Here is a 230,686-nt window from a genome sequence, read left to right on the forward strand (position 1 = left end):
ACTGATCTCGGCCAAGGTCAGATCAGTTTGCTTGAGAATATCCTTCAGTACCTTCACCCGAGCAAAACGGATTTCCTCGGCCGGAGAACGCTTAAGAACTTTACGAAAGCGTTCTTCTAAGGAACGTCGTGAGACGTCCAAGTGACGCGTCAAATCCGAAACACTGATTGCGACATCACAGTTTCGCTTAATAAACGCTACGGCATCCTGAACGAGTGTGTCGGCCGCAAAGACCGTGTCGGTCGAGGCTTTCTCAACGATTCCTTCAGGTGCCACCAAAAGTGGCGTATGGCGTGGCTTGCCTCCGGAAATCAGGCGATGCAGTTCTTTTGCCGACTCGTATCCGACCTGTTCGACACGCTGCTCGATGTACGAGATCGGCATCGGCGAAAGCTTCGATACCAGCGGATCATTCTCGACGGCCAGAACAGCCACATCGTTGGGGACGTTAATACCTTCGGCGCTACATGTGAGCATGATCTCACGCGCCTGAATCGTGTTCCACGCCACAATACCCACCGGTTTCGGGAGAGTCCGAACCCATTGCACCAAGCGATCTCGCTGGAAATCAAAGTCTGGCTGTGGCACGGCAGGATCAGGAGCAAACTGATAGGTGCGGCAACCGGCATTCTCCGCTGCCGTAACCAGTTCGGGCAGGACAGCATCTTGGTAACTGTAGTAGAGCGGTGGGCCGATATAGCCGATGTGCTCGAAGCCGCGATTGACGAAAAACTCCCCTGCCAATCGGCCAGCTGCTTGCGGATCGGCAATCACCTTAGGAAAGCGATGGCTATGGACGCCATGCCACGAGACATTAATCGTCGGCAAGTTGTGTTTGGCGATGGATTGCCGGAGCGGTTCGTCCGAAATACGTGAGATGACCCCCTGCCCTTGCCAATCGGTGGGAAGGGAAGGTGGTGTTTTGACGCCACGCGGATGCAGCCAGAAATCCCACCCACCATGCTCGGCCGCAAATCGAGCAATGCCATCCATGATGCTTCGGCTCCAATGGCTTTCGTTTAGAATCAGGAGGGCAATACGGAGGCGATCTGGGTAGGCGGAAATCCGCTTAATCATGGTTGGCTTCTCTTGCAGGGTCTGGTGTCTCTTAGTCTCCGCCGGAGGGACTTTTTCGTCGCTCGCAACTAAAAGCGCTACCTCAATATGCAACTAATGGACCAATTCAACCGCCGTGAGAGGCCATTCGTTTGCCCGAAGGTGGGTAACCCTATTAAAGTCGGACTCATCGCGTCGCACCCGGAAAAATCGAACATTTTTCTGCGCAGAAGGACATTGCGACTACCCGAGCGACCAGAGATAGTTGTGCTTAGGACATTGCAGAGATGCCCACTTTTAAGGCATTTGAAGCGTGTCCCGCGTTGCCTGCCCCTGTTTTCCTTCGCTTCAAGGACCAACCATGAAGTCCCGTTCAAGTTGGCAAATTCCCCTTACGCTTCTTGCCCTCGCACTGGCATCAACCACGACGGTCACCACTGAATTGCAGGCCTGCACGACCGCAGTGATTAGCGGCAAGGCGACCCTCGATGGCCGTCCAATTCTGTGGAAAAACCGCGATACGAGCTCGGATCGCCATAACGAAGTTGCCGTCATTGAAGGGGGTAAGTTCAAGGCGATTGCGGTGGTCAATGCAGGCCAACGGAAAACGGTTTGGATGGGGGTCAACGAGGCAGGTTTCTGCATTGAAAACTCGCTGAGTAAAGACCTGGCCGTCGAAGGTTCCTCAGGGCCCGGCAACGGGACAACCATGCGAATGGCCTTACAGACATGTGCCACCGTCGAGGACTTTCAGAAGCTGCTCGAGAAGACCAACAAAACGGGTCGCTCTACCGTGGCGAACTATGGCGTGATCGATGCCCAAGGTGGCGCTGCTTTGTTCGAGACCGGTCCAAAGTCGTTCACTCTCTTCGATGCCAACGATCCCAAAGTTGCCCCCAACGGCTATATCGTTCGATCGAACTTCGCGACGACTGCTCAAAAACTCAGTGCGAATCCAGCACGCGATCAACTTACTAATATCTACTCCGGCGACCGTTACCTTTGCGCTTGCCGAACGTTGGAAGCTTGCCGCGAGGATCAAGTTATTTCACTGCAAGAGGTCATCCGGAATTGCGCTCGTGATTTGAGCGATCCAAGCGGCAAGCCATACCCAGGTTCCATCAATGGTTCGGCGGGAAGCTTGCCAGAAGTGATTTCGACCAAGAATACTATCAGCCGCACCACCACCGTCTCGGCCGCCGTGTTTCATGGGGTGAAGCCGGGCGAGGATCCGAAACTAACCACAATGTGGACGATGCTGGGAGATCCGAAGTTTTCCATCGCGGTTCCTGCATTCTCGATCGGCTCGGTAGCGGATGACCTGGCAGATGAGCAAGGAGGCGAGATCGGTGAAATTGCCATTTCGCTACGAGATTGGAACATGACTTCCGACAAAGACGCTATCTACAGCGCCGCAATGCCAGGAATTTGGGTCGACCTGTGGAAAGTGGAAGATCTCCTCATGGAACTTACCCTCGCTGCGAAGGAACGCTGGGTAGCAGAGGGCGTCTCGCTGGAAGAGGTAAGGAACCTACAAGAGAAAGCGGCGGAAGCCGCGATGCGAGCTATGGAAAAGGAATTTTTGGAATCTAAGGAAGCGGCGCTCACGCTACCCGCTCCACAGGCTCCTGCGTTCTAACCACTGCCTGCCAGTTGACGCGTTCGCAAACGAATTGACTTCCCCCCCGTGTATCCACCTGAGAAGGTTCTTATATCGATGAAGATCACTCGGTCAGCCATACGGCTACTTTGCATCGGCCTTATCCTCGCCATCTTGGCGATGGCCTCGCCATCGGTCACGTTCGCCCAGAAAGCGAATTCGACGCAATTGATTCGCGTTGCAGTTTACGATCACTCCAACGGCGAATCAGCGGGCTGGAAGAATCTGCAAAAGATCTTGGTACCTGATACCGGTTTCGAAACGACAATGGTTACGCCGCAAGACATTCGCGATGGCGTGCTTAAGGATTATGACGTACTGATCATGCCTGGGGGTTCCGGCAGCAAACAATCGTCGATGCTAGAAGAACAAGGCCGAGAGAACATTCGCAACTACGTCTCCTCAGGGGGTTCGTACGTCGGCATCTGTGCTGGGTCTTATTTGGCTTCCTCGCACTATCCTTGGTCGCTGGGAATCTTGAACGCCAAGGTCTGGGATCGTTCGCACTGGAATCGGGGAACCGGAACGATTGAACTTGAATTCTCCAAGAGCGGATGCGAACTGTTGAAGACCGACAAGAGCCAGCTAGAGTGTTACTATGGTCAAGGGCCGTTGCTGGTCCCTGACAATCAGCCAGACTTACCAGGTTACGAAGTCTTGGCCTCGTATGGCACCGAGATCGCCAAAAAGGGCGCTCCCGAAGGTGCTATGGTCGGAACGCATGCGATCGTCAGGACGAAGTTTGGTGAAGGCCGCGTAATCTGTTTCAGCCCGCATCCCGAGAAAGACAGTGGACCTCATTCCCTGATGATCGAAGGGGTTCGTTGGGCAGGTTCGGCGCCGAAAAACTAGTTTCCGTCACGCATTTACTCGTCACTCAGCCCAAGGCATTCTTGCCTAGGGCGTCATGCTCGACTCGCTTCGGTAGGACTTTGCCTTTGATTTTCCATCGCCCCTTTGACCTGCAGACGCTGGACCACGTTGCGCGCATATCGCTTCCTTGTCTGGCCGCACGTGCCAAAGAGCATCATTATCCTTGGGACTTGGCCGAGTTGTTTCCAGAACCGAACTCCCGAATCTCATTCGTGGGATATGGAAGCTTGATCAACTTGATGTCGGCCCGCCGCTCGTTCTCGGATGAAGTGGTGCGTTGTGCGCGTCCGGTGGTAGTCCTCGGTGCAAGACGAATCTACGAATACGTAATGAGCCCGCGCGGACGTGGCATCTACGGTGTCGATCACCGCCAAGGTGGATACGGCGTTCTGAACGCACGCGTTTCCAAGGACGACTGGTTCAACGGGGTTGAGTTTCAGTTGGATATCGATGCTTTCCAATCGCTCCAGATTCGTGAGTCCGCATATGATCTGCTGCCCGCATGGACGGTGGACTGGGAACAGGATGTTCAGGAACCACACCTTTCCTACTTCCTGAGTTGCCGCCGCGAAACCTTTGGCGGTCGACAAACGATCGACTCTGGCATTTTACCGCATCCCAAATACCACGAGGTTTGCGAGGATGGATGTCGCGCCGTTTCCGGTGACTTCCTCAACGCGTTTCGAGCCAGCACTTGGGTACGCAATGTTCGGATGAGCGACACACCTGAACCACATCATCCAGCGCGATCTGATGACTCAGGTCAGTCACCGATCGTCGCTGAATAATTGGGAGCGATCTCACAGCATGCGTTACACCAGGCTCGCATCCCAAGTGACACCACACCCATACCCTTCGGGGCGGGTGAAGTTACCCTGGTTAAGCTTGACCCCATCGGCAGGCTGGCTTGCCAGAAGGAATGCCCCATCCAAGTCGGCATAATCCAAAAGGGGGACCAACTGGGCCGCGGCTGAAATCGCGACATCTGATTCGATCATGCAACCAGCCATGGTCTTCAGCCCGCGAACGTTGGCCTCTCGCAACATACGAAAAGCAGGGGTCAAACCACCGCACTTGCATAACTTGACGTTAATCCCGTGAAACAGGCCGTCGCATTCCCGAACGTGATGTTCTCGTTGACAGCTTTCGTCTGCGATGATTGGCAACGCCGACTCCTCGAAGACGACACGTTTCGACTGGACGGGCGCGTCGGCTGGCAGCGGCTGCTCGATGAACTCGACTCCTAGTTCGGCCAGGGTGATTGAATTACGAATGGTCTCCACGACCGTCCAGGCACAGTTCGCGTCAACGCGGAGCATCGCATCGGTGTTCTGCCGCAGCGCCTCGACAATTTCCAGATCGTTCGGCGTACCCAATTTGACCTTCAGGATCGGCCAGTCGGCGTAGCTTTCAACCTCCCGCAGGACTTCGTCCATGGGGCCAATAGAAATCGTTACGCTTGATTGAGGCACGTTCCGCCACGATAAACCGTTTCGCTGATAGACCGAACTGGAATTCAACTTTCCATATAAGTCGTGGGCAGCTTGATCGAGCGCGGATAAAGCGAAATAGTTATCGTCCAGCAGCGGCGCGAAATGGTTCCATAGTGCTTCTGGCGTGGTGAACTCGTAGTCTGCCAATTCCGGAACAATCCGTTCAAGTGAAGAAGAGATTGTGGCCGCATCATGACGGTAGTAACTACTTTTGACGGCTTCGCCCAGACCAACGCGTCCCTGGTCGTGCAGTTCTACGATAACGCTTTCCTGTTCGGTAATCGCTCCTCGCGAAATCGCGAACACCCGGCGCAGGGGGAGCTTGACCTGATGGATATCCAATCTCACGCTCGCACCTTCTTTCCCAGCTCGATCACGGCATCCGCCAGTACGCCCGGCCCGTCACGATACACATCGCAAACGGGCAGACCAAGTTCCTCGGCGACTCGCGCCTTCTCGACCTCGGCTTCCTCAGGCGTGATGCGACGACCGTTCAACGCAACACCAATCACTTGGCAAGGATTTCTCGCCGAGGCTAACATCTCGTACAGCGTGCAAAGCTCTGACAACGACTTGAGGGGCACATGATCCAATCCCTTCGTCGTTTCGCGAGTTGCCTCGTAGCACAGAATGAGGCCGTGTGGCGCGCAACCATGCAGCAAGCCGACGGTCACCGCCGAGAAGGCCGGGTGGACAGCACTGCCCTGCCCTTCGATCAACAAATAATCGAATTCCGAGTTGTCGAGAATCATGTTTTCGATCGATCCATTCACGAAGTCGGAGACGACCGAGTCGATCGGAATCCCACGGCCGGAGATCATGATGCCGGTTTGACCCGTTGCGAGGAACCGAGCATTCTCGTTTCGCCGCAGCAATTCTCGTTCGATCTCCAAAGCCGTGAACATTTTGCCGACCGAACAGTCATGGCCCACCGTATGCACTCGAACCGAATGGGCTGGAAATGTGGCGTGCTTAGCTGTGTCGCGAAATCGATTTCGTCGGACGTCAATCAGCTTAGCACCGGTCTTATTCGCAATCGCAACAAGTTCCTCGTCCTCGATCATGTGATCGTGCAAGCCGGAAACGACATCGATGCCTGCATGCACGGCTTCGTGAATGGCATTGCGCATCGCGGCAGGCAATCGTCCTCCAGGAGGCGAAATGCCGATGAACAACGCATCAGGCTGATCGACTTGACTCAGCGAAGACACCATCGGGGTGTCGCCACCGTGCCCCAAGCACTCGCCGGTGGTACGAGCCGGCGCCTGACTGTCGAGCAAGGCGACGACATCTTCGCCGCGAAAGCGAAGCAGTCCGATGGCAGTCTTGGCCGAGAAAGGGGTCGAATGACCTTCCGTCAGGACCACGATGCGGTGGTAGGAAGTCAAATCCAAGGGAGTATTCGTCTTGGGTTGTGAACTGGGAGTTGCGGTGGAAGCTTGATCCGTGGTGCTCATAGGAGTGAGCCGGTTCCTGGGAAGTAGAATGGTAAGTGTAAATTTGAGACATATTGATCAATCATGGCAGCAGGAGGATGTCCCGTATCTCGCTGCGCGGCTATTTGGCGAAGAGTCGGCTCATATCGGAGAATCCTTTGATCTCGATCGGATTACCCGAAGGATCAAAGAAGAACATCGTGCCTTGTTCGCCGGGCTCGCCAGCAAATCGGATATATGGAGCGATGACAAATTCGACTCCTTTCTCCTTGAGCTGGGTAGCGAGCGTTTCCCAGCTTTCCATATCCAAAACAACGCCAAAGTGCGGTACAGGAACACCGTGACCGTCTACTTCGTTGTAGTGGATCGAATGGGCCGACTTGTTGGTGTTTAGATGGCAGACAAATTGATGGCCGAAGAAATCAAAATCGACCCATGTGCTGGTACTGCGTCCTTCCGAACAGCCAAGCAGGCCGCCATAGAAGTCACGGGCTGCGGCCAGATCGTGGACTTGCACGGCCAAGTGAAACGGGCTCAGTCTGGTCGTGGGGGTGGCGGTCATTTCTTTGAATTTCTTTGCGTAAAGGGGCGAAACGTACGTGGCTTCTCCCGAGAAGCGTCGAAGACCACTTGGCATTCGGTTGCTCCCCCGTTATGCAAGAATCGTACCGGATCGGTGCGCGAGCCATCCGGAGAACGAGTTTAGGACCGCGGAATGACCAACAGCCAGCGTCAGAGAATCTTGTTTATTGATGATATCCCCTCGTTTTGCGAGGAGATTGTTTCAACACTGCGCGCCGAGGAGCTCGATGCACAATCAATGCTTAGCCCGCTGGAAGCGATCGCTCAGATCATCCGAGGCGAGTTTGATTTGGTCATTACGACTTTGGTAATCGCCGAGTTAGGGGGATTCGAGATCATCCGCCGGATTCGTGGGGCGGGCTGTCGGGTTCCCATCATCATGATCACCGGCTTCGGCACCGATCAATCCGCGATCGAAGCAGCGCGGTTGGGCGTCGCGGATTACCTTACCAAACCGGTCGAAAAGACCGAACTCGTAGCCCGTGTTCGTCGTATCCTCGCCGACCATGCGCCTCGTGAGCCACAACGTCCAAAGTCTCTAGCCCGAATGATTTCCGGTGATTCGCAGATGAGTGCGATCTTCGAAAAAGTGAAGACCATTGCACCCTCCGACAGCCGTGTTCTCATCCTGGGGGAAACAGGTTGTGGCAAGCAACTTCTCGCTCACGCAATCCACCAGCAAAGCCGCCGAGCTCAAGAGCCGTACATCGAAGTCAATTGCGCGGCAATTCCCGCCAGCTTGCTCGAAAGCGAACTTTTTGGGCACGAGGAAGGTGCGTTTACCGGTGCCTCGAAAAAGCGGATCGGTCGCTTTGAGTCTGCGGGGAAAGGAACCATCTTTCTCGACGAAATCGGTGAACTAAGCTTCGAGTTGCAATCGAAGTTGCTCCATGTCCTCGATAGCGGAAAGTTCACCCGTGTGGGCGGCGGCAACGACATGTACAGCCAGGCCCGTCTTGTCTCAGCGACGAACCGCGACTTGCTGAAAGAAGTCGAAGCTGGGCGGTTTCGATCGGATCTATATTATCGCTTGAATGTGATCTCGATCGAGCTTCCCCCTTTGCGAGATCGACCGGGGGATATTGGTATTCTGGCTCAACACTTCATCAATCAGTTCGCGCCGGAAGGTAAGCAGCCACCGACCTTTACACCGTCGGCGGTCGAAGCGTTACGTCAGTATCATTGGCCAGGAAATGTGCGTGAATTGCAGAACTTTGCCGAGCAGTTGGCCGTGTTGCACCAGACGCCTCGGATCGAGGTGACCGACTTGCCGGCGCATGTGCTGAAACGAAATGCGAAGCCTGCCTTGGCTCCGAAAGATATGGCTTCCGAACGATTGCCGTTCCGCGAGGCTCGCGATCAGTTCGAGCGAGACTATCTGCTCAAAGCGATTCAGGATGCCGGGGGGAACATGGCCGAAGGGGCACGATTAGCAGGTATGGATCGGGGACAGTTCTATCGCCTTGCCAAGCGGCATGGGCTTACCTCGAGTTCGGAGTAATGATCAATTTCCCAAAAATTTTCGCCGCCGAGTGAATCCGCATCATTCAGCGAAACGGACCTACGCGGAATGTTGACGAATCCACAACATGGTTGTCAACACGTTGACGAAAACTCATCACACCAACGTACCAACACGGAAGCGGGTTTCCACTTAGTCGCGGTGACAATCTCCACTTTCCGCAATCGATCCTACGTTCCTTGCAGTGCGGAGATGAATTCCGCAGCTTTATATTGATTTCGATCGCACCAGCTTCCCTTCGGCATTGTGCTTGCTTAATGCCAGGTGAGACCTACGCGAAGAGAAGACATCCTTGATGCGACATCGACGTGCGATTCCAACCAACGCCGCCTGGGAATTGACTCCTTGACTTCCTCCGACTCGGCCCACCAAGAGCCTAACGACGTAATTGAAGATGCCTCCGGAGCGATGACTCCGGTGAGAAATCGCATCGCCTTTTTTGCGCTTTTAGGCGTGATCCTCGCGGTCTCCACGCTAGTTGGCCTTTACGTCTCTCCGACCTGGGTGGTTAAGAAGTACACGATCGACTCCCAAACGGTGAAGGATCCTTCTCAAGTAGTTTTTGAGAAGGATTCAGGGCTTACGCCCGCTGACTTCGAGAAACATCGCCAAGAGGGAACGGCGCCAGAGGTGAAGGAGCTAGTCGTACGCGAAGTGGAACCCAACGGGGAATCGATCTACTCGCAGTTGACCGCTAATGCACACTATGGAATCTGGTCACTACTGCCAGCAGTCGTCGCGATTACCTCGTGCTGGATTTTCCGAGAACCACTAACATCGCTCCTATTGGGGACGGTAAGCGGTGCGTTAATTCTGCAGAAATATGACTATACGCAAGAGGTACTGCTGCCTTCGCTGGCCTCGGTGAAAGCCGCGACCATTCTCATTCTTTACCTGTGGCTGCTGGGCGGCTTGCTCGGTATATGGGCTCGCACAGGGACCGCGCAAGCCTTCGCGGAATGGACCACAAAGCACTTTGTTCGCGGCCCACGTTCGGCGAAACTGGTGGCCTGGTTTCTGGGTGTGTTGTTCTTTCAGGGAGGAACGATCAGCACCGTGCTAGTCGGGACAGCCGTTCGTCCGATCTCCGACCAGCAGCGCGTGAGCCACGAAGAGCTCTCCTATATCGTCGACTCGACCGCGTCGCCCATCGCAGTACTAATTGCCTTTAATGCGTGGCCGACTTACATTCAAAGTTTGATCTACGTGCCAGGGATTGCGTATTTGGCTAGTGAGTCCGATCGCGTCAAGTTCTTCTTCTCTTCGCTTCCGTTTAGCTTCTACGCGATTTTCGCAGTCTTGGGTACGTTTCTGTTGTCACTCGATTTGGCACCCTACTTAGGGAAGCGGTTCCGACAGGCGATCCATCGCGCGCGGACAACCGGACAACTCGATCGACCTGGCAGTGAACCACTCGCATTCGTCGAGCCCGCTTCGCAGAAGGTCGCCCCGCACTACCAGCCACATGCGTTCGACTTTGTCTTACCACTGGTCCTGCTTACAGGCATTGCGGTCGGAAGTTACCTTCTATTGGAAGATACGCCTCCTCAAGTCCTGCTAGGATTCACCGTGGCGTTAATCGTCGCAGGTGGGATCGCGCTGATCCGCGGAATGTCGCTTCATGATTTGATGGCTGGCGTCAGCACAGGACTGCAAAGCGTCGTCTTTGCTTCCGTCATCTTAATGCTGGCGTTAACCCTGGGGAACATCACCCAGGCGATTGGTGGTGGCATGTACCTGGTGGAACAATTAGGTAGTTCGTTGCCTTATTGGTCTTTACCAATGATCTTGTTTGTACTGGCCGTGGCGATCTCATTCTCGACGGGAACGAGCTTCGGAACGTTTGCCGTCGCGTTTCCTTTGGCGATGCCGCTTGCTGCGTCGCTCGCTCAATCGCAGGACCTTGCGAATGAGTCGCTTTACCTCTCGATTTGCTTTGCCTGTGTGCTCAATGGTAGCGTATTTGGTGATCAGTGCTCTCCCATCTCCGACACCACGGTCCTGAGTGCGATGACGTCAGGGGCCGACTTAATGGATCATGTGCTAACGCAAATTGTGCCAGCAACGGCGGCCGCGGTGCTCGCAGTGGTCTGCTGGACAACAGTCACGCTACTATTCTGTTGAAACCGTTTTTAGCTTTCCTTGGAAGTGAAGAATATTCGTATGTCGAATTACTACGAGACCCTTTACGCTCGTCCGCTTGGCCGAGTTGCCATTCTGTTTTCATTGGTTTGTCTCACCCTGCTCGTCAAACCGCGTGGTTTAAGCGCTCAGGAGGTCAACCCGCGACCACCGCGCGAACCGGTCAAGGTTGCCGAGGGGAAGCAAGGGATTGTCGTTACTGACACGAAGTTTGCCTCCGAGGTCGGCAAAGGCATTTTGGCCAAAGGCGGGAACGCGGTTGATGCGGCTGTCGCCGTCTCGTTTGCTTTGCAAGTGAGTTGGCCAGAGGCAGGTAACATCGGAGGTGGTGGCTTCATGATGATCGCCCAGCCCGAGCAAGACGTCGTGTGCGTCAGCTACCGCGAGAAAGCCCCGGCAGCGGTCAACGAATATAGCTTCGACAAATGGAAAGAACATCACCATGTTTACATGGCTGGCGTCCCCGGTACGGTTCGTGGTCTAGCTCTTGCCCACGAGAAGTATGGCAAACTTCCCTGGAAGGATCTGCTGGAACCATCGATCGTGGCATCACGTGATGGTTTAGAGGTCGATGCTTACCTGGCTTACTCGCTCAACTCGGTGTTGCTGCTTGGTTACATTCAGAATGGCGAACGCTTTGCGGAACTTCGCCACGTGTATGGCAATCCGGAAGGTCGACCGTGGCGAGCTGGGGATCGGCTGGTCCAGTCCGACCTGGCAGTTTCGTTGACCCTGATTGCGGACGAAGGACCGAAAGCGTTTTACGAGGGACCGATCGCCGACAAGATTGTCGACGAAATGGAACGTGGCGGCGGCTTGATGACCAAGCAAGATCTCAAGGATTACACGGCAAAGGTTCAACATGCCATCCAAGGCGAGTATGGTCCCTACACGATCTGCGGTGCCTCACCTCCTTCTTCCGGCGGAACGACTGTACTGATTCAAATGCAAATCATCGAGGCACTCGATTTTCCGATCGATCAAAAAGATTACTGGACCGCTCAGCAAGTTCATCTACTAACCGAAGCAATGCGACGCGGATTTCGCGAGCGAGCTGCTTGGCTGGGAGATCCTGACTATGTTTCGATTCCCGAGCACCTCATCACCAAAAAGCATGCCGAAGAGTTGGCTAAGACAATCGATCCTTACAAGGCATCGACCAGCCTCGAAATCGCAGGCGACATTCCGATCTCCGAAGGTCCCTACGAAAGCCCGCAAACGACCCATTTTTCGATTGTCGATAAGGATGGCGTCGCGGTCAGCAGCACTTACACCCTGGAAGGGACGTTCGGTTGCCGAATTGTGGTTAAGGGGACTGGATTCCTGCTGAACAATGAAATGGGTGACTTCAACTGGTATCCCGACTACACCAATCCCGAAGGCAAGATTGGGACGAAAGCAAATCGATTGGCACCTGGTAAGCGAATGCTGAGCTCGATGTCGCCGACCATCGTTCTGAAGGATGGGAAACCATACCTGCTGATCGGCAGCCCAGGGGGACGCACGATCATCAACACGGTGACCGAAATCCTGGTTCAGACGCTCATTCTGAATCGTACCTTGGAAGAAGCTATCGATGGTCCGCGCTTCCACCACCAGTGGTACCCGGACGAAATTCGCTTCGAGAAACTGGACGATGGCGTCTTCACCAAGATGGAAGCTGATCTGAAGGCCCGCGGCTACACCATCGATCCAGGACGTGGCCGCCAGGGATGCGCCCAAGGGATCATCATCGATACCGAAACCGGGACCGCCAAAGGCGTTGGTGATTGGCGTCGTGGTAGCTCGGCTCTGGCCGTAGAGTAATAACGCCATATACAAAAAAGTGGCCGATGGCCCCCCAATGGCGAAGAAACGATCGCCCGTCGGGTGTAAACTAAAGCCATCGACCCTGACTCGAGAGGGCATCTTCCCTACGTGGTGATGCTCTTTTGACTCACTTGTTGGTCTCTCGCCCTAAATTGTCGTTGTTTTGCGAGTACGGAGAGGATGTTGAACTATCGTCGCAACTTAGTCACGCTCGGCATAACGGCGGTCGTGACTTGCAACTTGCTTATCGCATCGCTTCGTGCTCAGGGGCCGTCGGTTTACCATTATCCACCCTCCCAGTCTTCGCATACCTGGAGAGGCAAAGGGGGTAGTTTGGTGTTTTCGGGCCGTGCCTTGCATCGTGCTGGCGACTACGTGCTCTTCAAGACAACCAAGGGATTCGAGATCACGCTTCCGGTGAAATACCTAGGACAGCAAGATCAGCAGTATCTTAGTTATCTGGCAGGTGAAGGTCCTGCACCAAGTGCCGCATCAACCGATCCGCGGCCAGCCCCCGCTGGGATGACTCCGGTTGATGAACCTGACGATCGCGTTCCTCCCGATGATTTCTTCGGACCGTCCAACGAGCCTGAGATGGCTAGCGACGACGAGGACACGTCGGCAAACATTCCAGACCCAACCTTGGCAGAACAGACTTTTAAGCAAGGTCAGTCGGTAGAAGTCAGGCAGGACGATTCCTGGCACCAAGGCAACATCGCGGCGGTTCGCCCCTCAAACAACACCTATTTCGTCCAGTACAAGGTGGCTGGAATCCCCAAGTCGCGTTGGGTTCCGGCGACGGACTTGCGACCAGTCGGCGGAACGGGTCCCGATCCAGTTGATCCTTTCAATCTCCCTTCGACGACGGGCGGTTCGACGTCTGCGGAAACCAAGGAAGTGACCATCAAATCGCAATCACCGGTTGGGTATATGGTGGGTCCACTGAAGCAAGGCGACAAGCTAAAGCTGAGCTATATCAGCGGCAAGTGGAAGGCCTGGGGACGACTGGCGACCGAATCGCCTGATGCCGTGAATATCGGTGGTGGTGATAAATGCCGTTTGGCCATCTGCGAGTTTCGCAACGAAACGGAAGTCGTAACTTTGACACTCGTTCCCGCCGAGACCAGCACGCGTCCGTTCACTTGGACGGCAAAGCAGGATTACGATCATATCTTGCTGCAAATCAACGATAACGACAACGACTTCGCCAGTAACCCGGCCAGCGACGTGAAGTATTCGCTAACCATCGAAAAGGCAGATTAGCCGAACGCAGGGTCGATCTCAAACAAGAAACCGGCGCTGCCCAGTTCAGCGGCCGGTTTTTTCGTTTGATTGCGAGTCGTTCGGATTAGTGACCGTGGTCATGTTCATGATCATGGTCATGCGCAACTTCACCGCGGAATTGTTTTCCGTCGATGGTCACTACTAGCTGGGTTTCGGTGCCTTCTTCGTCCAAGGCTTCTGCCAAGGCAGTTTCGTTAGAAGTGAACTTCGAGGCTTTTCCTTCCGCGGCTTCTGCAGCGGCGAGCTTAAACTGAGCTCCTTCGCCGTCATGCGTGACGTTCAACGTCATTTCTGTTGCGTCGATCGCAACAGGCTCTTTGGCCGCCGCGTCTAGCAAGTAGATCGTAACGGTGCCTGCTTCATCGTCATGAACCAGTTCGGCATGATATTCCTCGTTGCCTAACTCGATAAGCGAACCGTGGTGAGGTCCTTCCGATGGATGACCATGCTCATCGTGGTCGTGTCCCTGTTCACTGACATCATGATCGTCGGTCTTAGGGGTTCCACCGTCGCATCCGGTCAGACCGATCGTGACGACGCCAGCCAATAACAGGTGGGAAAGTAATGTAATCTGTCGCATGATTGTGAACTCCTTTGCGCTGAGTATCGATTGGGTGAGTCATTTTTTATCGGAGCGAGATCGGCGACTCTGGTCGATCTCGTCGCACGATTCATTACCGTTAGGTTGCTGATGAAGCCAGCGACGATTCCGCATGTGCTTCCGCTTCTTCGACCAACTCGATATGGCTGTCTTGGGTTTCAACCACCCGCCTTGCAGCGCCGGTTCCCATTGTCCAAAACAGTGCTGGCCGAACAAGGAATTCAAGCAGCGTGCTGGTGATCAGCCCACCAATAATGACGGTCGCCACCGGGTAAAGGATTTCTTTTCCTGGTTCCCCAGCCGCCATCGCCAGTGGAACCAGGCCGATTCCTGAGGTGAGGGCCGTCATCAACACGGGAGCCAGGCGGTCCTTACCAGCTCGGATGATCATCTCTTTCGACCACGTTTCACCCTCGTATTTGACCAGGTGCAGGTAGTGGTTGATCAACAGAATCCCGTTTCGAGAGGCGATACCGCACAGCGATATGAATCCAACCATGCTGGCCACAGTCAGCGTCTGTTGCGTAAAATACAACGCGGCAACTGAACCGATAAAGGCCATTGGTAATGCGATCATGACTTGCAATGACAAGTTGACCGAGCCGAACATCTTGTAAAGGACCAGGAACATCCCGGCCATTGAGATCGCAAACAGGATAATGATCATGCGCGACGCAGACTGTTGGCTCTCAAACTGACCGCTGTACTCGGTGAAGTAACCGGTTGGCAGGCTGGCTTCGATCGGTTTAAGCCGCTCCCGGATATCATTGACTACGTCAACTAAACCGCGGTCGCTCACGTTGCACTGCACGATAATTCGGCGGCGAACCTGTTCGCGATTAATCGTATTGGGGCCACTGGCGGCGTAAACGCGGGCTACGTCCTCTAACTTCGCGGTACCACCCTCCGGTAGTTCAATCACGAGACGCTTTACCGAGTCGAGATCTTCGCGGAAGTCCTCGTCTAGTCGGACCAGTAGGTCGAATGTTCGCTGACCGTCGAGTACTTGAGAGACAACTTCCCCCTGCATGGCCGTTTCCACGAACTCGTTGATGTCTTGTCGCCGCAAACCGTACCTTTGGAGGCTGTAGCCGTCGGCTTCAATTCGTAGCTGAGGGATATTGACCTGTTGCTCAACTTGCAGATCACGAACTCCAGCAATGCCCGAGATCGCGGATTCCATCTTCTTGGCTTCTCGCCGCAATACGTCCAGGTCGTCGCCGTAAAGCTTGATCGCAACTTGCGCCTTCACGCCAGAGAGCATGTGCGAAATCAAGTGAGCCAGCGGCTGTTCGACGGCGGTGACGATGCCAGGAATATCGGCGAGAGCTTCGCTGATCTCCTCGATGACTTCTTCGCGAGAACGTTCCGTATGTGGATTGATCGTGGCAATGAACTCGCTCACGTTTACACCCTCGGCATGTTCATCGAGCTCGGCGCGCCCCGTTTTACGGACGAACGCGTCGATGTCGTCGATCTCGGTCAAGCGACGCTCGACCCGCGCGGCCACTTCGTTCGACTTGGCCAATGACGTGCCAGGTGGAAGGACGACATTGACTTGGACGGCACCCTCATTGAAGGGAGGTAGAAAGTCGCTTTCCAGACGCCACATTCCCCAACCCGCAATCAACACACCCACGCCAGCGAGGGCCAGGATTGGGTAGGCCATTTTCAAGCTCAATCCCATTACCTTGTCGGCGATTCCCTTGAGCACTCGCAAGATGAGGCCATCCTTTTCCTCGCTGCTCAACTTGGCGTTACCCAGCAGCCAATAGCTGAGTACCGGTGTTACTGTCAGCGAGACCGCAAGCGAAGAGACCAACGACACGATGTACGCGATACCCAGCGGTGCGAACAAACGTCCTTCCATGCCGGAAAGAGCGAACAACGGCACGAACACGATTACCACGATCGCAGTACCGTAAACAATCGAGTTTCGCACCTCGCAGCTTGCCTGAAACACGACCAGCAGCGGATTCTTCGGATTAGCAGCGTGCCGATTCTCTCGCAGGCGACGGAAGATGTTCTCGACATCGACAATTGCGTCGTCCACGAGTTCACCGATCGCGACCGCCAAACCACCTAGGGTCATCGTATTGATCGAAAGTCCGAACATTGCGAAGACGAGCGCGGTCATGACGATGGAAAGTGGGATAGCCGTGAGTGTGATGAACGTTGTGCGGAGATTCATCAAAAATAGAAACAAAATCACGACCACGAGGATACCGCCATCGCGGAGCGCTTCGATCACATTCTCGATCGCGAGATCGATGAACGATTTCTGCTGATAAAGCTCCGGCAGCATCTTCACATCGGCAGGCAAAGACGGCTGCATTTCTTCTAGAGCAGCCATCACCTTTTCGGTTACCAGACGTGTGTCGGCGTTAGGTTGCTTCAAAATCGTCAGCACTACCGACGGACCGCCAAAGAACTTTCCCTCTTCATCTCGCGCGTAAGCCGAACTGTCACCACGCTTGACCTGGGGACCTTCTAAGATCTTGGCCACCTGAGAAAGGAGAATGGATCTCCCATCGCGATGGGCAACTACGATACCTTGCAATTCTTCAACACTCGTCACACGGCCGAGGGAACGCACGAGCAACTCTTCCGGTCCCTGTTCATCCAAATAGCCACCGGCCGTGTTCTGATTGCTTTCGCTGAGGGCTCGTTTCACTTCGTCGAGAGTTACTCCGTAACGAAGCAAGTTGTTGGGATCTACCAGAACTTGGAACTGTTTACGTTGGCCCCCCATCACAATGACTTGCGAGACGCCGGGAATAGTCAGCAAACGTTGCCGCACAACCCAGTCGGCCATCGTGCGGAGTTCCATCGGTGGCGTTTTGCCATCTTCGCTGACCATACCCATGACCATGATTTGACCCATGATCGACGAGATGGGCATCAGCTGCGGACTTGCTCCGGGCGGAAGCCGATCCGTGGCTAACGCCAAACGTTCGGCGACCACCTGGCGGTCGTTGTAGATATCAGTGCCCCAATCGAACTCGACGTAAATCACCGAGAGGCCAACACCAGATTGCGTTCGTACGTCGACCACTCCGGTCGCACCGTTAAGAACCGTTTCCAGCGGGAAGGTGATCAGCGTCTCGACTTCCTCAGGGGCCATTCCAGGGGCCTCGGTCATGATCACGACGCGAGGCCGATTGAGGTTGGGAAACACGTCGATCGGCAATTGGTAGGTTTGCCAGCCGCCGTAGAGCAGCAGGAACACCGCCATCGCGATCACGAGCATGCGGTTCTGAAGCGAGAATCGAATAATCGCGTTGAGCATTGTTAAAAACTCCGAAGTAACAGTATGTGAGCGGAATTCCGAGCGCATTCAAAGCACTCGGACCGGGGAACGAGAACCTAGTGGTTATGTCCCGCGTGCGGGTCAACTCCGCCTCCCGATTTGTTCTTCAAAGTCAAATGCATCTCGTAAGCTCCACGTGCTGCCACGACATCTCCCGGAAACAGTGTTCCGTTATTGGCGATGACGACATTCGATTGATCGCGAAACTTCACATGGACAGGTACCTGGTCAAAGTGATCACCATTCTGTTGATAGACGTACTTTTCGGCCCCTTCATCGACCACCGCCTCGACCGGCAGGACGATTTCGTTCTCCCATTTCTCGACGGGGACGTGCAATTCCATTCGTTGGCCTGGCTTGTACTTCCACTCCACGAATCGTTGTCCGTCACGTGTGGTACGCTGGGCGGCGACGTCATTTGGCAAGGCGACAAAGAAGCGGAACGCCCGTGTCTGAGGATCAACGTGATCGGCCAAATAGAGCAAATGAAGCCCGGTAATCTCGTCGGTCAACTTTCCACTGGTCAATAGCGACGCAGAAATTGGCCACTGATTTTCGGCTGCTTTACGTAATCGAGCCGCATCGTCTTCGAAAGCGCGGCCTTCGATGTACAGCTCACAATGATCCGCAATCACGCCCAACAGTTCGCCTGCTTGGACTTGCTGGCCAACCCGAGCCGCCATCTTCTGTACATGAAAGCTGTGAGCTTCCGAGCAAGTTTCGCTGTCTTGAAGATGGTCGGGGGCACGTACGGTAAGCGTGTCGAGCAACTGTTTGTTTTCAAGAATTTGAGAGACTTGCTGCTCATTCAAACCATGCAGCAGTAGTGATTGCCGTTCGGCTCGTAGCGATGCATCGAGACGCTGCTTTTCGTACTGCTGCTCCAGGATTCGATTACCTGCCACAACGCCTTCGGGCAGTCCGGTCAAACGAGCGAGTTCGCGGTTGATCACGTCCAGGTTCTCAGCTGTACGGATCAAATCACTTTGAGCCGTGACTAATTCTTCGTGCGTAAGGCGAATCTCGAACATCGGACTACCCGATTCGACCGAGGCGCCTTCAACCGGATAAATCTTCGTAATCACACCGGTAAGTGGCGCCGAGATGTTCATCTGCGTTCGCCCAGGACGTTCGACTACCATGGCGGGCACGGTAATCTGCCGCGTGTACTCGCTGAGTTCGATGGTGAGCGGCTGGTAGTCGATGTTTTTTAACCCATTCGCACTTAGTTCGACCGAAGCTGTTTCGGAATGTCCGGCATGATCATGCCCGGCGTGCGGATCTTCTGCCGCTCCTTCTTCGTGTTCGGATACGGATTCGGCGACTAATTGACGAACGGTTGGGAGCCACAATGACGAAGTCACGAGCGCGACAACGCTGAGTGCAACAACCGTCGCAACGCTCCAAGCCCATGATGGTATGTTCTGCGTGTTCATGATATTCTCGGCCTCCTTTTGCGATGAAAGGGGCAAACTTTAAGCGTAATTGGATTGAATTAACGGCGATTTCCGATCCATGGAGAAATGCTCCCTACAGGAAATCACTCGTTGAAAATGGTCAGAATGACCAATCGTGAGAAACCGACGCTTAAATCAAAAGAACCTGAATTTGCAGGTGAAGGCGCATACTGCCAAGCAGTAAGCGATCGGGGTAGAGAGGATCGGTGTAGGCGAGCCATTCAGGAGCGACATTGTGCGAAATCAGGCAAGCCGTATCGAAATATGGCTCGCAGCCAATTGCTTTAGTCAGGCCCAATAATTCGCCACCAATGTCTGGAAGCGAGAAAACACAATCGGTCGTATTGCAGGCGCCATGATGGTCGTGCTGATCGTGTGATGTGTCTTCGTGCTGGCAGTGGTCTTGCTCAGAATGCTTCGCGACGGGATGACCGTGATCATGCTGGCAAGCTGCAACGTTTTCGTGTTGATGAGGTGTTTCTTCATGCACGTGGTGAGCGCAACAACCGGCCATGGCGTGCCAGAGCATCGCGAGCATGGTCAGAATGGTTGTGGCGGAAGTCACGTTGAAGATCCTCGCTTAACGAAATAGTGTCCGGTTATTATTCCCAGCGAGAGCCAGAAGGAAAACCGGACACTCATTTTCAAGATACAAGCTAAAGTGGTCGCCGTGATACGCGAATTTAGGCAAAATAGTCAACGCCAGTCTTACCCACTAAACGCTTAGTTCACGTCTAGAATTTGCATATCCCCTGTGATAGCAACTACTTTCAGCTGACACTAGCTTTATCGGACAACTTGGTCCAAGTCGTATAATCTGGTTAGAGAAAAAATCCTGAAAACCGACTTCTGACCGAGTCACCCAGCTTCGCTATTCTTTCGCAGCGGCCTTGTTCGCAGGTTTTTTCTCTGCGGTTTGTTCTGCCAAATCCATGATTTGCTTCATCTGGCGGCCCCACGTCAGCTTCATTTCGATTAACTTCTCAGGATTCACCTTGGCCAGATCATGCGCTTCCGCGCGGTCGGTCGAAAGATCGTAGAGTGCCCATTGATCCCCCTTGGCTTTGACCAGCTTCCAGTCTCCGATCCGCACCGCTTGATTGCCTTCGTGCAGCCACCACAGCATCTCGCGATCAATCGTTTTATCTTCCGCGAACGCAGGTAGAAGGCTTTTTCCTGGAGCTGGCGGAATGGGTTGCCCGTTCCACACGGTAGGCTTCTCGATATCGAGCACATCCATGATGGTTGGCACAATGTCGATCATGTGAGAGGGAGTATGGCGCATCTCGCCTTTTGCTTGAATCCCTGCAGGCCAGTGGACGATCAGCGGCGTGCTGATGCCGCCTTCGTGCACCCACGTTTTGTGGCGACGAAACGGCGTGTTACAGGCACTCGAGAAACCAGGGCCTAAACAAAGATAAGTCGCTGCACTGCCTGGCTCGGCACTTGGATCGTGTCCACCGTGACGAACCATGATCTCGGCACTTGCTCCGTTATCGGAGGCGAAGAAGATAATCGTGTTGTCGAGTTCGTCCATCGCTTTTAGTTGATCGAGCAGACGACCAATCTCTTGATCCATCCGGTCGACCATGGCCGCATGAATGGCCATCTTGGTCGCCTGGAAGCGTTGTTGCTCGGCGGTAAGGTCCGACCAAGGAATCGGGCGATTAACCTCACCAGATCCCAGCTTCTTCAGTGCTTCCGGGAAATGGTAAGGAGGTCCGACCTCTGGTTCGAGCGCCGATAGCTCCGTTTCCAACAGGCCAAGTTCCTGTTGGCGAGCAAATCGTGTTTCTCGCATCTTATCCCAACCGTCGACGTACTTGTCATGATACTTGGCGATATCTTCTGGCTTAGCATGGAGCGGAAAATGAGGACAAATAAACGCGACGTAATGAAAGAACGGTTGGTCTGAATACTTCTCGTCATGTTCTTTCAGGCAGTCAATTGCGTGATCGACGACTGCGGTTGTAGCGTAATAGTCCGACTCGTCTTCGGCTGGTTGAACCGGTTCGTCGTCCTCTGCGTTTCCTTTGGCCGAAAAGAAGTTGCCTTGGTTCCGCATATCAAGTGAGCGATCGAAACCGGCCGGCAAGACTTTACCGTCGATGTGCCACTTGCCACTGTGATAATTACGGTAGCCGTGCGGTGCCAGGAAGTCAGGCAGCAAGCGTGCCCACTCTTGCCGCTTACCGCGACCCCCGCCACCTAAATTCGGCAGGGCATCACGATGGACTTGTTGGGCATAGTAACCCGTCATCAATGCGGCGCGGGTCGGCCAGCAACGGGCCGTATTGTAGAACTGCGTGAACTTCAGTCCATTCGCAGCCAACTGATCGAGATTGGGTGTCGCGATATCACCACCATAACAACCCAGGTCAGAATAACCCATGTCATCGGCGAGAATGAAAACAATGTTTGGCTTGTCGGCGGCTTGGGCGATTTGAGGAGCAGTTAAACCGACAAAGAGGAGGAGGCAAGCAAGTCGTTGCATGGTTGGTTCCTTGAGGGGAAGGTGTCGCTCCTATTCTAGCCAAAGCTAACCGTAAGTGCCAAACCGAGATTTTTTTAGGAAAAGTCGCTGTCGATCACTTCTTCGATCCGGGACAGAAGCTCGTGCGCTGCGGCGTGACCCTCCCGGTTACCGATAAAGCCGTCGCGGCCCCGGACCAACGTTTGTAAGAATTCCGAAGACGATTGGGGGCACATGGGATATCGTGCGGCTTCTAGAAACGAGCGATCGTAGACAATGTCATCGCCCGCTGCGATATCGATGGTATCAACCCCAAGCCGCGAAAGGCCGCCATGTTTGCACAGCGTTTGCGGGTAAAGAAACGTCTTATGTCGCTCTTGGTGGACTTGCCACCGGTCCTCTAGCTTCCACTCACGTAACAAAACTTGCATGTGCGTTTGCGGATCCTCGATGTGGGATGGTGCCAGGGAACAGATCATCCGTTCGTAGTTAGGGACATGCTCCCAATCGATGAGATGTTTTCGTAAGCGTATTGCAAGCTGCTCGCGGTCATGATGCTGGATGAACGGGTCTGCCAGACGACGTCGCCATACGAGCCCACATTCCAACACGAAACCGCCGAAAGCGACTTCCGGCAAAGCGCGGCACAGGCCTGAAACACTTGCTCCGTTGCGCGCGGTGGCAATGATCAAATTCGCCCTATGCCCGATACGTTTCAGTCGGTCGCCTGTTTCCGCGGAGATAAAAGTTGGGCGGCTGCGTCCAGGGATGGCGATCTCCGCTTCATCGGGAAAGACGATTGTCCCGTCAAGATCGAGCACAATCGTTAACATGACAACCTCAGCGTGCAGGCGACTTGTGCATTCAGTTCGTCAAGTTCCGAAACGTTGAACCGCTGCGGCACCTTCTGAGCTTCGGCCAAAGCGAGCAAGAATTCATACTTCGCACGGACGATCGAATCGCTCTCCGCAAACAACAGCGTCTCCGGGTTCGAATTGATCAATGCTCGGCAGACTTCGTTACTGTGCAGACGAAGTGGACTTTCATGTTTTATCCGGAACTCCGATTTATCTTGCAGGGTGTCTTCCCGAGTTTCCGGACAGGAAGCGAGCCATGATTCAACGAAACTGGCTTGGAGCAATTCATCTGGAAAGCGATAGGCGGCAAATGGTTTGTTATCGTCACTATGAAACGTGCGTGAGAAGCCGAGGGTGGTTGGTCCTGTGAAGCAAGCCGACGGCGAGAAGATGTCGTCCCGCGTTCCACGAAACTCTGCTTGTCCCCAAGGATCACTTAACACGGCGAGTGGCCCCGCTTCGAGACGACGCAGCTCGTTGGCGACACCCCCCTTGCCTGTCCAGCCATCGACGAAAACGATCTTGCGATCGGGATAGTCTGCCCGAATCGCTGCTAATGCAGTCTGATCGATTCCTAAGCCAACAAACAGTGAAGTCGCGACAGCCTCAGCCCCGGGCAGCATCTTCCGTAGCCAAGCCGCGAGCGGCACGCCAGCGCGAAGGATCGCCACAAAAAGTGTCTGTTGAGGATCGAAGTATGACTTAATTCTTGCAGCGAGCGTGGAAGCGGCCAAACATATCGAATCGTCGGGAGCGAGCGGCATCGACAGTCGTTCGATTAAGAGCGGCGCAAGTTCTGGCTCGGGTGATGGTGTTTTCCAAAAGCTGAGATCGCCCGTGTAACCCACCGACCGCTGGCGAAAGTAGTGTCGATCCGTGCTTGGATCCACCTCTTCTCTAAGGCTCGCGTAGATCCGCATCTTCCATAAGGGGGCTTCAAACCAAGATGCCACGTTAATCGGCCTTCGTGTTGTAGAGATAGTAACCTGGCATGTATTCAAGCCGCGAGAGAATTGCCTTTTGGTCGATTGTCCATGGACTGAGAGTGACGTGTTGTAGTTGAGGTAGCTCGCCTGTTAACAACGCAGGCAAATCAGAGGCGATCAATTCTCCAACCGAAAGATGGGGTACCCCATCGAAGCGAGACTGTAATGAGGAGGGATTCATTTGTTGGAGCCAGTCAGAAAGATCTCCTTGAAGAATGCTCCGCACTTCGAGCTGGTGGGGAACTTGGTTGTTCTCAGAGTGATCCGGCGAGCGAGCATCCAAAACGGAAAAACAGCGGACGCGTTCGTACTCTGTTGTACGGCGAACAACTTCGAGTAAGTTCAGAAGAGTCTGACCCGTGGTCACCTCGTCCTCGACAATCCATAGCTCCTCGCCGAAATCAACGAGAATCTCAGGAGGCAAGAAGTGTTCCGGAGCGTGCGAATGGGCTTCTACGAAGCTAGGACCTCTCTGATCGGTACGGCTAGAGAAACACCAATTCGCGTCAAATCCGTGTGAGTTTGCCGCTTCATGCATCGCGAATGCCGGGACAATTCCCGACTCGGCAAGTCCCAGCACGGTGATTCGCCGAGCGCTGCTCGGCGTTGGCAAGAGTTCCGCGAAGCAAGCGATCAGATCTTCAAGATGTCGCGAGGAGATTGGATTCAACTTGCCCAAATGTTCAAACGTGATCCCGTGCCGGCGATGCGGGTTTGCGTCTCGCTCTACAATCTTGACGCCACGCGTAATACGTATAACTGCCTCCGGAATCTTCGGTTGATTCAGCGCAGCATCTAGGGAGTCGCTCTCTGGAGCCTTTCGCAGCATCGTTGGTCGCACCGCTTTGGGGGTTTATGAAACGGACGATGTTTGCGACCAAATTAGCAGAATGGCACGCTGCCTGGGACTAGGTTTCGCCAAGTTCGGTGAAAAACGAACGATCGATGCGGAAAACATAGTTGCTGTCAGGCGGGTATTTGACCAGGATGCCTGCCTGTGAAAGCTCGCCCAGCAAGCGATAGATGAATGGTCGGGGTATTCTTGACTCATGCAAATTCGCTTGGGTGCGATCAAAGTCAATGATCGATTCTGGGCCGGCCCCGGCCAGTGAGTTGACAATCGCCTCATGTTGGGGGCGAAACTTAAATTTAGGTTTGTTTACGGCGAGCCACGTTTGATAGCGCTCTCTAATTCGCACGAGATCAACGGAAGCAATAGGCATTAATCAGCTTCTTGAGTTTAAGCGAATTCGTCTTGCCTAGTTTCGAGAAACCTCTTTCTCGACTCGCAAAGCCGACGATACGTTCATCGCCAGTTTCCGCAGCGCGGCGACTCGATCGGCTTCTTTGTTTTTAAGCGAGGTCAATTCCGCGGCCCAGGCCTGCACGTCCGTGCTCGTTATTCGACTGTGGTTGGCATCCTTCGCCCATTCGGCGGCAATGACTCGGCCCAACACATTCAGATAATAGACAACTTCTTTTCGCTCCTCGTGATCTTTCACGTTTTGGCAAAATTTCTCCGCGGCCGATTTCCACCCAGCCACCAAGAGATTGCCGGAATAGAATGTCTTGATCCAACCCTCATACTGCGTCCAGGTTTGTTTCTTTTGATTTGCCGAATCCGCTTGATAGAAGCGTTTGAAGTGATCTTGACCCGGCTCGCCGTATAAGTCCTTGGCTTGATTGTTCTCTTCAATCTTGATCGACCAGGCAAACTCCTGGTGTTCTTCTGCAAACTTTTCGAGCGACTTCAATTCGGCAGCATTCGCGGACGACGCCACAAAGAGGAAGCCAAGGATCAGAATTGAACGGAACATTTAAGGAGCCTGAACAGCGACATAATTGGGCGAATGAGATCGAATTTCACCAAAAGGTGATTTGACTATTTCAATGGTAGATTGGTATTTCCTCGATTACCAAGACCATTTTCGGAGAATATGAGGCCTCAATTAACTTCAGACGTCTCCTCGACCGGTTGTTTCTTGTTTTCTTGCCAGAATGTGACGAATTGCCGATGATCCTTCTGGAACGTTGGACTGAACACCGCTCGGATCAATTCCTCTTTTTGTTCGACGAAACGGCTCAAATCCTTCGGCTCGTCCGGCTTGAATACGGGAGCCGGGCGGTCGTAGACGATTGTAGCGCCGTTTTCACCATCGTTATGATATTGCGATAAGCCTACTACGCGGTCACTCACGAAAAGGGCTTCGTTCAGTTCGTGTGTCACGATAATGACGGTATAGGGCGGCGTCCGATTCTCGGACCGAGCCCGGACGTTTTCTTCATATAAACGTAACAACATTAACTGCAGTTCTTCTCGCGTTGCCTCGTCCAAGGCGCCAAACGGCTCGTCGAGCAGTAAGATCTTGGGCTCCATGATCAACGCCTGAGCGATCGCGACACGCTGTCGCATCCCGCCTGACATCTGGCTGGGGTACTGATCGCGGGCCGCATACAAGCCGACCTTCTTTAGGAATTCGTCCGCCTGTTCCAGGTGTTGCTTGCGAAGCTTGCGCCACCCAAAATACATGAACCAACGATACGGGGTACTGGTTTGATCCAGCATTAGCCCAAATGCTACGTTTTCGCGCGCGGTGAGAAACTCATACAAGCTGTAGTGTTGGTAGACGATGCCGACATCGCGATTTGGCCGAATGACTTCCTGGCCGCCGACCATCACGGTACCCTCGGTCGACGGATGTGTCCCTAGGATGGCTCGTAATAGAGTTGATTTTCCACAGCCGCTGGGCCCAACCAAAGCGACGACTTGCCCAGCACCCACACGCAGATTGACGTGATTTAAGACTTTTTTCGGTCCATACGCGTGCGAAACGTCGACGATTTCCAAGTTTGACATAGAGCGAACGAACAACCTTTAGCACATTAACAAACAAACGGCGCGTAACTACTCAGCGCATCCTTGAACGAGAGGCCGGGCACCTATTATCGCTGGCCTCAACGGCAGGAACTAGTAGGCGGAAGATTGGCAATCGACATGGACTATACCTTTGATCCTACCATCCCGATCGAATCGGCCCCAACACCACCTTCTTCGTGGTATACCGATCCAGGCGTATTCGCGGCCGAGAAACGGCAAGTCTTCGAAAAAGCCTGGATCGCTGTTGGTCGGAGTGATCAGCTGAGTACACCAGGAAGTTACTTCACGGGCAATCTTGTCGGCAATCCTTATCTCGTTCTTCGTGATGAAGCGGGCGATCTGAGGGCAATGCACAATGTTTGTCGTCATCATGCGGCCGTCGTCGCGCAGGAATCAGGCCGGGCATGCGAGCTGGTCTGTCCTTACCACGGATGGACCTACCATCTCAATGGTCGCCTCAAGCGGGCACCACGTATGGGCAAAATGTCTGATTTCAACGTTCAATAGTTCTCGCTGCCGCCAATCAGCGTCGATCAGTGGGGACCGTTCGTTTTGATCGATCTCGATGGCCCGCTGGGGGGCGAGAACAATCCGCGCGACCTTGCTGCCGATGTCTCCTCGCTGGTCGGCCCGCTTCGTCAGCTGGGGCTCGACAACATGAAATGGATCGAGCGTCGGAGTTACACCATTCATTGCAACTGGAAGGTTTTCGTCGACAATTCGCTGGATGGGGGCTACCACGTCGCGTACGCCCATGAAAAACTGGCGGAAGGATTAGAGTTCGGAGGTTACGAGACGCAGATATTCGATCGTAGCTCGATCCAGATCTGCGATTCGAGCGGAAAGGACAACCGACTAGGCGAAAAGGTGATGTATGCCTGGCTCTATCCCAACTTCTTCATCAATCGCTACGGCAAGATGATGGATACCAACTTGGTGCTTCCCAGGACAGTTGATACATGCGAAGTTATCTTCGATTTCTACGTCGATTACGAAGATGTCGAAGAGTGGAATGCCAAGAAGACGATCCGCAATTCGATTCAACAAAGTCACCTCATCCAACAGGAAGACGTTGAAATCTGCGAATCAACCCAGTTGGGACTCCAATCGATGTCGTTTCAGCGGGGGCGTTATTCGTCGAAATTGGAACGTTCAGTCCATGCGTTTCATTCGATGCTGTGGGACGAGATCAAGGAAGACTTAACCTCATGAGCGGCAACTATTCATTTTTCACGCAATTGGCTCGCCTGTTGAACTCAGGCCAGGCTCGTAGCGTGATTTTGTGCGGCAACATCTACGACTTACTGTGGGATGGTGCCAGCTACGTCCCCTTGAATTCCTTCCTTTTAGAGAAGACACGTACCGGTGGACTGATTCAACTGGTGTACGAACTGAACGGGCCAATCCGCATAGACGATGCCGCGATTGGAAAGCTGCGAGGGGCCTGGGTTGAATGGAAGACTGGAGTTGATGCCAATACGCTTGCTCTTCGTGAACTCAACCAAAAAGGATCGAAGCTTGAGTTTTACCAAGACGAATTCGATCGTCACCTCCGCGATGCGACGGGTAACCCAACCTTGGCCTTGGAATTGCTGCGTCAACTGACAATCTGCTCGCGTGCCGCGCTTAGGGAAGACCTGCTGATCATCGTCGAAGCGGCTGATATGCTTCTTCCGGAAGCAGGCAGCTTGGCTTCCTTGAACGATCGTCAGCTGCACCGCATCAGCATCATCCACGATTGGTTCAGTGACCCTGAGTTCACCGAAGGATCCGATTCGGTGATCCTACTCGGTGAATCGCGTTCCTTGATTCACAGCCGAGTGGCTCGCATGCCGCAGGTACTCAGCGTTGACGTGCCCGCCCCTTCCCTGGAACACCGCGCGGCTTACATCAGCCATTACATCGAAAAGAAGACTCCTCAGCCAAAGCTTTGGGCAACGCCAGAGGTGCTCGCTGAATGCACAGCTGGCCTCTCAATTCAAGCCCTGCGGCAACTCTTAGCGGGCGCAGCATACACCGGCGACCAGCTAACCGCCGATAGTGTCTTTGAGAAGGTCGAAGAATTCATTCGCACCCAGCTCGGCGACGATGTCGTCGACTTCAAGAAGCCTGGCCACACGCTGGACGATGTAGTTGGGTTTACTTCGCTGAAGGAATTTCTCCGTCGCGAATTGATGCCGCGCTTCAAAGCGAAAGGAAAGAAAGCCTTGCCCGGTGCCGCTGTGGCTGGAGCGATTGGTAGCGGCAAGACATTTATTTTCGAAGCGGTTGCGGCCGAATTAGATTTACCCGTCTTGGTGTTGAAAAACATCCGCAGCCAATGGTTTGGCCAGACTGATGTCATCTTCGAACGGCTCAAACGCGTACTCGATGCGCTTGATAAAGTAGTGATCTTCGTTGATGAAGCCGACACGCAGTTCGGCCGTGTTGATGGTAACGCGCACGAGACCGAGCGCCGTTTGACTGGCAAGATTCAAGCGATGATGAGTGATCCGCTCCTGCGTGGTCGCGTTTTGTGGTTATTGATGACCGCCCGAATTCATTTATTATCGCCAGACATTCGGCGCCCTGGCCGAGTGGGTGACTTGATCATCCCAGTGCTCGACCCGACTGATGAAGACCGCTTGGCGTTCATTGAGTGGGTGCTTAGCGCGACGAAGCTTGAAGAAAGCGACGAGGAAAAGAAGTCGCACGTTAAGGACCTCGACGAATTAATTCTACCGCCAGAGTACTCGGCCGCCGCGTTTGCTTCGCTTCGCTCGTTGTTGTTGGCGATCGAGCCAAAAACATGGGAAGATGTCAGGGCAGCTATTCACGATCAGATTCCGCCTGCGATCGGGGCGACGCGAGAATATCAAATGCTGCAAGCATTAATCAATTGCACGCGCCGCTCGTTGCTACCCGATCCGGAAGTCACCGATGAAGACCGACTCGGCTGGGAACGACGAATTCGAGAATTAGAACTAGAGGGCATTCGCTAACCTGCTGTCCACCTTACGGGGGAGAATCAGCCCACACAGTGAGTTCCAAGAGGATTCTGGGCAAGAATCCTCGAGAAACCGCGAATACCCTTTCAAATCAATTAAGGGAGGCTTTGATGAAACGTTTAACCTTACTCGTCGTTGCCATGGCTGGCTTGTTCATGGCCTCGCAGGCGTCGGCACAGCAACTTTTCTCCGGAATCACCGGACCGCTCCAGGTTCAACCGGTTCAGAAAAGTAATACCGTTCAGGTACCGTTTATTACGTGGGGTGGCGACGCAGCTACCTTCTACGCCAACGGTGGACTCGATACCAAGCCAGATTCGATCTATGGCAAGATGGGCCTCAAGTTCAAGCTGACTCCTGGAGACGACTTCGTCCAACAGGTGAAGGACTACATGAACGGCAAGTCGCCGTATCTGCGCGGTACCTTCCGCATGTTAGGTCAAGCCAGCGAAGTCATTGGAACCGACCCTCGCACCAAACCGGTTGTTGTTCTGCAACTGTCCTGGAGTGCTGGTGACCACATCGTGGCCCGTCCTGGTTTCAAGACCCTGAACGACCTGAAGGGTAAGGACAAGAAGATCAAGATCGCTTGTCAGCAAGGTGGTCCGCACGTGGGCTTATTGTTTGACGCCCTGGCTGCCGCCCAGTTGACCAACAAAGATGTCGAAGTGGTATTCGTGGATGACCTCACGGGTCCTAATGGTGCGGCGGAAAAGTTCCGAACCGACGAGTCGATCGATGCGTGCTGCGTCATCACGCCAGACATGATCGGTCTGACCGGTGGAATCGACACGGAAGGAACGGGCGCCGAAGGAACCGTTAAGGGCGCCCATGTGCTTGTTTCGACGCAGAACATGTCACGCTCGATCGCTGACGTCTACGCGGTTCGAAAAGACTGGTATGACGCTCATAAGGAAGAAGTCGAGAAGTTCGTTGCCGGTTATCTCAAGGCCAGCGCGGAAGTTCGCAAGATGCGTGACGACTTCGAGAAGACACAGCGAATGTCGCCCCAGTACAAGCAACTACTGACGATGTGCCAGCAGATCTTTGGTGAGGAAGTTATTCCGACCTTGGAAGTTGACGCACACGGATTGCTGCTGGACTGTGGGTTCGTCAACTTGCCAGGCCAAATCGCGTTCTTCCAACAATCAGGTAATTTGAGCGGTTTCGATGCAAAGCTGACCGCGGCGCTTGATCTGGCAACTAACTGGGGTTACGCCAAGACTCGCAAGGGATTTGATCCGCCAAACTTCAGTTATCGTGACATCGCCAAACTTTCTGAGTTGGAATATGTTGAACCACAGAAGATCGTCAAAGGCGAAGGGATCACACAGTTCCCAGGTGACGACCTTGATTCCGACACGATCGTCAGCTTCACGATTTCTTTTGAGCCCAATCAAACCGATTTTTCGGTCGATCGATACGGCGCCGAGTTTGATCGAGCTTTGCAATCGGCCAGTACTTTTGGTGGTGCTGCGGTCGTGATTCGTGGCCACTCTGATCCAACCAAAACGTTGGTTCAACTGATCAAAGCGGGGCTAGAAAAAGGAATCATTCGGCGCACCGGACAGCAAGGCAATTATCGCTACTTCATCAACACCCAAGGGGGAACCAAGGAAATGGATCTCAGCCAGACCAAAGATATGGTCCAGCTAATCCAGTCCGGCGCCTTCGAGGGAAAAGCGGATAGCCCTTTGCAAACGATGCAGGCCGCTCTAAACCTTTCACAGGCTCGGGCCGAGCAGGTTAAAGATGCGATTATCAAGTACGCCGAACAGAAAGGCGTAAATGTGAATCTGTCGCAACTACAACCGTTAGGCGCTGGGATCTCCGATCCGGTGATTTCGAAGCCGACCAACATGGCGGAAGCAAAGCAGAACATGCGAGTGGAATTCCGAATCGTGAAGGTGAATCCTGAAGAACTCTCCGATTCTGACTTCAACTTCTAGTTCGGTTCTGGAACGGGAAAGCGTCTCACCATTGGTGAGACGTACATTAAAGGGGGAAAGCGACCATGAATCGATTCGGCATCCTGACATGCCTGACGTTCCTTGTCTTGTCGCACTATTCATCGGCAAATGCGGCAGACGATCTCAAGATTGTGGTGATCTTGGACAACTCCGGCTCGATGAACGAGTACATGCCCGGCGGGCAGACAAAAATAGTCGCTGCCAAGCAGGCGTTGCTTACGGTACTCGATCAAGTGCCCGCTGGTTCGGAAGTTGGTGTTCTCCTGTTAAACGATGGCCCCAAAGGTCCCTGGTTGATTCCGCTAGGGCCCATCGATCGAGATTCGGTAGGTCCGGCAGTGAACTCGCTCTCCGCAAACGGAGGCACGCCTCTCGGAGCCACCATGAAAAAGGCAGCCGACGAACTGCTGAAGCTGCGGGAAAGGCAACGCTACGGCACATACAAGTTACTGATTGTTTCTGACGGTGAAGCAGGTGATAGCTACCTGGTTGATCAATACCTCCCTGAGATTCAAGCTCGTGGTCTTTTGATCGATGTGATTGGCGTGGCAATGAACAAGCAACATAGCCTGGCGACTCGAACGAGTACGTATCGCACGGCCGATGACCCCGCTTCGCTGGAGAAAGCTATTTCGGCCGTTGTCTTAGGTGAAAGTAGCACAGACAGCTCGGATAATACCGGCCAGAGCGACTTCGAACTGCTTGAGCCGTTTCCTGCGGAACTAGCCGCAGCATCGCTCACAGCTCTGACCTCACCGGCAAATAAGCCGATTGAGACAGGTTCGATGCCAGCTAACGAGGACACCGCTCATAATTATCCATCGCACTCCGGGAGGCAGTCTAATCAGCCCCCAGCCAATCAGGATAACGGTGGTGGAGGTGGCTGGTCGAAGATGCCAATTCTGCTCTTGGCGTTCGTATTCATCGTGATTCGTGTTTTAGTAGGAATTGCCAAGCGTAAATGAGCACGACACAATAGGCGGTTGTTGAAACAACGCTTTGTCACGGCTCGTTAAGTATTTAGTCAACCGTAACCACGCCAGGAGCGATTGAGTGTCGAAAGGCAAGTTGCTTGCAGTCAGTATCGTGTGGCTGCTCATTCTCGCCGTGGGTGTGATCACTTGGAAGACTGTCTTTGCACCCGTCGTTGAGCAATCGCAAGCCGAGCTCGAACGTCAAGAAGCCGAGCGACAGCGTAAAGAACGCGAAGCGGCGCTGCGTAAAGGCGGTTCTGACAGCCATTATCGCTCCCAGGTGAATATCGCTATCGATGGTTTTAGTGGCTACGCCGTGCTTCGCAGTCCGGAGTTCGAAGAAGGGCTACGTAAGCAAGGGATTAAGCTTAATCTATCCGACGATGGAGCGGATTATTCGGCACGCCTCGAATCGCTCAAAAAGGGGACGACCGACATGGCCGTCTTCACGATCGATGCCTTGGTGAAGACGAGCGCTCAAATGGGAGACCTTCCGGCAACCATTGTCGCTGTGATCGACGAAACCGTAGGAGCAGATGCGATTGTCGCTTACAAGCAGGCCTATCCCAATGTTGATGCCCTGAACGATGCGGAAACGAAGTTTGTGCTGACGCCTGACTCGCCTAGCGAGACGTTGGCCCGCGTGGTCATTTCCCGATTTCAGCTCGACAAGTTAGGTGCCAATCCTTTTGTCGAAGTCCGCGACGCAGCCGCTGTGATGGCTCGTTATAAGCAGGCGAAACCCTCTGACAAATTAGCCTACGTCCTGTGGGAGCCATACGTTTCGCAGATGCTCAAGAACGAGCGAATGCACGTTGTGGTCGATAGCTCGCGATTTCCGTCGGCAATTGTTGACGTTTTGGTGGTTAGTGACGATTTTATCGCTAAAAATCGGGAAGTAGTCCGCCAAGTCATCGAGGCATATCTGGCCGCAAACTATGCTTACCGGGACGATTCTCGCCGGGTGCAGTTGGTGATCAGCGATGCCGAAGCGGGGGGATCGCCCTTGAGCCAAGAAGAAGCCGCACGCCTGGTCGACGGCGTTTGGTGGAAGAACACGCAAGAGAATCTGGCCCACTTCGGAGCTCGATCGGGTGACAAGCTCCCGCATATTGAAGACATGATTGCCGGTGTCACTGCCGTGCTACGTGAGTCTCGTTCGATCGATAAAGACCCCACAGATGGGAATCCCAATTATTTATACAACGATTCAATCCTGCGTGATTTAAGCGACTTTCAACCAGGCGTCGAAAGCGAAACGATCCGTGGAACGGCCATGCCGAGACTGACCGATGAGCAGTGGAGCTCGCTGGTTCAAGTTGGCAAGGCCCGAGCGCCGACGTTGGTCTTCGCACGTGGTCGAGCGACGTTGACCGAAAGAAGCCGTTCGCTACTAGACGAGTTGGCGGGCACCTTGCAATCGACACGCTATTACGTGATCGTGCGGGGAAATGCCTCGCTGCAAGGCGACTTAGAGGCCAACAAGCTTCTCGCAGAACAACGGGCCAAAGAGGTCGAGCGTTACCTGATCGCCCAGGGTGTCGATCGAGATCGTGTGCGAGCCATCGGCGTCGAGCCAAGCGGCAGCACTTCGGTGTCGTTCGTATTGGGCGAAGTTGCCTACTAACCACGGCCTGGAAGCCGCGGAATTGATAAGCTATGGCCAATGGACGACGTCAAAAAAAAGGTCTTACTCGATCTGTTCGTTTCGCCGTGGGTGATCGTGCCCATGGTCGGTGGTCTAAGCGCATGGATGCTGTCGTGGGGTATGGACGGAAGCACGACCCTCAACATGATTGGTTTGGCCGGAGTACTAGCCGGAATGGGAATTCAAGCCTCGCGATTGATCTTCGGGATCGAAGATTTGACCAAGAAGGCACACACTTACGTCACCGAACAAGAAAAGCTGGAACAAGAGCAGAAGTTGGATCAATTGATGGTCCGGCTCAAGAAAGACGAAGATCCGCGGAGCGAAGAATGTTTGAAGCGTCTACGGACGCTGCATGCTTCGCTCGCCCTTGAACCACCGCAAGGCCATACGGCAACCATGTTTCGGGAAAAGGTCGACAAGTTGTTCCTAGCGGCAGTTCGTCAGCTGGAACGTTCCCTCGAACTTTGGGAGAAGTCGCGTCGATTGCCCGGCAACACAAGCCGCCTTCTTCTCACTGAGCGGAAGAAGGCAGTCGACGAGGTGGTGCTAACGGTAAACCACTTATCGCGCACCGTCGAGCAGTATCATGCCTTTCAGCTGAAAGACAGTGACGACGAATTGGCCAAGTTACGCGAAGAATTAGACCGAACGATTGAAGTTGCCCGGCGAACCGAGGAAGTCATCGACGCCCTCGACTCGCCCAGACAATATGACGACGCCGAGTACGAGCGATAGTTCCCCGACCACCAACTGAAGATTGACCGCCTAATCAGGAAGCGAGAGTTCCTATGTTCAAAGCAGTCGGCAAATACATGCGTGCCGTATGGTACTTGATGACGTTTCGCATTGACAAAGCCAGCGAGTCGCTGCGAATGAACCCGGGCGTGGTCTCGGCCAACTACGACCGAATCATCGAAGAGAAACGAAGCCGCATCAATCAGTACAAAGATGCCATCGCCTCGATGATTGCTCAGGAAGAAAACAAGAAGCAAAAGCTAAAAGCGATCACCGAAGAGATCGAGAAGCTGGAAAAACTAAAAGCAGGCGCCGCGGCGAAAGCACGCCAAGTCGCCGCCAAATACAGCGGCAACCCGGAAGCGACCCGTAACGATCCAGAATATCAAAAGTGCCAAACGGCCTTCACCGATTTCAGCAGCACTTTGGCGGAGAAACAGGCTCGTGCTACGGAGCTGGAAGGTGATATTGAAGGCCTGGTCGAAAACATCAATCGCCACAAGCTACAGATTCAGACGCAAATGCGAGAACTGGAGAAGCTTGGCGAAGAAAAGCACGATGCCGTCGCAGATATTCTCTCCGCAAACGAAGAGAAACAAATCGCCGACATGATGACCGGCCTGTCGCAGGATCAAACCAGCGAAGAGCTCCGCGAACTGCGCGAACTGCGACAGAAAGCTTCGGCTAATGCCCGTGTCAGCCGCGAATTGGCAGGACTCGATACCAAACAGGCCGAAGCTGAATTCATGGAATTCGCCACTAACAGCCAAGCCAACGACGAGTTCGATGCCTTGATTGGTTTGACCAATCAAACGCCCGAACCCGAAAAGGATGGTCCGGAATCGACAAGAATTCCCGAGAGTTAACGAACAACCATCAGACGAAGACGTACACCTCACACCCAAGGAATTAACAGATGCGAATAACCAATCTACTGGCAGGCGTAGCCGTTCTGGCAGCGATTGTCGGTTGCAACACCGGGGGCGGCAGTAGTGAAGACAAGTTGCCCGAGTTCAGCCTGGCTTGGAGCGAATACCCAAGTTGGTCGGTCTTCGGCGTAGCGCACGAAAAAGGTCTGATCGACAAAGACGCCGGTAAACTTGGCGAATTGGAAAAGAAATGGGGCGTTGACGTCGTCCTGGTTCAAGCCGACTACGATCCATGCTTAAGCCAGTACGGTAACTCGACCGTGGATGCGGTCTGCATGACGAATATGGACAGCCTTGCTCCGGCTGGCGGACGCGATTCGGTCGCGATTATTCCTACCTCGACCAGCATCGGAGCCGATGCCTGCATCACAGTTGGTATCGACTCGATTGATGCCCTGAAGGGTACACCAACCTACGGCCTGGAAAAGTCTGTTTCGCAGTATGCTTTTGAACGCTGCCTCGAGATCGAAGGACAAGATCCCAAGGCGTTTGAGTTCAAACAGATGGATCCGGGCGCTGCCGCGTTGGCCATGCAGTCAGGTGACGCCGACGTAAAGTCGATCATGGTCTGGAATCCGTTCGTCCTGCAGACACTCCGCGATCGTGAAGGATCGAAGCGATTGTTCGACTCGAAGAAGATCCCGGAAGAGATCATCGACATGGTGGTTGTTAGTAAAGACAGCCTGGCCAAAGAAGGTGGCGAAGAGTTCGCTTGCTGCGTAATTGATGCCTTCTATCAAGTGAACAAAATGATCGAATCGGACAGTACGCGTCCTGAGACCCTTAAAGCTTTGGGTGAAAAGTTCTCGAACCTCGGCCTCGACGACATGAAGATCATCGTCCAGGAAACGCAGATGTATAAGACTCCCGAAGAAGGGATCGCCTTGTTCGAGAAGAAAGACTTTCAGGACAAGACCATGCCGATGGTGGTTGACTTCTGTGCAACGCACGATATCGTGACGGACAAACCAACGGTCGGTTTCGGCGACGCTGGTGCACAGCTCAACTTCGACGCCTCGTACATGAAGAAGGTACAGGAAAAGAAGTAACGTCTTGCAGGACGTCACAATCGAAGTAATTGCAGCAAGGGCACGAAGCGACGTTTCGTGCCCTTGCTCGTTCCTATTCCACTAAGCCCAACTCGGAAAGATTGCCGGTATGATCCGTCGGCCCATCAGCCAGCAAAGCCGCATTCTGTTAGGCATCGCGAGCTTTGTCGTTCTGTTGATCGGTTATGCCTGGATGTCCCATCGGGCGCACGTCGAGAATCCTCGCAACAAGACGTTGCCTAACTTCTCGCAGCTGACCGAAGGCTGGTCGCGGATTGCACAGGGTGAGGGCGGAATTGACCTTTGGGTCGATATCAAAGCATCGGCCACACGATTGGCTGCCGGTATTGCGGCCGGTGCCGCCTTGGCGTTTGTCGTAGGATTAACCATGGGATGTTTTCCCATTGTCGAGGCCATCCTCCTGCCACCTATTGCGTTCTTCGCCAAGGTCCCCCCGACGGCGATGCTGGCCGTCTATTTTGTCCTTTTTGGTGCGACGGGGATTGAGATCTTTGTGGCCCTTATCGGTTTCGGAATCTTCCCGACGCTCGCTCAATCGATCGCTCAGGCGGCTCAAAAGGACGTGGATGATCACACGCTTTACAAAACTTACACTTTGGGGGCCTCGAACTTCGAGGTCGTATGGGAAGTTGTTCTGAGGCAGATCTTGCCGCGCATTATCGAAAGTGCACGCCTACAGATCGGCCCTGCCATGGTGTTTTTAATCGCTGCCGAATGGGCCTTAGCTACACCGGGTATTGGTTACACGCTGCGAATGCAGTCACGTCTTCAGAACATGAACGTCGTTTATACTTACCTGGCGATCCTGGGCATTGCCGGATTGGCAATCGACCAGATGCTAATCTATTTGCGAAGATACCTTTGTCCCTGGTTTGGCGACTAGCTTTCACGCTAGATCGGTTTGTTCCGATCGAGCGTTTCTCTCACGATACGTAGTAGCTGCTCATCGGTATACGGCTTTGCGAGGAACTGATCCATTTCCAGTTCCTCGCGAGGGACATTTTCTGGCCGCCACAACCCGCTGCTGGCGATTACTGGGATCTTAGGAAAGACCGATCGAATTCCCTTCGCCGTCTCTTGACCATTGATGCCAGGCATCATCATATCGACGACAACCAAATCGAACGGTTGCTTGGCATCGCGGCAAAGCTCGATCGCGTCGGTTCCGCTTTGGGCGGTGGTTACTTGGTAGTTGGAGTTGGTCAGGATGATTTCCGCCGTTTGAAGCATCAGCGATTCGTCATCAACGATTAAGATTGATTCTCCATGTCCGAGGGGAACTTCCACATCAATGGGCGTTTCTGACGGAATGGCTGGCGAGACCGCAACAGGCAGAAAGATCTGAAACGTCGTCCCTTCTCCTTCTCGGCTGAATACCTGTATATCGCCCCCGTGGCTACTGACAATTCCCATGGTGGTTGCCAACCCCAGTCCAGTCCCGCGGCCTTGTTCTTTGGTGGTAAAGAATGGATCAAAGATTCGATCCTGGATCTCGGGTGGAATTCCACTTCCCGTGTCTGCCACAGTAACGCGAACATAATCTCCTGGCGAAAGACTATCGTTTCCTGGCATTCCATCCTGGCGAACGAAAACGTTCTCAGCAGCCAAAGTCAAACAGCCCCCGTTCGGCATGGCGTCCCGTGAGTTGATCGCCAAGTTCATCAGAACCTGAGAAAGCTCTGTCGCGTCCCCACTGACCGGTAGGACATCTTCTTTCAGCGCAACCTGAACTTCGATCGATTTTGGCAACGTGTGTTCCAGGATGCCAGCCGCTTCTTGGATGATGTCATGTATGCTGACCTGCTTTCGCTCGGGATGTTGTCCGCCAGCGAAGGCCAGGAGCTTCTGAATCATCTGGCTGCCACGCTGTGCAGCCGCATCAATCGTTTCTGCCAAGCGGTTGACGTTGTCTTTACTGCGTTTGATCAAACGGGCACTCATCATGATCGGGGTCAGAACGTTGTTCAAATCATGAGCGATCCCTCCCGCCAATGTTCCGATACTTTGCAAACGTTGGCTGCGGCGGAGGCGTTCTTCTTCCGCCACACGATCTGTCACGTCGAACTGAATAATCAACTGGGCGAATGGTGCGCCTCCTTCATCGCGAATCAACGAGCGGCGATGCTCAACCTGAACGTGATTCCCTTGCCGATTACGCTCTGCGATTTGTGCCGTGAATACCCCTTTCTCCAACAGTTCCTTGCGTCCGATTCGCCAGACATCGTTCTCTTCGGCATGCCGAATGTTCATTACCTCAGCGAACTTCCGGCCAATCGCATCTTCCTGGGCAATGCCATACGACGCCTCGGCGCCGGCACTCCAGAAGGTGATTACATCCTGCATGTCACAGACGATGATCGTATCGCGTACTTGGTTCAGAATCTCGCGCTGCTCTCGAATCTTCTCCTCACGAGCGCGCGTTTCACTCAGATCGCGGAAAATAAGTGTCATGAAGTTATCACCGCCCGCCGATGATTTCGCCAAGGTTCCTTGGTAGGGGAATTCCGTTCCGTTGCTGCGAACACAGCTTCCACCCTGAACGGCTTGGGCCGATTCGTTGTGGGCCAAAAACTCCTGCATCCCTGTCGCGACGATCGCCTTTTGATTGGCCGGTATCCAGTCAAGGAACGACCTTCCTTGAGCTTTTTCCGAACTCGTCCCCATGCTCTTTGCCGCTGAGGGGTTGATTAGGCGAATCGTCAGATCGTTGTTAATCGCAATAATGCCATCGCGAGCCGAATCGATGACACTCGCAAGTTCGGCCTGATCGATACGCAGCTGTGACTCAGCTCGATCACGACTGAGCCGATGCGAACGGGCAACCAGCATACTCGTCAACAGCAACACGACTGCCACTCCATTGCCCAACAAGAGAAAACGTTGGGAATTCAACAATCGGACACGCGATTCTTCCTCTCTTCGATTGATGGCCTTCTTTTCAAACTCGAGGATCTCTTGCACCTCTTCGCGGATGCCATCCATGATCTCTTTTTCGTGCTGGTGCGATTGTTCGAGAGATTGATTGTTACTGCTCAGTTCGATTCCATGTTTCAATTCGCGGGCCAGGTCGTCGAGGAGTCCATGGAGTTTCTTCACTCGCTCCTCCTGTTCTGGCAGGTCTTTCACTAGGTGATTTAAGTGCTCCACCTCGGTATCCGCGCGATCTCCAGCCGCGTGGTAAGGGTCGAGAAAACTCTCGTCATCGGTCAATAAGAATCCGCGTTGACCAGTTTCCATCTCGTTGGCCGACTTCACGACATCGCGGGTTGCTTCGCGAATCGCGTAAGCATCGACGATGAAGTCCGCGGCCCGTTCTACTTCGATGGTGTTGATGTACGTGGTCGCCCCCATGAAGAGCACGACCCCCAAAGCGACAAACATGGCGACATTCAACCATGTTGTCGAGTTAAAGACATTCATTCGGGCCTTCTCGCAGCATCATCAAAGAGATTGCGTTCTGCCGACTGTGGGGTGGAGACGGCGAATCGATAGTTCGTCTGAATTGTAGCTTTCTGTTCTCCTTGGGGGAATTGTCAGCGGTTTCAGGAAAAACTGCACGAACTGGCACACGGACTGCTTAACGGGAATTGGATGATAGAGATCCCATGGATGAACCAATTCGGTGAGTAACTACCTTGTCGTACCTTTGTGAAATTCCGCTCCAATTGCTCAATCTGTATGCGGCAGCCGCAAACCGATGGCGAGGCTGCGACTGGAAAACCGAGTTCGGACCTGCCCGGTTAAATCTAGCTAACCTAAGAAGTGTCCAACTGCATTTGCTCGTTTCTGCGACGGCTGGCCAAGAGTCGCAGAACTGGGCGGACGCGGAGTCATGGCTCCAGCAAGTCGAAAAAGACGCCCATCGAGCGGAAGATGCGGCTTACCGAGCGACCAGGCAATTTGTCGCTGGTGACTTGCGCGGAGCCGTGGCTTCGATTAACGAAGCGTGTGAACTCGAAGCGAAGTACCACGCGGAACTGATCTGGGCACCTCTTCGCGATTATCTGCGTCGGGAAGTCGAGAAATCACGCCACCACTAAGCCCCACCCATCTCTCCCGAATTCCCACATCACCGGTCAACTCTTGATCGATCGGTACAATATTGAATCGCCAATCTATAGTTTACGTGAAAATAGATGAGCCACAGTAGATCGACGTTTCACGACGAGTTGGCCATAATATCAGCGACCAACCAACAACTTTTGCCAACGAGACCGACCGCCATGATCAAACTATTGGTCGTCGACGACGAACAGCTAATCCTCGACTGCTTTCTGTATGGGTTCACACCGCCCGATTATCAGATTATCGTCGCCAAAACGGCGCGGGAAGCATTAGAGCTGTTTCCAACCGAACGTCCTGATGTCGTGTTGCTCGATGTTCGCCTGCCGGACATGTCCGGGCTCGACCTCTTCGCTAAGCTAAATGAACTCGACAGTCGCACGCCCATCATTTTGATGACGGGGCACGGAACGGCAAGCACAGCAATCGAGGCGATGCGATCAGGTGCTTACGACTATATCTTGAAGCCTCTTGATGTCGATCAACTTGCGGTGCTAATTGATTCAGCTGCTGAGACGAGTCGTATGATGCGTACTCCAGCGCGGCTTCCCAGTGACGAACCGACCGAGGTAGAAACCGATTTGTTGGTGGGGCAATGCGACGCGATGCAGGAAGTGTATCGGTCGATCGGTCGTGTAGCCCGACAGAATGTCACTGCACTCATTCTGGGAGAAAGCGGTACAGGCAAGGAAGTCGTTGCACGGGCCATTTACCATTACAGTAAACGTTCGCAGCAACGGTTCCTGGCAATCAACTGCGCGGCGATTCCTGAGCAGTTACTGGAAAGCGAACTGTTCGGCCACGAAAAGGGCGCGTTCACCGGTGCTGACCATCGGAAGATTGGTAAATTCGAGCTCGCTAGTAACGGCACGCTTTTTCTGGACGAAATCGGCGATATGACACCGCTGATGCAGACCAAGATTTTGCGTGTACTGCAAGATCAGACTTTCGAGCGTGTTGGCGGTGACGAAACGATTCGCACCAACGCCAGAATCATTGCGGCCACAAATCGAGATTTGCAGGAAGCGATCCGAGAGGGCAGCTTTCGGAGCGATCTTTACTATCGCCTGAATGTCTACACGATTCACTTGCCACCACTTCGCGAGCGTGTGGAGGATATTCCGCTGTTGGTCGACCACTTTCTCACCAAGTATGGGACGGCATTGGAACGTTCGATGACGGCGGTTGCACCGGAGACGATGGAGGTACTTTCGCGGTACCCTTGGCCCGGCAACGTACGAGAACTCCAAAGTGCGATTCAACATGCCCTACTGGAAGCGACAGGTCCCGTTTTGGTACCCGCCTTTCTGCCAGCCTCGATTCGCGAGACGACGTCTGGCGAGGATGTCCCCGTAGAAGATCAGTCGGAACCAGCTCAGCAGCCGACCGATGGTAATGCTCGCTTGGCTCGCAAACTACTCCAAGCCGATTCCTACAACATATTGGCAGAAGTTGTGAATCGAGCGGAGCGGGAAGCGATTATCGAAGTGCTTCAAGAAACTGAATGCAATCTAACAACCGCCGCTCGGCGTTTGGGAATAAGCCGCACGACGCTAAGAACAAAGCTGCGAACGCTCAAGATCTCGCTTGAGCACACCGCCGAAGCACAAGAGCCGGGCTAGGGGATAGCCCGGCGTCTTGAACCAGCGAGGTGGGAAGCAAGGAAAGCAGTATTACCGACCCGTATGATGGTGGGACGGGGAGGTGTGGTTTAGGAAAGCCAATCGGCCGAAATGGAACGTCGAAGCTTGGGCCATTGAAGCGGTCGAAGCTAAAGCAACCAGCAACATCGCGGCAATCAGTGTCTTTTTCATGGGATAAACTCCTCAGTGCATGGTCAGAATGGGGCTCTGACAAAATGGTGGGGAAGCCCGGCAAATTCATCTTTGCGAAAGGGTTCCCGGTGTCTGAGAATCCCATATGCACAACGTGTGCCAGAACCGATTTACGGGCGATTATGCCGATTTAAGCGAGCTGTAAGGCCAATTAGTGCCTTGTTAAGCGGACACAACTGGCCGAAACGACCAATTCTTGGTCGGTATCTTGTTTTCTGATAGTAGCGGCGTCTCATCACGGTAATCTGAGCTACTCCCGGGTAGGAATTCGCTGTCAAAATCAGTTTGAAATGGCAACGTTTTTAGGAAGAATCGACCCTAATCTGTTAGAATGAGGGAGACCGATTCCGACCTGCTCATCATTTGCCTACCTAATTCCTCCCTCCCCTTCCCCGAGCAAACCATGCGGCGCCTTGCTCTGCTATTGCTGTTGCCTTGGATCACTTGTATCAGTGCGAACGCGATATGTAATGCCGAAGAGCCGATTGACTTCAATCGTCAGATTCGTCCGATTTTGTCCGATCGCTGCTTTCATTGCCATGGACCAGACGATGATCATCGCGAAGCTGGGTTCCGTCTGGACGACCGCCAGAGCGCCACGACGGAAGCCGACTCTGGCGAATTGCCAATCATGCCGGGAAATTCTGCCGAAAGCGAGCTGATCCATCGCGTTGCATCGACCGACGATTCGCTCCGGATGCCTCCCTCCGATTCGAACAAGCCACAGCTCTCCGCCGACGAGATCGAGCTGCTCACAAAATGGATCGATCAGGGAGCCGATTTCCAAAGGCATTGGTCATTCGTCCCACCAACCCGTCCCCAGTTACCTAAGGTCGAGCAGGCAGAGTGGGTTCGTAACCCGATCGATCGCTTCGTCCTCGCCCGAATCGAAGAGCAAAGACTTGCACCGTCACCTGAGGCCGACAAGCGGACTTTGATTCGCCGAGTGACGCTCGATCTCACCGGACTTCCACCGACGCCAGCAGAGGTCGAGCAGTTCCTAGCTGACGAATCGCCGAAAGCTTACGAGCGGCTCGTCGATCGGTTGTTGGCCTCTCCACGTTACGGCGAACGGATGGCTTGGCCTTGGCTTGATGCAGCTCGTTACGCCGACACAAACGGTTATCAAGGCGACCCAGAACGAACCATGTGGCCCTGGCGTGATTGGGTAGTCGATGCGTTAAACAACAACATGCCGTTCGATCAATTTACGATTGAACAGCTCGCTGGTGATCAGATTCCTGAGGCCACGCACGCCCAGGTCATCGCCTCAGGCTTCAATCGCAATCATATGCATAACGGCGAAGGGGGACGCATCGCGGAAGAAACACGTGTCGAGAACGTTTTTGACCGTACCGAGACCACCGCAACCGTTTGGTTGGGGCTGACATACACGTGCTGCCGCTGTCACACCCATAAGTTCGATCCAATCTCGCACACCGAGTATTACGCCTTCTACGACTTCTTCAATCAGACGTCCGAGGGAGGAGGCATTCGCGGTGGTGCCGTACCCCCGTTCGTGCCGTACGTTTCTCCGGAAAACCAACAAAAGCTGGAGACCTACGCACAACAGCTTGCGGCCCTACGAAAGACGCTTCTGAAAGACGACCCCGCAGCAGACGAAGCCCAAGCCAAGTGGCAGGAACGCGTCCGCCGCGAAAGCGCCTGGACATTTCCGGCGATCGTCGAAGTTCAAACGGGCGGCCAATCGCAGCTCTCTACACTCGATGATGGTTCACTTCGTGCTGAAGGGGCCAGGCCCGATCAAGATGTTTATACGATCGTGGCGCGCACAGACCGCTTGAATAATAAAGCAATCCGTTTGGAGGCGCTATCCGACAAGATTTCCTCTCCGACTGGAAGCACTGGCCGAGCCGACAACGGCAACGCAGTGCTTAGCGAGTTCGAAGTTTTCATTCGCCCAGAAACAGACCCTACGGCCAAGTTTCGGCCGGTGAAAATCGTCAAGGGCACCGCAGAGCACGCGCAATCTGGCCTTGGTGTCGAACAAGCTTTCGACGGTATCAATGGCGGCGGAGGTGGCTGGGCGATGGAAGGATTCAACCGCAAAGACAGCAATACAGCTATCTTCTACCTCGACCAGCCGTTTGGGTTTGAAGGAGGCACCGAGATACGTTTCGTCCTTCGCTGCGAGTCGCGACACATCGCCCACACATTAGCACGTGTTCGCTTGTCGGTAGGCTCTGGCGAAACGGAAGGAGTTCTTCCTTCCGAAGTTCAAAATGCCTTGGCAAAATCGCCCGAACAGCTTACCGCGAAAGAGCAGCAGACACTTCGCCAGGAATTTCGCGCGAAGCATTACCATCAGGAAGGAGCAGGCGAGGATTCCTATGCGGCGATTGCCAAACGAATCGAAAAGCTCGAGTCGCAATCGAAATCACTCCGAGACGCTTCGGAGAAAATCAAAGTGATGATCATGGATACGCTAGATAAGCCACGCGAGACGCGTATCCTTGAGAAAGGTTTGTACAACAAGCCGATTGGCGATGCCGTCGCGCCCGATGTTCCTGGTGTGCTGCCAGGACTACCCGAAGAGGCAACTCGCAATCGATTGACGCTGGCTAAATGGCTCGTCTCGCCCGACCATCCCCTCACGGCGCGAGTAACCGTGAATCGATACTGGCAGTTGTTCTTTGGTCAAGGGATTGTGCGAACGCCAGAAGACTTTGGTACGCAGGGCAAGTTACCAACCCATCCAGAACTTCTCGATTGGTTAGCGGTCGAATTCGTCGAGAGCGGCTGGGATGTTAAAGCGATACATCGTCTGATCGTTACTAGTTCGACCTATCGACAATCGTCACAAGCTACCGCCGAGAAGCGAGAAGCTGACCCAGCAAATTTTTTCCTGGCACGGCAATCACGCCACCGACTTCCCTCTTGGATGCTGCGAGACCAAGCGTTATTCGTTGGCAATCTTGCTTCCTTGCGAATGGGCGGACCTCCCGTTAAGCCGTACCAACCAGAGGGGATATGGGCAGAGGCAACCTTCGGAAAGAAAAAGTACCAGCGTGATAACGGCGAGGCTCTTTATCGTCGTAGCTTGTATGTGTTCTGGCGGCGGATCGTGGGACCAACAATGTTCTTCGATGTAGCCAACCGCCAAACTTGCAGCGTGAAGACAGCGATTACCAACACGCCACTACATGCGTTAACGACGCTCAATGATATTACTTACGTCGAGGCCGCTCGTGGGCTGGCAACTAAAGTGATTCACGCCTCGGACGAGCCATCTCAGCGAATTCGGGATGTATTTCTGACGCTCACCTCAAGAGAAGTGACCGAGCAGGAACTTGCCATCCTTTTGGATCGGTACCAGGTGCTCCAAAGCGTGTTCGCCCAAAGCGAAGAAGATGCCCAAAAGCTGTTAGCGATCGGTGAGGCTCCTCGGGACCAGTCGATCGACCTTGCCGAGTTAGCGACGATGACCGCCCTGTGCAATACCTTGATGAACCTTGACGAGGCTCTGAGTCGACCATGACGCGACCAACTGTATCCTCTCCACAAGTTGAACATGCAATCCAGATGACGCGCCGCCAACTACTCGGACGGTGTGGTATCGGGTTGGGCAGTGTGGCCCTAGGTTCTTTAGTTGGCAACCAACAGGCTGGGGCCGCGACGTCGAACGGCTTGCCAGTATTGCCCCACTTTGCTCCGAAAGCGAAACGGGTGATTTACTTGTTTCAGAACGGCGCTCCTTCGCACACCGATTTGTTTGACTACAAACCAAAGCTAAAGGAGATGCACGGTGTGCAGATCCCGGACGAAGTTGTCGGCGGAGCCCGCTTCAGCACGATGACCGGCGGTCAAACCGCGCGGCCTTGCTTGGCCCCGATTACCAAGTTTGCTCAGCGTGGCGAGTGCGGAGCCTGGATCGCGGAAGACTTCCTACCCAAAACGGCAGGGATTGTCGACAAGCTTTGTTTCGTTAAGTCGATGCACACCACGCAAGTGAATCATGCCCCTGCGATCACCTTTTTTCTAACCGGGGCTGAGATGGCGGGACGGCCCAGCATGGGAGCTTGGTTAACGTACGGCTTAGGGGCTGAGACCGAGGAACTGCCGTCTTACGTCGTGATGACCAGTCGCGATAAGGAAGCTTCGTGCGGACAGATCTTTTACGACTTCTATTGGGGAAGTGGCTTCCTGCCCAGCAAGTATCAAGGCGTCAAGTTCCGGGGTTCGGGCGATCCGGTACTTTATCTTTCCAACCCAGACGGCATCAGCCGAGAGATGCGGCGCGGCTTGCTTGATGATCTTTCCCGGCTAAACGCCATGGAGGAGGAAAAGACGGGCGATCCAGAAATCGGTACCCGGGTTGCCCAGTACGAGATGGCGTACAAGATGCAGGCCTCAGTTCCCGAACTGACCGACTTTACCCAAGAGCCGCAGCACATTCTCGACATGTATGGACCGGATGTACAACGAAAGGGGTCGTACGCATATAACTGCTTGATGGCCCGCCGTCTGGCCGAACGTGGCGTCCGTTTTGTACAGGTGATGCATGCCGGTTGGGACCAGCACCGCAATTTGAATACGCAGCTGAAGATCCAGTGCACCGATACAGATGCACCGAGCGCGGCCCTAGTGAAAGACTTGGAGCAACGTGGGCTGCTGGACGACACACTGGTGATCTGGGGTGGCGAGTTCGGCCGAACACCATTCTTACAGGGTGCGATTAGCGAAACAAAAACTTGGGGTCGCGATCATCACCCTTACGCGTTTACCTTGTGGATGGCCGGAGGCGGAGTCAAGCCCGGTATCTCGTACGGCGAATCGGACGAATTCGGTCACAATGCAGCGGTCGATAAAGTCCACGTCCATGACCTGCAAGCAACCATCTTTCACTTGTTGGGGATCGATCACGAGAAATTCACGTTCCGATTCCAAGGCCGCGACTTTCGCCTGACCGACGTGCATGGCGAGTTGATCCGACCGATCTTGACGTAACCCCGAACGAAAATTACTTGATGTAGGGACGCTCCATCGCGAACAATAGTGCCCGGGCTTGCTTTTTCCATTTTTCATCCAGTTGGTCTGGATATAGGATGGACAGCGTCGTTAAAAGTGCACCGCGTTGAACCGGCTGAAGGCCTTTCAACAGTGGCTGGAGGTTGGCGGAAAGTTTGTCTTCCTGGAACACCTGCCGAATTCTTTGTCGGAGCTGGTCATTCCCATCCGGAGGAGACAACGCATCCATCCGATCCAAATAGGGAGTGGGGTCCCTGTCATGATTCCTCGCTAAAGCAGCGAGGTACGGCATCATCTTCGCTTGATTAAGTTCCGCTACCGGCTGCGCAAGTGCTCTTTCTTGCATTGCCGCGGATGCACCACTTGAGGTCGCCAAAAGATCGAGCATAAACTCTTCCATTTGCTCGCCTCCGCCCACTTGATAAGCCTGATCAAGCTGGCCTCGCTGCATCAAAGCGAACATAGCCATCGGTGACCCTTGGAAACGATTGCCTGTTTCCATATCAAGGATCGTTTGCAACTCGACCGAATGACGAATTAAGTCGGTGTAATTTACATCTTCGCTATCCGCCAGCAAACGCCGAATACGAGCCACCATCACCGCTACTTTACTACGAACCGCACAGGGGTGTTTGAGACAAACATCGAACTTCTCGAGCGCTGCCTGCCAATTGCCCTGAGATGCGTAGACGTAACCGGCCGCGTTGTTGATCCAAGGATCTTGTGGCCACCTCTTGGCAAGATCAACGAACCTTTCGTCTTGCTCAGGCTCATTTGGCATCAGACGAACCGAGATATACTGCCAGCTTGGATCGTTAGGGTGCTTGGCAGCCTGATTGAGTTGCTGCTGCTTGATCTGTTCCTTCTGATCTGCCGGAGATAGATCGTATTGGGCACGTAATGCAAGGATATCGCTGGGAGACGCTTCCAACCGTTTGGCAAGAATCTCGTCGTAGTCGCTTAGGGACTCCGCATGGCCGAGCCAATCAACGATATAGGGACTGTCCGCGGTATCGAAAGTGGCATGCACCCGCACGAGCTGTTCGTATTCGTCCGATTCACTAATAACCGGCAAGATTTCGTAGGGAGAGTAGCCAACCGGATTATCTAACACCGATCGCAATGCCCCGTCACTCTTCGTCTCGACCGAATTGGGTGGATTCTCAAAAACAAATTGAGCCCCCGTTTCGATCCAACGCGGTGCGCCTAGAAATCGCGGTTGGGTTGGCGACGCATTGCCGTAAACCTTATCCCATTCGATCAGTGGCGCGGCCGAGGCGATGTTGTAAATGTAATGACTAAACGCGGCACCAGGACGCTCACGTAACGTTTCAATCTCGCGGCCATCCATCGTTGTTGTTGTGAACTGGATTGATCGAAAGGTTCCGAACGTAAAGTCTTTGTGTTGATGCGGTCCGAGCGTGACCTTCTGGTCATTAACCATCACGCTTACCGGCGCTTCTAGGCCATTGTAAACCGTCACTTCGGCGGTACCGACGAAAAGGCCTGCCGCGATCACCGAGAAAACAAGTGCGGCGGCAACCGTGAAACGCAGGACGCTCGGCCCGGTTCCGTCAGCCAAGAGAAACTGACTCCACCAATCGAGCTTTGTTTGTCGCTCTCGTTCCGAACCACGCTCGCAGGTGCCGTACTTTTCGGGCGAGGTCGCCGAGTCCGGAGCTACTTCGGTTTCCTGCTTACCGAGGTAGATTGCGGCGACCTTCTTCTCGGCGTGTAGCAGCTCGTCGAGAACCGCGTCACGCAGTGCAGAGAATCGAAACTTCATCGGAACGATCCAGCTATCCACGACATCCATCCACTGCGCGATATTGTGCTGATCGGCTGGTGGTAGATCAAACTTCTCGAAAGCGGCCCGCCAGTTCTCAATTTCTAAGGTTTCCAACACAGCCTTCGGAAGGCGGACGCTTACGGCTTGTACGTCCAGGAGCGCCGCAATCGTGCGAACGACGTTCGCGGCTTCGATGATCTTGCGAAGGTTCTTCGAGCTCACTCGTCCGGCCGCGGTCGACATGACGGTGACATTTGCCAAGTAGCCGTGTGCATCATCGAGGTCGGCGTAGCTATGCTCGGCATAATGTAGCAACATCGTCAGACTACGAACGTATTGAGGCCACCCGTTGCCAATTGCATGCGCTGCCGCTTCATGGACCGAGCGGCAATGGGCATCATGTTTCTCGACTTCGCGTAGGCACAGGTCCCGTTCCTTCTTGACCTCAGCAATCAACTGCGGCAATTTCCGACGTCGGATGACATTCCCACGGTAGCGAACTACGTTACCGGTCGCGTCATAGTGCCCTTCCTTCACCCCTTCCAACAAGTTGATTTCTTCTTCCAATCCACGCAGCTCGGTCAGCTTTCCTTGCAGATGCTCGGGATAGAGTTCCGTTAATGCAGATCGCACGGTGTCCTCGGAAGGTCGATCGCCGTAAAGTTGATTTGCCTCAGCAACAGCGAGCGTAACCGATCGCCCCAAATAAGCACCACGGTACGCTTGATCGAACGACTCACATTGGTATTCCTGATCGACCAGCTTGAGGGCTTCCTCCGTCGGCAACAGTTCTGGCTCCTCCTTCAGCTGAATCCGTTCGATGACAAACTTGGTAACTGATTTCCGTAGTTCTTCTGGATCTTCAAAAAACGTCCAAGCTGATTCTTCCTCGATGTCAACCGAAAGATACGTTCGTTTGGTGTTCGCCTCGCGCTCGGTATTTGGCGGATGGGTTGCCCACATTTGAGGTGGCTGAGCAAGCTTCTCACTAAATACGCGTACTTCGGCTCCTAAAGTCGACTCGGACAGGACAAGTTCTTCGTCGTCCATGATCCGCTGCAAGTGCTGGGCGACCCGAGTCTGAATGGCAAACAAGTCTTCAACTACTCGCCCCTTACCCAACTGCGTGTCGGCAAATCCACATGCCTGGCTATACGCTTCGTCCGCCGCTTGCAAACGATACAATCCATGAATTAATGCGTCGCTTCCCGTGACCGATACGGCCACTAGATCGGCTTGAAACTCCATCTCTCGTGAGAGGGCACGATGAGCCAGCACGACCCAGCGAAAGACACTTTCCATAACGGAGCGAATCGCCCAGACAACCAGTCGCATGATCCAGCCAATCCAGGCCACGCGAAGATCAATTCGGGAAATGAAGTCGAGTGTATGATCGAGAAAATCCCGTTTGGCAATGATCGCAGCGGCAATCTGCTCGCCCACATAAACCCAACTGCCCACGGCCATCGAGCGTTGCGCAAAGTGACCAAATTCGTGAGCAAGCACAGCCGTAAGCTCGGTCCGATTCAGAGCATTTACCAACCCCAGCCCAATCGTCAGATTCTTTTTAGAAGGGATAATAAAGTTCAGGATCGACAGGTCATAAAAAACGCTCGCATTCACGCCAGGGCAGAGGAACACGCGATGAGGACGTGGCGCGCCCACGCGATCGGCGAGCTGATAAAGAAACTCAAATAGCTCAGGTTGGTCGGCCGTGGTGATTTCGCGTCCCGGATCATCAGAACCTTGTCGAACAAACAGCAGGGCTTTCCACAGGAAGATCGACAAGAAGGCGAACGGAACTGCCGTGAAGAACGCCGCCACCGAACCTTGTCCGCCAGCGATCACCCCGAGAATCATCCGGTAGGTGGTATAAGTAAACCAGCTAGCGAGTCCCACGTAGAGAACGAGGAATGCGAATAATCCCAGTACGGCAAGCCAAACTCGGCGGCGGTATGATGCAGACGCCTTAGCAAAGTCAGGCGGAGTGTGGATCTTGGGGAGAAGATCAGTCGAGCTCACGATGAAGGCCCTTGTGCGAGGGGGCGAATAATCGAAAGCTCAAAGATACCAATCCCAAGCGCGCGATGCGAACACTTTCATCGATTGGAAGTACTCGCGTGGTAACTTAGCTGGTTCTAGCGTGGGCCAAATCGACGACGATAATCGCCGCGTGAAGGTTCCTCCCGACTTGGCTCGGTGGAGGAAGGTTCCTCCGCCTTGGCAGCGGCGGCTTCCTCGGCCTCTTTCAGTTTGGCCTGAGCCGCTTCTGGATCGTCGATCGCCTCTTGGCTAGGCTTGACGATTAAAGACCATCCATGAAGAACGCCGGAACGTTCGCTACGGCTAGCCCGGATCATCAACTGCCAGGTACCCTTCAAGTTCTTCCCACGAAACTGATTCAAACCTGGCTGGCGTTTTTCAAGTGCCTCGGGTTGAAATGACCCTGAAAACGGTGGTCGCGAACGAGTAATTCGATCTCGAGCGTCGTCATCGAACGTCGTTTTGTCGAAATGATCATCACTGCCACCGACGCTGGTAAACAATTCCACGCGCTGTCCTTCTGGACCAATTAAGTAACCGTCAAGCTGTTCCACATACGTATGGGTTATCGAAAGCTGAACGTTCAAATCACCGATAAGGTAATCCTCGCCGACTTCGATCTCGGAAACAACGATCGAGCGTGGCAACAGGACTTCGGCTTCGTTGTTTGAGTAAGCCCCGCCTGAAACCGTGTTTAAGGACAAAACTTCATCAATCGTGATAATGCCGTCCTGATTATTATCGTACGAAGCGAACTGGCTAAGCGCCGCATCGTCCCACTCGTCGGTGAATTCCGACATCATGACTTGTTGGTCACCGTCACTATCCCGTTCAAAGAACCACGTCGGGACGGCTTCTTGACGCGAATTGGCCGCTCGCTCCATGGTCGCAAAGAGATACTGAGACAACTCGTCAGCGTCGACCGCACCGTCGCGATTGTAATCGACTTTGGCCACCGATATCCCTGCCGCAGACATTTCTTGCGGCTCGAGTTGGTCATTGCGGTTGTAGTCGTACCGCTCCAAAATGCTTCGCGCCAGCGAATCACTGCCGCGATCACCATTTCGCGATGCCCCCGCGCCACTCAGGGCTCGCCAATCGCTTCGTTGGTCGTTGGCTCGTGAACCGGCGTCACCGATTGAGCCTAAACTGGTCAGCGAACGTTTTTCGGCCGTACGACGTTTGGCATAGCGTTGGGTGAGTTCAGCTAGAGTCAATTGGCGATCACGATTCAAATCGGACGTGCTGGGATCACGGCCATCCCAATGGGCATCGGCAATCTCTTCCGCGTCGAGTTTCCCGTCGCGATTGCGATCCCATCGCCGCATCGTCCGTTCGGCTTCTTCAACATCGGCCTGGATGTAGTCGTACTTGACCTCACCGATTCCGAAGGCAGGAATCAGCTTTTGATCTGGATCGATCCCGAATCCCTTCATGGTCGGCTCGTTGGAGCTAGTCCCGCGCGAAGCGGATGAGGAACCACCATTGCGTCGCTGAGCATGCAGGCGAGCGGCCTGCTCGAGTTTCTCGACTGAGTTTGGTCGTGAAAGGCTGATCCCGTATGGGACTGCGAACTCTTCGAGGTAACGGCGTCCTCGATCCGAGATCTCGTCTGGCTCGATAAAGCCATTGCGATCGTCATCAATGCGTCGAATCCATTCGCCTTGAGCGTAGATCATGCCCGGCATGATCCACAGCGTGCCAACGACGGCCAACAAAATGGCGACCGAGCGGACGGATGACATTGGAGCGGTTGCCAGAAGCATTATCGACCTCGGTAGGAACGTGGGTCACGGCGATCTCGCGAGGATGACGACTGGCCAGTTTGTTCAGCCAGGATTTGCGAAATCGTTTCTTTGGAAATACCGCTGGAGGCAGAGATCACACGAACCGAACGCTCGCTACGACGATCGACCGTTTCCACGAGCGATTCAACTTCGGCGAACAAGGAATCAGGCGCTGTAATCACAAGTGAGTTGCTTGACTCGTGGACAGCAACCGCCATTTTAGGTTCGCTACCGCGGACGGGATTGTCGTCGACGCTGCGCTGTTCGTTCTGACCACGACGGTCGTCGCCACGTTGATCGTTATTGGCACGTTGTTGAGCGGCTCGCTGCGTGGTGGTGTCGATACGGGTCGGGAAAGCTTCGCGAATGACTTCCGCCACTTCTTCCGCCCGGGCATGTTTCAGTTCAATAATGTGCGAACGCCCCGAGGTCTCGATCGCCGTGATACTGGAATCTTTATCGATGATCTTCATGTAGCCTTCGATCATCGCAATATCTTCTTTCGTGCCCTGCACGATCAACCGGTTGAGTCGAGCGTCGGAAACCACGGTTGCCGTCCCTGCCGTCACCGTAGTCACACCGTCACGCTCGAACAGAAAACTTCCGAAGTAACCACTCGAACTCGAGTAATTGCTGCTGCCATTGATTAGGGTGTCAGAAGCCGGATCGGCCAAGGCATTGCCGCCGTCAAGAAGGTCGGCCAGCATCTTTACTGCTTCCTCTGCGGTGACGTACTTCAGATAGTAAACGACCGTTGGAGAGATCGTTTTTTTATCTTGGGTCGTGATCGTACGAAGATGTTCTTCAAACCGATCGAGGGCGTCCAGATCCTGCGATTGAAGCAGAATGCCGTTAGGCACGACCTGACTACGGATTGGAGCCATCGCCTTTTCGGTCGTGATTGTGCTACTGATTGCATCTCCGTAGCTGGCCGATACGGACACGAAATCGTCGCGATCGCTTAACGAAGGTCGACGATCGGCAGGTTCTTTTGCCTCTTGTGGCGGCGAAGTGGTTTGTGTTGCATCGGAGTCTTCTTGATCGCTATCAGACAACTCAGGAAAGACCGTCCGTTCGATCACGGGTGCTTGTGTATCCTCAGCAGGTGGCAAAATCTGGAGGCAATTCGCTCCTTGCCAATGCTGCTTAGCCGTTTGCAAGACGTCTAAACGCTGCGGACCGGTCAGGGGGACGAATCGCAGGTCGCTGCTGTTCTTAGCTTGGCCTTTCGAGTCGAGGCGTGTGATCAGATCCTCAATTTGCTTAATCTGCTCGCCAGTTCCACGAACAAATAGGCGGCGTTCACCAGGATCTGCATCGACTTTAGGTGGTTTCACGCGTGGCTCTTCATCACGACCACGGCGACGATCATCGTCGTCCGTAGTCGGAAGCTCGAACATCTCGCCAATTAGTGAGACCGCGAAGTACGGATCGACCGACTTGAGTTCGACTACGGCGAATTCGACCGACGGTGCCTGCAGTTCTTCAATTGTTTCGCGGATTAACTGATGAACCTCGTTGTCAGCCAGAGCGACGATGGAATTGCTTTCTGGTTGCATGGTCAAACGTAGGGACTTATCAGCCAAAACCGTTTGCAATACTTCGTAAACGATTTGCAGATTGTCGCCAGTAACGTCATGCGCAATCAGCGTCTTGGCTTTCTCCGCCGCTTGCGACTCGTCTGGCACATCGACCACTTTCAGAAGTGATTCCAGCCGATCGAGCTTCTCTGCGGATCCGACAGCGAACATTCGCTTACCGGAGATGTCGGTGGTGATCGTAATATCGAGCCCGTTGGTTTCGCCGTTAGGGATACCAAGGTGGGTACCAGCGACCATTAGTACCGTTTCTGCGTCGACATGCTTCAAATCGAATCGCTTGACAACAGCGTCATCTTCTTCTGGCTGCTGCATTGCGTTGAGCACACGCATCGCACTGCGAAGATTTTTGGCACTGTCGGTGATGATCAGCTGATTTGATTTTGGAAGGACGACAGGAGTCGTGATGAGCTTAAGCGGCTGCATCTCGTTGATCACTTCGGTTGGCACCAGCTCGCCTAGTGGGACAAAGCATTTCACCACTTCATGATCATCAATGCCTTCCAATTCATCGAGCGTAACAACCGTTGACATGGCATCGAGTTGCTGGAGCCCACGAGGATCGCCCAGGTTGATTACGGAAAGAAGTTGACCGCGTCGAACGAGCGTGAAACCGCGAGGCAGCAAAAACAGATTCAACCGTGTGATCGCCTCATTAACAGTGAAGTAGTCGCCATCGGCGTAGCTAAAGCTTCCGGTAGGGACTTCATCAACGTAAAGCGACAAATCACCAGCCTCAGCAATCCATTCAAAAACGTCACGCCACGATGCCCCGCTGAAGGAAAATCGCAGTCGATCATTGACCGTGCTGGATGTTGCCGTGCTCGCTGATGTGACGCTCGAAGGAGCAGTTGGCGAAGCTGGAGTCGTCGATTCTTCTTCGGAAGTTTCTTCCGTAGCGTCTTCCACCGCAGCCGGAGGAATGACGGGGCTTGTTTCTTCCTGGGCGTTTGCCGCAGACGTTACGCCGGTGAAGATCACACACCAGGCGAGAACGGGTGAGGAGATCCATCGTGAATCTCCAACAACAAATGAAGCGCGTCGCATGATCAGTTTTGCCGGGCATTATGCCCGACCCCCGTGGTGGATTCGCTGCTTGCGAATTGGTGGGTCGGTGAATTCTGCCACCTCAAACAATCCATCAGAGAAACACCGTTCACTGTAGAAGCGGTGACCCTTCGGATGATTGGCAGGAGGTTTCCTTCGCGTGGGTTTGAAAGAAACCTTAGTTAAGGTGGGAACAATTTCGATCGCGGGTAAGCGATCTGGCAGGATTTGAAATCTTTATATGTACACGTTTTAGATCGATTGGCCGGATACGTCAATATTTTCCTGTTCGTTCAAGGCTACTTGAGTAAACAAGTCACGCTAGTTTAAACGTGGAGATCACCAACACATATGCGTAACTGCTGAGACATTGGCAATTACACGGAACAATCCCCCTACCAGGACTGATTTCTGTGAAGTTTTTGATCGCCGCCGTTTTCGTTGTTCTCGTGGGCGGAGCGGCTCAGGCCAATGAGCCTAATCAATCAATCATTCGCGTACTAACGTACAACATCCATCATGGGGAAGGAACCGACGGAAACGTCGACTTGCAACGGATTGCCGACGTAATTCGTCGTGCGAACCCTGATTTCGTTGCCCTGCAAGAGGTCGATCGGAATACACAGCGCACAGGTGGGATTGACCAAACCAAGCAGTTGGCCGAGCTTACCGGGATGCATGGCTACTTCTTCCGTCAGATCGATTTTGCGGGAGGCGAATATGGCCAGGCGATTCTAACCAAGTCTGACTTAATCGAACGTCAACAATTCATGCTGCCGGGCGAGCCTGAGCGAGAACAGCGTTTACTCGCACGGGCACTGTTCACCGTTGGTGGCAAACAATTATGGTTTGCCACGACCCATCTTCATCATGCGGACAATGACATTCGAGAGGGCCAAGTCGCGGCGTTGAATGCATTATTCCCCAAGATTGATCCGATGAAGCAGCCCGCAATCGTTTGTGGGGACTTCAATGCGGTCCCTGAAAGTCAGGCCATGAAAACCATTGCAGGCGCATGGACAATCTCAGGAGCGGAAAAGAATCTGCCGACCTTCCCTGCCGTAAAGCCGACTCGACAGATAGACTATGTCATCGTTCGGGGCGCTAACGAAATGCGAGTTATCTCCACAACAGTCCTCGCCGAACCGCTTGCCTCGGATCATTGCCCCCTAATGGTGGAGATTGCGATTACCCCATAGCTAGCGGATCGCAATCAATCTAAGCCAGGAATTTCGCCAAGAAATGCTTGACGGGCGGTCTTCTGCGCAAATCAAAGAAATTTCTGCCATTTAACGAAGAGAATCGAATCCCACCTCGATGCTAGAATCGTGCATGTAGTTTTTACTCTCTTCATCATGCACCTTTGGCCAGCTTGTCGCGCGGTCAGAGCCCCCAGGACTTATTTGCTCTTCATCGTTGGGAGGGATCGTAATGAACCGGAATTTTCGTCGTGCGGGCTTTACGCTCGTGGAACTGTTGGTCGTTATCGCAATCATCGGCGTTTTGATTGCTCTACTTCTGCCTGCCGTGCAACAAGCTCGTGAAGCGGCTCGCCGGATGCAGTGCAGCAACAATCTGAAGCAGATTGGTTTGGCTTTGCACAACTATGAAAACACTCACCTGAAGTTCCCTCCAGGACAGTGCCTGGAAAATGGATCGCCGGATGCGTCGACACACGCATTCATTCTTCCGTTCCTGGAACAAGGCAACGTTCATGACCTGTTCGACTTCCGATATTCGATCAACGGTAGTTCGGCGAACGTCGCGGCCACCCGTCAGCAATTGGAAGCCTACCAATGTCCGTCGGATATCCAGCCTGCCGGTAACACGATTTCGACTGGTACGTTCGTCTACGGTGGAACAAGCTACATGCAGAATATCGGCGCTAAGGGCACCCTCGTGACTTCCGAATACGATTCGTCACTGGCCGGTCCTTTCTATCGCAACTCAGCAACTCGCTTCGCAGACTTCATCGATGGAACGAGCAACACGGCGATGTTTGCCGAAATTAAAAAGGGTCCTAGTGGATCTTCGTCGCGATTGGTGATCCCTGCTGGCGATCCACGTGACTTCCGCGTGGCAACCTCGGTGTCCGCTGGTTTCTTCGGAAATGACGCTTTGACACCACCATCTGATTGTGAAACACGTAGCACCTACGCTTGGACCTACCGTGGATTGCAGTACTACCGTGGTAACTTTATCACGACGTTCTACACCCACACGCTTACTCCGAATCAGAAACGTCGTGACTGCTTGGACGGTTCGATCGGCTCGCGAGGTCACATTGCCGCACGTAGTTATCACCCAGGTGGGGCGATGACCTGCTTCGGCGACGGTTCGGTCTCGTTCATGCAAGACACGATTGACCAGGTTACTTGGCGATCGCTCGGCACCATGCAGGGTGGTGAAGTTGTTTCGCGTAACTAAGGAACGCGAAAAGCTCTACTCTTTCCAATCACTTCCCAACAGGAAAACAGGAACGAAATGATTACCTCAATCATTATGTCCCACTTGTGTCGTCAACGTTCCCACCTCGCCCTCGTGGTGGGTTCGTTGGCGCTACTTAGCCTTTCGCTAGGTTGCGGTAGTCAACCGACCGGTGATATCGTTCCGACATCACCGGCGGCTGGAACGGCGACCTACAAAGGCAAGCCGTTGGAGTTCTACCAAATTCGTTTTGTCCCGGAAGATGGGCGTCCTGCTGCTGGGGTGACTGACGAAGAGGGTCACTTCACGATGGGCACAAACGATACGGGGGATGGGGCTCCTTCCGGCAAACATCGCGTCGCGATCAACTATGTGGGTCCACCGATGCCGCCAGATTGGGGCGTGACTGATTTTTCCCCGATTCCTCCTCCGAAGTTTAAGGTCCCCGCGAAATTTTCCGATCCAGAAAAGTCGGGCATCACGGTAGAAGTTCCCGAGGATGGAAAAACCGATTTCGTTATCGAGATCGAATAGGCGAACTTGCCGTTGATCAATGCCTGAGAGGGACGTTTCCTGCGTCCCTTTTTTTGTTTCTTGCATTGTTTGTAAGGTTAATTCAATCGTTAGTCCGATGATTGGTCGGCTTAGCGAAGTGAAGTCGCAAGTTTGCCTGTGCCAGACCTCCCTCCGTTCGACGGTTGCCATTCTTGGAAATCGCCATGTACCGATTGCATACGGTCCATCAGGCATCCACGGCAAAAAGCAGAGATGCGATACGATTCTGTATCGCTAGGCACGAGGAAGAACTCGGCTACGGCAGAAGTTCATATTGTACTGGCTGAAAGCCACTGACCAGCATTTCGAGTACGCAGTTTAGCGGCTCGGTCAACACTTCCACGGTTGGCTTGAGTTCGCCGACACCGAGCGCTTGCTTCAGCACCTCGAGAAAGAATCCGTCACGTTGGAAAAGGCCGCCACTCACTCGCACAGATATCTGTTTCTCAGGCACATCGAGTCGAACGCGAAGTTGCTGCACAAGATTGGCAAGGTCGTCAGCCGCTTTCAAGAGTATACCAACCGCGGTCATGTCTGATTTCTGTGCTTGGTCGACCACGATCTTGGAAAGTTGCGCGACCTCAGATTTGAGGTCGCTGAAGCTTGCCAGGTGAGTTTTCATTTCGTAGGCAGTGCTGACTCCCCACTGCTCACAGATGACTGCCGCCAATCCAAACGGTTCGCCAGTGGTCTCCAACGCTTGCAGCGTATACCGCAAGCCTTCGCGTCCGATAGCAAAGCCGCTACCGTCGTCGCCAAGGATATGTCCCCAACCACCAGCAATCGCCAGTTGTCCGTTTCCGTTTCGGCCAATGCCAACCGACCCCGTCCCGGCGATTAGGCCGAACGATGGTTGGTCAGATGTGCAATCCAAAAGTGGGTACAGATCTGGAACGACGGCGAGATTCTTAGCGAGGCGCCGGACTCTCAGCTTCTGGGTCAGCGCCGAGCGAACGGTCGAATCCAGCGTCCCGGCAATCGAAAACAGGGCATGATCGCAAGCGATATCTTTCGCCTCAAGACCTTTCCGCGCCGACTTGACAGCAAGTAGAATCGCTTCGGTGGCGATGTCCATGCCAACCGCTCGGGGATTGCTGGGTCCAGCTTGTCCGTTGCCCAGAACTTCCCACTGATTCGCGTCAAGAATGCGTGCGATACAGCAGGCAGTTTTGGTCCCCCCTCCATCGACTGCCAAAACGATCTGGCCCGGTTGAACAGGAGTCGAGGGAGACATGACGCGAGATATCCGAAACAAGATCAGAGGCGGACGGCGCCGTTGGTGCCATCGTGGATCGCGCGGCGCAAGTGTCCGTGAGCACGGTCCAATAACGTTCGGGCATCTTCTGGCGATTGCTCGGTGTGATGCATGACAATCGCCGTTTTCACTTCACCGTCACATTGGCTGAGCAGTTCGGCTGCGGCTGCCTCGTCTAATTCCGTAGCCGCCTTTACGATCCGTCGAGCTCGGGCGTTCAGCTTCGAGTTTGTCGCACGCAAGTCGACCATCAGATTACCGAACGTCTTACCTTGGCGAATCATCGCACCGGTGCTTAGCATGTTCAGCACCATCTTGGTTGCGGTGCCTGCTTTCATCCGAGTAGAACCGCTGAGGATCTCTGGTCCAACGACCGGAGCAATCACGAGGTCACAGTATGACTTCAATTCGGAGTTGTCGTTGCACGTCAACCCGATGGCGTAAGCACCTAGTTCGCGTGCGTATTCCAGGCCGCCAATTACGTAGGGTGTGCGACCGCTAGTAGCGATGCCGACGACCACATCGGTAGGCGAGAGTTGGATCTTCTCGAGGTCTTGCATGCCGAGGACAGGATTATCTTCCGCACCTTCCACCGCGGTGGTGATTGCCGAAGGACCACCAGCAATGAGACCGACGACCTGACGGGGATCCGAACGGAACGTCGGTGGACATTCGGCAGCATCGAGAATGCCCAGCCGACCCGAGGTTCCAGCGCCGAAATAGATCAGCCGACCTCCACTGTGCATTCGCTCAGAGATGACGTCGATAGCCGTGGCGATCTGCTGCGACTGTCTTCCGACAGCCTCCGCGACACCAGCGTCCTGATCGTTGATGAGTTTAACCACCTCGAGAGTCGTAAGCTCGTCGAGTTGTTCCGAGGCAGGATTGCTGGCCTCGGTTGTTAGATGATCAAGCATAGTTATTTCAACTAACCTCGGACTAGGTCACAACATCCGTGCGACAAATGCTTCCTTGCTTCCTCTCTCGTTAGTTTAGGCGAAGGGATAGGCTCCGCCTAGATTCTGTGCGCAAAAGCGAGAGAATAATGCGCCTGCTCGACTAGCGACCAGCTTTGGGAGAGGTAGACTGAATGCTGTCAGAATTGCATTCATGATCTCGATCGATCAACCTTTCCCTTGTTGGTGACCATTTCGGCATGAGTTTTCTTGATTCCCTGGCCATTCCACCCGTCGATGCCGCGATCATCGCGTTGTACATCCTCGGTACCACCTTGCTGGGAGTTTGGCTTGGTAAGGGAGAGAACTCGACAAGTGACTTCTTCTTAGGGTCAGGCAACTTACCTTCCTGGGCGTTATTACTATCGATTGTTGCCACCGAAACCAGTACGGTCACCTTTCTGAGCGTGCCTGGCCTCGCATTTAAGCAGGGAGGCAACTTTGGGTTTTTGCAGCTGGCGATTGGCTACATCATTGGCCGTGTCTTTGTACTGACCTTCTTGTTGCCGCTCTACTTTAAGAATCAGAATTCAACGGCTTACGAAGTGTTCCAACGCAATTTTGGGACTTCGACCCGCAAGCTGGCATCTGTCTTCTTTCTAGGGGCACGTACGCTGGGCGACGGTCTGCGGCTGTTCCTAACCGCGTTCACTTTGCAGCAGGTCATTCACATTAACTTCGACGTTAGTGTGATTGTGATCGCCGTTGCCACGTCCATCTATGCACTTTTTGGTGGTGTACGCTCGGTGGTCTGGAACGATTGCCTGCAGTTCGCGGTCTACATGACAGGGGCATTTATCGCAATCGGTGTGATCCTTTATCGGCTGCCTGGTGGGGCTCAGGAGTATTTCGCCTTTGCGTCAGAAACAGGTCGCTTACAGCTTTTTGATGTCAACTTCTTGCCTGAGAACGGCCAGTTGACCTTATGGTCCGGCATCTTCGGTGGCGCTGTTCTCAGCCTTGCAACACATGGTGCCGACCAGTTGATCGTGCAGCGATACTTGTGTGCGAAAGATCAACGGTCCGCTGGGTTGGCGTTGTTCTGGAGCGGTCCCATCGTGTTCGCTCAGTTTGCGTTGTTCCTGGCTATTGGTGCTGGACTTGCTTGTTACTACGCACAGTTCGATCCAGCTCGAGAATCGTTAGCAGGCGATCAAGCGTTTGCCTCGTTTATCGTCAATGATTTACCCGTCGGTATCCGCGGCGTGATTCTCGCTGCCGTGTTTGCTGCCGCGATGTCGACTCTCTCCAGCTCGGTGAATTCTTCATCGAGTTCACTACTCGACGATCTTGGTGGAGAAGAGCTTCGTAAATTGCCGGATAATCGCCGACTGCTCTTGGCACGCGTGTTTACGGTGCTCTTTACCGTACTTCAGGCCGTGGTCGCGATCGTCGCCTATTATCAGGGATACGCCACCACCGTCGTGCACCAAGCGTTGGCTATCGCCGGATTCTCGGCGGGGCTGTTGTTGGGTCTGTTTCTTATCGCACTAGTCATTGGCCGAGTACCCAGCCTGTACGCCAACATTGGACTACTAGCAGGTGCCGTGATCGTAGTTTGCGTTTGGCAATACTACGGACTGAGCGGCTACTGGAACTCGCTGGTTTGCTGCGTCAGCGTTTTCACGATCACCGCGACCATCTGGTCGATTGCCAATTTTATTTTCGAGCCATCGCCGATTGCCTCCGTTGAGGATGAAACATGATCTTGCGTACTTTGCTGCTTGCAACATTCCTTTCAATTCCCTCGCTCGCCTTGGCCGAGATTCCGACGGCAACGCCAGAAGAAGTCGGTATGGCAGGTCCGATTGCTCCAGCGATCGACCAAGAGATTGAAAAGGCTTTGGCTGAGAAAAAGATGCCAGGTTGTGTGGTCGTTGTTGTCCGACACGGAAAGATCGTCTACGAAAAAGCCCACGGTAATCGCCGAATTGTGCCCAACGTGGAACCGATGACCGTCGACACGGTATTCGATATGGCCTCGCTGACGAAGCCAATTTCGACTGCTACGAGTGTGATGCAGTTGGTCGAGCAAGGCAAAGTAGATCTCGATCAGCCAGTCTCGAAATACCTTCCTGAGTTCCAAGGTAACGGTAAAGAAGATATCACCGTTCGGCAATTGATGATCCATGTAAGCGGGCTTACGCCGGACAATCATGTGAATGATTACCTCGATGGCTGGGACACCGCCTACGAAAAGATTTGCGACCTCAAGCTGCTCTCCCCGCCTGGCGATAAGTTCCGCTACTCGGACGTCGGCTTTCTGCTGCTGGGCGAAATTGTCGCTCGTGTTTCCGGTCAGCCACTCGATCAATACGCCAAGGAGCACGTCTTCCAACCGCTGGGGATGACCGAAAGCGGCTACAACCCGCCAGAAGCTCTGAAGAAGCGTGCTGTGACCACCCAGGAAGAAGATGGTGTATGGTTGAAAGGGACGGTCCACGACCCACGTGCTCGCCTGTGTGAAGGCGTCGCTGGTCACGCTGGCCTGTTCAGCACAGCGCACGATCTGGTTCTATACGGTAAAGGTATGCTGGCCGCGCAGAAAGCGGGCGAAGGGCACGTCCTGAACCCCGAAACCTTGAAGCTGATGACCAGCGGATACGATGCCGTCGGAAATGTGCGCGGGCTCGGTTGGGATAAGAAGAGTGGTTATTCCAGCAATCGTGGCGCCAGCATGACGGACAAAGCATACGGACACGGAGGCTTTACCGGCACGGCGATGTGGATCGATCCTGGTCTCGATCTCGTCGTGATTTTCCTATCGAACCGCGTTCATCCAGATGGAAAGGGTTCGGTCAATCAGTTGGCTGGTCGTATCGGTACTATTGCCGCGGATGCTTGCCTCGCGACCGAAGAGAACACTGACGATAAGGGGACCAAGCTCGGAATCGATGTTCTCGCCAACGACAAATTTGCGGCCCTGAAAGGAAAGAAGGTTGGTTTGATCGCCAATCACACCAGCCGCGACAAGGAGGGCACTGGTACGCACATCTTGCTGCACGAAGCACCTGACGTCGACCTCGTCACGATCTTCAGCCCCGAACATGGCTTCGCTGGCTTACTCGATCAATCGCACATTGGCGATTCAGTCGAACCGAAGACAGGTGTCCACGTCAAGAGCTTATATGGCGAGACCCGCAAGCCAACTAAAGAACAGCTTGCCGGGATCGATACGCTGGTATTCGATATTCAAGACATTGGCTGCCGCTTCTACACCTACATCTCGACGATGGGTTTGGCAATGGAAGCCGCGGCAGAACTCGACATCGAGTTCATCGTTCTCGATCGCCCGAACCCGCTGGGCGGTGAGGTGATGGATGGATCGATGCTCGACGACGAGAAACGCTCGTTCGTCGGTTTCCATGACATACCGGTCCGACATGGTATGACGATCGGCGAGCTGGCTCAGATGATGAACGCTGAACGAGGCTGGGGAACCAAGCTGACTGTAATCAAACTGGAAGATTGGCAGCGCGACGAACTACTTTACGAAACTGGTCTCCCTTGGCGTAACACTTCGCCGAACATGCGAAACCTGGCCCAAGCGCTTATCTACCCTGGAGTAGGTCTGCTGGAAACAACCAACGTTTCGGTTGGCCGTGGAACCGACACACCGTTCGAGATCCTCGGAGCTACTTGGATCGATGGTCCAGAGTTGGCCGCCGCGATCAACGCTTACGAAATCCCCGGCGTCAAAGCCATTGGTATCGAATTCACCCCAGAGTCGAGTAAGTATGAAGGGGAATTGTGTGGTGGTGTGAACTTCATCATCACCGACTGGAGCAAATTCGAGACGCTTGACTTGGGCTGGGCCGTTGCGGCTAGTCTCAAGAAGCTATACCCAAACGATTGGGAAACTAAGCGATTGCCCACGCTATTGGGGAATCAACAAGTGCTCGATATGATCAACGACGGCAAGACGCCAGCTGAGATCAAAGTAACCTATCAAAAGGATCTGGCTGACTTCGCCAAACGCCGCGATCCATTTTTGCTGTACGAATAAATCGTGGCGGCTTAATGGTCGATACGTGACCGTCGCTCTTGTTCATAGCAAAAAGCCCACGCAAGTCGTGGGCTTTTTTGTTTGCATTCGCCAACATAATCGGCAGACTGGCATTAGGCTAAGGAGCCAATCAGTTACCAATCCACACTTCGCAGGAACGCCTTCCTTGGCAGCTAGTCGTTATCGCAGATTCACACTCAAGACGATCTTCGTTGCTACGGCGGTCGTTGCCATCCTGTTGGCATTGTTCATTCCTTCCGTCAAGCAGCAGTGGCTTGCCTACCAGCTTTCTCGTTACGACGTTTCTGCCGTAATGTTCGACCCAGACGGGGATATCACTTGGCTTGCGATAAGACGCACTGGTCAACTTCGACAACTACTGGAAGATTTTGATTGTTCCCATATCGAGTCGCTCGACTTAACACGATCTCAGGTCGATACTTCGATCGCCACTTTAAACCAATTCGATTCCCTGCATGAATTAAGCCTTTCCAATTCAACGCTGGATGACCAACTGGCATTAACCATGGTGGGCGTCACCGCAGAAGTGCTTTGCGTAAGTGACACTAAGCTCACCGCGAACGGTCTAACGTCCATACTCGACGCCAACTACATACGCACAGTTGATGCTCAGGGAACGATTATCAATCGTCAAGAGGCGGAAGACCTTTCCGAGAAGTATTCCGTCGTTATCTTGGTCGACTAAATTTGGAGCGGTACTGCGAAGCAAGCATCGTCCACCAGGTCAGCCAGACCGATTCTGTTAATCATCGATCACTCTGTCCGACGGAATTTGTTCGCCTCGGCATAGACTTCATCGATTAAGTCGTACTTTTCAGGCCAAATTGATTTCGTCGGTTTGAGATCGAGTTCCACAATTCGTCTAGCCGCCCTGTACGCGGTCTCTCGATCATCCCACATAGCGGCGACTAACAGAGTCTGGTTCATAGTGAATTCATCCCGTGTCGTCTGTGAGATGGCAAGCATTCCTTTCAATACTCGCTCACGCGAGAAATCGGTCTCGGTGTCAATGCCTTTCCAGCCCACAAAATTGACCACATGCTGTGCGATTCTGGCGTACATAATATCCCCATCAATGCCTCCCAATTTGTCCGCGGTGAAGCGGGCGAGATACTCCGTTTCGCCAGGTTTACCACCCCAGCGAGGCAGGCGTGCCACCGCTTCTTCAGCGAACGTACGGTGGTAGTTGGGATACTTTTCAAACGCTTGACGAAGATATTTGTTAATCTCTTCCCGTTCCCATTGCAGATTCTTTCCAGCAATAATCGCACAGGTGTAAGCTTCAGCAGGGACTTTCTTCTGGTCAAACAACGGAGCAGCAACCTCCCACGACTTCTCCATGTTGTCGTAGAACACTTCCCAGGCATCTTCCGCTACCGAGTTAGCATAGCCGGAACCTCGGGCCCGGTAACCGTCGGCAAGATATAAGCGGAACAAAGCAATCCGCATAAATTGGCAGTTGTTCGGATTATCTTGAATCCACTTGTGGATCACCTGGTAAGGCTCTTCTTCGCTCCCTTTGAATTTCGGCGCGATTGTTTGTACGCAGCTCATGAGAAATGAATATGGAGTTTCGTGCTCATTATCTTCAAAGTGATCAACTCGGTCGTTCCACTTTTCTGCAATCAACTCTAAAGCCTCGAATCTTCCCCGAGCGGCCTCATTACATACGGATGTCGATAGGGCCACAATTCCCGAAGTGACGTCCAAGAATGCATTCCATCTCGTCACGTGACCTTCTGGTGTGATCGTGACGAGAGCTTCCGCGTTCGGGAAAATCCGCGTATGCGCGGCCGAAAGTTCCACAGGCAGTTTCACCTTTTTGTTGACGCGTCCCAATGAGATCATCCGATTCTCTAGGAACTTATCAGTAAGGGTCCACATCCAAGGACTATGCTTCACCATGGCTGCGTCGTAGAGTGTGTCGTCGACTTTAACCTCGCTGAATTTTGCTTCGTATTTCTTGTCTCCCTTGTAGTACAAAACCGTCCATGCGAGTTGGTGGGGACTGCCGGTCACGAACCGATCATCGGATGAATGCATGAAGCTAGGCGGACGAATCGCAAGATGATTCTCGGTAGTGTCTTTGCCGTCGAAATAGACGTCCGTTACTTTATCTTGAGAATCGACGTGAATCTTCCACCAGCTTTCTTGCTTGCCACCTGCCGCTACGAGACTTCTTACGGCTTTGTTGTTAGTTGGGCCAAAATGAAATCCTTTTGATTTGCCCAAGGCATTCACCTCGAACGACTTTCCAAAATCATCAACCGCAATGATGCGATCTTGATCCGATGATACTTGAACCATCTGAATCGGCGACTTGAATGCATCGTACTGGATTGCGGGTTTGGACTTGGTAGGCACATAGACTTCAATAAGTCCTGACGGGAATCCAACAGCGAGCACCCTTCCGTTGGCAGAGATGCCAATCGCCGATTTCGACGATGCCTGTGCAGGAACGATTCTCGCGGTTTGCTCGCCGGTCTTCAGATTCCAAACAACTAAGGCTCCTTCTTTGTCAAGAACGAGCAGTGTGGTTCCATCCTCTGAAATCACGGTTTGGGAAGCAGGGGGCCCACTTAAGTCGAACTCGTTTGCCTTATTGATTTCTGGAGGACGAATGCGATGAGCGAGTCTTTGCCAAGATTCAACAAGTTCTTCATCGGTCGGCGGTTGTACGACATTCTGACCGAGCGAAGCATGAGCTGAGGTGGCCCATACAACAACCAGAACTACTGCACGATAGTAGGCCAAAGTCAAACGCATTTCGTCGGTACCCTCGGTCCGCTTTTAAGGAGCGCAGTGAAAAGCCATGTGTTAGCTAGTAGCTCTTCATTCTAAAAACAGGCTCATGCCACACGAAGCATATTTCCGTGAATATGACGTAAACTTGGTCACGAAAATTCCGGCATTATTCGTGTTTTTCACGGCGCGTTTGCGTGTCTGCCTCGGAGGTGCTAACGCGCAAAATTGGACTATGCGATTAGAGATCCGCTTGTGAGGCACTCGAAGAGGCACCCATTAAGGCGTCACAAAGCCGCCAGTCGTCGGCTGAGAACAACCCGTCGTTTCGGGAATGGTCAGCGGAAGATTTCGCAAACTGCGGACGGCCAACCAGGCGAAGCATTCCGCCTCGAGCGTATCAGGACTTAAGCCGCGCTGATCGATGGTTTGCACGGTTTGGAAGTGCTCGGCCAACATCGACATGATTACAGGATGGTGCACGCCCCCGCCAGTTGCCCAGAGGATTGCTGGAGGCTCGGCCATCGTCTGAGCCGACATGGCAATTGCCCCGACGGTAACCGCGCAAAGGGTAGCAGCCCCATCCTCGACGCTGAGTCCAGACACATCAATGTGATCGAACTCAAAGCGATCTGCCGACTTCGGTAAAGGTCGCTGAAAATAGTCGGCCGAAAGGGCGTCTTTTACAAGCTGCTGATGCACCGTACCACGCAGTGCGAGTTGTCCATCAATGTCGTGACTGAGACCGGCCATCTCTTGCGCCCATTCGTCCAGCAAACCACAGCCAGGTCCCGTATCGCCTGCGACGATCGACCCGTCCGCGCCAAGCCAAGTCAGGTTGGCCACTCCACCTAAATTCAAAACGGCGATTGCCTGGGTTTCGTCATGGAAAATCGCTTGATGGAAGAAGGTCGCCAAAGGGGCGCCTTGGCCACCACGCGCCATGTCACGGCGACGAAAATCGGAAACCACCTGTTTGCCGGTCTTCTCGGCGAGCAGCCAAGGATTGCCCAGCTGCATCGTGACCCCTTCGCCAGGGATATGTCGCACCGTGTGTCCGTGAAAACCAACCAGTTTGGCCGACTTCGCTAATTCGCCGAGTTGCTCTTCCAAGGCGAAGATTGCTTGGGCGTGATGCAGGGTCAGGTCGCGTTCCAAACGCAACAATTCGTCAAGTCGAACGTTATGCTGCGATGCTTCTAGGACGCGCGAGCGGACCTCTTCCGAATAGGGCAAGGTTAATCCACCGTGAAATTCGACGAAGTCTTGTCCGTCGGTTGTAATCAAAGCTGCGTCAACGCCATCGGCCGAGGTCCCACTCATTAGACCGATCACCGTATGACACTCTGGCTTATTCACGTTCTTGCTTCCCTCGTGCTCGCTGGCCCGTTATGAATTGACCCTCGCCGAAGTTCGTTATCGACGATTATTCCGCTTGTCGTCCAAGCTTAACCCACCAGATTTAACTTGACAGCCCACCACCCCCACCTCGCTTGGAAATTGACCACAAAATCTCGTTTCTGCGCAACCAACTGGCCGCAACAAGTTAGAATATAGGCAGTCACTACCATCTATTCCCCGAGAGATTGCTAACGACACGATGGCTCTAGAACCATCCCACCTTGATGAACGACGGCAGGTCCAGGTGGTTGCCGTTCTGGTCGAAACCGAGACCAGCTGGGGGCGACGCGTCATCCGAGGTATTGCCCATTATGCGGAAAAGCATGCCTCCTGGCATCTGCTGATTGATCCCCGTGATCACGACCAACGTTCGGCCTTGCCCGATGGTTGGCGAGGGCACGGAGTAATCGCTCGATTTTCTTCTCGGCTGCAAATCGAACAGATACTGCAGAAGAAGGTTCCCGCCGTCGACGTGGACGATGTCTGCGACCCGCTGCCTGGCGTCGGTCGTGTGATTACCGACGAATCAGCCCGGGCGGAATTGGCAGTCGAGCACTTATTGGCACGTGGTTTCTCGCAGTTTGCGTACTTCGCGCCCCCCAGTCATCGCTATTCCTCGCATCGTGGCGAAGCCTTCCAGCAAGCAGTCACCCAACGAGGCTATACTTGCCATACTTATCGTCCTGGCTATCGAGCTGGCCGAAAGATGTCGTGGGCAGAACAGCAGCGGCGCGTTAATCGTTGGTTGATGTCTCTCCCACGGCCTATCGCAATTTTGGCCGTCGACGCGCATCATGCGCGACAGTTAGCCGAGGTTTGCCATTTCTCGTCGATCCGAGTGCCAGATGAGTTCGCGATTTTGGCAGGGGACTCAGACGAACTGCTTTGCGAAGTTTCCACGCCTCCGTTGTCTGCCGTATCACTAGCTTGCGAACGGATTGGCTATGAAGCAGCCGCGATGCTCCATCAAATGATTGAAGGAAAGCAGGCACCGCGTGAACCAGTTCTGATTGCTCCGCATGGCGTCGTTAGCCGTCAGTCGACCGATTTCTTGGCAATTGACGATCCACTGATCGTTCGTGCCCTGCGTTTTATTCAAAATCATACTCAGCATGGAATCGGCGTGGACGATGTACTCCGCGAGGTCCCTTTATCGCGCCGCAGCCTGGAGATTCAATTCAAATCTTACCTCGGCCGCACGCCTGCCGAGGAGATTCGTCGTGTTCAGTTAGAACGCGCTCGCGAGTTGCTCTTAAACCGCGATATGTCGATCACCGAGGTGGCTCTTTCCTCAGGATTTAGCAATGCCACTCGATTCGGAATCGCTTTCCGCAAGAAGTTCGGCACGACGCCCCGAAACTTCCGGAAAAAACTGCTCACCGAGTAAACGCGTAAACTCCGCGAATTAGGGGCAACGTCAGCAATTTCTGATTTTCCGCAAACTACCGCAGGCCTGGCTTTCGCGAATTAGGTAGCGGCCCAATCGATCACACAGCGGCATAGATCGCCTCTGACGCTTCTCGATGGGCAAACCCGCCTACCTACCCCAATCTCTCAAGGGACTCGCGTATGTCACCCACAGATCGCCGAGAAGATCTAAGTGCCGCGATTGATTTTGTGCTGAAGAATCTGCGGCATTGGCAGTTGGAAGAAACGGTTCAGCCCTATTACGAAGCTTGGCTGAATCGATTAGAGGACTCGGACGAAGCGTGTGATCACCTCAAACCACCGGAGCCAGATGAAGAGCCGCGCGGCCCCGCACAAGAATGGCGTTACCGGTCGTTTCTCGATCACGAACTCGAAAAGCATATTTCCGAGGGGCGACTTTCCAAGGAACTTTGTGCCCATCTGCTCGAAGAAAATCGGCTGCGAGGGCGTAAGCTACGACCTCTCATTCATATGACGGTCCCGCACGCAGAGATTGCCGATGAGTCCGACGAAACTTCTTCCCCGAACGGCGAGACTTCTACGCCATCTAGTACCACGTCGGTAAGCTTTTTGCTTGAGGCAATACTCGACCCACGAAGTTTGCAATACTTGATGATGCTCGGAGGTGGGCTCTTGGTATTGGGATTGGTCATCTGGCTCGCAACGCAAGGCTTCTTTGATAACCCGGTCGTCGTAGCTACGCTGCTGGCCGTAGGCAATCTCGCCGTACTGGGCGCCGGAGCATTCATGCTGACCCGAACTCGGTTTCAATTGGCCGGTCGTGGACTGGCATTATTGGCGTGCATGTTGATGCCCTTCCATCTATGGTTTTACGACTCTCAGGGGCTGATCGTCTTGGACGACGGGGGGCATCTCTGGATACCTGCCCTGGTGATCGCCCTGCTCTACACAGCTTGTGCGCTACTGATTCGAGACACAATGTTTGTGTACGCGGTCGTAGGTGGAGTGACTCTTACCGGACTGATGATCTTAGGCGACCAAACGATTGCCCGCTTTTGGGAAGGCGCCGCGGCCACGACACTGCTAATCGGCATCGCCGCAGCTTCGATTCACGCCGAGCGTGCATTTTCTCCGGGAGATGGTCCCTTCTCACGAAAGGAATTCGGTCTCGCATTCTATCGCGCTGGTCACTGCGTTCTAGCCGCTGGTTTGGTGGTGATGTTGAACTGGACGGTTTGCGCGTGGACATACGGTTATGGCTTGTCCGACCTATGGCTGGACTTCACGCACACGCCTATTCCCTTCACGGAACCTGCGCTTGCAACGAGTCATTCGATGAAGCTTTTGGCACTGGGCCTTACGTTGACGGCGACTTACTTGTATGGCTATTCGTACATCGTGGTGCGGCGTCAGTTGGTTTGGGTCGCAGCGGTGACTTTGACCTTCCTGTGGAGTGAGCTGATCTTCGTTGATCTCTTGCCACTGCCTATCACGGCAAACCTTGTGATAACCATGTTCGCCGCGACGGCCATTGTCATGAATACACTTCGCTGGGGAATCTCGGAACGGCCAAACCGCGGTGCCGATGAAGATGAAGGTGGTGCCGTTGCTCAAGACACATCCTTGCTGATCAGCCTAACCGGCGGGTTGGCAACGCTTCTGGTGGCAGTACCGCTGTGTGTCGGAATCACAGGGTACGTTCGAGCTATGTTCGATGCGTTCACCGTTCAAGAACTCGGCGAATTCTATATGCTCGCGATGGCGTTGACCGCAGTTGCCGGTTACCTGGGAGCCCATACGCGACGGCACGAACCAGGAATGGGCAGTACAGCCAATTGGACCATGTCGGGACTAGCCGCTGTGTTGTTATCCTTCGGCGTACTCTCTTATAACGGGCTGGATTCTTGGGACATTACTATCCCAGTTATGCTGCTTCTGCCACTCGCCATAGCAGCGATTCTCACTGCCTGGAGACCGACTTTCACTGTAGCATTAGCCACAACAGCTCAGGTTATCGTCGCCTTACTCGTTCCTCTGGCGGCTTACGCAAGCATTCATGGCGTAGGATTACGCGTGGCCCCCGCGACCGGAGTGAGCAGTCCTTTAATGTTCGCGGCCATCTTGCTCGAAACTGCAATCTTTTTTGTCTTATTGACCATTCGCACCAAGTCGGATGTTACGATTTACATGTCCGCGTTAGCCGCTTCGGCTGCTCTTTGGCAAGTCATGTACTTCCATGAGTACACGCCGAATGCCTACCTCTTGTGCTACGGTGGATTGGGCTTGGTGCTTCTCTTCATCCATCATGTGTTCACGACTGCAGCCGTGAAGCGTTCAAACGTCGCCACCGCGATCGATTGCGTCGGACACTTGATGCTGAGCATCGCTGGCGTGGGTTGCATCCTGATGTCACTCAATCGTCTATGGGTTGATGGCTTCCATGGCGAAACCGTTTTGCTACAAACCGGTTTCATCGGGGCGGCACTGATAACGTCGCTTATGCAACCAAACGCGGATCTACGACGTTGGTACCACGTGCTGGCGATCGGTGAAGCGGCGGCAATGTTCCTATTGGTGACATTCGGTCTCGATCTCGAGCCATGGCAGAAGACGGAGATCTTCGCCACCGCCTCCGGATTAATTTTCCTCTTGGCGGCTCATGTAGGTTGGGCTCGCGAACAGGAACGACCTCAGGAATGGGTCACGGTTGGACTGGCAATCGGAAGCCTACTGACGGTTGGACCATTTGTCATTGGCATGTTGGCACAACGGTTTGATTTCTATACGGAGACTACTGACTGGCGATTCGTGCACGAGATCGGCGCCTTAACCGTAGCCCTGATCTTACTCGGCTCGGGCATTCTATGCCGATTGAAATCGACCACGGTCGTAGGCGGGATTGCAACTCTGACCTATGTGGCGACGCTCTTGGTCTTCATCCGCTTGCCGCACCAACTTCAACACATGGCGGTCTACATGATGATCGGCGGTGGGATCTTTTTTGTTGTCGCCTTGCTGCTAAGCATTTATCGCGATTACTTATTGTCGTTGCCCGAGAGATTGCGTAACCGCAAAGGACTCTTTCGCGTTCTGACGTGGCGATAGAATGCGTCCAGTTGATTCACCGGAAAGCCGTCCCGACAACATGTCCGGTCGGCTTTATCTCGTCTCTGCAGCAACTTCAACAGCCTCCGGCGCGAGGGCCTGAGCCCCTTGCAGTTGGAAATATCGCCAAGCAATTGCCAGGCATACTACCGAAACGCCGACCGTAAACCAACAGAACGTCATGAAGAAACCCAGGAATCCCTCTGATGTCGAGACGATATCCTTGGCGAACATGACTCCGACGTACCCTAAATATCCCATCGCGTCTGCCACGTACATTAAGAAGCCTAAATTACCTCGTTCACGCGTCATCGCGAGCAAACGTTCGAACACAGTCGTATGAACTGCGACGTATGGCAAATACAGTCCAAATCCAATCAGCACCATGAAGTGGAAAGGATCCATCTCGCCCTGCTGCTGAACGAATAGCGACATGGCAATCACAAGCAACCCAAGTCCGCAAATCCCGAGCGACATGAAGAAGGCCAGACGATTGTTTCTGATGAGTACCGCCAAACCGTTTACCAGTGTGATTCCCAAAGCGACCAACATTTCCGATTGCGTGAAGATCTTGGCATTTGGTTTGGTTCCGAGACCGCTCCACAGTTCCACCGCGAAGTCGGCGCGAACGCTTCTTATGATCGTGACCAAAAGAAAGATGGCCACGACCATCGACAGGCCGAGGCCATACTTTTGAAATAAGGACCAGCGTTCCTCACTGGTCATCTCGTGTCGTTCGGAACGCGCGGCGATGTCGTCATCGTCTGGTGGCGGTACCTTCGACAACAGCCACACGAATGCCAGCAGTGGCAATACGAAGATCAACCCGGTAACAAACGGCATCCAATCCTCGGCAACACCCCAATCTAGAACAGTCTTACCGACCGACTTCGTCACTCCGTCGGCCAAAATGAAACTGGCACAAAGTCCCGCGACGAGCGCTTCCGTCAGACGTCGACCTTCTAAGAAGCCGAGCACGAGTCCGAAGACCATCCCTAGAGCAAGCCCGTTCACGAAGAGGCCGATTACATTGACTGGGCGGGGGAGAAGTCCGAATACGGCCAAGCCAATCTCGGCGATACCAATTAGTCCCAGTAAGGCAACCGCACGGCGATGGGGAGGCATCTCGGAAATGACCTTGATACCGATGAACTTCGAGATCATGTAGCCGATGATCTGGACCGAGACAATCAGCGTCTTGAAACCGATTCCGAAGAACTCGCTGCCATCATAGGTCGCGACGGTAAACGGTTTCCGAAATCCGTACATGCAGAAGTAAGTACCAAACGCGGCAAAGACGGCCAAAAAAGACCAAACAAGATCAGTCTTGCGTCCAGGTGCCGTGGCAGTTGTTTCCGTGGTCATGGATCATCGCTTCCCGTTAGCGTGTGAAAGAGCGAATCCAACTTATCGGTGTGACCTCAGCTTGGCTATCGTTTCATTGCAAGTCATGCACAGTATCGACGAAACTTAACGTTGTGCCCGAACTTGACAATGCGCGCAACGTAAGTGTTCAACGAACATGAAGCAGTGTTCATGCGGTACTACTGGAGTCTTGCTGACGAATTCAATCTACGGGCTTTCGCCATTGACGAGTCGTTGATTGATTTGGTCGATCACGCTTGGGAACTCGTCGATCGACGTGATCGTGTAATGGCTGCCAGCGGCCTCGAATGCTTGTTTGGTGACATTCAATACGTTATCGCGCTCAACATCTGATAACGCGTTGAGTTCCTCGAGTGATAAGCCGGTGATGCTGCTACTATTACAGACACCGACCGTCCAGCAGGGTGCATTCCTTCCGGCGGCAATGTCGGCAACCGTGTCGCCGATCTTGACCACGGCGGCTGGTGGATAGATGCCCACACGGCGCATCACCTCGTAAATCATCCAAGGGGCTGGACGACCTTGGGGAACATCGTCGGCTCCGACATTCGAATCGAGATAAAAGCCTGCTTTCGTGGCGGCTGCGTAGACCACATCAAGTGCCGCTTGAAAGTAGCCGGTCGTGCCGCCTAGTTTGATATTTCGCGATCGAAGTTCAGTGGCTACCTGCAGAACGTTAGGGATCAAGTCGCGATGTTGTTCCAAGGCTTGCATCTGATATGGCATGAACTCGTGGTACATTGTGTCGATGTCCTGTTCAGTCCATGGGCATCCTTTGGCATCTTTCCAACGCTCGGCTACACCAGGCATCTGTAGCATCGTGATCAAGTGATCTCGTTTATGCAGTCCCATCGGTTTACGAGCTTCCTGATCCGTGACCGTCACACCTTGCCCGGCGAACACTTGCTTGAAGGCGGCGGCCGGTGCGCGCGAACCGAAATCGATCGTTGTGCCAGCCCAATCAAAGACAACCAGTTGAACGGATGATGGGGAGTAAGACATGGTACGCTCAATTATTGATGGGTATTTGTGAAACAGCTAAGTGTTGAAATCATGCGGCGAGTTTGGCCGAAGCGGCGTTAGGTAATTAACGCGGGCTCGTCTGACTGTGGCGTAACAACGCAATTAATTGGTCTTGCGCGATTCGTCGTGGATTATTGGCCAATCGTTCTAGATTCACACGGCTAGCGATCGCCCGGATCTGTTCGTCACTGACGACCCCAGCGGCAGCCAAAGAAGGAAAGCAATTCAAGTTTTGAATTAGCCGTTCGACGTTCTGGCACGCCTCCTCGGCATCATCCGCTTCCAATACTTCAAGAATCATAGCCAGTCGCCGTCGGACGTGCTCGACGCCGCGTGGATCGGAGCAATCTTCAGCAGAAACCTCAAAGTTGAAGGCCAGAACACAGCTAAGCGTCGCGGCAACAGCGGCGCCGTGCGGAATTCCATAATCGGAGGTTAACGCGTACGAAATCGCATGAGGTAGCGTTGTCTTGCTGATGTTGATCGCCTTTCCGGCCAAGTGCGCGGCTTGGCACATTGCCCCGCGCGATGGGGCCGACGAGCGATGCGTGGCTTCCGCTAAACTGTTCTTCGCGAGTCGAGCTGCCTCCACGGCGTAGCCCACAGATTCCTCTGTTGCCCCGACGGACCAAATCGACTCAATTGCCTGACAGAACGCATCCAGTCCCGTTGCAGCGGTCATTCTTGGCGGAACACTATAAGTCAACTTTGGATCGATGATCACCCAACCGGGCAACAGGCAACTTGAAGCAATCGAGTACTTTTGTCCTTCGACGTACACCACGGCAAAATGGGTCGCTTCGCTGCCCGTCCCAGCGGTCGTGGGAATTGCGATCAGAGGTAAGCTTCCGTTTGGAAATGAAAATCCGCGCGGTGCGACTTCCCGCGGCGCTGCTTCGTGCTGCGAGAATGCTGCAATCATCTTCGCCAAATCGATCGCCGTTCCCCCACCGAATGCGATGACGGCGTCCGGATTGGCCTCGCGGCAAGCGATAACCCCTCGCTCGACATCCTCGATTTTGGGATTGGGCTGAAAGTTGCTAAAGCGAGCGATATTCTCCGGCTTCAATTCACTACGCAGCACCTCGCTTGCTCCTGATTGCTCCCACGCAATCTCGTCAACCACTAAGAAGATGTTTCGCGCCTTTGCTTCGCGAAGAATCTTTCCCAGCTCGGCCAAAGCACCTTCGGCGATGGTCACGGCTTGTTGATTCAAAGGTGCACTCAACCAAGTATCCCTGCTGGAGGTAGTAAGCGAATTAAGACGCGGATAGCTCATCTTCGGAAAGCGTGATGTCCCACATCTCAATGCCATCCATCTGAATCCATTCCGCATGCAGCTTAGCTGGCTGCTGAGTCGAATCGACTTCCAAACGCATCCAGACATGCGGAATCGCTTCGCCGCGAACCAAATTAGGGTGAGGCACGTTCAATTTCGGGATCGTCGAGTCATGAATGGGCGAAACAATGAACTGATGGATCGGATATCCAACCGACTTCTCCGTGTCGTACTTAAGCAGCCGCGAGCAATGAATATCGCCGCCGATCAGCACGACACCGCTGATTTGGTTCTCACCAATGAACTTGAAGAGGGCATCGCGTTCATGGGTATAAGATCCCCAGTCGTCCGACTCAGTATTTTCTTTATCGTCCCAGATCATCCCGCATGTCAGCAATTTGAACTTCGCTTTCGATGCCAATAGTGACTCTTTCAGCCATTTCCATTGTTCCGCCCCCAAGAGCGTGGGCAGCGAGGGATCAACAGGCGACTTCTCAGTTCGGGCAAACCAACGGGTGTCGAGTAGAAAGACCTCAACCGGGCCGTACTCGAACTTCGTGTAGATGCCTTGTTCGCCTTGGCCGTATTCGTGATTGGCTCGGTATTCAACGAACGCTTTGCGCGAATTCTCTTTACCCGACAACCGCCCGTCAGAATCGTTCTTTCCGAAATCATGATCGTCCCACGTTCCCCATGTTGGCGTATGTTCGATCAGTTTGGCCAATTGCGGAATACTAAGAAACTCGCGATGTTTTTGCCGGGCAACTTCCAGCTTCGTCGAATCAATGTAGGGTGTGTCCCCTAACAATACCAAGCCGTCAATCGATTGTTCGTCGATCTGCGACCAAAGCCTAATCGGCTTGCTCTTGGCACACGATCCGAATGCCAGGGAAATTTTGCGTAGAGCGGTTGGCTCGGGGGCCGTTCTGAAGTGACACTGCTCATCCGTCAATCGAACACCTCGCACATCCACGATCGCATAGTAGTATTCGGTTGCTGGCTGCAGCCCAGTCACTCTCCACTTAACGCACAAATCGTTCTCGGCATTTGCAGCAGCTTTTAGTTTCCATATATCTTTTCCACCTCTCCCCACGACTAGTGAATATTCAGACTCGTCACTTCCCCGAAACCAGATGTTGGCGTTGGTCGGTCCGACATGACCGACCATCGGCCCAACGGCTTCTAGGGGAGCGTCATCGGCAGCTAAAGTTGGATGAGCCAAGAGTGAGGCAGTCGTCAGCGCGAGCATTGCTCGGCGGTCCAAATCGGATGACATGGCGGGTCCTCTTAGCGGAGGTAGGTAGTTCGATTGATTCGCCGGAATGAACACCCATGCCATCCCGACTGAACTCGCAATATTTTCGACGAATGTTTCCTGGGAGTCAACACTGTAGACATTACGTCAACATGAAGATTAGGTAACAAATCGATGAACACGCGAGTATGGTCGGAAGTCTAAGACGCACAAAATGTTGTTCAACGCTGTTCTAAGGTGTTAGCTTGGGGGTTCGATGCCTGTCTGAGGAAGTGATCGGTAAGAAAGGACTTCTCATGCGACTCATCTCACTTCTAGGACTTGTCATGCTGGTCGCTTTGAGCTTGGCCTGCGACCAATCCGCGCAGGTGGTCCCGGAAACAATACCTCTTGGTGAAATCGGCTTCGGCGTGGTCGTCGATCAAGACGGAAAGCCGGTTGCCGATGCCGAGGTTTTCGGATTGTGGAAATATCCCAGCGACATCGCTCCGCCCGTGTTAGCGAAAACCAGAACCGATCAGTTCGGTATGTTCTCGCTAAAGCCGCCTCCAGGTATACGAACTCCTTCTTTCGCCGTTGTCATCCGCGACCATCAAGGCAACATCGGAACTGGCGGACAGTATGCTCGCGACGGTCTCGTTCCCATGCTGCGAATCGAACTCGTGCCCGAAACGTTTTTTCACGTGCACGTCGTTGACCAGCAAGGCCAAGCATGTCCAGGCGTCGAAGTGGCATGCGATTCGCTTCTTGCTTACGGATCGGAAGCGGTAGCGACAACCGATGTAAACGGTTTTGCGAAAGTCTTGTACATTAAGATGCATATCAACCATGACAAACTGGTCGCACGATTACCACGAAAGGGACTTTCCTGCGAGCGAATTGTTCAGCCGCCGGTCAGTGGAGAGACTCCCCCCAAGGTCGTGATGACGCTAACTCCGGTGCAGCCATACCAGGTGGAGGTGGTCGATTCCTCAGGCCGCCCTGTTCCAAACGCGATGGTCGCCGTCAAGAGGATGCAGTTAAGCGGTCTCTATGAATCGACTATCGATGGCTATTACGAAGAAACCGATGCCAACGGACTTGCAACTGTTGACTTGTCCGGGGGACGTGGCTATCTCAAGTTTGCCAAGATTGGTTTTTGCGATCGTCCCGCAAGCGTCAAACCTAGCGATTTCTTATCAAAGACATCTGGTCAACCGATTCCCAAACGCGTGGTTCTACCCGAGCAAACGACCATTGAAACGACCATCATCAACGAATCGGGCGTCGCACTTACGGACTTCCAAGTAGAAGTTCGTGGCTCCGGTCGCTGGTTCCCGAAAATTGAACAATCGCGGCGTCTCGACGATGCGAATTCATGCTCAATTCGCCTACCGGTTGAAAGTCGGATCGCCATTTGGGCAACTAGCGGAAGCTATCGAACAGAAGCAATTCCGCTTTCGATCCCACACGGCTCGAACCCGCAGGCAATCCAACTTGTCTTTCAATCACCTACCAAGGTGCGTGGAACATTGCTTGCCGTTTCAAACGGCCAACCAATCGCTCGTCGTAGGATCGCCGTGACTGGTAATGTACTTCCCAGAGACCAAATTGACGACGCTTGGTTAACGCCCAAGGTCTGGAACTTGGATCCACCAGAGTACGAGCAACTTACCTGTGACGACGTCGAGGCGATGACCGACGATGAAGGGAAGTTCGAGCTCGCTTTGGCGCCGGGCGAATATCACCTACAAGAGGCCAGCCGAGGTGAATCCGTTACGATCAAAGTTGATTCAGCAAAGCCGCTTGATCTTACGGTCTGGGGAGCAAAGCTTCCGTGCGGACAAGTGACCGGGCAGATCGCGTTGGCAGACGGAGTACGAGCTGATATTGGCGAACTGACGATCCTTTGTCGTCCGCACAACACGATGAGGCAGCTGCCGGCACCGCAGCTCTCGCAGGACGGAACCTTCACGCTGCCAATCGCACCGGTTGCACAAACGGTGTTGGCTTGGAACAAGCGTGGAGACTTAGCAGGATCAGCGACGATTTTGCCCCATTCCCAAACAGCCGTTGTTAGCCTAAAGCGAACGGTATTTGTCGAAGGTAGGATGTATGATCCTGAAACGCTAAGGCCCGATTCTAGCTTGAGACCTCACATTCAATTGATGGTCGATGTTGGTCGCGGGAAGTGGATGAAGTTGAAAGAAGAGCTTGTACTTCCCAGCGGAACCGACTTCCACATCACCGGCCTAATTCCGGGCGCGCAATATTGGCTATCCCCAAGACAGTTCACAGTCGCCGACTTCAACACAACAACGAATCCCGATGTAATCGCATTCACCGCACCTGACGTGGGCATGTTGAATATTGGACCACTTTTCGGAACACCGCAACATGGGCAAGACATCTCTAAGCTAGATACTCAACTCGCATTCCATCCACCGATTCCTTTGGTTACTCGATTTGGTATTGCCGCGAATGCCGCTAGCCGTCTTGATCAGAAACTCTTAGTGGTCTTAGCGGATCTCTACGATCGACTCACGCAAGAGTTACTAATGCAGACGCGACAGTTCGATCACGAACATGCGGACCTGCAGCAGGCCATTCAACCATATCAACTGATATGGATTGATAAGGATACGCTTTCGGAAGAAGATCTCCAGCGTTACCCTCTCCCAAACAACGGCGGCTCGAAGTTGTTGGTGATGGACGCTGCTGGAAATACGTTAGATGAAATTCCGTTTGGCAAATTACAAGAGGACAACCAGTGGAACTGGGATCGCTTACTATCCTTCTTGAAGCGACACGGAAGTGAAACACTCGATGCGTTAGAGATATATGAGGCAGCGATTCAACAGGCTCGCCTAGACAACAAACTTGTCCTGGTTACGTACGGTCACTACGGTCAACATGACTTCGTCGATTTAGAGATAAACCTAGAAGCGAGTGCCCGCACCCTATCGCAGTTCTGCGTGATGTGCTCACTAAAAAGCCGAATGCCCCAGGCTCCCTTGATTGCGGAACGGCTATGGGCGAATGCGTCTGACACTTCCTACCCTTGGATGATTCTCGTCGCGCCGGAGAATGGCAAAGATCGATACGCTCTACATTCCGAGCCCATCATTTTCTCCCCCTCAGAACGCGCGAGTACCGTGCGAAAATTGATTGAAAGCGCCAAACAGCTAAGGAGGACCATGCAATTCGCCCGCCCATGACGCCATCTCCTGACCGAGTGGCTACCTGTCACTAATAACCTGTAGATCCCAGTCGCGATCCAATCGGTACTTAGAACACTATGCTTGTGGCGATTGGAAAACACACAAGACCAAAGCTTCAGCCTCGTAGGAATTAATTAAACGATGCGGAATACTGGCATCAAAGTAAAGACTGTCACCTGTTCCAAGGTGAAATACCTCACCGTCGTATTCGAAATCGACGTTTCCCGACTCCACGAGCAGGAATTCTTCCCCCACATGCGCCATCGCTTCCTTTCGAGCCACGCCGGGCGGAAGCGTAATGATGAAGGGATCCATCGATCGCGACTTTCGTCGGTACGCCAACGAATGGTAGACGGCTGTATTTTCTGAGGATTGATCCCGTTCGACAATCTTGCGTTCGTCGCTTCGCACAATTGTTAATGCTGGCTTCTCATCAAGTCCTTCAACCAGCTTCGATGTCGTCACACCCAACGCTCGCGCAATCTCGGCCAGGGCGGGCAACGACGGAGTTACGCGAAAATTCTCGACTTTCGATAACCAGCTACGCGTCAGCCCTGTACGCGACGCAACTTCTTCCAACGTCAAACGCTGATCGATACGAAGCGCACGAATTCGTTCTGCCAGTTCAACTAAGTTCATCGCGGTATTATAGACACGACCCAAATTTGCACAACGATTCGGTTGACCAGCCTCGCAAATACTTAACACTGTAAAACTTCATGCAACCACTCAGATTCGAAGAAAGGCTACCTTCCGAACAGTGGCTCACGCATTTCGTCGTTAGTAGCTTGCCACTTCATAATGAGTTCGTTGAATCGCTCCGAATACTTAGGCAGATCGGCCAGATTATTCGATTCGCCTGGATCCTCCGCTAAATCGTATAACTCCCAGTCGTCTCGCTGAGCGTATCCATTTGGAGCGACAATCTTCCAGCGTCCTTGCCGAAGCGCAGCACGTTTACCTTGTCGCCAGTACAAGGTGCGATCTGCCGATGGTTCGTTCTTCAGTAGATTGATACCGTCGAGCGATTGCTTCGGTGTTTGCCCCAAATATGAAGTGAGGGTTGCATAGAGATCGACGGAACTGACCACCGCATCGCTCGTCGTCCCACCCTTGAGTTTGCCTGGCCAGCGCACGAGGAAGGGAACGCGAATGCCTCCTTCGTACATGCTGCCCTTGCCGTCGCGAAGTGGCAAATTGCTGGCTGTGGTCTCCTTAGTTGGTCCGCCATTGTCACTGATGAACATCACGAGCGTGTTCTTGTCTTGCTTAACCTCCCTGAGCGTTTCGAGAATCTCGCCCACACTCTTGTCGAGATCATACAACATCGCTAGAAAGATGCGTCGCTGAATATCCTCTTCCTCCGCGAACTTGGTAAGCGTTTCGTTCTTGGCTTGCAGCGGGCTGTGTACGGCATTGTATGCCACGCACAGGAACCAAGGATCGTCATGGTAACGGCGGATGAAGGAAGTCGCTTCACGAGTTATGGCATCGGTAAAGTAGGCCTCTTCGATAACCGGCTGGCCACCGCGAAGAACGGGGTTATTGGCATCGTAGGCAGGTTCGTCATGCCCCATGTGCGAGGAGTAAACAAGATGTTCATTTACTTGGTAGCGACCGTCGCTTCCCGGCGGCAGCCCTTTACGCCGTATCCAGGTCGTCGTGTTGTTCCACGGGCTGGGAACGAAGTAGTGCCCTTCATGTAAGAAGCCGAAGAATTCGTCAAACCCGTGACGTTGCGGATGAAAGTCAGCTGCTCCGCCGAGATGCCACTTGCCGACCAGGCCAGTCGTATAACCAGTATCATGTAATAGCTCGGCCAATGTAAATTGCTGACGCGGGAAGCCTGTATCAGGATCTTCGTTACGTGGCCCAATCGGGTTGAACTCGTAACCAAACCGAGTTGGAAAACGTCCAGAGAGAAATCCGGCTCGCGATGGACTGCAGTTAGGCGCGGTCACATAACCTTGGGTGTAACGCACCGCCTGCTTCGCAAGCGCATCGATCTGTGGCGTTTGCACATCAGCATTCCCTTGACAACCTAATTCTGCATAGCCCAAATCATCCGCCACGAGCAGCAATACGTTTGGCAGATCGGGATGCTGGGCAGCATTCGTTTCGTCAATTCCTATCAATCCACTAATCAGGGGTAATAGGACGAAACAACACAACCATTTTCGGATCGGGGCTTTAAACATTGATGTGTCTCCAAGGCGTGCTTCCAAACGCAATCCCATAGAGGGGCGTCCTTTGCGCAATATCACTAGCTTAGGAAGAAAGCTTGACGTAAGCAAAGAATCTATGGATATTTAAGACTCCTTCCCCTGCCGCTAGGCCAATGATTTCCCCCTACCTTCATCACCGCTTATCCCAACCTCACGACGGTATACCTAACGCGTTGTGAGTGGTCTCGATAGGAAACGCCCATGCGCTGTCCACTTTCCATTGTCTGGATTGCCCTCGCTGCCGTTGTATTGCTGTCAACTAGCGTTTACGCGTCGGAGCAAGTGGTCATGTGGGAGTTTGGGGCAGAAGAAGAATCGCCACTTCTACCGCACGGAGGTGTTCACCGTGATGTTCCAGGTCCACGGCCTCCGGTTTATCCTGACTTCGACTCCACGAACACAGCCGCCAAATTTGACGGTCGTGGTTCCTATTTTTCCTACGACGATCCAGGCGCACGCAGTCCGTTCGACTTTACCAACGGCGATTCGATCACGATCGAAGCCTGGGTGAACGTGCGCGACATGCGAAACGACGAGAATGTTTACATCATTGGCAAAGGAAGAACCGGCAATCGCGATTTCGCGCCCGATAATCAAAACTGGGCACTTCGGCTCCGTGGTGCCAAAGGAAAAGCATGCATCAGCTTCCTCTTCGCCACACCGCGTGGTGTAACTCCTTCACCCTGGCATCGGTGGACGACGAACGACGGATTCCAGCCCCGCACAGGCTGGCATCATGTGGCAGTAACCTACGAATTCGGTAAGCCGGAAAGCGTACGTGGCTGGATCGATGGTAAGACCATTCCAGGGAGCTGGGATATGGGAGGCCCGACTACGGAAGCACCGGTTGTCGACGATGATAGTGTTTGGATTGGCTCTGCGCTTGGTGGAAATGCTGGCAACTCATTTCGGGGTTATCTAGATGCGATCGCACTGCATCGCGTAGTTCTTGATAACGAGACGCTTGAGAATCGTTTTCGCCGAATCGGCGAGGCCCCGCAGCCAGAGCCTCCGAAAGAGTCGATGCCAACGCTAGGCAAGCTTCCCGCCGATCGCGTGACGGTTACCTTTCACGAAGGAATGCCTGCCTACAATCGCTGGCTTGATTTCGATGAAGACTATCCTGACGAAACCATGCGTTGGGAAACCGGTGAGTTTCTCACGCCACGCTTACCAATTCGCTACGACGACTGGGGTATTCGCGATGCCTGGAAGCCTCCGGTTCTCGTGCGAATGGCGGCTGACGCACGGTTGACTGCTGGGAAGCATAAGATCCTGTTAAGGTCTCGCGGGCTCAGTCGAATGTGGATCGATGGCAAGCTGGTTGCCAAGACTACTTCGCTGCAAGGCTCGCCCAGTGGCGAAGAACCGATCACCCCCCTGGCCGAGCCACCGTTACCAGGTCATCGCATTGCTGAACACCGCATTCACGAAACAATTGAGGAAATCGATATTCCCAAGAGTGGCATGGTTCGCGTGGTGGTTGAATCGTTGGCCGGCGGGAAGAAGTTCCGCCCCGAGCCTGGCGAGTTCACGGTTGCCATACTGAATGAAGCCGGTGATCATTACCATGTACTTGGTCCCGCCGGCAGTGCTGATGCTCCGCTGCCACTCACCGACGAAGCATTTGAAGGCGCACTCGCTCGCATTGAAGCTTCACTCGCAAGACTAGATGACCAAAACCGCCACGAGGCTGCCGAGTCTCGCGATTCCTTCTGGCAAAAGCGTCATGAATTAGCGCGCGATTGGACTAAGCTAAATCCTGCACCGCCCCTTCCTGGCAGTGGTGAGACAAATCCGATTGACGCCTTCCTGGCACGTCGACTTGAAGCAGCCAAGAGTTCTTCCATAGGTACGTCTCTCGCCGAAGCGCAAAAGTTTCACAGTGATGTCCTTCCCATTCTCCGAAGTGAGTGTTTCCGCTGCCATGGCGACAAGGAATCTGGCGGACTTCGCTTGAATGATCGAGAACTGGCGATCGAGGGGGGATACTCCGGTGCGGCGATCGAACCAGGCGATGCCGATGCCAGTGAGCTGATGGCTCGCATTCGTAGTGATGAGGAAGACCTGCGAATGCCTCCTACGGGTAGCCGACTTAGCAAAGCTCAGATTAAAACGCTGGAAGTCTGGATCAACGACGGTGCAAAATGGCCCACCATGCCGTTCACCGCAGAGGAAACGGACCTCGCTCCATTGGTTTCTGACTCGAAGTTCATACGTCGGGCCTACCTCGATACCGTAGGTGTTGTGCCGACCGAGGCGGAAGTCCGGAAGTTCCTCAAGGACGCGTCTCCTACCAAGCGGACTGAGCTAATCGATCAGCTATTGCAAGACCCGCGTTGGGCCGATCACTGGGTCAGCTACTGGCAAGATGTCTTGGCTGAGAACCCAACTTTGATCAATGCGACACTGAATGCCAGTGGACCGTTTCGGTGGTTTCTGCACGACGCCCTTCGGGATGACAAGCCGCTGGATCGAATGGTCACGGAACTGATGATGATGCGCGGCGGTAAGCATGAAGGAGGAAGTGCTGGTTTTGCATTGGCTGCTCAGAACGATTCTCCCTTCGCCGCCAAAGGAAACATCATCGCCAATGCGTTTCTGGGTATCGAACTACAGTGTGCTCGCTGCCATGATTCGCCTTACCACAAAACGACCCAAAAAGACTTGTATTCCCTGGCCGCCATGTTTGCGAGAAAGCCACTTTCCGTTCCGAAGACAAGTTCCGTACCAGATGCTTTCTTTGAGAACCAAGATCGCGAACCACTCATTCAAGTAACGCTAAAACCTGGAGTCAGCATCGAACCCGAGTGGCCCTTCGCCGAGGAAACCGGATTACGCAGCAATGCGGACCTTGCGGCTTACATGGAAAACGCGAACGACACGCGAGAGAAACTAGCCACATTTGTCACTGCTCCTCAAAACGGCCGATTTGCCAAGATTGCGGTCAATAGAATTTGGCGACGTTTGATTGGAGCCGGTATCGTCGAGCCGCCACACGATTGGGAGGGAAGCGACCCCAGCCATCCAGAACTTCTCGAGTGGTTGGCCCACGACTTCATGGCTCATGGTTACGACGTGAAACGTACCGCGCGTTTGATCATGACCTCCGACTTGTACCAGCGTGAAGCAATTGGAAAACAGAAGTCAGTCGAACCTGCGCGGCGTCTGTTCAATGCACCTGAACGTCGGCGAATGACGGCTGAGCAAATAGTTGATTCGTTCTACGAAGCGGCTGGTAAGGAGATCGAAATCGATGCCATGACACTCGATCCCGATGGCCGCCGCCCGGCAAGCAATCGTAATAATCTCGGCTGTGTTGAACGTGCCTGGATGATGGCCAGCACTTCAAACGAGCGTGATCGTCCCAGTTTAACCCTTCCCCGAGCTGCTGTCGTCGACGATGTACTGGGGGCATTTGGCTGGTCAGCAGAACGTCAAATCCCACGCACCGATCGCGAGACCGCTTCCAATGTCCTACAGCCGGCGGTAATTGCCAACGGTACGTTGACCGTCTGGCTAACCCGGGCTTCTGATGAAAGTCCACTCGCAGATTTGGCGGTCAACGCGAAATCGCCTGAGGCGCTGGTAGACTCGGTGTTCCTCCGCTTCTTAAGCCGGATGCCAACCCCCGAAGAAAGCGAATTGTTCGCGGACGTTTTGTCACACGGCTTCAAGGATCGCTTGGTCCCCCAGGAGGAAATCACATTGCCAACGCCACCAGAACGTTTACCACTGGTGACATGGTCGAATCACCTCCGAAACGAGGCGAATGTTATTCAATTGGAACATGCCCAGCGTGCTCGTACCGGACCGCCAGCCGATCCGCGTCTGAGGACGCAGTGGCGGGAAGTTTACGAAGACGTTGTCTGGAGTGTGGTTAACCTTCGCGAATTCGTCTGGATGCCGTAGCCCGACAAGTTAGTAAACATACTCTGAACGTGTTATCCCTTTTTGCCCGATAGAGTTGATCATGGACAATCAGAATTCGAATCTCGGGGTCAATCGCCGCCAGTTCCTGGCTGCTTCCGCAGCATCCGCAATGGCTGCATCGGTGGCGAATGCTTCGCCCAAGTCAGAGCCGATTCGTGGTCAGGCCGAGCATGTCATTTCGATCTGGCTCGGTGGCGGCATGGGACAGATAGATACATTTGATCCGAAACGAAAGGGGGATCCCAAGTCCAAGAAGCCAGGCTCTTACTACGAGTCGATCCCGACTTGCGTCGAAGGGGTTGAGGTTTGTGAACATCTCTCGAAGATGGCTCCTCTGATGGATCGCGTCTCAGCCGTGCGTACGGTGAATCACTCCGTAATCGACGAACATGCCGCGGCCACTAACTGGATGCACGTTGGACGCCCGGTAAGCGGCACCGTTGTCTACCCATCGATCGGTTCGATCGTCGCGCACGAGCGAGGGGCAGCTTCCAACGACGTCCCGGCCTACGTGATCATCGGCTATCCCAATGCGACTCGCGGCCCCGGCTTCCTTGGTGCGAAGCACAGCTATCTCTACCTAACTGAAACAGGTCGGGGCCCAGCAGGCCTCTCGCCACCGGTTGGTATCGACGCAACGCGTAAAAGTCGCCGCGAAGAGTTCCTGACCCGTCTAAGAAAGCTTCAGCCAGAAACTCGTGATGCTCGCCTGAAAGACTATGAATCAACAATCGATCTCAGCATGAAGCTAAGTGGTCGCGAGTTCATGAGCAGCTTCGAACTCGATTCCGAGTCCGCTGACCTGCGCAAAGGCTACGGCGGCGAGTTCGGTCAACGACTTCTCTTGTCACGGCGATTGGTTGAACGCGGCGTGCGCTTCATCGAAGTCTCGCATAACTTGAATTTCCTAAATGGTGCCGGTTGGGACGTCCACAACGGTGGTATTCTCGAGCAACACAAGCTGATCCAGGAAATGGATACGGCGGTTTCGGCCCTTATTTTGGACCTGGAAGCGAGAAAGATTCTCGACAAGACGTTGATCGTGATTACCACAGAATTTGGTCGCCCACCTGAGTTTGATAGTGGAGGCGGTCGGGGTCATCAAGGATCGGCGTTTACCTGTGTGTTGGCTGGCGGCGGTCTGAAGCACAACGGCGCTTACGGCGAGACAGACGAACTTTCGAAAAAGATTGTCCGTGACCCGGTTTCAGTGCCGGACTTTTTCGCAACCATCCATGCCGCTTTGGGAATCAACTACGCAAAGTCTCTCTACGATGGCGATCGCCCGGTCCCCATTACCGACAATGGACAGCCGATCAAGGCGTTATTCGGTTAAGTCGACTTGGCGGACAACTCGCCTAGGAGGTGTCATTGCAATTGGCGATTGATCAAGCAATCCGCTGCACGGTCGTTCCACTGGGGCGTCGGATCAAATGTTTCATTTCCAAGATGCTCAACGTTGCCAATACCCGATGAACCGGCAACTTAGAGTTAGCCACGAGTGAGTCAAGCGAAGTGGGTTCAAGCTGGATATGTTGAAGGACCTGCTGCTCTTGCTCGTTCAAATTCAATTCGGCCGGTTTCAGCACCGTTTGTTCGTCCGAGATGGCAAGCGGCTTTCGCAGCGGTCCAAGTTGCTCGATCACATCGTCCACCGATTGAACCAGTGCGGCACCATCCTTGATTAAGCCGTTCACTCCGCGGGCGACCGGATTATCAATCTGGCCAGGCAGCGCAAAAACCTCGCGGTTTTGTTCCATGGCCATTCGTGCTGAAATAAGCGCACCACTTCGTTGGGCCGCTTCAATAATGATAACCCCGAGGCTCATCCCCGTAATCAGACGATTTCGCTGAGGGAACGCACCCGCGATAGGACTAACGAGTGGAGCCGCCTCGCTCACCACCGCCCCACTGGCCGCAACTTCATACGCCAGATCAAGATGCTCTGGCGGATAGATCTTGGAAACACCGCCACCTAAGAACGCAATCGTTCGCCCTTTAGCTTTCAGCGCCCCTCGATGTGCCGCCGCATCAATGCCACGTGCCAGGCCGCTGATGACAGTGAAACCCGCTTTGGCCAGTTCGTAGCCGAAACGCTCGGCTTGCCTCGTACCGTAATACGTAGCATGACGTGTCCCCACGATCGCGACGGCAAGTTCATCGCACGGAAGGATCTCTCCCCGCACGAATAAAAGAGTCGGTGGATCAGCAATTTCCTTTAACAGTTCCGGAAATGCTTCGTCCTCCGCCGTGAGAATCGTGATTCCAAAATCACGGCAGTGTTCCAGCTCGCGGTCGATGTCGAGCTCACGTGATTTCAGAATCGTCTGGGCCATCTTTGGTCCAATTCCCTGGACACTGCGAAGCTGGTCTCCTGAAGCTTCCAGCGCCGCAGCCAGGCTGCCAAAGTACGTCCGCATGGCTTGAATCTTGGCTGGTCCAATGCCAGATGTTAAGGCCAATCGAAATGCAGCCAGAAATTCTGGATCAGACGTTCTTTCCTCTTCAGCAAGACTCATCGCGGTACACACCTCTGGAATGGGGGAATGGCACACGCGATTATAGGGGAATTGCCTCGTGGCTCAAGCTTCGCAGCCTTCCCGCCAAGCATCCATCGCTAGGTCGCTAGGGACGTCAGGCGTCAACACGACCTTCCCGATACGATGCGGGACGATGAAACGGAGCTTTCCGTGTTCAACCTTCTTATCACGCTGCATCACAGATAGGATGGCGCGCTCATCTAGCTTGGGAGTAGCGACTGGTAACTCCAGCGCCGATAGCAATTTGAATTGCCGCTGGGTGGATTCGGCATCGAACACGCCCAGCTTCTCGCCCAAACGCGAAGCGCACAGCATGCCAACGGAAACCGCCTCGCCGTGCAGGTATTCGCCATAGCCAGCAACCGTTTCTAAGGCATGACAGTACGTGTGTCCGTAATTTAGAATCGCTCGCAATCCAGTCGTTTCGGTTTCGTCCTCGGCGACAACTTGTGCTTTCAGCTCGCAGCTGCGGGCTACAATTTTCTGCAACACGGCCGGGTCGCGATCGAGCATCGGCTGAACGTTTGCTTCCAGGTAAGAAAAGAATTCAGCATCGAGAGTCACACCGTACTTCACCACTTCAGCTAAGCCAGACAGGTATTCGCGTCGCGGCAACGTTTCGAGAACCGCCGTATCAATTAAAACTCCCTTAGGTTGCCAAAATGCGCCGACGATGTTTTTCGCAGATGGCAAGTTGATGCCAACTTTTCCACCGACGCTGCTGTCGACCTGGGCTAAGAGGGACGTAGGAATTTGAAAGAAGTCGAGGCCTCGGGTCATCGTCGCAGCGATAAATCCGGCCAAGTCACCAACCACGCCACCACCAAGCGCAACGACGACCGACTTGCGATCGACGCGATCCGCGAGTGCCGCCTCCCAAAGAGACTGCGCCGTAGAAACCGATTTGCTCGGCTCACCAGCGGGGACGACTAAACTGGTTACGCGGACGCCCTCGGCGGCGATCGCCTCTTCAACCCGTTGTTGGTAATGTTTAGCGACATTGGCATCGCTGATCACAACCGCGTGGGTCACACTACGGAGTGAAGTAACCCAACGGCCAACGTCTACCAGATTACCAGTACCGATCGAAATATCGTACGAGCGATCTCCTAAGGGCACGTGAACCGTTTGAGAAGCAGCGGAACCAGAATTTGCGGCAGGCATCTTGAATTTTGGGGTTGGGATGTATGCGATTGTCAGTCGGAGAAGATTGGCCGGCGCCCTATCAGCTTGTGGAATTCAGCCGGCCCAAATCTTCTAGGGTAACGGTGATTTGGCGGCAGAAGCCGGTGTGCACACGAATATATTCCAGGTTGCCACACGCAGCCGGATCGGCATGTAGCTTCCGCGTCAGATTCGTTCGCTGCTGGTCGTTAAGCTCCATTCCGATGTCGGACCAGATGGTTTTTTCTTCCACGACCAGCGATTCGCGATAGGGATCGAATTTGTCAGCCACGCTTATTCCTTACAGACGGGCACAGCTCTGAAGGGTTCGATGTTCCAAGGTATTCTCTTTCGAGTATAAAAGAGGGACCCTTCGACGAACATTCCCGACCCATCTAGTTTACTGCTCATGCCCCTAAATTCTTTTGCATCACGGCACCACTGTCATTCAGGACACGCATCGGGCACTTGGTTGGTAGGAGGCATGATCGTCATCGCGATCATTGCCGCTGCGATTACCATTACTTGGCATTGGTCGCAAAGTCGCTTTGCCGTCGGTTATTGGGGGGGAGAGAATGCCACGCGAATCCGGGCTGCGGAAAAGGTTCAACTGATCGATCTAGCAGATGAAAGCAGCAACAAAGATATCAGCGCGGCGAAGGGACTTGTCCACTTTCGTCAAGCATTGATCGAAGACACCAGCTACGCGGGAACTGTGCCCGTGACCGAGGCCAAGCCGCTATGGCAAGTTGAAGTGATATTCATTGATGAAGGGACGCAGAATTCGACCTCGGTGTTGTTCGACTTGAAGAACGGATTGGCCGCATTACCCGATCGAGAAGAAGCGCTCTCAGCCGCGTCGATCGCCGACGGCCTACGAAAGTTCTTTGTCGATCAAGGTGTCGCCCCTAAGGATTAACGACGCATCGCAGCCGACACGAAGCCAAGAACAATTCCAGCGACCAAGCCCCCCGTATGTGCCAAGTTCGCCACATTGCCGATCACGCCAACCCAACAGAGCACGAACCAAACCATCAAGATCACGATGGAAGATTGGACGAGCATCACACCGAACGTTGGATCGAAATTAGATCGCATCCAGAGAAAACCAAACAGTCCATAAATGACGCCTGAATAGCCTAGGAAGGCGACGCTACCATAATTATTGCTGAACTGTGCTAACGGAGTTTGATCAAGGATCGAAGGCAATACGCCCTGGGCGAGATTGGAGGCGAGCGCCAAGATCAGGTTCAAAAACAGAAACTGGAGGCTTCCCAATCGGCGTTCCAAAATCGGCCCCAACATGTACAGCATGTACATGTTGAAACCAACGTGCAGCAGTGCCATGCGTCCTGAGCGTTGGTGGAGTAACGCTGGTGTGATCAGACGCCAGACTTCTCCCTTTTTGATCGAACGCAGTGGATCTGGTTCGGGGGAAATGAAGTAAGCTCGCAAGTCTTCAGGGGAAAGAAAGCTAAGTGCCGCGTAAACTTCGTCCCCAATCCCGGGATCTCGCGGATCTCCTGTCGAAGCAAACATTCCGAGCAAGGCAATCCCGATGCAAATAATCAGGATGCCCTTAGTGACTGGACAGCCAGCGAGACCAGCGCCAGGCACACCACCGCGAGGTTTGACCTCATGAATGTTTTTTCGGCGCTCGCGTTCTTTGAGCTGTTCCATCTTGCGAATGCCGGATGCCTCTTCGGCCGCATTGCGGTAGCGGGCATCATCTGGGTTCGAGCGGAAAGCTTCCAGTTCGCTGCGGGCCTGATCGACGTGATTCTCTTCATGAATCCAGAGGATCCAGTCACCTTGAGACGATCGATCCACTTTCGAGTGAATTCCGAGCGTCAGCAGGTAATCGTTGAAACGATTCGCGTGTTGTTCTGAAGAGAGTTTACCGATCTGGCGCATGGAACCTTCTTAGTTCGTATTTTCCGATTGAAGTCGGCGATGGGCTTCTTCGACCTCATCGTAGTACTCGCGGCGCCCCAATTGGGAAGCCGATTCTTCGTCGAGGATGACGACCACGTCTTGGTGGAACTGAAGCGCACTACCGGTGACTTGGGCTGTAACAGGTCCTTCGATCATCGCAGTAATCGCTTCGGCTTTTTCCTTACCGAACGCCAACATTATGCACTTTTTGGACTCCAGGATGGTACCGACCCCCATGGTGATTGCCAGACGGGGTACTTCTTCCTCGCCGCCAAAAAAGCGAGCGTTGTCGCGGATCGTCTCGGGAGCGAGCGTCTTGAGACGCGTGCGGCTACCAAGCGAAGAACCTGGTTCATTGAACGCGATATGTCCATCGCGACCGATCCCCAGAATCTGCATATCGATCCCGCCAGCTTCAGCGATAGAAGCTTCGTATTGAGAACCATACGTCTCATAATCGAGCGCGCGGCCGTCAGGAACGTGTGTATTCCGAATGTCGATATTGATGTGACGAAACAAGTTTTCCGTCATAAAGTGGCGGTAGCTTTGAGGATGCGTCGGAGGCAGGCCAACGTATTCGTCCAAATTAAAGGAAACGACTCGCGAGAAATCGAGTCCTTCGGTCTGGTGCATCCGGATGAGCTCTTGGTACAACCGCAGCGGGGTTCCGCCGGTCGCTAACCCCAGAACTGCACGGGGTTTCTTGCGAATCAACTGGGCGACCATCGACGCGGCTCGTTGGCTACCTTGCTCGGCTGTAGGCTCAATAATAACGCGCACTTCGCGTTCCTCGTTTCAAAGTCGTAGAACAAATTCGGCTTCCATCAACAAGTTCTCGATGATAGACCACCACCGGGGTCGCGAAAAGACAACGCATTGCGAATCCCTGACCGGAATTCGTGCAAAACGGTCTGGAAATGACTTGCCGGTCCTGATTACAATCCGCCCTGCATGTGCTGGCACTGCATCTCGCAGCCATTGCCACGTTGGATTTCGCTTTACAACAAGGAGGTTGTCATGCGGTCGATTGCCATTTTGAATCAAAAAGGGGGCGTGGGAAAAACGACCACCGCAGTCAACTTGGCCTCCGCGATTGCTCGCACTGGGCAAAAAGTTTGCGTGGTCGATCTCGATCCACAAGCCCACGCCTCGCTTCACCTTGGGATTGGAGTCGCCTCCGGTTCGGAGTCGATTTACCAAGTGCTGATGGGAGATGCTTCGCTGGCCGACGTTTGCCATAAAGCAGGCGACAATTTGTGGTGCATTCCTGCCCACCTCGATCTGGCCGCAGCCGAAATGGAACTCGCCGGTGAAGTCGGTCGCGAGATGATCTTGCGCGATGCCTTAGAAGCACATGAAGAGGAATACGACTATTTGATCATTGATTGTCCGCCTAGCTTGGGCGTGCTAACGCTGAACGCGTTGGCTTGCGTCGGCGAAGTTTTCCTGCCGCTGCAGCCACACTTCTTGGCCTTACATGGGCTAAGTAAGCTGCTGCGGACGGTCGATATCGTCTCGAAACGTATTAACCCAACCTTGCGGCTCTCAGGCGTAGTTCTTTGCCTTTTCGAGTCAGGCACGCGGCTGGCTGGTGAAGTCGCAGGCGATGTTCACGAGTTCTTCGGACAAGGTGCTACCGCCGGAAAGACCTGGTCGGAAGCGGAAGTGTTTCAAACTCGGATTCGCCGAAATATTCGACTGGCCGAAGCCCCCAGCTTTGGTCAATCGATCTTCGAATACGACCCCCACTCGAATGGGGCTGAAGACTATGCAAATCTCGCTCGCGAAGTGATGGGCTTGGGTTTAGTCGCCGAAGATCCAGCTTCCACGGTCGCTGAGACGGCCGCCGCGTAGCGTCTTATGCCAGGGGAAGAAGTTGATTCTTCCCCTGGGAAGCGGTAATCATGGAGAAGACGCATTCGGCGTCTCCTGTCCGATTCCCTGCATAGATCGCGTGTATGTTCGGCTTTCGCTTCAGCTTGAAGACATTGATGGGCCTTTTCGTGGTCGTTTCGGTCGCCATCGTGCTGATCACGAAATGGCAGTATCGCGACCGTCTCGTGACGCGATTTCTCGATCCACAGTCGGCGGAATCGCTCGCACTGCTCGCCACGCCGGTTGTCATCGACGACGAAGGGTTACCTACGGCCAGCTTCACGGCGAACTATCGTGACGTTCGCTGGCTGTTTTCTCGGGCCGAAAACACCGTACCACTATCCGGCGGTTTGCAGGCCGATTTTGCGAACGATCGCGTCATTATTCGCACTGACGAATCGGACGATCTCAAGAAATTAGTCGCCGAAATGTCCCAAGCCGACCGTTTAGAGGGGGATTACTCAGTGATTCGAGGGATTGCCGTAGATGAAAACGACCGCCCTATTGCTTATCTACCCGTCGATTTGATTGGTCCCACCTCCTCTATGAACGAATACCTAACACGAGAGGATGGCAGCTTTAGCGTTCCCGTAAAGGTAAAGCCTAGCGATGACTACACACTTAGATTTCGCCGTTCTTACGCGGAAGTCTATAAAAGCATGCCGTTTTCGCTGGGCAAGTCGAAACGCGAGGTTGTTATGCGGGTTATTATTCCACAGAAGGGCTGATTTTCCTATTTTCTGGCTATCGAGCGAGGTTGTATTTTGTCAGCCCCCCAGAGAGAATGGATTGATCGCCAACTATATTGGTTGACTTTCCATCTGCCAGTTTATCGCTCCTAATTTAGGCTCAGGATGTCGACATTCGCTCAATGTGTCCACTGCCAAACCAAGTTCAAAGCCAAACCTGAGCTGCAGGGAAAGTCTGTTCGTTGTCCTAAATGCAAGAAGGTCTTCGAGATCACGCTGATCAAAGAAGGCCCAGGCGACAAGAAGAAGCCAGGCGATGCTTCGCGAGCCAGCTTGTCGAAGGCAAGTCTTTCAAAATCGAAAGTTCTTACTGACCCCTCATCGGAGAAGTCAGGTAAGAAAACGGCTACTAAGGGTGGTTCAACCGCCAAGAAGTCAGCTCCCAAAAAAGCAGCTCCAGCCGCCGAACGTCCGAAATGGGCAGGTGAGCCAGTTGAGTCGACCGTTCCCAAGGCCGATTCTTCCAAGACGGAAGCCCTGCACAAGATTCCGCCAGGCAAAGAAAGTCCTATCTTACGTAGTCGGCGAAAGCTGGCTTCGGTCATCTTGCCAGGCGATCGACACGTGCCCGCCATGGAAGTCCCCTGGGGCTCCCCATGCAACCCGCCTAAGGACTTTCTCAAAGAGCAGGCTGGCACCATGACTCGGGCCGAAGCAACGGCTCCTCCGCCAACCGGGCACATGCCGCTTCTATCTCCTGACGAGAAAGAAATCCGAATCGAGCCGCAAGGTCCAGCGGAAGATGCCCCCCTAGTCGAGTCGGTTGCCGTTGATGTGCCGAAGCATAAACAGACGTCAAGTCAGGACGATGATCCTGATTCATTGCTCGCAGGCGTAATGGAAGAATCGACGAAGCCTTCTTCGAAGAAACAGGACGTCGGCTTTCATCGCTCTGAGCGCGAACCCGTAATTCAAGGGACATTCACTGAAGAGAAGGTCACTTCCGATAACGATGGTGGCTTCTACCGCCCTGCCCTGCCTGGGCAGCACGAAGATATCTATGACCACACCCCAAAGACCCTCGAAAAAGCACTCGCCGCCGCACAGGCATCTTTGGGGCGTGGAGCATCGATTGATGAACTCGAGATGGTCGAGAATTCAAAGTATATCGCTCAAATCAAACGAATCCTGGCCGAAGAGGACGACTTCGGTAAAGGCGTTGGGCGTTCCTCCTCAGGCAAAGGGCTGCCCAGTACCGCAGTGATGACCGCCGTTGGTGTTGGCTCGGGGGTCGTACTACTGCTCATCTTCATTTTCGCGATCAGCACCATCAGCAGCATGCTAGGTGGTGGCCTCGGTGCAAGCGGCAACCCCTACGGATATCTGACGAAGAACACATCCGATTTTCCGGTCATCGCTAGGGGTCCTGCTGGGTTAGTGACCGTCGAATTCCCATCGAACTTCGACAAGATTCCGACAATTGATCGCCCCTGGCTGAAGGCAACCGTCAATGGCGAACGCATTGTACGGGAGAATGATACCTTCCTCATGATGTATAGCTCGTCCATCCCAGGCGATCCGCCCCAGGGAAATCAGATGCCGAGCAAAGAGCAATTGGAAGTCTTCGGACTTCAAGCATTACTTGGTGGTAACGGCTACCTAACAAGTACCGATCGGATGACTCTCGACGATTATCCGTTAATCGAGTATCACCTTTCCGCGGACATTCTTCGTGGTAGAACCGGCAAGAGCCGTGTCGCTTTGCTGTACACTCAGCAGCGAATGTTCGTGTTCTTGTGGGCCGGACATCGTTCTTCATCCGTCGTGAACAAGTTCTTCCAATCGATTAGCGTCAAGGGACATAAGTACCCCGGTGCCAGCTAATCGGAATTTGTTTCGGAACAAATGTCGACAACGGCCGTCTGAATTTCTGCACCTTCGGACGGGAAGCAAACGCCAGCGATTGCGTTTCGATTCTCGATGACGTCGTATCGATTACGCGACCTAGATGGAATTGGTCAACGGATAATCATCCGCGACTCAGGCTGACCTAGGCTCTGGGCGCGGTACAATGTCGCAAACGGTTCTGTCGATTTATTCTCCGTTTGTACGGCATTGGGTCCACAATGGATTGGTTCGTCTCAGATTTGCACATGTTCTCTCGTCGCTCGATTTATCACGAGCATGAAGACGAAATCTTAGCTCGAGTCCAAGACGCGCGCGTGTTCGTCTTGGGAGGTGATATCGTCGACTTTTCCTGGACCACGCTGCCAACGGTGGAAGCAACGATTGATGCCGCGATCGATTGGCTGGCGACCCTTGTCGCATCGAATCGAAATTGCCAGTTTCACTACCTTCTTGGCAACCATGATTGCCATTCGGTATTCGTTGATCGATTAGGCGACTTGACGGAAGCAAACGAGAACTTGCACTGGGAGCCCTACTTCCTGCGGATAGGCTCGGCTGTAATGTTGCATGGAGATGCGGTGCACTTGAAAGACCGCACCAACGTCGCCCTGGCCATGGCCCGTGGCCAACAGCATCATCGCAAGCAACCAGCTTATCGCCATGGCATTTACCAGTTGGCAATCCATTCCAAGCTGCACGCCGTTGTGGGAAAGCTGGCCAATCCTCGGAAGGTGATCGCCGGCCGAATCTGGGATTACCTCTCGAACGAGCAAGTCGATCTCGATAACGCCGTTCGGAACGTTTATTTTGGCCATACGCACGTTCCAATGAATGACTACGAGTACCGTGGGATTAACTTCCATAATGGAGGTGCGACCATTGCGGGGTTGAAATTCAACATGCTGCCGTTACAACTCGATGGCAAAATCGAACCGATTGATCACAACGTCGAACGATTCTAATTGATTTTCATCATCCCATGCCGAAACTGCCCGACTCTTCCCAGTTGATCGACAACCTAAAAAGCTGCGGGGCGCACATTCGCCTCCGCAAAAGTGGTCAAGTTCATACGCTTGACTTTTCCCATAGTGATCCCCGACCGGACGATTCGCAGATAGCCTCTTTGCGTGACCTACAGAGCCTGGAAGTTCTCGATTGCCAAGATGCTCCGATCACGGATACTTCCATCGATTCTCTACTGGCCCATCAAGGCCTTAAATTACTTACACTCACCGGCACGAACATCACCACAGAAGGCCTTAAGCGACTTCGGCAAAACATGATCGGCTGTCGGATCGTCGTCTAGCATGGCGTTCTTAGAAACGCCACTCGAGACCGCTGTAGATCGCGGCGTCGGAAGTAGCGTAGCCGGTGACTTCCTGGTATTGCGCATTGAACAGATTATCGATGCGGTAGAACCATCGCATGTTCGGTCGAATCCAGTGATCGCCATAGACATCGAGAACGTTGTATTGGGCCAGTAGCACGGAGCCATCGCGGGCATCGATTCGTCGGCCAATCATCCGTGCCGCGAATGTAATCGAGCCACAAGCCCCAAACTTCCGTGTGATACTAAAGGTTCCTTTGTCTCGCGGTCGTCGCACGAGTTGTAGACCTGTCTCGTTATCGAAAGTATCGGTATGGGTGAAAGATCCCCACACGGTCCAACGTTCGCTCGCATACCAATCTGCGGTCAGTTCGACACCGTGCGAGCGTGCCTGACCAATGTTCAACAATGTGTAAGTGTTGCTATCGAACAGGATCAAGTCGATGTAGTCGTTACGGAAGTAAGTCGCCCCCAGGACAACGCGATCATGGAACAACGACTGATCAAAACCATACTCCCAACCCGTACTTCGCTCAGGCCGAAGATTCGGATTACCAAACGGCAAGATATTCTCCGAGAGAGACGGAGCCCGATACCCGGTGCCAAGGCTACCCCGAAGTCGCGTGTTCGTCTCTCGTAATTCGTAAGCAGCCGTCGTGCGGTAGGTGCTATGTCCGCCGGTTACGCTGTGATCGTCCCACCGGACGCCACCGGTCAAATGGAGTCGATCCCCAAGTGAAAGTTGATCTTGAAAAAAGATGCCCGTCTGGTACTGACTAGCTTGGCTCGATGGGGACGGTGGGTACTCGGTTGTTGCCGATTCGTCCCAGTGCTGTACACCGACGGAAAAATCATGATCGGGCCACAAGATCGCCGTGCCAAGGTAAGTGAACTGCCGGGTCTTCCCCGTGAATTCACTCGGAAAGACATCGTCACGATCCGATCGGTTGTAGTCGATGTCGTCATAGGCAAACATGTTGATGATGTTGCCATCGAGCATCGTATTGTTGATCTCAAATCGCTGAACCAGATTGTTGGTCAAATTCAATCGTGTCGGATCATCGGTCGGTGGCTGTCCGATCGAAAATGAAGCGTCGTCAATATGAGCGCGAGCATCCGTATATCGCAGACGATAAACAAATTCGGTGTTCTCGGTCAGCTGAACACCAAAGGCACCTGCGAGTGCCCCGACCGAGAACGGATCGCGTTCGGTACCAGTCAAAGCGGCAGAATAAGACTGCGTATCGAGCCATGACCCTGAAAAGGAATAATCAAACGCCCCGCTTTGTCCCTGGATGTAGCCTCCTTCGCGATGCGTACCAAATACACCCCCTTGAGCAGAGAGAGAACCCGACATCGGGCCCTGGCCTCTTTTCGTCAGGATATTTACCACACCGCCAATCGCTTCTGATCCATAAAGCAGGCTTTGCGGACCTTGTAAGATTTCAATTCGTTCGACGTTATCTAGCGTCAAGTTTGCCGCATCGAATCCGCGACTGGGGCTGCTAGGATCATTGACCGGGGATCCGTCAATTAAGACTTTCGTATGTTGTGAATTTGCCCCTCGCAAAAAGATGGAACTCGCACCTCCTGGTCCACCCGAGTTCACCACGTCGACCCCTGGCTGTCGCGCCAAGAGCTGACCGACAGTAAATGAATCGGACTTTTCGATCTGCTCGCGTGAAATCACCTGAACCGTGCCACCAAATTTCCGTTCTTCGGTTGGCATGTAGTTCGGCGTCATCACCTCGGCATTCGAGAACGTCGCATCGTAGTCTCGCTGCGAGTCGCCACGACTCGTGTTTCCCTCAACTACCACTGGTGGCAGCCGTCCGACATCTAGAGAGGGAATATCTGGCACCTCGGCAGCCGGTTCACCGTTTGGCTGCGTCGCCTCTTCCGGCAAGACGACTGGCTGTACGGCTATAAGGTCATCTTGAGCAAAGAGGGGCGCAGCAAACCATGCCAGGCCCAAAAGACAAAGCGAGCCCCACCAAAGCGGACTCGATCCAAACAAGCTTTTCACCCGTTTACCTTTCCATCCCTCGTGGAAACGCATGCGATTTCGAACTGTCTTTCCGGGCGAATATCCTGACTCCGAATCATCCTTGCGTCACCCTTCCCAGAAACACATCGTGATTCCAGTGGTTTGTGACACTCGTCCTCGTTACAGTCGCGGGGCGGTGGGAGAATTGCACTCCACTTCCTCGTTCCGGCAGACACAACAGGGCCGCAGGCTTCATTGAGGGGCTAGCACCCGCCAAAAGTCCGCGCCGTATAGCTTCCATCGACGTTACGATCGTACGTCTGCTGCAAAACCCGAGCGACCACCCTGCCTTGCCGAGACGACAAAGTCGCTCATTTCTAAACCCCACCCAGGTTGATGGTATTTGCGTATCGGGTGGGATATACTCAGACTCAACACCCCGTTTATCCCCTCATCCCACTTCCCACCTAAGTTGTTATGAATTGCCTTCGCTTCGTATCAGCCGCACTATCGTGCGCGTTGCTAGTTTTCAGTTCCGTTGGCGCTACCTTAGCTGCCGAGCCAGCCAAGTCCCCTGAAGAGCAACAGAAGCTGTTCCATCTGCCGCCCGGCTTCGAGATCCAGTTGGTCCTCAGCGATCCAGATATTGGACAACCGATGAACCTGAACTTCGATGCTCGTGGTCGATTATGGGTGACCAGCAGCGTCGAGTACCCGTATCCAGCGAACGGACCAGGCGTCCAGCCTCGACCAGAACGTTTCCAGGGGGGCGATAACAAAGCGCCGCGCGATTGGGTTGTGGTCGTCGATGGCTTTGAAGAGAACGGCAACGCCAAAAAGGTCACCCGATTTGTGAGCGGACTAAATATTCCGATCGGTGAAACTCCAATCGGCGCTGGTGATGAAGCGATTGTCTACAGCATTCCCAATATCGATAAGATCGTCGACACCGACGGAGATGGCGTTGCCGACGAGCGTACTAAACTTTACGGGAGTATTGGCAACGTTGATACGCATGGGATGTCCAATGGATACACGCCTTGGATCGATGGTTGGATTTACGGCTGCCATGGTTTCTCGAACACGTCGGAGATCACCGATGAAGCTGGCCATGTCACCAAGATGCAGTCGGGCAACACCTACCGTTTCCGGAAAGACGGCAGCCGCTTCGAGCAGTTCACCTACGGACAAGTGAATCCATTTGGAATGACGTTCGATCCACTCGGCAATCTGTATGATGCTGATTGCCACTCGATGCCTGTTTATCTTCTGTTAAGAGGCGCACTTTATCCTCACTTCGGCAACCAACCAGATGCCCTTGGATTTGGCCCGACGATGATTGACCACAATCATGGATCGACCGGTATCTGTGGACCAGCTTACTATGCGGCAAATCAGTTTCCTGCCGATTTCCACGACAATATCTTCATTTGCAATCCTGTTTCGCAGGTCGTTCATCGCGATAAGCTCAAACGATTTGGCTCAACTTACCTGGTCGATTCGCAGCCTGACATGGTGACGTGCGACGATACCTGGTTTCGCCCAGTCGACGTGATGGTGGGCCCAAACGGAGCCCTCTACATCGCCGACTTTTACAATCCGATTATTGGTCACTACGAATCTCCTCTTGAACATCCTGATCGCGACCGAACTCATGGACGTGTTTGGCGAGTGGTATACACGGGCGAAGGAGCCGCGCCACTGCCTGATTCTACCGATATCACGAAGTTAAACGTCGATGGCCTAATCGACAAGCTAGACGATCCCAATCTATTAGTGAGAACGCTGGCGACGAATCTTTTGGTCGATAACTTCGCCGGAACGGCATCTGATGCATTGCGAGCTCGAGTGACAGACCTCACACCATGGCAAGTCGCGCATGGATTGTGGGTCGTTGAACGCTTAGACGGGATTGAGCCGGTTGAACTGGAACATTTGTCGATTCATGAAGAGGCAATCGTCCGCGTTCATACGATGCGAGCTTTAGCCGAACGTCCCGAATGGAACGAACTGGAGTTCCGCATCGTTCGAGAGGCCCTTTCTGACGAAGATGCGTTTGTCGTTCGGACCGCCGCTGACGCGTTGGGGAGGCACCCCGATGTTAGAAACGTCTCGCCACTGATTGCCGCTTGGAACAAGGCACTGCCAGAAGATACGCATTTGGTCTACACGATTCGCCTCGCGCTTCGTGAGCACTTTCGTTCGCCTGGCTTTGCCCAAGCGATTCAACAATCTCAATGGTCGAAAGCGCAACTGACGCGCTTGATAGAAATGGCGAAAGTATCCGAAACGGGGGAAGCTGCCGAGTGGTTGATCGTGAACACTACGCCGGAAACTCTTGACTGGGAGGTCCTTCGTCGAGTCGCGCGACAAGCTTCACAACAATCGAAACCGGCCATGCTCGAGCGTGTCGTCGAATTAGTCAGCGGAAAAGAACCTTGGCAGCAACTGGCCGTGCTCCGCGAGTTCACCAAGGCCGAGCAAGAGGCGGGTCGAAGACCAAGCGAAAATGCAATCGCCAAGCAATGGGCCGATCAGTTGGTTGGCGCGCTATCTGGCGAACTCAGCCAACCAGATGCGTGGACGTTTGCTCGCTTCTCGGATGCTTCAGTCAACAAGCAAAATCCTTGGGCGCCACGATCGCGAAAGAAGAGCACCGGTGAATCGGCCGAATTCCTCGATAGCATCGTCAATGGCGAAAAGAATACTGGCATTTTGAGGAGCCGCCCATTCGTGTTGCCGGCGGAAGTCAGCTTTTGGATGTGCGGCCAAGATGGGTATCCCAATCAGCCGGACGCGAAGCAGAACTATGTTCAACTGAAGCTAGTCGACAACGGAACGGTCATCAGCAAGCACTTCGGTCCACGTAATGACACGGCCCATCAGTTTACCTTTAAAACCGACGAACACGCTGGCAAACGCGGTTACATTGAGATTGTCGACGGCAACTCGAGCGATTCGTGGGCGTGGATTGCGGTCCAAGGGTTTTCGCCTGAAGTTCCCGCGTTTCCGGTTAACGATCAACGAGGAAAGAAGGATGACCTTTGGAGCACGATTGCTGTCTATAGCGTTCAAGGAGCTACCGCAGATCTCGAAAGGGCAATCGAAAGTGACGAGCTTCCGATCGATCAGCGATTAGGGGCTGCGCGCTTGCTTCTCGGATTCGATCATGGCGATGTCGTTCTTCCGAAACTTACGATATGGCTACAAGACGCGAACACTTTGGAATCGGTGCGGAGCGATATCGCGAAGCTATTAGGGAGCTTGTCAGACAATAACGCTCAATCCGAATTAGTCGCGGCAATGCAGTCGGCCGCCGCAATCCGCCAGGCCGAGTTAGCGTTGGCACTGACTCAGCGACCTGAGGGAGTTTCGGCTTTGATCGATGGAATTGAAGCCGGCAAGGCATCGGCATACGTATTACAAGATCCGCGCGTCCAGCAGCAGATCGATCAACTGAAGCTGACCGACGATCTGACCGCCAAAATCGGCCAGCTGAAAAAGGATTTACCTGCCCGAGAACAACAGGTACAAGACCAGATCGATCGTCTGATCGCTGCGGTTACCGCGAGTGATGTGCCTGCAGAAGTCGGTGCTAAATCGTTTGAGAAACGTTGTGCCACGTGCCACAAGTTGGGCAACCAAGGGCAATTGATTGGCCCTCAGCTCGATGGTGTCGGGATTCGACCTGTCGCGCGGATCGTGGAGGATGTCGTCGATCCCAGTCGAAATGTCGATGCTGCTTTCCGTACGGTGTTAATTCAAACATTCGACGGTCAGATTATCTCGGGGCTCCCCCGACGCGAGGAAGGCGAGATCCTGGTCTTGGCAAACTCGGAAGGAAAAGAAATCCGCATTGCGAAGGAGGACATTGATCTACAAAAGAGTTCGCCCCTGTCACTAATGCCATCAAACTTCGTCGAACAGATTCCACAGGAAGAGTTTGTGGGTCTGATTCGGTATTTGAAATCGCAGCAAAGCAAACCAGCGGCAGAGTAAGTGCCCAAGCTTATTGGTAGCGGAGGCGAGCGTGTGCTATTCTGCTGGTGGGCGAATTGATCGTTCTGTCTGACCTACAGAGCTTGTCGTTGGTACGGTACGGGGTGATGCGAGAAGTAGCATCTCCCCTCGGCATAGTAGGCGAACGGTCGACCCTTTTCTCGATCGACAAGGACAATCAACGCAGACGTTTCCGACGTATCCGAATAGGGTTGCGGTATACGCAGAATTACGCAATCTTCCTTGTAAAGGACGGCACCATTTTTCGCTTTTGGATGCCAACCGTAAAACCTGTCATGGTCGTAGAACATTTCTTTGAGAAGCTGCGATCCCACCCCTTGATCCAATTGGACCGTTGCGTCGCCGACCTTCAATACGTCTTCCGCGAGTTCCTTAGAAGATAGCGAGATAGCGTGTTGTAGAGCGGACTTTGCCTGATTTTCGTCAGGGTAGGCCCCCGCATAGGTGCCTGGCATCGGGCCAAACATGGTTGCAATTCCGGTGAGCATAAAATTGTAGGGCACAATAGTCAGCCACTCGTTCCCCGTGGAAAAACAACCGCCGGATAGATAACCACAACGTACTTGGGGATGGGGATTGTAATAATTCAAGGAAATGGGCCCCATTGTGCGCATCTTGGCAGTGCCGCGAGCGTAGTCCGGAACGGCCCAAACGGCAGATACGAACAAGGGAGTAGCAATCGTCAGGAGAAAGGCGGCCCATAACTTGCGTTGACTTATGAGCTGCAGCAAAACAGCCACGGCAACCAGCGGAAAGATTAAACTTAACGGACCGAGAGCGGCCAGGACCCAACAGGCAATAATCGTAATGATTGCCGTGCGGTATCCGCGGGAGCGATCTTCCGTCAACGCCGGATGCAGCAGATTCGAGCCCCCATCATCCGCCGGTTCATTTAGATCTTGTGCGAATGGTTCCATGAAAAGTCTCCTATCGCCATGCCAGCTATCGATGAAAACTCTAACACGCAGACTACGGCTTACTCTTCTTTTGCTCGTCGATGTATTTGACCATGCCATCCAAACCACGCACGAACTTCATGTGCCCGTCAATGACCACGTAGAAGCTGGCGCCGCCGGTACTCTTAGCGAACTGTATCTTGGCGCGGTAGACGGGAATGTCTTGGGGAATCACTTCCAGCATGCGGTCATACTTGCCGAAGCCTTCCTCATGGCGGATATCGACCGCTTCGACCGAGACAATCTTTCCCATGTGGTCGGCTTCCTGCTTCGCCCGGTCGCTTTGGGCGATGATCTGTTTCCTAAGATCGGCGAAGCGAGACCAGATCAACGGCGCATCATCCCCCAGCAAGGCTGCTAACGTCTTTTGATCAGGTATCACCGTATCGAGCTCTTTTTCGCGAACCTGAGCATCGTCGGAGGCCATACGCTGGTAGAACTGCAGGACACCAGCTTCCACGATTTCCTTCGGTGACTTCTCTTTCCCCTTGGTAGGCTCTTCCGCAACAAGGCAAACAGCAATGGCAATCCACATGAAAAGAGAGGCGCAAACGATTCTCATAGCTGGAAACTCCTGGTTGGGTATCTTCTCACAGAGTGCCACTCTCTGGGAGGGAGGCCAAACCGCATTATATTGCTCGCGGACGCACATTCCACGTTCTTTTGTCACGAAAAAAGCCTTCCGATCATGAAGACCGGAAGGCTTTTCGTTGTGAACGACTCGGCAAAGAACGCTTAGACGGCGTATTCGACGTCGCGGTTCTTGCCTGGTTCCGGCACTGGATAGCGGCCGTTTTCGTCGGACGTGACCGGGGCTGGGCCATCTTCGGTCATCTTGTCGACGTTCGGAGCGAACTCTTGCTCGCAGTTGAGCATTTGTTCGTAGGTGATCTCCTGACCGGTGTGGGCAGCCATGCGGCCCATGCTCGTCACCAGGCTGGCTTGAACGCCGCGGTGGACTTCGTTGTACGGCTGATCGTTGACGATCGCGTCGATGAAGTCGTTCCATTCCAATTGGTATGGGTTTTCTTCTGGCTGCGGGAAGGCCCACGTCACTTCGCGGCGGCTTTGCTTTTGGCCGCTGAACGTACGAACCTTACCAGGCGTGTGGCCTGAGGTGCTGACGATCGCCGATCCTTTACTACCGTGAACGACACTGGACATATCGTTGCGGCAACCGAGCATCGTGCGACCATCGAAGAACAGCTTCGAGCCGTCGTCGTAGGTGTATTCCACGGCGTAGGTGTCGAAGTTCTGATCGATGAAATCACCACGGTAGTGACGACCACCTAAAGCTTGTGCCTTAACCGGCCACGAGTTCTTCATCCACGAAGTTTCATCAATCTGGTGGATGTAGAAGTCGCTGAAGCAACCGCCGCTCGCCCACAGGAAGCTGTGAAAACGTTCGATTTGGTACATGACTTCGGTCTTGTCGTCTGGCTTGCGGGTCGAGAAGGCCGAGGCGACTGGACCGTGCATACGATAGGCACGCATGCAGACGATATCGCCGATTTCACCATTCTGAATTCGCTCGTGGAGTTCCTGGCGACCGCGGCAGTGGCGAACCATTAGACCAACAGCCGATTTGATGTTCTTCTGGTCAGCCAGCTCGGCCAAGGCAATCATCCTCTTGGCGCTTGGGCCATCGGCGATGACGGGCTTCTCCATGAACACATTCAAACCGCGATCGATCGCATAAGTGTAATGGACCCAGCGGAATGCGAGCGGGGTGGCCAGAATCACGACGTCGCCAGGGTTCAGAGCGTCCATGGCCTGCTTGTAGGCTTCAAAACCAACATACTGGCGATCTTTCGGCACATCGACCTTTTCCTTGTTGCCTTGGAAATTGCGATCGAGCGATTGATGACTGCCCGTCAGACGGTGTTCGAACACGTCGGCCATGGCGACCAGCTTGGTGCGTGCGCCCGGCACATTTAGAGCGTCAGCAGCGGCACCGGAACCACGACCACCGCACCCAACCAGGGCGACTTGGATCGTGCCGATCTCTTTCTCTTCCGCGTGCACGTGGGGCACCGCAAAGGCGGACAGTGCAGAAGCGGCGCCAGCAACTTTCATGAAGTCGCGGCGAGTATTCTTAGGGGCAAGTCGTTCGCTCATAATCGATCCTGTTAATTAGGAAAAGAAAAAGGAGGAATGAAAGTGGGGCTAGAAAACGTCTTTCGCACTATTCCAGTAGAAGTACATTTCCTCTGGCGAGGGTATCTTTTTAGGGCGAATAATGCGGAAGCCAAGTTGCTGAGCGTTGGTGTGATACCACACGCTCTTGGGAAGCTGAGGGTCTTGCTGCTTCCAAAGTGCGTCGCTACCACGACGGGCCGCACTTCGTAAGCGATCTGGATCGTCATCCCAACCACCGCCACGCGCACTACGTGGATACAGCGTGACTGGCTTAATGTAGGGATTGTTGGGATCTTCTTGAATTTGCTTGAAGTAGTCAGGCACGTATTGATCGGCAGTCCACTCCATGACGTTGCCGTGCATGTCGTAGATGCCCCATGGATTGGGTTTCTTTAAACCGACCTTCTGGTACTTTTCGTTCGCGTTGTCGTAGAACCAGCCATACTGGGTCAGCTGATCTGGGTCGTCACCGAAAGAATAGGCGGATGTCGTGCCGGCGCGGCAAGCATATTCCCATTCCGCTTCGGTAGGCAAGCGATAGAAGTGCCCGGTTTGAGCGCTAAGCCATTGGCAGTACTTGTTGGCGGCGTGCTGAGTCATGCTGATCGCGGGATAGCCATGCTGCCCCATGCCGAAACTCATTTCGGTGTAGGGTGGCGTTGGTTGGCTAACCGCGTCGACAATGGTATGCTCATCCGACTTGAAGTCCTTGCGGGAACCATCTTTGTAGCGATCGACCTGGGTGATCATGAACGGTTCGTACTCATCCCAGGTGACTTCATACTTGCCAATCCAGAATGGATCGACGGTCACTTTGGTTTGCGGCCCTTCTTCCGGCTTGCGGAATTCTTCCGTCTCCGGGCTTCCCATCAGAAACTCGCCACCTGGGACCGCGATCATTTGGTAGTCGACCTCGGTGACTGGGATCGTGTTCTTATAGTCAGCCGCTTCTCCTTTTTCCTTCTCGGCTTGGGCGACAATCTTCGCATGGATTTTCTTAACCAATTCGAAGTCGTCAGGCGAGACGTGCGTTGACTTCTTCGCCTTCGCTTTCAATTCAACGTCTTCCGGCCAATTTGCTCCTTCTTCGATCCACTTCTTCAGCAATTCGGTCTCTTCTTTCCTAAGTGGACCACCAGATCGCAGAGGGGGCATCAGTTCATCATCAGTGCGTTCGACGATGGTCATCGTGTACAGCATACTGTCATCAGGATTGCCGGGATCAATCGCCCCGCCACTACCTGAATCGAATGCCATTTCCTTCGACGTCAGGATGAAGTCACCATCTGGTTCATCCCCTGAATGGCACGAGACACAGTTGAACTCCAGAATCGGCGCGACTTCTTTTACGAAATCGACCTCCGCCGCATTGAGAGATCCAGAGAGAAAACAAATAGAGACGCTAAGCAAGCAACGAAGTTTCATACAGATTGACATCAGTGACTTGAGACACTTTTCGCCGCAGAATTCCACGACGCTCATAGGAAAGGGGGGAGCTCATGAGGGGGAGTTACTGCCGGAGAAATTGCAGCAACAGGTACATCTTAGGCGAAGAGCACGCCCGTGCAATAGTCACAATGCCATGCGCAATATGTCACAATTGCCTAAACCACTGCCATATCGCGGGAGATCACACCCGCTAGGGCGTCAAATGCAACAAAATAGAAAATAACGAATTACAAAATAGGTATCGTTCCGCTTCGATTGAGGTTCTTTGCTGGACAATCTCACGAAATGACGAGGGCATCTCGCAAGATTTGGGCGGGATGTTTTGCATTACGAGATGTACCGTCGTGGATTTGATGTCGGCACGAGGTACCTGGGGCAGCGATCAGCGTCTCTTCCGATAGTTCCCGGACGCGAGGAAAGAGGACCAACTCGCCAATCTGCATCGAAATCGGGTAATGCTCGGCCTCGTAGCCAAACGATCCAGCCATCCCGCAACATCCACTGGGAATAGTCTTTACCGTATAGTTGCGAGGGAGTCCCAACGCCACAATGCTGGCTGATTGCCCGACGAGTGCCTTCTGGAAGCAGTGTCCGTGCAACGAAATCGATTTCGCTTCGTCCGTGAATGAGTCGGGCGTGATCCGCCCTGCCCTGACCTCGTTTTGGACAAACTCCTCGAACATCAAGCATTGGGGGGCGATCTTATGAGCGATTGGCCGTAACTCGGGATCTGCCAATTCCAAGGTTTCGTCGCGAAAGGTGAGGATCGTTGACGGCTCTAGACCAATCATCGTGACTCCATCGCTGAGTTGTCCCTCAAGCAGACGTAGATTGTGATCGATCCGCTTCTTAGCCTCCCGAAGTAATCCTTTCGACAACCAAGTTCGGCCACTCTCGCCGTGATCAGGAATCTTGACCGAGTAGCCGAGCCGTTCGAGAAGTTCGACAGCCGCTATCCCAACATGTGGATCATGGAAGTTTGTAAACTCGTCATTAAACAGCAGTACCCGTCCAACTTTTCCGGCATTTTCATGCGCCTTGTGCTCTGCAAACCAGGATGCCAGCGTTTGCCTGGGAAGAAGCGGGATGGTTCGTTCCGGATGGAAGCCGGTTAAACGATTCAAGATTTTCCGAATAAACGTGGTACCAAACAACAAATTCCAAAGCCATGGGAACTTGGCGGCCAGGTTTTGTTTGCTCGTGAAATCAGCAATCAATTTCGCGCGGCGTGGTACTCCGTGGGCATCATAATAATGCTGTTGAAATTCGGCCTTCAATTTGGCCATGTCGACCGTTGACGGGCATTCCTTCTTGCAGCCCTTGCATGACAAACAGAGATCGAGGACCTCTTTCAACTCTTCGTTGTCGAAAGGATTGGTCGCGTCCGAATCGGTAATCACATGTCGTAACGCGTTCGCTCGGGCGCGAGTCGTGTGCATCTCGTTTCGTGTGGCCATGTAACTGGGACACATCGTACCGCCAGTCAGGTGCGTCTTGCGACAATCGCCTGAGCCGTTGCACATTTCAGCCGCGCCGAGAATGCCGAAGTTCGACGAAAAGTCGAACAGTGTCTCAGGCTGACGTGGCTGCTGTCCTGGCGTGTAACGGAGTGAGCTGTTCATCGGCGGCGTATCGACGATCTTATTCGGATTGAACACTCCGCCTGGATCCCAGGTCCGCTTAACCTCACGGACCAATTGGTAGTTACGAGCTCCGATCATGTATTCCAGGAACTCGCCCCGAAGCCGGCCATCGCCATGTTCACCACTGAGCGACCCTCGGTATTGTTTGACGAGTTCCGCGATAGTTTCCGCGACCTCGCGAAATTGACGATTCCCGTCGGGCGTCTTCAAATTGATCACCGGGCGCAGGTGAATCTCACCACTGCCAGCATGCGCATAGTGAACACACTCTAAGCCAAACCGATCTTGTAGTCGCCGATTAAACTCCGCGATGTATTCTGGCAGATCATCCACATCGACACAGGTATCTTCGATGACGGGCGCTGGCTTCGCATCACCCGGCGTGTTACCTAGCAATCCGAGTCCTGCCTTTCGCAGATCCCAGATCTTCTCGGTATCCTCTCCGAAGAGCACGGGGAATGCATAGCCGTATCCGGCGGCTTGAATTTCCGCGATGATCCGATCGCAGCGCGATTGGACTTCATGCTCCGCATCGCCACGGATGTCGATCACTAGGATCGCACCGGGGCTGCCTTGCACGAACCATCGATTGGCGCGATGTTCGATGCTTCGTTCGGTACAAGCCAGGATGTAACTGTCGATCAGTTCGCAGCCGTAGCAGTCATGCTTCACAGCAATTTGCGTGGCGCGTAATGATTCGTCGACTGTCTCGAAGTGCCCGCAAATCAATCCGTTCACTTTCGGTGGCAGTGGTAGACAATTCAGTTTGATCTTCGTGGCGAAGAACAATGTCCCTTCGCTTCCGGCGATCAGCTTGCAAAAATTGAACGGTTTGTCACTTCCTTCGTTCAGCGCATCCGCGTCCATCAATAGATCGATTGCGTAGCCTGTGTTACGACGCGGGATGGACGGCTTAGGAAATTCACGTTCAATCTCTGTGCGATTCTCGGTATCGCTAAGCATCGCTCGGATTTGCTTGTAGAGCGTCGTCTCTAAGCAATCGGGGCCGTTGCACTTAGCTTCAAACTCTTCTTTCGAAAGTGCCTTGAAGGTCACGAACGATCCATCGGAGAGAAACCCTTCGATCTCCAGCAGATGATCGCGGGTGCTGCCGTACTTGATCGAATTCGATCCGCACGAATTGTTGCCCACCATCCCGCCAAGCATCGCTCGATTTTGCGTTGAGGTTTCGGGACCGAACAACATGCCGTGCGGCTTAAGCGCCAAGTTGAGCTCGTTGCGGATGACGCCGGGCTCGACACAGACTGTTCGCTCTTTTGCGTCGATCTCTAAGATGCGTGTAAAGTTGCGTGAGACATCAACGACGATGCCACTTCCAACGACCTGCCCCGCTAGCGAGGTCCCAGCCGTTCGCGGGATTAAGCCAACACCATGCTTCCCGGCAAAGAGAATCAATTCGCGGATATCATCGCTCGTCTTCGGAATGGCCACCGCCAGCGGCATCTGTTGGTAGGCCGAGGCATCGGTGGAGTATAGAGTCCGCATCAATTGGCCAGTGTGCAGTTCTCCTTGTAATTTCGAGCGAAGAGTAGCGAACTGATCACTAAGATCAACAGAGACGGGTGCAGCGGCGGTATCCATAGGGGACTTTGACACAAGGAAGGACGAGCATTGGGCGATTACTCTTCCATCATAGGGGCCCAAATCACAAATTCCCATCGGGGATAGGCATTGGTGCGCGTTTCATAGAAATCCTTCCAGTGGAGACGAGGTTTTTGGCACATCGAACGCCTGCTAACACCAAACTTCGGATACGCTTTTCTGTTGACATCATCTCAGTTAGTGTCTATACTACACTAACAAGGAGACGGAAATGCTCAACGAACTCTATCAACCTCCGTTAGCGCTGCTAACCGATTTGTACCAGCTGACGATGGCCTACGGCTATTGGAAGCTGGGACGGGCAGATCAGCATGCGGTATTCCATTTGTTCTTTCGCAAGCCACCTTTCCGAGGTGGATATGCGGTTGCCGCTGGTCTCGAGCAAGCGTTGCAATACTTGGAGCGATTCCGCTTCGAGCAATCCGACTTGGATTACCTGGGCAGCCTAACCGGAAATGATGGTGCTCCTCTATTCGAACAGGCGTTCCTCGATTATCTGGGGCAAACGAAGCTGTCGGTCGATGTTGATGCGGTTCAGGAAGGAACCGTTACCTTCGGGCAGGAACCACTTTTGCGGGTTCGCGGCCCGATTCTGCAGTGTCAATTGTTAGAAACACCCCTGTTAAATCTAATCAACTTTCAAACATTGATTGCCACCAAATCGGCTCGTATTGCGACTGCGGCAGGAGACGATCCGATTTTGGAATTCGGACTGCGACGGGCCCAAGGTATTGATGGCGCTCTTTCCGCCAGCAGGGCTGCCTACATCGGTGGAAGCACTGCCACATCCAACGTTTTGGCTGGCAAGATGTTTGGCATTCCCGTGAAAGGAACCCATGCCCATAGCTGGGTTATGTCGTTCGATACGGAAGCGGAAGCATTCGCTCAATACGCCGCAGCAATGCCCAATAATTGCGTCTTCCTGGTCGATACGTATGACACGCTTGATGGAGTCCGCCAGGCCTGTAAAGTTGGCAAAAAGCTACGCGAACAAGGACACGAGATGGTCGGAATTCGTCTCGACTCAGGCGACCTCGCATATCTCAGCATCGAGGCACGCAAGATCCTAGACGAAGCAGGATTTCCCAAAGCCGCGATTGTTGCCTCCAATGACCTGGACGAACACATCATCGAAAACCTCAAATCGCAAGGTAGCCAGATCGCGATCTGGGGAGTGGGAACCAAATTGGCTACCGCATTCGATCAACCTGCCTTAGGAGGCGTTTATAAGCTGGCCGCTATCCAGCAAGCCGATGGCACATGGCAACCGAAGGTCAAACTATCAGAACAGGCGATTAAGACATCGATCCCCGGAACCTTACAGGTACGTCGTTACATGGAAGACGGCCGTATGGTCGGTGACATGATTTATGACGAACAAGTAGGCGTTGATCCACGGAGAGTCATTGTCGATAGCAAAGATGCCACGCGACGCAAACGGCTAGCAGAGACGACCTCGGTCGAACTTCTCCGGCCAGCGATGCAAGGGGGTAAGCGAGTCGCGATGGCCGAATCACTAAAGGACATTCGTGAGCGAGCCCAACGGCAACTGGCCTCGTTGCATCCGACGATTCGTCGATTCATGAATCCTCACGAGTATCCGGTTGGCCTTGATATTGGCCTGCATGAACTACGAGACAACATGATTCACGAGGCTCGGCAGGCTCGTTGGCAAGCAGAGGAAGACCCATCGTGAAGAAAACGCATCAATACGAGTATGCCCGACCAGCATTAACGGTTGACATTGTGGTGTTCGCGCTCGATGAAGACGACTTGATGGTGATGTTAATCCAGCGAGATCTGTCTCCTTTCGAAGGACAATGGGCACTCCCAGGCGGCTTCGTGCATATCAACGAAACGCTGGACGACGCCGCTCGTCGCGAACTGCAAGAGGAGACAGGCTTGAAAGATATCTTCCTCGAGCAACTTTACACCTTTGGTGATTTGGAGCGAGATCCGCGCGAACGCGTCGTGACGGTTGCCTATTATGCGTTAGTCAATTTGGAAGGTCACAACGTTCAGGCTAGTACCGATGCTCGCAACGCGGCTTGGTTCGCGATGAGCGAATTACCTGAGTTGGCTTTCGATCACCACCAGATCTTGAAAACGGCCCACGATCGATTACGAGGCAAGGTCCGCTATCAACCGATCGGTTTCGAGCTCTTGCCAGACAAATTTACGCTGCGACAACTTCAACATTTATATGAGGTGATCCTGGACCGAGAGCTGGACAAGCGTAACTTCCGCAAGAAAGTCCTCGGCATGGAAATCGTCAAAGAAACCAACGAAATCGAAAAAGACGTGGCCCACCGCGCCGCACGATTGTTCCGCTTTGATAAGAAGAATTACGACAAGCTCACCAAACAAGGGTTTCACTTCGAGATTTAGCATGAATCGGTATCCGTACATCTTGGGTTGCCTGCTAGGGACGGCGTTAGGCGATGCTGTTGGTCTTCGTCGCGAGGGCCTTCCAGCTAGACGAGCTCAACGGATGTACGGCGATCCCCCGTTCACTCCTAGCCTCGGTTACGGCCTGGCCATGGTCAGCGATGATACGGAACATACTCAGCTGGTTACCCGTGCTCTAGCCCTTTCAGGCCTCGATCCAGATCGCTTCGAGCGGGAATTCGCGCATCAACTGAGGTGTTGGCTTCTAGCTGTGCCGGCGGGCGTAGGTTTTGCAACGCTACGAGCTTGCATCAAGCTGTTAATCGGATTTAGCCCAAGTAATAGTGGCGTCTTGAGTGCAGGCAATGGACCGGCGATGCGAAGTGCGATGATCGGTATCGTCTCCCGATCGGAGAGCGAAATGGTGGAATTTGTCCGAAGATCAACGCGTATGACTCACACCGATGAACGCGCCTTCGAAGGATCGCTCATTGTCGCGTTTGCAGCTGGTTTGACCGCACGCGGTGAAACACAGGATCCTTTGACGTTCCTGAAGAAATACATTCCGGTCATTCAAGGGGAAGAATTAAGATCGCGAATAAGTGCTGCTATTCCATTGCTTGAAGAAGGCAAAACGCCACAGGAATACTCGCAAGTCATGGGATGGTCGAAAGGAGTAAGTGGCTACGTGAATGAAACTGTGCCAGCTGCAATTTATTGCTGGGCGTCTTCACCAACCAACTTCCGCGAGTGCATCGAAGACGCGGTTCGCCTCGGAGGGGATACCGACACGGTTGCGGCCATCGCTGGCGCCATTTGTGGAGCCAACTTAACCAACGCTTCTCTACCGCAGGAATGGCTGAGTAAATTGACCGAATGGCCTCGAAACATGACATGGATGGAACAGCTGAGCGACTCACTTGCATCAGGTAACGGCAATCCACCAGGTATGCACTGGCCAACAACATTCCTAAGAAACATCGTATTTACAACCGCCGTGTTATCGCTCGGCTTGCGGAGACTACTTCCGCCCTACTAAAGGTGACATCATGATCGCCCTATTGTTAATCGACATTCAAAACGACTTTCTCCCCGGCGGCGCACTTGCGGTGAACAAGGGAGACCGAGTGATTCCGGTCGCCAACCGCTTAATGCCGGGCTATCCGTTGGTCGTGGCGACGCAGGATTGGCATCCTGCTGCTCATCGATCGTTTGCCAGTCAGCATCCAGCAAAGCAAGTTGGCGATGTCATTGAACTTGAGGGCCTGACACAAGTTCTTTGGCCAGATCATTGCATTCAAGGAACCGACGGTGCCCAATTCGCACCTGGGCTGAACCAAGGTGGGATCGATCATGTCGTGCGGAAGGGAACGGATTCTTCGATCGATAGCTACAGTGGTTTTTTCGACAACGCACGACGAAAGAGCACGGGATTGCAAGACTACTTACGAAAGGAAGGCGTCAAAGAAGTCCACATTGTCGGTCTGGCAACGGACTATTGCGTTAAGTTCACCGCACTGGACGCGGTTGGACTGGGCTTCACAACCAAGGTAATTCAGGAAGGGGTTCGCGGTGTTGAGCTGAATGATGGAGACTGCCAAGCCGCGATCGACGAGATGACACGTTCGGGAATTGAAATCATAAGCGAGGAAAACGATGACCATCGAATTCTATTCGACGAAGCACACCTACGGCGAGTTCTCAAACTTCGCTCCGTTCGCGTTCACGATCGACGGTCTCGAATATCGGACTAGCGAGCACTACTTTCAGGCAATGAAGTTCGAAGATACCGAATACCAAAAGAAGATTCGTGAGACGAAAAGCCCCATGATCGCAGCCCGTCTGGGGCGTAGCCGAAAGGTCAAGATTCGTGACGATTGGGAAGAAGTGAAGATCGACGTGATGCGCGCAGCGGTACGCAGCAAGTTTCATGCGCATGACTCCCTACAAGAATTGCTGCTCGCAACCGGTGAAGAAACAATCGTGGAAGCGGCCGGACGAGATTACTTTTGGGGCGCCGGCAAGGACAGGTCAGGTCAAAATTGGCTTGGCAAGATATTGATGGAGATTCGCGACGAACTGCGTGAATCACAAACAGAAACAGCAGATAAAGATCATGAGTCGAAGTAAACGAGCCGAACTGGCCCAACAAACCGTAGAGATTGTCGAACAAGGGTGGTACAAGTCTGCCAATGGACGGCGTGTGACGATTGCTGATCAAGTCGCCGCGTCACTGAGAGCTACTCAACTGGTCAAACCGGACCACTTCGCACCTTGGCTGGATCACAACTGGGAAGGTGCAAAGAATACCCAGTTTTCCGTGTCGAACGAAACCACGTTAGCCAGTGCCAGGACGCTCGCGGATCAATCTCCAGGGGAAGCAACTCTTTGCTTGAACTTCGCATCCGCCAAGAATCCCGGCGGGGGCTTCTTGGGCGGTAGCCAAGCCCAAGAGGAGAGCTTGGCCCGTAGCTCGGCTTTGGTAACCACGCTCGAATCCCAATGGGACTATTACCAGATCAATCGTGATTGCCATACGGCTTTCTACACCGATCATATGATCCTGAGTCCGAGCGTGCCCGTGTTTCGCGATGAAGATGGCACTTTGTTAGATAAGCCGTATCTCATGAACTTCGTGACCGCGCCGGCAGTGAATGCGGGTGCCGTCATCAAGAACGAATCCACTCGCCAGTCCGACATCGAACCGGCGATGGCAAACCGTATCAATAAGTTGCTCTCAATGGCAGCTCATTTTGGCTTCGATACCTTGATCCTGGGTGCGTGGGGCTGTGGAGTTTTCCTTAACGATCCAGCGATGATCGCTCGTTTGTTCGCGGAAGCACTAACCAGCACAGGACGATTCGTCGGTTGCTTCGCCAAAGTGCACTTCGCGGTCCTCGACAAAACCGAACAAGAACAGATCGTCAGCCCCTTCCGAAAGTGGCTGACATTTTAGAAAAAATCAAACTAAGAAACATGAACACGAAACAATTAAAAAGTATCAGCAAACGGCTGAGCTTCATTTTGCGTCACCGCCCGGATTCGGTTGGTCTTACACTAGAGCCAGGGGGTTGGGTAAGCGCAACGGCTCTTCTCGCCGCGTTGTCCAACAACGGCACGTTCGTCACACCGGCTACGCTAGAAGAAGTGGTTAGCGACAACGACAAACAACGATTTGAATTCTCGGCAGATCGGTCTCAGATTCGCGCCCGCCAGGGACATTCCGCGGAAGTCGATCTGCAATATGAGGCGGCCATCCCGCCGGATCTGCTGTTCCATGGAACGGCTACGCGGTTTCTCGAATCGATCTTCGCCCAAGGCTTGATCAAAGGAAACCGGCACCATGTTCATCTATCCATTAATCATGAGACAATGATCCAAGTCGGCAAGCGACATGGTCAGCCCACCGTCTTGGAAATCGACGCAAAGCAGATGGTTATCGACGGACACCAGTTTCTTGTCACTGGTAACGCGGTTTGGCTAACCGATCACGTGCCGCCGCAATATCTCAAGCAGTCCGTTTAGAGTTCTTGCTTGGCCATCCACGGAATCATTCGCTCGAATGCCTGTTCGATCTTATCCATCGATGTCGAATAGCTGATTCGGAATGAATTGATGCAGCTCTCACCGAATGCTTCGCCCGGTACCACACACACACCAATTTCTTCCAGCATTCGCAGCGCCAAGTTACTTCCGTTCGTATGCGCTGGAAGCGAAGGGAAGATGAAAAATCCACCTTGGGGCCAATACCCGGTCAAGTAAGGCGTCTCGCTTACCAACTTCACGACGCGGTCGCGTCGTCGCCGATATTCGGTCACCATTTCTTCGATGCACTGATTGCCGCCGCGTAGCGCTGCGACACCCGCCCACTGGGCTGGCGTATTGGCGACGGTGGTCGTAAACATATGATACCGACGGAGCATCTTGATGGTCCCCTGACTCGAGATCACCCATCCCACACGCAAGCCCGGCATCGCGTACGATTTGGAAAAGCTGCTGGCGATCATCACGTGATCCAGATCAGATGTATGGCCAAGCACACTGGCATACTCTAAGTCGTCGAGAATCAGGTGATCGTACACTTCGTCACTGATGACCTTGATTCCTTGATACGCTGCCTCTTGAACGATCGCCTCGATTGTCTCTGGCGGATAAACTGTCCCAGTCGGATTACTTGGCGAGTTAAGAATAATGGCGAACGTGCGTGGTCCCATCGCATCAATCACCTCTTGCGGATCGAGTTGATGTCCGTGCTCGGCGCGCGTCGGAATTGGTTTTACCTCTCCCCCATGCATACGCACCAACGGTGCATAGAGCGGGAAACATGGATCGGGAATCAAAAACTGTCTTCCAGGTGCTGCGGACACGCTGATCGCCAGGTACATCGCCTCGGTAGCGCCTGTCGTCACCAGGATGTTGTCCTCAGTCAATTCGCGACCGGTCCGCTTTTGGTAGTATTTTTGCAGTTCCGTTAGAAGCTCTGGCAGACCAGCATCCATTGTGTAACCAGTTTCACCTGCCCGAAGCGCTTCGACATGTGCTTCGACGATGTGCCCTGGACACTTGAAATCGGGCTGGCCGATGGAAAGGTGGATAACATCTTTCATCGTCGCCGCAAGATTCACCATTCGCCGGATGCCAGGCACCGGTAAAGCTCGCAGAGCAGGACTCCATTCAAAGGCATCGTCATCGGAAGGGATCTTCAATCCCTTGTTTAGTTTCTCACTCTTATCATCCAGCATTCGACCATGTCCTCAACTTCTTCGTGGGTTAAAACGAATGATTGCTCATGGGGTGTCTCGCAACGCGACACGTTGCATCTTGTCCGATTTTGTATTTTCGTTTCAAGAACAATCGTAAAGTTCTACAAGAAACTTTTTATCGCGGTTGGCCTTTCTTGTAAGAACCGATAGGATGCGAACAACAACTGTCTCATCGTAATTCACAATCGTGTAGCGAGATCGCATACGACTCACCGACGCTTTGTATGATGGTGAAGTTCAATTCGTTCGAGTTTCAACAGGAGCAATCACATTGTCTGTAATCGATAACACGCAACTCGAGAAAGCCCTAGAGGAATTCGGACTACCCACTCGCGATGACTATGCGCTCACCTCCTCAAAAAGTTCTTTCGCGGATGGTGGACACTTTCGAATCGAAATCGCCGGCGTCGAACGTGTTTCTGCTCTGGAGACCATGCTGAAAGAAGCGGAACGTTTGAACGTTCCCGTTCATCGCATCATTGCGACCGTTGGTGGTGCTACGTTTCTGACCAAGGGGGAACTCGACGAATTTGCAGCGATAACGCGAGAGAAGAAGATCGAAGTCATCATGACGCTAGGTCCACGTCGTGGATGGGATACCGGTCGCCAGATTACGACTGGTGAAGGGATTGTATCGGGGATGCGATTGCGAGGCGTAGATAGTATTCGCCACTGGCTGAAGGATTGCGACCGCTGTCTAGAAGCGGGATTCCGCGGGTTTCTTGTCCCTGACGAAGGTTTGTTATCTTTGGTTGGCAACTTGCGAGATCAAGGAGTAATTCCTGCCGAGACGATCTTCAAGCTATCGGTTTTCGCTGGTCACGCGAATCCAGCTGGTGCCAAGCTGGCTGAGACGCTAGGCGCGAACAGTTTCAACCCGTTGGCGGATTTGACACTACCCATGCTTTCTGCGATTCGTGATGCCATTAGCATTCCGATGGATATCTATCTTTGCCTAGTCAACGCGATGGGTGGTTTTGTTCGCTTTTATGAGGCGGCGGAAATTGCTCGCCTTTGTGCTCCTTGCTATTTCAAAATCGAACCAGGTCCTTCCGAAGAGGCGATTTATGCTCCTTGGAATACCGCAGAATATCACGATGCTCAAATTAAAGAACGCGTGCGTAACGCTGCCGTTGTGATGGAACTGATCGAGCGAGATGGTGCACCCGTGAAATGTTCGCCTGTTGGTGGTAGTGACCTAGTCATTCCGCGGTAGATCGCCGAATGTCTCATCAATTTCACACAGCCTAGTTGATCGAAGGACGAGCGATAGCCATGCCCACTCCAGAAGTTGCCGACATGACGGCCGGTGAAATGACTGCCCTATTCGCGACCAGAGAGCTCTCTCCGGTCGAAGCGACCAAGGCTTGCTTGCAGCGAATTGAGCAGCACAACTCCAAAGTTAATGCCTACAACATTATGAACGAGGAGTTAACGCTTGAAGCGGCCAAACAATCCGAGCAGCGGTGGCAGCTCGGTACTCCGCTGGGTCCGATTGACGGTGTTCCAGTTGCCGTAAAGGACATCTTCATCACCAAAGGATGGCCCAACCGGAAAGGATCGACGCTGACTTCCCCGGACCCATTGAAGGTCGATGCTCCAGCGATTGCCGCGTTGCGGCGAAATGGATTCGTCCCACTGGGGCGCACAACCACACCCGAGTTTGGCTGGAAGGGTGTGACAGATAATCCCCTGGACGGCGTGACGTCGAATCCGTGGGATCCAACCAAGGTATCAGGAGGTTCCAGCGGCGGAAGTGGTGCTGCCGTTCCGTTGGGCATGGGGCCTCTGGCATTAGGAACTGACGCTGGGGGGTCCATTCGAATCCCAGCAGGGTTCTGCGGTGTCGTCGGTCACAAGCCCACTCACGGGGTTTGTCCGATGTGGCCACCTAGTTCGTTTTATCCACTTGCTCACGTCGGTCCGATGACCTGGACGGTGGCCGATGCCGCGCTTCTAATGGACGTTTTGGCTGAACCCGACGCACGCGATATGACGTTGCCCAGTTGCACAGTATCGTTTCGCGATGCGCTCGATGTCGCGAACGTGATGGGAATGCGAATCGCTTATAGCCCAAATCTCGGTTACGTTGACGTTGACCCAGAGGTGGAAGCAGCCGTCAACGCTGCGGCGAGTGCCTTTGAAGAAGCAGGGGCAATTGTCGAAACCTGCGATCCTGGCTTCTCCGATCCACTCGAGGCGTTCGACATCCTATTTTACGGTGGAGCAGCCAATGCCTTGCGGGACATCGGCCCCGAGGATCGCGCGAAAATGGATCCAAACTTGATCAAGGTCGCCCAATGGGGCAGCGAACGGTCCTTGCTCGATTACATGGGCGCTGCCAACGTTCGTGCTGAACTCACCGAAAAGATGAGCCTGTTCCACCAGACTTGGGATCTACTGTTGACGCCAACCTTGCCGATTCCCGCGTTCGATGCTGGCCTGGAAGTTCCCAAAGGTTGGCACCATGAACGCTGGCCGACCTGGACGCCGTTCACCTATCCGTTCAATATGACCGGACAGCCCGCGGTCTCGGTCCCTTGTGGTTTCACGAAGAGCGGCCTGCCAATCGGGCTACAGATCATCGGTCCGCGACATGCAGACGTTTCGGTCCTTCAAGCGGCTCACTATTACCAGCAGGTGCGGCCCCTTACTTCGATTCGACCGAAGATGCTTACAGATTAAGCATCGCTTCAAGTTCATCCAATGCCGCATCCACCTCATACACCAGCGCTGGATCGGCGAGGTCCTCGATGGCAAGCTGTTCGCGGTAATGTCGGCTTACCCAATCGTACAAATCCTCGTATCTCTGATTTGTGAGTAGGTAGTTATTAGGAATCGAAGCAAGTTCTTCCTCCGTCAACACGACTCGCAGCCGCAAGCAGGCTGGGCCACCTCCATTTTGCATGCTCTCTCGCAGATCGACGAATTCGCACCGATCAATCGGGTTGTCTCCGGTAAGAATCGAATCGATAAGACGCTTTGCTCGATCCGATTCTTCACATTCGATAGGACACAATAACAACATGCTTCCCGCATTTACGGTTATTAGCTGACTATTGAAGAAATAGGTTTTCACCGCCTCTTCCAACGACAGTTCCTGTTCTTGTACGACGATCGTCTTCAGGTGCGGGCCCACTGCCATCTCGAGTTCGTGCAGGATTCTGTCTTGCTCAAGATATGCCGACTCATGCAGCAAATGCAGATCTTGATTGCCAACAGCGATGACATCGTTATGAAATACGCCCGCATTGATAGCGATGGGGTTTTGCTGCGCAAAGATGCAGTGTGACAAGTCTAAACGATGCTGTTCAGCCACTTGGTAACTGGCCTGCATCGCTTGACGGGCAATAACTTTGGAATCGAAGTTTCCCGAATCCGCATCGCGCCCGTAAACAAAAAGCTCGATCCCGGATTCGCCGTACGCTTCACACAATCGAGTATGATTTGCGGCACCTTCATCGCTGGTGGTCATCGCCGCCGGCAACGGATCGTGAACTACGAAATGCTTCGGATCGTGAAAGATCTGACTTAATAAAGTCGTTGTTTGTTCCACTTCCAGCCTGCGATGTTGCATCGCTTGCAAGTTCGCTGGGGTTACGTGAACTTTGCCATCCTGACAATCAGCACTTGGCGAAACGGTTGCCGCGTTCGCCGTCCACATCGCAGACGCGCTATACGCATGACTCAACAGATCGGGGCGCTGCTGATATGCCTTCGAAAGTATCTCCTCTGGGTCGCCTGAAAATCCTTGGCTATGAAGATAATGAAAATCGGGGCGACGCTGCGGCGGGAAGAAACCTTGGACCAAGCCTAAATCGGCCACACGTTTCATCTTCGCCAAACCTTGCAACGCCGCTTTGCGAGGGGAGGATATTTGGTGGCGATGTTGCTGCGATGCGAGGTTGCCAGGAGACAATCCGCCGTAATGATGCGTCGGCCCGATCAATCCATCGAAATTAACTTCAGTGGCCGACACTAGGAGTTCTCCTGATCTGGCGCCGACTCCAATTCTGCAACTGCTGCTTGGCAAAAATCAATTGCGTGATAACCAGCCGGGCGATAATTGCCACTTTGTCCGATTCCACCGAACGGCAATCTTCCGCTGGCACCGGTTGTCGGCAAGTTCCAGTTGATTAGACCAGCATGAACTTGATCTCGAAATTGAGCAAAGTCTTCCCTTCGATCACATAGAATACCCGCAGCTAGTCCGAACTGCGTGTCGTTGGCTTCTCGGATTGCGGCTTCCAAATCAGAAACGCGAATGACTTGTAGTAGCGGGCCAAAGATTTCGTCATCAGTTCGCTCAGAACAATTCGTGACATCCGCGATGCCGGGACTAATAAGGGCTCGACAGGAGGATTGGCGTTTCGCTTCAAGCAGTATGCTTGCCCCCGACGACTTGAGCCGACGCTGCTCGTCGCGAACTCGATCCACGGCAGCCGCGTGAACAAGCGGTCCGACGAACGGCTCCGGGCGATCGCTCGGTAATCCTACGCAAAGTTGACTTGTCCTATCGACAAGCATCTTGATGAGATCTTTCGATTCTCCGGTGACGATCAAACGCCGTACACAGGTACAACGTTGACCTGAGCTGAGATAGGCCGATTGGACTATTTTTTCAACGGCCGCATCCATGTCGCTAGGTTGATGAACGACTAACGGGTTGTTCCCACCCAGTTCCAGGGCTAGCAACACTTCTAGGCGATCGGCCAAAGCGTGCCGAAGCTTAACGCCCGTGGCACGGCTACCGGTAAAGAACAATCCTCGCAGTCCTGGTTGTCTCAGAATTGCTTGCCCCGTCGAAACGCCACCTTGAATCAGATTCAACACGCCCGGCGGAAGTCCTGATTCTTCCCACAATCGTACCATTGTTTCAGCAACCAGAGGCGTCAACTCGCTTGGTTTGAAGACGACGGCATTCCCAGCCAATAAGGCAGGCATGATTTGACCGTTCGCGATGTGCGACGGAAAGTTGAAGGGACCAAATACCGAGACAACACCCAACGGTCGGTAGGCAGTCCGTCCGGTGCGATCGGGCAAAGTCACTACCTCTCGATCGCGCCGCCGTTGGTAAGCATCTATCGTTACACTTGCCTTGGCCGCGGTAGCAGTAACTTCCGATTGTGCGTCCCACAGAGGCTTGCCAACCTCATCCGAGATGGTCTTCGCTAGATTGTCTTTGTAAGCGCGCACCAATTCTGCGAATCGTTCTAAAACACTAGCTCGATCATCTTCCGATTTAGCTTGCCATGCTTCCTGGGCGCAAGTAGCAGATTGGAATGCGGCTTGAACATCTTGTTCGGATGCGGCATTGCCTTGCCAAACGACTTCTTCGTTTGCTGGATTGAACGATGTCAGTGGCTCGCCCGCGGCGTCGCGCCATTGTCCGCTAATGTATAACATACAAGACCTCCTGGAAGGATTACGATGGTTGCGGAGGTGTAAGCTGAGCAAATCGGACTTCCTGTCCGACTTCGATCCCCAATTCGTTGGCCAGTGTCGATTCGATAATTACACCGTTCGCCTTTGCAACCAATCGGCCACTACCGGCACGAAACGTTGGTTCAATCTTGGCTACGATGTGTCGAGAAGTATCGACGTCAAGTTCGTCGACAATCTGCTCAACAGGAAGGAATCCACTATTCCGAATGACCCTGATCTCGTCTCGGGCACAGTGTAAGACTGGACCTGCCTCGAAGATGTCGACCAATCCTTCATAACGAAAACCTTGTCGTTCGAGTAGTTTCCGAGCAGGTACTGTATTCGCGTGAACTTGTGCAATGGATGCCTGGGCATCGCCGGGCAACAAGTCGATATAAACCGGATGGCGTGGAATGAGCTCTTCAATGAAATCTTTGTTGATCAGACTCAGCATGTCGGCATGAGGAAACTCGATTCCGAAGAAGTGAACGCCCAACGCCTCCCAGAAAGGGCTGTTGCCACGCTCGTCCACGACACCTCGCATTTCGGCGATAACTTCCTGCTCGAACAGTTTTGGCCATTGGGCGATGAACAGGAAACGCGACAATGACAACACTCTGCCGTTTCCACCTCCACGAAATTCGGGATGCAGAAAGAGACTTCCGATCTCCGTCGGGCCATCATGGTTCTTGAGCAGCGTTAAGACCTCGTGCTCGTGCTCGCTTCCCAGGACCGTCGATTTCTGAATTTCCTTCACAACTCGGAAAGCGTAAAACGGCTTGAAACCGCCGACTTTCGACACAATCCCGCAGGTCCCCACAATCTTTTTGGTCGGTAGATCCTCCATGACAAATAGATAGAGTTGTCCCTGCGGATCGGCATCGCTGAGATCCTCAAACGAACGTAAACTTTGTTTTACTCGTTTCTCGAAGACTGTCCGATCCTTCGGTAACGTAGTCAGCCCATATTGAGTCAACTGTGCCAACTCATGAAGCTGATCTAGGTCACGCGGTTCGACCGGACGAATAATCATAAAGCATCCACCATGTTTTGGTTCTAGATCAGTCCTGTATTTCAAGCGAGAGAATCACGTCGTCAATGATGTCGCAGGCCGCATCGATCTCCTGATCGGTAAGCGAAAGAAATGGCGGCAGGAATCGCACGCGTGCCGGATTTTGTCCGGCGACGAAAGCAATGACGCCGGCATCATACAGACGATGTAGAACATTCTTGGCCGCTTCAGCCGATCCATTGAACGGCGTGAACGCAATCATCCCCCCAACGCCCCATGGGCCCGATATCTTATCGGGAGCCTTTTGGTGTAGCTTTTCAAAACGAGTGGCAAAACGCGCATGAATTGCAGCAATTCGCCCCTCTTCGCCATAAAACGCACCCTCTTTCATTTTTCGGAGAATCCACCGCGCTGCAACGATTGCGGTTGTCGAGGATGTGAACGTCTGACTCAACAAACCATGCTTGGGATTCAACTTCTCACCGAACAACGTCGCGCAAACCTGCGTCATCTTGCCAACGGTGACGACATCGGCATAGTCGTCGAGCTCAAGCATCTGAAACGCAAAGGGCTGCAGGGTACGTCCAAACGTTTGAATCTCGTCGAAGAAAATAGGTATGTTGTGCTTTCGCAGAAGTGAACAAAGGGCGACAAAGAACTCGCGTGGCGCTCCGTAGTAGCCTCCTTCCCCTTGTACCAGCTCCATAATAAAGCCGCAGTGCGAGTCTGGAAATCGCTCCACATGTCGTTCAAGCACGCGAAGAGAATGGTGCAAGCTATCGACGTCAGATCGGGCGTCATAGAACGGCACGTAATCGACGGCCATCGTTTGTGGTTGACCAACTCGATTCTTGGGTCGATCAGTAACCTGATTTAAGACCATCGACCGACCGGCGAATGCGTTTTCGAAAGCGAGAACCCTCTGCGAACCTAGGCGATGTTGAAACAAGATCTTCAAGGCGTTCTCGTTCGCCATCGCACCACTGCTAGATAGAAAGCAGTGATCTAGCTTCGCTCCATGATGCTTGGCGAGTGCTACCAGTTCGCGGCTCAATTTCAGCGACTCAACGTTCTGCTGTAGGTTGCCTTGCATCACCGTGTCCGCGAGCACGGCAGGGATTAACTCAGCGACCAACTCTGGATTGGCGTGCCCCATGGCATGCACGCCGATCCCGGTAATCATGTCATACTTGACGCTTCCATCGAGCAGTTCAACGAGAGCACTTCTTCCAGCACCGCTTCCGAGGTAGGGAAAGAAAAGTGAATTGCCACGTAAATTGGCGTATTCGTTTAGCAAATGACGGAGTTCCTCAGTCCGCTGCGGATCGGCCGCTTGGGCACTTAATTGCGAGGCATATTCCGTTACGGCTTGAGTAAGCAGTCGGGTTGCCTCGGCGACGCGGGGATCCGCCAGTAATTGCTCAGCAATCAACTTAGGAGCGTCCACAGTTGTCTCCATTTCGCATAGGGGGTGTTAAATAATTCTACGCTTCTTTCCGCATTTCGGCCTCCCGAATTTCTCGTGCCTTGCGGACCAACGTCAGGAATGTCAGTTGGGCGCGAGGGACAAGGCTGTCGAGCAACATGTACTCTTGGGGCGAGTGAATGTTGCCTCCCTGGACGCCCATTGTGTCGACGTTGGGGACTCCCAATGCTGCCAGCCGATTACCGTCGCACACCCCACCGGTTGATTCCCATTCCAGTTCTAGCCCCACTTCTCGGCCGCAATCTTGCACGGTATTCAGGAGATCGAGATAGGCCTCACTCAACGGTTTCGGCGGCGCGAAGAAGCCACCGTGTAGCACCATCGTAATGCCATCATCCGCCTCCTCGACAATTCGCTCCAGGTCACGAGACAGTTCCGCTTCTAGATCGCCTTCGGGGTAGCGAATATTAAAGCGAACCACCGCCACATCTGGCACCACGTTATTGGGTCCACCACCGTCGATTTTGGCGACGTTAACGGTTGTACCGGGCCAGCGATCATTCAACTCGTGCAGTCGCGATGCAACCTTCGCCGCAGCAACAACCGCATTGCGACCTTTGTAGAACTCTCTACCCGCATGCGCTGCTTGCCCGCGGATTACTATCTCGAAATTGCCCGAGCCCTTCCGTTGTCCGATAAGATGTCCCGTCGGGAGGCAAGGTTCGAACAACAATCCAAAATCTGCGGCCGCCCCGTATTGGGCAAATAGGCTACGCGATCCCAAAGAGCCAATTTCTTCGTCGCTATTTAATATCACCGTCCAACCTAGCTGCCCGTTGCTAGTCGCCTCGACATACTGCTCGAAGGCTTTTAGTGCGTACAACATCACCACCAAGCCCCCCTTCGCATCGGCGACGCCAGGACCATGCAGCGTGTTTCCGTCTAGCTTCAAGGTTTGGAATGTTGAATCGGCGGGATAGACGGTGTCCATGTGAATCGAGAGTACCGCCTGACGCGCCGCATCGGGGCGACGCTGGCCAACCAGGACACCAGCCAAGGGGCAGTCTTCCCTATTTCCCTGGCTGGTTACTTGGGTTTGCAGCGGAACCGCAACATAATCGAGCTGGTCACAGATCGGCTGGAATGCTGCTTGCACCAACTCCGCCATCTGACGTAAACCAGGCAAATTGTGCGTGCCAGTATTGATAGCTGCCCAGTCAACCAATTGAGTCACCATTTCGTCACGCTGATTTGCCAGCCGCAATAGAATTGATTGTGCTTCAGATTCCAGTGACATGGCCAACCTGCCGAAGAGAGTTGAAGGAGATTGTAAGCGCCCCGGTTCATTGTATGCCGTACAATACTAATGGACGTTTTTCGAGTTTACCCTGTCACGTCCCCCCTCCCATTGCAGACAGGAGCGAGCAATGTCGGAAATTCGTGTTCTGGTTGTCGAAGATAACCCACTTCAGGCAGCGCTGATCCAGGAGTTGTTAGCGCAAAGCATTGATACCCGCTTCGAGATCGACACCTATGAAAACCTCGAAACGGCCCTCAATTGTCTCAGCAAAAAGAAGTTCGATGCGGTTCTGCTCGACTTGACACTTCCCGATAGCGAAGGCCTCACCACATTCATCCGTATGCATGAGGCAGCTGCTGGTGTGCCAGTGGTTGTCTTAACGGGCAATGACGACTGGTCCTTAGCCGCAAAAGCAGTTGAGGCCGGGGCCCAGGACTATCTTATCAAAGGCAAGATCGACGGAAATCGACTCGCCCGCGCCTTACGGCTCGCCGTGAAACGCACGCACGCCGAACAACAAGAGTGGAACTCGCCGATGCTGCATCTCGCGCAGCAGCAGTTCCTGAAAGCCGCCCAGATCATGGGGCTCGACGAGAACCTTCGCGAGCGTCTTTTGTTCCCGCAACGAACACTCGTCGTCACGTTACCTTTCCGCCGCGACAACTACACGCAGGTGGAAACCGTGTTCGGTTATCGCGTGCAGCATCTGCTGACGATGGGCCCGACCAAGGGAGGTATTCGCTACCACGAAGATGTCGGCCTGGGCGAAGTGTCCGCGCTGGCGATGTGGATGAGCTGGAAATGTGCTCTGATGCGTTTGCCGTTCGGTGGTGCCAAAGGTGGCGTGCGAATCGATCCCACCGAGCTGACCGGTCACGAACTTCAGCGTCTCACCCGACGTTACACGATGGAAATCATCGAAATGATCGGTCCTGACAAAGATATTCCAGCTCCCGACATGGGAACCGACGAGCGAGTCATGGCCTGGCTGATGGACACTTATAGTCAGCAGATGGGTTACTCGGTTCCAACGATCGTCACGGGAAAACCAGTCTCGCTTGGCGGTTCGCTAGGACGCCGTGAGGCGACAGGTCGTGGCTTGGTCTACATGATTGAAGAAGCCGCCAAAATGCTGGGAATTCCCATTAAGGGTGCCACCGCAGTCGTTCAGGGTTTCGGTAACGTAGGTAGCAACACGGCACGCCTACTCGAAGAGTTGGGTGTGAAGGTCGTTGGTGTGAGCGACGTTTCTACGGGTTTGTACAATCCGAAAGGTTTGTCGGTCACTGATTTACTTCAGTACGCCCAGGATCATCGAGTGCTGAAAGGATATCCTCATGCGGATGAGGTGAGCAATCAGGAGCTACTGGAACTGCCATGCGATATCTTGGCTCCGTGTGCCTTACAGAATCAGATCACCGACCGCAATGCCGAGAAACTCAACTGCAAGTTAGTGGCGGAAGGGGCAAACGGCCCAACCAGTCTGGAAGCGGACGAGATCCTGAAGGAGCGCGGAATCTTCGTGATTCCCGACGTCCTTGGTAATGCTGGAGGTGTGACGGTCTCATACTTCGAGTGGGTCCAAGGAACGCAGAACTACATGTGGACTTTGGACGAGATCAATTCGCGCCTGAAGAAAATCTTGACTGATGCTTTCCAACGGACGGCGGGCCGGTCCGATAGTTTGAATCTCGACTTCCGGACAGCCGCGTTGATCGAAGGGATCGAACGCGTCGCCGAAGCTAAACTAAAACGAGGCTTGTTCCCGTAACCTCGGAAGAGGCTTGTAAATCTAACCGCACGGACGAGTCAGCGCTGGAGCTTCTCGTCCGTGCTCTCGAAGATCTTGTCGGCGCTCTTGGCGACGAACCCCTCAAACATCTTTCCATTCGGAAGCGGGTAACGTCGAGCGAACTCGTAATAACAGCCAGGAACTTTGTGCGGCCCATCGGAAAAAGGTACCTCAACCACCGATGCGACAGTCGATGATTGTTCGAGGAACACCTCCGGCGAACCCTTTATCGCGCCCCCTTCCTGATTCAGTGCAAAGCCACTCGTAATCAGCAGATCATTCAATTCTTGCAGCGAAGAGACGGTCGAGAGTTCATTCACGTAAATCGTGAAATGATTCGCGCAGAAACCATGGGCAGCCATCCACGAGGCATACTCGCTATCTTTCTTAAGCAACTCATAATCAGCAAAGGTTGTCTCCCATACTCGCCCCTCGGTACAGAGCGGACCGTGAAACTCGCCATTGGGGGGCAATTGATCAAGCAATCGATTGATAGCATCCTGGAATGGACTAGAGAATTCGCCCAAAATCAATTCGCTGATAAATATCTTCGGTAGGGTCGGATCTCGATGCTGAAAGTGTTTGGCATACAACTTCTTCTCCTCGAAGTGGTATTCCCCACCTTCAACATATCCCCCTTCTACGAAAGGTTTCGCCAACCGTTCGATACCGATTTGTGGATCTTGGAAGGTGCGGAACGCAATGTGATCGTTCTGAATTCCTTCACCGCGATCGGTTAGCAATTTGACGATCTGGTCCGCTTGAGGGTTGATGCGACGATAAGTATCCCAAAGTTGATTGATCAGCAATTGTATCGACATGACCATGATCTTTCTCAGAAAAGGGGGGGTGGCGATATGGGAATTCTATCGTCCCCCACCAAGCGAGCAATGCATTGTTCCCCAGAGACCTCAGAGGAGTAATGCGTGGGCTCATACGAATTAAGTTCGGCTAGTTCGTCCCTCACGCCCTCTCCGACGCCCCTCATCAATAGCTCTTCAATAACTTTCCATGAAAACGAACCCGCAACGCTGCAAGGGGAAGTTTAAATCACTGCAACCTAATGATTGGCAATAGTTTCCACCCGATAAGAGGCTACCTTTGATGCGACGAGTGAAAGTTTGATATCACGATCCATTAAAAATGGTTGACGTCATGTAATCGATCGGCGAGACTTGGAGTCACCACCCCCTTTCCACTCCTCAATTTCCCACCTCGAGCGAGCTTCGTATGATACGAACACCGAACCGTCGTCAGTTTATTAAGGGCCTCACTCTTGCCACCGCTGCCGTGGCGCTGCCCGCTTCCCAGTATTCCCGAGTGTTAGGCGCCAACGAGAAGTTTCGCATCGGAAGCGTCGGCACCGGTGGTAAGGGGTGGAGCGATCTCAATGGTGTAGCTGCAAGTCCGGAAGTTGATGTCGCGGCTTTGTGTGATATTGACAGCTCCGAAGCCCATCTGGGCCGCGCTGCTGCGAAGTATTCCTCCGCCAAGACCTACGCCGATTGGCGCAAGCTGCTCGACAATCAGGCAGACGTTGACGGCGTGATTGTCTCGACACCTGACTTCATGCACGCTCCGATCTCCCTCGCTGCGATGCAGTTGGGCAAGCATGTTTTCTGCCAAAAGCCGCTTACCCATTCGGTATTCGAGGCCCGGCAGATGCAGCTGGCTGCAAAGAAGTACGATGTGGTCACCCAGATGTGCAATCAAATTCAATCGCACACCGCCTATCGTACCGCCGTCAAGATCGTACACGATGGAATGATTGGCAAAGTTAAGGAGGTTCACTCCTGGCAAGGTGGCACGCCAGGTTGGCCACGCAACATCGAACGGCCAGAGGGCTCTGATCCTGTGCCGGATACCGTTGCGTGGGATTTGTGGCAAGGCGTCGCACCACGCCGTCCGTTCAAAAAGGGAATGTACCATCCGTTCAGCTGGCGAGGCTGGCAAGCTTACGGCACGGGACAACTGGGCGACTTCGGCTGCCATATTCTCGATCCCGTATTCAAGTCGTTACTTTTGACCGCGCCACTTGAATTGGTCGCCGATGCTCCACCTCTCAAGCCTGAAACCTGGACCGACCAGGCAACCGTGCATTACGTCTTCCCCAAGACCAAGTACACCGCCGGTGACACCATCAATGTCACCTGGTATGACGCGGCTGGCGTAAGACCGTCGCGCGAAAACATGACCGATATTCCTGCATCGGTTGATCTGCCGGGTGCTGGTTCAGTTCTGATTGGCGAGAAGGGAACCCTCATCATTCCTCACGTTGCCATGCCCAAGCTCTTTCTCAAGGGTAGTAGCGAAGAAACCAAGGTCGAGCCAATCCCTAGCGTCGATCATTACGTGCAATGGGCAGACGCTAGTCGCGGTGTCGACAAGACGACCTCCCATTTCGATTACGCAGGTCCGTTGACCGAAACCGTGTTGCTGGGCACGGTCGGTATTCGCTTCCCTGGCCAAACTTTGAAATGGGATTCAAAGAAAATGGAAATCCCGAACTTCACGGAGGCACAGCCTTGGCTGACGAAAGATTACGTCAAAGGTTGGGAACCGACCTGGGTGTAGAATTCCAGAGCTTCGATCCCCATCGTTTTCTTCCACTCGGTGAGAAAACTTTGGGGATTCCTTTTTTGATTGTTGAAAGTCTATAGATTTTCACTAAACTCCATAGCATGAGTAAAAATCAATCCGATATTGCCTACGAATTCCTTCGCCAGAAGCTTCTAAATCGCGAGCTTCTTCCCGGTACGAAGGTGCGTTACGGGCCGCTTGGAACCGAGATCGGTATGAGTGCCACGCCGGTCCGCGAGGCCATTGGCCGCTTAGCCAGCGAAGGTCTTGTCGAGCTCGTTCCCCAATCCGGGGCAATCGTCAAACAGCCAACGCGATCGGACGCCTTGGAGGTGTTCGAGCTGAGAGAAGCGATCGAGCCGTTCGCTGTCGCGAAAGCTTCGCAGTTGATTGGCGTGCGGCAATTAAAGGCCATGCAAACGACGATCGACGCAATGCAAGCAATTCTAAACGAGGTGTCGGCGGGTTCGACTACCGGTACCCAGAACGCGACTCCGTTCGATCAGGCTGACCTCAAGTTTCATATCACCATCCTCGAGTCGGTTGACAATCGCCGCATGCTCAAGGCAATCGGCGACTTGCACCTGCTGACAGAAATCATCGGGGCCGCTCGCCATACCTACGATGCAGACATTCTTGAGATGACCATCGAGGATCACATGGCAATCCTAGACGGATTGAAATTGCGCGACGCCGATGCGGCCAGCAAAGCGATGGTGACGCACATTCGAAACAGCCGTCAGATCACCCTTAGTCAGATGTCGAGCCCTATCTTTCCCCTAACCAATTAGCCTCCCCTTCACTCCTTTCAGTTCCCCTTGCGCCGAACACAAATCCATGAAGATTCAAGGCATCATTCCCCCTCTAGTCACCCCGCTCTCTGAACGCGATTCGCTCGACGAAACTGGTCTCGCGCAACTGATCGAGCGGCAACTAACAGGCCGCGTTGACGGACTGTTCGTCCTTGGTACCACCGGGGAAGGCCCGAGTTTGAGCGAGCAACTTCGGCGTGCGATGATATCCGAAACGTCTCGGCTCGTGAATGAACGTGTTCCGATCTACGTGGGGATTACCGATACATCCCTGGTCGATGCGATCCATCTCGCTCAATTTGCACTGGAACATGGCGCTGCTGCGGTCGTCGCCGCTCCGCCTTTTTATTTTCCCGCTGGTCAGACCGAGCTACAGCACTGGTTCTTGGAACTCGCGGAAGCCCTTCCGTTGCCGCTGCTGTTGTATAACATGCCCAGCTGTGTGAACATTTCAATCGAACCGGAAACGCTCGCCGTTCTTATCAAACATCCAAATATCATCGGGCTGAAAGACAGCTCTGGCGATCTGGACTATTTCGCCCAGGCAATTGAAGTTGCGAAGCAGCGGGAAGACTGGCCGGTCCTCATGGGGCCTGAGGCGTTGCTGGTCGAGGCCATGAAATTGGGAGCTGTCGGCGGCGTTACCGGTGGTGCGAATCTATGGCCAGAATTGTTCACGGATCTATTTGCCGCGGCTCGTGAACGCGATCAGGCAGCAATCGACCGATACCAGCCAATCGTCGTTGAGCTGCAAGCGTTGTACGGTTTTGGCAAGTACGGATCTTCCTACTTGAAGGGGCTCAAGTGTGCCATGGAATTGAGCGGGATCTGTTCTGGGCTGTTGGCGGCCCCGTTCGACGTTTTCAAAGCACCCGAGCGAGCACGCGTGGCTGAGTGGCTCACAACATTTTCAGCCTCGCAGACTGACTTTGCGTGCCAAGTACCTCAAGTTTGAGATAGACACATCTAGGATCGGCGGAGCCTAATGTCGACACTCGATTACATCATTATTGTTATTTACATGGCCGGAACCCTGGGACTGGGTTTCTGGTGCATGAAAGATAGCCGCGACGCGGATTCCTTCATGGTCGCGCGTGGCAAGATTGGCGGCTGGATCGTCGGTTTATCGATCTTCGGTACCTACGTCAGCAGCATCAGCTTTCTTGCTCTGCCGGGAAAAGCGGTCGTTGGCGATTGGAACTTCTTCGTCTTTTCGCTTTCGCTTCCCTTTGCAGCCTGGATCGGGGCTAGTTTGTTCGTTCCCTTCTATCGCAAGCTGGGTCAAGTTTCCGCTTACGAACACATGGAAAGCCGCTTTGGAAGCTGGGCACGCATTTATATGTCAGTCTGCTTCATGCTGTTGCAAGTCGCCCGAGTTGGATCGGTCATGTATTTGATCGCACTGGTTATGAACCAACTGCTCGCTTGGGACATGATCACGATCATCGTCATTATCGGCGGCCTGACGACGCTCTACACGTGCATCGGAGGACTTGAGGGGGTGGTTTTGACCGATGCACTACAGTCGCTCGTTCTGATTCTTGGTGCATTATTGAGTGTCATTTGGCTACCCTTCGCTATGCCGGAAGGCCCCGGCCAGATGATGGAGATTGCACTGGAGAACAATAAATTCAGTCTCGGAAGTTGGAACGCGCTCGACTGGACCGACTCGACTGTCTGGGTCGTGATGCTGTACGCCTTGGCCACCAATCTCCAGAACGTCGCCATCAACCAAAGCTATACCCAGCGTTATCTATCTGCGACCACGGAAGCGGAAGCGAAGAAGTCGGTCTGGTTTGGTAGCTTGCTATACGTTCCCGTAAGTGCGGGCTTTTTCTTCATTGGTACGGCGCTATTTTGTTACTACACGGCCCAACCAGGGCTACTACCGGAAGACCTGCATACCGCGTGGCAAGAGGGTAAGGGAGACGAGATCTTCCCCTATTTCATCATGTCGACCCTTCCGACGGGCGTTCGCGGTGTCATGGTCGCCGCAATCTTGGCCGCAGCGATGAGCACCATCAGTAGTAGTCTGAACAGCTCGGCCGCCCTGACGCTGAGCGATATCTTCCAGCGATTGATTCACCCCAATCCTACGGAAACACAATCGATGATGGTCCTTTACGGCAGCACCGTGATTTGGGGAACCGCGGGAACCGTATTGGCGATTGCAATGATCGATGTGAAGAGTGCAATGGACGCTTGGTGGTCAATGTCCGGCGTGATCAGCGGAGGAATGCTGGGACTATTTCTGTTAGGATTTTTTAGTAAACGAGCCGGAACACGTTCCGCGATTGTGGGGGTTGTCGTTGGTATCGTGATCATTGGATGGCTGACGTTTTCGCCGGATCTGGACGCTATTCCTGAATCCCTCAGCAACCCGCTCAATGGCTTGCTGACCATCGTCCTAGGGACCATTGCCATTGTGGTGACGGGGACCCTTTTTTCGTATGTCACGGGTGATCGCGATCGTATCAAACAAGACGAACCGGTCGCAGCGGAAACGACTGCCAGCAACTAACGGGAGAATCGCCTCATGCCACGCTTCATCTCGTCGAATTTGATTGTAAGTTCGATACTGCTCAGCTCGCTGTTATGCTCTCCGACGCTAGTCCAAGCCGACGATCGTCCGAATGTTCTCTTCATTGTGGCAGACGATCTTAATTGTGCGATCAGCCCGTACGATGATCCCATCGCGCAGACACCGAATCTCCAGCGTCTTGCGGAGCGAGGCCTGACCTTTCAGCGCGCCTACTGCCAACAAGCGGTCTGCAATCCCTCACGTTCGTCCTTTCTGACGGGACTGCGTCCTAACACGGTCGCCGTCGACGACCTTCGAAAATCATTTCGCGGTACCGCCCCGAACGGTAAGACCTTGATCACCTTGCCGCAGCACTTCAAGAAACATGGTTACTTTTGCCAGAACATTGGCAAAATGTTCCACAATATGGGCGATACCCAAGATCGTCATAGTTGGTCGATTGACGAAGTGTTGTTTGCTGGAACACATGCGGACGATACCGTATTCGCTAACCAGTATCGGGAAGGACCACCACCTTACAAAGCCCCTGTCGCGGAGGCTCATGACGTCCCTGATACCGCCTATCGCGATGGCCAAATCGCCAATTTGGCAGCGGCCATGTTGCGTGACCATGCGGGAAGCGACCAGCCATTCTTCTTAGCGGTTGGATTTTGGCGACCTCATTTGCCATTTGTCGCTCCCAAGAAGTATTGGGACCTATACGATCCCCAGGCAATTCCTTTGCCCACCAACCCGGTCCCTCCCCAAGACGCTCCCGAGATCGCACTGCACGACTCCCGTGAAATTAAGGGTTACGGAAATACACCGAAGGATCGAGCGTTCACTTCTGAGGAAGTCCGCCACTTTCGTCATGGTTATTACGCAGCAATTAGTTTTCTCGATGCCCAACTCGGAGAAATCCTAGACGCCCTCGAGGCTAGTGGTCAGGCTGATAATACGATTATCGTGTTTACGTCCGATCATGGATTTCACATTGGCGAGCAATCGCTGTGGGGAAAGACGACCAATTTCGAACTCGATGCTCGTGTGCCTCTTATCCTTGTTGACCCTCGGCACCCATCGATTGCGAATCAACAAACCAGTGCTCTCGCCGAACTCGTCGATCTCTATCCGACGCTGGCCAACCTAACCGGAATTGAAGGTGATCTGCCCGACAATCTTGAGGGAGACGATCTTTCTCCAATCCTCGACGACCCGACGTTCACCGTGAAAGAAGCAGCGTTCACGCAGCATCAACATCCATTCTATGGCAGTGCACGAAACTGGAGGGCTTGGGGATACTCGGTTCGAACAACAAGGTGGCGTTTCACCGAATGGCGCGATATTTCCACCGGATCCACCATCGCCGAGGAGCTTTACGACCATCAGGAAGATCCGCTCGAAACGACCAATCTTGCCGATGACTCGCAGCGAGCCGACGTGATTGCGACGCTCAAGAAGACGCTCGCGCAGCAATTCCCACAGGAGAAGAAGTGATGACAAGACTATTCACCATTCTCACTACGATGTTGCTACTCGGCATTGGACTCGACAATGAATGTGTATCCGCTGCACCGCCGAACATCGTGTTCATTCTTGCAGATGACTTAGCTTGGTCCGATCTAGGCTGCTATGGTCACGAGTACCACGAAACTCCCAATCTCGACAAACTCAGTGAACAAGGACTCCGCTTCAACAACGCCTACGCATCGGCGCCAATATGTTCAGCCTCTCGTGCAAGCTTACTGACCGGTAAGACGCCGGCCCGTTTAGGTTTTGAGTTCGTTACGAAAGACTCAGCCATCCATCAGAAGCTGGATGCGGAGGTCCCGCTGTTAACGCCTCGATACACATTAAACCTACCATTAGAAGAGATCACGATCGCCGAACGACTCCGCCAGGTAGGCTACCAGACGGCGTTCTTCGGCAAATGGCATTTGAATCAGCATTACCAGCGCTACCTTGGTTGGAGTCCTACACACGGACCGAAAGCGCAGGGATTCGAGGTCGCGGTTGAAGATTTTGGCAGCCATCCTTACGCCTGGGGCAAGAAGCCCCCCTCAGAAATCGATCAACCCGGCAAATTCGTCGACGACACGATGGTAGGTCGCGTCACAGAGTTCATTAAGCAGAAACATGCGCGTCCTTACTTCGTAATGGCCTCGCACTTTTACGTTCATACACCCGTCAGAACACCTTATCGTTGGCTTCTTGATAAGTACGACGCCAAGATTCCGCCTGACTCACCTGCAAGAGAACGTCGCTTACGTTACGCCGCTTTCGTAGAGACGCTTGATCACTTGGTTGGCCAGATCGTGACAGCCGTCAACGAATCTGACGATCCGCAAGACACGCTAATCCTTTTTACGTCCGACAACGGTGGGCATCCAGAGTATACCGCCAACGGCCCGCTTCGCGGGTCGAAGTGGAATCTTTACGAAGGTGGCGTACGCGTACCGATGATCGTTCGTTGGCCAGATCAGATTGCAAAAGGAACGACAACGGAACTTCCCTGGGTTGGATACGATCTCCATCCATCGCTAGCCAAGTTGGCCGGAGTCACCGCCGAAGGACTCGACGGAATGTGCCTGATTTCTACCCTGAGCGAAAAGACGCTACTGCCCGAACGTTCTTTGTACTGGCACTTTCCGTATTACCACCCAGAGAAAGGTTTTGCGAAAGCTCCCGAAGGGATCGGTGTAAACGACTTCGTTACCAGTCGGACGCGGCCGCAATCTGCGATTCGTCGTGGCCAATACAAGTTGATCCACTTCTACGAAGACAATCACAACGAGTTGTATGACCTAGCGAAAGACCTTTCTGAACAAACTAATCTCATTGATAGTCATCCCAAACTCGCCGCAGAACTGTCTGCTGATCTGCGTAACTATCTTGTCGAAGTCGATGCTCGCCTTCCTCAGGACAAATTATCACACACCACGGACTGATCCCACTGTTCCTCCTTCCCCCCGAGTGAATCTCATGTCTTTTAGTCGAACCATCACCACGATGTTGCTGTTGATATTAGCAACGCCTGTTTTCGCTCAAGATGAGTGGAAGCTGAAAGAGCTTTCCTACAACAATCCAGGCCTCAAAGTCGACCTTGGCGTAGGGCTTTGGGCATGGCCGTTGCCGATGGACTATGACGGGGACGGCGATATGGACCTGTTGGTCTCCTGCCCTGATAAGCCATCCAATGGCGTCTTCTACTTCGAGAATACATCCCAAGACCCTTCACAAAAGATGCCGGTATTTAAGCCCGCAGTGAAGCTTGGCAAGACGTCGCACAATGTTCAGGTTAGCTATGTCGACGGCAAGCCACGTATTCTTCACGAATGCTGGGAATATCCACGCGATGCGAAAAGTGGCAAGTTCGACTTCGATCATGGCAAACGGATCTATCCGAAAAACAATATCCATGAGAACCGAGTTCGCGCGAATATGTGGCGTTATGTCGATTACGATGGTGACGGTGATCAGGATATCGTCGTCGGTGTCGGCGACTGGACCGACTACGCCTGGGATGCTGCCTTCGATAACTTTGGCCGGTGGCAAAATGGACGGCTTCATGGCTACGTTTATCTTATACGCAATGAAGGCACTGCTAGCGAAGCGAAGTATTCTGATTCACCGGAGAAGATCGAAGCGGCTGGTGGTGAAATCGACGTCTACGGATGGCCTTCCCCCAACTTCGCTGATTTCGACAACGATGGCGATCTCGACCTTTTATGCGGCGAATTCCTCGACGGATTCACTTATTTCCAAAATATTGGCACGCGGGAAGAGCCGGTGTACGCTGCTGGCCGCAAGCTGAACAATGCGAACGGCAAGCCACTGGTAATGGATCTTCAAATGATCACGCCAACGGCGTTCGATTGGGACAGTGATGGTGATTTAGATCTGATCGTTGGCGATGAGGATGGTCGCGTCGCCCTCGTAGAAAACACCGGTGAACTTCGCGACGACCAACCCGTATTCCTCGCCCCAAAGTACTTTCAACAAGAGGCCGATACACTTAAGTTTGGTGCTCTCGCGACGCCTTATGCCTACGACTGGGATGAAGATGGCGACGAAGACATTCTCTGTGGTAACACAGCTGGTTACATTGGCTTCTTCGAGAATCTCGGTCCTGCTGAAAATGGCCTGCCGAAATGGAACGCCCCGAAGTTGTTAACGGCATCGCCAGGAACGGCTCATACGCCAGAAGTGGAGTTCCGCATCTTGGCTGGTCCTAGCGGGTCAATTCAAGGTCCGGCTGAAGCGAAGTGGGGCTATACCACCTTGTGCGTTGCGGATTGGGATGGAGATGCCGATCCAGACATCATCTACAACTCGATCCTCGCGAAGGTTGGACTTCTGCGAAATGACGATGGCAAACTGGTCGATGTTCCCCTGCCGACTGGTCTGAGCGAAGCTCCACCAAAGTGGTACTGGTGGCAAACCAAATCGGAATCCTCGATTACGCAGTGGCGTACAACGCCGGTTGTAAAGGACTTCAATGGCGACGGAAAGCTCGATTTGGTGATGCTCGATCAAGAAGGATACCTGACCTTGCGACCTTCCGCTGGTGCAGCAGAACGAATCTTTATTGACGAAAATAACCAACCACTCCAGTTGAACATCAAATCTTGTGGCGGTTCAGGCCGCGTGAAGTTGGATGTCGTTGACTGGGACAGCGATGGCCGACTTGACCTGCTTGTGAATTCCGAGAACGCAACTTGGTACCGCAACTGTGAAGATCGCGATGGCAAGGTTGTGCTGAAACGGATTGGTAACCTGGCCAAGCGAAACGTCGCTGGGCATACTTCGAGTCCAGCCGCTTGCGACTTTGATAAGGACGGAAAACCAGATCTGCTGGTCGGTGCCGAGAATGGCCGACTCTACTATGCCCCTCATGACGACTGCCTGGCATTCGCAGCGGATCAAATCGCTGCGGTTAAACCCCAAGAATCTAGCAAGCCGAAGTTCCCTGGATTTGTTAGTGAAGAATTCATTTACACTAAGGCCAGTTTTCCCGAGTGCCACGCTTCGACCATCTGCCAAACGAACCGCGGCTTAGTCGCATCATGGTTTGGCGGGACGAAAGAAGGACGCGACGACGTTTGCATCTGGGTAAGCTACCACGACGGAAGCCGCTGGTCAGGCCCGATGAAGGTCGCCGACGGTGTTCAGCATAACGGACTTCGCTATCCTTGCTGGAATCCAGTGCTCTATCAATCTCCGGGCGATGGCCCTTTGCTCTTGTTCTTCAAGGTAGGGCCAAAACCGCATTCGTGGTGGGGCGAAATGATGGTCAGCTATGACGGCGGTAAGACCTTCCGCGAGCGAAAACGTCTTCCAGAAGGAATTGATGGTCCCGTTCGCTGCAAACCGATCCTGCTGAAGGATGGCAAGACACTGCTCTGCGGATCTTCGACCGAGTACGACGGCTGGACCATTCACTTCGAGAAGACCGTTCTAACCGATGGCCAACCTAGTGGTGTCTGGCAGCGAATCGGTCCCATCAACACCAAAGATGAGTTTAACGCGATCCAGCCCACCATTCTTCAACATCAGGATGGTCGTCTGCAGGTTCTTTGCCGCACCAAGGAGAGTGTGATCGTCAGCAGCTTCTCCGAGGACGAAGGAGACACTTGGTCGAAACTCAAGCCAATCGATATGCCGAATCCTAATTCAGGAATCGAAGTCGTCACGCTGGCCGATGGTCGCCAGCTGATGATCTATAACCATCTTGGAAGTGGCAAGACAGGCTGGGGACGTCGCGGGCTATTGAACCTGGCAATCTCTGACGACGGTATTAACTGGCGAAAGGTTGCTGTATTGGAACAGGAAGAAGGCGCCGAGTTCAGCTACCCGGCAATTATCCAAACTGATGACGGCATGGTGCACATGACCTACACGTGGAAACGTCAATTGATCAAACATGTCGTCATCGATCCGACCAAAATCGAACCTGGCGACGAGTTGACCAAGGCGAACTGGGATTAGTAGCTGAGTCCACATCAAGAAACGAAGAAGGCGTGCGGGACGACTTGTCTCGCACGCCTTTCTCTTTGAAGACCGCTCAGGCATTTCGATCGATTAGCTTTCCCAGTTGCTCTTCAATCCGTTTCAAACGGTCTTCAATACGCTGCAGATTTTTTTCCGGGGGTGGCGGTGGATTTCCGCCAGGGCCTGCCATTGGTGGCTGTCCCGCGCGTGGCTCTTGTGCTCTTTGGTGCGGCCGAGGTGGACCATGCCGCCCTGGCCCTGGCGGCGGTGGCTGCACACCATGTGGCGGCATGCCAGGTTGATTCATGACAGGAGGTCCGGCATGCGGACCGTGCGGTGGACAATGACCACCTGGAGGTGGAGGCGGCATTTCTTCCCGTTGGAAGGTCGATTCGCTCTCGACGTTTGTTAGCGCGAATACTTCGACAACCATTTCTCCATGCGGGCCTGGTTGGCGGCGTCCTTCGGCAGAGACTTCTTGCCCCACTTCGGACAACTTACCCAGGTATTTCTCCAGGTGGGGCGGCCAATGCAGCCAAGTGCCATCTTCCAACTTAACTCCATCGATTCCACCACGTGGAGCTTTCGTTTGTTCGGTGACCTTTCCCGTTATCGTCTCCATTGTTTGCGGTGCATGCGCGGCGGGCGGCGGGGCGATCCCAGGTATTTGAGCTTCTTCCGAGTTTCCCACGACCCACCCACCGAGGGCGAATGCGGCAGAACTTCCGATCGTAACTAGCCAGCGACTCATGGAATGTGTCCTTTCGAGAAGTATCCAATCTTCGAGCTTTATCGAACGTGAAATGCAATTCTACTGCATAACCCGTTGATACCGGTTTACGCTGAAAATTGCAAGCAGGAATTCCTAGCTTTTCTGACCTACGCGGACACGTAACACCATCTGAATGCGTTCAACAGGTATGATTCGTCGATATGTGGGTTTTCGATTTCTCCTGTCATTGGATCGCCCAATGACCAAAGTTTGATCACTTTTCCCAAGTTTTCGCTCGAACTCTTCCCCCCACCGCAACGGTCATTCGTCTAGCCCGACTCTCGGTATTCGAGTAGTATTGAAAGCCCCGCCGCCTCCCACCTACCTCCAGGCCAACCGACAATGCGCTTCGCAGTTGCACCTTCCCAATTCGGCACATATCGGAATCATTCGCGTATTCCCGTTCTGATCTCCGCAGCGATCGCGGTTCTCGCCCCGGTTTTGTCTACCGATACTCGTCTAGTGGCTGCTGATCATTCGCCTGAACTAAAAACGTGGGGCGAGAATTACACCAAAGATGTTTTGCCGATCGTCAAGTCGAAATGCCTTGAATGCCACACCGGTGACGACGCCGATGGAGAGTTCGACTTGGCTACGTTCAGTAGTGGTGAATCGGCAATTGAAGCGGGCGATATCTGGGAACGCGTTGCTCGTCGCGTCCGACAAAACGAGATGCCGCCGGAGGGTAGCCCTGGACTTAGTGATCCGCAGAAGAGTGCTTTCTATCGCTGGCTCGACTCTCGGCCTGGGCAAGATCTTTGCAAACAACTAGCGTCGGACGAAACCCAAAGCTGGTATCGCGGTCATGTGATGAGCCGCCGTCTAACCCGCACCGAATACCGGAATGCAATGCGCGATCTTGTCGGGATCGAACTGAAGCCGAGTGAACTGCCTCCATCAGACGGAGCTGGTGGCGAAGGATTCGATACCGTCGGTGACGCCTTGTTTACTTCCCCTATTCATCTCGAGGCTTACCTGATGGCCGCGGACCGCCTGATCGAAACGGCGCTGCCAGAGGGTGAGCAAGGTGCCTCAGAAGAAGTCATCGCCGCAAGACGTCGCATTCTTAGTTCGCTTCCCAAGTCGATCGACTCAGCATCGGACCTTGACGATCGCGATGCTGCCAAGGCCAACATCGAAGCATTCGCGGAACGAGCCTGGCGTCGACCACCTACGCCGGAAGAAGTTGAACGGTTGCTAACGATCTTCGACGCTGCTTTATCGAGAACTGGTTCGTTTATAGCCGCCCAGCGACAACCGTTGAAGGCTATCCTGGTCTCACCTCATTTCCTGTTTGTCGTTGAATCGGAACCGGAGGCGGGTGGCGTTCAAAGAATCTCTCCACATCAATTGGCTACGCGTCTGGCACTTTTGATCTGGTCATCCATTCCCGATGATCGCCTACTCCAACTTGCCGACAGTGGCGCGTTGTATGATGAAGAAGTGCTTCGGGGTGAAGTTCGTCGAATGCTGGCTGATTCAAAGGCCGATTCCCTAGGAGAGAATTTCGGTTTGCAGTGGCTTGGCCTAAAAGAATTTGGGAACGGCCCGAAACCCGACGCGGAAGTCTTTCCGGAATACGACGACAAACTAGCCGCGGCGATGCGTGAAGAGGCAGTTCGGACTGTCGCCAGCGTGTTTCGTGCAAATGCTCCGCTAACCGATTTGATCGATGCGGATTACATCTATGCCAACGCCAGCCTGGCAAAGCACTATGGAATCGATTTACCGCCAGATTCATCTTGGCAACAGGTCAAACTCGATAGTCGCCAGCGCGGCGGCGTCTTGACCATGGCCAGTGTGCTAACATCCGCTTCCTACCCGCGTCGTACGAGCCCCGTACTTCGTGGGAGATGGATTCTGGAAGAAGTTCTCGGCGCGCGTGTCCCGCCTCCGCCGCCCAACGTCCCAGCATTGGAAGATGAACATGGAGAAGCGAAGCCCACGACATTGCGCGAGCGTCTCGAACTTCATCGGCAAAAGGCTGAGTGTGCCAGCTGCCACAATCGCATGGATCCTCTCGGCTTCGGCCTGGAAAACTTCGATGGCATTGGCCGATGGCGGGAAAGTGACAATGGGCAGCCGATTGATTCGGCAGGCAAGCTTCCTTCCGGTGATACGTTTAGCGGACCGGAAGAACTGAAAGTCATTCTTCTGAAGCGGAGTGGTGAATTCCAGAAGCATTTTGTCCGCAAGTTACTTGGCTTTGGTTTAGGACGCGATCTGAACAAATTCGACAATTGTGTCGTTGATCGTTGCCTGAAATGCTTGAAAGAAAACGATCTCAAGGCAGGCATCCTCATTGAAGAGATCGCCCTCTCCTACCCGTTTCAGCACCGCTACTTCAAAGCAGACAAATAAACGGAGCGTCTACGCTCGAAGGTAATTGTCTTATGGCAAATCACAAGTCCATTTCATCTGTCGTGTCGCGTCGCCGTTTCTTACAGGGGTGCGGCGTCACGCTCAGTCTGCCGTGGATGGCTTCGTTAGCCCCGAAGGTAGCCCGAGCGGGAGAAACAGGAAAGCCGCCGGTTCGATCTGCTTTCATCTACTTTCCCAACGGCGTCTGGGAGAAGGACTGGATTCCGGAAACCACCGGTAGCGATTACAAGCTCACGCCATCGCTGGAACCACTAGGCGATTTGAAGAGTGAAGTGCTCGTTCTCACGGGACTCGACAAAAAGAACAGCCACGGCGGCGACGGTCATTACGCTAAAACAGCCAACTTCCTAACGGGGATGCCAGTCACGAAAACGACTGGTAAGGATATCAGTAGTGGTGGTATCTCGGTCGACCAGTTAATGGCCCAACATGTCGGTGGAAACACACCACTTCCTTCGTTGGAACTAGGAACCGAGCCAGTAATCAGCGGTATCGACAGCAATGTTGGTTACACTCGTTTGTATGGCTCGCACATTTCGTGGCAGTCACCTACGCGTCCGGTCGCGAAAGAGATTAACCCGCGACTGGTTTACGAACGGTTATTCGGCAAGGCATTATCTTCCGCCTCCGAGAAAGCTGAGTCGTATCAAAACCTGCTTGATTTCGTTTTGGAGGATGCGCGTCGTCTTCGTCCTCGCTTGGGCCGAGATGATCAGTTCAAGATGGACGAATACCTTGATTCGGTCCGGGCCGTTGAGAAACGGATCGAGTTCGCAACGAAGGGAGATCGCGACTGGCAGCCAGAAATTGACGAACACGCCCTGGCGATGGCCAAGCCAGGCGTTCCAGCTGAGTTTCGCGACCACATTGGAATCATGCTCGATCTCATCGTCTTAGGTTTCCAAACTGATTCAACGCGCGTGGCCTCGCTGATGTTTGCCAACGATGTTTCTGGGCGTAACTTCTCGTTCTTGGATGGGGTCAAGGGTGGTCATCATGAGATGTCACACCATGAGAATAAGAAGGAAAAGATCGAGCAGTATCAAAGGATCAATCGTTGGCATGTCGAACAGTTCGCAACGATGCTCGGCAAATTACAGGCTATCCAAGAAGGGGACGGAACGCTGCTGGACAACTGCATGATTCTGTTTGGTTCCAGCATGTCCGATGGAAATCGACATGACCCCGACAATCTGCCAATCCTTCTTGGTGGACGCGGTGGCCGCACGTTGAACAGTGGCCGCCACTTGGCAGCAGATGGGCAAGTCCCACTGTGTAACTTGTACCTTGCGATGCTCGATCGTATGGGAGTGGCAGTCGAAGCATTTGGTGACAGTACCGGTCCACTGAAGGATCTAGCATAGCCGTCTGACAACCTAAATGTTGCCATCCTTCTGAACCTTCCGGCGTCGCGTTTGTCTATCGCTACGCGATCCTTGGACTCCTATTCAAGGAGATAGACGCTAGGCAAACCCAAGTTCGACCAAACGCCCTCATTTTGAGTCGATGAATCCAGCATTGCCGTGACTTTCAGTCGGAAAGGAACGTCAAACGCCGCGTTCAGGTCGTCTCCAGCAACAAACTACTGGAAGAAAAGCTGGGGCGTAACGATCTCTGTCAATGTGGTTCTGCCTAGCGCCTCAAGAATCGCTGCCTGAAGAATGGGGGTTTTGACGGTGCAAACCGTGACGTCTACTTTCAGGTACAAAACCTAAACAGCAATCCTGAGAGATGGCCTTGAGCAAGAATGGTCAATTTGACGAAACCACTGTTGATTCTCGACGTCGATGAGACGTTGCTCTTTGCGACGAAGATACCGCTGGAGCATACTTCAGACTTTCAGGTAGGGCCTTACCACGTTTACGTTAGGCCGTTTCTCGACGAATTATTGCAACGTTCCGCAGAGCTGTTCGACTTAGCCGTCTGGTCGTCATCTGGCGAAGACTACTTAAATGGCGTCCTTAAGCACGCGATACCGGCGGAGCTTTCGTTGAAATTCGTCTGGAGTCGAGAACGCTGCGTTCGTCGATACGATCCAGAAAAGCAGCAATTTTACTTCGTGAAAGACCTGAAGAAAGTCAAACGTCTTGGCTATGACCTAGAACGAGTGCTAATCGCCGATGATACGCCCCAAAAGCTTGAAAGAAACTACGGCAATGCCGTTTATGTGAAGCCATTCTTCGGTGAACCCAACGATGACGAGTTGATCCACTTGACTCGTTACTTGTCATCACTTCTGGGAAACGAGAGCTATCGCGGAATCGAGAAACGTGGTTGGCGACGCAAACTAGACAACATGATATGACAACGCTGCTCATTTCGTCGCGACACACAGTAGACAACCAAGTGCTATGGCGAGCCGCCACAGCGCGTGATTGGGATGTGGTGCGTGCCCACGGGCTGCGGGCTCCAGAGATCAATGATTCGGAAGTCGTGATCTACATCGAGTCGCCATTTGCTCCAAGCATTGCCAAGTCGATACAGCGTGTGCTCTCAGAACTACCTGAAGATTGGTTAGTTCGGTTCCCCAGGGAGATGACGCATCGCGAGATCCAATTGTCCACACTTGGAGCCGCACGAGGCCTTGTTCAGCCAACTTTCGTGAAACTGCCCAACGAGAAGTCATTCGCCGCCCAGGTTTATGCTTCGGGACAGACACTTCCCTTAGAATTCCCTGACGACATGCTGGTTCTGTTATCTGAACCTGTAGACTGGGAAGTCGAATTTCGCTGCTTCTGTCTCGATGGCAAAGTGATGACGCTTTCACCTTATCTGCGTAATGGCGCGTTGGCCAATGAGAGCGATTACTTCTGTACAGAGGAAGAACACAGCGCGGTCATCACATTCACTGAAACAGTGCTGAATGAAAGTAGTGCGTTCACGCCTCGCGCGGTCGTTATCGATGTGGGGCGCATCCGCCAGAGAGGTTGGGCGGTAGTCGAAGCCAATGCGGCCTGGGGATCGGGAATTTATGGATGCGATCCCGATATCGTTCTGGACGTGCTCCGCTGCGCAACGATTCATTCCGTCGACACGAATTGACTTCCGGCAAGTTCCGCCAAGGCATGACGATCGAACTTGCCGGTCGAAGTGCGAGGTAGCACTTCCAGAAACAGATAATGAACCGGGTTTTTGTAACCTGCCAGATGCTGTTCGACATAGAATCGCAACGTTTGCTCAGTATCTTCTTCCTGATGACTAAGCAAAGCGACGCAAGCCACAGGGATTTGTCCATCACACGGATTTGAGACCGCAACGACCACCGATGCGTGGACCAATGGATGTTCGTCGATGATCGCCTCGACTTCAGCCGGAGCGATATTCGATCCACGCCGAATGATCATCAGCTTCTTTCTACCGACAAACCAAATGTAGCCGTCGTCATCACGATAAGCCAGGTCGCCGGTGTGCAACCATTCATTTCGAAACAACTCCTGGGTGGCCACGGAATCGTTCCAATAACCAATCGTGGCCGACTCTGCCTGAAGAACAATTTCACCATGCTCCCCAGAATCGCACGGTGAACCGTCTGACCGTACGATATCTAACCGCATTCCGGGCGCGGCAATGCCGAGCGATCCCCATTTGCGTGTTCCATTTCGTGGATTGGCCGCGTAATAACAGCCAACCTCCGTCATGCCTGCCCCTTCCATCACTTCCCAACCCAGGCAATCGCGAAAACGGCGATGAAGATCCGTTGGGACGGCATCGCCTGATCCGATTGCGTTAATCAGTGAAGGCAATTCCGATGAAGTGGATTCAAGGTACTCGACGAAGTCTAGCAAGTCGCTCGCAAGTAGTCCGTACTCGGTGACCTGATGAGCGTTGATCAGTTGTACTGCTTCCGCAGGCGTGGGCTTCATCTCCAGAATTACTTCGCCGCCAGCCAGCAGTGCAGGCAACATCTGCGTTTGTAAGCCACCAGCGTGACTAATGGGTTTACCGACGAGAACGATATCTTCTGAATTAAAGTCAAACAGAGATCGTGATTGGTCGATCGCTTCATAGACGCCCTCTTGCGAGTGCACGACGCCTTTAGGATGTCCGGTGCTTCCCGACGTAAAAAGAATGAGAGCGGGTTCGTTTTCTTTTACCGGTACTTTTTCAGCTTGAGCTTCCCCTTCAAGCCATTGATTAAACCGTGTGCCGTTATCTCCTCGAACCTCGACAGCCAAAACCATGGGTAACGCATTAAGCAAATGCTGAACGTCAGCTGATCTCGCCGCATCGTAAACTATCAGACTGGCCCCAACCCGCATGAGGACGTCTTGGATCTCTTGCGACACGTAGCGGTAATTTAGGGGAACAGCGATCGCTCCGATTCGATAGCATGCGAGCGTTACTAACACCGCCTCTAAACAGTTCGGCAACAGCCATGCAATTCGATCCCCTCGATTAATATTTTCGTCTAAGAACCCCGCGGCAACTTGGCCAATCATTTGATCGAGTTGTTGGTAGTTGGTGCAGGAACTACCAATTCTGAGCGCTATCTTTTCAGGAGCGGAACAAACTGCGTTATCGAGTAGACCCTGGAGTCGTGTCAGACGTTCGTCCATTCGATTATTCCTTTCATGCTGCCAATCTAAAGATCGCTTCAGTATGCCAGTCGAGATTCTATCAGCCAAATTTTATCGTCCCGGTAATCGGTTATTGATTCTCGCTTGGCAAGATAGGATCATTGATTTGAATCTTTTTCAGCAAACCTCCTACCTTTCTCCTCCCCTGCCAGGACCTAGCCAAATATGAATCGAGTCATTCTCCTTAGTTTGATTTCCTTTGCTTTCTGCGTGAGTCCTTCGGCTGGGCAGTCAATTTTGAACGTTTCCGGGGAATGGTCTGAGTTTCGTGGACCGACCGGCCAAGGGCATGCGGCCGGAAAATTGCCTACCGAATGGGCCCCGGAGAAGAATATCACGTGGCGAACCGAAATTCCTGGCACTGGCTGGTCTTCGCCGGTGATTGTGGCGGACCGCGTTTACTTAACGACGGCCGTCCCTACCAGTGAGGATGAAAAACCAGATCAATCTCTTCGAGCTCTGTGCGTCGACGCCCACTCAGGCGAAATCATCTGGAACGTGGAGGTATTTCACGAAGACGGAGATAAGGCGCCTCGCATTCATCCGAAAAATAGTCACGCCAGCCCCACACCGATTGTCGAGGCAGGCAAAGTCTATGTTCACTTTGGTCACCTCGGTACCGCTTGCCTAAACACAAAGGACGGATCGATCGTGTGGGCCGTGCAAGAGTTGGCATACAAACCAACGCACGGCAACGGCGGTTCGCCTGTTATTGTCGACGATAAGCTAATCTTCAGTATTGACGGGGTCGATCGGCAAGAAGTCGTCGCGCTCGACAAGTCGACGGGTAAGATTGCCTGGGAGACGGAACGAGGCACGAAAGAGGGCGTCAAACCATTCTCATTCTGTACGTCCCTAGTGATTGAAGTCGATGGCCAGCGGCAACTTATTTCACCTGGCAGCGGTGTCGTCATGGCTCTCGACCCAACTACCGGGGATGAGATCTGGCGAGTCGACTACGGGAAAGGTTACTCGGTAGTACCAAGGCCAGTCTACGCCAACGGGCTGCTCTACATTTGCACAGGTTACGATCGTTCAACGATGATCGCGATTCGTCCTGAAGGCACTGGAGATCTCACCGAATCCAACGTCGAGTTCACGGTAGAAAAAGGCGTACCCTACAATCCATCGTTGGTCGCCGTAGATGATGCGGTTTATATGGTCTCTGACAACGGCGTACTATCTTGCCTGGACGGTGAAACAGGAGACCTACGCTGGAAAGAACGAATCGGAGGAAACTTTTCTGCATCGCCCATCTATGCCAACGGATTGGTGTACCTACTGGATGAAGCAGGGCTCACGACCGTCTTCAAACCAGGTGAGCAGTTTGAAGAAGTCGCCGAGAACGATCTAGAGGAACGTTCTCTGGCCAGCTTTGGTATCGACGGCAACGCAATACTTCTCCGCACAGAGAAGGCTCTCTATCGGATCGAAACGAACTAACGTTACATCAAACGTCTATTCGTCGTCGGCGTACTGCATTTGCACATCGACGATTTCCTTCCGTTTTGCAAAGAAGACATCCAAGATGTCGGGATCGAAATGCGTTCCCCTCTCTTCTGCCATGATCGTAAAGCACTTGTCGATTGGAAATGCATTCTTGTAGCAGCGTTTGGTGCTTAGCGCATCGAACACATCCGCGATCGCCGTAATACGACCCTCCAGCGGAATGTCCTCTCCCTTGAGTCCTAAAGGATACCCACTTCCATCCCACCATTCGTGATGCGTCAGAGCGATCCTGGCAGCCATTTCCAAGACAGGCGACTTAGCTGCTCCTAAAACGTCGGAACCGATCTTAGCGTGGTTCCGCAGAGCCAATTCCAATTGCGGTGACATCCGCTGTAGAACCCGTTTGCCAAGATTTGCGTGCTTTTGCATCAGTTGGAATTCGTCGTCGGTCAACCTGCCCGGCTTCTTTAGCACATCGTCAGCAATACCAATCTTACCAACATCATGAAGCTGTGCGGCTTGTTCGATCTCATCGATCTCCGCTGTGTCCATCCCCATTCCCTGAGCAATGATTCGGGCGTATCGCCCCACTCGCAGCACGTGATACCCAGTATCATCGTCCCGAAACTCCGCGGCACGGGCCAAGCAGTGCAAGATGTCTCGGCGTGAGGCTTCAAGCTGTGCGGTCCGCTCACGAACAGCTGATTCCAATTCTCTCGAGTAATTCTCAAGTCGGTCTTGATGACGTTTCAGCACGAGCAAGTTCCCAACGCGTGGCACGAGTTCGCTCGGGTCGATCGGCTTGTTGAGGAAGTCATTAGCCCCCGTTCGGAGAGCCTCAACTCGCGTGTCGCGATCGGTTGTCGCGGTCAGAATGATCGTGGGTGTGTGGGCCAGCGTCTTGTCTTCTCGCATTTGACGAAGAATGTCGATTCCACTGACATGGGGCATCATCAGGTCCAATAGCACCAAGTCTGGCTGTTCCTGACGCAATAACTGGATGGCGTCGCGGGAATCGGACGTCGACACGAATTGCGTGTAACCTTCGATACGTAGTAGCCGAGACACCACTTTGATGTTCACGGGCTCGTCATCGACTACGACAATCTTCGCGTCGGGAACGGCGCACGTTGCTTCCGTTGTTTCAGAGGATTGGTTGCACGCGAAATCTTTGGTTGCCTGCATCTCGTCTGCGATGGGAGAGATCGTCATGATTCTTTCAGATCTGAGGCGGTGTGCCGTTTGGTCAGAGCACGAGCCTTCGTTGAAGTTCACAAATTGTCTTGAGAGGCCTGTTCGCTTCCGCGATTCTCTTTCCGCGGGCCACTTCTTCCAGCTCCGCCGCTGGCTCCGTAAAGCATCCATACCCCACACTACCCGCCGCGCCCTTAAGCCAGTGGGCTAGTGCTTCGACCGCTTCACAATCCTCATCGTTAACGGCTTGCTCCAGATCAGCGATCTTGGACTCTAACCGTACTAGAAACTCTTCGACAATCTCGCGAATCTCAAGATCATCGGTGGGAAGCAGCGAGGAAATCTTATTTGTGGGCAGCGAAAGAGATTCACATAACTGAGACTCTTCTGCCGGTGATTGGTTGACATTCGATGTGGCGGAAAGTTGACCGAGAATACGGTATAGTTCGTCAGCGTCGATCGGTTTCGAGAGATAGCCACTACATCCAGCCAACTCGCACTTCTCTCGATCTCCCTTCATTGCATGTGCCGTCAGAGCGATTATCGGGCCAGGGAATCCTCGCTCTCGTAGTCGCGCCGCTGCGGAATAGCCATCCAGAACCGGCATCTGCATGTCCATCAAGATCACGTCGAACTCGATCTGACTCGCCATGTCGACGGCAACCTGTCCGTTCTCTGCCAGGCGAACCTTTGCACCGCCTCGCTCCAGAAGTAGTCGGATAAGTTTTCGATTTGTATCACCATCATCGACAACCAACACACTAAGCGCGCTCAAGTCGCATGCAACGGCCTGTCCATCTCGGATGTCAGAGCCGGGCATTTGCGTCGGCTGGAAGTTCTCGACTTCCGTAACGTCGCCGATAGCAACGCGCACCATGAAAGTGCTTCCCTTGCCAACCTCACTCGTCGCAGAAAGATTTCCACCCAGTGCTTCGGCGATCTTCTTACTAATGGCAAGACCAAGCCCGGTGCCACCATATTTCCTGGTAACGGTGTCGTCGGCTTGAACGAACGGCTGAAACACGGCATCAAGTTTGTCTTGAGGAATGCCGACGCCCATGTCTCGAATCTCGATAACCCAATCAGATTCGTTTGCGTTGTTCTCAATGTAAGCAACAACGACGACCGCTCCTTGGTCCGTAAATTTGATCGCATTGCCGACCAAGTTCAGCAGTAGCTGCTTTAGCCGATAAGGATCGCTTTGAATCGATCCTGGCACGGGACTTTCCCACCGATAATCGAGCCGAATTCCTTTCTCCATGGCACCAACTCTCAAGACCGACACCACGTCGGAAATAATTTGGTGTGGCGAGCACGAAATCGATTCGACTTGCAGTTGGTCCGCTTCGATCTTGGAGATGTCGAGGATATCGTTGATCAGCGCCAGCAAGTGCTTGCCGCTTCGCTGGATCGTGTCGATATACTCTTCCATCTCTTCAGCCGAGATCCTCTCTCGATCGCGCCGTAACACCTCGGTGAAACCCAAGATGCCATTAAGCGGAGTGCGAATCTCATGACTCATGTTCGCCAAGAATTTGCTTTTCGTACGGTTGGCATGTTCGGCCGCGTCGATTGCCTGCTTAAGATCTTCTTCGCGTCGCTCGAGTTGATCGGTGTGAATGGCCAGCTTCAGCATTTCCATGCGGCTTTGCATGATGATCAGCAGCAAGATGATATCCTCGAAGACAACCCATGCCGAGTGTTCTAGCCATCGCCATTCCGATGCCGTCGCTGTACCAAAGACAGACGTTGGCCACCAGATTCCTCGAACCAAATGGTCAACCGCCACAATCACCGTCGCAGGCGCAAACACCCAAGGATCGCGGTAGGCAGCCAGAAACGCAAGCGAGACAAATACGTGAAAATGGGTTTCAATCCTTCCGCCACTCAGGTGAATCAGCAAGGTTGAGAACAACACCTGACTGCAAGCGATCACCATTCGAGTCGAAAGGTAGCCGGGGCGACAAATCACCAAGGCGATTGGCATACCGGCTAACAGTCCACCACCAATGATGGCCATCATTACGTGTGGGTGGAGCTCACTATGCTTACCGATCCAGGTTAGCGGCGAGATAAACAAAGCCATCAAGATTCCGCTTACCCACTGCAGTGCCATCAATACAGCGAACATGCGGTCGGTACGGACGTGGATGTCATGATATTGCGCGTCGAGTTTGCGCTGCACCGAGACTGGTTGATCCGCACAGGAAGCGAAGGCTATTTGATGCAACCAATTCATCGAGTCTCTCCAGCAACCTTGGGTTGCGTTTCAGCATGGATTCGACAACCAAACACAGGCGTCGACATCATCGGTTGTCTATTAGCATCCGTCAGGCACTGATAGAGAAAATCGCATCCAAGGTTATCTCCCTGGTGCCCTCGCGAGGCAGTAACACCCCCCGAAAAAAGAAGCTGGCCGTCGCGATCGTATAATCGAACTGCTCCGCTTGTCACCATTTCAAACCGTTTTGATTCCACTCCATTTTCATCCCAAAACAACTCGGCACGAGGCAGTTCCGAGGCTTGTCGCACGGTAGGCGTATCTTTCCAATCGTCGGATGCACCCACTGGCATCGAGGCAACCACGATCACGTTCGGTTGTTGTCCCTCAGTTAAACCGGTTCCTGTCAGAACTCGTCCTATTTCATGCACCGATGCCCTGGTACAAGGACAGCGAGGGTGAATGAAACAAAGCAACGTCGCCCGATCCTCGGCATGTCGAATATTGGACGAGTCTGGCCAATTCTCTGACACGATGAATTGATTATCGGAATACGAAGTGAACTCGTAGTTCGTCGCCCAAACCCAAGCACCAAGCGTACCGACAGCCCAGAGAGCGATCGCCAGTCGCCAAGTAAGTCTCGAGATGTTTTCAGACAGCTTCATCAATCGATGTCAAACAACGTAGAACCTACGGTAGAAACCATAGTCATGCGTGCATAAACGCCCGTTCGGCATTAGTCGTTGAAACATAGAACAGTTCCAAGGTTGGCATTTACCACACCTTGGCTAACCGTCCCACATTCTGAATCACAATGTTACGGTTATGACGATTCGAGAAGTCATCGGATGCCGCAAGCCGGTTACCTCCCCCGACTAGCTACCATCGATTGCCTCGCTGATTAGGCCAGCAAAATAGAGAGAACGTCCACAGTTGCGATTCCTGGAACCAGTGCAGGTGTCGAATCGACGTCCATCGAACTTGTCATCCGCCAGCTTTGCGAGATTGTCCGTTCTCCACAAGCGACGAACGATCGGATTCAAGATTTTGTACGAATCGTAAAACAGCCGTTTCCTGCCCCCTATGTCGAACAGCTGAAGCAAGGCTTGAAGCTTGCGCAAGAAACGTTAGCGGACGGCAAGATGTATCGCCTGATCACCTCGCAATTCGTTGCCTTATCGACAGAGATGGTCAAAGCTGAAAGGAGCCGGAAGTGTAGTGCCGTTCAAACAGGTGATCACTATTACAAATTCGGGACACTAGAGAGCTGTAAACCTAATCGCACAGCAAACCGCAACAATTTAGGCCGCTCTTTCGGCTTTCGACGTCCTTTCCGTGCCTAGTAGACTTGCGAATTTGCTCGCCAGCCACGCCTTTGTGTTCTGAACGAATTGCGAAGACGTGGCTTCTTGTGGGGGCTGAACCACATCGCGCATCACGTGCCACCACTCAGCCATCTTACCGATGGCGCGGATTTCTTCGAGCAACTCGTCACGGTCGCTTGTAGAATGCTGTCGAATGACTTGCTCGTAAATCTCTAAGAGCTGACCGTAAATTGCATCGGTGCTGTTGTGGTCTCTAACATAGGACGACACCCTAGCAGCGTCTTCAGCATCATATCGTTTGATTTGCTGAACCAGGCGTTCTTCCGTTATAGCAAACGAAAGAGCTCGACGGCCCCATTGGTTCAAATGAGCGACTTGATCCGACGTGACCAGATAACTCATACCAAACACATCGCAGTAAACGACGGCGCATCCAACTGCCATCGCTTCTCGAGCACACCTACCTTTGGCAAATACCAAATCATATTGCCCTAATACTTTGTGGGGCTCATGGCAGACGGTTCCAAAGTGCTGGCCAACCGCGTCCAATTCGATTCCCAGTTGATCACAAACACGCTGAATGGGCTCAATCGATTCTCGATTGCCATAGCTACTGAAAACGATCGCTCTCCGCGGCTTGGCGGGCAAATGAGGTCGGCTTTGAAAAAGCTGGAGGTCGACCGGGTTTGTCAAAATAGTGACTAGGCTCCGGTCAATTCCTTCGGCCAAAACCAACCGCTCGGCACATGTCTGATCAACTGCCACGTAGCGTCCAATACGCGGAAGTTTCGGCGGAGTATCATGCCAAGCCTCGAAATCGTGACAAAGAAAGATGCCAGGCGACGTGGGAAAATGCAGCATCGCTGCTAACGTCTGTAGCGTATGATGACCATGAATAATGTCCGGCGTTTCACTGACTTTATCAAGCCTGGATACGACAGGAACCGAGTTCTGTGCCAGCGTTTTCGCCAGTGGACCAATTTGAGGGCTATACACGACCGGAGAGTGACCGTAACGGATCAAAGCTCGCGCGAGATCATGGACGTACATTTCGGTCCCTGATCGGCCAACCATTTGAATATTGGTGATGAGTACTTTGAGTCCGTTCATTCTCACCTTCATGCCCTTGCGATCGTGGCTCAACCGATCGTTGGTATGGAAGCCTCTCTGAGTAGTGTTTCAGCAAGTGGTGCAAAGTGTTCCTGGAACGTAATTGCCTGCCGGGATCTTCCGGATGCCACTCGCAAGAACCCTCGCTGGTCGTATGTCGCCCAGCCACCGACCTTTGGCGGTACAGAGAGTTTTCGCGTCGATGCGGTCCAGCGATAGTATTCAGTAGAGAATTCTCTGTCGCTCCAGTCTTTCACGACATCTTGCAGTTCGTCGCTAGCCCCTTTCGTAACGCCGTTGAAAAAACCGTTCATGGCTCCCAGAAACTGACGCTTTCGATCTACCTCTTCCTCGGTTAGCTTCACACACGACCAATCGTGAGTTTGACGCTCTTGCCAAGCGACTGTCTGTAGTCCAATGCCATGCTCGGCCAAAGACATACCGAACGCCTGAAGGGTCGGACAACGCACCGCTGAAGCTACCAGCAGCGGCACAAGATCGTGAGCCGAGTTGTACCACTCGAAGGGATCCGTAAAAACGATCCCAGGACCACGTTGCTCAAGCCAAGCCGCAACGGCGTCGCGTTGCCTCACGAACCAGTCGTCATCACGAGCAAGATAACGCTCGTAGATCTCTGATTCGGAGATAGCGCCGAATGTGACCGTTCCCCGAAAGCCGATCGCCGCCAGCTTTTCTCGAAAGGCATTTTCGAATCCATCCCCACCAAAAATGCCAGGCGATAGATAGTACAGATCGGGTTGTAGCCGCAGGAGGGCCGCAAACGTAAACCATTCGTGAGCGGGGTGGGCGAAAATCATCCCTGCGGGACGATCAGTCGGCGAGAGCAGGTTGTCATCATCCATTATGTCCCCTGCCTGTGTATCATTCCGTTGAAGTTACCTAGCTAAGCATCCGTAAACTAAGGTTGACCGTTATACGCATTTTCAAGGATAAGAAAAAGAGACATATCCCATGTAGCTGTTCACCTGGATACCTCGCGATGCCACTCACCCACGACACGTTCATTAGCCCATCGGCACAAATCGCAAATGACGTGGTAATTGGCGAAGGATGTCGAATCGATTCAGATGTCATCCTTGGCCCTGGCACACATCTAGCCGACGGCGTAAAGCTTGAGCCGGGAGTACGGATTGGCGAGAACAACGATATCGGCGTCGGGACGGTGATCAAATACGGAACTCAACTCGGAAGCGACAATCGAGTTGCTGAATACTGCGTCTTGGGCGGCCCGCCGCTCGTTTCAGGACCTATGGCATCGCAGGGAAGACTTAGCATAGGGGATAGGAATGTCATCCGTGAGTTCGCCACCATTCAGGTTGGAACTGGCGTCGATGGAATTACCTGCATTGGCGACGAAAACTTCATTATGCCGAATGTTCAGATCGGTCACGACTCGCGCATCGGAAACCAAGCAACCCTGACCAACAAAGTCTCGCTTTGCGGACATGTGACGATCGAAGATCAGGTCGTATTGGGCCTAGGAGTGACCATTCATCAACATTGTCGTGTCGGCCGCTTAGCAATGGTTGGAGCAACGGCCTACGTCTCGCGTGACATCATCCCGTTCGTCCTTGTTGACGGCCGCAGCGGTGGAATTGTTGGTTTGAACAAGACCGGGCTCAAACGACGAGACTTTTCACAACTTGTGATCTCGGAACTTAAAAAGGCCTACCGGGTCATTTTTCGTGAGGCGTTACTACGCGAAGAAATCATCAATCGCCTTAAAACTTCCCTCTGTCCGGAAGTCCAGGAGATGCTCGCCTTTCTAACGAACACCAACCGCGGAATCGAACAGGCAAGAAAGTAAGAAAGCTTCCGTTCGCCATAGCCTCAAATTACGCCGATTTGAGGCCGACAAGCCTTTGAAGAACTTATCGTTGAGAGAGACCTAAACAGCATCCCGTTTCGTGCAAACACGCCGCAAGCCATTAATTTCACAGCACTTAAGAAAAGCGTCCCCGACAGGGGTCGAACCTGTAACCTCTGGCTTCGGAGGCCAACGCTCTATCCAGTTGAGCTACGGGGACGGAACAGCTTCGTATATTAGGCGGCTTGGGCGCCGATTGTCAACGATGTGTTGTCCGAAGTTAAAAAGTGGCAACGACTACGGTCAATTCGCTGAGGTGTACGATGTTTAGACTGGGTTGCTTGTACTTTGGCGACCGAGGGGAAACAATCGTGCTTATAAGAGAACGTCAACGCAGCCGGAGTTCAGGATGATCATTCAGAAACAGTACAAGTTTTACGCGGCCCATCGTAACGAGGAGCTGCAGGACAAGTGCCGGAATCTGCATGGCCATCGCTATGGCATCGTATGCCACTTCGACGTGCAGCGGACCGGATCTTATTCGACGTTATTCTCCGACTTCGACGACAAAATCGGACCTTTCCTAAAGGATTTCTACGATCATGGCATGCTGATCAATGTAAATGATCCACTATTTGCCACGCTGAAACAGCACATGGAGATTCATGGCGAAGATCTGAAGCTTCGTGAATTCGATGGTCCGACTTCGGTCGAAAACCTTGCCCATCAGCTTTTCACCGAGATTACGCAGATGGGCTTCGATCTCGTTCGCCTAGATGTCCAAGAGACGGACACGTCGGTCGTTTGTTACGACCGGAATGATTGGGAAAGAGATAACGAAGCCCAGGTTTTCTCGAAATCGAAGCCAGTTAAAGCGACTTCCTAATCCAAATTGGACGATACGACCAGAGGCTTGCGGCAAGAATCGAGTCGCATTAATTGTCGTAAAGAGCTACACTGAAGCATGATAGCGATCATGCTCGCGCTTGCCCTTCCTGGATGACGACCGGTGGCGTTGACCTATTTCAAACGATTTCGGATGGAGATTCCTCTGGATAACCTCCCAGAGGCTTCCCCCCTACCTTCAGGGTTTCGTTACTGTCCCTGGAATGCCGAAATGTTGAAGCGACACGCTGAGGTGAAATTCCAGAGCTTCCGATTCGAAGTCGATGCGAATGTGTTTCCATGCCTGGGAGACTCCGAGGGCTGTTTTCGATTGATGCGCGAGATTTCGATGCGGGATGGATTCATCCCCGCAGCCACTTGGTTGATTGAGAATGAAGACGCGACAACCGCCAACTGGCGTCCGGTTGCGACCGTGCAAGGCGTCCGTGATCGCGATGGCAATGGATCCATTCAGAACTTGGGCGTCGTCCCTGGTTTCCGCGGGCTGGGAATAGGTGCCCTGCTGCTCTTAAAGGCCCTGGATGGGTTCAGGCAGCAGGGTATGCCACGAGCCTCACTGGAAGTAACCTCGCAAAATATCGGGGCGATCCGCTTGTATGAACGCCTGGGGTTTCGCATAGCCGCAACGGTCTACAAGGCAGTCGAAATGGGCACCGTGCAGACCACCACGCAAGCCTAGATCGAATTTCGTAGGGTCTCATTACGATCGACCGGGGCTTGTAGGGAATTCTCCCTCCCGTTTTAATCTGGGCTAGGCCCACCCTTATTTCCAATTACAGCTTTGTTTGCGACGGGAAGCGACGGCAAGAACGTGCATTCGACAATCCACTCCGAGAGCTTTGACAACGGATTGACCCTCCTCGCGGAGTCGATGCCTTGGCTACAATCAGCCGCGTTCGCGGTTGTGATCCCAGCTGGCGTTCAGCGTGAAGAAGAGTCGAATCGCGGTGTCGCCAACCTATTATGTGACTGGGTCCAACGTGGCTGTGGTGATTACGACAGTCGCCAATTTGTCGAGGCGTTAGATTACTTAGGAGTGGCACGCGGAGGCGGTGTTTCGGCTAGTCATATCACGTTCAGTGGTGCTTTGCTGGCTGAGCATTTGGGCGCAACGTTGGGCATCTATGCCGATCTGGTTCAGCGTCCCCATTTCCTTAACGACGAGTTTGAAGACGCCAAGCAGGTTTGCTTTCAAGAGCTGCGAGCATTAGAAGATGATCTTCACCAGCAGGCGATGATCACCCTCCGGCGACAAATCTACCCCGATCCTTGGGGCTGGCATCCAACCGGTACGCCAGCCTCGGTCGAGTCGCTCACGCCGGATGTCGCGCGTCAGTTCTACGACAATTGGATGCGACCCGATGAAACCATCATTAGTGTCGCCGGCAATTTCGATTGGAATCAACTTCGCGACCACGTTGAATCGCTTTACGGCGGCTGGAAAGCAAAGCCAGGTAAGAAGAGCTATCTCGGCACGAAGCTGCCCGACTACGTTCATATTCCATTTGATTCCAGTCAAACCCATGTCGCCCTTGGTTTCGATGGGGTACCAGTCTCCGATCCTGATTTTTATCAATCACGAGCTGTGATTGGCATTATGAGCGACGGGATGAGTTCTCGTTTGTTCAGTGAAGTCCGCGAGAAAAGAGGGCTCTGCTACACCGTTTACGCTGCTTGTCATTCGCTTCGCACGCAAGGTTCGATCCTTGCCTACGCTGGTACGAGTACCGAGCGTGCTCAAGAGACGCTGGACGTCATGCTGCAGCAGTTTGAAGAGCTCCCGAAAGGGGTTCAACAAGATGAACTTACGCGTCTGAAAGCTCGCTTTAAGAGTGGGATCGTCATGCAACAGGAGTCGAGTTCTTCACGGGCTTCTTCCATGGCAGGCGACTGGTATCACCTGGGACGCATTCGCACGATGGACGAACTAGCGAAGACGGTCGACGAGATCACCGTCGATACGATCAACGCCTATCTCAAAAAGAATCCACCTGGTCACTATCGTGTCACGACCATCGGTGCAAAGAAATTGGAGGTTCCGAGTGGAATTTCGTCAAGCGACGCTTGATAACGGCTTGGATATTGTCGCGGAAGTCAATCCCAACGCCTACTCCTTGGCGACCGCCTTTTTCGTAAAGGCAGGCTCACGTGACGAAACCGCAGAAGTTGCTGGCGTGAGTCACTTCCTGGAGCACATGGTCTTCAAAGGGACGGCACGACGTACGGCCGAAGACGTCAATCGCGAGCTGGACGAACTCGGTGCGCAGTCCAATGCGTTCACAAGTGAAGAAAAGACCGTTTATTACGCGGTCGTCCTTCCGGAATTGCAAAATCAGATTATCGACCTGTTGGCCGACATTATGCGGCCAACCTTGCGTCAAGAGGATTTCGACACCGAGAAAAAGGTGATCCTCGAAGAGATCATGAAATACGACGACCAGCCTCCGTACGGCGGTCACGAAAAGAGCATGGCCGCTTACTTTGGCGAGCATCCGCTGGGCAACAGCGTGCTAGGTACCCAACAATCGGTCGGCGACCTTACGCAAGACCAGATGATGGGTTACTTCGAGCAACGTTATAGTCCCAGCAATATCACCCTCGTGGCAACTGGCAACGTCGACTTCGACGCGCTCGTCGATCAAGCCAACCAGCTATGTGGCGACTGGAAGAAGCACGAAGTCACCCGCAACACGGCACGGCCGCAGGGACAGAGTAACTTCCAGTTCTTCACCAAAGAGAATTCGATCCAGGAGTACGTTATCCAGCTGGCCGAGTCGCCTGCTTCGGAAGATGCGGACCGTTACGCCGCCCGATTGTTGGGAACGATCATGGGAGACGACGTCGGTAGTCGCTTCTTCTGGGAGTTGGTTGATCCGGGAATCGCTGAGTTTGCAGCAATGGAATCCTACGAATTCCAAGGTTGTGGCGTGATAATGAATTACGTTTGCTGTGCCCCGCAGGATACCCAGCGTGTGCTTGATGTCGTTTCGCATGAAGTCGAAAAGCTGATGGCCGACGGTGTCACGGCTCACGAGTTGGAACTTGCCAAGAACAAGGCCTGCTCGCACGTTGTTTTACGAAGCGAGCGACCTTCGAGTCGCCTATTCTCGGTTGGCTCGAGTTGGACGCAGCGGCGAAGCCTTCGTACTGTGAAAGAAACCGTCGATGCGTATCGCAACGTCACCCTCGACGATATCAACAATCTGTTAACCAAGTACGACCTGAGAAAGGTCTCGACCACCGCAGTCGGACCACTGACGTCGCTACAGATTCCCTAGGCGGCGCGGCCGATATGGCCACCCCAAACCGATAGACGCCCTCGGCCCTTTCCGTCACTTCAGCTGAATTCCATGCTGGCAATGCATTCAGCCCGCCGATGAAGGAACCAGTGGAATGGCTATTGGGTGAAAGGGAGTATCAATGGTGTTGCGTACCATTCAACGAACAGTGGTAGTCTTGTTGTTGTGTGTGACTTTCGCGCCAGCTCCCGCCCAGGCGAACTGGAACCGCGTGATGCGTTTCTTCGGCGAATTCTGGAGCGACGGCTACCACTCCAAAGGGGACTATTGGAATCAACCGCCGCGGCATCACACGCCAATGCCCGCTTATCAGCCGTACTATCCGGTGATGCATCAACCCACCCCAGCGATGCAAGAGTCTGTCTCGAATATGGAGGAGACAATTTCTACGCCGATTATTGAGTCACCCCCAATCATCATGGGCGTGCCAAGCAAATAGTGGCGGTTTGAACGCGTTAAGTTGCCGCGTAGCCTCGCGACTCCTGGTTGAGGGGACACCGCGAATTCGCTAGAATCCGCCATCTCACCCTGATCCTTGGAGTTATCGCAATGGAACGTACGCTAGTTCTTCTGAAGCCTGATTGTGTTGAACGTCGCTTAATCGGTCGTATTTTGGGCCGTTTCGAAGACAAAGGCTTGAATATCATCGCCATGAAGCTGATCCGTATTACTCCGGATCTGGCGAAGCAACACTACGCCGAGCACGTCAGCAAGCCATTCTACCCAGGCCTGGAGTCGTTCATCACCGCCGCTCCAGTTGTGGCCTTGGTGCTGGAAGGTTTGGAAGCAATCAGCGTCGTCCGCGGCATTTTGGGCGCCACCAGCGGTTTGAAGGCTGAAGCTGGCACCATCCGCGGCGATTTCAGCAGCAGCCGCCAGATGAACTTGGTTCATGCTTCGGATGGCCCTGATGCCGCCAAACGAGAAATCGATCTCTACTTCCAGCCGGAAGAAGTACTGGACTACAAGCCAACGCTGACACCATGGATGCGTGCCGACGACGAATAGTCACCAGAGTGTCTCCGCTGCCTATCCATGTTCTGCGATAGGCAGCTTGGTCCAATTGCTTAGCACGGCAAGCCATTTGCGATATTCCGTTGCTCAGGAAGTCGAATCCATCAGCTATATAGCCTCTTCTGAATTCTGGCGAGCCTGGTTTGCTGAGATAAAGAACTCAGCCAGCTGCCGAGCGATCTGATCAGAGTCGTTGCTCTCACCGATGGTACTGATCGCCTTCTCCGCTTGGTCCTCCGACAAGCTACTTCCTGACTTGGCCGCAATGGAATCGCGGGTGTATTCTGGCGAAAACTCAGGATGAAACTGATAGCTCAGCGCTTTGAAACCATTCCGCCCAGCGTTGGCACAAAATTCCGATGACGCGATTACCTCAGAGTTTGCCGGCGCGATAACGACTTGATCTTGATGCATCGCCAAGCAACGGACATTACCGGAACTAGATTCGTAACGGATTTGGCCGATATTCCAGCCGGCTTCGAACTGAGTGACTTTTCCGCCAAGAGCTTGAGCCATGATTTGATGTCCAAAGCAGATTCCCACGAGAGGAATCTCCGCAGCGTAGATAGCACGGATCAGCGCTTCTAACTTCGGAATATAGGCATGGGGCTCGTAAGCGCCATCTCCGGATCCGGTGATCAACCAGCCATCGCAGGTGTTGACATTTCGCGGGAACTCGTCGGCAACTACCACGAACGTCTCGAACTCAAAGCCGTTCCCCGCAAGCAGTCGCTGAAACATCTCGGGGTATTGGCCATAGGTTTTTGCCAACGACTCGGTGACGTAACCCGCCTGCAGAATACCGATCTTCATTGATGAGTTCCCTCTCAGAAGAATGGTTTTTATTCGTGAGCCCGTTTTGAATTATGCCAGAATCGGCTTGACCACATTGCCATGAACATCGGTCAAACGGAAGGCGCGGCCCTGGTGACGAAACGTTAGGCGTTCGTGATCGATCCCCATCACATGCATGATTGTCGCTTGCAGATCATGGATGTGAACTGGCTGGTCGACGATGTTGAATCCATACTCATCGGTCGCACCGAGGTTAACACCACCCTTGATACCGCCGCCCGCCATCCAAACGGTAAAGCAGCGTCCATGATGATCGCGACCAAAACTGTCAGCGCCGAGTTTGCCCTGACAATAATTAGTCCGCCCGAATTCACCACCCCAGACGACCAAGGTTTCGTCCAACATTCCGCGCTGCTTGAGATCGCGAATAAGTGCGGCCGCTGGCTGGTCGGTTTCGCGACATTGCGTTTTCAAGCTGCTCGGCAGTCCTCCGTGATGATCCCATCCTTGATGATAAAGCTGGATGAAACGCACATTCTTTTCGGCCAAGCGGCGGGCGAGCAGGCAGTTGGCCGCAAACGTCCCGGGCTTGCGCGAATCAGGTCCATACATTTCTAGAACGTGCTCTGGTTCGCTTGTCAGGTCGGTCACTTCAGGAATCGACGCCTGCATCCGAAAGGCAAGTTCGTATTGGCGAATCCTGGTGTCGACCAGTCCGTCCGCCGGTTGCAGCCGATGGAGTTCGTCTAAGCTTGCGAGGGCCTTTTCCCGGCTTTTACGGTCAATTCCCTCTGGACTGTTGAGGTACAAGATCGGATCACTACCGCTACGGAACTGAACCCCTTGGTGATGCGATGGTAGGAAACCGTTTCCCCATAGCCGAGCCGCCAACGGCTGGCCTCCCTTGTTCGCTGTGACCAATACCACGAACGCCGGAAGATTGTCGTTCTCAGTTCCTAACCCGTAACTCAACCACGAACCGATACAAGGGCGTCCCGGAATCTGCGAGCCTGTTTGTACGTACGTGACACCTGGCCCGTGATTGATTGCCTCAGTATTTACCGAGCGAATTACGCTGATCTCGTCAACAACCTTAGCGGTATGAGGTAGCAATTCGCTCAGCCATGTGCCCGATTGCCCATGTCGGGCGAATTGAAATGGCGATCCGACCAGCGGCAAGCTTGATTGATTTCCACTCATCCCGGTGAGGCGTTGCTCACCGCGGACCGATGCAGGTAATTGCTCTCCATGTTGCTGATTGAGCACGGGCTTGTAGTCAAACAGATCCAACTGCGAAGGCCCGCCTGCTTGAAACAGAAAAATCACCCGCTTTGCCTTGGGGGCGTGGTGCAATCCATTCAAAACCCCTGAGACGGCTTGGCTTTCAGACGCCATCATGTGGCCGAACGCTAAGCTACCCAGTCCCCAAGCGCTGGATTGCAGTAGTTGCCGACGTGTAACCATCATCACTCAATTCCTTGTTAACGACGTGTCACGCAACCGTCAAAGTTCATCACCATGTTCGCCACAACCGTCAGTGCAGCAAGTTGGGCAGGTGGTAGCTTCTCTGGCACTTTGGCCTCACCGGCCGCTAACAATTGGTCGGCCGCATCTGGTGTTTCTTTGAAATGAGCTAATTGATCTGAATGCAGCTGCCGCAAAATTGCCAGTTCCTCATCAGTAGGAAATCGGCTCGTCAACATTCGAAAGAGACGCTTTACTCGCGCATCATCATTCTCTCCCTCTTGCGATTGCTGCATGAGCCGTGCGGCTAACATTTTGGAAGCCTCTACGTACTGAGGACCGTTCAACAACACCAACGCTTGAAGAGGCGAAGAGGTTCTTTCCCGTTTGAGCTGGCAGACATCTCGCTTCGAGGCATCAAATGTCATCAGCGCGGGGGCAGGACTGGTACGCTGCCAGAAGGTATAAAGCGAACGCCGATAGAGCCCTTTACCATGATCGTGGGGAACTGGCTTAAACGAACTGGCGACTTCGTAGGGCTTCGCTGGCGGGCCGCCGATATGCTCAACCAACAGGCCACTCGTGAATAGCGTGTTATCACGCACCATCTCAGCCGACATGCGGAATTTACCTGCTCGAGCGAGAAGTTTGTTCTCAGGATCACGGTAAAGCATGTCGGAACTGACCTCCGACGACTGCCGATATGTCGCGGACGAAACGATTTGTCGCAACAAACGTTTCACGTCCCAGCCATGCTCGATGAAGTCGGCCGCCAGCCAATCTAACAGTTGCGGGTGGGTCGGCGGTGAACCTTGGTTGCCGAAGTCTTCCGGCGTGCGAACGAGACCTTCTCCCATCAGCAATTGCCAATACCGGTTCACAGCAACCCGCGCGGTCAAGGGATTGCTTCGATCGGTCATCCACTTGGCGAGTCCCAAACGGTTGTCAGGCCATTTATCGTTAAAATCGGGCAATGCTTCCGGCGTCTTGGGCTCAACTAAATCGGTCGGCGCATCGTAGGAACCGCGAGCCAACAGGTACGTTGGACGAGGCTCGTCGAGTTCGTCCATCACCATGATTTCGCGGGTTCGGTCGAGCATGTCGTTTAGCTCTTTGCGAGCGGCCGACAAGTTCTCAGTTGCCTGCGTCCATTCGTCGCGTACCCGACGAATTAGATTGTCGCGAAGTTCTTCCGCTGTCGGATCGATATCGTTGATCACGCCGATTTCAGCAACCGTTAGCTCTTTATCATAAACGGCGAATTCATCGACCTGACCACCGGTGAAGCCTCGATCTCGAAACCGTTCTCCGATGGCGATATGATCTTGGCCACCTCCCGTGATCTGCTTCGTTAGCTTGTCACGAACGACATCCACTTTGACAGGCTTGCCGTTCACGTAAATATTGAGGCCCGACGCGTGGCTCGATCCGTCGTAAGTGACCGTGACATGTTGCCACTCGTTGACCGGAAAAGCGTCCGTGGCTTTCACGCTGATCGCATTACCGGGCCAAAAATGGATAAGTGACCATTTCAATCGTCCATCTTCCAAAAGCAGTTCGTAGCCACGGCTGCCTGCATCGGTCCATGCTCGTGATCGGTGAAAGATGACGGCCCGCTCTTTTTCGTCAGGGGTCTTCATCCACAAGTCAACCGAGAATGGTTGATGCCGAAGGAAATTACCGGTCTTTAAATTAATCGCATCGTCGCCCGTTAGCTGAACTGCTTGCTCTTTCGGTCCTAATATTGCCGAGTTAGCACCAACATTTCCCTCGTCAAAATCGAGCGTCTCGATCGGTTTCGTGCGATACGCTCGCATTTTGTGGACATCGGTTGTTTCTTCGAGTTGCTTGTAAAGCGCCGCTTGCTCCTCCTCGAGCATAGCTACCCGGGCTTTCAAGTCGTCCAATTCTGCCTGCTGTTTCTCGTTCATCAACAGCAGCGTCGGTGTGGGAATCGATGGCGTGAAGTACGAGTAAAGTCCCGCCTCGTCGATACTGTTGAAATAGGCAAACAGCTGATAGTACTCGCGCTGGCTGAGAGGATCGTACTTGTGGTCATGACAACGCGCACACTCCATCGTTAAGCCGAGAAATGCCGTGGCGACCGTTTGCGAGCGATCTGCAACGTACTCGACCCGAAATTCTTCCGGTACGCTTCCCCCCTCAACTTTCTGCGGATGTAGACGGCAGAAAGTCGTCGCCAAAATCGAATCGCGTGTCGCGTCCGGCAATAAGTCACCCGCGATTTGCTGCGTGAGGAATTGATCGTACGGCATGTTGGCATTGAGCGAATGAATCACCCAGTCTCTCCATGGCCAGACAAAGCGATCCCGATCGACTTGGTACCCGTAGGTGTCGCTATAGCGGGCTGCATCCAACCATTCGGCCGCCAGGCGTTCGCCATAACGCGGGGAATCAAGCAGACGCGAAATATTCGCTTGATAGTTCTCCTCACGAGGATCAGCTACAAACGCATCAAGTTCATCCAGCGTCGGTGGCAGACCATTGAGATCAAACGAAAGTCGTCGGAGCTGTCGCCAAGGTTCCGCTGGCGGACTTGGCTCTACCCCTTCCTGACGCAATTTCGCGAGCACGAATTTATCAATCTTATTCTTCGACCATCCATCGTTCTCGATCTGCGGTACTGTTGGCTTCTCGATTTTTCTAAACGCCCAATGCTGTTCATACTTCGCGCCCTGGATAATCCAGCGGCGAATCAGCTCGATCTCTTCGCGCGAGAGATTTCGATTCGAGTCCGGAGGCGGCATGCGATCGCTGGGATCGAGCGAACTGATGCGCGCGAAAACCTCGCTGCTTTCGGGATCACCCGGGACGATCGCCCAATCGTGGGCTCCGTCTTCCGTATCGAGTCGCAAGTCGGCCTCACGCCCTTCAGCGTCTGGGCCGTGGCAATGAAAGCAGCGATCCGAGAGAAGCGGTCGAATCTGCGTCGCAAAATCGATCGGCTCTTCGGCGCGGAGAGGAAACGGCAGAAGTGCTGCCGTACATACCAGCGCAGTAAGCACTTGCTGAAGGAATCGTTGGCTGAGCATCGTTTGCCAAGGTAGGAGAACGGGTGTGACCTGCAAATCATCGAGCTGGCAGATCGGGCAGGAAGCTTCAGCCTAGCATCCTACGCATACTTATACAAGCAAAACGAATAGGTCGAGCCACCGCCTTAGGGGTGTCCCGTGGGCCTAAAACTGCTTGGCGGCCAAAATAACGACGCCAAATAGCCCCGCTCCACCGACAATCAACATGCCGAGCGTACCAAAGAAGATCGGGATCCCATTATCAGGACGCTGCTTTTCAGCAACCCACCATGCACCGGGGAACCCGCCGGCGAAAGCGACCATTGAGAGTAGAAGTAGCAGCAAATCTTGCATGACAAGTTTTCCTAGATTCCCGTTTGAGGAGTTTAGGATAATTGGGATGTTAGCGAAATGCAATCGTCCGGATTCCGGAGATCGCGGGAAAGTGTTTGCTCGATAGGCAAATTGGGCGTAGAACATGAAATATCGTCATTTCCCGCCTTTTCCCCTGACAGGGCGGGGCTTCGAATCGGCGATCATGCCGAGCACCTCCCCCACCTCTTTTCGAGTTTACCCCATGCAAACGCGCCGTGAAGTAATTTTGGCCGGATCTTCCCTTGCTCTGGCCTCCTCTCTGGGGTTGTTCCCCTCACCTGTTGTTCATGCCTCAGATAAATCAGGCAACAAGAAAGTGATTGGCACTGAGGGCTACCAATACGAAGTCACCCACGACTTTCCGGAACTGCCCGATAAGTACACCTGGCAGACCACCCACAATGTGGCGGTCGATAGCCAACATAATTTGTACGTGATTCACGAAGGGAGACCGGAACAGAAAGATCATCCGTCGATTTTCGTGTTCGATAAGGATGGCAAGTTCATTCGTGCGTTCGGCCAACAGTTCCAAGGGGGTGGCCACGGAATCGAGGTTCGCCAGGAAGGTAACGAAGAGTTCCTTTACGTTTGTGCTTATCAACAGGTTAAATCGTTCGCTAAGCTCACCACACAAGGAGAGACCGTCTGGCAGAAGTTCGCGCCAATGGAATCAGGGGTTTATGCGGAAGGTGAAGCATCGGACCCACAGAAGGTATGGGGTCGCGATCGTTTTCTTCCGACCAATTTCGCATTCCTGGATGACGGCGGATTTCTGCTTTCGGATGGCTACGGATCTTACTTCATTCATCAATACGACGCAGATGGAAACTGGAAGGCCAAGTTCGGTGGGCCAGGCGACGGCAAGGGAACGTTTAATACGCCGCATGGTATCTGGATCGATCGTCGCGACCCAGCCAACACTAAGAACGTTGTGTGCGATCGCGCCCACAACACGCTTCAGGTCTTCGATACCGACTGGAATTACCAAAAGACGATCGCTGGCTTCGGACTTCCAGCAAACCTCGATACCTGGAAGGACCTCATGTTGGTCCCCGAACTGAAGGCCCGTTTGTCCATCGTTGACAAGGATTACAATGTCGTCGCACAGTTGGGCGAAGACGTGGAACGGCTCAACAGCGTTAAGCAACTGCGAATGCAGCCCAAGCAGTGGCACGAAGGAAAGTTCGTGCACCCGCACGATGCTTGCTTCACGCCTGAGGGAGATATCTTCGTCGCGGAATGGGTTGGTACCGGTCGGATCACTAAACTGAAGCGTTTGGCCTAACAAGAAGTAAAAAAACGCCTCAGAGAAGCAACTTTCTCTGAGGCGTTTTCGTTTCTTGTGTTGTTTCTATTTGGCGTCTTTCTGCTCGATGCAGTAAAGGTGGTCCGATCCACGCAGGAAGATCTGCGAGCCGCTAAATGCGAGCGAGGCATCAATGCCTTCCTCGATTTGGTTGGTCGCCAAGACCTTAAATTCTGGCCCAGCGTCCAAGACCACGGTCGTTCCGTCCCGATCCGAGACATACACCTTGCCATCGGCCGCGACTAGCGAAGAGTAAAGAGTGGAAGCTTCTGGTAGACGTTCCGGTCCGTAAATTGTTTCTCCAGTCTTGGCATCCAGGCAATACAGAATGCCATCGCGTGACTTGGTCACATACAGCTTGTCATCGTAAAGCGTAGCCGAAGCAATGTACGGACCGACATCGGTACGGCTCCAAGCGATCGCATCATCGCTCTTGGTTACGTCCCCCTTGGCGTTCAGCTTGATCGCGTAGACCGCGTAACCGCGATAGCCTGTCATGCAGATCGCCATGTCTTCGTAAATAATCGGAGTAGGAATTGGGTTCGTTGCTTGGCCACCACATTCCCACAACAGATCGCCCGATTTCAGATCGTAGCTACGAACACGCGTAGTGCCGTTCATGATCACTTGAGCATTTCCGTTGAACTCGGTAACCACCGGGGTCGCCCAACTGGTCGCTTCGTCTCGGTCGACCTTCCAAAGGTCCTTTCCCGATTTCGCGTCCAAAGCCAAGACGAACGAGTCTCCTTCGTGATCCCACGGCACAATCACTGTGTCGCCATAAAGTGCGGGGGTGCTGCCTTCACCAAATGCGTTACGTGTTTGTTGTTTGCCGAGATCACGCTCCCACAGCAAGCCCCCGTCTATGTCGTAGCAGAAGATTCCTCGAGAACCAAAAAAGGCAATTACGATCTTTCCATCGGTAACCACCGAAGAGGAAGCGAACGTATTGGTACCGTGACCAGCTTCGTGAGGGATTTGTTGCGTGGCAACCTTGGACCAGATCTCTTTCCCGGTGGTCTTGTCCAGACAAAGCACGGTGAATTCAACCGGCGTCGTCGGTGCTTCCCCACCGCGACCGAATCCACCTCGCCCAAAACCGCCTGGCCGGCCACCTCGTCCCCCGGGTCCCGCCGGACCTCCAGGGCCCCGACCGAATCCCCCCGGACCACGTCGTGGTGGTTCGGCGGAATCACCCTGCGGTTGACGTTCGCGGGGACGTTCCGATGGAGCTTCGTCCGTTTTCTCTTCATCAACCGCATCTGCGTCATCTGGCTTCTCTTGCGGTACGGCTGTTAGTAGAAACAGCTTCTCACCCCAAATAATTGGAGACGAGCTTCCGCTGCCCGCGATGGGCACCTTCCACTTGATGTTCTCCTCTTCGCTCCAAGAGGTTGGCGGCTTGGCACTCAGCGAGGTACCGTTGAAGTTGGGTCCACGCCAGTTGGCCCAGTTATCAGGAGTCGCCTCAGCAGCGAGCGTTTGAGAAATACTCAACGCCAACGAAAGCAGCCCAGCAAGGGCGACCAGGGACGAAGATTTCATGATCGATCTCTTCCTTGGAATTGCGATGCGAAATTCAGGGTGGGGACGTACATGATGAAACACGTTGAAACGACGGAAGTTTCGCGGGTTTCAGCGACTGCACCAAGTTTATCGATGTGGTTATGGTAAAATAAATCCCCCTTGTCTTTCACTTCCGCATGGCCTAAGATTATTTTGATCAGACAAAAACCAAACTTTGACACCACAAATCGCTATGAGCCTGGGTAATTCGATCAGTTTGTTACTGGCAGTTCTCTGCATCGCCAACGCTTCAGCAGCGGATAGTCCGAAGCCTGTCATCGTTTGTTCGACCACACAGGTCGCGGACTTTGCTCGCCAGGTTGTTGGAGACAGGATGATCGTAAAGTCGGTCCTGGCCGCAGGGCAGGATCCTCACCTTTACGAAAAGAAGCCTGGGGATGCCCAGTTGGTGTCGACGGCCGACTTATGCTTGGAAAACGGTTGGCATCTGGAAGGTAACGACTGGATGCGGAAGCTGGCCGAACAATCCGGCCGACCACTCGTAACTTGTGCCGATGGCTGCAAGCCGCTCGAAGTCCCGGGCGTCGAACAAGCAATGCATGATCCGCACGCATGGTTCTCGTGCACCAACGCGGCAACCTATGTCCGCAACATTCGGGACGCCGTCGCGGAAGTCGACCCTGATCATGCCGAAGAATATCGTAGTCGAGCCGCCCTTTATCTCGACGAACTTCGCGCCCTGAACACATGGATCTTGCGTGAGATCAACAAGATTCCCGTCGAACAACGGGTGCTGGTCACCAGCCACGATGCATTCAACTACTTTTGTCAGGCCTATGGGATGAAAGCGGCAACTCCGGTTGGTTGGTCGACCGGCAATGAAATTGGTGCTGGCATCACACCGGAACGGCGTCAGCAAACGGTTGATTCGATTCGTCAACATCACGTCAAAGCTATTTTCGTTGAGACATCGGTGAACCCGACTATGGTCCGCGAGATCGCTCGTGAAGCACACGTCGAGATTGGTGGCGAGCTTTACTCTGATTCGATGGGGGCTGAAGGAACCGCCGGAGAAACCTATATTGGGATGATGCGAGAAAACGTGATTACCATTGTTCAGGCACTCCGGTAGAAAGAAACCTCAGCGGTCCGACCATGCGAATTGTCATCGCTACCCTAAGTGCCGTCTTGATTCTGGGCATCACGTGGCTCTATCAACAGACGTTAGCAGAGAACCAGCTTCCTGTCCGTAATGTGGAAGCGGAACGAATCGCTGAGAGCTATCACCTGCAAATCACTGCGACTTTCAACGCTGGTATTGATCCCTTCGCAGAGGACGTTTCGGACGCGGCGTCCCTCACCGTCTCGTATGAGGGACAGCCGGTTTATTCCGTGAACCAGCCGATCGCCGCCGGGGAAGTGATCGAGTGTGATCTGGAACTTGAGCTTCGCCCCGGACAGAATGAATTCCTGGTGCAGATGAGCCCGGCAAACGCTTCCGATTCCGTTCCTAAGGCGGTTCAAGTCGAACTCTTTCGCCGGGGATACGATCAGGCAATCGAAAGCCGCACCATTTGGGCCGGTGCCAGTGAAAGCTTAGTCGTCGGTCGCGTTCCCTTCGAGGTACCTGAACGGGCGGTTCAAGAATAGCCAGCGACCACAACCTATGATCACCAGCCAAGAACTTCCCGAATCGATTGAACCGACTACGCCCGCTATCTCGGTCGAACATCTGACAGTCAGCTATGGTGCCGTACCCGCATTGCTGGACGTCTCGTTTTCGATTCCTCAGGGTCAGTTGGTTGGAATTATTGGACCGAACGGATCTGGGAAATCGACGCTTGTGAAAGCCATTTTGGGCTTCCTTCGTCCTGATATCGGCAGTGTCCGCATCTTTGGGACATTGGTTGAACGAACTCGCAAGCTAGTCGCTTACGTCCCTCAGCGTGGTAGTGTCGACTGGGATTTTCCGGTGACGGTTGAGGAAGTTGCCATGATGGGACGCTACGGCAACATCCCTTGGTGGCAGTGGGGTGCCTCGAAACATGATCGCGAAATCGTCGAAGAGGCGCTTTCCATCGTCCGGATGTCGGACTTTCGGAAACGTCAGATTGGTGAGCTTTCCGGCGGTCAGCAACAGCGGGTCTTCATGGCCAGGGCGTTGGCTCAAGGTGCCCGCGTGGTGCTGCTAGACGAGCCGTTTGCTGGTGTCGACGCCGCAACCGAACGGGCGATCTTAAACGTGCTGGAGAGTGCGAAAAAGTCGGGCCGAACACTGGTGGTCGTTCATCACGATCTAGCCACGGCTGCTGAATTCTTCGATTCGTTAATTCTGCTGAAGCAACGCCTATTCGCCTTCGGGACACCTGCTCAAGTACTCCAACCAGAACTGTTAAGCGAGGTCTACGACGGCCACGTCCGCGCCTTCGAACATTTGAACCGCGTGGTTCAGGAGAAGGCGAAGTAGTGGATACTTTCTATCAGCTATTTGTCGAGCCGTTTGTTGGCAACAGCTACCTACTGCGGGCGATCGTGGCGGGATGCCTGGTCGCGATCTCCTCAGGCGTGATTGGCTGTTTAATCATCTTGCGCCGGATGGCGTTTCTGGGAGATGCGATTTCGCACTCGATGCTCGCGGGCGTGACCGGCGGTTACTTATTGATGAAGGTGCTTTATGGCCGCGAAGCTCACTTTGCCGCAATGATTTTGGGCGCCTTGATCGCCGGTTTCACCACGGTGATGTTAGTGAGCTTTGTATCGCGGGTCTCGCGAATTAAGGAAGATACAGCGATTGGGATCATGTACACCGGTATCTTCGCGTTCGGTGGAGCACTCGCAAGCATCTTCTCCCACTACATCCATCTCGACCTCTTTCACTTTGTGATGGGAGACGTGCTGGCCGTTGATGCGGAACGACTATGGATGATGGCTGGAGTCACGGCGATTGTGCTGTTCGTAATCATACTGTGGTATCGCCAATTACTGCTTACGGCATTTGATCCGATCATGGCGACATCGATTGGCCTGCCGGTGCTATTGATTCATATTTTGATGACGACCTGCACATCATTGGTGGTCGTTAGTGCCGTGCAAATTGTGGGTGTAATCTTGGTGGTCGGACTGCTGATCACGCCAGCCGCTACCGCCTATCTGCTGACGAATAGGCTAAGCCACATGATGATTCTGGCGGCATTGTTTGGTATCAGTAGCGTGGTTTGTGGCGTTTACCTATCTGTGTGGTTTAACGTCGCAACAAGCCCGCCCATTGTGCTATTCAGTACGTTCCAGTTCATGATGGTGCTAATTTTCTCGCCCAAGTTCGGGTTGGTATCTACCTGGCTGCGAAAGCGAGCTGCGATTCCGCATACGTTGGCGGAGGACATCCTCGGCTGCATGCGTCGTGATCCGCAACATGCGACAAGCCTGAACACGATCATCGCAAACGTCCGTACCGATGGGCAAAGCCTACGAAAAACGCTTCAACGAATGATCGGCAACGGCTGGATCCAACCGCTGGAAAATGACGACTATTTGCTGACTGAAGCCGGCAAGCTTGAGGCACGGCGTTTGATGCGGGCTCACCGTATCTGGGAAGCTTATCTGGCCCGGCTTGGAACACCAAGCGATCAGATCCACGACAAGGCCGACCTGTTAGAGCACGTGCATGACGAAGCCGCGGTCGATTACCTGGACGATCGTTTGGGTCACCCGATCACCGATCCGCATGGTCAGGAGATCCCCGAAGACTTTGTGCACCTGGTACCAGGGGAAGAAGTTCACGCGAGTCTGCTGCGTGAAGGGCACATCGCCGAGGTTACGCATATTTCCCATCAATCGAATGCTGGCGTCGCGATCGGTGACACGTTGCTTACCGGACCACGGAAGGATAACGAGCAGATCTGGACATTCGACGTCAACGGTGACCACCAAATTGATCTCGATCACGATCAAGCGGACGCGATTACGGTCCGCTTGATCAAGACGTCGATCTCATCCAATTAAGGGCGAGACGTTAAACTTTCGGCGACCACCAACCATCGAGCTTCTCGCGAAGCTTCTTGGCAACGTCGGGATGATCGCTGATCACGTTCTTCTGCTCTTCAGGGTCGGACTTTAGATTGAATAAAGCCGGTTCCTTCGGCCCGTACTCGCCTTCTTCCTGGCCGGTGGGAACAATTAACTTCCAATCGCCATCGATCACCCAGCGATAAAAGAGTCCTTTCTCTGGACTGCGATAGTCGGGGATATCGTGGGCGTAGATTTCTCCAAAGATTGCTTGACGCTTGGCAACCGCTTCCGGGTTGAGAAGATTGATCCCAGGGAAATTGTAATCGGTTTGAATTCCAGCAGCGGCTAAGATGGTAGGAACGACATCGATACTGCTTGCCAAATCTGTCGTATTTTCCGACGGTTTCGCATGACCTGGGTAACGAATCATGATTGGCGTTCGTGTACCACCGTCGTACACGGAACGCTTGCCGCGAGGTCCGCCGATGGCGCCCCCTCCGACATCGGATCGCTGCGTCCAGCCGTTGTCGCATAGGTAGATAACAATCGTGTTGTCTGCGACCCCCTTCTCTTCCAGGTGATCGAGTACCTGGCCACACGTTTCATCCCACCAATCGCACATGGCAAAATACTTTGCGACGGGAAGCGGGCGTCCCTCGGCTTTGTATTTCTTCAGAATGCGTTCCGGCGGATCGTGCGGCAAGTGAGGCATCATTGGCGCATACCAAAGGAAGAACGGCTTGTCCGCGGCGACGCTCTCGTCGATGAAATTCATCACCGGTTCCATCGTCTTACGGCCAATCGTCAGGCCGACGTCGCCGTGCCGCCCCCCCTTGGTGACGTCGCCATGGGTCATACCCGCAGTGAAACCACCGCTGCTGGGATTACCTTCCCACCACTTCCCTGACTGGAAGCTGACATAACCGTGCCGACCGAGAATCTCAGCCAGCCGAGGGTTCTTCATAAAGCGATCGACAAGGACGGCTCGGCCTTCCTTGGTTCGCTTCCCCTCGCGCGGGTCATTGCCGGTGATGCCATCCTGGTGTGGATATAGCCCAGTGAAAAGGCTCGCAAGCGACGGACGACAAAGTGACGTCGGAACGTACCCTCGCTGGTAGACCATCGATTGCTCTGCCAAGCGATCAATATTGGGAGTCTGAATGGCTTCGTGTCCCTGGAATGAATAATCGTTCCAGCGTTGGTCATCGGACAGAAGAATGACCACATTCGGACGATCCGCGGCTGCCGATGGTCGTTCGTTCGCGGCAAAGGCAAGCACCGCTGTAGCGGCTATCAGTAAATTACGAATCATGAAAGGTTCCTACAGGAAGGAGTGGTAGGTGAGTCCGAGGTGGGAACTTAGTTCTTGGCGTCTCTCTGGCGAATGACGCTTTCGGGAAATTCAGCTGCATCGGAGCCTGATTCGCGGCGAAGGTTCGCTCCATTGCCACGTTTGGCCCCGAAGGGAACTTGCATGGCGTTGCGTTGAGCAAGTTCTTTATTCAACGCATTGCGCATATCGCGGACGGTGCTTTGCAAGCCTGGCTCGTTGATCAAATTGTGCATTTCATGCGGGTCATTTTCGAGATCGTATAGTTCGTCTGTATCCCAGATGCCGTGATACTGGATGAACTTATACCGTTCGCCACGCAAAGCGAACATGGTCGGCGTGTGCGGGAAGTTCCATTCCCAGTAGTATTCATAGAGCAAATTCTTACGCCAATCTTTCGCTGCCTGGTCGCCGTTGGCTACTTTCACAAAGCTCATTCCATCCATTTGCTCTGGCGTCTTGATTCCGGCCAAATCGAGCACGGTCGGTCCGATATCGATGTTGGCGACAACGGCCGTCTCAGTAGCGTCCTTGGGAAAGTAACCCGGTCCTTCGACCACCAGGGGAACCCGCATCGACTCTTCGTAGGCATTTCGTTTATCGATCAAACCATTCTCGCCGAATAGAAAACCGTTATCGCCCATCAACATCACGACCGTGTTTTCTTCCAGATTGTGATCTTTCAAATACTGTCGCACACGACCGACGCTATCATCGACGGCGTTGATGCAGCGGCAGTAGTCTCGATAGTATTCGGCAATGTCGAGCGAGGAGTGATATGGGAAATCAACGCCATGCCAACTGTTGCGCTGATTTTTAACCCACATCGGCTTACCTTCGTAGTTTTCCTGGGTGTTGGCCTGGGAAGCTGGCGGCTCGATTTTGACGTCCGAATACAAGTCTTTGTGTCGTTCTGCGGGATGAAACTGGGCGTGTACTGCTTTGTGCGAGAGATACAGGAAGAAGGGATCTTTCTCTTTGTCAATCGTATCCAGCCAATCAATCGCGTAGTCGGTTAGTTCGTCGGTGATGTAACCCTTTTGCGGAACCGACTTGCCGTTGACGTTAAGTGTCCACTTTGGACCTGGTGGATAATAATGCCCCTGCCCGCGGAAGCTGACCCACTGATCGAAGCCTGGACGGGGTTCGTCGGTACCACCTCCCATGTGCCATTTGCCAAAGAAGCCGGTCTTGTAGCCAGCCTTTTGAAGGTACTCCGGGAAGAAGACGACGTTCGACAAATCGGTATTGTTGTTGTCGACCACGTGATGCTTATGCATATACTGGCCGGTCAAAATCGATGCTCGACTCGGAGAGCAAAGCGAGGTCGTTACGAACGCATTGGTGAAGTTGGTCCCATTCTTGGCCATCGCGTCAATATGCGGTGTCTTTAGAAATGGATGTCCCAAGCATGCGGCAGCATCGAAACGCATGTCGTCGATCAAAATAAAGACAACATTCGGCGCACGTCGAGAGTCTTGGGCGTAAGCTTCTGGTGGAAACAATCCGGCTAAGCCGAACAATAAGAAAGACAAGCCCAGCACAGCCCAAGATCGGACCAACCGAGTACAACGAGCCGAGGAGGCCCTGCGAGACCAGCAACAAGACAATGACATACGGCAATCTCAAGGAGGGGTGTCTAAGGAGAGTCATTACGCCAATGGGACGCAACAGTGGCTCTAGTATCGACAAACTCGCCTTGCCGGTCAACTTTCCCACATTGCGGCCTCGTCGGGAAACGATTACACAGAAACTTTTAGGCGAAAAGTAGCCTCGTCCCTACCGACCCTCGATCGACCGGTCCCCTTAGCCCCACTCGCTCCGCACCCTTTCACCTAAACTACGGAAAACATTTACGTGAGCAGCAAGATCGCCCCCGGCGCCCCTGGAATTGAACCGCGATGGACAACCAGCGCTAAAGAAGGAATCGGCACGGCCTATCACACCAGCTCGCAGGTTTGGTACACGGTAAGCCATGGGATCATCAACGAAATCTATTTTCCCCACGTCGATTCCCCGAACACGCGTGATCTGCAATTCTTGATCACCGATGGCGAGTCCTTTTGTCATGAAGAACGCCGGGACTTGATTCACAAAGTTGAGCGTCCCGAGCCCGATGCCCTGCTCTTTCGTCTAACGAATACCGATCCCGACGAGCGATATCGCCTGGTCAAAGAAGTCTTGGGTGAACCGCATTCGTCGGTCGTGTTGATGCATGTGCGTCTGGAGATCCTCGACAATACGCTGAGCGACAAGTTAAAGCTCTACGTGTTGCTGGCACCCCACATCAAGAATACAGGTGAACACAACTATGCCGGATGCAAACACATTGGTGGCTATCACTTGTTGTGTGCCGAGCGAGACGATATTTACCTGGCATTGGGCTGTAGCTGCGACTTTACCAAGCGATCAGTCGGATACGTCGGGTACAGCGACGGCTGGCGCGATCTGATGGACAACTTCCAAATGGATTGGCAGTACCACATCGCCCGCGATGGCAACGTGGCTTTGATGGGAGAAGTCGATCTCTCGAAGGGCCACGAATTCACCGTCGGCGTCGGGATGGGATTCAGTTGCCAAAGTGCCGCGACCCAGTTGCTGCAATCATTCGTCTATCCCTTTGATGTATCCCGTGAGAAGTTCATCGAGCAATGGAAGCGAACCAATAAGCCCAATGGGGTCACGCTCGATAGCCCCGCCACAAAAGATCTGTTTCGACTCAGCAAATGCATCCTACAGGCCCACGAGGACAAGACCTTTCTTGGTGCCAGCGTCGCGTCGATGAGTATCCCCTGGGGCGAGACGCAAGACGACGACAATCGTGGCGGTTACCATCTGGTTTGGGCTCGCGATATGGTCCACACAGCAACCGCGTTGCTCGCCTGTCGTGAGCATGAATCGCCACTGCGAGCGCTCATCTGGCTCTCCTGCGTGCAGGCCGAAGATGGAGGGATGCCGCAGAATAGTGAAATCGACGGCGAGCCGTACTGGCATGGTGTTCAACTAGACGAGATCGCGGCTCCGATCCTGTTGGCCTGGCGGCTCAAACAGGCCGATGCGCTGCAAGACTTCGATCCCTGGATTGTGATCCGCCGAGCGGTGCGTTTTCTGATTCTCAATGGTCCAGTCACCGCTCAGGAACGCTGGGAAGAGAACGCCGGTTACTCGCCTTCGACACTGGCAGCGACCATCGCGGCGACGATCTGCGCGTCCGATTTCGCTGAGGCCTGCAATCATGAGGAATTGGCCGACTTCCTCCGCGATTACGCCGACTGGCTAGTCGCTAATTTGGAAGCTTGGACGGTTACCTCATGCGGCGAATTAGTTCCCGAGAAACCACGCCACTATGTTCGTATCACGCCAGAAACGCCTTGTCCCGGCTCAGTCGCCGCAGATCCGAACAGTGCGATGGTGGAAGTGAAAAATGGTGGCGGTACGCACCCGGCCCGCAATGTGGTGGACGCAGGGTTTCTTGATTTAGTACGTCTTGGTATTCGTGCAGCGAACGATCCGGTGATCATGGATTCCGTCGAAGTTGTCGATGCCATCCTGAAGCGTGATTTACCACAAGGTCCATGCTGGCGACGTTACAACCACGATGGGTACGGCCAATATCCCGATGGCCGCGCCTTCGACGGCACCGGCGAAGGTCGATCTTGGCCACTTCTAACTGGCGAACGTGGCCACTACGAACTTGCCATGGGACGCGATCCAGTGCCACTTGTCAAAGCGATGGAAGGGTTCGCCAACGAAGGAGGTATGCTCTCGGAACAATTGTGGGATGACGATGACCTTCCCGATGGCAGCATGAAGTTTGGCGAGCCCAGTGGCGCCGCCATGCCGCTATGTTGGGCGCATGCCGAGTACATTTGCTTAGTGCGAAGCGCCCACGATGGCGTTTGTTTCGATCGGATTGAACCGGTATTCCAGCGATACGCGGTTAGCGACACACCAAGCCACTTTGAGATTTGGACATTCGCTCATCAGATCCAGCGTTTAGCCGAAGGGAAAAAGCTGCGAATCATCTTAGATCGTCCCGCTTTGGTGCACTGGAGTGAGGACGAATGGGAGAACAAGAAGGACATTCGAGCCAAGAAGAATGCCCTCGAACTGTACTACGTCGATGTGCCGCTCCATCAACACCAAAGCGGCACTCAGATCGTATTCACTTTCTTATGGACCGACGATGAAAAATGGGAAGGCACCGATTACCGGATTGAGGTCTCGTAACCGATTCCGTGTTTCCCATCTGCTTTTGTCTTTAGAGCTGGATGTGGGAAGATTCGTCCCACATCCGGAAGCCGCCAATGAAGGCGTTTCCGTTCGCGCAGACGGTAACATTTTCCGGAAGGTCGTCCATTGATTTTGCATTTCCTCCACCCAGAACAACATATTCCGGTTCGAGCGCAGCGGTTAGCATTCGGATGGCCTCGTTGACCTCCGCACGCCACTTCTTCTTACCAAGTTCGTCACGGCCCTTCTGACCCACATACTCCTCAAACGTTTTTCCCTTCTTGTAGGGCAGATGGGCAAGTTCCATCGGCTGGAGCACGCCTTCGATGATCATGGCCGAGCCTAGTCCGGTTCCAAGACCCAGAAACAACATGCGTCCTCCCTTATAATCGCCGAGGGCCTGCATTGCCGCGTCGTTGACAACCTTGGTCGGCTTTCCAAATGCTTCTGCGAAGTCGAAACCTTCCCAGCCGCTGCCTAAATTGTGTGGGTCTTTCATGACCTTTCCCCGCAGTACCGGGGCAGGGATACCGATCGAGATCGCATCGAACGACCAATCGGCCGTCGCTTCTTTGACCTTATCAACCATATCTTGAGCGGTAAGATTCGGGCCGGACGCAAATTTCCTACGTTCGTCACAATCGGACCGGAGAAACTTGACGTTGCTTCCCCCCACGTCTATTGAAAGGATGATCATTTCTTCACCGTCGTGGCATCTTCTAGGATGAATATGGTATCGTGTGAATCTCTTCGCACGACACGTGGACAGTCGTTTCTTCGACGTACCATCGTCGCCGAATATTGTTGTTTAGGGAATAACAAAAGGAAAGGATAGCACCTGATGTCGACCAATCCGGCCAAGCAATTTTATGATCGCATCAGCCACGTCTACGATTTAATCGCGGATGGCGGCGAACACCAGGCACGCGAGCAGGGTTTGAAGGTGCTGGATGTACAAGAAGGAGAGACCGTACTGGAGATCGGATACGGCACCGGAAACTCGGTGATCGAGTTGGCCAAGAGCGTCGGTCCTTCGGGCGAGGTCCTGGGCATCGACATCTCGAAAGGGATGCAGGAAGTTGCCCGAAAAAAAGTGAAGGAAGCGGGCTTTAAGGATATCGTTTCGCTGTTGATCGGTGCGGTCCCTCCCCTCCCCTTCGAGGACGACTCATTCGATGTCGTCACGATGAGCTTCACGCTCGAGCTGTTCCCGCTCGACACCATTCCCACCGTTCTAGCGGAATGCCGCCGCGTATTGAAGCCTGGAGGCCGGCTGGGCGTCGTCAGCATGGCAACCGTCGCCGAGGGTGACAAAGCAAGCAGCCTCGAAAAGACGTATGTGTGGATGCATACCCATTTCCCACACATCGTCGACTGCCAACCGATCGCACTCGAACAGTTCGTCACCGACGCCGGCTTTAAGCTCGACAAGCAGGAACGTATCGATCTGTTTACCATGCCGGTGGCCATCGTGGTGGCCTCGTGATCTTTGAGAAAACTCTTTTGTGATGATCTAGACATCGTTGATCGCATTATGAATGTGCGATCAGTAACTGTTCAGACCAGACAAATCTTGGCCGCCGTCATTTGACGGACGAAGTACTACCAACATAAAAAAAGCCTGGCAACGAGCAAACGTTGCCAGGCTTTTTCTATACCTCATTTGACGCTGCTGCGTCTGACTTAAGATTCGTTCCACTCTAACCCGTAGAACGGAAAGACGGGCTCGGTGAATTCCCAGATAACGCGACCATCGTCGGTGCGGAACACCCGAGGGGCATCAAATTCAATGCGTTCGCTGGACATATTTAAGGCACGAAGCAAATGTCCCCGCTCGTTCTTGGGGAGATCGCTGCGACTGGTGATATCTTGACGGATTTCATCCCGCGTTCCTTCAAACTTGAGCGACTTAACTTTGCCTACATTGTCCAAATAGCTAACCTGGGCCTGAAATCGGTTATCGCCAAGTGATTTAATGCTTAGCGAATCGAATGACGACCATTGCGACGGATCATTCGTGGAAGCTGACTGGTTATGCTTATCCATGTTGGGCTTGCTGGCCGTGCGGGTCATCGGGATGTCATGCTCTGCCAAGGTGACCATTGCATTATGTGTCTCCGCGTCTCGCTGATAACTCAGTTTGACCTTACTGCCAGGTTTCGAGTCGCGTATTAGCGACATCAATTGACCTGGCGTGTAAAGCTTTTGATCGTCGTAGGTCATGAGAACATCTTTCGCTTTTAGGCCAGCCTGATCGGCTGGTGATCCTGACGCAACGTCTTGCACCATAACCCCTTGAAGGTGCTCGACTTCATCACGTAGGTGAGCGAAGAACCCTTCGTGTTGTGGTCGGACCGTTACGCCTAGGTAGGTCGCTTTCTTGACTTGTTCTTTCTGCACCGAGGCCTGCGTGTGGGAATCGTCTTTCACTTCCGTCCTGGTCCCAGAATCGTTGCTGGCCTTACTGTCCTTCTTCTTGGCACTTGCTAGATCGGCAGACATACCGAGGATTGCAACGCTAAGCACGCCTGCCGAGATCGCTTGTAAACTCTTCATCTTGATACTCCTTTGTCGAGGGGTGAATTACTGCTGACGGTTAATGCGCCCGCACAACGACGGCGCGAGCGTTCAACCGAGATCAGAGGGACCTCCCCATTCGCCTCTGCGTGTTAGAAAAGCAAAGGCCATACCAGGAGAAAGAGCTCATCCATAAAAAAACGCTTGCCTGGATATTCAGGCAAGCGTCACTGGTCTTCATGCAAAACAGATCAAACGAAACACATCCGTCTCGGTTGATCCTAGTTTCGTGCTATTCTGGCGAAGACGATTGTTCGAGGACTTGATCGGTCTCAGCACCTTCTGGACGAATGCTTTGGAAGTAACGACGAATCGTTTGGCGATGTCCCAGTGGAATTGATTCACTGTTGAGAACCGATTCGCTCATCGCTTCATACTCCTGGGCCTTTTCGCGATAGCTACGAACGGCTTCCTGTTCGCGAGCTGTCCCTTCTTCGGTTTCGATGTCGACGTCACCTTGGCCTGAGTCCTGCCCGGTCAGGTTCATTTGGGGATTGGTGTGTAACAGCGGAGTCTGATCGCCAGGAGCATTTTCGGTGCTGGCAGATCCCGCTTTCTTACCACCCTTTTTTGGGCTGGCCGATGGATTGTTACACTGTCCTTGGCAACTCGATTTACATTCGCTGAGGCATTGGCACTGCTTACGCAACAGATCGCTCAGCTTCTTGCGATTGCCCTGTTTCTTACATTCGCTCGCAAGCCCCTTCATGCCTTCTTTAAATTGGCTACGATCCCCTTGCGAAAGTCCGGAGCTGATCTGGCCCAAAGCTTCCTTCATCTGCTGACGCTTTTGACCACTGGGACCGCTATTCTGCTTCAATTCGTCTAGCTTTTCTGTGATCGCCTTTTCGGTCTTGCGATCGAGTTTGGGCATGTCCATCTTGGCGAGTTCTTCTTCTGCCTTTTCCATGTCCCCTTGGGCCATGGCCTTACCAGCGGCTTCCATTGCTTCGGACAGGGACAACACGTCACCGACCTTGGCCAGTTCATTGCCCATATCAGGCTCTAACTTGGCTTGCATCTCTTGCAACGAGGCTTCCATTTCCGAAAGCTTGGCGAGGGCTTCTTTAGGGTCTGCTGCCTCTTCCTTCAAAGCTTCCGTCTGCTGCATCAGCTCTTGGATGAGCTTTTCCAGTTCGGGATCTTTATGTTCCTTTTGGAAGTCTTCCAGTTCTTTGAGGTTCTCCGTTACGCGATCAGCAGAATCGAGAACCGTTTCATTCGGAGCCAAGGCAGCTTCGGCTTGCGATCGGACCGATGGCAAAATTACCAACAGCACCGCACCGATCCCCAAACACACTGCTAACGGAAACCATTTCGGTCGCGAGATCGGAGCGACCTTCACCGGATCGATGTTAGCCAGATGCTTTTGCGTATCTTCCAGCTGAAGACGATGGATAGGACCATCAGAGGATGTCTGCAGGAATCCAAGTGCCGTTTGTGTGCGATCTTTCAAATTGCAAACGTGATCAATCGCCGCAGCCGCTTCACGGATCGTGGCTTGGCGGATGAACGCGTAAAACAGCCCCAAAATTGGGCCGGCCACCAACGTGGCGACAACCCATCCCCAAGACCACTCGGCCTGGATCAGCCAGCGAACGGCACCGAGAAGGCAAGCCGCGATTCCACTGGATAGTAGCCCGTACGATGCACACTTCCACAATCGCTGCAGTTGTTGGCGATGACGGACGTCGAGAACACGCTGCTGAATCGGTGACATGATTGCATTTCCTAAATGGTGGGAAGCAATACCGCGTCTTGAAACAAACCCCTCTTAAGGAGTCAACATACCGCTATAGCTGGGAATGATCCAGTCAAATTCTTCTAATTTGCGCCTTGGGCTGGCTCCAAATCGCGAATCACGAGGTTACCAATTGCGCAGTTTACCACGGCAGCGTCATCTGACGCCTTGGCTCGAATGCTGATCGACCGAATTTTCGCGTTGCCAACCGTAAAACTATGAATGAGACGAAACGGCTGATTCTCGCCCCATGAGGATAGGCAGTGAATTTGACCACCGAGACGCACTAATCGGAGTCGTCCGACCGCGGAATTCTCCCGAATGGCCTCGTAGCCCAGCATCGAGCCATTCTGACCTGGTAGGTCCCCCCGGTAAGAAACCGCATTGATCGGGTCACCTTTCGCCGTGACTCCCACCGCGTTCTCGACGGACGAGTGCGCCGTATCGTCCATGTGAGCGACAAGCGAGAAATTGCAGCCCCAGCCACTACCGGGGCTCTTCAAATTTAGATCTTGGAAGTCGACCGTGATTTCAGTATCTCCAGTAAGCGAAACTGTCTTTTCTACACCGGGCCAGCGTCCCCAACTTCCACCTTGCTCGAGTTGAAGGCCAAGTTTGTCGTCAACGACCGAAAACATCCCAGCTGGTCCCAGCATCTTCAGGCCATCACTCTTCAGAGCTTCGTACGACTTGGCTAGGTTGACTTCCTGCGTTTGTCCAAACTCGGCTTGATAAGGAACCAGTGGACCTTGGCGGGAATAGGCCAATTGTTGATCTTCGACCTTAGGCAACGACTTCGGCCAATCTCCTCGATACTTCATGTTACGCACGCGAGCTTCCGTCTTATCGCTGTAGCGAAACAGGCCAAAGAAGCGTTCGTTCTTGGGCGTCGTAAGTTGTTGCTGCGCAACCTCTTTACCATTGACCTGAACCGTAAGTTTATCGCCTTGCACTGCGAGTCGAATCTTATTCCAACCGTTCTCGACTAGTGCCGGAGCGGTTTCGCTGAGCGGCGTTCGGTTGTCGACTGCGAGATCGCTTGTTTCCCAGCGAGCATCAGTCAACTGATGGGTCGCCACGCCATCTTTTTCCAGTAGAAAGGCAGTCCGACCTAGCGCAGGATGGATTTCAAACTGACCTGGTTCGTAAAACACTTCGTACTCAATTTCCCCGTCCTCGAGCATCGGACGGGAATACATCATCAAACTTTCTAGCGGCGAAGCGGATCGATCCTTGCGAAGATTCCCAAAGATCTCGCCATCCTTCTTGACGTAAGTGGCGTTGGCATTGTGGTCTTGCGAGTGCCAATCACTGTAAAAGTCGGATCGCCATGCCCACCAATTCGTCGACTCGATTAAATCGATTTCCTTGGGAATCTTTGGTTCGCCCACGATCCGCAGATTGCGCACCTCGAATGCGTTACGGGCCAAGTGCGATTGCAACACCACCCAGGGGTCCGGTGTACCGGGTAGCTTGTCTTCGTGGATCTTGACGCCGTTGGTATAGGTTGTGATCGTGTTGCCATCGACAACGATGCGAAACTTGGCCATTCCCTTCCAGTTCGGGATTTCCAGCTCGCTTCCCTCATCGGTCTGACCATGTCCGACAGTGATGACCCGGACCTTCTTGAGATCATACCTCGGTTCGGCAGAGCGTCGTCCGACCGAAATCACGCCTTCTCGATGCCCAAGTATCGATCGCTCGGCCAGGATCTCGTAACTGCCCGTAAGCGGTGACTGAAAGAACAACTGATTCCAAGTATCACCGGGTATCTGGGAAACAACACCAGGCTCGTAAACCCACTGCGAAAAGTGATAACCACGGCCGTGCATGTTCGCGGCGACATAGGGAACTTCACTCCACTGTGTCAGCCGCTTGTCGCTTTCACGAACCTCGTCGCCAAGTTGCGCGAACTCGATCGCACCATATGCGGCCTCAACCATCATTCGCCAGTGGGAATTCCCCGAACTTTTCTCGCCATCTCGTTCCTGATCGCGGAATGTACGGGCCAATGACATACCCAGCTTCCATACCTCGGGATGCTTTGCGTACTGGATCGCGAGCAGCAACTCAGGCATCCGCTCTGCCTCAGTGAGATCTTTGGATAATGGTTGTTGCAAATTCGCGAACAACTTTTGGTACTGGCTTCGGGCCGTTTCCCAATCATCCGCCTCTAAGGCGATGAGTGCGAGCAACACGTGCTTACTACGAGCAGCAACGTCTCCGGTGGGCTTGAGTGCGTCGACTTGAGATTTGAGTTGTTCGAGTTGAGAAAGCGTCCCCGCGAGATGCACCATTTCAACAGCTGGACTAACTAGATAGTCCTGCAACTCGATATTGCTCGAAACGGTGGCAACAGGGTAGTCAAAGTAGATTCTCCACTCTTGGCGATCTGCGTTAGGCAAAATCCAACGCGAGAGCAATTCGTAAGCGGCCTGATCATCGAGTTCTGCGGCCTTGGCAATCACTTCTCGAACCATCGCTCGTGCCAACTCCGGCGATGACAGCATCTCTGCCATCTTATGATCTGCATGCGTTAAAGGCTTCGTGGTCGCGAGAGACTCGCTGTTGATCAATTGCTTGGTGTCGGTAGGCCAATTACCACTCAAGGTGACGTTGCGCACCTTGCCTTCCATCTCCTTAAAGCGGTGAATGCCGAAGCGAGAATCGCCGAACTCAGCAACCGGTCGCTGGTAGACCGATTGGCCATTGATTTTGACGATCAGGTTACTGTTCTGAATTTGCAGTTCAGCCTGATTCCAATCGTTTTCTCTCAATGCAATGGAGTCAGCCTGGCAGTAAGCTTCCTCTTTGATCTGGTTTTGAGGATCGACCCAGTGCTTTTCCTCTTCGCTGGTCAACCAGTGCGACATCACCCCATCCGAGGTCAACAAGATGCCAATACGCCCGAAGGTTGGCGAAACGAGTGTCTTTTTAGGTTCGTAATAAAACTCGTAGCGAACGCTATCTCCTTCCTGAAGCGGACGCTGGTAAAACACCCAACTGTCGGCATCCTTCAGATCAGGAACGGCCCGACCTAACAGAATGTCGTCTTCCACCTTCCAATCAAATTCAGACGGTTCGCGTTGTTGGTCACGGGCGAGCGAACTGTTACTTGAGGTCGTCGGTTCAGCCATGACGTGATGCCGTGGCTGCGACTCAGAGAAGAACTCGGTGTTCCAACCATCCATCCGATTACCAGCGACCAGTTGAATTTCTTTCGGAACAACCGGATTTCCCGAGACTTGAAAGTTTTTGAAGCTGCCACTCTGACTTCCCGAGGTGACCAACATCAACCAGGGTGACGTACCGGCAAGCTTTTCTTCGTATACGACATAGCCGTTTGAGAGGAACTGACAAGTATCCCCTTGCCGACGAACGGTGAACCGCTCAAAACTAGGTTTGCCTTTGCTGTCGACCTGATTCCGCTGGAGTATCTCTGCCCCGGACGAGTAGACGACCAGCATTCTCCCCGAAGACATCACGTTGATGGTTGCCCCGCCGTAGCCGAATCCACCGGAAGTGGATGGACCGCCGAAGGCATCAAACGAGAATTCAAAATCACCCACGACCGGGAAGTTCCATTGGAGCCAACTTTGTGGAGGCCCTGTTAGTTGCGTGATTCGGTCCTCATGCTGAGCCCAAACGGCATTCTTAGGACGAACCAAAGGCGCTTGCAGCGTGGCCGGGCTCCAATGTTTCAAGTTGGTACCTGACCCTGATATTAGGCTAGAGCCGTCCTCGGCATCGAGTTTGGCATAGTAGGCCTCAGTGATGTATGACACCTGCGAACCGTTTTGTCCCAGGATCACGTCTCGAAATTTCGTAAATCGATCGGGGTACCCCTCGAAATAGATGCCCGTTTCCAAAGCGGCATAGTAGGCCAGAATAGAGTTCATGACACTCTTGTCTCGCTCGTTCGCTGGTTTGGAATGCTGCGACGCAATCTCGTCGAAGTAAACGGCTAAGTAGTCCTCAGCCGCAGGCTGATTGCTCCCGGCAATCAAGCAGAGGGCGTACAAATGATTCGCCCCCTCTATTCCTGCATCGAAGTGCTGCTGAACCGTTTGTGTGAGCTCGTCCAATCGATCCGCAGATTTCGCAGCGGACACTAGCTCGCTGAGATTGGAAAGCATCGTCGCACCATGGAGTGGCTGGATATCAAATTCCTTCGTGACGAACTCGGCTGGGACACGAAACGGTGTCACGCTTTGCAAGACGCTCCGAAAGGTCTTGCGTTCTGGTGTCGGGAGCGTCCACTTGGCCCATGCTTTGTAGCGATTTTCCGGACTTAACGAGCGGGTGTAATCAATCGCTGATTCTAACGATTCTTTGAACGATGGAGTTCCGTAGTTGGTCACTTCGAAATCGTAAGCGCGGCCCATAAAATCGAGCGAGAGATCGCCAGCCCCGATCCGGGCTGCCTGATCGGCAAAGTTCATTAAGTCCTGCCGCTGCATGTACATGCCATAGTCGCCGCCGTATCGGCTGTAGGCGACTTGGCGTGCTACTAACAAGTTGTCGAAATGTTCTTGAACGGCTTGCGGGTTACCATGTTTCATGGCGTATTCGCACACTAGTTCCGACAACTTATCCGACACATACGTACCTAAATTGGTAGAGGTCGTTTCCTGGCTCGATTTGGCTGCGAGCTTAATGATCGTGAAGGCGTTTTCGCTGAGCTCTTCTTGCTCGATCGCCGGTAGTGCAATGTGACAGGCTAATTCTATGGAATCGCTGTTGGTCGCCGTGATTAGCTGGGCAACGATTTCGACCAAGTGCTCGTTCGCCGCAGGAAGATCGCTGCGAGCCATCGCCATCTTGCCGAGCAAAATCTCGAACATCAACGTGTTGGTCGACTTCTTTTTTCGACTTTCGACCTCCGATCTTAGTTCGTCCATCTTACCGGCGGACTTCGCAGCACGGATTAAATGATCGGCCAAGCATTCGACCTTGGTGTCGTTCGTCTTCCGTGCCACTGGGTAGAGGAAACACTCGTTGCGACGCGATTCAGGTAGAACCACTCCGCGCAATACCTCGTACGTCGCCTCATCGGGATACATCGTTCCTTTCCAAAGCTGCACCACAGCAATTGTCTTGGTCGAAATCGCTTGTAGCATTGCATCAGCTTGGGAGGAAGATCGCACGATTCCCGAGCTCGTGCGAATCACTGAAGGGGCAGAGAGTAACCGACTATTGCTACTAGTCGAAGGAGCATCTGCCACAGGAATACCTGCTTTGAGGGATTCGAGGAGGGCATCGCGCGAAAGCTGGGGCATGTCGTTCTCAGCCGCCTGTTTGGCAACAGCGATCGCGGTTTGGAACTGCGACAATACTAGCGGCGGTAAGAGCGTCTTTTCGCTGGCATTTCTGCGTGCCGATTCCGGCCGTTTCGTAACCAATGCCAGAAGTTCTTCCCAGCTATTCTCAGCTTCCTCGCGATGCTTCATCTTCAAAACATGGTCACCATACGCGTACAAGTACGCCATCATGGTCGTATCGTCTGATTGCAACCGCGCGGCGGCCAAGCTGCGATCGGCGAATAGCTTACCACCATCCTTCCATGCTTGATCTTCCGTGATCCGTTTCGCTGCCAGCCAAAGTGGCAAGGAACACGCGGCAATTCTTCGCTCCGACACGCTGGGACGCTCAGTATCTTCCGGAGTGGGAAGCGGGTTTGCATCCAGCAGCGATGCAAGTTGCTTAACCGTTTCATCCATTCCAGGCAACTCTTTATCCTTTTGTAGTATCAGTAGGAGTACTGGAATGGAGATATCATCAGGGCGTTCTGTTCGGAGTTCGATCAAGCGCTTCTCGAACGCAGTTGCCATCTCGTCGTCTTTACACAGTTGCAGTACTAAGTTGACGAGCGAACTTGTGATCTCTGCCGTTCCCAGCTTGTCGGGTGTCGGAATGGAAAGCATCAAGTCCAAAGCAGGAACTTCGGGAGAGTCGTTTGGATCAGCCGTGAGTAGCAACTTCGGATCGAACTTGGCGTCCGACTTAGTCATTAGTTCGATGGACTGTTCGATTCCCTTTTTCGCTTGCTGCTCGTAATACTCAACTTGCCGACCACGATAGGCTGCGGCGTTTTCCAGTTCGTCCCTCTTTGCGATCATTTTTTGATAGAGCCGCATCGCGTCGATCGGGCAATTAAGCGTGCGAAGTTGTTCGGCGCCCCAAAGGTAATTCTGAGCCCGCGAGTCATCGACATACGCCTGATTGCTAACGTTCGTATTGACGTTATCAACCGATTTCATAATCAACTCTTTGGCCTCTTCGATTCGATCACGCTCTTTGTAAAGCGTGATCAAACGCGCCAACGGCGAGTAACGAATACTCGAAGTGAACGTTGTTTGTGGCCGGTCGTTCGCTTCTTGATAGAGTTCGAGACACTCGTCCTCCATTTCGCCAATCTCGAACGCCAACTGACCGACCAGCCAACACGCGGTACCCGACATCTTTTCCATCGCTTTCTCGTTTTCCAAGAGCGACTTGAGCTGCTTGCGGGCGGCATCATTTTTGCCACGGGTCAGTTCGATTTGCGCGAGCAGTGCTTGGCCACCGTACCAATCACCGTTATTGCTGATCGATTGCTTCACCATCTGTTGAATGACCGTCAACTTTGGTGAATCTTTTAAACTCGTTAGCAGTTCGGTCGTAGTCGAGCGGACCGTCCCGTTGCTACTAAAACTGCGAATTTGGTGAAAACCAAACCAAGGATCCGCTTTCACCTGATTCGCCGTGGGAACCAATGACTGGCGCGCGAGTGCGAAGAAGCGATCGTTTTGGAAGATTTGTGGCGTCGCATTCGAGAGCAACTGCGAGCGATAATTCGGAAAGTCATCGTAAACTTTCTCGAGCAGCTTGAGACCGACTTCGCTATCGGCATCCTTTCGCAACACCTGCTGCGCGATATCTAACACATAATGTGGCTGCGAGATTTGTCGCGAATCGACATCGACCAAGACATTCGCGAGATCATCTAAGCGATTTGCGGATTGGAATGCCGATCGGATGCGGGATAGTTCCCGCATTAACGTTTGCGGCTGCTCCTTCAGAATAATCAGGTACTGATCGCAGGCCTCGCTCCGCTTGTTGGTCGATTCCAAAGTCTGGGCAAGCTGCATGCGAAGGTCGACCGCTTTAGGCTGAGCAGAGACCGCCTTTTCCAGCAGTGGTAGTACTTTCGACCGATCACCCGTCGCGTTGAAGAGTTCTGCCAATTCCTGATAAAAACGAGGCGAGTTTGGGGAACGTTCAATGCGTTCTTCCAGATCCTCGATCATTTGTTCAAGCTCACCTGCTTGCTGCAACACCTTAATCGCCTGGCTACGAACAGCAGCGTCACGCGATGCATTGGAGGTCCTAACATTGCCAAGTGAGGGAACGGTCGTTCGCCGCAATAGCAAGCGAGCCGCTTGTTTGGCCTGATCGGCTTTTCCCTGTGATTGGTACATCCGCATCATCGACGCCAACGCTTGTGGATCGTTGCCGATGGTACGCTCGGCGCGAGCCAGGATCGCGTCGCTCAGATCGTTCATGCCCAATCGCTGCATGGTTTGGGCAAGTTGAATCTGCATCTGGCTGTCGAGTCGCATGCCAAACAACGTTTCGGCGGCTTTTCTGGCTCGGTCGAAATCTCCTAGACGTTCCGCCGCGCGGAGCGCGATCAACTCCCTTTCTTGCAGAATCGCAGGATCAAATGACTCGACTGAATCAGCTAATTTCATCGCCTCGTCGAAGTTATCACGATTGAGATGAAGTTGAGCGATTTGCAGTTGAAAGTCGGCCTGGTCTGGGAATTGTGCCGCGGCTTTGGTCACTAAATCCAAGACTTCTTCCTGATGACGCCCCCAGTACAATACCTGAGCGAGGATTAGCTGATGATACGGCCGCCGGGCATCCTCGGTCTGTTTAAGATGTTGCTCGAGTAAATCAGCCAAACGTTGATCATCGCCGTTTTGCTTGAAGACCTCGAAACACTCACGCAGGACTTGAACCACCGAAGTCGGAACCAGCGAATCCTCGAAAAGGGTTTCGACTTGAACGTAGTTTGCATTCGATCCGTAGTACGTCTGCACACCGATTCGGCGCTGAGCGGTGTTGCTGCTACTGGTGACTCGCCTTCCTGGCTTTTTCGCAGCCTGCTCTCGTTCGAGAATGATTTCTGTCACGGAAAGATCGAGATAAGAAAGTAATATCTCCTCGATCTCTTCATCTTCCTTCGATGGGGCGAGCCTGCCAATCCATTGAATGATCGGATAGACGGACGTACGCGTGATCGGGGTTCGTGAAGTACTACCTGAACTGGCTGAAGGATCATCTTCGGTGAGCTCTTTCTTCGCAGCAGCCAACCACTGCTCATAGAATTCAGGAATTCGATCGTACTTGTCTTCCGATTGAAGCAGTGAAATCGTGCTCATCAACTCTTGAGCGGATTCTGCTTCCGCCAGACCTGCTTCAAAGATCTCGTCGGCCTTTGCATCACGGTTGGCCAAACGAAGTTCGGAAGAAACGACCGTCATAAACGCTCTTCCGCTGCGATAAACACCTTGGAGCAATTGGTAGGAACTTCCTACGCGGATATAAGCTTGGCCATTCGAGGCGTAAACAATCTGCGATCCTGCCGCGACTTGCGGAGCTTCCTGTTCACCCAATTGCTGATAACACTCCAGCATCAGATCAACATCTTCTTCGCTGAGTGGGTCATTGGGCGTCTGAGCGATTTCTTCATTCGGGTTCTGCGACGGTGTTCGATGCCGCATGCGGAGGCTCGATAGAAAGAACGTCTTATCTTCTTGGTTGCCTTCCTTCGCAAGCGATTTGGCGATCTCAAAAATATTTGCGCCATCGGTTCGCAAATTGCAGACATACAAATAGTCCCAAATCGTCGCATGGGACGCATCTTCCGCCTTGGCCCGCTGTTCAAGCGAGGCGATCATATCCTCTTCGGCAGTCCCCTGTTCTTCCTTATTTTCTTGATCTTGCTCGTGCAGATACTGCAAGATCCACCCATACGCGGCCATACGAGCATGCCCGAAAACATCCGGCGTCCAAATACGAGCCCGGTTTGCGGTCGTCGCGTAAACTTCTTGAGCGGTCGTTTGATACCCGGTTTCTTGCCGGATCTGGTGGGCCATACTGAATAGCTGATACGGGCTGTAGCGATCTTGTACAGTGGTAGTACGTCCCTGGAGGTTATTCGATCGAGCTCGTCGGCGTTCTTGTTCAACTCGCTCTTTCGCTTCGATACCCAATGAATCGTGCGGTAGTTCCAGTTCCAGTAAGCTGCGGAATCGTTTTTCCGCTTCTTCGTCCTTGTCCATCTGAGCCAAGGCAACGCCACTGCGATAGAGAACTTCCCAATTGCTTTGGTTTTGGCCCAACAGCGGTTCAGTAATTTTGACGACTGATTCATAGTTGCCCTGGGACAACAAGGAATCCAACGAAGTAAGGAGCCGCTTCGGATCCTCCTCCCGCCGAGTAAGTCGCAGATATATCTGACTCGCCTCGTCCGTGCGGCCAACCGTCTGAAGCATCATGGCCAGCGGAAACTCGGTTTCGTGACCGGGGGCAATCGCGACCAACTGCTGCTGATAGTCAATCGCCGCGTCCATATCGCCAGACGATTCGCACAACTTGGCAAGTTGTTGCAGAAGGTTCGTATCGCGCGTGTTTTGGCTGAGTAAGCTCTCTAACTCCATCCGCGCGGCCCCAGTATCGCCGATCGATTGATAGGCCTGAGCAATGCAAATCGTCATCGCGCGGCGTTGGTCTTCGGAGCGACGATTCGTTTCGAGGCGTTCGATCAAAGCATCGAACTCATTCAACTGGTCATATAGCGGGACCAGCTTGGTCACGAGAGTCGTCTTATCTTCCAATTCCTCTGTTTTATCGAAGGCCCGCCAATAGAGCTCGATGGCCTCGCGTGTTTTGAACTGATCGCCCAAGGCAGTGCCGAGAGCCATGATTAAGGAAGGTTCGTTCGGGTTGATCCGAACGGCTTTACGAAGCGCTTCCAAACCTTCTTCGGTTCTGCCGAGGCGAAAGCATGTTTGGGCATAGAATTGATAATGTTCCGTGTTCCCCGGTGCCGAGCGGATCAACTCTTCGGCGGCTGCAAGCGCGTCGTCATGTCGGCCCATGACAAGTTCTAGGCGAACGACGCTCATCAAGTGATCGCCACGAGAACGTCGGTCGATCTCGGCGAGCTCCCGGCTGATTTCGCTAGCACGACCGAAATCACCAGCTGTTTCGGCAATTCGAGCGGCCGTTGATAGGGCGGTGATCGATTTTGGATCGACCTCCAAAGCGGCTTCAATTGCCCGAGCGGCGGGCTCGAATTCGCGACCAGCTTCGTAGAAACGTGCTAACAGGTTCCAATCCTCGGCCGTCGCATCTGGCTTCGCATTGACCTCCGCAGCCATCTCTTCGGTACGGTCACTCAATTGGTCACTCGACTGATAGATCTCGATCCGTTGGGCAATGACCGCATCTTTCTGATCGTCGTAAGTGGCCAGCTCCTCCGCCTTATCAAGGAGGGCGAGCGACTTCTCGTAGTTTTTACCCTGCGATTGATAATCGGATGCTTTCATGTGAAGAGCGAAGTCCTTTGGGTCAACCTCGCAGGCTTCGGTGATGGCTTTGATTGCATCGTCTAGGAACCCGAAACCGTGAAACACCTCAGCGGCCCTGGCCAAGTTATCCGCAGTCCGATTAGGTGGCGCAGAAATTGCAAGCCAAGTTTCTTTTGCTTTCTCTGGCTGCTTCAAAATGTGGTAGTACTCACCCAGATACTCGCGGTACTGGGGATCGCCAGGGGCAAGCTCTACGGCTTTAATATAGAGTTCGAGCGCCTCGTCTTTCATCTCAGCATGACGGAACGCATCCGCAACCTGCGCATGCGTAAGAGCATCTTCAGGTTGATTCTTCAGAATCATACGCCAGATCCGATCGGCTTCCTTCTTCCGATCTTCTATCGGCAGAAGGCTATCACGCATCACCAACTTGCCCCAATCCATCAACACATCAGGATCATCGGGGTCGGATTCACTGAGCAAACGATATTGTTCCGCTGCCTCCGTAAATTGCTGATTGTCAACCAGCAGTCGAATGTAAGCTTTGCGTAATTCACCGCGCGAGGGCGCCAGCGTGACCGCTTTGTCCATCCATTTTCGAGCTTCGGGCATTCGTGCGGTCGATGCTAAGAATTGTGCCAGGCGAACCATTCCTTCCACGTCTTCGGGATTTTTTTCCAACCAGGTCTCATAATATTCGACGAGGCTATCCTGGTCGCCAGATTGCAGGAACGTTGTTTCAATTCGGCGGCGAACGTCGCGATAAAGCCAGCCTTCCGGATTCAAGTCGGCCAAAATTGCCTCAAAGGCAGCGATTCCTGACATTCGATCGTCGGTCTTGATTGTCAACTCGGCGACCTTGACGCGGTACATCGTCCGCCGGTAGTCGTCACGTTCAAGATCGGTCAGACGCTGATATCGCTCCAACGCCAACGTAGGTTCACCTTCATCGGCCAGAGTGGTCGCAATCTGTTCCAGCACGCGTGTGTCGTCTGGATATTGCTCTTCCAGACGCTTCCACACTTTTAACGCTTCTTCCGTACGCTGGGCGCGCTGATGAATTCGTCCGAGTTGTTGAAAGATCTCGAGTTCATCATTGCGCTGTGGGTCTCGTGCGAGGGCCCTTTCCATCGCGGCCACGGCTTCGTCCCGCTTGCTCATGCGCAAGAGCGTTTGTCCGAGGTAATAGGGTGGAATAGGATCTTCGGCGCGTAGTTCTTCGGCCTTCTCATAGGCTTCAATCGCAGCCGTATCTTCGCCACGACGTGCTTGAACCATGCCCAACACCATCCAGCTGGCACCGTTGGTGGCGTCCTCTTTCAACTCGGCTTCTAACTTCTCGATAAACTCGTCGAGGGTGCCAAATTCGAGGTGATGTCCGTAAACACGCTCGAGCGCCGTCCCTTCGCGCGGATTGCGCTGCAAGATGGTAAGAAAGCGACCCGCGAGGTCGATCTGCCGCTGTTCCTCTTCGGTATATTCGATCGCGGAGTCATCGGCCTGATCGGTGTCTTGTGCCACCGTAAACATCGCGCACCAGAGTAGTAGCACGAAGCCAACGAAGGGGCGACCAAACGAAACACTCAGAAGACGCATATTAAATGCTCCCTCATAAATCGTGGCAAACCATCTCATAAATCGTACGTATGGGTATCCAAGCGCGATTTCAATACGACGATATTCGATGGTGGATCGATTTCACAGCAAAGAATCTTTTTTGACAAACGCCTAAATTTTTATTAGTCGGGAAGAGTTCATCGTGCTCAGGCGTCGGATACCACACCATCGTGCGGTTGGGTTGATTCAACCGTATCAAACGGAATGAGAAATTGCTAGACAATTGGTACGCATGACGACATAATCCGGCGGACGGCAATGACCGCGATACCTTTTCCGAACCTGGAACGAGCTCGATGGAAATAGACGATCAACTTAAGCAGCAATTAGACGACTTCCGCAGCGACTTCAAACGACTTCGTGCAGAAATCTCGAAGGTAATCGTGGGTCAGCAAGAGATCCTCGACGACATGCTCATATCGCTGATCGCAGGTGGTCACGTATTGCTGGAAGGGGTTCCTGGTCTGGGCAAGACGTTAACGGTCCGTACCCTTGCGGAAGCATTGCACCTTGATTTTCATCGAATTCAGTTCACGCCGGACCTGATGCCAGCGGACCTAATCGGTACGAATGTGCTGGCCGAGGCAGAGGACGGTCGGAAGGTGTTCGAGTTCCAGAAAGGTCCAATCTTCGCCAATGTCCTGCTGGCCGACGAGATCAACCGTGCCACCCCAAAAACACAGTCGGCCTTGCTGGAAGCCATGCAGGAGCATTCCGTCACCGTCGCAGGAACGACACATCGTTTGTCGGAGCCATTCTTTGTGATGGCGACGCAAAACCCGCTGGAAATGGAAGGAACGTATCCCCTTCCGGAAGCACAGCTCGACCGCTTCTTCTGCAAGCTGTTGGTGAAGTATCCCAAGGTCAGCGAGTTAGAGACGATCCTCGATCGAACCACCGAGTCGATCAAACCGACTGCCGAAGCCGTACTTACAGGCGAACGCATTCTCGAGATGTCGGCCCTTTCTCGCCAGATACCCATCGCAAATGATGTCCGTCGATACGGTATTGCGCTGGTCGTCGCAACCCATCCCGATCATGAGTTGGCTGCGGAAGCGACCAAGAAGTATGTTCGCTTTGGCTCTAGCCCGCGTGGACTTCAATCGTTGATCCTCGGTGCGAAAATCCGCGCTATCCTCGACGAAAGATATCATGTCGCACGCGAAGATTTACGAATAATGGCTGGGCCAGTGTTGCGACACCGCATCATTCTCAACTTCGAAGGTCAGGCTGAAAACGTGGCAGCGGATAATGTGATTCAGCAGATCATTGACAATGTCGCCGAGAATTCCCTAGCTGCGGCCTAGTTCAATGCTCCTTATTAACACTTCACAGACATAAGCAACGGCATGCTATTTCCGCCTGACTTCCTGACTCGCCTCGAATACCTTTCGATAATGTCGAAACGGGTATTTCGGGGATCCTTGCTCGCCCAACGCCGGACGATGCAAATGGGGTCTGGCATCGAATTCTCCGATCACCGTGAGTACACCAACGGTGACGATCTTCGTTACCTCGATTGGAACGTCTACGCTCGCTACGGTGATTTGTTGTTAAAACGCTTTCAGGAAGAACGAGATCTCCACGTCTACCTCTTGGTCGACTGCTCGCAAAGCATGGCCTTTGGGTCGCCTGCCAAGTTCGATCTGGCTCGACAATTGGCGGCAGCTTTGGCTTACATCGCCCTGGCTGACCTCGATCGAATTTCGATCCTGGCTTATGGCGATCGCATTATGACAGAACTACCCGTAACACGCGGGAAAGCGCAGATTCTTTCGGTAATGAAATACCTGGAGGGAATCCACACTGGTGGAGAAGACACCAATCTGAGCCGAGGTGTTCAAGACTTCTTATTGCGCGGTCCGCGAACAGGGTTGGTCGTGGTGCTGAGCGACCTGTTCGACCCACACGGATTTCGAAGCGGGCTAGATCAGCTTCGGTATCGTCGTTTTGATGCGCACGTGATTCAGCTACATGATCCCCAAGAAGCGAATCCCCAAATGCTCGGCGATGTAGAATTCGTCGATATCGAAACCCAATCGGCGCGAAAAGTGACCGTGACGGAAAAGAATCTTCGCACTTACAAGAAACTGTTTGATGAACATCAAGCAGCTGTTCGCACCTACTGCAAGACGTACGGCTGGGGATGTACCCAGTCGCCCAGCAACGTCCCGTTTGACGATTTGTTGGTCCACATGATGCGTAGCTCGATCGCAACTGCACGTTCTTAAACCTACATCTCACTGGAGTAGAGTTTCCCCCGATGTCGTTTGCCCTGCCAACTGCGTTTCTGCTGGCCGCGATTGCGCTGCCCATCGTGGGGCTGTACATCCTTAAGGTTCGCCTGCGTCGCGTCCCCGTTTCCACTAATCTCTTCTGGCATCAGATATTTGATGAGAAGCCTCCCCGTTCGATTTGGCAAAATCTAAGACATATTGTTTCCTTATTGATGCAGTTGGCGCTGCTCGCCTTGCTAGTATTGGCTTTAGCCGATCCTTATTTCGCTTGGCAAGCGAAATACGCTCGGAATATTGTCCTCGTCATCGACAATTCCGCCAGTATGCAGGCTACCGATGTTTCCCCAACACGTTTTGATGCGGCTCTAGAAAGGGCACAGCAGTTAGTCACCGGCATGCGCGACCAAGACCAAGTGGCCGTGATCGTTTCTGGGAAGTCGCCAGAAGTGATTGTTGGATTGACAGGTCACATACCCACACTTCGCCGGGCCTTGGAAAGCGTTAAAGTGACCGATGCAGGCACACACCTCGAGCGCGCCATTGAACTTGGTAAACAACTAGTCGCGCCCTACGAAAAAGGCGAGGTCATTGTGTTAACCGACGGTTGCCACCAACGCGTTGATCCCGCCTCGCTACCAGAGGAGCCGCAGAAAGCTTCTGAAGACAAGCCTGAGAAGGAAGAAGTCGCGTCCAACATTGTCTGGGAGGTTTTTGGGACCGAAGCGAATAATGTAGGAATCACGCAGTTCCAAACGCGACGAAGCCTAGTCGATCCGATCGGTTATGAGATTCTCGCAGCCGTTCACAACGCTTCCTCCGAGCCGATCAAAGCCCGGCTCGAAATCACGTTGGACGATGTCCCGGTCGATATCTTGCCACTCAAACTAGAACCAGGCGAACGTTGGCGAAGATCACTTGAGAAAACGTCCATTGAAGGTGGTCCGCTAGAGGCCCGACTGACAAAGATCACACGAAATGTCGAAGACTCCGACGAAGAAGATGCTCCGGATGACGACCTTAATTACCTGACCGTCGACGACGTCGCGTACGCGATCTTGCCACAGCAAAAACGTCAAGCAGTCCTGCTTGTTACGCCTGGATACTTCTTTCTCGAGAAAGTTTTCGAGGCGAATCCGATGGTCGATTTGACAGTGCTCAAAGAATTTCCTGAGACCTGGCCGACCGATAGTGTGATTGTGCTCCATCGCAACACTCCAGTAACGCTTCCCTCGGGCGACGTTTGGGTCATCGACCCGGAAAACGATACCGACTTATGGAACGTTCAGGGAATGCTTGAAAACCCGATTGTCACCAAGCAGGCCGACGACTCGCCTCTGATGACACACATCTCACTCGATAACGTACTCCTACCCAAGGCCAATAAACTCGATTGGAAAGCCAACATCATTCCGCTGGCCGAAGCCGTCTCTGGGGATACGATCTATGCCGAGATTGATCGTCCCGACGGAAAGGTACTTGTCCTCGCTGTGAACCTGGAAAGTAGCGATCTGGCGTTTCGTACGGCCTTCCCGATGATGGCGACGAATGCGTTGTCGTGGTTCGCTGGCCCGAGCGGCGAACTACACCCTTCGATCTCCACCGACGAAATGACCAAGGTTGAATTGAGCGAAGAGATTGCGAACCTGTATCCGAAGCTAACGCTCGTCTCCCCTCGGGACAATATGGTCGACCAACCCGTCATTCCCGGAACGAAGACACAAGAAGGCGTTTCGACCTCGGCCGCCAGCACGAGCGTTGGCCCCCTCAAAACAATCGGACTGTGGCAACTGAAACCCACGGTGGCCACTGATGACGAATCGGCGGAATCACCAACACCAGACCCCATTCGTTCGTTCGCCGTAAACCTGGCAAGCGAGCGAGAAACCGACTTGCGAACGCCAACCGAGCTTTTGGATGCGACGACAACTCCCTCACTGACATCGAGTTGGTGGAGTCGTCCACCTTGGTTCTTATTGGTATGCCTGGCCTGCGTCTTGACCGCGTGGGAATGGTTTGCTTACCAGCGACGTGTGATTACCTAAATTGTTCCTTTAACCACGCAGCGACACAGCCTGTGATTCCACTCGAATTCATTCGACCCTGGTTCCTGCTCTTCGCCCTGCCCTTGGCTGCGGTGGTGATCTATTACTATCTCCACAGCCTGAGCGATTTTCCGCCACGTCAACGGCTGGTCTCGCTGGCAACACGCATGGTGGTGATCCTCCTGCTAGTGTTGGCCCTTAGTGGGCTAACGCTACTGCGCAGCACCAACGAGCTATTCGTAGTCTTTGTGACTGACGAAAGTTTAAGTGTGGGCAAAGAAGCCAGAGAGTCGACTCGGAAGTTCTTGGGTGAAGCGTGGGAACGGAAAGGGAATAACCGAGCGGCGTGGCTCCCATTCTCAAAGACGATCGGCAAGCTTCAGGAAGACGTACCCGAGAAACAAGACGAGCCAGGCGACGCCGATACCTCCACGGAAAAGGTCTCGCCTGAAGTGAAAGCAGATCAGGAAGGAACGAATCTAGCAGCGGCCATTGAAGCGGCGGCAGGCCATGTGCCGCCCGGATATGTGCCACGAATCGTCGTCCTGAGCGACGGGAATGAAACAGGTGGCGACGCTTTAGCCTCCGCTGCCCAAAGTGAGATCGCCATTGATACAATCGCCTTACCTGGTCGCAGCGATCCTGAAGTTCAAGTTTCTGCTGTAAATGTCCCAGCTGAGGTTCAAGAGGGTGCTCCGTTTTACGTCGAAACTGTGATTCATTCCAACCATGAAGACGAAGCATTAATCGAAATCTTCCGTGGAGATCATAAGGTCGTTAGCGAGAAGAAGAAGCTTTCTCCCGGCGAGAACCGTCTTCAATTCCAGCAATCGATCGAACGAGACAAACTCGCCGTTTACACGGCTCGCATTTCAGGCCTTAAAGAAGATACTCTGCTCGACAACAACTCCGACTCTGGTTTGGTTTATTCTTCTGGCAAGCCACGAGTGTTGATCATCGAAAGCGATCCGAGTCTCATTCGTGATCTTGCTTACGCCCTGGAAGACGAAGGCATCCAAGCCGACATTCGCCCCCCTCAAGGTATGCCCGATACGCTTGCCGATTTACAAAACTACGAATGCATGATCGTCTCGAACGTTCCGGCAACCGATTTGACCGGTCAACAAATGCGTATCGCTCGCACTTATGTCCAGGACCTGGGAGGTGGATTCATCATGCTTGGGGGGGAGCAATCGTTTGGTCTGGGTGGCTACTACAAATCGGTCCTCGAAGAAATTCTTCCAGTACGCAGCGACTTCGAGAAGGAAAAGGAAAAGCCCTCGCTTGGTATGGTGCTGGTCATTGACAAGTCAGGTTCGATGAACGGCGATAAGATTGAAATGGCCAAGTCGGCAGCTCGGGCAGCCGCAGAGATCTTGGGACGTCGTGATCAAGTAGCCGTGTTGGCTTTCGACGGTTCAACCTTCGTCATTAGCGAAATGCAAACCGCCGACAACAAGGCCCGAATTAGCTCGGACATCGGTCGCTTGGACGCTGGGGGCGGTACAAACATGTATCCCGCCATGGACATGGCGTACCAGATGCTCAATTCAACTCCAGCCAAGCTGAAGCACGTCATCCTGCTTACCGATGGTGTGTCGCAAGCGGGCGACTTCATTGGGCTCGCCCAGACCATGGCCGCCGCGAAAATGACGGTTTCAACCGTGGCGATCGGTGATGGATCAGATGCGGAACTGCTCGATTCAATTGCCCGCACCGGTCGAGGCAGACATTATGTCACCAATGATCCAACCCAGATTCCCCAGATCTTTGCCAAGGAAACCGTCACTGCCAGCAAATCCGCCATCGATGAACAACCATTCATACCGCAAGTCATTCGCGCGACGCACGCCTTGTCGGATATCGACATGGAGAACGCGCCGTTCTTACTAGGCTATGTGATGACACGTCCTAAGCCGACCAGCGAAGTCATCCTCGCGACGGAAAAGGGAGATCCACTTTTGGCCTGGTGGCGTTACGGGTTGGGAATGACGGCCGCGTTCACTTCTGATGCCAAGACACGCTGGGCGGCTGAGTGGATGACTTGGCCTGGTTACGGTAAGTTCTGGACGCAAGTCGTTCGGCAAACGATGCGAAAAGGGGATGCGCGCGGAATTCAGGTCGCCGTCGATCGCCTCGGAGACATCGCCCACGTTTCGGTCGACGCCGTTAACGAAGCAGGTCAGTTTTTAAACGACGCCACGGTAGAAGCAACCGTCATCCAACCGGGCCTAAAGCAAGAGAAACAAACGTTGGTGCAAACGGCCCCGGGTCGATACGCAATGCAGTTTCCCACGCCACGACAAGGTGCCTACCACCTGGAGATTTCGGTCAAACAGGGTGAAAACGTTGTTTATCGTCAGTCGCGTGGCCTCATGATTGGTTACAGCGATGAACTCCGCATTCGTCCCCCTAATGAAGAGCTTCTGCAGGCCGTGGCGTCGAGCTCGGGCGGTAAGTTTGCTCCGACCGTGGAAGAAGTCTTCCGCTCAACCGGTCAGGGCACGACACGCCCCACGCCACTTTGGCCATGGCTTTTGGGTGCTGCCGCGTTCTTGCTGATCCTGGATGTTGCATTACGCCGCATCGACTTTTCGCTCTTCTATCCGTTCAATCAAGTCAAAGCGCCCATGAACGGAGCTTAACCAGCTTCGCTATTGGCTGGTCGATGACCGGACAGCTTGCCAGCGATGAAGTGCCAAACGAGGCCCACCGCCAAAAGCGTAGCCCCAGCAATCCAGATCTCACGCTCTACCCAAACCGCCAATGACAAGCACGAAATTAGGCCCATCGCGGGAATCCAAACTGGGTAAAGTCGCTCTTCCGCGCGAAGTCGTAAGGCACACGCATTCGTAATCGCGTAGTACACCAAAACGGTGAACGCGCTGAATGACCAAGCCAATTTGACACTTCCTATCGTCGCAATCGCCGCGGTAATCCCTGCTACTAAAAGCGTTGCGGCCCAAGGAACGCCGGTCTTCGTATGAATTACCGAGAGACCACTCGGCATGTCACCACGCCGTCCCATCGCCAGTACTACACGGGACAATCCAAGCAGCAGATTTAGAAGCACGCCCAGCATCGCGGTGATCGCACCAATCGCCATTAGCAAAGGTAATCCCGGTAGGTTCATCCGCTCAGCGATCGACTCAAGCGGTGCGGCATTCTGGCTTGTTAGTTCGTAGAATCCGCTCCCACCGACGATCTGCACACCCACCATCGCCACGGACGCATAAAGTAACATCGAGATCGCAAGCGTCACCATCACCGCAATTGGGATCGTTCGTCTTGGCGCCTTGACCTCTTCGCCTAACGTTGCGATTCGGCCGTACCCGGTGTAGGCAACAAACATCAGTCCTGTTGCCTGAGCGAGCTCTCCCCAGGTAATTCCAGCCGGAAAAAGCGACACAAGACTTGTGTTCGTAGACTCATTCGCTGCAACTCCACAAACAACAAATATCACCAATGCCAAACAAGTGGTGGCAACAATCACGATGTTGACCTGTGATGTGCGATGGATCCCTAACATCGTCACAGTCGTTAGGAGGGAAATTCCAACCAAGGCCAGAAGTACCAAGAGGAAACTGTGATCGCTTCCAGATAGTTGTAATAAGTAACCTGCAAATCCCAACGCAGCCGTCGCGGCGGAGGCGGATTTCGCCCATAGAAACATCCAACCAGCCAGAAACCCAATGCTTGGAGACAACCAACGATACCCGTACTCGTACGTTCCCCCGCTCACAGGATGATTGGCAGCCAACTGAGCGCTGCTCAGCCCGTTGCAAATCGCTACCAACGCTGCCGCAACAATCGCGATCACCACGGCATTTCCCGCAACGCCAGCAGCGATCCCAATACTAACAAACACACCAGTACCCAGAATCGAGCCTAGTCCAGTCACCACGGCCCCGGGAATACCTAATTCTCTTCGCAATTTCGCCGTAGATTCGCCCATCAGAGCCGGTGTTTCCTAGGTAGACAAGAACGGTGGTGGAAGCCCCAACGATTCTGACAACTCCGTTGGCGAAGCTTGATATCGTACTCGGTATTCACTGGGTGACACGCCTAAGTGCTTTCGAAATTGCTTGGTGAAATAGCTCTGATCGTAGAAGCCACATGAATTCGCAATTTGGGCCACTGAGGCCGCAGATGCCAACAACTCGTGACACGAGGCATGTAAACGAACGCGCAAAATATACTGCTGCGGCGTCATCTGATAGATCGATTTAAACCGCCGATCGAACTGACTCACCGAAAGGTGAATCATGTCGGCCAAATCGGTGACGCGAATCGATTTCTCGTAATTTCTTAGGACGTAACTCACGATCTGCTCGAACTCGTTGACTTGGCTGGCGTTCGATTTAGCTCGTTCAAGGTCACGCATCACCCCAGCCACGCCAACGACTTGGCCGCCTGCATTGAGCAGCGGCATCTTACTCGAGACAAACCATTTCAACTCTCCCGGTTGATTCGCAGGAACGAGCCAAATCTGATTCGGAAGCGGCGTTCGTGATTCCATCACCTGTCGGTCTTCTGCCACGTAACGCTCGGCCAAGTATTTTGGATGAAGGTCCAAATCGGTCTTACCAAGCATCTCGCTTTCCGACTCGAAGCCGCGCATTCGCCACAGGCTCTCGCTCGCCTTAATGAAGCGTCCCTCTACATCCTTAACGTACAAGTAAACGTCAGGAAGGTATTCAAAAAGCCCTGCAAGGGCGAGTTCCGCCCCGCTGAGTGGAGCGTCCGGACTGGCTAAGTTGAAATTCGTCATGCGCAAATCATACCACACATTGCGGAAATCTCCCTAGCGACACTCGTATTGGGCAAAGTAAATTGAGAAGACGCTCGTAGTTTTCCCTGACAAGCTCCCACCCTTTGCCGAAACTTCATCTACTCGGCAACTTTACGATCGAGTTCGCGCTATGTTTACGTTCCAAGGACGCGGAAAGTCGGTGACTTGCAACGGTCAGACCCGCCGGGACTTCCTCCAAGTCGGTACTCTCGGGGCACTCGGTTTGAGTCTGCCACACTTGTTCGCCGCAAAGGCTCAGGGAGCGGTCCAACCGAGCCATGACGACCGGAACTGCATCATGATTTTTAATCTTGGTGCTCCTAGCCAACTTGACCTGTGGGATATGAAGCCAGATGCTCCGGCAGAGGTTCGTGGGCCGTTCAAGCCCATCGCGACCGCGAATCCTGACCTGCAGATCTCTGAGATACTTCCGCAGCACGCAAAAATTGCCGACAAGTTCTCTCTGGTGCGCTCGGTCCACCATACCGGCGCCGCGGTCCACGATGCTGGCTGGCAGATGATGCAAACCGGCCGCTTGTTTTCCGGTGGTGTCAATACGCCCCACATCGGGTCGGTCGTCAGCTTTGAACGTGGTCGCAAAACCGACTTGCCGGCATTCGCGGTTCTCCCACAGTTGATGGGACGTGGCGGTGGGAACATGCCCAACGGCCAAGCAGGCGGTTTCCTTGGAAAGGCACACGATCCATTCGCATTGAATGCCGATCCTTCGCAAGAGAATTTCAAGGTTCCCGACTTACTTCCTCCGATCGAAATCGATTCAAGTCGCCTCGAACGACGTCGACGTATTCGTGATCTCGTTGATCAAGCAACGGCTAACTTCGAGGCGAGCGAAAACGCTGACCTACTTGGAAGCAACTTCGAGTCCGCGTTTCGTCTGATGACCAGTCCGAAAGCACGGGAAGCGTTTGACCTGTCGAAAGAACCGACCAAAGTGCGCGAGCGTTACGGGATGAATCGATTTGGACAGTCTTGCCTCCTGTCACGAAGGTTGATTGAAAACGGCGTCCGCTTCGTTACGATCAACACCTTCCTGACGGTTTTTGACGAAATCACTTGGGATATTCACGGCTCAAAACCGTTTACTTCTATCACCGGAATGCGTGATATCGTTTGCCCACTATATGACCAAGGCTACTCGGCTTTGATCGAAGACCTTGATCAACGCGGACTACTCGACGCGACCCTAGTTTGCAACTTGGCCGAATTTGGACGTACACCTCGTGTGAACCCGGCGGGTGGGCGAGATCACTGGCCGCAGTGTTTCACATGTGGCTTTGCCGGAGGCGGCGTGCAAGGTGGCCGGATCGTTGGCGCAAGCGATCCGATTGGTGCAGTTCCGGCAGATCGTCCCGTTCAGCCCGCCGATGTCGCGGCCACGATCTTCCACAGCCTTGGCTTCGATATGCATGCGACCCTACCAGGACCTGGTGGTCGCCCTTTCCCCATCGTTGACTCCGGCCACAATCCCATCCATGAATTGTTCTAGATCCTTCCCCCGTGGTCTCTCCATGACAACGCCCCGACCGTTCTTCGTTCTCGCCCTACTTGCGGCAACGTATACCCTTGTATCAACCGCAGCTCGGGGCGCCGAGGATGCTGGCATTGAGCTTCTGCCTAAAAACGTCCTGCTCGACTCTCCTTTCGCTGAACAGTTGCTGATCGTGCAATCCACGCGCGGCGACGAACTAGGGACGCAAGTTCGTGGAGACTTGAAGTGGTCCAGTAGCGACGAAAATGTTGTGACGGTCGAAGAAGGTCGACTAAGTCCGATCGCCGACGGTGAAGCAACGGTTACGGCGGAGTGGAACGGACAGAAGGCTGTGACCTCGGTCAAGGTGAAAGGGCTTAAAGAATTTCACGTTCGCAGCTTTCGCAATGACGTCCTACCGATTTTTGCCAAACGCGACTGCAACTCAGGGGGATGCCATGGCGCTCTGGCAGGCAAAGGCGGTTTTCGCCTATCGCTGCGAGGATACGATCCCGAATCGGACTTCTTCAATATCGTAAAACAAGACCAAGGGCGACGAATTGAACTGGCTGCCCCCGAGCGCAGCTTGCTGTTAACCAAACCTTCGACGGCCATTCCGCACAAAGGCGGCCTCAAGCTTCCCAGCGATTCCAATGACTTTCAGATTGTCGCCGACTGGATCGCCAGAGGTGCTGCACCTCCTGAGCCTTCCGATGCCGTCGTCGACCACATCGAAGTCTATCCGTCGGCTTCCCTTCAATCGGTCGGGTCGAAGCAAGACTTTGTAGTGCGTGCTTTTTACAGCGATGGCTCAGAGCGCGATGTGACGCGTTGGACGAAGTGGTCGTCGACCAACGATGCCGTTTCGCAGGTGAGCGAAGAGGGACAAGCTTCCATCATCGGACCAGGCGAAGGAGCCATCGTGGCGTGGTACGCCAGCAAACTGGCGATCGCTCGCACTACGGTTCCTTATACGCATGAAGCCAGCCAAGAAGAAATCGCGAATGCGGATCAGCGTGCCCCGCGAAATTTTATCGATGAGCAAGTCGACTCCCAGCTGAAACGATTGAATTTGATCGCATCGCCAAACTGCACTGATGCAGAATTCCTGCGACGAGCCTACCTTGACACGGTCGGCCGTATTCCGACCGTGGATGAAACACGTGGCTTCCTGGCCGATACTAGCAAGGACAAACGGGACAAGCTCATCGAGCGTCTCTTGGAGAGTTCCGAGTTTGTCGACTATTGGACGTACAAATGGTCCGACGTCTTGATGCTCAACGGCACACTCTTGCGGCCAGCCCCGATCAAAGCGTATTACGAGTGGATCCATGGTCATGTTGAGAAGAACACGCCGTGGGATGTCATGGTCCGTGAGATCGTCACCGCTACCGGCGAAAGCACCGAGAACGGGGCGACCAATTTCTTTGCACTCAACCAGACCCCGGAAGAGATGACCGAGAACGCATCACAGTCGTTCATGGGTCTTTCGATTGGCTGTGCAAAGTGTCACAACCATCCGCTTGAGAAGTGGACGAACGATCAGTACTACGCCATGGCGAACATCTTCTCCCGCGTTAAAGCTAAGGGATGGGGAGGCGAAAGTCGTAACGGAGACGGCGCGCGAACGCTGTACGTCGTCACATCCGGAGAACTGGTTCAGCCTCGCACTGGCAAACCACAGCCGCCGACGCCTCTCGATGGTGAAGCGATAGCGTTCGACAATCCTGACGATCGTCGGGTGAAGTTCGCAAATTGGCTTACTTCCTCCGGGAATCCTTACTTCGCTAAGGCGATTACTAATCGCGTATGGGCCAACTTCTTTGGTGTTGGTTTGGTTGAAGAGGTTGACGACCTGCGGGTGTCCAACCCGGCCAGCAACGGCGAGCTTCTCGAAGCGGCGACAAAACATGTCGTCGATAACAAGTTCGATCTGAAAACACTCATGCGAGCGATCCTGCAATCGAATGCTTATCAACGTACAAGCAAGTCGGTCGCCGGCAACGAAGCAGAGAGCCGGTTCTACAGTCGCTACTACCCGCGTCGCCTCATGGCCGAGGTCTTACACGATGCCGTCGTGCAGGTCACGGACGTACCCACGAAGTTCGATACCGTCGCCTTCCCAGGCAACGACAAACAGAAGACTGAATTCTACCCCGAAGGCACCAAGGCTATTCAGCTTTATGACTCCGCGGTTGAGAACTATTTCCTCGACGCGTTCGGGCGAAATCCACGGAATATCGTCTGCGAATGTGAGCGTTCGGCGGAACCAACGATGGTGCAAGTGCTGCACATTTCCAATGGCAATACCATTAACGAAAAACTGGAGTCGGCAAGTAGCCGCGTTGAGACGTTACTGCAACTACGTCACAACGGCCTTTCAGACGAGGCACTTGTCGACGAGATCTACCTGACCTGTTTTTCGCGGTTCCCCACCGCTGAAAAACGCGAAGAGCTACTTAAGTTCCTCACGCCAGTCGGTTCCGCGGACGAGCGTGCTACGATCGAAGATATCTTTTGGGGACTCATGAGTACCCGCGAGTTCCTTTTCAATCACTAAGACCCATGAAAACTCTCCGCCTTGCCCTTTTCACGCTGTTTTGCTTACCTGCGGTTGCCATCCAACTATCCGCCGCGGAAGCACCTACGTACGAGCACGACGTCGCCCCGATCTTGCGAAAGTACTGCGTTGGTTGTCACGGCGCTGAGTCGCCTGAAGCGGAACAGTCGCTGCACAGCTTCGATGCCCTGAATGCGCGGACGAGCGAAGTACCACTGATCGACAAGCAGCATCCCGAAAAGAGTCGGCTGCTGACCGTGATGACGGGGCAATCCGAAGCCCTGATGCCACCAGAAGACGAACCGGCCCCCAGCGAAAAGGAAATCGCTATCATCCAGGCTTGGTTGAAGTCTGGTATGAAACGCGGCGAAAAGGTGAAAGCTGCCTGGGAGCTCGACGTTCAACAGATCGCTTCCCATTCTGAGGTTCGACCAATTTCCGCACTGGGGGTTTCACCCGACGGTGAAGAATTAGCCCTGGGTAGCTACGGCCAAGTCGAAATTGTCCCACTTAGCTCAGATGGCTCCTTTGATCGTTCCAAGCCACTTCAGCTGTTGGAAGATTTGCCTGGCAAGGTAACTGCGATTCATTACTCAAGCAATGGGAAGCAAATCGCGATCGCGACAGGTGTCGCTGGCTTAGTAGGGGAGGCGATTATCGTCGCAAGAGAAACGGGAGAATCGCTTCAATCCTTTCAAGGGCATGCCGACATTCTCTACGATGCTGAAATCTCACCTGACGGCAAATTCTTGGCCACTTGTGGGTACGACCGTCTGATCACGCTCTGGAGTATTGAAAGCGGTGAAAAGCTGCGGGAACTTAAAGGGCACAACGGCGCGGTATACGATGTAGGTTTTAGCCCCGACAGTCGCTTCCTTGTTTCGGCAAGCGCTGACGATACCTGCAAGGTTTGGCGTGTCGCGGATGGGACGCGTCTGGATACCTTGCCACAACCATTGAAAGAAGTCTATTGCTGTTCGTTCTCCCCCGACGGGAAAACAATTGTCTGTGGTGGAGCAGATAATAATTTGCGTGTTTGGCAATTCGTGGCTCAGGATGGACCCCAGATCAATCCGATGATTTATGCCCGTTTCGCCCACGAAGGCCCCGTTCAGCGGATTGTCTTCAACGAAGACGGCAGCAAGCTCTTCTCAGTAGGCAACGATCTCACTGTAAAGCTGTGGGATACAAGCAGCTATACCGAATTGAAACTGTGGGCAGATCGCCCAGAGATTTCCATGGCAGCGGGCTATGTTTCCCAGACTCAATCGCTTTACCTTGGACGACTCGATGGTCAGGTCGATCGACTAACCTGGTCGCCAGACGATTTGCCGAAAGGCAATGCTTCGATGGCTCCGAAAACCAAGCCTCAACCAATTCCTCAAGCCGAGATGGGGACAATCGCCGAACAGGAATCGAACGATACCATCGACTCCGCTCAGGCAGTCAACTTCCCTGCGAAGATCACAGGGAAGATTGCCGGCGACGCCCCTGGCCCTGATATCGATTACTACCGCTTCTCAGCAAAAGCCGGACAGAATTGGGTGCTGGAGATCAACGCCGCTCGATCCAAGAGCGCTCTCGATTCGCACCTTTCTATTTATCATCTCGACGGAAGCCCCGTCGAGCGGGTTAAGCTGCAAGCGACGCGTGAATCGTACTTTACATTCCGCGGTAAAGATGACTCCACCTCAGACGACTTCCGTGTCTTCATCTGGGAAGAGATGAAGCTGAACGAGTATCTGTATTCCAATGGCGAGGTCGCCCGGTTGTGGCTGCATCCACGCGGTCCAGACAGCGGATTCCGTGTTTATCCTGGCCAAGGGAAACGTTGGGGCTACTTCGATACGACTCCCTTAGCGCATGCCCTGGGTGAACCCTGCTATGTGGTCGAACCGCTCGCTCCTGGGCAGGAAGTACTTCCCAATGGCTTACCGGTTTTTACTCTCTACTACGAAAACGACGACGAATCGCGTCGTACCATGGGAGATGATTCTCGACTGTTTTTCACCGCCCCAGAGGATGGTGAATACTTAGTCAAGGTCCGCGACGTCCGTGACTTCGAGGGCGACAACTTCAGCTACGAACTGACTGCTCGCCCACGCCAGGAAGATTTCCGCGTGAATCTTGCATCGAAGGATCTCAACGTCCCGGCCGGTGGGGCGCAAGAGATCTTATTTCGCTGCGACCGGCTCGATAATTTCGACGGCGAAATCCAGATTGACATATCAGGCCTGCCCGAAGGTTTCACGGCAACCACGCCCATCACGATCGAGCCTGGTCAAATTGAAGCGACCGGCGTCATTCAAGCCACCGAAGCAGTCGAAACGCTTGCGGAAGATGTCGTTAAGCAAATCAAGATCCAAGCGACCGCGATGCCAGAAGGACAAAAAACGACCCATGACGTGGCGGGCTTCAAGAAGGTGAACGTTCGCAAGACCCCCAAATTGGCGATCCATATCGAGGCGGCCGAGGGTGGAGCCAAGCCACGCCAGGCGGCCGCAGATGGTCCCCTTGAATTCGAGGTTCATCCAGGCGAAACAATCATGTTGAAGGTGATTGCGGAACGGAAGGACCTCAAGGGAAACATCACATTTGGAAAGGAAGGCTCCGGCCGAAATCTTCCTTTCGCGGTCAATATCGCCAATCTTGGCTTAAATGGCTTGATGATGTTAGACGGCCAGAATGAACGCGAGTTCTTCATCACCGCAGACGAAGTGGCTGAACCGACATCGCGACTTTTCCATCTGAATACTGGCGTGGATGGTGGTCATGCGACACCACCGGTGCTCCTACACGTGATACCCAAATAGCGTCTTGGCATCGGCACCTTTCCCGTAGCGATCCGTTTGACCTACAATGGATTGAGTTCTTCCTATCGAGACTCAATCCATGTTTCCTAGCTCGCGATATTATCTCCCGCCGCACATCCTGATTCTGCTGATCGGCTTGGGTCAGGTAATCGGATGTACCGAGCAAGCTCCTACTGACTCGCCGGCACAAGTCGTCATCTTGGCAGCCGCAAGCACAAAGGATGCTTTGCAGGAAATGGCCAATGCCGCAGTCGCTGCATCAGACGTTCCTTTAACGATTGAAATCAGTACCGGCCCATCCCATGCCTTGGCGCAACAGATTCTCTCTGGCGCGCCGGCCGACATTTATGTTTCCGCCAATCGTCAATGGGCTGAACAAATCGCCGATGCGGGCCTTTCTGCAAAATCAATCGAATGGCTTGGTAATGCTTTAGTACTGGTCGTTCCTAAGGAATCACAACTTCGCATCGAACGCCTGGACGACTTAAACCTACCGGCCGTGCAGCGAATCGGGATTGCTGGTGCGAACGTGCCCGCTGGTATCTACGCCGAAGAGGCCCTCAAGTATCACCATTTGTGGGAAAACCTAACGGGTAGCGATAAGCTGATCCGTGGTCATGATGTACGCAGTACATTGGCCTACGTTCAGCGAGGAGAGGTAGATGCGGCGATCGTTTACTCTACTGATGCCATGTTAACCGATGAAGTTCGCGTGATCGAACGGTTCGATCCAGCTTCGCACGAAGCAATCGTCTATCCGCTGGTGCGAATCAGGTCGCGCAACACCAATCCGGCTGCTGACCATTTATTTGAATTCCTGAAATCGGACGAAGCACGGAAGATCGCGGAGAACTATGGGTTTGTCTCGCTCAGCAACATCGACGGAGTAAGCAAGTAAGTGGATGCCGATCAGATCTCTGCGATCCTGCTCAGCTTGCGGGTTTCTACGATGGGCGTCCTGTTGGGTCTTCCTCCTGGTCTGGCATGCGGCTGGCTGCTGGCGCGGAAAAACTTTTGGGGAAAGACCATCCTCGAGACAATCGTTTATCTTCCCCTCGTTTTGCCGCCGGTCGTCACGGGTTATCTTTTGCTGGTCGCGTTTGGCAGGAACGGAACGTTAGGGATCATGCTCGAAACACTATCCGGCGTTTCAATTGTGTTCGACTGGAAAGGTGCCGCCGTCGCTGCCGCGGTCGTCTCCTTTCCGTTGATGGTACGATCCATTCGCCTTGGAATCGCGAATGTTGACCCAACCCTTGAAATGGCCGCGCAGACACTCGGGGCGACACCGTGGGATGCGTTTTGGAACGTGACCGTTCCCCTGGCTCGTTCTGGGATTATCGCTGGTTGCGTACTGGCATTCGCCCGCGGTTTCGGGGAGTTCGGGGCAACGATCATGATCTCCGGCAACATCCCCGGAAAAACTCAGACGATGCCACTCTACGTTTACGACAAGATGGAAACGCCTGGCGGTGTTGAAGATGCCACAATTGTGATCGTCGTAGCCATTCTCATCGCAGGAGCTTCACTGATGATGAGCGAGTTGCTGGAGAAGCGTTCGCAGAATGGCGCATCGCGAGACGAAAGTTCCTAGCCCGATAAAAAAAGCTCCGACGATCACACGCCGGAGCTTTTTATTGTTTGTTGCAGATTCCGATTGTTGAACTACTTCACCAACGGAGCGTGGATTTCTTTCAGAGTCTTCGCCGGAATCTTGATCACTCTACGATCGTAAGTCATCAGACCATTGATTTCGCTTTCGACGTCGGTCGTCTGGGTATAGACGGCGCCTGCGATGCCCTTGCCGATCAGGTCGTTCAAAATATCAATTGACTCTTGATAACGTCCGATGTATTCCTTCTCGGTGCGAGGCAGTCCGCCATAACCCCAGTTGGCCTGGGTCTTCTTCCAGAGGTGATTCTCCACGGGCCAGCCGTGGCCACCGAACTCGCCAACGACCTTCACCTTGCTATCCAACCGCTTTTGCTGCAGTGGGAACGAAGGATGTGGGTAGCTGTGCTGATCAGCGACATGACCAACATTCCAGTAGTTACCACCGCTAGCGATGTTGATCAAGCGAGTTGGATCGCGTTCGAGGATCCACTTACCCGTTTCAACCGTGCGGTGTTGACCCCACGCTTCGTTGAAGGGAACCCAGACGACGATACTTGGATGGTTTTCCAAGGTGTCGACCATTTCGTCGAACTCACGCAGGAACTGGGCGTGGTCTTCGTCCGACCATTCGGCGTCCGATGGGTTCGGACGCATTCGGGTCCAAGCTGGGCCTTTGCCACCGCTGACCTGGTCTTGCCAGACCATCATACCCATCAGATCGCAGTAGTAGTAATAACGTCGCGGTTCGACCTTAATATGCTTGCGGATCATATTGAAGCCGGCAGCTTGAAGGTATTCGATATCGAACTTCATTGCTTCGTCCGACGGAGGCGTCAGCAATCCATCTGGCCACCAGCCTTGATCGAGCGGGCCCCAGTGGAAGATCACATTACCATTGAGCGTGAATCGCAAATGTCCCGCTTCATCCTTCACGGTTCCAACCGAGCGAATGCCAGCGTAGGTTCCCACCACATCCAAGATGTTTCCATCGTCATCGAGGATCGCCACGCTGACGTCGTACAGATGCGGATTGCTTGGCGACCATAGCTTGGCGTCTTCGATCTCAAGCACAAGGTCTTCACCGGCTGCCGTCGTATCTGCAATCGGTTGACCTTCCTCGAAGGCCGTCGCCTTGAGCGCGAATTTGGCGGCGCCATTTCCCGAGACGACTGGCGAGATTTGAATCCGACCTGTTTCAGCATCGGTCAGAATCTTTAGGTCAGAAATGTACGTTTCCGGCACTTGTTCGACCCATACGGTTTGCCAAATACCGGAGACTTGCGTGTACCAAATTCCGTGAGGATCAAGCGTTTGCTTCCCACGCAGTTGGGAACCGCTCGTCTTGTCTTCAACGCGCACGACCACATCGTTTAGCCCGGTCTTGGCCGCCTTGGTGACATCGATGGAAAACGGCACGTTGCCGCCGATATGGCTACCAACTTCCACGCCATTCACGAAAACGCGGCAGGCGTAATCTACCGCTTCAAAATTAAGAAGCGTACGCGTTCCCGCGATTGGCTTCAGATCGACGCTGCGGTGATACCACAGGGCTTCCGTTGGGCGAAGGTTGCGACCAACACCTGATAGTTTCGATTCGATCGCGAATGGAACCAAAATCTGGCCGTCCCACTTCTCCGGAATGTCGTCTTGGTTTTGCGAGGTGATTGCGTAATTCCACAGCCCGTTAAGATTGTCCCAGTTGTCACGGGTCATTTGCGGACGTGGGTATTCCTGCCAGACAATGTCTTCCGTGACCTCTTCGCCCCACTTGGTGATCAAGTCTGACTGATAAGGACGAAGCGGGATACGAGCTGGCGGCAAAGTTGGTACGTCGTCGGCGTCGATGATATGAACATCGACATACTGCCCACCATCGTTCTGATGTGTATGTACAGCGAGAAAATTGCTTCCCTCTTTCAAGGCTTCTCGACCTTCCTTCGTCAGCGGCACGACATCGTATTTGTCCGACCACTTCGTGAACGTCGCGATTTGAGTGCCGTTCAAAAAGACCTCAGTGTCTTCGTCGTGATGAATCAGCAAAGCTGGCTTTGCAGGAATTGATTCCAGTTCGATGGTTCGGCGAAGCCAAATATCAGGCGTGTTCCATTCTGTGCCGATCCGCGAGTTGGGGGTGCCCCGTGTACCAAAACCACCGAAACCTTCCGACCAAGCCGTATCATCGAAGTCGGTTTTCTGCCAACCTTCGGCCGGTTGCTTGAAAGTGTATTTCCATGGTCCGTCGAAGGTGTCGGGATCAACCTCGGCAGCCGTCGTCATCGCGGGATACGCGATCATAGCCAGAAGCAATGCCCAAGCAACTTTAGGGCGAAGTCCATCCAAGTATTTCATAGTCAATCTCCAAGTGCATGATCTGGCAATTTGTTTCTTGCCGCAGGTGTTTCCCTATTCTCGCATATCACCGCCCCCACGCGAATGAGTTGCAGCGTAACCATCTTGAGAAATGTTTCCGTCAAAAATCAGTCAACCACATGACAAGATGCAGCCCATGTTACTAAATGAAATAACGCATTGCTGATTGACGAAAAGGACGCGACGAATACTCTGAAGCGATCGATCGGCCGAATTTACCTGGCTTTTGTGCGGTTTGCTCGATGGAGACGCCCATAAAAATACGTTGGGAAAGTGCGAACCTATTTGCGACACATTCGTCTATTATCGTGTAGGTCGAATCGTTGCGGAAACGTTCGACTGGCCACTTCTAAATGGGAATTGATTACCATGTCGCGCCACAATCTTAGTCTGCTCTTCAGTTCATTCGATGAACAAGCGCGCCTGGAATCGCAGTTTTCATCTCTATTCCTCGAACGCTTATGCGAGTGACCGACGCCTGAGAAGAACTTGTTCATCAACTCAGGCCCGACGTCATACGAGACTCCGGGCTTTTTTCATGCCCTGAGCGAACCTTCTGGACTGATAGCTTAGACGGTAAAGCGGCGGTTTGAAGAACCGTAGACAAGGATTCGAGCGCCTTTCAGTCCACTTACGCACCCTTAGTGGGTGACACGACGCTGAATAAGCGTTGGCCCGTTCGACTTCTGGTGAGGTCATCGGTCTTTCAAGCCGAGCAGGTAGGGTTCGAATCCCACACGGGTCACTAACTCGGAAGTCATCCGGCTGGATGAGGAAACTGTCTTGAAAACAGCTGGCGGTGTCGTGCCGCTTGTGGGTTCGAGTCCCACGGCTTCCGCTGACAATTTTGAAATGGCTCGGTAGGCAACTGGCAGACCACCTTGTTTCAGACACAGGGATGCTGTGGGTTCGAATCCCACTCGAGCTACTCGCAAATATACAGCGGCCCGGTGGCTATTGGTTGACCGCTCGAACTTAAACTTCGAGGTCGTTGCGGGTTCGAGTCCCGCTCGGGCCACTTTCACTAACTGGAATGCCACGTGATATCATGGGGATATCCCATTAACGCATCATTAATTGTCATGAATATGCCATTTCTGACCACTATCCCTTACAACCTACTTGCCCATACCACCTTTCAGAGCTATGATTCACTCCGCTCATTGGAAGGGGTATTGAAACGTGAAACGCAGCGTAACCATTACATTTTTCGGCTTGGCCGTGGCAACTTTCGTCTGTCACGAGGCTTACGACTCGGGCTATAGCGACGGCAGGGAGTCGTTACGCGATTCGATCGAGGTCCGTTCCGAAGAAACCGAATTGGCCAACGGGCATATGGTCGAACAGATTTTGCGTGCCGACATCGAAGACCTCGAAAAGAAACTGGCCGAACGGGAAGCCGTTATCAAACGTTACAGACTTGGTTCAATGACCGTTGGAAAATGATCTGTGAATCAAACTTTTTTGAGCCACCGATGAATCGATGAGCTTTCTTTCGATCACGCATCGGTAGTCGCGTTTTCACGCAGATGCAATTCACCAACGAAGTTTTCATTATGCGCGGTTCATTTTCCGCTCGTGATCAGCTTCTCTGGAAGGTAGCCGAATACGGTTCTGTCGGGCCGGTTTGCTAAACCGTGCGATCCTCTGGGTCATGTGGGTTCAAATCCCATGCCTTCCGCTCTACCAGTAACCAATGTACAGGCTAAAGGTGCGCGGTTATCGGCACCCTAGCTCGCGGTGAATGATATTCCTTGAGCAACGAAACCTGCTTACTTTTCCTGTGCTTTTCCAGTAGTGGGTAGTGTGATCCCTGGAATTCCGCGACGATTTGAGGAAAATTGGTAACAGGTTACCGCTCAACCTCATCCCTCACTCTCCCCGCATGCCTCGCCTCAATAGGACTCTTCAGAATGAACTGCTGTCGACCGACGTCTCTTCTCATGACCTTGCCGCTGCTGCTTATCTGCCCAATGCTTATCGCGGCTGAGCCCGCGAATGTAACGAAACAGCCTAATATCTTGTTTGTATTGTGCGATGATCTGCGGCCTGATGCGGTGGGTTGTTTGGGTAGTGAGCATGTCAAAACTCCGAACATCGATCGCTTGGCCCAAGAAGGAATTCTGTTCAACAACTCATTCTGTACAACTTCGCTCTGTTCTCCCAGCCGTGCTTCGATACTGACTGGGTTGTATGCCCATGCTCATGGAGTAACCAACAACTTCACTGAGTTTCCTGTCGAAATGGCAACGTTTCCTAAGCGTCTGCAGGATGCCGGCTACGAGACTGCTTACATCGGCAAGTACCACATGGGCGAGAACAACGACGAGCCTCGTCCAGGCTTCGATTGGTTTGTTACGCATAAAGGCCAAGGCAAATACTTCGATACCGAATTCAACATCAACGGCCAGGGAAGCCGCCTGGTGAAGGGCTATTACACGCACGTCGTCACCGATATGGCCCTCGATTGGCTGAAGAAGGATCACAGCGGCAAGCCGTGGTGCTTAATGATCGGCCAAAAGGCACCGCACAGCTTTTACTTCCCAGAGCCGAAATACGAACATTCGTTTGATGACGTCGAGGTCGAGTACCCCAAGACCGCCTTTAAATTGGATGACAAACCGAAGTGGATCAAAGAACGTCTTTACACGTGGCATGGTATCTACGGACCACTCTTCGATTGGCGCAAAGATTTTCCCGACGATAGCCCAGAAGGAGTGAAGGCCTTCGAGGATATGGTGCATGCCTATTGGGGTACGATTTTGAGCGTCGACGATAGCATGGGCCAGTTGTACGCATACCTGGAAATGACTGGCGAACTCGACAATACGGTCATCGTCTTTATGGGGGATAACGGATTGTTGGAGGGAGAAGATGGCATGGTCGACAAGCGAACGGCTCACGAAATGAGCATTCGCGTTCCACTGCTTGTTCGTTATCCGCAACTTGGCAAAGGAAAGAAACTCGATCAACAAATTCTTACCGTGGATATGGCACCGACGCTGATCGAACTTGCCGGCGCTCAACCGATTGAAGACATTCATGGCAAGTCATTTGCCTCGTTGGCCAAGTCAGGGGACGATGACTGGCGTACGTCTTGGATGTACTACTACAACTACGAAAAACAATTCCCCTACACACCAAATGTCCGCGCTCTGAGAACCGATCGCTGGAAATACATTCGCTATCCGCACGGTGACGGTTCGCCTGATCGCCACATGGCCGAGTTGTACGACCTGAAAAACGACCCTGGTGAAACCACCAACCTCGCCGAGAAGCCAGAGCGTGCTGGTTTAGTGGCAAAACTGCGAAATGAGTTGACTGAGAAAATGGCGAATCTAGGGCTGACGCCAGCGACCGATGAGATGCCAATTGATCAAGGAATCGGCAAGGAATTGCCCGATGCCAAGATTCGGTAGCGGCCAATACGATACTCGCCGCCCCCCAACCATGTTACTATAGTGCTTTCACCAAGGAGGAAGAAAGTTTCGTGGTTGAACCATTCCGCACATCTGAATTTGCCGTCACCGGCATGCTGAAACGAACCAAAGTCGCTGCAACCATCGGTCCGAGTTGCTCTCGGACCGAGATGCTGGAGACGATCGTGCGCGCTGGTGCGGATGCGTGCCTGCTCGATTTTACCAGCGGTACGCCGGCCGATTGGCAAGCCGCGTACGAAGTGATTCGCGAAGTCGAAGGGATGGCGAAGCAGCCCGTCGCAATCCTGGCCAGGATTAACAGCGATGATGGACGCTTTTCTCTAGAGGACGCCGTAAAATCGGGCGTTCTCGATTGGATCGGGCAGCAGGAAATCGAGTACGTCACGACGTCCGCTTCTCAGGGATCACGCTCGATTCAGCAAGTGCGCGAAGCGCTTGATCGGGTTGGTAGTACGGCCGCAATCCTCGCGCGGCTGGATCATGGAAGTAACTATCGCGACATTGACAGTATCATCCAGGCCTCTGATGGCGTGATCGTCACATCGACTGGCTTAAACGAGCTTGAGAAGTGGTCGATTCCGGTCATGCAAAAGATGGTCGCACGTCAGTGCCAGATCGGTGCCAAGCCGTGTCTGGTGCAGCGGGGCGTCCTTTCCTCGATGCAGCACGCACTAGAGCCAACTGATGGAGAAGTGTTCGACATCGCGAACATCGTCTTCGACCATGCTGATGCCATTCTCCTAGGAGATGAAACGGCCACCGGCGATTATCCGACCGAGGCTGTCGAAGTGGTTTCCAAAACGGTGATCGCCACCGAAAGTCTGATGGAAATCACCGATCGTCCGATCAAAGTCGGCTTTGGACAGCCACCCAACACCGCCGCGCTGGCTTACTCGATTCGTCACATCCTGAAAATGCAGGAGATCGCCGCGGTTGGCGTTTACTCGCAAACCACGGCCACGGCAGGACTGATCGCTAAGAATTGGATTGACTGTCCGATTCTCGCGTTGTCCGACATTCCAAGTACGGTTCGCAAAATGGGAATCTATCACGGAGTTGTGTCCCGGCAGATGAAAGCTCCGACCAGCACGGCCGAGATGCTCTCGTCGACCACATCGATCGCCAAACAGATCGGCTTGGTTGCCCCTGGTGATCGGATGATTGTTGTATCCGAACTGCCGCTGCACACCGGCGAGAATGCCAACGCTTTCGTGATCGAAACGATTCGCTAGAGCGCCGATCACAACAGCAAAATGGAGAGTTGCTAGATCAGCTGCCGCGCATTGAAGATAGAGCGAAATCTATTTAATCGACACGGTCTACATAGGCGCCGCATCGATTCGATCTACGCCGAATGGCCGCTTAGCTGAATTCACCGCGAATGTATTGGCGAGTGTATTCCTGCTTCGGATCTTCAAAGAGCTCCTTGGTCTCATTATGTTCGACCAGGTATCCAGTACGGCCACCTTGTGTCGTATCGACATAGAGGAAGGCGGTCTTGTCGGCCACACGCTGAGCTTGCTGCATATTGTGTGTGACGATCGCGATCGTGTATTTCTGCTTGAGCTCTTTCATGAGCTCTTCGATCTTTCGCGTTGCGATCGGATCTAAGGCAGAACAAGGCTCGTCCATTAGCAGCACTTCGGGTTCAACAGCGATCGCCCGAGCAATACACAAACGTTGCTGCTGACCACCAGAGAGCGACAAACCGCTTTGCTTCAGCTTATCCTTAACTTCGTCCCACAATGCAGCTCCCCGTAGTGCACGCTCGACGACTTCGTCGTAGTTGCCACGGTAGCCGTTGATACGAAGGCCGTACGTGATGTTCTTATAGATGCTCATCGCGAACGGATTCGGTTGCTGGAACACCATGCCAATGTGACGGCGAACGGCAACTGGGTCGATCGTGGGGCTGTAGATGTTTTGCCCACGGAACTGAACATGACCTTCAAAGCGGAAACCGCGAATCAGGTCGTTCATGCGATTCAAACAGCGAAGGACGGTACTCTTTCCACAACCGGAAGGACCGATGAAAGCGGTAATCTCACCCTGTTGGATGGGAACGCGAGTATCTCGCACGGCTTTAAAATTGCCGTAGTAGAGCTCTTTCACATCGCAGTCGATAACGGTCTTACCGGCATCTTCGTTGGCGATCATGCGTAGCTAAAGCCTTATGCAATTCGTCTAACGTGTAGGCCCGCCTCGGGAGAGGCTTTTCCCAATCAAATTCGTCACTAGGACACCAAGTACTAGAACCAGAGAAGCGGACCACGCCATTTCTTTCTGGTTATCTACGAATGAGTTGGAAAAATTGTAAATCAACACGGCCATCGACGCGGTGGCGTCGTTTAGTTGCAATTCGTTACTGTCGTTTATCAACCAATAGTTGCTAAACAACGCGGTGAACAACAAAGGAGCCGTTTCTCCGGCAGCGCGAGCCACCGATAGCATAACTCCCGTTAGGATCCCGGGCAATGCAGTGGGCAGGGTTACGTACCACAAGGTTTGGGTCTGGGTAGCCCCCATTCCTATGGAAGCTTCTTTCATTCGCCGGGGTACCATCCTAATGGCCTCCTCGGCCGTCAGCATGACGACTGGAAGCATCAAAATCGACAGAGCTACCCCCCCAGCGTAAGCTGAGAAGCCGCCTGTAACGAGCACCACGGCCCCGTATGTAAAAACGCCTGCCAAAATTGAGGGAAATCCACTGAGGACTTTTGCACAAAACCGCACCACTTTGGCGGTCTTGCTATTCGGCCCAAGCTCGGAAAGGAAGATCGCGGCCATGATCCCAAAGGGAACACTGATCAGCCCGGCGATTCCAACCATAACAATGGTTCCGACTAAGGCATTACCGAATCCGCCCCCTTCCTCAAAGGCGGTTGGCGGAAGTGCGGTGAAATTCTCGAAAGTCAGCTTGGATGCTCCTCGGTAGAAGAGCATGAAAATCACCGAGAACAACGGCACTAAGGCCATGACCGTCATCAATGTGACGGTCATGCTGAGAAAGATGCTCAGCAATGCACGTGGTTTTCTCAGCGACCTTTCCAGTCGACTAATATCTACTTCGTTGAGCTGCGACGGATCTTTTGGGGAAGCCGCCATTAGTTGAGCCCTTTCACGCCAGCAGTCGCCCGCTGCAGAATCAAAGCACCGATGACGTTCACACCAAGTGTGATCGCCATGAGGACCATGCCGGCGTACATCAGCACGCCAACTTTCATTTCGTCGCTACCTGCTTCGGAAAAGTTGTTGGCCAACAGCGCCGCGAGCGTATTGGCGGGCGAAAACAGCGAGACCTTGATGGTGTTCACATTGCCAACCAGCATCGCGAGGGCCATCGTCTCGCCAAGGGCACGACCGAAGGCCAACACTATTCCACCGAAGATTCCGCCGGACGCGGTCGGTAAAATCACTGAGAGAATTGTTTCCCACCGTGTCGCACCGAGTCCATACGAGGCTTCCCGTAGTTTGGGCGGCACGGCAACTAAAGCGTCGCGACTGATCGCCGAGATGGTCGGGAGAATCATAATTGCGAGAACGAACGAGGCGGGCAGCATCCCAGGGCCTTGAAAACGTGTTCCAAAGAGCGGGAACCAACCCATATTTTCATAGAGCCAGTTGCAAGAATCTCGCATCATCGGGATGACGACGAAGATCCCCCACAGGCCATAGACCACACTGGGAATCGCGGCGAGTAATTCAACCAAGTTCTTGAGGGCCGTTTCCGAAGCACTGGGAAGCTTGCCCCAGAATGGGTGAAACTGGACCCCGAAAATCTTCAAGATGCTGAAAACGAAGTTGCCCAAGTATCCTTCACTTAGGAACACCGCGACGGACACGCCGAAAAGTGAGCCAATTAACAGGGCAATCGCTGAGCTGTAAAGCGTGCCCCAGATCTCCGGCAGAATGCCGTACTCTTTGGTGTTCGGGTCCCAGGTTTGCGTGGAAAGAAATCCTAACCCGTATTCCTGAATTGCAGGCCCTGCCTTCCAGGAAATCTCGAAGACGATATAGCACATCACCGCGATCGTCAGCCAGGCAAACCCTAAACAAGTATAGCGGAATGCCAAATCGGTATTAATCTCTAACGACGTGGGGGGTCGCGAGATCGGCGATTTCTTGTGTTGATCCATGATGTCGCGTCGAAGCACCCAAAAAGGGAACCAGGCTTGGTGATTGGTATCACCAAGCCTGGAATAGGCTGACTATTTACCAGCAGAGATGTTATCGAGCGCCGCGGAAACCTTGGCAACCACCGATTCTGGTAGTGGAATATAGCCAAGCGACTCGCTCGAGTTTTGTCCCTCGGTCAAGCAGTATTGAATCAGGTCCTTAAAGACCTTCACCTTTTCTTCACTGTCATACTTCTTGTAAGCGATGATCCAAGTATAGGTAACGATCGGATACGAATCCTTACCTTCCGGATCGGGCAGCCAGGCGATCAGGTTTTCTGGCATTTCCACGCCTGCCAAAGCAGCTTGAGCCGAAGCAATCGAAGGCTTAATGAACTCGCCCGACTTGTTTTCCAAGGAAACCATGGCCAACTTGGCTTTCATGGCGTAGCCGAATTCGACGTAGCCAATCGATCCTGGGTTCTGAGCAAGCGAGGTAGTAACTCCCTCATTACCTTTCGACTTAGTTCCGACAGGCCAGTTTGGGGCCTTGTTGGTACCAGGGCTTTCCGCGAATTCTGGGCTGATCGTGCTTAAGTGCTGCGTGAAAACGTAGGTGGTTCCGCTGGAATCGGATCGCACAACAACGTTGATCTCTTGATCAGGCAGCGAAACCCCTTCGTTGGTGGCGGCGATCTTCGGATCATTCCACTTCTTGATCTTGCCCAGGAAGATGTCGACGTAAGCTTCACGCGAAAGCTTCAGTTCGTCTACGCCGTCAAGGTTGTATGCCAAAACGATGGCCCCAGCGGTCATCGGCAGAAGCTGAACGCCTCGCTCGACCTTGGCCATTTCTTCCTCTTTCATGGCCGCGTCACTGGCGCCGAAGTCTACGGTACCGTCGATCACGGCAGTCACGCCCGAACCGCTACCAACCGACTGATAATCGATTTGCACGCCCTTGTGCGCCTTGGAATATTCTTTGAACCAAGAGGTGTAAAGCGGAGCGGGAAAACTAGCACCAGCACCTTGGAGTTCGATGCCAGGACTTCCACCGCCACTACCACAACCGATCGTCGCCGCCAGCACGGCCGCAAATGCGAAGTAGGTGCCCAGAATGGATGGAGTGTTCTTCATGCTCGTTGAGTTCCCCACAAAAGTATTGGAAGCAGGTGGTGTTTAGGTCGCATCGTCATTGACCGCTCAAGCTACTTGCCCCTCATCTGAGGAGGAAACTTGGTGAGCAACGACAACAGTCACTCGGGAAATCGGGGTTAATTGTGTGTTGATCCCCCAAAGTGGCAGCATGATGGCCGCTTAGTCACAAAATCTACGGGGAAGATGCTTCCATCACAACCCAATAGGACCCACGCGCATGGAATCTTAACAATTGTCTTTACAAACCATGCGACTTCCGATGCGGGGAGAGACGCGAAAAGTCTCGTGAAACTGTTTTTTTGCGGGTTTCGCGACCAGCGATGGTCTCGATAAGACGTCTTGTATGAGCGCTTCTCTTAACCAAACGACGAAGAAATCACCAAACTTCACTGAAAAGCCACCCGTATGGTTGGCATCTGAGTTGCACTTCTTGTGATGCGAAAACATTTCATCGCGAAATCACTAAGGAGCCCAACCCAATGAACACGTCGCCGTCACAAGACATCAACTCGCGAAGCTCGACGGACCGCCCTGTTGTGCTCGTCACAGGTAGTGGTGGCCTCATCGGGTCGCGAACAATTCCCAAACTTCGCGAGGAATTTACCGTTGTCGGAATGGACTTACACCCGCCAGGCCCCCAGGACACTCAAACCGATCACTGGATTCAAGTTGATTTAACCGACGAACAAAGTGTGGTTGATGCAGTTGCGGAGCTGCGACAGGAATTTGGTGATCATCTCGCCAGCGTCTTGCATTTAGCTGCTTACTACGACTTCTCTGGCGAGCAGAGTCCGCTTTACGAGGAACTGACGGTTCAGGGAACGCGTCGTTTGATCGAGCACCTTCAGCCGCTGCAAGTCGATCAGTTTATCTTCTCCAGCAGCCTATTAGTGATGGAATCTATCGAGGTAGGAAAGCGACTAACATCAAAGTCTCCCACCAATGCGGAATGGGCTTACCCGCAATCGAAGCTCGAGACGGAAACCTTACTGCGTGAGATGCATGACGACATCCCTGTGCTGATCTTACGCATCGCCGGTGTTTACGACGAGCAGTGCCATTCGTTGCCTGTCTCGCACCAGATTCAACGAATCTACGAGAAACAATTGGAAAGCTACTTTTTCCCCGGCAACGAAGAGTGTGGCCAATCGTTTGTTCATCTTGAAGATTTGGCCGATTGCATTCTGGCTGCAATCCATCGTCGTCGCGAGCTGCCATCGTTCGAAACGCTACTTATCGGAGAAGAGGATGTACTAAGCTACGAACAGCTTCAAGATGAAATCGGTCAAAACCTTCACGGTCGAGACTGGCCGACGATCCGTATCCCGGCGTGCGTCGCGAAAGCGGGGGCTTGGGCAAAGGACAAAATGGCATCCTCTGAAGAGGATCGGCCGTTCATTAAGCCTTGGATGGTCGACTTAGCGGATCAAAACTATCCGGTCGATTTAAGCGAGGCGAGAGCAGCACTGGGTTGGTCGCCGAAGCATACGTTGCGCCAGACATTGCGAACCATCCTCGACAATCTGAAAAACAATCCTCAGCATTTCTACGAAACGAATAAGCTCGGAGCGTTGGAGGAAGATAAGTCGGGAGCCTCCTCATAATGCACCAGTCTTCCGACAAATCGATAATCCAGAAAGCAGAACAAAGCCGGGCTGTTGCGCCTTGGAACTACAATCCATCTGCTTGGTCGCAGCGGGTACCGGTGTGCATCCTGGCGTTTTTCGCGACGCTGGTCGCATCGCACCTAGCAGCATTCCAATGGGGGCTAATCGACTACGTCTGGGATCCGGTGTTCGGCGGTCAAAGCGCTAAAGTAATCGGATCGGACATTGCCAAGAAGATGGATGCCTGGATTGGCGTTCCCGATGCAGCGTTAGGTGCGATCGCCTACTTAGGCGATGCGATCTTTGGACTGGCAGGCTCAACTCGACGTTGGCAAGATCGACCATGGATTGTGATTCTCTTTGGAATCGATGTCATTCCACTTGGTATTGTCAGTGTCATTCTCGTGCTGATTCAGACGTTTGTCTTGGGAGAATGGTGTTTTCTCTGTTTGATCACCGCGACTATTTCCATCGCCTTGA

The 230,686-nt window shown here is 53.4% G+C and carries 162 protein-coding genes, 7 tRNA genes and 1 riboswitch (2 of these 170 only partly in view); of the genes, 95 read left to right on the plus strand and 74 right to left on the minus strand.

Features of this window, described 5'->3' with window-relative positions; all coding sequences use genetic code 11:
- Positions 1-1,077, minus strand: the 5' portion of a protein-coding gene (locus tag C5Y83_RS00195) for a xylose operon transcription regulator XylR (RefSeq protein WP_105327633.1). The gene continues 120 nt to the left of window position 1, outside the view; only the first 1,077 of its 1,197 coding nucleotides appear in the window; it begins with the start codon at positions 1,075-1,077; its stop codon lies off the left edge, out of view.
- A 340-nt stretch (positions 1,078-1,417) separates the two neighbouring features.
- Between C5Y83_RS00195 and C5Y83_RS00200 the strand changes: the two genes are divergently transcribed.
- From C5Y83_RS00200 to C5Y83_RS00210, 3 genes are all read left to right on the plus strand, one after another.
- Complete coding sequence (locus C5Y83_RS00200) at positions 1,418-2,695, plus strand: carcinine hydrolase/isopenicillin-N N-acyltransferase family protein (RefSeq protein ID WP_105327634.1); 1,278 nt, start codon at positions 1,418-1,420, stop codon at positions 2,693-2,695.
- 78 nt (positions 2,696-2,773) lie between these two features.
- Positions 2,774-3,568 carry a BPL-N domain-containing protein gene (locus C5Y83_RS00205; RefSeq protein ID WP_105327635.1) on the plus strand — a complete coding sequence of 265 codons (795 nt, stop codon included), beginning with the start codon at positions 2,774-2,776 and terminating at the stop codon, positions 3,566-3,568.
- An 86-nt stretch (positions 3,569-3,654) separates the two neighbouring features.
- Positions 3,655-4,377, plus strand: coding sequence for a hypothetical protein (locus tag C5Y83_RS00210; RefSeq protein ID WP_105327636.1), 723 nt, complete (start codon positions 3,655-3,657; stop codon positions 4,375-4,377).
- Between the two features lie 24 nt (positions 4,378-4,401).
- Here C5Y83_RS00210 and C5Y83_RS00215 read toward each other — a convergent pair whose 3' ends face one another.
- The 3 genes from C5Y83_RS00215 to C5Y83_RS00225 form a co-directional block, all read right to left on the minus strand.
- On the minus strand, positions 4,402-5,430 hold the full coding sequence (locus tag C5Y83_RS00215) for a dipeptide epimerase (protein WP_105327637.1): 1,029 nt from the start codon (positions 5,428-5,430) through the stop codon (positions 4,402-4,404).
- Positions 5,427-6,539 (minus strand): DUF1611 domain-containing protein, encoded by a 1,113-nt coding sequence (locus C5Y83_RS00220; protein WP_105327638.1) that lies wholly within the window; start codon positions 6,537-6,539, stop codon positions 5,427-5,429. The genes C5Y83_RS00215 and C5Y83_RS00220 overlap by 4 nt, the downstream gene beginning before the upstream one ends.
- A gap of 100 nt (positions 6,540-6,639) precedes the next feature.
- Positions 6,640-7,155, minus strand: coding sequence for a VOC family protein (locus C5Y83_RS00225; RefSeq protein WP_199194943.1), 516 nt, complete (start codon positions 7,153-7,155; stop codon positions 6,640-6,642).
- Between the two features lie 78 nt (positions 7,156-7,233).
- Here C5Y83_RS00225 and C5Y83_RS00230 point away from each other — a divergent pair, with 78 nt between their 5' ends.
- From C5Y83_RS00230 to C5Y83_RS00245, 4 genes are all read left to right on the plus strand, one after another.
- The gene (locus C5Y83_RS00230; RefSeq protein WP_105327639.1) at positions 7,234-8,601 is read left to right on the plus strand and encodes a sigma-54-dependent transcriptional regulator; all 1,368 of its coding nucleotides are present in this window, start codon (positions 7,234-7,236) and stop codon (positions 8,599-8,601) included.
- A 366-nt stretch (positions 8,602-8,967) separates the two neighbouring features.
- Entirely contained in the window at positions 8,968-10,746 is a 1,779-nt protein-coding gene (locus C5Y83_RS00235) for a Na+/H+ antiporter NhaC family protein (RefSeq protein ID WP_199194944.1), read from the plus strand.
- Positions 10,747-10,785: 39 nt separating this feature from the next.
- A complete protein-coding gene (ggt, locus tag C5Y83_RS00240; protein ID WP_105327640.1) occupies positions 10,786-12,570 on the plus strand; it encodes a gamma-glutamyltransferase in 1,785 nt (594 codons plus the stop codon).
- A 183-nt stretch (positions 12,571-12,753) separates the two neighbouring features.
- Positions 12,754-13,836 (plus strand): hypothetical protein, encoded by a 1,083-nt coding sequence (locus C5Y83_RS00245; RefSeq protein ID WP_105327641.1) that lies wholly within the window; start codon positions 12,754-12,756, stop codon positions 13,834-13,836.
- A gap of 85 nt (positions 13,837-13,921) precedes the next feature.
- Here the strand turns inward: C5Y83_RS00245 and C5Y83_RS00250 are convergent, their stop codons facing one another.
- From C5Y83_RS00250 to C5Y83_RS00300, 11 genes are all read right to left on the minus strand, one after another.
- Entirely contained in the window at positions 13,922-14,437 is a 516-nt protein-coding gene (locus C5Y83_RS00250; RefSeq protein WP_105327642.1) for a hypothetical protein, read from the minus strand.
- A 100-nt stretch (positions 14,438-14,537) separates the two neighbouring features.
- Complete coding sequence (locus C5Y83_RS00255) at positions 14,538-17,747, minus strand: efflux RND transporter permease subunit (protein WP_105327643.1); 3,210 nt, start codon at positions 17,745-17,747, stop codon at positions 14,538-14,540.
- A gap of 77 nt (positions 17,748-17,824) precedes the next feature.
- A complete protein-coding gene (locus C5Y83_RS00260) occupies positions 17,825-19,204 on the minus strand; it encodes an efflux RND transporter periplasmic adaptor subunit (protein ID WP_105327644.1) in 1,380 nt (459 codons plus the stop codon).
- A gap of 151 nt (positions 19,205-19,355) precedes the next feature.
- Positions 19,356-19,790 carry a hypothetical protein gene (locus C5Y83_RS00265; RefSeq protein ID WP_105327645.1) on the minus strand — a complete coding sequence of 145 codons (435 nt, stop codon included), beginning with the start codon at positions 19,788-19,790 and terminating at the stop codon, positions 19,356-19,358.
- Between the two features lie 306 nt (positions 19,791-20,096).
- Positions 20,097-21,719: an arylsulfatase gene (locus C5Y83_RS00270; protein ID WP_105327646.1), complete on the minus strand. Its 1,623-nt coding sequence runs from the start codon at positions 21,717-21,719 to the stop codon at positions 20,097-20,099.
- A gap of 74 nt (positions 21,720-21,793) precedes the next feature.
- Positions 21,794-22,531: a hypothetical protein gene (locus C5Y83_RS00275; RefSeq protein ID WP_105327647.1), complete on the minus strand. Its 738-nt coding sequence runs from the start codon at positions 22,529-22,531 to the stop codon at positions 21,794-21,796.
- Entirely contained in the window at positions 22,525-23,508 is a 984-nt protein-coding gene (locus C5Y83_RS00280; protein ID WP_105327648.1) for a cysteine protease StiP domain-containing protein, read from the minus strand. The genes C5Y83_RS00275 and C5Y83_RS00280 overlap by 7 nt, the downstream gene beginning before the upstream one ends.
- Before the next feature lies 1 nt (position 23,509).
- Positions 23,510-24,370 (minus strand): phosphoribosyltransferase domain-containing protein, encoded by an 861-nt coding sequence (locus C5Y83_RS00285; RefSeq protein WP_105327649.1) that lies wholly within the window; start codon positions 24,368-24,370, stop codon positions 23,510-23,512.
- A 79-nt stretch (positions 24,371-24,449) separates the two neighbouring features.
- Positions 24,450-24,764 carry a hypothetical protein gene (locus C5Y83_RS00290; RefSeq protein WP_105327650.1) on the minus strand — a complete coding sequence of 105 codons (315 nt, stop codon included), beginning with the start codon at positions 24,762-24,764 and terminating at the stop codon, positions 24,450-24,452.
- Positions 24,765-24,800: 36 nt separating this feature from the next.
- Complete coding sequence (locus C5Y83_RS00295; protein ID WP_105327651.1) at positions 24,801-25,358, minus strand: hypothetical protein; 558 nt, start codon at positions 25,356-25,358, stop codon at positions 24,801-24,803.
- Positions 25,359-25,486: 128 nt separating this feature from the next.
- Positions 25,487-26,398 carry an ABC transporter ATP-binding protein gene (locus tag C5Y83_RS00300; protein WP_105327652.1) on the minus strand — a complete coding sequence of 304 codons (912 nt, stop codon included), beginning with the start codon at positions 26,396-26,398 and terminating at the stop codon, positions 25,487-25,489.
- Positions 26,399-26,536: 138 nt separating this feature from the next.
- Here C5Y83_RS00300 and C5Y83_RS00305 point away from each other — a divergent pair, with 138 nt between their 5' ends.
- The 10 genes from C5Y83_RS00305 (at position 26,537) to C5Y83_RS00350 (ending at position 37,618) form a co-directional block, all read left to right on the plus strand.
- Entirely contained in the window at positions 26,537-26,926 is a 390-nt protein-coding gene (locus tag C5Y83_RS00305; RefSeq protein ID WP_105327653.1) for an aromatic ring-hydroxylating oxygenase subunit alpha, read from the plus strand.
- A gap of 45 nt (positions 26,927-26,971) precedes the next feature.
- A complete protein-coding gene (locus C5Y83_RS00310; protein WP_105327654.1) occupies positions 26,972-27,631 on the plus strand; it encodes an SRPBCC family protein in 660 nt (219 codons plus the stop codon).
- Positions 27,628-29,400 (plus strand): AAA family ATPase, encoded by a 1,773-nt coding sequence (locus tag C5Y83_RS00315; protein ID WP_105327655.1) that lies wholly within the window; start codon positions 27,628-27,630, stop codon positions 29,398-29,400. Before C5Y83_RS00310 ends, C5Y83_RS00315 begins: the two co-directional genes overlap by 4 nt.
- Positions 29,401-29,516: 116 nt before the next feature.
- Positions 29,517-31,355 (plus strand): ABC transporter substrate-binding protein, encoded by a 1,839-nt coding sequence (locus tag C5Y83_RS00320; protein WP_105327656.1) that lies wholly within the window; start codon positions 29,517-29,519, stop codon positions 31,353-31,355.
- A 65-nt stretch (positions 31,356-31,420) separates the two neighbouring features.
- On the plus strand, positions 31,421-32,341 hold the full coding sequence (locus tag C5Y83_RS00325) for a vWA domain-containing protein (protein ID WP_105327657.1): 921 nt from the start codon (positions 31,421-31,423) through the stop codon (positions 32,339-32,341).
- Between the two features lie 88 nt (positions 32,342-32,429).
- The gene (locus C5Y83_RS00330) at positions 32,430-33,977 is read left to right on the plus strand and encodes a phosphate ABC transporter substrate-binding/OmpA family protein (RefSeq protein WP_105327658.1); all 1,548 of its coding nucleotides are present in this window, start codon (positions 32,430-32,432) and stop codon (positions 33,975-33,977) included.
- Between the two features lie 39 nt (positions 33,978-34,016).
- Positions 34,017-34,736, plus strand: a complete 720-nt coding sequence (locus tag C5Y83_RS00335) for a hypothetical protein (RefSeq protein WP_105327659.1) — start codon at positions 34,017-34,019, stop codon at positions 34,734-34,736.
- A gap of 53 nt (positions 34,737-34,789) precedes the next feature.
- Positions 34,790-35,602 (plus strand): PspA/IM30 family protein, encoded by an 813-nt coding sequence (locus tag C5Y83_RS00340; RefSeq protein WP_105327660.1) that lies wholly within the window; start codon positions 34,790-34,792, stop codon positions 35,600-35,602.
- Between the two features lie 50 nt (positions 35,603-35,652).
- Positions 35,653-36,714 (plus strand): hypothetical protein, encoded by a 1,062-nt coding sequence (locus C5Y83_RS00345; RefSeq protein ID WP_105327661.1) that lies wholly within the window; start codon positions 35,653-35,655, stop codon positions 36,712-36,714.
- Positions 36,715-36,823: 109 nt separating this feature from the next.
- Complete coding sequence (locus tag C5Y83_RS00350; RefSeq protein ID WP_105327662.1) at positions 36,824-37,618, plus strand: ABC transporter permease; 795 nt, start codon at positions 36,824-36,826, stop codon at positions 37,616-37,618.
- An 8-nt stretch (positions 37,619-37,626) separates the two neighbouring features.
- Here C5Y83_RS00350 and C5Y83_RS00355 read toward each other — a convergent pair whose 3' ends face one another.
- Entirely contained in the window at positions 37,627-40,155 is a 2,529-nt protein-coding gene (locus tag C5Y83_RS00355) for a PAS domain S-box protein (RefSeq protein WP_105327663.1), read from the minus strand.
- A 215-nt stretch (positions 40,156-40,370) separates the two neighbouring features.
- Between C5Y83_RS00355 and C5Y83_RS00360 the strand changes: the two genes are divergently transcribed.
- Both C5Y83_RS00360 and C5Y83_RS00365 read left to right on the plus strand, forming a co-directional pair.
- Positions 40,371-40,775 (plus strand): hypothetical protein, encoded by a 405-nt coding sequence (locus C5Y83_RS00360; RefSeq protein ID WP_105327664.1) that lies wholly within the window; start codon positions 40,371-40,373, stop codon positions 40,773-40,775.
- A 183-nt stretch (positions 40,776-40,958) separates the two neighbouring features.
- Complete coding sequence (locus tag C5Y83_RS00365; protein ID WP_105327665.1) at positions 40,959-42,419, plus strand: sigma-54-dependent transcriptional regulator; 1,461 nt, start codon at positions 40,959-40,961, stop codon at positions 42,417-42,419.
- Positions 42,420-42,470: 51 nt separating this feature from the next.
- Here the strand turns inward: C5Y83_RS00365 and C5Y83_RS29265 are convergent, their stop codons facing one another.
- Positions 42,471-42,611, minus strand: coding sequence for a hypothetical protein (locus tag C5Y83_RS29265; protein WP_158262169.1), 141 nt, complete (start codon positions 42,609-42,611; stop codon positions 42,471-42,473).
- 424 nt (positions 42,612-43,035) lie between these two features.
- On the opposite strand from C5Y83_RS29265, the gene C5Y83_RS00370 reads away from it, so the two are divergent.
- Positions 43,036-46,131, plus strand: coding sequence for a PSD1 and planctomycete cytochrome C domain-containing protein (locus tag C5Y83_RS00370; RefSeq protein ID WP_158262170.1), 3,096 nt, complete (start codon positions 43,036-43,038; stop codon positions 46,129-46,131).
- A complete protein-coding gene (locus C5Y83_RS00375) occupies positions 46,128-47,600 on the plus strand; it encodes a DUF1501 domain-containing protein (protein ID WP_105327667.1) in 1,473 nt (490 codons plus the stop codon). The genes C5Y83_RS00370 and C5Y83_RS00375 overlap by 4 nt, the downstream gene beginning before the upstream one ends.
- 13 nt (positions 47,601-47,613) lie before the next feature.
- Here C5Y83_RS00375 and C5Y83_RS00380 read toward each other — a convergent pair whose 3' ends face one another.
- The 3 genes from C5Y83_RS00380 to C5Y83_RS00390 form a co-directional block, all read right to left on the minus strand.
- Positions 47,614-51,432 carry a M48 family metallopeptidase gene (locus C5Y83_RS00380; RefSeq protein ID WP_146117585.1) on the minus strand — a complete coding sequence of 1,273 codons (3,819 nt, stop codon included), beginning with the start codon at positions 51,430-51,432 and terminating at the stop codon, positions 47,614-47,616.
- Between the two features lie 116 nt (positions 51,433-51,548).
- Complete coding sequence (locus tag C5Y83_RS00385) at positions 51,549-53,198, minus strand: proprotein convertase P-domain-containing protein (protein ID WP_158262171.1); 1,650 nt, start codon at positions 53,196-53,198, stop codon at positions 51,549-51,551.
- A gap of 20 nt (positions 53,199-53,218) precedes the next feature.
- Positions 53,219-55,885, minus strand: a complete 2,667-nt coding sequence (locus C5Y83_RS00390) for a secretin N-terminal domain-containing protein (protein WP_105327670.1) — start codon at positions 55,883-55,885, stop codon at positions 53,219-53,221.
- A gap of 413 nt (positions 55,886-56,298) precedes the next feature.
- Here C5Y83_RS00390 and C5Y83_RS00395 point away from each other — a divergent pair, with 413 nt between their 5' ends.
- The 3 genes from C5Y83_RS00395 (at position 56,299) to C5Y83_RS00405 (ending at position 58,846) form a co-directional block, all read left to right on the plus strand.
- Positions 56,299-57,084, plus strand: coding sequence for an endonuclease/exonuclease/phosphatase family protein (locus C5Y83_RS00395; RefSeq protein WP_158262172.1), 786 nt, complete (start codon positions 56,299-56,301; stop codon positions 57,082-57,084).
- A 232-nt stretch (positions 57,085-57,316) separates the two neighbouring features.
- A complete protein-coding gene (locus C5Y83_RS00400; protein WP_105327865.1) occupies positions 57,317-58,312 on the plus strand; it encodes a DUF1559 domain-containing protein in 996 nt (331 codons plus the stop codon).
- Positions 58,313-58,369: 57 nt separating this feature from the next.
- A complete protein-coding gene (locus C5Y83_RS00405) occupies positions 58,370-58,846 on the plus strand; it encodes a hypothetical protein (protein WP_105327672.1) in 477 nt (158 codons plus the stop codon).
- Positions 58,847-59,123: 277 nt separating this feature from the next.
- Here C5Y83_RS00405 and C5Y83_RS00410 read toward each other — a convergent pair whose 3' ends face one another.
- Together C5Y83_RS00410 and murQ are read right to left on the minus strand one after the other, a co-directional pair.
- The gene (locus tag C5Y83_RS00410) at positions 59,124-60,101 is read right to left on the minus strand and encodes a BadF/BadG/BcrA/BcrD ATPase family protein (RefSeq protein ID WP_105327673.1); all 978 of its coding nucleotides are present in this window, start codon (positions 60,099-60,101) and stop codon (positions 59,124-59,126) included.
- 23 nt (positions 60,102-60,124) lie between these two features.
- Complete coding sequence (gene murQ / locus C5Y83_RS00415) at positions 60,125-61,039, minus strand: N-acetylmuramic acid 6-phosphate etherase (protein WP_105327674.1); 915 nt, start codon at positions 61,037-61,039, stop codon at positions 60,125-60,127.
- A 239-nt stretch (positions 61,040-61,278) separates the two neighbouring features.
- Here murQ and C5Y83_RS00420 point away from each other — a divergent pair, with 239 nt between their 5' ends.
- The 3 genes from C5Y83_RS00420 (at position 61,279) to C5Y83_RS00430 (ending at position 65,790) form a co-directional block, all read left to right on the plus strand.
- On the plus strand, positions 61,279-62,784 hold the full coding sequence (locus C5Y83_RS00420) for a sodium:solute symporter family transporter (RefSeq protein WP_105327675.1): 1,506 nt from the start codon (positions 61,279-61,281) through the stop codon (positions 62,782-62,784).
- Positions 62,781-65,084, plus strand: a complete 2,304-nt coding sequence (locus C5Y83_RS29720; RefSeq protein ID WP_105327676.1) for an exo-beta-N-acetylmuramidase NamZ domain-containing protein — start codon at positions 62,781-62,783, stop codon at positions 65,082-65,084. Before C5Y83_RS00420 ends, C5Y83_RS29720 begins: the two co-directional genes overlap by 4 nt.
- 166 nt (positions 65,085-65,250) lie before the next feature.
- On the plus strand, positions 65,251-65,790 hold the full coding sequence (locus C5Y83_RS00430; RefSeq protein WP_105327677.1) for a hypothetical protein: 540 nt from the start codon (positions 65,251-65,253) through the stop codon (positions 65,788-65,790).
- A 68-nt stretch (positions 65,791-65,858) separates the two neighbouring features.
- Here C5Y83_RS00430 and C5Y83_RS00435 read toward each other — a convergent pair whose 3' ends face one another.
- Positions 65,859-67,871, minus strand: coding sequence for a hypothetical protein (locus C5Y83_RS00435; RefSeq protein WP_105327678.1), 2,013 nt, complete (start codon positions 67,869-67,871; stop codon positions 65,859-65,861).
- Positions 67,872-68,126: 255 nt separating this feature from the next.
- Complete coding sequence (locus tag C5Y83_RS00440; protein WP_105327679.1) at positions 68,127-69,206, minus strand: anhydro-N-acetylmuramic acid kinase; 1,080 nt, start codon at positions 69,204-69,206, stop codon at positions 68,127-68,129.
- 241 nt (positions 69,207-69,447) lie between these two features.
- On the opposite strand from C5Y83_RS00440, the gene C5Y83_RS00445 reads away from it, so the two are divergent.
- Positions 69,448-70,635 carry a xylose operon transcription regulator XylR gene (locus C5Y83_RS00445; protein WP_105327680.1) on the plus strand — a complete coding sequence of 396 codons (1,188 nt, stop codon included), beginning with the start codon at positions 69,448-69,450 and terminating at the stop codon, positions 70,633-70,635.
- Between the two features lie 182 nt (positions 70,636-70,817).
- Positions 70,818-73,742 carry a hypothetical protein gene (locus tag C5Y83_RS00450; RefSeq protein ID WP_105327681.1) on the plus strand — a complete coding sequence of 975 codons (2,925 nt, stop codon included), beginning with the start codon at positions 70,818-70,820 and terminating at the stop codon, positions 73,740-73,742.
- Positions 73,743-73,796: 54 nt separating this feature from the next.
- Here C5Y83_RS00450 and C5Y83_RS00455 read toward each other — a convergent pair whose 3' ends face one another.
- From C5Y83_RS00455 to C5Y83_RS00470, 4 genes are all read right to left on the minus strand, one after another.
- Entirely contained in the window at positions 73,797-75,107 is a 1,311-nt protein-coding gene (locus C5Y83_RS00455; protein ID WP_199194945.1) for a DUF5690 family protein, read from the minus strand.
- A gap of 207 nt (positions 75,108-75,314) precedes the next feature.
- Positions 75,315-76,130 (minus strand): phosphonoacetaldehyde hydrolase, encoded by an 816-nt coding sequence (gene phnX, locus C5Y83_RS00460; protein WP_105327682.1) that lies wholly within the window; start codon positions 76,128-76,130, stop codon positions 75,315-75,317.
- Positions 76,131-76,215: 85 nt separating this feature from the next.
- Positions 76,216-77,379 (minus strand): phosphonoacetaldehyde reductase, encoded by a 1,164-nt coding sequence (locus tag C5Y83_RS00465; protein ID WP_233206993.1) that lies wholly within the window; start codon positions 77,377-77,379, stop codon positions 76,216-76,218.
- Positions 77,380-77,410: 31 nt separating this feature from the next.
- Positions 77,411-78,706, minus strand: coding sequence for an alkaline phosphatase D family protein (locus tag C5Y83_RS00470; RefSeq protein WP_158262173.1), 1,296 nt, complete (start codon positions 78,704-78,706; stop codon positions 77,411-77,413).
- A 275-nt stretch (positions 78,707-78,981) separates the two neighbouring features.
- On the opposite strand from C5Y83_RS00470, the gene C5Y83_RS00475 reads away from it, so the two are divergent.
- The gene (locus tag C5Y83_RS00475; protein WP_105327685.1) at positions 78,982-81,882 is read left to right on the plus strand and encodes a carboxypeptidase-like regulatory domain-containing protein; all 2,901 of its coding nucleotides are present in this window, start codon (positions 78,982-78,984) and stop codon (positions 81,880-81,882) included.
- Between the two features lie 78 nt (positions 81,883-81,960).
- On the opposite strand, the gene C5Y83_RS00480 is transcribed toward C5Y83_RS00475, so the two are convergent.
- Positions 81,961-82,524 carry a helix-turn-helix domain-containing protein gene (locus C5Y83_RS00480; protein ID WP_105327867.1) on the minus strand — a complete coding sequence of 188 codons (564 nt, stop codon included), beginning with the start codon at positions 82,522-82,524 and terminating at the stop codon, positions 81,961-81,963.
- 107 nt (positions 82,525-82,631) lie between these two features.
- On the minus strand, positions 82,632-84,083 hold the full coding sequence (locus C5Y83_RS00485) for a sulfatase-like hydrolase/transferase (protein ID WP_105327686.1): 1,452 nt from the start codon (positions 84,081-84,083) through the stop codon (positions 82,632-82,634).
- A gap of 228 nt (positions 84,084-84,311) precedes the next feature.
- Between C5Y83_RS00485 and C5Y83_RS00490 the strand changes: the two genes are divergently transcribed.
- Together C5Y83_RS00490 and C5Y83_RS00495 are read left to right on the plus strand one after the other, a co-directional pair.
- Positions 84,312-88,022: a DUF1553 domain-containing protein gene (locus tag C5Y83_RS00490; protein ID WP_105327687.1), complete on the plus strand. Its 3,711-nt coding sequence runs from the start codon at positions 84,312-84,314 to the stop codon at positions 88,020-88,022.
- Positions 88,023-88,083: 61 nt separating this feature from the next.
- The gene (locus tag C5Y83_RS00495; protein WP_105327688.1) at positions 88,084-89,379 is read left to right on the plus strand and encodes a DUF1501 domain-containing protein; all 1,296 of its coding nucleotides are present in this window, start codon (positions 88,084-88,086) and stop codon (positions 89,377-89,379) included.
- A gap of 52 nt (positions 89,380-89,431) precedes the next feature.
- Here C5Y83_RS00495 and dprA read toward each other — a convergent pair whose 3' ends face one another.
- From dprA to C5Y83_RS00510, 3 genes are all read right to left on the minus strand, one after another.
- Positions 89,432-90,562, minus strand: coding sequence for a DNA-processing protein DprA (gene dprA, locus C5Y83_RS00500; protein WP_105327689.1), 1,131 nt, complete (start codon positions 90,560-90,562; stop codon positions 89,432-89,434).
- A gap of 63 nt (positions 90,563-90,625) precedes the next feature.
- Positions 90,626-91,747, minus strand: coding sequence for a 3-dehydroquinate synthase (aroB, locus tag C5Y83_RS00505; protein ID WP_105327690.1), 1,122 nt, complete (start codon positions 91,745-91,747; stop codon positions 90,626-90,628).
- 61 nt (positions 91,748-91,808) lie between these two features.
- Complete coding sequence (locus tag C5Y83_RS00510; RefSeq protein ID WP_105327691.1) at positions 91,809-92,039, minus strand: hypothetical protein; 231 nt, start codon at positions 92,037-92,039, stop codon at positions 91,809-91,811.
- Positions 92,040-92,231: 192 nt separating this feature from the next.
- Here C5Y83_RS00510 and C5Y83_RS00515 point away from each other — a divergent pair, with 192 nt between their 5' ends.
- Entirely contained in the window at positions 92,232-92,666 is a 435-nt protein-coding gene (locus tag C5Y83_RS00515) for a hypothetical protein (RefSeq protein WP_105327692.1), read from the plus strand.
- On the opposite strand, the gene C5Y83_RS00520 is transcribed toward C5Y83_RS00515, so the two are convergent.
- A complete protein-coding gene (locus tag C5Y83_RS00520; protein WP_105327693.1) occupies positions 92,663-93,661 on the minus strand; it encodes a rhomboid family intramembrane serine protease in 999 nt (332 codons plus the stop codon). The two genes, C5Y83_RS00515 and C5Y83_RS00520, sit on opposite strands and share 4 nt — an antisense overlap.
- A 9-nt stretch (positions 93,662-93,670) precedes the next feature.
- On the minus strand, positions 93,671-94,462 hold the full coding sequence (gene nagB / locus C5Y83_RS00525; protein WP_105327694.1) for a glucosamine-6-phosphate deaminase: 792 nt from the start codon (positions 94,460-94,462) through the stop codon (positions 93,671-93,673).
- Between the two features lie 237 nt (positions 94,463-94,699).
- Here nagB and C5Y83_RS00530 point away from each other — a divergent pair, with 237 nt between their 5' ends.
- From C5Y83_RS00530 to C5Y83_RS00550, 5 genes are all read left to right on the plus strand, one after another.
- The gene (locus tag C5Y83_RS00530; RefSeq protein WP_105327868.1) at positions 94,700-95,536 is read left to right on the plus strand and encodes a ParA family protein; all 837 of its coding nucleotides are present in this window, start codon (positions 94,700-94,702) and stop codon (positions 95,534-95,536) included.
- 104 nt (positions 95,537-95,640) lie between these two features.
- The gene (locus tag C5Y83_RS00535; protein ID WP_105327695.1) at positions 95,641-96,285 is read left to right on the plus strand and encodes a hypothetical protein; all 645 of its coding nucleotides are present in this window, start codon (positions 95,641-95,643) and stop codon (positions 96,283-96,285) included.
- A gap of 126 nt (positions 96,286-96,411) precedes the next feature.
- The gene (locus C5Y83_RS00540; protein WP_105327696.1) at positions 96,412-98,130 is read left to right on the plus strand and encodes a hypothetical protein; all 1,719 of its coding nucleotides are present in this window, start codon (positions 96,412-96,414) and stop codon (positions 98,128-98,130) included.
- A gap of 242 nt (positions 98,131-98,372) precedes the next feature.
- Complete coding sequence (locus C5Y83_RS00545) at positions 98,373-99,116, plus strand: metallophosphoesterase (RefSeq protein WP_105327697.1); 744 nt, start codon at positions 98,373-98,375, stop codon at positions 99,114-99,116.
- A gap of 17 nt (positions 99,117-99,133) precedes the next feature.
- Complete coding sequence (locus C5Y83_RS00550) at positions 99,134-99,460, plus strand: hypothetical protein (protein WP_105327698.1); 327 nt, start codon at positions 99,134-99,136, stop codon at positions 99,458-99,460.
- Between the two features lie 10 nt (positions 99,461-99,470).
- Here the strand turns inward: C5Y83_RS00550 and C5Y83_RS00555 are convergent, their stop codons facing one another.
- A complete protein-coding gene (locus C5Y83_RS00555; protein WP_158262175.1) occupies positions 99,471-101,507 on the minus strand; it encodes a TonB-dependent receptor plug domain-containing protein in 2,037 nt (678 codons plus the stop codon).
- Positions 101,508-101,544: 37 nt separating this feature from the next.
- Positions 101,545-101,725: riboswitch (cobalamin riboswitch) on the minus strand.
- Between the two features lie 220 nt (positions 101,726-101,945).
- Here C5Y83_RS00555 and C5Y83_RS00560 point away from each other — a divergent pair.
- Positions 101,946-105,467: a PVC-type heme-binding CxxCH protein gene (locus tag C5Y83_RS00560; RefSeq protein WP_105327700.1), complete on the plus strand. Its 3,522-nt coding sequence runs from the start codon at positions 101,946-101,948 to the stop codon at positions 105,465-105,467.
- A gap of 74 nt (positions 105,468-105,541) precedes the next feature.
- Here C5Y83_RS00560 and C5Y83_RS00565 read toward each other — a convergent pair whose 3' ends face one another.
- From C5Y83_RS00565 to C5Y83_RS00585, 5 genes are all read right to left on the minus strand, one after another.
- Positions 105,542-106,405, minus strand: a complete 864-nt coding sequence (locus tag C5Y83_RS00565; protein WP_105327701.1) for a hypothetical protein — start codon at positions 106,403-106,405, stop codon at positions 105,542-105,544.
- A gap of 52 nt (positions 106,406-106,457) precedes the next feature.
- Complete coding sequence (locus C5Y83_RS00570; protein WP_105327702.1) at positions 106,458-107,006, minus strand: hypothetical protein; 549 nt, start codon at positions 107,004-107,006, stop codon at positions 106,458-106,460.
- 173 nt (positions 107,007-107,179) lie between these two features.
- Entirely contained in the window at positions 107,180-108,562 is a 1,383-nt protein-coding gene (locus C5Y83_RS00575; protein ID WP_105327703.1) for a Gfo/Idh/MocA family protein, read from the minus strand.
- Between the two features lie 48 nt (positions 108,563-108,610).
- Positions 108,611-109,993 (minus strand): SUMF1/EgtB/PvdO family nonheme iron enzyme, encoded by a 1,383-nt coding sequence (locus tag C5Y83_RS00580; protein ID WP_233206995.1) that lies wholly within the window; start codon positions 109,991-109,993, stop codon positions 108,611-108,613.
- A 317-nt stretch (positions 109,994-110,310) separates the two neighbouring features.
- The gene (locus C5Y83_RS00585) at positions 110,311-113,277 is read right to left on the minus strand and encodes an FAD-binding and (Fe-S)-binding domain-containing protein (RefSeq protein WP_105327705.1); all 2,967 of its coding nucleotides are present in this window, start codon (positions 113,275-113,277) and stop codon (positions 110,311-110,313) included.
- A 232-nt stretch (positions 113,278-113,509) separates the two neighbouring features.
- Here C5Y83_RS00585 and C5Y83_RS00590 point away from each other — a divergent pair, with 232 nt between their 5' ends.
- Genes C5Y83_RS00590 through C5Y83_RS00620 form a run of 7 tightly spaced genes read left to right on the plus strand, consistent with a single transcriptional unit; the run spans position 113,510 to position 119,211 of the window.
- The gene (locus tag C5Y83_RS00590) at positions 113,510-114,994 is read left to right on the plus strand and encodes a nicotinate phosphoribosyltransferase (protein ID WP_105327706.1); all 1,485 of its coding nucleotides are present in this window, start codon (positions 113,510-113,512) and stop codon (positions 114,992-114,994) included.
- Positions 114,991-115,686 (plus strand): NUDIX hydrolase, encoded by a 696-nt coding sequence (locus C5Y83_RS00595; protein WP_233206996.1) that lies wholly within the window; start codon positions 114,991-114,993, stop codon positions 115,684-115,686. The genes C5Y83_RS00590 and C5Y83_RS00595 overlap by 4 nt, the downstream gene beginning before the upstream one ends.
- A gap of 1 nt (position 115,687) precedes the next feature.
- On the plus strand, positions 115,688-116,725 hold the full coding sequence (locus C5Y83_RS00600) for an ADP-ribosylglycohydrolase family protein (RefSeq protein ID WP_105327707.1): 1,038 nt from the start codon (positions 115,688-115,690) through the stop codon (positions 116,723-116,725).
- A 10-nt stretch (positions 116,726-116,735) separates the two neighbouring features.
- Entirely contained in the window at positions 116,736-117,440 is a 705-nt protein-coding gene (gene pncA, locus C5Y83_RS00605) for a bifunctional nicotinamidase/pyrazinamidase (RefSeq protein ID WP_199194946.1), read from the plus strand.
- A complete protein-coding gene (locus tag C5Y83_RS00610) occupies positions 117,343-117,816 on the plus strand; it encodes an NADAR family protein (RefSeq protein WP_105327709.1) in 474 nt (157 codons plus the stop codon). The genes pncA and C5Y83_RS00610 overlap by 98 nt, the downstream gene beginning before the upstream one ends.
- Positions 117,803-118,642: a TIGR02452 family protein gene (locus C5Y83_RS00615; RefSeq protein ID WP_105327710.1), complete on the plus strand. Its 840-nt coding sequence runs from the start codon at positions 117,803-117,805 to the stop codon at positions 118,640-118,642. The genes C5Y83_RS00610 and C5Y83_RS00615 overlap by 14 nt, the downstream gene beginning before the upstream one ends.
- Before the next feature lie 20 nt (positions 118,643-118,662).
- Positions 118,663-119,211: an RNA 2'-phosphotransferase gene (locus C5Y83_RS00620; protein WP_105327711.1), complete on the plus strand. Its 549-nt coding sequence runs from the start codon at positions 118,663-118,665 to the stop codon at positions 119,209-119,211.
- Here the strand turns inward: C5Y83_RS00620 and C5Y83_RS00625 are convergent.
- The gene (locus C5Y83_RS00625; RefSeq protein ID WP_105327712.1) at positions 119,208-120,428 is read right to left on the minus strand and encodes a pyridoxal phosphate-dependent aminotransferase; all 1,221 of its coding nucleotides are present in this window, start codon (positions 120,426-120,428) and stop codon (positions 119,208-119,210) included. The genes C5Y83_RS00620 and C5Y83_RS00625 overlap by 4 nt on opposite strands.
- 292 nt (positions 120,429-120,720) lie before the next feature.
- Between C5Y83_RS00625 and C5Y83_RS00630 the strand changes: the two genes are divergently transcribed.
- Positions 120,721-121,665, plus strand: a complete 945-nt coding sequence (locus tag C5Y83_RS00630) for a hypothetical protein (protein WP_105327870.1) — start codon at positions 120,721-120,723, stop codon at positions 121,663-121,665.
- A gap of 59 nt (positions 121,666-121,724) precedes the next feature.
- Complete coding sequence (locus tag C5Y83_RS00635) at positions 121,725-123,134, plus strand: amidase (protein ID WP_105327713.1); 1,410 nt, start codon at positions 121,725-121,727, stop codon at positions 123,132-123,134.
- Here C5Y83_RS00635 and astB read toward each other — a convergent pair.
- Genes astB through C5Y83_RS00660 form a run of 5 tightly spaced genes read right to left on the minus strand, consistent with a single transcriptional unit; the run spans position 123,124 to position 129,608 of the window.
- Positions 123,124-124,428 (minus strand): N-succinylarginine dihydrolase, encoded by a 1,305-nt coding sequence (astB, locus tag C5Y83_RS00640; protein ID WP_105327714.1) that lies wholly within the window; start codon positions 124,426-124,428, stop codon positions 123,124-123,126. The genes C5Y83_RS00635 and astB overlap by 11 nt on opposite strands.
- On the minus strand, positions 124,428-125,855 hold the full coding sequence (locus C5Y83_RS00645) for a succinylglutamate-semialdehyde dehydrogenase (RefSeq protein WP_105327715.1): 1,428 nt from the start codon (positions 125,853-125,855) through the stop codon (positions 124,428-124,430). The genes astB and C5Y83_RS00645 overlap by 1 nt, the downstream gene beginning before the upstream one ends.
- A gap of 19 nt (positions 125,856-125,874) precedes the next feature.
- The gene (locus C5Y83_RS00650; protein ID WP_105327716.1) at positions 125,875-126,906 is read right to left on the minus strand and encodes an arginine N-succinyltransferase; all 1,032 of its coding nucleotides are present in this window, start codon (positions 126,904-126,906) and stop codon (positions 125,875-125,877) included.
- 28 nt (positions 126,907-126,934) lie between these two features.
- Positions 126,935-128,332, minus strand: coding sequence for an aminotransferase class III-fold pyridoxal phosphate-dependent enzyme (locus C5Y83_RS00655; RefSeq protein ID WP_105327871.1), 1,398 nt, complete (start codon positions 128,330-128,332; stop codon positions 126,935-126,937).
- A gap of 37 nt (positions 128,333-128,369) precedes the next feature.
- Positions 128,370-129,608, minus strand: a complete 1,239-nt coding sequence (locus C5Y83_RS00660) for a hydrolase (protein WP_105327717.1) — start codon at positions 129,606-129,608, stop codon at positions 128,370-128,372.
- A 130-nt stretch (positions 129,609-129,738) separates the two neighbouring features.
- Here C5Y83_RS00660 and C5Y83_RS00665 point away from each other — a divergent pair, with 130 nt between their 5' ends.
- Complete coding sequence (locus C5Y83_RS00665) at positions 129,739-131,382, plus strand: Glu/Leu/Phe/Val dehydrogenase dimerization domain-containing protein (protein ID WP_105327718.1); 1,644 nt, start codon at positions 129,739-129,741, stop codon at positions 131,380-131,382.
- A gap of 38 nt (positions 131,383-131,420) precedes the next feature.
- Here C5Y83_RS00665 and C5Y83_RS00670 read toward each other — a convergent pair whose 3' ends face one another.
- The gene (locus C5Y83_RS00670) at positions 131,421-132,224 is read right to left on the minus strand and encodes a DUF1338 domain-containing protein (protein ID WP_105327872.1); all 804 of its coding nucleotides are present in this window, start codon (positions 132,222-132,224) and stop codon (positions 131,421-131,423) included.
- A gap of 409 nt (positions 132,225-132,633) precedes the next feature.
- Here C5Y83_RS00670 and C5Y83_RS00675 point away from each other — a divergent pair, with 409 nt between their 5' ends.
- From C5Y83_RS00675 to C5Y83_RS00705, 7 genes are all read left to right on the plus strand, one after another.
- Entirely contained in the window at positions 132,634-133,977 is a 1,344-nt protein-coding gene (locus C5Y83_RS00675) for a Gfo/Idh/MocA family oxidoreductase (RefSeq protein ID WP_105327719.1), read from the plus strand.
- A gap of 107 nt (positions 133,978-134,084) precedes the next feature.
- Positions 134,085-134,774, plus strand: a complete 690-nt coding sequence (locus C5Y83_RS00680; RefSeq protein WP_105327720.1) for a GntR family transcriptional regulator — start codon at positions 134,085-134,087, stop codon at positions 134,772-134,774.
- A 46-nt stretch (positions 134,775-134,820) separates the two neighbouring features.
- Positions 134,821-135,750: a dihydrodipicolinate synthase family protein gene (locus C5Y83_RS00685; RefSeq protein ID WP_105327721.1), complete on the plus strand. Its 930-nt coding sequence runs from the start codon at positions 134,821-134,823 to the stop codon at positions 135,748-135,750.
- A gap of 30 nt (positions 135,751-135,780) precedes the next feature.
- Positions 135,781-137,316 (plus strand): sodium:solute symporter, encoded by a 1,536-nt coding sequence (locus C5Y83_RS00690; protein ID WP_105327722.1) that lies wholly within the window; start codon positions 135,781-135,783, stop codon positions 137,314-137,316.
- 15 nt (positions 137,317-137,331) lie between these two features.
- On the plus strand, positions 137,332-138,813 hold the full coding sequence (locus tag C5Y83_RS00695) for a sulfatase (protein WP_105327723.1): 1,482 nt from the start codon (positions 137,332-137,334) through the stop codon (positions 138,811-138,813).
- Entirely contained in the window at positions 138,813-140,264 is a 1,452-nt protein-coding gene (locus tag C5Y83_RS00700) for a sulfatase (protein ID WP_105327724.1), read from the plus strand. The genes C5Y83_RS00695 and C5Y83_RS00700 overlap by 1 nt, the downstream gene beginning before the upstream one ends.
- Before the next feature lie 34 nt (positions 140,265-140,298).
- The gene (locus C5Y83_RS00705) at positions 140,299-143,304 is read left to right on the plus strand and encodes an exo-alpha-sialidase (protein WP_315850481.1); all 3,006 of its coding nucleotides are present in this window, start codon (positions 140,299-140,301) and stop codon (positions 143,302-143,304) included.
- A gap of 76 nt (positions 143,305-143,380) precedes the next feature.
- Here C5Y83_RS00705 and C5Y83_RS00710 read toward each other — a convergent pair whose 3' ends face one another.
- Positions 143,381-144,058: a hypothetical protein gene (locus C5Y83_RS00710; RefSeq protein WP_105327725.1), complete on the minus strand. Its 678-nt coding sequence runs from the start codon at positions 144,056-144,058 to the stop codon at positions 143,381-143,383.
- A gap of 483 nt (positions 144,059-144,541) precedes the next feature.
- Between C5Y83_RS00710 and C5Y83_RS00715 the strand changes: the two genes are divergently transcribed.
- The 4 genes from C5Y83_RS00715 (at position 144,542) to C5Y83_RS00735 (ending at position 149,503) form a co-directional block, all read left to right on the plus strand.
- The gene (locus C5Y83_RS00715; protein ID WP_233206997.1) at positions 144,542-146,440 is read left to right on the plus strand and encodes a DUF1592 domain-containing protein; all 1,899 of its coding nucleotides are present in this window, start codon (positions 144,542-144,544) and stop codon (positions 146,438-146,440) included.
- Positions 146,441-146,490: 50 nt separating this feature from the next.
- Complete coding sequence (locus C5Y83_RS00720) at positions 146,491-147,825, plus strand: DUF1552 domain-containing protein (RefSeq protein ID WP_105327874.1); 1,335 nt, start codon at positions 146,491-146,493, stop codon at positions 147,823-147,825.
- A 392-nt stretch (positions 147,826-148,217) separates the two neighbouring features.
- On the plus strand, positions 148,218-148,766 hold the full coding sequence (locus C5Y83_RS00730; RefSeq protein ID WP_199194948.1) for an HAD family hydrolase: 549 nt from the start codon (positions 148,218-148,220) through the stop codon (positions 148,764-148,766).
- A complete protein-coding gene (locus C5Y83_RS00735; RefSeq protein WP_105327728.1) occupies positions 148,763-149,503 on the plus strand; it encodes an ATP-grasp domain-containing protein in 741 nt (246 codons plus the stop codon). Before C5Y83_RS00730 ends, C5Y83_RS00735 begins: the two co-directional genes overlap by 4 nt.
- On the opposite strand, the gene C5Y83_RS00740 is transcribed toward C5Y83_RS00735, so the two are convergent.
- The gene (locus C5Y83_RS00740; protein WP_105327729.1) at positions 149,482-151,017 is read right to left on the minus strand and encodes a class I adenylate-forming enzyme family protein; all 1,536 of its coding nucleotides are present in this window, start codon (positions 151,015-151,017) and stop codon (positions 149,482-149,484) included. The genes C5Y83_RS00735 and C5Y83_RS00740 overlap by 22 nt on opposite strands.
- Positions 151,018-151,203: 186 nt before the next feature.
- Here C5Y83_RS00740 and C5Y83_RS00745 point away from each other — a divergent pair, with 186 nt between their 5' ends.
- On the plus strand, positions 151,204-152,481 hold the full coding sequence (locus C5Y83_RS00745; RefSeq protein ID WP_105327730.1) for a PQQ-binding-like beta-propeller repeat protein: 1,278 nt from the start codon (positions 151,204-151,206) through the stop codon (positions 152,479-152,481).
- A 15-nt stretch (positions 152,482-152,496) separates the two neighbouring features.
- On the opposite strand, the gene C5Y83_RS00750 is transcribed toward C5Y83_RS00745, so the two are convergent.
- From C5Y83_RS00750 to C5Y83_RS00775, 5 genes are all read right to left on the minus strand, one after another.
- Entirely contained in the window at positions 152,497-153,699 is a 1,203-nt protein-coding gene (locus C5Y83_RS00750) for an HD domain-containing phosphohydrolase (RefSeq protein WP_158262176.1), read from the minus strand.
- A 34-nt stretch (positions 153,700-153,733) separates the two neighbouring features.
- Positions 153,734-155,920, minus strand: coding sequence for an ATP-binding protein (locus C5Y83_RS00755; RefSeq protein WP_105327732.1), 2,187 nt, complete (start codon positions 155,918-155,920; stop codon positions 153,734-153,736).
- Complete coding sequence (locus C5Y83_RS00760) at positions 155,917-156,567, minus strand: hypothetical protein (protein WP_105327733.1); 651 nt, start codon at positions 156,565-156,567, stop codon at positions 155,917-155,919. The genes C5Y83_RS00755 and C5Y83_RS00760 overlap by 4 nt, the downstream gene beginning before the upstream one ends.
- A gap of 636 nt (positions 156,568-157,203) precedes the next feature.
- Positions 157,204-158,337, minus strand: a complete 1,134-nt coding sequence (locus C5Y83_RS00770; protein ID WP_158262177.1) for a glycosyltransferase — start codon at positions 158,335-158,337, stop codon at positions 157,204-157,206.
- Positions 158,338-158,366: 29 nt separating this feature from the next.
- Complete coding sequence (locus C5Y83_RS00775) at positions 158,367-159,200, minus strand: hypothetical protein (RefSeq protein WP_105327736.1); 834 nt, start codon at positions 159,198-159,200, stop codon at positions 158,367-158,369.
- Positions 159,201-159,337: 137 nt separating this feature from the next.
- Here C5Y83_RS00775 and lpxA point away from each other — a divergent pair, with 137 nt between their 5' ends.
- Positions 159,338-160,165, plus strand: coding sequence for an acyl-ACP--UDP-N-acetylglucosamine O-acyltransferase (gene lpxA, locus C5Y83_RS00780; protein ID WP_105327737.1), 828 nt, complete (start codon positions 159,338-159,340; stop codon positions 160,163-160,165).
- 146 nt (positions 160,166-160,311) lie between these two features.
- On the opposite strand, the gene C5Y83_RS00785 is transcribed toward lpxA, so the two are convergent.
- A tRNA-Arg gene (locus tag C5Y83_RS00785) sits at positions 160,312-160,385 on the minus strand.
- Positions 160,386-160,574: 189 nt separating this feature from the next.
- On the opposite strand from C5Y83_RS00785, the gene C5Y83_RS00790 reads away from it, so the two are divergent.
- The 6 genes from C5Y83_RS00790 to ndk all read left to right on the plus strand — a co-directional run bounded on the left by C5Y83_RS00790 (position 160,575) and on the right by ndk (position 165,378).
- Entirely contained in the window at positions 160,575-161,051 is a 477-nt protein-coding gene (locus tag C5Y83_RS00790; RefSeq protein WP_105327738.1) for a 6-pyruvoyl trahydropterin synthase family protein, read from the plus strand.
- A 231-nt stretch (positions 161,052-161,282) separates the two neighbouring features.
- Entirely contained in the window at positions 161,283-161,750 is a 468-nt protein-coding gene (locus C5Y83_RS00795; protein ID WP_233207001.1) for a GNAT family N-acetyltransferase, read from the plus strand.
- 192 nt (positions 161,751-161,942) lie between these two features.
- The gene (locus C5Y83_RS00800) at positions 161,943-163,139 is read left to right on the plus strand and encodes a M16 family metallopeptidase (protein WP_233207002.1); all 1,197 of its coding nucleotides are present in this window, start codon (positions 161,943-161,945) and stop codon (positions 163,137-163,139) included.
- On the plus strand, positions 163,114-164,349 hold the full coding sequence (locus C5Y83_RS00805) for a M16 family metallopeptidase (protein WP_105327740.1): 1,236 nt from the start codon (positions 163,114-163,116) through the stop codon (positions 164,347-164,349). Before C5Y83_RS00800 ends, C5Y83_RS00805 begins: the two co-directional genes overlap by 26 nt.
- A 142-nt stretch (positions 164,350-164,491) precedes the next feature.
- The gene (locus tag C5Y83_RS00810) at positions 164,492-164,809 is read left to right on the plus strand and encodes a hypothetical protein (RefSeq protein ID WP_105327741.1); all 318 of its coding nucleotides are present in this window, start codon (positions 164,492-164,494) and stop codon (positions 164,807-164,809) included.
- Between the two features lie 110 nt (positions 164,810-164,919).
- The gene (gene ndk, locus C5Y83_RS00815; RefSeq protein WP_105327742.1) at positions 164,920-165,378 is read left to right on the plus strand and encodes a nucleoside-diphosphate kinase; all 459 of its coding nucleotides are present in this window, start codon (positions 164,920-164,922) and stop codon (positions 165,376-165,378) included.
- Between the two features lie 114 nt (positions 165,379-165,492).
- Here ndk and C5Y83_RS00820 read toward each other — a convergent pair whose 3' ends face one another.
- The 4 genes from C5Y83_RS00820 to C5Y83_RS00835 form a co-directional block, all read right to left on the minus strand.
- Complete coding sequence (locus tag C5Y83_RS00820; protein ID WP_105327743.1) at positions 165,493-166,197, minus strand: type 1 glutamine amidotransferase; 705 nt, start codon at positions 166,195-166,197, stop codon at positions 165,493-165,495.
- 51 nt (positions 166,198-166,248) lie between these two features.
- On the minus strand, positions 166,249-167,643 hold the full coding sequence (locus C5Y83_RS00825) for a DUF1501 domain-containing protein (RefSeq protein WP_105327877.1): 1,395 nt from the start codon (positions 167,641-167,643) through the stop codon (positions 166,249-166,251).
- Between the two features lie 17 nt (positions 167,644-167,660).
- Complete coding sequence (locus C5Y83_RS00830) at positions 167,661-170,669, minus strand: DUF1553 domain-containing protein (RefSeq protein ID WP_199194951.1); 3,009 nt, start codon at positions 170,667-170,669, stop codon at positions 167,661-167,663.
- A gap of 171 nt (positions 170,670-170,840) precedes the next feature.
- A complete protein-coding gene (locus C5Y83_RS00835) occupies positions 170,841-171,029 on the minus strand; it encodes a hypothetical protein (protein WP_105327745.1) in 189 nt (62 codons plus the stop codon).
- A 223-nt stretch (positions 171,030-171,252) separates the two neighbouring features.
- On the opposite strand from C5Y83_RS00835, the gene C5Y83_RS00840 reads away from it, so the two are divergent.
- The gene (locus C5Y83_RS00840; RefSeq protein ID WP_105327746.1) at positions 171,253-172,335 is read left to right on the plus strand and encodes a hypothetical protein; all 1,083 of its coding nucleotides are present in this window, start codon (positions 171,253-171,255) and stop codon (positions 172,333-172,335) included.
- A 66-nt stretch (positions 172,336-172,401) separates the two neighbouring features.
- On the opposite strand, the gene C5Y83_RS00845 is transcribed toward C5Y83_RS00840, so the two are convergent.
- A complete protein-coding gene (locus C5Y83_RS00845; protein ID WP_105327747.1) occupies positions 172,402-173,901 on the minus strand; it encodes a PQQ-binding-like beta-propeller repeat protein in 1,500 nt (499 codons plus the stop codon).
- 214 nt (positions 173,902-174,115) lie between these two features.
- Here C5Y83_RS00845 and C5Y83_RS00850 point away from each other — a divergent pair, with 214 nt between their 5' ends.
- The 4 genes from C5Y83_RS00850 to C5Y83_RS00865 are packed head-to-tail and all read left to right on the plus strand — an operon-like array spanning position 174,116 to position 177,885.
- The gene (locus C5Y83_RS00850; protein WP_105327748.1) at positions 174,116-175,015 is read left to right on the plus strand and encodes a metal ABC transporter solute-binding protein, Zn/Mn family; all 900 of its coding nucleotides are present in this window, start codon (positions 174,116-174,118) and stop codon (positions 175,013-175,015) included.
- A 23-nt stretch (positions 175,016-175,038) separates the two neighbouring features.
- Positions 175,039-175,533 carry a hypothetical protein gene (locus C5Y83_RS00855; RefSeq protein ID WP_105327749.1) on the plus strand — a complete coding sequence of 165 codons (495 nt, stop codon included), beginning with the start codon at positions 175,039-175,041 and terminating at the stop codon, positions 175,531-175,533.
- Between the two features lie 16 nt (positions 175,534-175,549).
- A complete protein-coding gene (locus C5Y83_RS00860; protein ID WP_105327750.1) occupies positions 175,550-176,350 on the plus strand; it encodes a metal ABC transporter ATP-binding protein in 801 nt (266 codons plus the stop codon).
- The gene (locus tag C5Y83_RS00865; protein ID WP_105327751.1) at positions 176,350-177,885 is read left to right on the plus strand and encodes an iron chelate uptake ABC transporter family permease subunit; all 1,536 of its coding nucleotides are present in this window, start codon (positions 176,350-176,352) and stop codon (positions 177,883-177,885) included. The genes C5Y83_RS00860 and C5Y83_RS00865 overlap by 1 nt, the downstream gene beginning before the upstream one ends.
- 10 nt (positions 177,886-177,895) lie before the next feature.
- On the opposite strand, the gene C5Y83_RS00870 is transcribed toward C5Y83_RS00865, so the two are convergent.
- Positions 177,896-179,203 (minus strand): sulfatase, encoded by a 1,308-nt coding sequence (locus C5Y83_RS00870; protein ID WP_105327752.1) that lies wholly within the window; start codon positions 179,201-179,203, stop codon positions 177,896-177,898.
- Between the two features lie 47 nt (positions 179,204-179,250).
- On the minus strand, positions 179,251-180,765 hold the full coding sequence (locus tag C5Y83_RS00875) for a sulfatase (protein WP_409994575.1): 1,515 nt from the start codon (positions 180,763-180,765) through the stop codon (positions 179,251-179,253).
- Positions 180,766-181,078: 313 nt separating this feature from the next.
- Between C5Y83_RS00875 and C5Y83_RS00880 the strand changes: the two genes are divergently transcribed.
- Positions 181,079-183,451: a glycoside hydrolase family 15 protein gene (locus C5Y83_RS00880; RefSeq protein ID WP_105327754.1), complete on the plus strand. Its 2,373-nt coding sequence runs from the start codon at positions 181,079-181,081 to the stop codon at positions 183,449-183,451.
- 31 nt (positions 183,452-183,482) lie between these two features.
- On the opposite strand, the gene C5Y83_RS00885 is transcribed toward C5Y83_RS00880, so the two are convergent.
- Entirely contained in the window at positions 183,483-184,151 is a 669-nt protein-coding gene (locus C5Y83_RS00885) for an ROK family protein (protein ID WP_105327755.1), read from the minus strand.
- Between the two features lie 144 nt (positions 184,152-184,295).
- Between C5Y83_RS00885 and C5Y83_RS00890 the strand changes: the two genes are divergently transcribed.
- Positions 184,296-184,940, plus strand: a complete 645-nt coding sequence (locus C5Y83_RS00890) for a class I SAM-dependent methyltransferase (RefSeq protein WP_105327756.1) — start codon at positions 184,296-184,298, stop codon at positions 184,938-184,940.
- A 197-nt stretch (positions 184,941-185,137) separates the two neighbouring features.
- On the opposite strand, the gene C5Y83_RS00895 is transcribed toward C5Y83_RS00890, so the two are convergent.
- The 3 genes from C5Y83_RS00895 to C5Y83_RS00905 all read right to left on the minus strand — a co-directional run bounded on the left by C5Y83_RS00895 (position 185,138) and on the right by C5Y83_RS00905 (position 199,948).
- Positions 185,138-186,010: a PDZ domain-containing protein gene (locus C5Y83_RS00895; protein WP_105327757.1), complete on the minus strand. Its 873-nt coding sequence runs from the start codon at positions 186,008-186,010 to the stop codon at positions 185,138-185,140.
- A gap of 253 nt (positions 186,011-186,263) precedes the next feature.
- The gene (locus tag C5Y83_RS00900) at positions 186,264-187,751 is read right to left on the minus strand and encodes a hypothetical protein (RefSeq protein WP_105327758.1); all 1,488 of its coding nucleotides are present in this window, start codon (positions 187,749-187,751) and stop codon (positions 186,264-186,266) included.
- 104 nt (positions 187,752-187,855) lie between these two features.
- Positions 187,856-199,948 (minus strand): DUF1583 domain-containing protein, encoded by a 12,093-nt coding sequence (locus C5Y83_RS00905; protein WP_158262178.1) that lies wholly within the window; start codon positions 199,946-199,948, stop codon positions 187,856-187,858.
- A 317-nt stretch (positions 199,949-200,265) separates the two neighbouring features.
- Between C5Y83_RS00905 and C5Y83_RS00910 the strand changes: the two genes are divergently transcribed.
- The 4 genes from C5Y83_RS00910 (at position 200,266) to C5Y83_RS00925 (ending at position 206,893) form a co-directional block, all read left to right on the plus strand.
- Positions 200,266-201,276, plus strand: a complete 1,011-nt coding sequence (locus C5Y83_RS00910) for an AAA family ATPase (RefSeq protein ID WP_105327760.1) — start codon at positions 200,266-200,268, stop codon at positions 201,274-201,276.
- A gap of 144 nt (positions 201,277-201,420) precedes the next feature.
- Entirely contained in the window at positions 201,421-202,200 is a 780-nt protein-coding gene (locus C5Y83_RS00915) for a DUF58 domain-containing protein (protein ID WP_233207004.1), read from the plus strand.
- Between the two features lie 32 nt (positions 202,201-202,232).
- Entirely contained in the window at positions 202,233-204,248 is a 2,016-nt protein-coding gene (locus C5Y83_RS00920) for a VWA domain-containing protein (protein ID WP_105327762.1), read from the plus strand.
- A 32-nt stretch (positions 204,249-204,280) separates the two neighbouring features.
- On the plus strand, positions 204,281-206,893 hold the full coding sequence (locus C5Y83_RS00925; RefSeq protein ID WP_233207006.1) for a FixH family protein: 2,613 nt from the start codon (positions 204,281-204,283) through the stop codon (positions 206,891-206,893).
- Here C5Y83_RS00925 and C5Y83_RS00930 read toward each other — a convergent pair.
- Together C5Y83_RS00930 and C5Y83_RS00935 are read right to left on the minus strand one after the other, a co-directional pair.
- Complete coding sequence (locus tag C5Y83_RS00930; RefSeq protein WP_105327763.1) at positions 206,890-208,203, minus strand: APC family permease; 1,314 nt, start codon at positions 208,201-208,203, stop codon at positions 206,890-206,892. The two genes, C5Y83_RS00925 and C5Y83_RS00930, sit on opposite strands and share 4 nt — an antisense overlap.
- 15 nt (positions 208,204-208,218) lie before the next feature.
- Positions 208,219-209,019 (minus strand): AraC family transcriptional regulator, encoded by an 801-nt coding sequence (locus tag C5Y83_RS00935; RefSeq protein WP_105327764.1) that lies wholly within the window; start codon positions 209,017-209,019, stop codon positions 208,219-208,221.
- 151 nt (positions 209,020-209,170) lie between these two features.
- Between C5Y83_RS00935 and C5Y83_RS00940 the strand changes: the two genes are divergently transcribed.
- The 5 genes from C5Y83_RS00940 to modB all read left to right on the plus strand — a co-directional run bounded on the left by C5Y83_RS00940 (position 209,171) and on the right by modB (position 217,496).
- Complete coding sequence (locus C5Y83_RS00940; protein WP_105327765.1) at positions 209,171-210,547, plus strand: DUF1501 domain-containing protein; 1,377 nt, start codon at positions 209,171-209,173, stop codon at positions 210,545-210,547.
- Between the two features lie 22 nt (positions 210,548-210,569).
- Entirely contained in the window at positions 210,570-213,089 is a 2,520-nt protein-coding gene (locus C5Y83_RS00945; protein WP_105327766.1) for a DUF1549 and DUF1553 domain-containing protein, read from the plus strand.
- Positions 213,090-213,094: 5 nt separating this feature from the next.
- Positions 213,095-215,902 (plus strand): c-type cytochrome domain-containing protein, encoded by a 2,808-nt coding sequence (locus C5Y83_RS00950; RefSeq protein WP_105327767.1) that lies wholly within the window; start codon positions 213,095-213,097, stop codon positions 215,900-215,902.
- A 79-nt stretch (positions 215,903-215,981) separates the two neighbouring features.
- On the plus strand, positions 215,982-216,800 hold the full coding sequence (gene modA / locus C5Y83_RS00955) for a molybdate ABC transporter substrate-binding protein (RefSeq protein ID WP_105327768.1): 819 nt from the start codon (positions 215,982-215,984) through the stop codon (positions 216,798-216,800).
- The gene (gene modB, locus C5Y83_RS00960; RefSeq protein WP_105327769.1) at positions 216,801-217,496 is read left to right on the plus strand and encodes a molybdate ABC transporter permease subunit; all 696 of its coding nucleotides are present in this window, start codon (positions 216,801-216,803) and stop codon (positions 217,494-217,496) included. It abuts the gene before it with no gap.
- A gap of 71 nt (positions 217,497-217,567) precedes the next feature.
- On the opposite strand, the gene C5Y83_RS00965 is transcribed toward modB, so the two are convergent.
- Complete coding sequence (locus C5Y83_RS00965) at positions 217,568-219,865, minus strand: glycoside hydrolase family 2 protein (RefSeq protein WP_233207009.1); 2,298 nt, start codon at positions 219,863-219,865, stop codon at positions 217,568-217,570.
- 579 nt (positions 219,866-220,444) lie between these two features.
- Here C5Y83_RS00965 and C5Y83_RS00970 point away from each other — a divergent pair.
- From C5Y83_RS00970 to C5Y83_RS00995, 9 genes are all read left to right on the plus strand, one after another.
- Positions 220,445-220,516, plus strand: a tRNA-Phe gene (locus C5Y83_RS00970).
- A gap of 42 nt (positions 220,517-220,558) precedes the next feature.
- Positions 220,559-220,631, plus strand: a tRNA-Glu gene (locus C5Y83_RS29270).
- A 7-nt stretch (positions 220,632-220,638) separates the two neighbouring features.
- Positions 220,639-220,724: transfer RNA gene (locus C5Y83_RS29275), tRNA-Ser, on the plus strand.
- 16 nt (positions 220,725-220,740) lie between these two features.
- A tRNA-Leu gene (locus tag C5Y83_RS00975) sits at positions 220,741-220,814 on the plus strand.
- A gap of 16 nt (positions 220,815-220,830) precedes the next feature.
- Positions 220,831-220,904, plus strand: a tRNA-Leu gene (locus tag C5Y83_RS00980).
- A 164-nt stretch (positions 220,905-221,068) separates the two neighbouring features.
- Positions 221,069-221,332: a hypothetical protein gene (locus tag C5Y83_RS00985; RefSeq protein WP_105327770.1), complete on the plus strand. Its 264-nt coding sequence runs from the start codon at positions 221,069-221,071 to the stop codon at positions 221,330-221,332.
- A gap of 147 nt (positions 221,333-221,479) precedes the next feature.
- Positions 221,480-221,567: transfer RNA gene (locus C5Y83_RS29280), tRNA-Ser, on the plus strand.
- 232 nt (positions 221,568-221,799) lie between these two features.
- A complete protein-coding gene (locus C5Y83_RS00990; RefSeq protein ID WP_233207010.1) occupies positions 221,800-223,305 on the plus strand; it encodes a sulfatase in 1,506 nt (501 codons plus the stop codon).
- 71 nt (positions 223,306-223,376) lie between these two features.
- Positions 223,377-224,558, plus strand: a complete 1,182-nt coding sequence (locus C5Y83_RS00995; protein ID WP_105327772.1) for a pyruvate kinase — start codon at positions 223,377-223,379, stop codon at positions 224,556-224,558.
- Between the two features lie 130 nt (positions 224,559-224,688).
- Here C5Y83_RS00995 and pstB read toward each other — a convergent pair whose 3' ends face one another.
- From pstB to pstS, 4 genes are all read right to left on the minus strand, one after another.
- Positions 224,689-225,483: a phosphate ABC transporter ATP-binding protein PstB gene (gene pstB / locus C5Y83_RS01000; RefSeq protein ID WP_105327773.1), complete on the minus strand. Its 795-nt coding sequence runs from the start codon at positions 225,481-225,483 to the stop codon at positions 224,689-224,691.
- A 27-nt stretch (positions 225,484-225,510) separates the two neighbouring features.
- Positions 225,511-226,431, minus strand: coding sequence for a phosphate ABC transporter permease PstA (pstA, locus tag C5Y83_RS01005; protein WP_105327774.1), 921 nt, complete (start codon positions 226,429-226,431; stop codon positions 225,511-225,513).
- A complete protein-coding gene (gene pstC, locus C5Y83_RS01010; RefSeq protein ID WP_105327775.1) occupies positions 226,431-227,462 on the minus strand; it encodes a phosphate ABC transporter permease subunit PstC in 1,032 nt (343 codons plus the stop codon). The genes pstA and pstC overlap by 1 nt, the downstream gene beginning before the upstream one ends.
- Positions 227,463-227,534: 72 nt before the next feature.
- Positions 227,535-228,578, minus strand: coding sequence for a phosphate ABC transporter substrate-binding protein PstS (pstS, locus tag C5Y83_RS01015; protein ID WP_105327776.1), 1,044 nt, complete (start codon positions 228,576-228,578; stop codon positions 227,535-227,537).
- A 500-nt stretch (positions 228,579-229,078) separates the two neighbouring features.
- On the opposite strand from pstS, the gene C5Y83_RS01020 reads away from it, so the two are divergent.
- Together C5Y83_RS01020 and C5Y83_RS01025 are read left to right on the plus strand one after the other, a co-directional pair.
- Positions 229,079-230,203: an NAD-dependent epimerase/dehydratase family protein gene (locus tag C5Y83_RS01020; RefSeq protein ID WP_105327777.1), complete on the plus strand. Its 1,125-nt coding sequence runs from the start codon at positions 229,079-229,081 to the stop codon at positions 230,201-230,203.
- Positions 230,203-230,686: the 5' portion of a vitamin K epoxide reductase family protein gene (locus C5Y83_RS01025; protein ID WP_105327778.1), read on the plus strand. 179 nt of this gene lie beyond the right edge of the window; 484 of the gene's 663 nt are visible here — the first part of the coding sequence; it begins with the start codon at positions 230,203-230,205; the stop codon falls past the right edge of the window. Before C5Y83_RS01020 ends, C5Y83_RS01025 begins: the two co-directional genes overlap by 1 nt.

It is taken from the genome of Blastopirellula marina, assembly GCF_002967765.1.
GTDB lineage: Bacteria > Planctomycetota > Planctomycetia > Pirellulales > Pirellulaceae > Bremerella > Bremerella marina_A.

Bases quoted from the DNA above. Each gene is read 5' to 3' on its own strand.
- C5Y83_RS00200 (WP_105327634.1), top strand. From the start codon at position 1,418: ATGAAGTCCCGTTCAAGTTGGCAAATTCCCCTTACGCTTCTTGCCCTC.
- C5Y83_RS00205 (WP_105327635.1), top strand. From the start codon at position 2,774: ATGAAGATCACTCGGTCAGCCATACGGCTACTTTGCATCGGCCTTATC.
- C5Y83_RS00220 (WP_105327638.1), bottom strand. From the start codon at position 6,539: ATGAGCACCACGGATCAAGCTTCCACCGCAACTCCCAGTTCACAACCC.
- C5Y83_RS00225 (WP_199194943.1), bottom strand. From the start codon at position 7,155: ATGCCAAGTGGTCTTCGACGCTTCTCGGGAGAAGCCACGTACGTTTCG.
- C5Y83_RS00230 (WP_105327639.1), top strand. From the start codon at position 7,234: ATGACCAACAGCCAGCGTCAGAGAATCTTGTTTATTGATGATATCCCC.
- ggt (WP_105327640.1), top strand. From the start codon at position 10,786: ATGTCGAATTACTACGAGACCCTTTACGCTCGTCCGCTTGGCCGAGTT.
- C5Y83_RS00245 (WP_105327641.1), top strand. From the start codon at position 12,754: ATGTTGAACTATCGTCGCAACTTAGTCACGCTCGGCATAACGGCGGTC.
- C5Y83_RS00250 (WP_105327642.1), bottom strand. From the start codon at position 14,437: ATGCGACAGATTACATTACTTTCCCACCTGTTATTGGCTGGCGTCGTC.
- C5Y83_RS00255 (WP_105327643.1), bottom strand. From the start codon at position 17,747: ATGCTCAACGCGATTATTCGATTCTCGCTTCAGAACCGCATGCTCGTG.
- C5Y83_RS00260 (WP_105327644.1), bottom strand. From the start codon at position 19,204: ATGAACACGCAGAACATACCATCATGGGCTTGGAGCGTTGCGACGGTT.
- C5Y83_RS00270 (WP_105327646.1), bottom strand. From the start codon at position 21,719: ATGCAACGACTTGCTTGCCTCCTCCTCTTTGTCGGTTTAACTGCTCCT.
- C5Y83_RS00275 (WP_105327647.1), bottom strand. From the start codon at position 22,531: ATGTTAACGATTGTGCTCGATCTTGACGGGACAATCGTCTTTCCCGAT.
- C5Y83_RS00285 (WP_105327649.1), bottom strand. From the start codon at position 24,370: ATGCTGCGAAAGGCTCCAGAGAGCGACTCCCTAGATGCTGCGCTGAAT.
- C5Y83_RS00290 (WP_105327650.1), bottom strand. From the start codon at position 24,764: ATGCCTATTGCTTCCGTTGATCTCGTGCGAATTAGAGAGCGCTATCAA.
- C5Y83_RS00295 (WP_105327651.1), bottom strand. From the start codon at position 25,358: ATGTTCCGTTCAATTCTGATCCTTGGCTTCCTCTTTGTGGCGTCGTCC.
- C5Y83_RS00300 (WP_105327652.1), bottom strand. From the start codon at position 26,398: ATGTCAAACTTGGAAATCGTCGACGTTTCGCACGCGTATGGACCGAAA.
- C5Y83_RS00305 (WP_105327653.1), top strand. From the start codon at position 26,537: ATGGACTATACCTTTGATCCTACCATCCCGATCGAATCGGCCCCAACA.
- C5Y83_RS00315 (WP_105327655.1), top strand. From the start codon at position 27,628: ATGAGCGGCAACTATTCATTTTTCACGCAATTGGCTCGCCTGTTGAAC.
- C5Y83_RS00320 (WP_105327656.1), top strand. From the start codon at position 29,517: ATGAAACGTTTAACCTTACTCGTCGTTGCCATGGCTGGCTTGTTCATG.
- C5Y83_RS00325 (WP_105327657.1), top strand. From the start codon at position 31,421: ATGAATCGATTCGGCATCCTGACATGCCTGACGTTCCTTGTCTTGTCG.
- C5Y83_RS00335 (WP_105327659.1), top strand. From the start codon at position 34,017: ATGGACGACGTCAAAAAAAAGGTCTTACTCGATCTGTTCGTTTCGCCG.
- C5Y83_RS00340 (WP_105327660.1), top strand. From the start codon at position 34,790: ATGTTCAAAGCAGTCGGCAAATACATGCGTGCCGTATGGTACTTGATG.
- C5Y83_RS00345 (WP_105327661.1), top strand. From the start codon at position 35,653: ATGCGAATAACCAATCTACTGGCAGGCGTAGCCGTTCTGGCAGCGATT.
- C5Y83_RS00350 (WP_105327662.1), top strand. From the start codon at position 36,824: ATGATCCGTCGGCCCATCAGCCAGCAAAGCCGCATTCTGTTAGGCATC.
- C5Y83_RS00355 (WP_105327663.1), bottom strand. From the start codon at position 40,155: ATGAATGTCTTTAACTCGACAACATGGTTGAATGTCGCCATGTTTGTC.
- C5Y83_RS00365 (WP_105327665.1), top strand. From the start codon at position 40,959: ATGATCAAACTATTGGTCGTCGACGACGAACAGCTAATCCTCGACTGC.
- C5Y83_RS29265 (WP_158262169.1), bottom strand. From the start codon at position 42,611: ATGAAAAAGACACTGATTGCCGCGATGTTGCTGGTTGCTTTAGCTTCG.
- C5Y83_RS00370 (WP_158262170.1), top strand. From the start codon at position 43,036: ATGCGGCGCCTTGCTCTGCTATTGCTGTTGCCTTGGATCACTTGTATC.
- C5Y83_RS00375 (WP_105327667.1), top strand. From the start codon at position 46,128: ATGACGCGACCAACTGTATCCTCTCCACAAGTTGAACATGCAATCCAG.
- C5Y83_RS00385 (WP_158262171.1), bottom strand. From the start codon at position 53,198: ATGTCATCCGTCCGCTCGGTCGCCATTTTGTTGGCCGTCGTTGGCACG.
- C5Y83_RS00390 (WP_105327670.1), bottom strand. From the start codon at position 55,885: ATGCGACGCGCTTCATTTGTTGTTGGAGATTCACGATGGATCTCCTCA.
- C5Y83_RS00400 (WP_105327865.1), top strand. From the start codon at position 57,317: ATGAACCGGAATTTTCGTCGTGCGGGCTTTACGCTCGTGGAACTGTTG.
- C5Y83_RS00405 (WP_105327672.1), top strand. From the start codon at position 58,370: ATGATTACCTCAATCATTATGTCCCACTTGTGTCGTCAACGTTCCCAC.
- C5Y83_RS00410 (WP_105327673.1), bottom strand. From the start codon at position 60,101: ATGTCTCCCTCGACTCCTGTTCAACCGGGCCAGATCGTTTTGGCAGTC.
- murQ (WP_105327674.1), bottom strand. From the start codon at position 61,039: ATGCTTGATCATCTAACAACCGAGGCCAGCAATCCTGCCTCGGAACAA.
- C5Y83_RS00420 (WP_105327675.1), top strand. From the start codon at position 61,279: ATGAGTTTTCTTGATTCCCTGGCCATTCCACCCGTCGATGCCGCGATC.
- C5Y83_RS29720 (WP_105327676.1), top strand. From the start codon at position 62,781: ATGATCTTGCGTACTTTGCTGCTTGCAACATTCCTTTCAATTCCCTCG.
- C5Y83_RS00435 (WP_105327678.1), bottom strand. From the start codon at position 67,871: ATGCGTTTGACTTTGGCCTACTATCGTGCAGTAGTTCTGGTTGTTGTA.
- C5Y83_RS00445 (WP_105327680.1), top strand. From the start codon at position 69,448: ATGGCTCTAGAACCATCCCACCTTGATGAACGACGGCAGGTCCAGGTG.
- C5Y83_RS00450 (WP_105327681.1), top strand. From the start codon at position 70,818: ATGTCACCCACAGATCGCCGAGAAGATCTAAGTGCCGCGATTGATTTT.
- C5Y83_RS00455 (WP_199194945.1), bottom strand. From the start codon at position 75,107: ATGACCACGGAAACAACTGCCACGGCACCTGGACGCAAGACTGATCTT.
- phnX (WP_105327682.1), bottom strand. From the start codon at position 76,130: ATGTCTTACTCCCCATCATCCGTTCAACTGGTTGTCTTTGATTGGGCT.
- C5Y83_RS00470 (WP_158262173.1), bottom strand. From the start codon at position 78,706: ATGTCATCCGATTTGGACCGCCGAGCAATGCTCGCGCTGACGACTGCC.
- C5Y83_RS00475 (WP_105327685.1), top strand. From the start codon at position 78,982: ATGCGACTCATCTCACTTCTAGGACTTGTCATGCTGGTCGCTTTGAGC.
- C5Y83_RS00480 (WP_105327867.1), bottom strand. From the start codon at position 82,524: ATGAACTTAGTTGAACTGGCAGAACGAATTCGTGCGCTTCGTATCGAT.
- C5Y83_RS00485 (WP_105327686.1), bottom strand. From the start codon at position 84,083: ATGTTTAAAGCCCCGATCCGAAAATGGTTGTGTTGTTTCGTCCTATTA.
- C5Y83_RS00490 (WP_105327687.1), top strand. From the start codon at position 84,312: ATGCGCTGTCCACTTTCCATTGTCTGGATTGCCCTCGCTGCCGTTGTA.
- C5Y83_RS00495 (WP_105327688.1), top strand. From the start codon at position 88,084: ATGGACAATCAGAATTCGAATCTCGGGGTCAATCGCCGCCAGTTCCTG.
- dprA (WP_105327689.1), bottom strand. From the start codon at position 90,562: ATGAGTCTTGCTGAAGAGGAAAGAACGTCTGATCCAGAATTTCTGGCT.
- aroB (WP_105327690.1), bottom strand. From the start codon at position 91,747: ATGCCTGCCGCAAATTCTGGTTCCGCTGCTTCTCAAACGGTTCACGTG.
- C5Y83_RS00515 (WP_105327692.1), top strand. From the start codon at position 92,232: ATGATCGTCATCGCGATCATTGCCGCTGCGATTACCATTACTTGGCAT.
- C5Y83_RS00520 (WP_105327693.1), bottom strand. From the start codon at position 93,661: ATGCGCCAGATCGGTAAACTCTCTTCAGAACAACACGCGAATCGTTTC.
- C5Y83_RS00530 (WP_105327868.1), top strand. From the start codon at position 94,700: ATGCGGTCGATTGCCATTTTGAATCAAAAAGGGGGCGTGGGAAAAACG.
- C5Y83_RS00535 (WP_105327695.1), top strand. From the start codon at position 95,641: ATGTTCGGCTTTCGCTTCAGCTTGAAGACATTGATGGGCCTTTTCGTG.
- C5Y83_RS00540 (WP_105327696.1), top strand. From the start codon at position 96,412: ATGTCGACATTCGCTCAATGTGTCCACTGCCAAACCAAGTTCAAAGCC.
- C5Y83_RS00545 (WP_105327697.1), top strand. From the start codon at position 98,373: ATGGATTGGTTCGTCTCAGATTTGCACATGTTCTCTCGTCGCTCGATT.
- C5Y83_RS00550 (WP_105327698.1), top strand. From the start codon at position 99,134: ATGCCGAAACTGCCCGACTCTTCCCAGTTGATCGACAACCTAAAAAGC.
- C5Y83_RS00560 (WP_105327700.1), top strand. From the start codon at position 101,946: ATGAATTGCCTTCGCTTCGTATCAGCCGCACTATCGTGCGCGTTGCTA.
- C5Y83_RS00565 (WP_105327701.1), bottom strand. From the start codon at position 106,405: ATGGAACCATTCGCACAAGATCTAAATGAACCGGCGGATGATGGGGGC.
- C5Y83_RS00570 (WP_105327702.1), bottom strand. From the start codon at position 107,006: ATGAGAATCGTTTGCGCCTCTCTTTTCATGTGGATTGCCATTGCTGTT.
- C5Y83_RS00575 (WP_105327703.1), bottom strand. From the start codon at position 108,562: ATGAGCGAACGACTTGCCCCTAAGAATACTCGCCGCGACTTCATGAAA.
- C5Y83_RS00585 (WP_105327705.1), bottom strand. From the start codon at position 113,277: ATGGATACCGCCGCTGCACCCGTCTCTGTTGATCTTAGTGATCAGTTC.
- C5Y83_RS00590 (WP_105327706.1), top strand. From the start codon at position 113,510: ATGCTCAACGAACTCTATCAACCTCCGTTAGCGCTGCTAACCGATTTG.
- C5Y83_RS00600 (WP_105327707.1), top strand. From the start codon at position 115,688: ATGAATCGGTATCCGTACATCTTGGGTTGCCTGCTAGGGACGGCGTTA.
- pncA (WP_199194946.1), top strand. From the start codon at position 116,736: ATGATCGCCCTATTGTTAATCGACATTCAAAACGACTTTCTCCCCGGC.
- C5Y83_RS00610 (WP_105327709.1), top strand. From the start codon at position 117,343: ATGACCATCGAATTCTATTCGACGAAGCACACCTACGGCGAGTTCTCA.
- C5Y83_RS00615 (WP_105327710.1), top strand. From the start codon at position 117,803: ATGAGTCGAAGTAAACGAGCCGAACTGGCCCAACAAACCGTAGAGATT.
- C5Y83_RS00620 (WP_105327711.1), top strand. From the start codon at position 118,663: ATGAACACGAAACAATTAAAAAGTATCAGCAAACGGCTGAGCTTCATT.
- C5Y83_RS00625 (WP_105327712.1), bottom strand. From the start codon at position 120,428: ATGCTGGATGATAAGAGTGAGAAACTAAACAAGGGATTGAAGATCCCT.
- C5Y83_RS00635 (WP_105327713.1), top strand. From the start codon at position 121,725: ATGCCCACTCCAGAAGTTGCCGACATGACGGCCGGTGAAATGACTGCC.
- C5Y83_RS00645 (WP_105327715.1), bottom strand. From the start codon at position 125,855: ATGTTATACATTAGCGGACAATGGCGCGACGCCGCGGGCGAGCCACTG.
- C5Y83_RS00650 (WP_105327716.1), bottom strand. From the start codon at position 126,906: ATGATTATTCGTCCGGTCGAACCGCGTGACCTAGATCAGCTTCATGAG.
- C5Y83_RS00660 (WP_105327717.1), bottom strand. From the start codon at position 129,608: ATGTCACTGGAATCTGAAGCACAATCAATTCTATTGCGGCTGGCAAAT.
- C5Y83_RS00665 (WP_105327718.1), top strand. From the start codon at position 129,739: ATGTCGGAAATTCGTGTTCTGGTTGTCGAAGATAACCCACTTCAGGCA.
- C5Y83_RS00670 (WP_105327872.1), bottom strand. From the start codon at position 132,224: ATGTCGATACAATTGCTGATCAATCAACTTTGGGATACTTATCGTCGC.
- C5Y83_RS00675 (WP_105327719.1), top strand. From the start codon at position 132,634: ATGATACGAACACCGAACCGTCGTCAGTTTATTAAGGGCCTCACTCTT.
- C5Y83_RS00680 (WP_105327720.1), top strand. From the start codon at position 134,085: ATGAGTAAAAATCAATCCGATATTGCCTACGAATTCCTTCGCCAGAAG.
- C5Y83_RS00685 (WP_105327721.1), top strand. From the start codon at position 134,821: ATGAAGATTCAAGGCATCATTCCCCCTCTAGTCACCCCGCTCTCTGAA.
- C5Y83_RS00690 (WP_105327722.1), top strand. From the start codon at position 135,781: ATGTCGACACTCGATTACATCATTATTGTTATTTACATGGCCGGAACC.
- C5Y83_RS00695 (WP_105327723.1), top strand. From the start codon at position 137,332: ATGCCACGCTTCATCTCGTCGAATTTGATTGTAAGTTCGATACTGCTC.
- C5Y83_RS00700 (WP_105327724.1), top strand. From the start codon at position 138,813: ATGACAAGACTATTCACCATTCTCACTACGATGTTGCTACTCGGCATT.
- C5Y83_RS00705 (WP_315850481.1), top strand. From the start codon at position 140,299: ATGTCTTTTAGTCGAACCATCACCACGATGTTGCTGTTGATATTAGCA.
- C5Y83_RS00710 (WP_105327725.1), bottom strand. From the start codon at position 144,058: ATGAGTCGCTGGCTAGTTACGATCGGAAGTTCTGCCGCATTCGCCCTC.
- C5Y83_RS00735 (WP_105327728.1), top strand. From the start codon at position 148,763: ATGACAACGCTGCTCATTTCGTCGCGACACACAGTAGACAACCAAGTG.
- C5Y83_RS00740 (WP_105327729.1), bottom strand. From the start codon at position 151,017: ATGGACGAACGTCTGACACGACTCCAGGGTCTACTCGATAACGCAGTT.
- C5Y83_RS00745 (WP_105327730.1), top strand. From the start codon at position 151,204: ATGAATCGAGTCATTCTCCTTAGTTTGATTTCCTTTGCTTTCTGCGTG.
- C5Y83_RS00750 (WP_158262176.1), bottom strand. From the start codon at position 153,699: ATGACGATCTCTCCCATCGCAGACGAGATGCAGGCAACCAAAGATTTC.
- C5Y83_RS00755 (WP_105327732.1), bottom strand. From the start codon at position 155,920: ATGAATTGGTTGCATCAAATAGCCTTCGCTTCCTGTGCGGATCAACCA.
- C5Y83_RS00760 (WP_105327733.1), bottom strand. From the start codon at position 156,567: ATGAAGCTGTCTGAAAACATCTCGAGACTTACTTGGCGACTGGCGATC.
- C5Y83_RS00770 (WP_158262177.1), bottom strand. From the start codon at position 158,337: ATGAACGGACTCAAAGTACTCATCACCAATATTCAAATGGTTGGCCGA.
- C5Y83_RS00775 (WP_105327736.1), bottom strand. From the start codon at position 159,200: ATGGATGATGACAACCTGCTCTCGCCGACTGATCGTCCCGCAGGGATG.
- lpxA (WP_105327737.1), top strand. From the start codon at position 159,338: ATGCCACTCACCCACGACACGTTCATTAGCCCATCGGCACAAATCGCA.
- C5Y83_RS00790 (WP_105327738.1), top strand. From the start codon at position 160,575: ATGATCATTCAGAAACAGTACAAGTTTTACGCGGCCCATCGTAACGAG.
- C5Y83_RS00795 (WP_233207001.1), top strand. From the start codon at position 161,283: ATGTTGAAGCGACACGCTGAGGTGAAATTCCAGAGCTTCCGATTCGAA.
- C5Y83_RS00800 (WP_233207002.1), top strand. From the start codon at position 161,943: ATGCCTTGGCTACAATCAGCCGCGTTCGCGGTTGTGATCCCAGCTGGC.
- C5Y83_RS00810 (WP_105327741.1), top strand. From the start codon at position 164,492: ATGGTGTTGCGTACCATTCAACGAACAGTGGTAGTCTTGTTGTTGTGT.
- ndk (WP_105327742.1), top strand. From the start codon at position 164,920: ATGGAACGTACGCTAGTTCTTCTGAAGCCTGATTGTGTTGAACGTCGC.
- C5Y83_RS00820 (WP_105327743.1), bottom strand. From the start codon at position 166,197: ATGAAGATCGGTATTCTGCAGGCGGGTTACGTCACCGAGTCGTTGGCA.
- C5Y83_RS00825 (WP_105327877.1), bottom strand. From the start codon at position 167,643: ATGGTTACACGTCGGCAACTACTGCAATCCAGCGCTTGGGGACTGGGT.
- C5Y83_RS00835 (WP_105327745.1), bottom strand. From the start codon at position 171,029: ATGCAAGATTTGCTGCTACTTCTACTCTCAATGGTCGCTTTCGCCGGC.
- C5Y83_RS00840 (WP_105327746.1), top strand. From the start codon at position 171,253: ATGCAAACGCGCCGTGAAGTAATTTTGGCCGGATCTTCCCTTGCTCTG.
- C5Y83_RS00845 (WP_105327747.1), bottom strand. From the start codon at position 173,901: ATGAAATCTTCGTCCCTGGTCGCCCTTGCTGGGCTGCTTTCGTTGGCG.
- C5Y83_RS00850 (WP_105327748.1), top strand. From the start codon at position 174,116: ATGAGCCTGGGTAATTCGATCAGTTTGTTACTGGCAGTTCTCTGCATC.
- C5Y83_RS00855 (WP_105327749.1), top strand. From the start codon at position 175,039: ATGCGAATTGTCATCGCTACCCTAAGTGCCGTCTTGATTCTGGGCATC.
- C5Y83_RS00860 (WP_105327750.1), top strand. From the start codon at position 175,550: ATGATCACCAGCCAAGAACTTCCCGAATCGATTGAACCGACTACGCCC.
- C5Y83_RS00870 (WP_105327752.1), bottom strand. From the start codon at position 179,203: ATGATTCGTAATTTACTGATAGCCGCTACAGCGGTGCTTGCCTTTGCC.
- C5Y83_RS00885 (WP_105327755.1), bottom strand. From the start codon at position 184,151: ATGATCATCCTTTCAATAGACGTGGGGGGAAGCAACGTCAAGTTTCTC.
- C5Y83_RS00890 (WP_105327756.1), top strand. From the start codon at position 184,296: ATGTCGACCAATCCGGCCAAGCAATTTTATGATCGCATCAGCCACGTC.
- C5Y83_RS00895 (WP_105327757.1), bottom strand. From the start codon at position 186,010: ATGAAGAGTTTACAAGCGATCTCGGCAGGCGTGCTTAGCGTTGCAATC.
- C5Y83_RS00900 (WP_105327758.1), bottom strand. From the start codon at position 187,751: ATGTCACCGATTCAGCAGCGTGTTCTCGACGTCCGTCATCGCCAACAA.
- C5Y83_RS00905 (WP_158262178.1), bottom strand. From the start codon at position 199,948: ATGCGTCTTCTGAGTGTTTCGTTTGGTCGCCCCTTCGTTGGCTTCGTG.
- C5Y83_RS00910 (WP_105327760.1), top strand. From the start codon at position 200,266: ATGGAAATAGACGATCAACTTAAGCAGCAATTAGACGACTTCCGCAGC.
- C5Y83_RS00915 (WP_233207004.1), top strand. From the start codon at position 201,421: ATGGGGTCTGGCATCGAATTCTCCGATCACCGTGAGTACACCAACGGT.
- C5Y83_RS00920 (WP_105327762.1), top strand. From the start codon at position 202,233: ATGTCGTTTGCCCTGCCAACTGCGTTTCTGCTGGCCGCGATTGCGCTG.
- C5Y83_RS00930 (WP_105327763.1), bottom strand. From the start codon at position 208,203: ATGGGCGAATCTACGGCGAAATTGCGAAGAGAATTAGGTATTCCCGGG.
- C5Y83_RS00935 (WP_105327764.1), bottom strand. From the start codon at position 209,019: ATGACGAATTTCAACTTAGCCAGTCCGGACGCTCCACTCAGCGGGGCG.
- C5Y83_RS00940 (WP_105327765.1), top strand. From the start codon at position 209,171: ATGTTTACGTTCCAAGGACGCGGAAAGTCGGTGACTTGCAACGGTCAG.
- C5Y83_RS00945 (WP_105327766.1), top strand. From the start codon at position 210,570: ATGACAACGCCCCGACCGTTCTTCGTTCTCGCCCTACTTGCGGCAACG.
- C5Y83_RS00950 (WP_105327767.1), top strand. From the start codon at position 213,095: ATGAAAACTCTCCGCCTTGCCCTTTTCACGCTGTTTTGCTTACCTGCG.
- modA (WP_105327768.1), top strand. From the start codon at position 215,982: ATGTTTCCTAGCTCGCGATATTATCTCCCGCCGCACATCCTGATTCTG.
- C5Y83_RS00965 (WP_233207009.1), bottom strand. From the start codon at position 219,865: ATGAAATACTTGGATGGACTTCGCCCTAAAGTTGCTTGGGCATTGCTT.
- C5Y83_RS00990 (WP_233207010.1), top strand. From the start codon at position 221,800: ATGAACTGCTGTCGACCGACGTCTCTTCTCATGACCTTGCCGCTGCTG.
- pstB (WP_105327773.1), bottom strand. From the start codon at position 225,483: ATGATCGCCAACGAAGATGCCGGTAAGACCGTTATCGACTGCGATGTG.
- pstA (WP_105327774.1), bottom strand. From the start codon at position 226,431: ATGGCGGCTTCCCCAAAAGATCCGTCGCAGCTCAACGAAGTAGATATT.
- pstC (WP_105327775.1), bottom strand. From the start codon at position 227,462: ATGGATCAACACAAGAAATCGCCGATCTCGCGACCCCCCACGTCGTTA.
- pstS (WP_105327776.1), bottom strand. From the start codon at position 228,578: ATGAAGAACACTCCATCCATTCTGGGCACCTACTTCGCATTTGCGGCC.
- C5Y83_RS01020 (WP_105327777.1), top strand. From the start codon at position 229,079: ATGAACACGTCGCCGTCACAAGACATCAACTCGCGAAGCTCGACGGAC.